A 230,686-nucleotide genomic window follows, 5' to 3' on the forward strand; every position below is an offset into this window, starting at 1 on the left:
TCACGCGTTCCTGACCGACGACGATCTCGCTGAGTTCCTGTTCCAGCTTTTGAGTGACCTCCATGAACTCTGCAATATCGGCCTCGTCGGGTTCTGTGATCTGAGCAGTGCTGGCAGAGGCACGTCCGTTTTGCGATGCTGTTGTATCTTCTACCGGAGCCTCGTGAGTTTCTACTCCGTAAGCATCTTCGTTTTTGTTCGCCATGTTCGCTTATTGTCCTTCTAATGAATTAAAGTAATCGTGAACAAGATCTTTTGTATCGGGAGATACATCGCTGTTATCGATAGCATCGTGTGCCTGCTGGCCGTATTGTTGAATGACCTGAGAGTAGGGAACGGAGCTACCGGACTGCGAGACGCTGCTATTGTTGTTGTCGGTGCTTTGCGTGCTGGCCCCGTTGCCGGTCTGTCCTGGTACGAAAACACTGTCCGTCTTGCCCTTATTCGTACCAGCGCCATTGTTCCCGCCAGTGCCACCAGTCCCCTGTCCCTGTTTCCCCTGTCCCTGTCCGCCCTGCTGATTTTGCTGTCCTTGCTGACCCTGTTGACCTTGTTGCCCTTGCTGACCTTGCTGTCCTTGACCCTGCTGACCCTGTTGGGCCTGCCCTTGTTGCCCTTGCTGACCTTGTTGAGATTGGCCTTGCTGTCCTTGCTGGCCCTGCTGGCCTTGTTGCCCTTGCTGTCCTTGCTGAGTTTGCCCCTGTTGACCCTGCTGACCTTGTTGGGCCTGGCTCGTGTTCGTCGAATCGGTTGCAGAGGCGAGAGAGTTAGCTACCTGCTGCAAATTCTGTTCGGTTTGAGTGATCGAAGCATCTTTCGTCTGGTCGGAGGCGTTTTGTGAGGCCGTTGACTGCAACGATTTGATGGCATCGTTGATCTCATTCTGATTGCCATCGGCAATAGATTTCGCCAGTTGATGCAGATCGGCGCTCAAATTGGGATCTTGCCCTGCCTGATTCGCGGCGGCTTCGATCTGTTGAGCAAGCTGCTGGCGCTGTTCAGGTGTCATCTTGTTGATCTGGTCGGCCAGATTTTTGAGTGCCTCGGCAAGCGCTTTGGCATCACCATTGGACAGTGCCTTGCCAATGGCGCTTGCGCTCGAATTAGAACTATTTTGCAGTGTGGAGCCTGCGGCAGCGCTGGCCTGTGCCTGGTTAGCCGTTTGTGGGTTGCGCAACTGATCTAGCTTTGCCTGTGCTTCGGCCAATGCCTGCTGCGCCTCATTCTGATTTTGGGCCTGTTGAAGCTTTGATTCTAGCTGTTGCAGGATCTTGTCAAGCTCTTTTTGTTGGGCTGGCGAGAGACCTTGCTGGTTCTTCAATTCCTGGCGCGTCTTTTCAATCGTGGCAACCTGTTTGGCAACCTGAGCTTGAAATGCTGCCTGCTGACGTAGCACGGCGGTCATCGGATTGGGTAAGACCAGCAATAACGTCAGAGCTACCGCAATAACTACGAAAGTGATGAGGGTTGCACGCGAGAGGCGAAGAGGAAGTGCTGAGGCCGGGGTATGCTGCTCAAGCTGCTTCAGTGCATCGCGGCGTTGCAGCCGGGCCAGTGCCGAGGACTCTTCGCGCAGTTCCCAGGCCGTTCCAACGCGATTGTGCAGTGTAAGGCGTTTATCTATAACGCGCGCAGCCCTACTGAGAGATGGGCGGGACCAGATCGCGGCAATCAGCCCGATCAGCGTGCAGGCAACAATGCAGCCGATAGCCCAGTAGAGAGCAGTTGCCCAGGGAAAGAGGCGAGACAGGACGAGGACCAGGCAGGCCAGCAATAAGCCAGTGAGAAATCCTCTGATCGTCCAGCGAAAGGTTTGCTGGAACGAGAGCCTGTTGCGCCAGGGATGTAGTGCCTCGATGAGTTGTTCGGCGTCGGGAGCTTCTCTAGTTAATGCGGCTATGCGCGATGGCGTCAGTGTTGCCATAAAAATCGGCCTTTCTCTCCAGGAGCACGCACTAAACTTTACCTATTGAGTATCTTTATGCCTTCTATTGTACAATTACTTATCTAGCATACACTATAAAGCACGATTATGCGGTCGCAGTCGCCTCTTTTGGCTCCGGGTCTTTGCGCGTGTGAGATCGCAGGCGTCCCATAGGGTTCGGCTTTACTGTCCACGTGCTGAGAATGATCAGGATTCCAGTAATGAGCAGGCTAAGAACTGTATAAGCCAGCCAGGGTGCTATTCTGATCTTACCAATTGTATAGGTTGCCAATCCTCCAGCTCCGGGGTAAGTGCTGATAAGAGCTGTGACCGGGTTCCAGACAAAGAGCAGCGAGGTCTGGCTATTGGTCGGCATCGGCTGGCTTCCAGCAGCGGCAAGCAGGAAAGCGGAGATGAAGCCAGACGAGGCAAGGAGAATAAACGAGATAAGCAGCGGCAACACGACCCAGAGGACGACCGCCATATAAGAGACGGCAGTGGAGACCGCCGGGCGGCTCAGGAGCGTTGAGCAGAACAGACTCGCTGTGCCAACAACGATGGTTGTGACAACATAGACGAGCAGGGCCGCGAGAATTTGAGCCGGTGTGATGCCACCAAAGAAGAAGACCAGACTGAACAGTGGAGCGGAGGCCGCAATCAGTAGAATGGCGTTCACCAGTCCCGCAATGAGCTTGCCAGAGATCAACGAGAAGGAAGAGAGGCGCGAACAGAGCAGCATATCGAAGGTCTGGCGCTCCTTCTCACCGTTGACGGCTGTTGCGGTGAAGGCTGGCGTGATGTACATAATCAGGAAAAGCTGTACCATCGAGAGCAGATAGTACAGGTTCACGCCCGTTTCGCTCAAGCCATTGTTATTGTTGTAGCCGTTGTAGCCTCCGAAATGGGAGATATAAAACCAACCCAGGAGGCCCATCAGGAGAATATAGATAATAATCACCCAGATGGTACGTTCGCGACGCAGGCGCAAGCGTAGTTCTTTGGTAAGAAGAGCTAAAAACGTCATGAGATAGTGCTTCCTTCTGTAATACTCATGAAAACGTCTTCCAGTCGTCCGCCGCTGCTCCGAGGAGCGAAGGAGACGACTGGAAGACCCTTCGTAATCAACTCTGCCAGAATGCGGCTCATAGCGGCATCATCGCCGGAGAATTCTGCCTGCAACAATGTTGTCCCTTCATCATTGCTTACCTCGCTGATTTCCGCCATATCTTTTAATAGCTGCATGGCTTCGGAGACGCGTTCCTGCTCTAACAGGCGAATTTCCAACTGACGACTTCCACCCAGGCGGTGTGTGACTGTATCAACTCCGCCGGCGAGTACCAGGCGTCCCCCTTGCATAATCGCCACATCGCTACACATTTCCGCCATTTCTAATAAAATATGCGAACTGATAACGATGGTTTTCTTCATATCTTGCAGGGTACGCAGGAGTTCGCGCAGTTCGACGCGAGCGCGCGGATCAAGCCCCGACGCAGGCTCGTCCAGCAACAGCACCTCTGGGTCGTGAACTAGCGCACGCGCCAGACAGAGACGTTGCTTCATGCCGCGCGAGAGCGTCTCAACCATTTCATCGCGTTTAGAACTCAGATCGACCAGTTCGAGCAGATCAGAGATCACACGTTTATGTTTATTGCGTGGGATACCGTGAATACCTGCGTAGAATTCGAGGTATTCGGTGGCGGTGAGATCAGGATAGACCCCGAAGAAATCGGGCATATAGCCGACTTTGCGCTGAATCACCGAGGGCGATCTCGTCACTTCCTCATTCTCAAACCAGACCTGTCCTGTCGTGGGAGAGATGAGCGCCGCCAGAATGCGCAACAAGGTCGTCTTGCCTGCTCCATTGGGACCAATCAGGCCGTAGATCGTGCCGCGCGGGATATCAAGGCTAAAGTCGTTGAGTGCGTTGACTGTACGATAGCGCTTGGAGATATTTTGTATTTTAATAACCGTATCGGTAGCTTCCATAAAGCAGCGATCTCTCCCTCATCTGGTATTCGAGGCACCTACTAATTGTAACGATGGTTTGCCAAAAATGGCTGTGGCCTGAGTGCTGTCGGTATTGGCGAGTCGTAGTAAGACCCGACCTCCTGGACCAATATAGGATTGAGAGGGGGTCGCCGGGAACGTAAATGAGCTAAAGGCGTAGGCATCCCAGTTGCGCGTTTGCCAGTTGTAGAGATAGGGATGAAGATGATTGGCATCGATAGAACCCTGCTGGCCCACTGTATTGCCTACCTGCGGCAGACTGGACGCGGTAGAGATCTGCAATGTCCCAATGTGCGGATTATTGATCACTGGCAACGTAAATTCAAAAGTCATATTGCCGCTGGAAAGTGCATACACACCTGGGTAGAGCGTCTGCACACCCGTACCCTGGGTCTGCACATCAACGAGCTGGCTGTTGATGGACGCGGGCGGGAGATTGACGCTGCCCGAAAGGGTCACGTCGAGCGGAGCCTGGAAGAACGTCTCCTGGCTCTTTGAGGTATAGGTATCGTTAATAGTCACAACATTCGTCGTATCGCTAGATGGATTATCAGCCCAACCAATTAACGTTGCGCTTGCATCGGGCAACATCAGGGGGTCGCCGCCATTGATGAGTTGATTGTAGGCAGAGCTGCTATAGTTGCCGTTGCTAACCATCACGCCATTAGATGCCACCACGCCATATTGCATGCAGAAGCCGCTGCCTCCGCTGCAATCGTAGCCAGCTTCACCGCTCAACGCGCTGAGCATTGCCATATGGCGCTGTTGCTCTGTTTGGGGTTGATTGCCATTGCTGATGGGCGTATAAGGTACTGCGAGATGTTTGCTGGCTGCGATCTGATCGGCGAACGAGGCCGTTTGCCCACCAACAATCTTTGGCAATTGTAAATGAATCTCTTTCGTGGTGCCGCTTTTGAACTGGCCGAGCGAGACGTAGCGCCCATACGTGAGGAGATAAGCATCGCTGAAATCGCGGTGCAGCGTATTGGTAACGGTTCCGCTCAAAAGGTCATCTTGCAGGCTCAGGCGGGAGAGAATGCCTCCCGTTTCTGTATGATTGCTTCTGGAAATCAGGGTGCGCAGGGTCCAGATATTGACGCCCTGCAAGGTCGCATCTGTCCCGCTCTGAGTCGTGGTAATCGTCGTTGGCTGAGAGGTCAGACCGTTTGGAGAACGAGACTGCTGATCGTTGGCGGGCTGCACAAGCCCATCGTTGGAGAGGTGAACGCGAAAATCGCCCTGGTTGGGAACAAAGACACCGACGTAGGTAGTGGTGTGGGCCATTGATTCGGTTGCGCTGGGACGATCAAGCTGCACGACCGAGATGTTGCTGCTGAGAATCGAGGTGCCTTTCTGTTGTAAGGCCAGGCCATAGCTCAGCAGTGAAAAGACCAGAATCGTGCTGACCACAATACGCCAGCTCCAATCGCGGCTTTTGAGGCGACGCACGATCAGGAGCCGAATCGGGCCGAGAACCAGGATGTAGCCAAGCAGCAAGATCAGGATGAACTGAGTGGCGAGAAAGCTTGTCGGGAAGAGCGATTGTAGCACCGCTCCTAAACCGTTGGTATTGCTCGATAGTACGCTCTTGCTCACAGTCGGGGTGGTCGAACTCGCACTACTGATGAGCATCTGATCTCCCAGATTGCGTAACAGCAACGCTCTCCACAACGACGATGCCTGCGACCAGCTCACAACTGGCTCCAACGAAGGATCGAAAGCGAGATAATCGATCTGCCCCAGACCGAGCTGTGACTGAACGATCAGCGGTGTACCGTTAGAAGAAAGTAGCACGGAACCGCCGGCGGCTGGTGTGGCGACGCTCACGTTCACGGGAGCCTGAATGTTCGTTGATGCCGATTTCGTGCCGGGGTCGGCCGGACCGATAAACGGCAGCAGTGAGGTGCCTGAAGGAATTGTGGTTGTTTGTGTGACAGTGGCAGGAAGCAGGCTGGCAGGAAGCGGCTTGAGCGTATTCATCCACTCGGGGCCGCCAACAACGATCAGGCTTCCACCCTGATGAACCCAGTTTTGCAGTGTGGCGAGCTGGCTCTTGTTCAGGTTGCTGGTGGTGAAGTTATCCAGGATGAGCAGGTCAAAGTTGTTCAATGCTTCAGCAACGGTTGGAAATGTAGAGGCGTTGAGATTCTGTGTAAAGACCGATGAACTCGGGTTGGGAAGCGAGAGGGCATTGAGTGCAGTAAAGCCTGTTGTTGGTTGATCGGAGAGGATACCAACAAAGATATCCCCAGGTCCAAGCGCATGGATCGGGCTGGCCTGACTGTTCACTTTATGGCCATTTGTATCTAGAAGATCAATCGTCACATTCTGCGTGATACCTTGTGTACCATAATAGAACGGCACATAGAGCGTAACCTGTTTCTGAGCGCCGGAAGGCAAGCTAACCATTGCCCGATACGTGGAGAGGACTCCTGAATTGCCCGCGCCAGCGAAGGGAAGAGGCGTATTGACCGAGACGAAACCATTGAAATCGGGGCCATCATTGCGCAGTGCGACGCGAATCGGTATCCAGTTACCATCGCGATAACGCGTGTCAAATCCCGCTGTTGCGCGGAAAGAGGGGCCATTGGCGGTTGGCAGGCTGCTGGAAATGGTATGTGCGGAAGCCGTGTGCGGGAGAAACACCATGACAAAAAGCAGTACAAAGAGACTGCAAACGGACCTTCTTATCGTAACACCGGGTCGAAACCGGCGAGTGCAATCCTGCATATGCATAAGCCTCTCTATCATACAATGTAGTTTTGGGTAGGGAAACGCTCTACAGGGTAGTTGCTGTCTTGTCCAGTAGTATCATAACATGTTTTAAAAAATATGGAAAATGTAGCCAAAAGTTGGCTTTGATCCATTCGCTGCGTAAAACTCCTGCATTCTGTATGAGGATATAAGCGGCGTTATTAGAAAGCAGAAATGAAAATTAGAAGGGCGCAACAATTGTGATCACAACAGCGACCAGGCAGGTAAGCAGGGTGCAGAGCAGGGCCAGTACGTCAAAGCGCTGCATACGCAGGACGCGACGCTTGCTGCGACGCCATCCCGGATGACTGCCATAACAACGCGCCTCCATTGCGACCGTGAGCGATTGTGCCCGTTTAAAGCCGCTAACAAACAGAGGAATGAGCAAGGGAGCGATTTTGCGGACGCGCTGGAAGATATTACCTTGATTGAAATTGACGCCCCGAGCTGTTTGCGCCTTGAACAGTCGCTCAATCTCCGTCACAAAGATCGGTACAAACTTGAGCGCAATCACCAGCACCATAATAAAAGGATTGACGGGGAGGCCGATCTTTTGCAACGGGCTTAATAACGCCTCCAGCCCATCAGTAAGATCAACGAGCGAGGTTGTGAACATCAGCATGGAGACGAGATAATACAGAAAGAAGACGCGTATCATAGTGATGGTACTATTGAGTAGTGCTTCACGTGAAATGCTCAAAAACTGCCAGTGCCAGAGAATGGTCAGATGTGCATTAGGAGCGTAGTAGAAAAGTACCTGGATGATATAGATGAAGGCAAGGAAAGGGAGGAAGGTCTTAAACATACGCAGGACATAAGCAACGGAGAGGCGCGACAGGTATTGGAGGACGGCGCAGAAGATCAGGCTGATGGCAAAGGCGAAGAAGGAGCGCACAGATGAGACCAGGGCGATGAGCAGGACGGCACAGAGCAGCTTCGTGCGCGGGTCCATTCGAGTGAGCGCCGAGCCGTTGTTGATATATTGACCAAAGGTAATAGTACGCGATAGCTCGATCATTGGTCGTTTATCTCCCCATTTTCATCTGTGTACTATGTTTCAGGATCTCCTCTTCCAACTCATCCAATGTTACGACATCGGTGCGGATAGCAGGCAGGAGGTCACGTAGGGCCAGCGCAATCTGTGTTGTTTCGGGCAAGGCGATATCAAGCTTCGTTAATTCGTCGGCGCGCGCCAGGATTTCTCGCGGTGTCCCCGAAAAGACCAGATGCCCCTGATCGAGTATATGGATTTGATCAGCAAGCGTAATCACATCTTCCAGGCTGCTTGAGACATAGATAATCGTGAAATGATGTTGCTCTTTAAAGCGAGCAATGAGATCCAGCAACTCTCGGCGACCGCGTGGATCGAGTCCGGCGGTTGGCTCGTCAAAGATAATGACGTTGGGCTGAAGAGCCAGCACGCCAGCAATTGCCACCCTGCGCTTCTGGCCACCACTCAGCGCATAGGTATAACGAGTGCGAAAATCCTCGTAGGGTAGCCCAACTGCTTCCAGCGATTCCTGGACCAGACGGCGCGACTCGGCCAGAGGAACATTTTTGCGGCGTGGGCCAAATGAGACATCCTTGCCTACCGTCTCCTCAAAAATTTGCGCTTCCGGCGATTGAAAGACGGTGCCAACAGTGGAGCGGAGCCGCTCAATAGCAAACGCGGGGGCTGCAACATCATCGCCTTGAAAAAAGAAGGTTCCGAGCGCTGGCTTGATCAGGCCGGAGAGAAGATCGACCACTGTAGACTTGCCAGAGCGCGTGGGACCAACCAGTGCCACCGTTTGATCCGCTGGAATCGAGAGGGTGAGATCGCGTAAGGCTTGCGTGGCAAAAGGTGTGTCGCGCAAGTAGGTATGCGATACATTTTTTAGATCGAAGAGCATAGACCTGCCTTCAACTGTTCAATAGAGAGGACGACCTCTGGTAAACTGGACCAGCCTTGGGCCCGTAAACGCTGCCCCAGATGCGTAACCAGTGGCACATCCAGGCCCACCGCTTGCAGCTCTTCAACTCTGGCGAAGATCGTTGAAGGCGAGCCATCCATCAAGACATGCCCCTCGTTCATGACGATAATTCTTTGAAAAGAAGAGATTTCATGCATAAAGTGAGTGATGTGGATCACGGTAATGCCGCGTTCCCGATTCAGGCGATGTAGCGTTGCCAGGAGATGTTGTGCGGCCTGACCAGGGATCATCGTTGTTGGCTCGTCCAGGATCAGATAACGTGGGCGCATTGCCAGGACGCCAGCGATCGCGACCCGTTGCTTTTGTCCCACCGAAAGTTCGCTGATGGGCATCTGCGCGTACGGTTCTAAATCGAGGAGCGCCATCGCTTCCTGGATGCGCTCTTCGATCTCAATGCGTGGCAGTCCGAGATTCTCCGGGCCAAAGGCGATATCGTCAATAACTGTATTCGCGACCAGTTGATCGTCGGGATTTTGAAAGACGATCCCGACCCGTTGACGAATATTCCAGAGATCCTCGCCGCGTGCGGTGGTACGCAGGCCATCCACCAGAAGCGTGCCTCTATTGGGCGGCAGGATGGCGGCGAGCAGTTTGAGCAGCGTACTCTTGCCGGAGCCGTTTTGTCCAATAATCGCCACCATCTCGCCCGCATTGATATGCAGCGTCACATCCTGTAATGCGAGCGGTGCCTCGTGATCTTCTTGCGCGCCATAACGGAACGAAACATTGTCTACTTCTAACATAATTGCTCTAATATGGTAATTCGTCGCGCGGCTTCTCTTCAGGAGCGCGTGTGTAGCGTCCCTGCACGATATAGAAAGCTCGCACTAGAAGAACGGTGAGAATGGCTGCAAGGATAGCCTCAACGATGGCCTGTGGGATAATAGGAATGATGGCAATGGGCGGCATATAGCCACGCAACACCAACATGCCAAGCACCAGCACTGTATTAGTTAAGGCACCCACCAGACCCGCGACAGCTGCCGCAACATCGCGATTGAAGCGGACCAGCGCTGCGAACGAGGCCCAGGCAGTGAGGCCGATGAAGATGCGCGGTAAAATCGAGACCAATGGATCTTTAAAGAAAGGTACATTGGCCTGTAGAAAGCTCATAAGACCGAAGATAAGACCGGAGATAAGCCCAACAATAGGGCCGGCGATGACGCCACCAAGAATCGTTGGAATATGCTCAATAGTGGCGCTCCCAGCCATCGTGGGAATAGGGATAAAGCCGATACCGGGAATCGTGCCTAAAATAATGGTAATCGCGGCCAGCACGCCAGCGATGACGGTACGTTCTGTCGTAATCTTCCAGGGGCTTGTTGCGGTGTTGGAAGGTTCGGTAAATTTCTCCAAACTCGATGCTCCTTATGTGGGAACTGATGCTCTGGATACTATAACAAAGCAGGTAAAATATGCATGACGATACCTGACGTGTGAAATAGCGTCTCTACAGTGAACTACAGGATGGGTAATACTCCAAGTATACGTGGGCTACATTTTGTGTGTCAAGCAAAGATAGAGCAGTCGAAACTACGCTGGCTGTATGATATGTACACCATCCGCACCTCCAATGACGGCTTGCTTTGCCATCTGAAGGAACAAGCCCGTTTCTACCACGCCCACAATAGCATGCAGGTGAGCATTCAATGTGACCGGATCGGCGATCCCATCGGGGAAGGCGCAATCCAGGATCAGGTTTTGATTCTCTGTAATGAAGGTTTGTCCGGCGCGTTGTCTCGTAGTCACAACGGCCCCCAGAGCTTCCAGGCGTTTGCGTACAGGTGTTATCGCGAAAGGAACGACTTCGACCGGAACGGGAAAAAGCAGGCCGAGCCGCTGCACGAGCTTGGAAGTATCGGCAATCACGACAAAGCGACGTGCGGAGCTGGCGACGATCTTTTCCCGCAGCAAGGCACCTCCGGCACCTTTAATCAATTGCAGTTGAGGATCGATCTCATCGGCCCCGTCGATGTAGATGTCTAGTTCGGGATAGGTATCTAAATCGGCCACAGGAATGCCCATGCTGGTCGCCAGATCGTGGGACGCCTGAGATGAAGAAACAGCACCCGCAATGCGCAAACCCTGTTGAACACGGCGGCCAAGTGCGAGGATGAACTGGTTCGCTGTTGAGCCAGTACCCAGGCCGACGATCATATTATCCTCCACCAGTTTTGCCGCCGCTTCACCAACCTGTTGTTTCCAAATATCCTGTTGCGGGTCGTGCTGTGTCATTATTGTACTCCTGAAAAATAGTGGTCTGTGTATGTTTATTTTCTGTAGATGTTAAAGTATCTACGGGAGTATAGCATGTGGATGGAGGCAACATCAAATCGGCAGAGCTAACCGACAGTACTGTTGTGGCTGAGAACTTGCCATCTCCCATGGGTCGTGATACACTCTGCAAGTAATTAGCAGAGAAGCGATTGATGAGAAAACTGATCAGGGAAACGGATTAACAAAGTAGACAGACGACCTGGCACGCAGGTTTGTAGGCGGAGATGCCGGGAACGGGATGTGTCGTGGGGAGGTCTGGGCTGACAGGAAAAAGAGCCAGATCTGTTTCAGGTGGTAGTAACAATGTCTGATGTATCGCGCATATTTGTGGTTGAGGGAGATGAAGGTCTCAACCGCAACCTGGTGAACACGCTGCGTAAGGATGGGTACAGGGTACAGGGAGTGACGAGCGGAACGGACGCTGTGCGTACGCTCTGGACGGAAGAGTGCGATGTGGTCATCTGTGATGTCAAAACGCCCGGAGCCGATGGCTTTGAGGTGCTTCAGTGGTTACGCGCTTATCGTCCCAATGCACGCATGATCTTAATGGGCGGCCCTGCAACGGAAGCCGTTCGCACGCAGGCGTTAGAAAATGGAGCCTCCAGTTATTTAGAGAAGCCGCTCGATCTGCGGCTGCTCAAAGAGGAGTTGCGCCGTCTTCTCCAGAAGACCGGTTTTTCGGCCAGTCTGGACTCCTTTGATTTGCTCGACGTGATCCAGATCGTCAATATGAGCCGTAAGAATATCGCTCTGCTCATCAACACAGGGCTGGAGGAGCGCGGCGTTTTGCGCTTCCAGAACGGCGAGTTGATCTGGGCCGAATATGGTATGTTGCACGGAGAGGAAGCTTTTTTTGCGCTCGCGGCACATAAAAATGGCACTGTGTTACATCAGCCCTGGAATGGACAGGCTATTTCCAACGTCACCCAGCCGCTCTCTCGCCTGATCTTTCAAGCGCTGCAATATCGCACAAAATATGCTCATCTTCAGCAGTATAGCGGAGAAATGGCTCCTGTTTCCTCTTCTCCTTTGCTGGACGATGATGGCGATGAAGACCGACCATTTGTATTTGCCACTGAAGAAGAGACAACTTTGCCGCCTCCATCAGAGCAACCGTTGGCGGGTCAGCCTGTAGAGATACCTCCCACCGTGCAGCCTCTTCAACCTGCCGCGATGGGTCAGGCTGCTAATACTAAAGAGTGGTGGGAGCAAACTGGCAGTTTTCGTGCCAGCAGCTTACACAATGAGGAGATGAGTGATAGTGGCTTGAGGCCAGCGTTTAATGGCATGCCCGCCAGTGTTTTCCCGCTGGAAAGCCTGAATGCTGGCGAGAGCATCGCGGGGCCGCCAGCAGAGTTACCAGGCTGGTTGACAGATCAGCCAACATCTGGCATGGCTCCTATCCGTCCTATGACTCCCTCTTCAGCCAACATCGCTGCGGCTTCTATGATGCCCGCTACACCTGTGCTGGCGGAAACAGAGGATATACGGAGCATGTCTGGTTCCGGGGTCATGCCTGCGCTGCCTCCCATGCCACCATCTCCTGAGCGACAAACGCCGCCAATAAACGGCACCGGTTCGCGCAATGGTGTCTCGTCTGATACGGGCATTTTGCGTCCCTCCGCTCCTGATTGGCAGGAGAACAGCGGCCCGATACGTATGACCACTGGCCTGCAAAATGTTCCACCGGGTGTAGCTCAAAATGGGAGAACCGGGAGTCATCCATCGGTGATGGGGAGTGGGTCGTTGCAGGCTCCAACCACCACTGGCGGTTTGCAGCGCGTGACCAGATATCAGTATAACTACTCAGCGCTGGTCTCGGCCTTGCAGACGCTCGGTTATTCGGTGGCGGGATTTGTGGCTGCGGCAGTCGTCAATGTCGATGGGCAGCCTGTCGCGCAGGTGGCGATAGAAGATCTGGATATTGTGCGCGTATGCAGGCAATTTAGTGCTGTGCTAAAAAATGTCGATCAATCGCTGAAGCAGGAGCAGTGGGGCGTCTACGAACATATGATTATCACCAGTTCTGATCGGTATATCTTGATGCGTACGGTGGGTGGCGAGAAAAAAGCCTTTCAGGTGCTCATCACAACGCGCGATACGGACCCGATGAGAAGCCTGGAAATGATGGCAAATGTAGAGGGTGCGATTACAACGGCTTTACAGTAAAAAGAGCATGCCTTGAAAGTATGCTAAGGATCAAGCATGAGCGAAGTAGAGAAACAACCACGTACAGAAGAGGAAAAGAACAATAACACCTACTCTTTCATTGTTGGCATCTTTATTGCCCTGGCGATTATTGTTCTTTTCGCGATCTTCTTCCACTAAATTAGCATAAGATCTTCTAATTAGATGGATGACTAATTAGATCTTCCTCGAACAATGCTAAGAAGATTCTGAGGGCTTCTCCAGTAATTTCTTCAACTGCTCATCTCTCTCTAGCGCAGAGGGATGCGGTTCGTTTTGCCCGGCGTTGCCAGTCACGAGTTTATGAGCTGGCTCGCTGGAACGAGGCTGTGGTCGCAGCAGGGGCGAGGAGTGCGGATTCCCCGCTTCCAACAATGGAGGTTGCGCTGGGAGATTGTGCATGGCCTTTAAGTTGTTCAATTGTTGTTCGAGCATCTGCTCTTCGGATAGCTGCTCAAGCTGAGCATCGAGATCGTGTTGATGGAGAGCCGCCAGTGCGCGCGCGCGTGCTTCGGCATCCAGAATTGCATCTTGCGCCCTGGTCGCGTTGTCTCGCTGTTGCGATTTTCCCGTCTTATTCAGAGCCTCATAGACGCGCTGTTGAATCAGGGCGCTACGCTTGCGTGTTTCCAGCAGTTCAATCGTGGTCTCGATCTCTGCAATTTTGGCTTCGAGCTGGCGGAGAGCGCCACGCATCGTCGTAACAAGCTGCTCCTGCTCCTTCTGAAGCTGTTTGTAGCGCTGAGCCTGCTTATGTATATCATTATGACGCGTGAGTGCTGTTCGTGCAGCGTCGTCGTTGCCTTGCTGGACTGCCTGCTCTGCCTTCTTGAGCCACATTTCCGCCTCACTTGCTCGTTCCTGGCTACGTTTGAGCAGTTTGCGACTCTCAGCAATCGCCGTCGCAACCTGTGTTTTCACTTGCACAAGCTGGTTGCGCATATCAAGTTGGAGCTGTCGCAGAGCCTTTTCGGGATCATCTGCCTTCTCAACGACCGTGTTGAGATTTGCTCGTAGCAAGGTCAGCACGCGTTCCAACAAATTCATTCAGTCCATCTCCGTCATTTCGATCTATTCGATCTTTTAGTAAAATATGGCATCGCACAAATAAAGTGAAACACTCTCATAATAATAAGTAGCCTTCAAAATATATACGTTTAGCTTAGATCACCCGTTTTAAGGTTAAAATGGGTTCCGGCAGGGCTTATACGGCCCTGCCGGGAGCGATTACTGTCTCTCGTTGGTTGCATCAACAGTGCTGGACTTGCCGTTGGCCTTCGCGCCGTTGGCCTCTTCCTGGCCTCCCAGCGCGGGAATGCGATTCATCAGGTCGCCCAGGCGGGTGCCGCTCAACAGTTCAAAGAGGGCTGGCACCTGAGCCGCCATATTGACGATATCGCCAGTGAGACGGCTGGCTCCCACGCCACCATTGTTGGTGCCATCGTTGTTGCCACCAACGGAAACGATGGTCACTTTGTCTACCTTGCTCAATGGCTCGGCAAGGGCACGGACAACCTCGGGCATGCCGGTGAGCAGCTTATCAAGCACAGCAGCCTGGTTGTATTCGTGGTACGCTGCGGCTTTGACTTTCATTGCTTCGGCTTCGGCCTCACCTTTGGCGCGGATAACCTCAGCTTCGGCAAGACCTTTGGCGCGGATAACCTCAGCTTCGGCAAGACCTCTGGCGCGGTTGGCGTCCGCATCACCAAGACCGCGTGCTTTGGCTGCGTCGGCCTGACCTTGCGCTTCCAGAATGAGACGCTGGCGCTCGGCTTCAGCAACTGTTTCAACGCGGCGTCGCTCGGCCTCTGCTGCCTTCTGCACGGTGGCCTGGAGTTCCAGTTCACGGCGCTGAATTTCGGCCTGCTGCACCTTAATCATCGCCTGCTTCTCGACTTCTGTTACCCTGACCGACTCGGTAACGACCTGCTGCTGAACGATATTGGCCTGCACATCGTATGCTTTGTCGGCTGCCGCCTGCTGGCGCTTGACCTCAGCATCAAACGTTGCCTTTTTCAAGGACAGATTACGCTGTGACTCTGCCTGCAATGCCAGCGATTCGGTCTCCGCTTTCACACGCTCCTGATCGGCTTCGGCGCGTGCGACGGCCGCCTCACGAGAGGCATTGGCCTGCTGGATCTGGGTATCGCGTTGAGCGAGCGCTCCGGCGATATCGGCTTCTTTACGGATACGCGCGATTTGCGGGCGGCCCATGTTCATGATGTAGTCGTTCTCGTCACGCACGTCTTTGATGGTGAAAGAGATGACTTCCAGGCCCATCTTTTCCATGTCGGGGCTGACGGTGCGGAGCATTTTTCCGCCCACGCTTTCGGGATCTTTCACCAGATCCTCAACTGTCAACTGACCAACGATGCCGCGCAGATGGCCTTCCATAACCAGACGGATCAGGTTCTCGCGATCCTCTTGCGTTTTGCTCAAGAACTGCTCAGCAGCGGTCATAACGCTCTGGTTATCTGAGCGAACCTTGATCTGGGTGACGGCCTCCACATTTACCTGGACACCCTGAGTTGTGTAGAGAGCCTGATGGGGGGCCACGTCAAACGACATCAGCTCAAGAGAGAACTCCTGGGCGCGCTCGAAAAGAGGGATAACCAGGCGAGCGCCATTTGTAATGACGTGTGCGCCGCTGGCACCGTAGACGATCAACGCCTGGTTCGGGCCAACTTTGCGCAACAGGCTGGAGATGATGCGTAGAATGACGAATACGACGATAACGAGGGCAACAACCCCTGTCACTAGTAGTAATAGCGGGTCCATTGCTTGTTACTCCTTTGTACACTTAAATTTGCACTCTTAGATTTTGCCGTGTGTTCAATATAAAAAGTAGATGAAAGTGTTATGTTTATGAACATTGGTCAATTGATAAGAGAACCAGGAGAGGCCATAATAACCTGTTATGGCTGCTTTGGCTGATCTTTGCGCAAGACATATTCTTCGTCATCCCTTTCTGCGCCCTCGATCAATGCTCGTAGCGCTTCCAGATCATCCGTTGCTGTCTGGCCAACAGGTTCTCCCTCTTCTTCCTGATTGATAAAATGATCCCAGGTATCTACTTCCGCCACACCCTTCTGGAAATTGACGACGACCACCTCCTGACCACGCTCGATGCGTTGCCCGTTGATGCTGCGCGCTGGAATGCTCTTGCGCAGGCCCCCAGGAGATTCGTACAGGATTTCGCCCGGATCGTTTTCCTGGATCGTCATAATGACTTTGCCGACCAGTCCAGTGCGATCTGATACATCCAGCACAGTATGAGCCTGGCTGCCGCCAACGAGACGATTAATGAGCGTTACCAGCAGGCCAGCGATAATACAACCGCTCACAATGGAGAGGAGCAGGGTCAATGGTAGGCCCAGGCCGACTCCGATGTGAAAGACATAGCCAAAAAAACCAAAACCGAGCAGGAAAAAGACGACGCTGGAAGGGTTCACGATGCTGAGAATGGAAAGCTGGTGTCCGGCTGCTCCATTGCCTCCCTTTTCTCCTGTGGAGGATTGCCCACTATGTTCGACATGTCCACCATGCCCATGTTCGATGTGCCCATGATCGAAGTGTCCCGCATGATGGATATCTCCACCAACATGAACGTGATGCAAGGCGCTGTGTCCAACATCGTGTGCTACTCCGTGCCCGTGACCGATGCTTCCCAACAGCACTGTTCCAACCAGGAAAAGCAATCCAAAGAGGAAACAGCCAATGAACACCAGGGAAAGCGGATCAGTTGCGATTGCCATAGCTTTGCTCCTTTGGACCGGAATAGAGAGCAGCCGGTACGCTCCACCGTTCAATCTGCTCTATAAGACTGATGATACTGACAAGAGTGCCAGCCACACCCAACACGCAGGCGATTGAAAGGTAAAGGGGAGCGGCAGAGATACCAATCAAAGCGAAGATCGGAGAAGGACCATCTGAGAAAAGACTGGCTATGCCGACAACGATAGAGCCACACAATAAGGCAATGGGAGTCAGTACAGGATGCTGTCGTAACAACTGACTACGGATCGGAAAGATATGTCGCTGCCGGTCAGATCGCTCCGAATGGCTTTGCATCATATGTCGTTACCTTTACCTTCCTGGTATTCTTAGCGTACAATGCTGAGATAATCTGCGCTTTGCACTGGTGCTGGCACGCAGTTTTGTCAATACTGGTCCGTCAATATAGACGCAAAATGCTTCTCAAAATACAAATCTAATCGGTAACTGGTCCCAGATCTAATTCTTCTCCATGTGCCGTGACCGCTTCAACGATTGCCTCCAGTTCGTCTACTGGCAACTCGGCTAGCTTGCGAAAGAGTGAAAGATAACGATGTGCTTCTGACGAGTCGGCCAACCGTTGTAAAAGTTCCTGTATATCCGGTTCGGAGCGCCATTCGGCAGCGCTGGCGGTGAGCCAGGTGGTCAGGCGGTCCTCGTCGCTCGTCATATCAGTAAGTAGATCGGTGCTATAGTCGGGTGGGTCGCTGACCAGATAGCCCGGATGGACCTTGAAAAAACGGGCCAGCAGGTCGCGGCTGGACGCGGTAAGATGCAGACGTTTGCCACTCTCCAGTTGAGAGAGATATGCCTGACTGATCCTTTCGTCCAGTTCTTCATTCATGGCCTTTACAACTTCCATTTGCGTCATTGGCCGATTTAAACCTCTTAGCTCTCCCTCCACCTCACGTAAATGTTTGAGTTTCTCCGCAAGATTCATCTTCAACCTCGAATAGCTATTTGCTATATAGAGTATAGCTGTTAGTTATTCCCCTGTCAAGAGTATTGATTGGCAATTTAGATACTGCCAGATATCTGCCATTCTTTATTATTCACCGATTGATTTCCTATGACAGTGATCTTGATCACAGAGGGACATTTCAAATCAGGGATGATTTAGAGATGATCGATACTGTTGTAAGGACGTACAGGTTTTCTTTTTTCGACCGTGCCACATTGGAATAGCCAATAGAGGCTATTGTCATATGATGAATTTCTGAAACCTCCCGCAATTCGTAATCGAGCGATTTATCGCGGGAGGTTTCAGAAATTCATGATGGCGAGGAGATTGGAGGAGTGTGAATTGGGCCAGATAAAAAAATAGGAGGCTTGCTGCTGCATATACAAGCCTCTATTATGCGGCGCAAAGCCTGTGACGCACTCTGCATCTCGCATGTCTATCAGTATAACGGCAAAGTATCAAAAAATATTCAGAATTCTGTAAAATTCTCTACAAATTTTTTTACGTTTATCCCGCTGCTGGCTGTTGTGATACGGCAAGGGGACATCTCCCACGCGATAAATCGCTCCACTACGAATTGGGAGATGTCCCCTGTTTGAACTATTTGGGGAGCAGGCGTAACGTTCCTTCTGTATTGGCCTCGATCATCTCGCGGGTAAAGAGCATGGGATGATGTTGCACCTCGCGCCACATTGCGATGAAGTCGTCGTAGTGTTTGCTGGCAACGTGTCCCGATTGGCCTGGAGCATGGCCGGAACGCGAGGCAGTCAGGTCTGCCAGATCGACAATCTGGCGATACGATGGGACAGTAATTACGACCTCTGGCCGATTGGGGAGGCTTGCCCCCATGTTGACAGTATCGATATCACCGCCGACCATATGGGGGCCACGATTGAAAACGGCGTCAAGTGGTTTGACTGCTCCCAGCGGATGATTGTAGGTCATATGATGTATCGCGCCATATTGCCAGCGCAGGATGTTCTCACCACGCCTGTCCTGTAGCTCCTCAATGGTGGCTTGCAGGGCGCTGGAAAGGGCTTCTTTCCAGGTTTTAGGACCGTTGAGGATGAGCGAGTTGGCAAACCAGGAATCGTCCTGCTCTTTCAACAGTCGGATCAGCCAGGGCTTGCTGCGGCTGGCATAGCCATTTTGTGTGGCAAGCAGCGTAGAGCCGACACCGAGATAGCCGTGCAGCAAATTTTCCTCGTCTCCCAGTAAGGGGTCGAGGACGATGCGCTCCAGCTTGCGCAGGAACGTGGTGTAGAGTGCAGCAGCGATACTGTCGGGTGACAGCACATAATCCCAGGTGGTGAGGATTTCCTGAGCCGCTCGTTCGGTAGGAGTGGTTGCCTCCAACTCCAATATGTAAGGAACGATCTCCAGAGCAGGCAGCGCATACTGGTCGGCCTGGATTTTTGCCATATCATCGACCGTCAGCTTCTCTTTGCTGTTGAGCAGGTCGCGGATACGTTGTGCGCGGTAGCCGTTGAGCCATTCGTTGCTGATATAGTAGGGGTAATTGTCGTCCACCACGCGGTTATTCGCGGTGACGATAAAGTGCTGCTCCGGGTTAAAGCTTTGTGGCAACTCCTCAAAAGGAATGAGTCCGGTCCATTCATGTTCGCCAGTCCAGCCGGGAGACGGAAGGAGTGTCTGACCCTGTGTGCGCGTGGGGATGGCACCGGCCATGACGTAGCCGATGTTGCCATCGCGATCAGCATAGACAAAATTTTGTGGTGGCACATCCCAGTCGTGCAGCGCCGTGAGAAACTCTTGCCAGTTTGTGGCGCGGTTCAGCTTTTGGGTTGCTGAGATGATGCGACATTGTTCCAGGCCGGTCCAGCGCAGAGCCAGCGGTAGCTCCAATGATTGCTCCTGGCTGTTGAGCGCGGGCATGTGGGTGAGAATCGGGCCATGCCGTGTGATGCGCACCTCTTCGACGACAGCTTCATTCTGCCCTTTTACCCGTATCTCCTCTTTAACGATTTGCGCCTCTTCCCATTGGCCCTGATATTCGTACTGGTGCGGATTGTTGGGATTGAACTTCTCAACATAGAGGTCTTCCACGTCTGAGACAGCATTGGTGACGCCCCAGGTGATATAGTGGTTATGCCCGATGACGACGCATGGCGCACCGGGGAAGCTAGCTCCCACGACATCAATATCGCCAGCGACCAGGTGACACTCGTACCAGATGGAGGGGACGGCCTGGCCAAGATGCGGATCATTGCAGAGGATTGGCGCGCCAGTCTCGGTTTTTGTGCCATCCACCACCCAGTTATTGCTGCCACCCAGCGAACTGAAGCCGCTTAACTCCTGGATCTGCGCGTATTGTTCGAGCAGTCCACTATTGATACCGCCATATTCGACACCTGGGGGAATGATCAGCGGGTGCGACGGATCGTAGCCTGCTTCCAGTCGTGCCGCTCGTTCCGGGCCGAGCTTGGCAACGAGGCGTGCGCGAATGATCTCTGTTTCCCAGTTGCCCGATAGGTTCCAGCCCATCATCTTGGCCCATTGAATGCTATCGGCCGGTTGCCAGGGTTCCGGTTTGTAGGCTAACAAAGTGAACTCTACGGAAAGCTTGTTCGCGTTCTGCTCGATAAAGGTATTGACGCCGCTGCTATAGGCATTGAGCATCCGCAGGTTGTGTTCTGAGAGGCGAGGCAGTTCTGCGGCGGCGGAACGATGCAGACCCAGGCGGCGACAGAAGCGGTCAGTTTCAAGCGCGATTGGTCCGAACAGTTCTGAGAGGCGGCCGGCACCGAGGCGGCGGTTGAAATCCATTTGCCAGAGGCGGTCCTGAGCATGGAGATAGCCCTGTGCGAAAAAGAGGTCGTCTTCGTTCTGAGCGTAGATGTGAGGGACGCCGTAGCTATCGGTGATGATTTCGACCGGTTCATGCAGTCCTCGGATATGGAGCGTACCATTTTTTTGAGAAACTGGACGGCGCGTCAATAGAGAGTAGCTGCCTGCTGCGAAGCCAGCAAGATTTGCTGCGGACAGCAGCGTCTTTTGCCACCAGGATGCCATGAATCCCTCCTCTTTAAAAGAGAACAGTATCGAAAAAGTATGAGAAAGCGCCTTGCAGCGCATGAGAGAGCGCTGCAAGATACTTTATTTTACACCAATTCGGTTCCCTTTGGCGTATCGCGCACCTCAAAGCCCATCGCTTTCAACTGTTCGCGGAGTTGATCGGAGAGCTTCCAGTTGCGTGCGGTGCGTGCCTCGTCGCGCTGACGCACGAGTGAGAGAGCCTCCTCGCTCAGGGTGCGTGGCTTCTTTGCTTCAACCTGATCGAGGCGTAGGCCGAGGACGCGATCAAAATCGAGGACCAGGCGGCGGCGCTCCGCTGGCTCAATTTTGCTGGTACGAGCGGCCTCACGCGTGATGCTGAGCGCGGTCGGCATATCTAGATCGTCGTTAATGGCCTCGTGGAAGGCGTTGTGCAGGCGTGCAGCTTCCTCAGACCACTCGGCAGGAGCCTCTGAGGGTGGTGTCACCGGCAGCTCAGCGAGATCGTCGCGCAGGTTCTTCAGTCCGTTCTGTGCGGCACCAATGGATTCATCGGTGAAATTGAGTTTGGAACGGTAATGGGCGGTCAGCAACAGGTAGCGGTAGGCCATCGGATCGATTCCTTCGGCTTTCAGAGTGTCAACCAGCAGGACGTTGCCTTTGGAGCGCGACATCTTGATGCTGTCGTCCTCACTATCGGTCTCGCCGTTGGCTTTCATCTTACGATTGCCGATAACCAGAAATTCGCCATGCAGCCAGTAGCGCACGGGCGATTTGCCGCTGGCCCCCTCGCTTTGGGCGATTTCATCCTCATGATGAGGGAAGACCAGATCCAGGCCGCCAGTGTGGATATCAAATTGCTCGCCGAGGTATTTGGTCGCCATTGCCGAGCATTCGATATGCCAGCCCGGAAAGCCCTCGCCCCAGGGACTCGGCCAGTTCATCTGTCTGGCTTTATCGCCATACTTCCAGAGCGCGAAATCTTCGGGGGCGTCTTTATCTTCGGCCACCTCCATCTGAGTGCGTCCATGACCACCAGAGCGCAAATTCTCAACCGTGTTGCCTGAGAGAACGCCATACTGAGGAAAGCGGCTGACATCGTAGTAGACGTTGCCATCACTGACGTAGGCCAGTCCGCGCTCGATCAATTTAGCCGTCATCTCTTGCATCTCGGTGATATGCTCGGTCGCTTTGGGCGCGAGATGTGGCGGCAGGATGTTCAGTTCGGCGGCGTCGCGTTCGTACTGAGCCGTGTAGTAGGCGGCGATATCGTAGGCTGAGCGTCCGGTGCGGCGTGCCTCGTGTTCGATCTTATCTTCGCCGCTCTCCTCGGTATCGTTTTGTAGATGTCCCACATCGGTAATGTTGCGAACCAGGAAGACATCGTAGCCGTTGTATTCCAGGGTGCGCCGCAGCCAGTCAGTCATTATAAACGTGCGAAAATTGCCGATATGAATATCTTTGTAGACGGTCGGGCCGCACGAATAGATGCCCACGCGGGACGGATTGAACGGCTCGAATAGCTCTTTATTTCTAGTGAGTGTATTGTACAGGTAAATGGGTTTTGTCGAAACCTTAGCCATCAGCTTTTTTCCTCCATAACTGGTATTATTGCGAGTGCCAGCATGTGTGTCAAGAGGGCAGCAATGAGCCTCTTCTTATAGCATGCATCGTGGTAGAAATGGGATAGCTCAGACAGGGGCATGCGCAATAGCTGGGAAGTCCGATGATTTGGAGGGCATGCTTTTACGTACACAGAGGGCTGAGCTACAGGCTGCCGCTGTGTACGTAGAGACAGGTACAATACTGAGGTTGCAAGTAATGGTTCACCATTTACTCCAGATTTTAGTGGTAGTTTTCCTGATTATTATATCATATGTGGCTGATAGATGACATAGTGTTTTTTATCGCTAATTTTTTACGTTTGATAGAGCATTAAGATGTGTGTTATGTAATCCCCACGTAGCGACAATCCCTTGCGGTTGTCGCGGCTCACACCTGTATTGTGATTATCCGCCGCGACAACCGCAAGGGATTGTCGCTACGTGGGAGAAGCGCTCCCATTGTGGTGCAACCGATATTTTTGCTTTCTTTACCGATTGCACCTATTAATTCATAATAGATCAGACGGCGGCTGCTTCTGTGTCGGCGGCTCGTACGGCGAAGTAGACCGATTGCTGATGGTGGACAACTATGGCGGCGGTTGATTGCTCTGGCACGAGTTGATAGCCTTCCGTTAGATCGACGCCGATCATACTGCTTGCAGGGAGCAACTGGAAGACTTTTTCATGGTCTGCCAGCTCAGGAATAGCGGCGTAGCCCCAACTGTAACGCCGGCCCCTCGGCTCCGCAATGCCAAGATCGCGACGGACAAGACGATTGGTATATTCGGCCAGCGACTCGGCCATTTCAACGGAGAGGCCATGCACAAAGTACGACTCTGAGTAGTTGCCCTCCTGTTGTAAGCGATGGATCACATCGCCGGGTGCGCTGCCCATCGTCACGACCTGTAAGGCGACAACATCCATCTTGCCACTCTGCACTGAGGCGAAGTAGTCGGCCAGACAGAGTCGCTCGCGTTCGCGCTGGCGTGGGAAGCGGAAGCGCGTCACCTCGCGCATCGTTCCGGCCTGCTGCCATTGCTGATAATCGTAGACGATGAGTTCGTTGCCGCTGGATTGGCAGGGGAAGTAGCCGTAGACGACGCGCGGCTGGAGATAGCGCTGCTGGCGTGCCTCGCGCAACATCCGCTCCATGCGTGGTCGGAACTCTTCGGCAATCAGGCGATCAAATTCGGCTCCGTGCGCCTTGACGCCCCAGTGTAAGCGGTACAAAGTGTTCAGGTCCATGCAGGCTGCGACATCCTCAATGCCGATGCGATCTAGCACGCGCGGACCCCAGAAGGGCGGTTGAGGGATAAACTCCGCCTGTTTGATGCTGGCAGAAGGCGCCTCCATATCGACATCTGCTGAAGCTGTATCTTCGACTTGACGCTTCGCTTTGCGCATGCGCTCGTTCAGGGCATCCTGCTTGATTTTTTCAACAAACGAGGCGCGCTCCTGACCATTGCTGGTGAGCTTATCGACGATATCGAGACCCTCAAAGGCATCGCGGGCATAGAAGACGCCGGAATCGTAGAATTGAGGCGTGGCCTCGGCTGTCTGCTCATCAACAAAGAGGATGCGGCGACCGAACGAGCGATTGATGGCCGCACCACCGATGATGACTGGGAAGCTCAGGCCGCGCTTGTGCAGCTCTTTGACGCAAAGCGGCATCTGCTTGGAGGTACTTACCAGCAGAGCAGAGAGGCCGATGGCATCAGCTTTCACTTCAATTGCTTTGTCCAGAATAGTATTGAGCGGAACCTGCTTGCCGAGATCGTAGACGGTGTAGCCGTTGTTACTCAGAATAGTGTTGACCAGATTTTTGCCGATGTCATGCACATCGCCAAAGACCGTTGCCAGCACCACTTTGCCCTTTGTGTAGCCCTCTTTTTTCTCCAGGTAGTTCTCCAGATGAGCGACGGCGCGTTTCATCACTTCAGCCGATTGCAACACGAACGGCAGGATCAGCTCGCCAGCGCCGAAGCGGTCGCCCACGTCTTTCATTGCAGGCAGCAGCACTGTATTGAGGACATCGACAGCGGCATCGTTGCGCACGACGCCGGGAACAGCGACGCGCTCCTCAATGACCTGATCGATTAACATCTCGATCCCCTCTTTGCGGCGATGAAGGATTTGCCAGTGAATACGCTCGGCTGGCTCCATCCCTTCGGTCGGATCGACTTTGGCGTTGCTGTCGTCTTTTTGTGGACCATGCTCCTCAAAGTAGGCGATGTAGCGTGGCAGCGCGTCGGGTCGGTTGAAGATCAGATCTTCGGCCAGTTGGCGCGGCTCAGCCTCGATTTCGGCGTAGGGTGTGATATGTGTTGGGTTGACAATCGCCATATCAAGCCCGGCCTTGACCGCGTGGAACAGGAAGACGCTGTTGAGGACGGCACGCGCATGCATCTTGAGGCCGAACGAGAGGTTGCTAACGCCAAGCAATGTCATGACGCCGGGAAGCTCTTGCTTGATGCGTTTAATTGCTTCCAGCGTCTCAATTGCCGCGTTCTGTTCTTCTTCCTGTCCGGTCGTGATTGGCAAGGTCAGTGGATCAAAGATCAGCGCGTTGGGTGGCAGGCCGTATTCGTTGACGCAGAGATCGTAGATGGCGTGAGCGATCTCGACTTTGCGCTCGATGGTGCGGGCCATGCCGCGCTCGTCGATGGTCAGGGCGACGACGGCTGCTCCATGTTCCAGCGCGAGGGGTAGTACATCGTCGATGCGTTTGCGACCAGATTCCATATTGACGGAGTTCAGGATGCAGCGTCCGGGCGCGATCTCCAGAGCTGCTTTCATCACGCCTGCCTCTGTGGAGTCGATCACCAGTGGTGCCTCGATGCCCATTGAAAGCTTCTTGGTCAGGAGTGATATCTGTTGTGCTTCGTCGGTGCGCTCGGTCATCGCGACCTGGACATCGAGAACGTGAGCGCCGCCTTCCACCTGTTCGCGGGCAATGACGAGCAGTGCGTCGTAGTCGTCGGCCAGCAGCGCTTTCTTGGCCTTGCGGCTCCCAGTGGAGTTGACGCGTTCGCCGATGAGCAGCGGTGCCGGATCTTGTTGCATCGCGACGGAGCGAATACCGCTGGACGCGAGAGGAGGGGTGATGAGCCTGAAATCTTTCTGCTCTATATTGTTGTCGGCAATGGGTCGCGGCAGACGGGGAGCATGGCGGCAGGCATTGACTATGGCGCGTAAGTGTTCGTGACTGCTGCCACAGCAGCCGCCGATAATGTTGACGCCGAATTCAGTGATGAAGTCACGCAAGGCTGCGGCCATCGGCTCCGGTTCCATCGGGTAAACGGCCTGACCGTTTACGTTGAGGGGAATACCAGCATTTGGGATGGTCGAGATTGGCAGTGGGCAGTTTTCCGCCAGAAAGCGTACCGGCTCGCGCATGTGTTCCGGGCCGGTTGAGCAGTTGAGGCCGATGATATCGACGCGCAAACCTGCTAGCGTTGTCATCACCGCAGCAATATCGGTGCCGAGCAGCATGCGACCGCTGGTATCGAGCGAGACCTGAGCCTGAATGGGTACGGTGCGTCCAACCTGTTGCATGGCGCGACGGAGGCCGGTGATAGCAGCGCGCACCTCTAAGATATCCTGGCTAGTTTCAATTAAGAGTACATCGACGCCGCCTTCAAGCAAGAAGCCCGCCTGTTCACAAAAGATATCGACGAGTTGCTGATAAGTGATATTGCTCAGTAGGGGATCGTCGGATGAGGGCAGCATACCGGTCGGGCCAATGGAACCGGCGACGAAGCGAGGATGGTCGGGCGTGCTGAAGCGGTCGGCGACGCTGCGTGCCAGTTGTGCAGCAGCGAGGTTAATCTCGCGGGTGAGATGTCCCAGACCGTACTCATCGAGTTTGAGGCGGCTAGCGGTGAACGAGTCGGTTTCCAGCACATCGCAGCCAACTTCCATGAAACCTGTGTGGATCTCTTCGATGATCGAGGGTTTGGTGAGTACGAGATATTCGTTGCAGCCCTCGGTTGCCTGTCCGCCGTAATCTTCGGCGGTTGGTTGATAACGTTGTATGTTTGTGCCCATAGCCCCATCGTAGATCAGTACACGATGGGCCAGAGCTTCCAAAAATCGACTCATGAACCCTCCAGAGCGGTGTTTTTTCGATGTGCCAGATGCGAATCCTGTCAGGCATTGTGCATCCAGATTGAAAAGTCAAAACGTATGATTATGCCATCAATATGAGGATGTGTCCCGAAACAGCATAGGCTTGTGGATCAAGCAATAGCATTCGGTACGGCTATGTCCGGATAACAGGCCGTAGATTGTGGGGGAGGAATCGGTTCGTTATCCTCAATCATACCTTGTATATGCATCTCAATGGCCTCGCGCATAGCCTGTTTGACTTCCTCTAACGTGTCTCCTACCGCTACACATCCTGGCAAATCTGGAGCAGAAGCGCCGTAATGCTCAGCACATTTTTCAAAGATAACAAGAAAATGATGCACGTTATTTCCTTCCTGATAGCGAGGCATATAGAAAGATGCTTGCTAAGGTCGCAGCAGGAACCTCTTTGCCTGGATGCTCAGCATGAGAAGTTCTCTGAAAAGATATCTACGGTTGAAACTATTATATCATTTGGCTTTGTTTGAGTACACGCTCGTTTGACCCTGGGCAGAGGGCTGAGCCTGGAAAGCAAAAAAATGATGCGTTGCAACTGGTCAAGCCTATCCATTATCTGTTATGCTGAATATAGCGATATGTATAAAATTGTATCAATATAGCTCATTTATTGCGTGATTGATGGGGTAAGCTGATTGTGGCTGTCTGGCTACACCTTTTTGGGTATAGAGAAGGAGAATAGAGGAGCAGAGGCGTTTTTTATCTGGTCGAGATATGTTGCGTGCTGTATATGCTGGAACGTTCGTAATGCATTTTTTCGTGTTATACTCATACTATGATCGGCGGGTAAGACTCCAGCTATTGGGAAGGAGTTACAGCGATGGCAACTCGTTTTACGCTTGGTATTGAGGAGGAATTTCAGCTAGTCGATGCACAAACGGGACAGCTTTGTTCGTATGTCCCCAGTGTATTGCAGAAAGGTGTTCCCCACTTTGGAGAGAAAATTAAGCCGGAGATGTTACAGCCAACCATTGAGTTTATCTCTGATGTCATGCCAGATATTACCGCCGCTCGTACCGAATTGTGCAATGCGCGCACTCTGCTCTCCCGGCTGGCGCAAGAAGAGGGACTGGCGCTGGTGAGTGCGGGAACCAGCCCCGGTGCTTTATGGTGGGACCAGCCAAGAACGGACCATCCCCGCTATCAGGAGTTGGAAGAAGAATATCAGGATGTTGGACGCTCGGTCTTGATTTTTGGATTGCATGTTCACGTGGGATTGGATGATAAAGAACAACTGATTCAGGTCTTCAATCAGGTGCGTACATGGTTGCCCCATTTGCTGGCACTCTCCTCAAATTCTCCTTTCTGGTATAAGCGTATGACCGGCCTCAAATCATATCGCAGTGTCGTCTGGAAGCGTTTCCCGCGCAGTGGTATGCCTGAAATTCTGCCATCATGGGCGGCTTTTGAACGTTATGTACAGGATCTCGTGGCGCTGGGCAGTATTGATAATGGCAAAAAGATCTGGTGGGATGTGCGCCCACATGCGTTCTTTCAGACGATAGAGTTTCGCATCTTTGATATGCCGGGAACGATCGATGATACGCTGGGCATCGCTGCGTTATGTCAGGCGTTAGTGGCGAAGCTGGTGCAGCTCAATACACAGGGCAAGGGCAAGCCGGCTTTTTCTCGCGATTATATTGAAGAAAATAAATGGAGGGCGATGCGCTACGGATTGGATGCGGAGGTGCTGGACTTCGAGGGCCATCGCCGCTTGAGCATGCGTGATGCATTGCGGGAGTTGCTCGATCTGGTGGATGATGTCGTTGATGAGTTGGGCAGCAGGCGCGACATAAATTATATTCGCAGGCTGCTTGATGATCCGTGTGGAACCGGAGCGGATCGGCAAATTGCGCGGTATCGCGAGAGCGGGGGTGATATGCAGCAGGTGCAACGCCTGTTGATAGAACAGACTATGCGCGGCGTTGCACCTGATAACGCAAGCAAAGCAGAAATATTGCATAGCCCCTTGCCATTCACAGGATAATGGTTTCTAGCGTCGTGCAGAAGTGCTCGATTTCTTCTTCTGTATTGAAATAGTGTACTGAGGCGCGCACAAGGGTGGTGAGTCCGCGTGCCTCCAGATCAAGCCGCGTGGAGCTACGTTCTGTGACTGATACATTGATGGCATGTTCGGCGAGTTGGCGTTTGATCTCAGCAGGATCTTGCCCTTCGACGGAGAAGGTGACAATGCCGCATTGTATCACGCCACGATCATGGACGATGACGCCTGGGAGCGGACTAAGCCGGGTGCGGAGAGTATAGGCGAGGTTTTTGATGCGCCGCCAGGTGGTATCCAATCCCTGTTGTAGAGCATAGTCAACGGCAACGCCAAGACCGATTTTACCAGCATAATTGGTTTCCCAGTTTTCAAAGCGGCGGGCATCGGGACGAACGATGTAGCGATCTCGCGCTACCCACTCGGCAGCGCGAAGGTCCAGAAACGGCGGATCGAGTTGTTCAAGCAGCGATTGACGGACGTAGAGGAAGCCAGTGCCGCGTGGAGCTCGTAAATACTTGCGTCCAGTGGCCGAAAGCATATCGCAGCCAATCTTCTCGACATCGATAGGCATCTGCCCAACAGATTGGCAGGCATCGAGCAAATATGGAATGTTCGCCTCACGTGCGGCTTTGCCGACTTCAGCAGCGGGATTGACCAGCCCTCCTCCGGTTGGAATATGTGTGATGGCGATCAACTTGACGCGCTCGTCGATGGCCTGACGAAGCTGCTCTATGGAGATCTGTCCATATTGATCGTTAGGGATGACTTCGACGACCGTTCCGGTCTTTTGGGCGACCTGTAGAAACGCGATATAGTTGCTGGCATATTCAGCCATCGAGGTCAGGATGCGATCGCCGGGAGAGAAGGGGATAGAATAGAAGGCCATATCCCAGGCGCGCGTAGCATTTTCTATGATTGCGACTTCTTCACGTGAGCAGCCAATCAGTGTCGCGATGGCATCATAGGTGTGTTCTAGCTGATCGCGCATCTGTTCGGCCACCTCATAGCCCCCTATTTGCGCCTCCAACTGTAAATATCCAATAGTGGCATCGAGCACTGGTTGGGGCATCAATGAAGCTCCGGCGTTATTGAAGTGGAGGATGCTGTGGCAACCAGGTGTATCCTGACGGACGCTCTGAATATCGAATGGCATAGCTGGGTATCCTTGTTTTTCTCCATTGTATCACTGCTTACACAGTGCCCTCATTTTTATCCAGTCTTTATACTGAATGGGAACGCCATATTGGTAAAAACATGCAAAGTTTCTCTAAAGATAAAGGAAGGTAAATGTTGTTATTGTTTGTTGTGTTTGCATCAGCTTGCGTCGTGGTAGTGAGCGCTCGATGGAGTGCTCTTTGTTCGGCATGTCAGAGACTGCTTGCCCGACGACGATCAGGCACGATTTCTCGCGTGCTGTTGATAGACGCGATATTCGTTAGCTTGCTCCTGGTGAATAGCTCTTGCGGAGCTGCGGCAGGTAGATCAGAGGAGGGGGCTACGATGAGCGGGACGACATCCAGAATATTTATGTATCCATCGACGCCAGTAAATATGGTGACGACTAATGCAATGGACTTGCTCGAAGGAAATGCTCTGGGAGCTTCGATTGCTCATACTCCACCAACCATCGATTTTGGGCGATTTGACATAGATCCCCAGCGTTACGGAACTGACTATGGAGCCTGGGGCAACGTGGTGCGCGGACCTGACGGCAAGTATTACTTTGGCTTTGGCGATCACTCCACTGCACAGGGGGACAGGATGGCTCTCTGCTCTGCTCCTATGATCCCGCGACCAGGACGCATAAAATTTTGCTGTTTTCCAAAGATCTGTTTGGTCCTGGAGGAGAGGGGAAATGGCATGGACGGCCAGATATAGATCCTCGCAATGGCGATATATACTTGATCGGGTTCTATCAGGGCCATATTGTCTCCTATAACATCTATAGCAGGCGTGCCAGAGACCTCGGCGTGCCCGTTCCTGGTTCGGGTTGGGCTGAGCATACCTGGGATTGGCAGCGGAACAGATTATACGGCGTGGGAGATGGGAAAGGGAGCGTTCTGATCTATGATACGAAAGACAAAAAGGTGATCCATCAGGGCCGGCCCATCGATGCAAAAACCGGAGTACCATTTTACTGGAACGACCGCGCCCGATTACTGGATCGAGAGACAGGCAATCTCTATGGAACGGATGCCAGCGATCATCTGACGAAATATGACGCGGCCACAAACACATTTACGATCATGCGATCCAGGCTGCCATCACGCTTGAGAGCCTGGACGAATCAAAAAGAGATAGACGGCTCGTTCTGGATTTTCGATGATCAAGGCGATATCTATAAGTTCTATCCAGACCAGGATCGTCTGGAGTATAAGGGAAAGAACTGGGGAGCGAGCGGTTGGTACACGGCATTCCTCGAAAGAAGCAGCGATGGTCGCTTCCTGTATTATAGCCTCTCTAATCCCACCTCCAATGAGGGGCAACCAATTCTGCAATATGATACCCGGACAAATCAAAAAAAGGTAATTGCGTTCCTGGCAAACTATTATGCGCGTATCTACCACTATCAGCCGATAAAAATATATGGTGGCGCATTAAGCCAGGATAATAGTTCGTTTTTTGTTGTCAGCGACGGGAATATGGTCAATGGTCCACGTATTCCTGCACTGTTTAACATTCACATTCCCGTTTCAGAAAGAGGTGCTAATTGATGCAATTTGCTAAGAGGTGTTCCCCGTATCGCAGGTTTATAGGAATTTATCTGCTGCTGCTGTTACCTGGAGTAGCAGCTTGTGGAGGTGGTGAGCACCAGCCCCTGTCTCACGTGGAGCAGACAACATCCCCAACAACTCCAGCGGCGATAAACCCATTGATAGCCCAGAGCGTTATTGTGGATATGCTCAACAATATCAAAGAGAATGGGTATAATTCAGATTCGTCGATCAATGCCGGGAAGGGAGGGCTGTGGATCAACTGGCGGTATGGAACCCGGCCATTGGTGACAAATCTCGATGGTTCAGGGGTGCCTGATAGTCAAAGTGATGGGTCTCTACGGCACGACCCGTTGACTGATCTACGTTATGTACATGCGCTGTGGCTCTATAAAAAGTTCCATTCGGGCGATACACAGTTTGATAGTGAGCTTGCACGCTACAGTGCGATTGTGAAATACGAGTTTGCCTCGCCAGCTGATGAGCGGGGCTGGCTCTATGACATGTTTATTGATTTGTATCGGCTCTCCAAAGATACGTTTTATCGCGATGCAGCCAGAGAACTGGCGCAGTACTTTTTTAAGAAGCTGTATCATCCGGAGGCGGGGGCAATCTACAAAGTCGGCTCTGACCATCCCAATGGCTACTCCCGGGTAGATCTCTCGTTAGAGGCTGGCTGTGCGCTGATTCAGGCCGGCACTCTATTCAATCAACCCAATTGGATACGTGCCGGTCGCCAGGTGGTCAATACGCTCTATCAGACCTCGTACCTTGAGCAATACCATGTGTTTTTAACGCAGATAGACAATGTTACGTTGCCAGGAGGGAAGCTGAATCCTGACCCGCTCATTTATCGTGCCAAGTATGGCTCTACCAACATTCAGGGCGGCTCTGTTAGACTGGGAGCCGTCGCTCAGGAGATCCTCTCGCTGCTCCATGTCTATGTCGTCACACATGATCAAACGTTTCTGGGTCGTGCAACGGCTATGCTGGACCCGCTGACCGCCAACCAGAATTCTCAGAATTCTCTAAATTTATGGGATAAGGAGAACGGAGGATACTTTGCGGCTGTCACCTTTCCTGGCCCTGACGCGCAGAATCCGGGGATACCCGGTGTCAACAAACACTATAAAGAGAGTGGGCGGCAGGTGCAGATGTTGGAAGCGTTTCGTGTTGCCAACAGCCTCACGCATAATCGTTATGTAGCAATGCAGGATACGCTCTTGCAGGTCACGCTCAAGAGAATCTATTACGCGCCGGGACATGGGGTTCTCTATCAGGCAACCGCAGACTGGCAACCAGTTCCGCTCAAGCAGGGAGGGCAGCAGGATTGGGTGACTACTGAGGCAATGGGCATCGCGCTCGAAAGCCTGTTTTCGCTTAACGATCCACTTCCCTGGTAATGCAGGATTTTAGACAAAAAAATTGGGGTGAGGCGTCAAACGATGCCTCACCCCAATTTTGTGCTTAGTGCAAACCTGATAGCTCTTCGCGAGCTGTGTTGTTGGAATATTCGGGATCGAGTTCCACTGCTTTCAAGAGCAACTTGCGAGCATTTGCGGTTTTTCCTTGCTGAAGTTGACTCAGGGCAATATAGGTATAGGCCGAAGATTGCAGATCCATATTGTGAGTCAGTTGGAGAACCGTCGTCATCTGAGTTGCGCTTTTATTGAAGTCGTTTAGATCATAATAGACGCGACCAGCAAGATATTGCGCGTAGACATTGGATGGGTCGATCTGGATCATCGCCTGGGTCCAGGGGAGGACGGCTGCATCGAGATCTAATCTCAATAACCTGGGGTCGTTGCGGATCCGAGCCGTCTCTGCCAACCTCATGAGCGCCGTATTGATCGCATCCGCTTCCCAGGGGGGGAGTGTTGGTTGAAGATTTCTTATAGCACTAATTTCTCGATAGGCTCCAGGATAATTGCCTTGCTCCAGGTAGACGGAGATAAGATAGATACGACTATTCGTCGTCAGATTGGTGGGGTGTAAGAAATATTCAGACTGCCCACGCTGAATATGATAGTAGGGTGCCTGTTCAAAAGCAGGATTCAATGTCTGTGCGTGGTTCAGCCATATGGTTGCAGTCGTGTAGTCGCCAATGGCAAGTTCATGTCGGGCTTGATAATCGCAGAGCATCGCCCCCGCAGGACGGCTAAGGAGCAAGACACCCGCCAGCACGCCTAGCAAGGAGAGATTAAAACGAAGGCGAGAGCGTGTGATCGGCGCGATGGAACGCGCGGAGCTGGCAGAAGAGGAGAAGAGCTGGCAACAGAGCAGCAGCCACGCGCTCACACAGGGAACAATCAGGCCAGGAGCGAGCTGATTGAGCAGTAATACAGCGCGCTCGACAAACGTTGAACCATCGATCTCAAAAGGGCGGACCTGGACGAGTTGAGAGGGAATTCTGTAATCATAAAGGTTGATTACTGAAAGCATCTGTATTTCTTGCCGGGTCAGCGAACTCATGCTCTGGATATCGACGCACATATATTGGAAAAGAAAAAGCGCCAGAGGGAGAAGGCAGCAGAGGCAAGCAAGATAAGTGCCAGGCTTGCCCCCTACTTCCCGCTCAGGAGTCGTTCTCGCCTGATTTGCCCGTCGCCAATGCTTCGAGGCAACGGCAAAAGCGGGCAGGGCGCAAACAATACAGAGTAGCCCATAGTTGAAGAGCCGGTAACGCAGTTGCCAGCCGATATCGACGGATAGCTGCCAGCCCGTGAATGTATCTCCCAGTGGATAATCGAGCCAGGGTAGGAAACCTGCGCATAGCATGAGTATCCCCGCGAGGGCAGGGACAAGGATATGGGCAGGCCGCGTCAATAGCCGTTGAAGGGAGTGCGCTTGTTTAACCACAAACATAGAAATCCTTTCTGACAAGCTCAAGCTGTCAGCCGAACGTTGCTATGATCGACTGACAGCAGTATTTTCGGTATAGATGCTTTTATTCGGTATCTGTGACGTGAACCTTCTGGTCATCGTGCAGCTGATCCAGGCCAACCAACACAATTTGGGTTGTGGGGGAGAGGCCACCGTTGATGAAGATACTCTCCACCGAGCGCCCAATCACCTGTACATGTTGCAGGTGAGCCACATGATTTTGTACTACGTACACCGTTGCATCTCCATCAGGATTGAGAACGGCCAGACGAGGTACAACCAGTGCTGTTGCTGGACTCTGAATACGCACGAATGCGCTCATGCCGGGTAGCAGCGCACTGTCTTTTGGCATATTTTTGCTCGGAATGCTCACCCAGACTTCGAAGGTATCCGTTTGTGGATCAGCTACAGGAATGATGTTGCTGATCGTGCCGTTAAATTGCTGGTTGGGCAGCGCCGAAGGTGTCACCAAGGCGACCTGTCCGAGATGGACCATGTTAAGATTCGAGAGAGTCAGCTTGGCATGTACTACCACCATCGATGTATCTATAACGGTAAGCAGGGAGTTGTTCGCTTGAAACATCTCGCCAGGATTGACGTTGACCCGTGTGATGACGCCCCCTATAGGGGAAACGAGCTTATCACCACGAAGCAGGGGCGATGATGACTGTGTGATCAGCGCATGATATTTATTTCTTGTCGTCTCGTATTCCTGTTGAGCCTGCGCGATTGTCACCGCATTGCCACTGACTGAAACAGCATTGAGGTAGTTCTGAGCCGCAGCCATATCATTCGCCGCCTGGCTGATAGCGGCATTGAGCAGAGAAGCATCAAGCCGAATCAATGGCTGATTAGGAGCAACGTGATCGCCCTCTTTGACCATCACAGAAACCACGCGTTCTGATAGCGGATAGAGGATATTGACGCTCTGGAGTGGAGAGGCGATGCCGCCCCCGCCAACGGCCAGAGAGACGTTTTGCATGTTTCCTACACGATAGAGTTCAACGTTTGGCAGAGCGTTTTTCAACACAAGTTGTTGGAACGCGTAGGCACTTGCGCCGAACACGGTAAGCAGGCTGAGCAACAGGCTGATCAGTATTTGAGGTCGTTTCCAATGAGACCCTTTGCGGAAAAATGATAGCATCGGAAAAAACGTCCAGAGCGTCGTCTGTTTTCGTTGCCGCTGGGGTTCTACCGGATACACATTCGGTGGTAGTGGAACAGGCTCCCTTTGTGGAATCTTGTTGTTTAAGGAGCCAGTCGTCCGCACGGAAAATATTCTGTTTCCGATCACAAGGGCGATCAAACAGAGTAACAGGCAGAGGAGTATTTTTTTACGCTTCCCCCTCATATATGGATTTTTGAGCATGCTTTTCTGTTTCCTCTCATTTCTGGTCACAAATGGATGGAGCCGTCAGCCGCTTCTTGTGGGTATTCATGGTGAGGTACATGCAGCCGCCAAGTATTCCGAAGAAAAGCACCTGGGCATCCATTAAAAAGGCTAAGAGCAACGAGGTAGCAGGCGAGACGTGCAACATCGAAAAGATATAGACGAAGGCACTTTCACGTACCCCGAAGCCGTTAATCGAGATGGGCAGCGCGGCCACCAGTGAGGAGAATGAGACTGCTATGACGTAGCCATAGAGGGGAGCATCCATTCCCAATGCAGAGGCGTAACCATAGTAGTTGAGAATGCTTGCAACCCAGAACAACATGGCAAACACGATGGCAATAATGAGGGCGCGTGGCCGTCTGATCGTGTATCCCAGTGCACAACTGATTTCTAGTGTTGTGGTCAGGAGAGGGTGTACCGACCGCTTGCTCTTTTGAATAGCAGCGGACAGGCGCGGCACGCAGAGCGAAATTATAATAGCTCCTGCGATGACGATGATCACGATCAGGCTAAAGAGGAGAAAGCCCGCAAAGACTTCGTGGGTGAAGCAGGCAGACCAGATGAGCAGGCTGGGAATAGCGATCAGCAACATGCCTACGAATCCCACAACGCGACTCAGCACAACCGCACTGGTTGCGCCGGCGGTATTGTTAAATTCCCGTCCTACATAGAAGGCCTTGACCGCATCGCCCCCCATACTTGTTGGTAGGAAGTGACTGAAGGCCATTCCTATGAAGTACAGGTTAATCAGCTTTGCCAGGTCGAGGTGGATGCGCTCTGCCTTTAGCAAGCTCTGCCACGAATAAGCGCTGAATACCACACACAACACCCCCACTGCCAGCCCCATCAGCAAGGCAATATGATGAACGTGTGCCAGCGCCTTTACAAATGTTGACCAGGAAAAAGATCGCAAGAGAAAGGTAAAGATCAACAGTGTAATACCAGCACGAACGAGAAATTTGAGCAGCTTTTTCCTGGCTTCCTTCCGTCGTTGCTGAAGTGTTTCCACCGGTTGGATGTCAGCTTCCGTGCTGGCAGGCTGGCCTATTGGCAGCGGGTCGGTGGATCGAGAATACGAAGCTGTCATTGGCATGTACTCCATCCAAGCTAGAGCCGTCAGGATCATTATGCGATAGAGGCCTGGACATCCTGAGAATCCCCATAGAGCGACGCAATATAAGCAAACTCCTGCGCCAGGCCGGTGCGTAGCGAAACTTTGGGATTATAGCCGATCAGTTGGCGAGCGCATTCGATATCAGCAAAGGTATGCTTGACATCACCATGCTGTTTGTTATCAAAGGCGATAGCGACCGGCAAGCCGCTAATCTCGCGCAATGCTTGCACTACCTGTTCGAGCTTCACCCGCGAGCCTCCCGCGATATTCATCACTTTCCCGATCGCCTTCTCGCTGCTTGCAGCCTGAATGTTGGCCTCAACGATATCAGAGATGTAGGTGAAGTCGCGAGTCTGCTGCCCATCGCCATAGATATGGATCGGTTGGCGTTCAACGATAGCTTTGCAGAAGCGGTGGAAGGCCATGTCTGGTCGTTGGCGTGGTCCATAGACGGTAAAATACCGTAACGAGACGGTGGGTAAGCCGAAATTATGATGATAGAGCGAGCAGAGATGTTCTCCAGCCAACTTCGTCATGCCATACGGTGAAAATGGATTGAGCGGCGCAGTTTCGGTCACGGGCAGAATGTTGGTGTCGCCGTAGACAGAAGAGGAGGAGGCGTACACAAAGCGCTGGATGGTGCCGACCTCTAAGGTGGCCTCTAATAGTCGCTGTGTCGCCAGCACATTACAATCTACATAGCGGCCAAACTCCTGGCCCCAACTGGCGCGTACTCCCGCCTGAGCTGCCTGATGGAATATCCAGTCGATGCCTGCAAGCAGAGGTGGAAAATCGATATGGAGCAGATCTTTTTCGAGGAAGCGAAAGCGTTTCTGCGTCCGAAGCCCTTGCAGATTGTTTTCTTTAAGGGCGCGTGGGTAGTAATCGATGAAGGCATCGATGCCATACACTTCATGTCCATCTGCCAGCAAGCGCTCGGCAAGATGCGATCCAACAAAACCTGCAACTCCTGTAATCAAGCAACGCATGAGTATCTCCTTATTCGTAATGAGTATGACAATGACGCATAAGAGCAAAGATGATGGAATATTCTATGAGATGTGAACCTTGCACTTATGCAGATAATTCATTTTCTAAGCCAGTAAAGGTGTTATAGGCATGCTCGTTTTTCTTTAGGAAGGCTTTCCAGCTATAGCGTTCGGCGGCCATTTCCCTGGCATTCCTGGCCAGAAGCTCTGCCTGCCAGGGATAGCTCAAAAGTTCCAATGCTCCTCTTGCCAGATCTTCCGGGGTTGGAGAGACGAGCATAGCTGTATCGTCGGTCAGCATTTGCGTATGCGAGAAGATCTTCGTGGCAAGAACTGGCTTGCCAGAGCGCAAATACGTGTAGAGTTTCAGCGGCGTGTTTGTGCCTTCGCTACGAGGACTGACCAGAATATCGGCCAGAGCCATATATGCAGGCATTTCATCGAGAGGGCGCTGTCCCACAAAACGGACCTGCTCGCTGATGCCCAATTCCCGTGCGAGCTGTTCTTGTTTTGCAACCTGATCCGGCCGTCCTCCGACCAGCACATAGCGGGCATCCAGGCACTCGGCGTGGACCAGCGCAACACTTTTGAGCAGCAGTTCAATGCCCTGGTAGCTTTCAAATGTGCCGGTGTAGAGTAGCACCCGGTTGTTTGAGAGCGCTAATTGCTCACGTAACTGCATAACCTCTTGCTTGCTGGCAGGGGGAAGCGCCTCATCGACCGCAACATTTTCAATAAGATAGACTGGTTTGTCGGGAGCGAGTCGCCGAACCGTCTGTTCCAGATCGCGACAGATGGCAATCACCGTATCAGCTTGCTGGATGATGAACTTCTGAACAGCTTCCATTGTCCGAATCAACAGCGGATTTTTCGTAAAGGCGAAGTTGGACATTTGCTGTGAGAGATCGGAATGCATATCATACAGGTGTTTGCAGCGAAAAATTCTGGTGAGCAGTGCGCCCATCAAACCGGCTTCTTCGTGGGTGTGAACGTATTGATAGCGCTCCTGGCTCATCCGTTTCCAGGCAGTAAAAAAGACGAGCAGATCCAGGGGAAGTTTTGCCAGGGAAGGCCCGATTTTGACTTTCTGGATAAATGGCAGAGCAGGAGCGCGAAACACTCTCAGCCCTGATAAGGAGACGCCCTCACCGATAGGATAAGTCACCAGGTCCACCTCATATCCCAACGACGTGAGAGCTTTGATACGATGGTATACGCTAAACGGAGTACCGCGCGGCTCCAGAAAAGGTTCGGGGGCGATCATTAAGATACGCATGAGTAAATTCTTCCTTTATTGAAATAGTGCTTGCCAGGATCATCCTGTTCTCAATCAGCGGAGGTTAAGCTGCCTCTTCTTCCTTTTCAATAGCAAGTTGAGTGTGGGGAAAGAGGTTTTTCACCACGTAGATAGGCTTTTCCTGGGTTTCGTAGTAAATGCGAGTCAGCAATTCTGCTATAATACCCGTCATAAGACATTGCAGGCCGAAGCCCAGACCTAACAGAGGGAGTGACTTGTTAGGTGCCGACGGCTGGTGGATAGAGCGCTGGATAACGCTCTGACCGATGGCGGTAGTTCCTGAGATCAAGCCCAACGATAACAGGAGCAGACCGGGAATGCCGAAAGCATGTAGCGGCCTGGTTCTGTACGTCCCCATCATTTTTAGAGTAAGAAGATCGAGAAGCACGCGAATAGTGCGCGAAATGCCGTATTTTGACACTCCAAATTGCCGGGGGTGATGGGCGACCTCTATTTCAGCAATCTTTGCACCTGCAATAGCGGCATACGCAGGCAGAAAGCGATGCATTTCTCCGTAGAGCCGGATATGTTGGAACACATCCCAGCGGAATGCTTTCAGGGTGCAACCAGAATCATGCAGGCTAACACCAGTCACTTTCGCAATCAGTCGATTTGCCAGCCATGATGGTAGTTTGCGACTTAATTGCGCATCCTGGCGATTTTTTCTCCAGCCACTCACAACATCGTACCCTTCGTTTAGCTTTGCCAGTAAACGAGGGATATCTACCGGATCATTTTGCAAATCCCCATCCATGAAGATCAGGACTTCGCCGCAACTGTGATCTACCCCGGCGGCAATCGCGGCCGTCTGTCCAAAATTGCGCCGCAGCTGAATGACTTTGACCTGAGCATCGTGCGCGACGATGGATTGCAGCAGCATAATCGTGTTATCTGTACTGCCGTCATCAACATAGATGACCTCGTATGAGAAACTTTGCTCTTCCAGGACGCTTTTGATCCTTTCGTGAAGAAGTAATATATTTTCCTCTTCATTGAAAATAGGAATGATAAGCGATAGATCAATAAACCTTTCCATTTTTTCTCCTTTCCTATCGATGCGTGGAGCGCGATAATTGGGCTTCTCAGCTGCAATGTTGCTGCTGCAATAAGCCTCCTTTCTGTACATGGGAAGGGTTTGCTTATTTACTCCTGATAAGTAGCATCGACAGAGCTAGCTTTTTATTTAGTCATAATCTGCTTTTCCGTCTCATTTCAGAGGGTTGTCTATACTGTTAATACATACATAGCCGTAGTATTTGTTGGTTTTTGTTGCAGATGCTATGCAACAGCCGAAATTTTAGAAATAACAGTAACAACAGAGATAACAGGTAAAATAGAGAAAAGGTGAAATTATCATGTGTGGTATCTGTGGACTCTTACAGTTGGACGGAAGTAGCTTTGCTGCGGAACCCTTCTTGCGTGAGATGACAGCTGTACAGAAGCATCGCGGTCCCGATGATGAGGGATATTTCTGCGCTTCTGGCGTTGGTCTTGGCTTTTGTCGCCTGGCCATCCAGGATCTTACGCCAGCTGGTCATCAGCCAATGTCGAATGAGGATGGCAAGGTCTGGTTGGTGTTCAATGGCGAAGTCTACAATTTTCGCGAGCTGGTTCCTGTGCTGGAACAGGCTGGCCATAAGTTTCGTTCGCGTTCCGATAGCGAGGTCATCATTCATGCCTATGAACAGTGGGGGAAAGATTGTCTTGCTCATTTCAACGGCATGTTTGCTTTTGCCATCTGGGATAGCCGCAAGCGTTCAATCTTTATCGCGCGTGATCGCCTGGGCGTGAAGCCGCTCTATTATTGGAGCGACGGGAGCCATTTTGCGTTTAGCTCTGAACTCAAAGCATTATTGGCACTGCCACAGGTTCCTCGTCAATTGAGTATGCAAGCGCTTCAATCTTACCTGATGTATGAGTATGTTCCCGCCCCTGAGAGCATTTTTGCCGATATTCAGAAGCTTCCAGCCGGTCACTTTCTCGAAGTTCAGCTTGATGGCAGCGCGCAGGGATGTCATACGTTAGGATGGAGGCCGCAGCCGTACTGGGAAGTACGGTTTCAGGAGCAGGCGAGGCGTTCAGTTGATGAGTATGTCGAAGAGCTAAAGATGCTCTTGAAAGCTGCGGTGGCGCGGCGCTTGATCAGTGATGTGCCGCTGGGTGTGTTTCTTAGTGGCGGAATTGACTCTAGCAGCGTCGTTGCTCTGATGAGCGAGGTGGGAACTGAGCGGCCAAAAACGTTCAGTATTGGTTTTGAAGAAAAGACGTTTAATGAGCTTGACTATGCGCAGGTTGTGGCGCGTCATTTTGATACAGACCATCATGTCGAAATACTGAGGCCAGACGTCTATGATCTACTTCAGACTGTGGCAAATTTCCTGGACGAGCCGTTCGCCGATGCATCTGCGCTGCCAACCTACCTTGTTTCGCATACAACCCGTCAGCATGTGACGGTGGCGCTTGGTGGAGATGCAGGAGATGAACTCTTTGCCGGGTATGATTGGTATCGTGCTCAGAAGCTGGCCTCGCTTTCTCTTGACAATTTGCCTGACGGCATTCGTCAGTACGTTTGCGCTCTGGCATCACATATTCCTCCTTCTGCTCAGAAGAAAGGATTCTGTAATATCATCCGTCGTTTTCTAGATGGTGCCGGTTTACCTCCACAGTTGCAACATTTGCGCTGGCAAACCTTCTGGCGGAGCGATGAACTGGAGCAACTTTTAGTACACCCACCATTCCAACACTTCTCCTCACTTGATCCACGTTTACTGAAACTTCTGGCAATGAGTGGGAGTACACGTCCTTTAGATCAGCAACAGTATGTCGATATTAAAAGGTATCTGCCGGATGATATTTTGTTTAAGGTTGATCGTATGAGCATGGCTGTTTCGCTGGAAACACGTGGTCCTTTTCTCGATTATACGCTGGTCGAGTTTGCTGCCAACCTACCGCCAGCACTACGTTTGCGAGGAATAACGGGGAAATATCTGCTCAAACGAGCGATGCAGGATATGTTGCCACAGCAAATTCTACATAGGAGGAAGCTTGGTTTTAACATTCCGTACAAAAACTGGCTACGTCACGAGTTGCGAGATCTTCTGCAAGATGCGCTTGCGCCAATGCGCTTGAAGCAACAGGGGATCTTTCACGCACCTTATGTGCAGTCATTAGTTCATGAGCATCTCTCCGGGCGTCAGGATCACGCGCATAAGCTCTGGCAATTGCTGATGTTTCAGTTGTGGGCAGAGCGCTATCTATCTGCATCACCTGTCAGTTTGTTACGAAATGAGATAGATAGCAGAGCCGTAAATTTGTAGTCGATTCCGTTTGCATCTGCCAAACGGACATTAGCTTGAAAGAACGTACAGATGAAAAAACGGCATATTTTAAGCAAGCTTTCGAGCAGGATATGGTTGATGGCTTTGGTGTTGTCTCTTGTTGCGCTGGCTCTGAGTTATGGCAATGGGAGCGTCCAGGCGATATCAATCGCTCCATCAGTTACCCGGACAGTCTGGTTGCAGGTGTTGGACTCCTGCCAGCAGGCGATTCCAGGGTCCAGTGTCAGAATAACCGGAGCCGCTTTTAATGTTGTGAGAGGTCCGGCTCCCGGTCAGAGGCCACAGACGGTGAATTCCGTGATGGGTAAGTGTCCCCTTCAGCGTGGAGATTGCGCAAAAGTTGCGACAGGTTGTTTAAGCTGGGATATCCCCATCCCTGCTCAGGGTACGGTAACCTACCAAATTGTCGAAACCGCAGCGGCTCAGAATTATGTTCCCTGTACAGGCGGGAGCGTCTGCTCTGGTGGCCCTCTTACGGGTACATTAACCATCACCTCGGCTGGAGTTGTTGCGGCAACGATAAAGAATGTTTATCCCGATAGAACAACTGTCACATGGCCGACCAGTGGAAGTCCTTATACCGGTACTCAAACTGATCCCATCACTGTTCACAACTTCGGGCTGGGGAACATCAGTTGTGACGGTGATAACGATGCAGACGATCATCTCTCTGGTACGCCTGGTAGCCATTGTGATAGCGATGGGGATAAAGCAAAAGCTCCCGGACCTGGCCCCGAGCCAACTCCGAAGCCAACCCCCAAACCGTAACTGTAGCTGCTAAATAAACGAATAGTGTGATTTTTGACGAGGAAGGCGCAGGGATGCCTCCTCGTCTTGTGGGGTAAGTTTGTGGAAGGGGTAGCCTGAAAATAGAATGGTCGATCAGCACGAAAGGAAGTACTATGGCTAGTACGATGGCTGTAAAAACTCTCTCAGAAAAAGCATATCCAGTTTCGCCACACAATAAATTTGTCAGCGGGTTGAAGATAGGCATATGTCTTTTCCTGGCGTGTCTTGGGGCAAGCTGGTTCTCTTATCAACTCTTTTTTGTTCCCCAGCCAGCCTACTTTGTTCCGCAGTGGCAGCGTGCCCAATGGATACAGGCCAGTGATAACAGCAATAATCCCGTCTCTTATTTTCGTTATAGCACTAATCTCAATGTAGCTCCAGATGCAGCTTTTGTAACAATTGCTGCAAATCAATCGTTTCGCCTCTATATCAACGGAACTCTTATTGCTACTAATGATAGGGACGTGACCAATGGAGGCGGTACACACGCCTACATCTATGATGTTATCTCCTCTTTGCGGCGTGGGCCAAACGTGGTGGCAGTATATGTTTCTAATTTTAACGGGCAGATTCCATCTGTGCGGGCAAATTTGGGCATGAGGCGGGGCAACTCCACCTCTTATTATGGTTCAGACACAAGCTGGCAGGCGACGAATCAGGTCGCTCTGGCTTATCCTCGCTACGCTATTTATGGCGTCAGGTGGGACACACGAGACTTCGATGCAACTCTCTGGCCGTCAGCTGCGCATGCAGCAATTCCCGCGCAGATGCCTCAGCTGGAAGCTAACCCTGAGCTATATGAGCAACCACTGGCAACATCCTGGATCAGTGCTGGTGCCGGGCATGACGGATATTTTGTTCGCTCTGTTTCGCTACCTGCTGACACAACACATACCTGGTTGCGCGCGATTGCCACCGGGCCGGCTAGTATTTTTATCAATGGGCGCTTGTTTACTGTCTGGAATGGTGAGGTGCGCGTCAAGCAGCAATTGCTGATCAATTATTCTAGCAATGGCCATCGTTCCAGAGCACTTCCTCAATATACGCAAGGATTAATGTTAGGCATCTATGATACGTCGCCTTACTTTCATGCAGGGATAAATACCATCGCCGTTCATGTCGCTTCGCCTGGGAATAATACTGCTCAAGTGAACCTTCAGACATTGCGCGCCGCCTTCTCTCTGGACCTCCTGGTCAATGATAGTCAGAATCACAATATCTGGGTCACAAGCGATGTTTCTGGTACAGCGTGGCGAACCTCATCGCAATCCGTTGCTGGTTGGGAGCGGGGAAGCGATAGCACGCTTGTATGGGGTGCACCATTGTACATTGGGCGGCCAGGTGTGAGTAAAACAGTGTATTTGCCAGACTCGAGTTCGTTCCGAAATGCCCATGTCTCGCATTTCTCCTCGCTTGCAACCATTCTGCTGATAAACGCTGGAGTTGTCGTTGGCATCTGGCTTGTCCTTGCCCTGGTTGTGATGCGCCGTTATTATTATGCTCGTAGTGATGCACTGGCGGCACTTAGCATCATCTATATGCCCGCCTTGGCTGTAGAGGCGTTATTGATTGTACTCTCCTGCGAACCTCTCATGCCACGCCCTTTTCCTTATACAGGGCAATGGGGACTGGTTCTGATTGCTCTGGTCGGGTTAGGGTTCCTGTTGCAATGGTTCCATTGTTACAGCCGTTATGAAAATCTCTCTCTGCATCCTGATATTGCGCAGTTGCAGAGAAACGTGAGGGCCGTTGTAGATTGCATCCCTCTGTGGTGGCGTCGGCATTGGGGTCTTTTAGTGATTATGCTGCTTGCAACCCCGCTGATCTGGTATCATCTCTCCTACGAACCGTACTGGCAAGACGAACTAACGAGCTACTATGCCGCCAAAGGGATTCTCGCTCATGGCGTTCCGGTCATGCCCTCCGGCTTTCTCTATCCGAAAGGTGAACTCTATTCGTATCTGCTTGCGCTATCGATTGCGCTCTTTGGCGAGCAGAATGGCATGATTCGGTTCCCTAGTGTTTTGACGTATCTGGCGAGCCTGCCACTTTTTTATCTGGTGACGCGCTACTTTTTCGAGCGCAAAATTGCCCTGCTCGCGACTGCTATGCTGGCTTTCTCACCATACGTGTTAATCTGGGGACGTGGCGTGCGTATGTATGAGCTGGCGCAGTTTATGGTGATTCTTGTGATGTATATGTTCTATAAAGCGGCACACAATTATCGCCATCCTCGCCTGCCTTATTGGGCGATATTGTCCCTGCTTGCTATGTATCTTAGCCATGAGGAGACCTTTATCTTCTTGCCTGTGCTGGTCGTTGGCGTCCTCTTTGTGAGTAAAGATGCTACTCATCGTCTTCCAGGTGTGCTGTATCAAAAGCACTGGTGGATTGCGGCGATTCTTGGGGTGGGCATCATTAGCGTGCAGTTGTTGATCGTCAAGTTCTCGCACCCGGCTGTGCTGGGGACGGATCAGAGTCAGCAGCCGCTGTTACAACTTATGACCGATAACTTGCCATATTACATCAAATTGCTTTTCTTCCCATCTGTGACCGGGAAGCAAGTACCGATACTGACGGTAAACTCTATACTGGCAGGTATCGGTTGCGTCTGGGCGCTGCATGCAGGCGATACCCGCGCTCGATATTGTACGCTATTCTTGGTTATACCTCTCGTTCTACTGGTGCTGGTGTTTACGCCAACGGCTGACCGCTATATTTATCCGCTCCTGCCAGCTTTTTATATGTTGGGTGCCTTTGCGCTCATGAGTGGATTGCGCCTGTTCTGGTCTCTTGCGAGAGTAGAAGTGATGCGCCAGTCGCCATCAGGTGCTCTTCTTGCACAGCGAACCTATGGTTTGAACGGGCCAAATGTAGATGAATATACGTATCGAAGCGATCGGGATGTGATGGTATGGAACAAAGTACAACCAGCGCAACCGTTGCGCTGGTTGATGCTGTTTACCACCGCTCTGGCCTGTGCTAGTGTGCTTATTTTGCCAGCCCTACCTAGTGGCAACTATGATCTTTTTACAAGCAGGATGCTGGGAATCTCCTATCGTCACCACTATCCTGACTACGATGGTGCTGGACAGTACATCAAGCAGCACTGGCGCGATGGAGATATCGTGATTTCGGTCTCCCCTGCGATCTCGATACTCTACTATGTTGGGCGCGTGGATTATTTTGTCTCTACAGATAGAGCGCTCTATCTGTTCGAGAGAAACAGCGCCATTACAGATACACCAACGGGATCGGTCCCATTACTCAATCAGAGCGATCTGGACGAGGTACTTGCCAGACATGGGCGCGTCTGGATTGTCACGGGTAAAGCGTTGAATCAAACGGTTGTCCCAAAGAGGGCGCGCTTTTTATTTCCCGCTGATTTTCGCCGGGTGTATCAGGGATATACTGCAATTGTATATCTTCGTGATGGCTAAATCCTGTATGTGGGAGGCTATGAACAAGGGAACGTAGCCTTTCCATCTCTGAGAAGAGGTGAAACTATTGTTTTTGAGGGAACGTGATGGCAATGGGCCAGTTCAATAGAGAGAGCTGATGAGGAAGATACGCTGCGATATATCCTGACACGGATAAAATCTATGCTGTTTAATATCCCTGTTTCCCGACATCAGTAGCCTCTTTGAAATGTGTACCATCGAAGAAATAGAGAAAAGATTTAAAATAGTAGAATAGATTGAAGGAGGTATAGATCGATGATAAGCCGTTACGATCCATTTCGTGAGGCACTGAGTCTTCGCCGTGCAATGGATCAGTTGTTTGAGCAGAGCTTTATACATCCTGGCATGATGGTTGGTACGTCGTCTCAGATGGTACCGATGGATCTTTGTGAAACACAGAATGGCTATGAACTGGATGTGTCACTGCCTGGAGTGCGACCAGAAGATATCGAGCTGACGGTAGATCAAAACACCCTGACGATTCGGGGCCATTATAGCCATCAGAACGAACATCAACAGCAGAACCAGGCGGGAGAGCAGGGTCAACAGACACAGCAGCAGCCTCAGCAGCAAACGCAAATGCAGGCTCAACAGGGGCGAACACAGCGTCATCGGCAGGGGCATACATGGTTGGCGCACGAGATGATCTCTGGCTCGTTTGAGCGGTCCGTTACTTTTCCCAAGCCGATTGACCCGAACAACATTCAGACAAACTTTCAGAACGGTATATTGACGATTCAGGTGCCAGTGAGCGAGGCGAGTCGTCCTCGCCGGATTAGTATCTCGGGAAGCCAGGGTCAGCAGGAACAGAAGACGATTGATGTTGGGAAATCATAAACGCAGAAGCAAGATAGTTCTCTGTCTGTGAGTGGTCAGCCTCTCCCTGATGAGCGGCGGCTTTCGGTCGAACAGCCCGAGAGCCGCCGCTCATCTTTTATGCTTTCTGCTTTAGATGCGACCGAGAGCGTAGAGGAGCGCCGATTTGATGGAGATACTGAAAGATCTCATGAAAAGACCGCAAGGCGCTGGTCTCGTGGTAAGAGATAGCATGTGTCTGACAAAAGGGTTTGATCAACTGTTGCGCTTGCTTTAACCGATTGCGAGGCATACCCGGGAATAAATGGTGTTCAATCTGATAATTCAATCCTCCATACCAAAAATCGGTCCAGGGATGAGCATGGATGTTACGAGAAGTCAGGACTTGACGATGCAAGAAATCCATATCGCTCTCATTTTCAAGTACAACCATACCTTTATGATTCGGGGCGAAAATTGACCCGAGATACAATCCTGTGAAGGCCTGGTGTAGGCCAATAAACACCACTGCTTGCCAGAACGGTAGGCATGAAAAGATCAAAGCAAAGTAACAGACAAAATGTGCAATCATCAGTATCCATTCGAGTGAATGATATTTTGCTCGCTTTCTGACCAGAAAGAGGATGCTCTGGTATTGAAGCCCTACTGCAACCGTCATTAATGCAGGCAGAAAAAGGAACGCCTGATGTCGTACTAAAAACTGTCTGAAGGGATTCATCTGTTCAAGCGCCTGGGTTCCGGTAAAATCGAGAAAGGGGATCTCGATGTCCGGGTCCATTCCTAGTTGATTGGGATGGCTATGGTGGCGGTTATGTTTGTCGCCCCACCATGTTGCACTCATCCCCAGCAAGAAATTTCCACCGATCAGGCTAACCAGATTGTGTTGCCAGGCATGGTGAAACATTTGACGATGACCGGCTTCATGGGCCAGTAACCCTATCTGCGTAAAGACACACGCGAGGTAGATCGCGTCTAGGAGTTGTAGCCATGTGACATGCACTATAAGCAGAATCCCCACACCAACAGCCAGTAAACTGAAAAGAAGGGCGATGCGACAGATATAATATACTGGTTGTTTGCTCAAAAAACCTCGTTGCTTCAACTGCTGTTTTAACACGGCATAGTCGCTGCTGGTTTCTTTTTGAGTGGGACAGCTAACCGGGGAGAAAGCATTACGAGAGATTGAGAGCGTGGACGATGGAACGCGGGTCATCTTCATTTTGAGCATCCTTTAAAAAAAACAGCACACTTTCTATACTCGGGGCAACACCCCGGGAAACGAAAAATTCCTTCCGAGATGTTCTTTCGAGCGTTAGTGGCGAGGTAACCGAGAACAGATAACCTGGGGAGCGATGTTTACGATTGCATCCCTCAGAGGAAATGATCTTTCTTCTTCCAGGATCTCTGCTCTCTCAAGTAGGGCATTTTTCATTAGAGGAATATTATGAGTGGTTTGTTTCGGAAAAATAGGCGATGTGACTTATGTAGAATATTTTTATGCGCTTTTGGGAGAAACATCATTTTTTATAAAACTGTCATCTGTATCAAAAATAAAGGGAATTCGTTAAATTATGAAAGATGTTGTATGATAGTATACAGATATTACTGAAAGGATAAATTTTATGCTGATGGAATATCAGGAGCTAACGATCGGCTTGCGCATAAGGCTGATGAGGGCATATAGAGAAGGCCCGTTTCTCCAGAGGAAGAGATAAATATACGACATGATGTCTCAACGTTGAAAAAGGATGCAAACAGTATGGCTAGTCAGAAACAGATGGACCTACTTTTATCAGGAGTACCCCGTTGGAATACGTGGAGGCAATCCTATCCTGATGTTCAGGCTTTTGAGCCAGATCTCCATGAAGCAGATTTGCATGGAGTTTCCCTCAGAGGAGTTGATTTGCGGGGATCTGATCTTACCGGGGTCAATTTGCAGGATGCGGATCTGCAAGATGCGAATTTACAGGATGCAGACTTACGAGGAGCTAATTTACGAGGAGCTAATTTGAGTCATACCAGCTTCTTGCGCGCGAAGCTGGGGTGGGCGGATATGCGAGGTGCCATCTTCTACCATACTAATCTGAAGGGATCAGACCTTAGCTACGCAGATCTTCGCGAGGCAGACCTGGAAGGAGCTATTCTCAGCAAAGCACTCTTCAAGCAGACGGACCTATCCAGAGTGGATCTTAGTCGTGTCGATCTTTATCATGTTGATCTTCGCGAGGCAGACCTGGAAGGAGCTATTCTCAGCAGAAATCAGGAAGAGAACGCGCAAGAATCAGAACATGTTGTTACCGAGGATAACGTGTATAAAGTCCAATAAACAGGACGTTCAGATTTGTAGAACGGAGTGTTGATTCATAACAGGAAAGAGGAATGCGCGTGGGTTTTAAGGCATTTGAGATAGGAGATCGAGTTCGTATCGTAGAAAACGGATTTGGGAGTGGGCCTGCGGGTCTTGCTGGAAGCATTGGTGTTGTTCGGTCGGTGGATAAGGATAGACGACGTACTGAACCCTATTATATCTACTATGTCGAAATTCCAGGGGAGGACATGCTCATAGATTTTGAATACCGGGATCTAGAGCTAGCTCCTTCAGATGGAGAGTCAAGCTCTAAGTAAACGAACGGAATTATGTGAGTGCCTGGCATTTACTTTTTAAGAAAGGATTGAAGCATGCAATCCCTCATCATCCCACTGCTTCTTCTTGTGATCGTTGTTGCCATTTTTGGTTATATGGCCTATCGCTCTTATGCCGAGAAGCGAGTGCGAGAGAGGAGGCGCAACCAATTCCATGATAGAGTGTAGCACCTTCTCCTGTTGCGCTGCTCTGAAACAAAGAGGGGCTGCCAGGGTTAGCGCATGTGAGCTTGCAAATGGTGGACCGGCTGTTTGCATTCATCATCTGCTGATCAGTAGATGATGTTTTTAGCATCAGGTGAAGTTAAGATATGGACATAATGATAGCGCTGTTCCTGATCCCATGTGCGTTGAGCTGGCGGAAGATAATCGGCATATTCTGGTTGGAGGTTTCCACGACGGATAAGTTCGTTACAGTTTGACCGGTGTGACAGGTCCGAGTGGTTCTCTTTGGGAAAGATTGCCTGAATGTAATGATCCCCCTGATCGCTGGTGCGATTAATCCACACACCTTCCGTTTGGTTTAGCGTTGGTGTAATCATAATTTTCTTCTCTTTCTATCATATGCATCTCAGAGGATCGTTCGTGTAATTTCTCTAGAAATCACTCTAAGTATACCACAGTTTTGAGGAGCGTGAGTGGTGGCATGCATTGTGCAGAAGCCTTTATCCTTTTGCGTTCTCGAAACTGGACGGCGTAGACACTAATCCCCATCTTCGCAGAGAGATCTGGAGGATATATAATAAGCCTACTTCTGGTTCTCATGGTCTTGTTTTTGATATGAACCTGGCAAGCGACGATACGTTCTCGTACGGGTGAAGGAGAAGTTCCTACCGTTTTTGACAGAAGAGAAAGAATAGACTATAGTACAGGTGTTTCACCAGAGAAATGAGTTCTGTTCGTAGAGGGGAAATGATGCCGACTCCTGCGCGCCAACAATATTTACAGATCAAGAGCCAGTACCCTGATGCAATCCTGCTGTATCAGGTTGGTGATTTCTATGAGACCTTCGATGAAGATGCCCATATCGCCTCGCGTGAGTTGCAGATTGTGTTGACCAGCCGGGCCTATGGAGAGCAGGAGCGAGTTCCGCTGGCTGGTATCCCTTTGCATGCTCTAGAGAATTATGTGGGCAAGCTTGTTCAGCGTGGTTACAAAGTTGCTGTGTGCGATCAGGTGGGTGAAGTTGGCAAGGGAGTTGTCGAGCGGGCCGTTACGCGTATTTTGACTGCTGGCACGCTTTCTGAACCCAATCTGTTACCGGCCCGTCAGAATAACTATTTAATCGCTATTACAGGCGGGAGAGCGCAGACCGGGTTGGCGGCAGTGGATGTCAGTACGGGCGAGTTTACGGTGACATGGTTTACCAGCGACGAGATGCCTGTGGCGCTGGAGGCCGAGGTGCAGCGGCTCTCGCCAGTCGAATGTTTGCTGGTTGAGGGGGCAAACAAAGAGGCCTATCAATTCCTTGCAAAAACGGTCACAATTACTCATTGCCCACCCTACTTCTTTGAGCAAGAAGCGGCGCAGAATCGCTTATGCAGGCACTTTGGTGTGCAGTCGCTCGAAGCCTATGGATGCGCTCAGGCTCCCAGAGCGATTGCGGCTGCCGGGGCCATCATTGGCTATCTAGAAAAGATGAATCAAGCTTTGCTATCGCTGCTCACCGGCCTGCGCTCATATCGTACGACGAGCTATATGGTCTTAGATGCGCATACACAACGCAACCTGGAATTGTTGCAGGGGACGCGTAGCGGCATTGTGCATGGAAGCCTGTTGAGCGTGCTGGATCGCACGATTACGCCGATGGGTGCGCGTCAGTTGCGCAAAACCATTACGCAACCATTGTTGGATCTGAGCCAGTTAGAGGCAAGGCTGACGGGCGTTGAAGAGTTGTATGAAAGTCCGGCACTGCGCAGCCGTTTTAGTATGAGCCTGCAAGCGTTCGGAGACCTGGAACGCATTGCCGGGCGTGTGCGTCAGGGAACGGCTGTCCGCAATGAGGTGGTTGGATTGCGCGATTATCTGGGCCTGATCCCACAATTGCGAGAATTATTGCTGGGCTGCGAGGCTCGCTTGTTGCGAGAACTGGCTGAACAACTTGATCCATGCCCCGACGTGGCTGAACTGATCGGCAGGGCGCTGATGAGAGCCGGCGAAGAGGATGAACACGGCGACGATGGGCGGCTGATTCGTCCGGGCTTCCACGCTGAACTGGATGAATTATTCGCCTCGATTCGCGGTTCACGCCATTGGATGCTCACATTGGAGGCGCGAGAGCGCGAACGAACTGGCATCAAATCGCTCAAAGTCGGCTTTAACAAGGTAGTTGGCTATTATATCGAGGTCAGCAAGGCGAATATGAAACTGGTTCCGTCCGACTACATGCGCAAGCAAACGCTCGTCAACGCGGAACGCTTCATTACGCCCGAACTGAAGGAACACGAGGCGCGCATTCTGAGCGCCAATGAGCGCATCGAAGAGGTTGAAAAGAGCGTCTATGTCGATGTGTTGCGGCAATTGGGTGTCTTTTATGAGCAACTGATGGCGACCGCTAAAGCCGTTGCCTGGGTCGATGTATTGCTCAGCCTGTCAGAAGTTGCCGCGCACCAGGGCTATGTTCGCCCCGTTGTGGGACATGGGCGCGGTTTGGAGATCGTGGGAGGTCGTCACCCGGTTGTGGAGTATGCGCTGGACGGCGATGTGTTTATCCCGAATGATACCATGCTGGACGCCGAAGCCGGAACGCGCGTGCTGCTGCTGACTGGTCCCAACATGGCGGGCAAATCGACCTATTTGCGACAGGTTGCGTTGATTACGCTGATGGCGCAGATTGGTAGTTTTGTACCGGCGCGCAAAGTCGTGCTGGGGCTGGTGGATCGCATTTTTACACGTGTGGGAGCGGAGGACGATATCGCGTCGGGCAAGAGCACGTTTATGGTTGAGATGGAGGAGACGGCAACCATCCTGCATCATGCCACCCATCACAGCCTGATCATTCTTGATGAGATTGGTCGCGGCACCAGTACCTATGACGGGCTGGCGATTGCGCGAGCGGTTGTGGAGCACCTGCACCATACTACCGGCGCTCGCACACTGTTTGCCACGCACTATCACGAACTGTCTGAAATGGCGGAGGAGCTGCCTCATCTCAATGTGTATACAATGGCGATTAGCGACGATGAGCAGGGAGGCATCGTTTTCTTACACCGTGTTACTCCAGGCAGTATTGGACGCAGCTACGGCGTCCATGTGGCGAAACTTGCTGGCATGCCGCCCGGTATCGTGCGGCGAGCCGAAGAGGTGTTGCAACAATTGGAGCAGGTGACGCATAGCCGGGAGTTGCAGACGGCGCTGGTGGCGCGAGAGTCGGCGATATCAACAATGGCCCCGCAGAAACGCAATGGTCGGAAGATTGCCGAGCGGCCCGAACGATATGCATGGCAGAGCGAAGAGGCGCAATATGTCGCGGCAATGCTGGAGCAGGGCGAGATGGAGCCAGAGCTTGATGATATTGACGTGTGTGCTATTACTCCGATAGATGCGTTAAATTTACTGTTTTTGCTGCAAAAGAAGAGAAATAAACGCTGACTATGAATCAGGTGATGACCAATTCAACGCATAATGAGCGCAGACCGCTGGTCACGTTGTCGCAGGATGTTGCGGAACGGATCGCGGCGGGAGAAGTGATCGAGCGGCCCGTGTCAGTGATCAAAGAGCTGATCGAGAACGCACTTGATGCAGGAGCGCATGAGATTCGCGTCGAGATGCGCGGTGGTGGATTGCGGCTAATGCGCGTGACCGACGATGGCTGCGGTATTCCCGCTGATGAGTTGGAGCGTGTCTATCAGCGCCATACCACCAGCAAGATTCGCTCTGTCGATGATCTTTATCAGCTTCACACTCTGGGATTTCGTGGTGAGGCACTCGCCAGCATCGCCACTATCGCCGAAGTGACGCTATTGAGTCGCGCTATCGAGACGGAGGGAGAGGGTGTAGAAGAGCCTGCTCAGTGGGTGATGGTGCGTGGTGGCGAGGTAGTGCAGCGAGGCAGGCGCGCGCGTCCACATGGAACAACGATCACGGTGCGCGATCTCTTCTACAACGTTCCCGCACGCCTCAATTTTGTGCGGCAGTCGCGAACTGAAAACGGCCATGTCGTGCAATTGATACGGCGCTATGCCGTTGGTTATCCGGCGGTGCGCTTCAATTTGACCATCGATGAGCATACGGTTTTGCAGGCTGGAGGTTCAGGCGATCTTGCTGTGGTGCTGGCAGAACTTTATCATCTGCCATTGCAAGAGATGTTGCATGAGGTCAGGGTGAGTGATGGGGAGCATTATATTGTACATGGCTATGTCGGCAATCGCGTCCTGGCTCAAGGCAATCGGCAGTATGTCACATTGTTTGTCAATGGACGTCCGGTCCAGGTGCGTAGTTTGCAGGATGCGCTTGAGCAGGGGTATCGTGGGCTATTGACCAGAGGGAAGCACCCGTTGCTGGTTCTCTTTTTAGAGGTGCCACCAGATGAAGTGGATGTCAATGTACATCCCGCCAAGATAGAGGTTCGTCTGGTGCGGGAAAACGAGATTATGGCCTCGTTAACGCAAATAGTGCGTTCGGTGTTGGAACGTAGTCCAGCCTCGCCTGAAGAGGTGGCATTTCCGGGGCCGCTGCTGGCAACGCAGCGTCGTTTGCCGGGACCGAGACGGCGTGGCTTGCATGTGGCGGAATCAGCAGAAGGATATCATGCCGAGGTAAGTACACCTGGAACGGCGGAAGTGATTGCTCATTTGCGCCCTCTGGCTCAGTTGCAACAGGCGGTCATTCTGGCCGAGGCTCCCGATGGCAGCCTTTATCTGATCGATCAACATCGTGCGCATGAGCGGGTTATCTATGAGCATTTGCGCAGTACCTATACGGGTGGACAGCGCGAAGAGCAGGCGACGGACGCGCATTTGCTATTGGAGCCGGTCATTGTCGAGATGAAGCGGCACCAGGCCGATCTATTGGAGATGCGTCTGCCGATGTTGCGTGGGCTGGGATTAGAGTGTGAGCGCTTCGGGGGACGCAGCTTCCTGGTGCGCTCGGTGCCAGATGGTGAAGGGCATGAGCAACTGGCGGCACATCTTCAGGAGGTGATGGAGATGGCGGCGGAAGATAGCGCCGATTGGGAGGATCATCTGTTGATTGAACTGGCGTGTCGTTCGGCCTTGAGGCGTGGGAGAGATCTGGGATTGGGAGAGCAGGCAGCGCTGCTTAAGGCATTAGCGATGGTCAGCGCGCCGGCTGCCTGTCCTCATGGTAGCCCTATTCTGTTGCATTACAGTCGTAACTTCTTGATTGATAGGTTTGATTGGTGAGGTGGCTTGAATAGAAGCTAGGCAAAAAACTGCTCGACGTGAACAGGGAAGCTTGCGATAAGTCTTGTAGGTAGTGTTGCTTTGCCTTGAAAGACGCCCAATGAGCGATACTCGCTATATTCCAGGGAGAGCACTTCAACGGTATGAGCGGCAGGGTCAACGAGCCAGTATTCCGGGACTCCTGCGCGGGCGTACATATTCTGTTTCTCGCGGCGGTCGTAACCAGCGCTGCCCGGAGAAATGACCTCGACGACCAGATCAGGCGCTCCAACGATGTGATTGTCGGTGATCCTATCTCGATGATCGTTCAAAATCACGCTCACATCGGGCTGAACGGTCTGGTTATAGGCCAGTACAACGTCGAAAGGAGCAATATAGACTTCTCCCAACTTTTCGTCATCAATATAACGCGATAAATAGTTATAGAGTTTACCTATTGCTTTCTGGTGCCATCGACCAGGAGAAGGTGCCATATACAATACCCCATCTACAATTTCGTAGCGTTTCCCGTCATCTGGAAGGGCCGCGTAGTCTTCGTAAGTCCAGCGGCCTTGCCCTGGTCCCTGTATATTGTTGACAGCACTGACCATCGGCAACTTATCTGGAGCTATTGTCATCTCCGCCTCACCTTTCTTTGTACGGTCTGTTCCGCTATGTCCTTCGTCCTTCATATCCTGATTATACCAGCGCTTTCATGTATTTACAATCGATAAATATCTATATAATGGATTTGAAACGAGATAGCCTCTCTATTATTAAGAACGGATAGAAAGAACGAGACGTTTCTGCATGATTTCAAATGGCGATGGCGTGCGAGTGTATCCGCTATTCTTTGTAGTAGCGTGTCTTTCTTATGATATGAGATCGTTGGATTAAATTTGCAAAGAAGAGTACTATGGCTATTGTTACTCGCGTTCGTTCTGCGTTTAACCTCAACAGACAGGACGCCCTGGCAGGGATGCGGATTGCTACAATCGGATTGTTGCCGCTTTTTATAGGATCGCTGGCAAGTCAGCCCGTTCTTGGTCTGATGGGTTATCTTGGAGGGCTATATGCGTGCATGGCCGATGTGGGAGGCGCTTATCAGGCGCGGGCGTTGTCGATGGGGCTGGCGACAATATTTCTAGCCGTCGTGGGCTTTCTAGCAACGTTGGCTGGAGGTGTGATCTGGCTGGCGGTGCCACTGATGTTTCTGTGTGCTTTTCTTGGCAGCATGATGAGCGTCTATGGCAACATCGGCTCTAAAGTGAGCTTTGTCGTCATCTGTGCCTTCCTGATTATACTCAGCATGCCCGCCAGCCTGGTTGTTGCTGGAGAGCGTTTTGGCGTCTTGATGATTGGCGGAGCCTGGGCTATGTTGCTGTCGCTCTGGCTCTGGCCGCTGAGACCCTATCGGCCTGTTCGTGTGGCTGTGGCAAACTATTATCGCACATTAAGTACATTTATCGAGCGGGTCTGTTCCTCGACATCGTACAACCACGAGACGTTCTCTGTAGCAGTAAGTGAGGTGGACGGTGAGCGTTCTCGCGTTGTCACAGCGCAGGAGAACGCGCGGGCTGTCTTCGTGCAGGTGCGTTCTGCTCAGCATGGAGCCGATCCCATCGATCAACATTTGCTGCAAGTGATCCTCAATGCGGATAGCCTGTTTGATATCATGCTTGCTCTCGTGAGCAGCATCAGAAATACTGCGGAGCATCCCTATATGGCTCGTATGCCGGCATTCTTGCGGCAAATTGGCTCTGAACTGGCTACGGTGCTCGCTGAATGTGTGCTGGCTATTGAGCGAGGCATTGGCGAGGTTGATCTGAGCAAACTTGATACATTGAAGGGCAAGCTTGACGCATACGATACCGATCTATCCAGAGCTATTCCTGCGAGCGAGGAGGACTATCAGGCGCGGGTCAGTACGCGCTATCTCTTGCGCCGGCTTAAAGCGATGATTGGCACTATGCATCTGATCGTTGATGCAGTGCAGCAATTGAATAGCGAAGAGCGCGAGGAGCCGACCGGCATATCTTTTCGGCCAGCCGCCAATGTGGATCTGCAAGCCGCTATCGAGACCTTCAGCGATAATTTGACACTGCGTTCAGTCGTTTTTCGTCATGCCCTGCGCGTTGGTATCGCGACTGCTCTAGCAGTGGCCATCTATATGGTGCTACAGTTGCCTCATGGTTTCTGGATACCCTTGACCGTGTTGATTATCCTCAAGCCCGATTTTGGTGCCACGCTTCAACGGGCTTTCGAGCGCATGGGAGGAACGGTACTCGGCGGTATTGTGGGAGGAGTGCTGGCAGCGATTATCCATAGCCTGTTACTACAATATATTCTGGTATGGCTGCTGGGATGCGTCGCCTTTGCTTATCGGCAGCGTAATTATACGGTTTTTGCGTTCTTTCTGACGCCTTTTGTAGTGCTGCTGGTGGATCTCAGCCATCCGGGAGATTGGCAGGTCTCCCTCCTGCGTGTTTTCAATACTGTGATAGGAGGAGTGCTGGCGTTAGTCGCGGGCTTTGTGGTCTGGCCGCGCTGGACGCGGGAACAACTCCCTGAGCAACTGGCAAAGAGCATCGCGGCCAATCGTCGCTTCTTTACTGGCGTGCTGGCGGCCTATCTTGGGCAGCAGTATGAGATAGAGACGCTGCGTACTTTGAGTCGGGAAGCGCGCCTCGAAAATGCCAACGCCGCCGCAACGTTTCAGCGTGTGCTGAGCGAGCCAAAAGCAATGCAGCGGAATGTGAAGCACCTCTACGCGCTCCTCTCCTATAACCTGCAATTGTATGATAGTATCACTATTCTGGCTGCGCATCTCTCCACATTGAAGAGGCACCATACACTGTCCGGCCTGGAACAGTTTGCGGAACAGGCTGAGAACGTCTTGCAGCGGCTGGAAGAGATTGTGTGTTCGGGTTATCATCCTATCTCGACTGAGCAATTTGAGGAGAGCGTGCAGGAGGTCGAGGCGTCGTTGCAGCACCTCCGGGAGACACGTTTAGCGGAGCTATCGGCTGGATTGATTGAGACGCCGAACAGAGAAGCGATGACGAAATTTTCTCCCGTGAATATAGAGCTGGAACGGTTGGCTCATGAGGTCGTGAGCATGGCGCATATTCAGGACTAGTTGGGCAACAAACCATACAATCAGCGACGTACGGCGTGGACAAGCACCTCTGCAATAATCAAGAAGAGGAGATCAAGCCCTAGCAGGATCAGGAGGGCAAAATCGATGTGGGCAGCGACAAAGGCGCTGATTGTCAGCATATTTGCCAATTGGCTTGTGTACCAGAGGATAAGAACCAGTATCACCGCCAGCACCAGGAGACCGCTAACGAACCAGCGGGCACCGTGCCAGTCCTGGCGGCTGGGCCAGAGTTCGGAGGTGACGGTCAGGATGAGATATGGGGCGAAGATCAGCGTCCACCAGGGCCAGTCGGGACGAAGCAGCCGGATGTGCTGTTGGGTGTCCAGGGGGAAATCCCACAGAAGGTAGCCAGTGGCGACCCAGTAAAGAAATGCGAACATCGCGATGCCGCCAAGCAATGGTGCGATCCCGCTCAATCCGTCACCGATATAGCTCATGAAGCGGCCCTGCGGTCGGACATATTGGACCTCGCCCAACTGGAGCGATTGGCGACCACCGTTGCGGACTACGCGCCGACCGCCCACGCTAGCAACCGGCGTCGGTTTCACGCGGAAGAGGGTAATGCTGGTGATACGGAAGCCAAAAGGCCGGAAGAGGAGGACGACGAAGGCATGACTCAGTTCATGTAACATCACACCTGGAGCATTCAGCCAGAACCAGATGAGCCGTCCTCTTTCTCCAAATAGCCAGTAGCCGATTTCATCAACCCGGCGTCGTAAGCCTGCGCGCGTAATGCGCAATAGGAAAAAAAGCAGAAATACGCCAGCAATAATGAGCCAGGGCTGATAAGGTGCTATCTGTGCCATAAGCTTTGTATCTGATGACATATGGTTCTGCTTTCTTTCTTGCGTAAGTACCTTTAAAGGTATTGTAGACGTAATGGACGGTTCCGTCAATGCAATTGTGTGGATTTTTCGGCTATTTTATCTGGTTCTATTTGCTCTGCTATCTCCTTCTCATCAGTATGAACGGCGGGATGTTTACGCTGATAGAAAATACCCCAGATGCCGAAAGCGAGTTCGCCGATGGACAAGAGATAGATAGCGTTCTCTATTCCGAACAAATCGGCGATAGCACCGATGGCGGGGATGATGGGGATAGAGCAAGCGCTATAAAACGTGATTTGCAGAGCCAGGACACGAGCCTTGATCCAGTCTGGGGTCAGCTCTTGCATCGTTGTTTGTGAGGGAACATTGATGCAAGCGAGCGCGAAGCCTGCCAGGAACATCACCAACGTAATGGAGATGAGGAGCAAGGGATTCGTATTCCAGCCATGAGGTTGTAGAGAGCGAGCCAGCAGGGTAATCAACGGCAGCAGGAGTGTAATGATGGACATGGCGATGGTGCCGATGAGGATCGTGCGCGACTGGCCCAGGCGACGACTGATGCGTGGCATAAATATAGAGCCAACCACCAGACCAATCCCGGCAGGGGCAAAAACGACGGCCATCGCGTTTGCTGGTAAAAACAACATCTGCGTCACAATGGGCGTCGCCAACTGGCTGATGACAAGGATTAGCACACCGGCAAAGGAGAGTTGCAGGACGGCCAGGAAGAGCGGCTTGTTGCGATAGACAAAGTTCCAGCCCTGCATTAATTCCACCCAGACGGTATTAAATGTATCAACAAACTCGGTTGTGACCGTCTCCGTTGCCTCTTTATCACGAGCGAGCTGCGTAAAGCTGGATGCAGGGATCAGCAGGACCAATCCGGTACAGATGAGATAGAGGACGCCAATCAGGGCATAGAGCTGAGTGATGGAATCGAACGTGGTGTGGTAGATCTGGATTGCTGGCAAGAATGAGAGAGCGAGCGGTGCCAGGAAGATAAAGCCGAGCGCCTGGGCGAGCATAAAAGTGATACTGAAGAGCGAAAGGGCGGGCATCAGTTCGTCCTTGCTAACAAGCATCGGAATAGTTGCGCCCTCGGCAGGAGAGAAGAATTGCCCGATGGCCGAGATCAAAAATGTCAGCAGATAGATCGGCACGATCAGGCGGCTGCGATCAAACAGCAGGATAATGACGAAAAGGAAGGTTGCCAGCGCGCGCAGCAGATTGCTGCTCCAGAGGACGCGGCGTTTGTTCATCCGCTCCACCAGGACGCCCGCAGGGGGGCCGAAGATCACAGCTGGCAGACTAAAGCAAATAATGGAGATGCCTACAAGCGTGGTGGAGTGAGTAATATTTTCGATCAAAATGAGCAGAGCGTAGTTCGAGGCGAAGAAAATCGTCATGGAGATGAGTTGGGCCAGCCAGAGGCGCAGAAAGTTCCTTTTTCTCAGCAGCGTCAGAAAACCTCCGCTTTGAGTGGCTAATGCCATATGTTATGTCTCCTTCTTGATCGTGCGGCCCATCTGGGTTGAGATGGGCTGAGATCAGATTTTAGCGGATAGAATGATCGAACTGTGCAAACACAACTATTCCTCAGTGAATGGGTCACTGTCGGTTTTCACAGCCCGAGGGAGCATCTGCTTTGTGCGACGTTCCACCTCTGAGCGAGGCAGGAGAACGCGCCGGCCACATTTCTCACATCGTAGACCGATATCTGCTCCTAAGCGAACCACTTCCCAATCGAAGTTGCCGCACGGATGTTGTTTGCGGAGACGTAATCGATCTCCCAGTTCAAGATGCAACGGTGACATAATGCTTGTTATCTTTTACCCTCCTCTTCTACTTCAGGATGAATATAGAGGTCATGCTCGACGATATAGTCTTCAACGGCTTCTGGCGTCTGATATTTGATCGGTCTGCCATCGCTAACGCGCTGGCGCAGTTCGGTGGAAGAGATGTTTAGCAATGGCGCTGATACCACGAGCAAGCGTTGATGAATACCGGGCAAGCGTTTCTCTAACATTGTATTATACTCGTTTCCTGGTGTATAGCCAGGGCGTTTGACTGCGACCAGATGCGTGAGCAGCGACAGAATACCCTGTGGATCATACCATGTATGTAGCTCTTCCAGGCTATCCCAACCGATTATAAAGGAGAGCGACACGTCGCTGCCCCACTGACTGCGCAGACTACGTAGCGTATCCACCAGGTATGATGGTCCGGGTCGATCCAATTCGATGCGTGAATACGTGAAGTATGGGTTGGATGCAATCGCTAACTGCACCATTGCCTCGCGGTGTTGTGCTGGCGTCACCTCGCGGCCCGGTTTGTGAGGAGGCTGACCGGCTGGCATAAAGACAACCTCTGTCAGGTTAAGTGCGACGCGCACCTCTTCTGCGATGGCAAGATGAGCGTAGTGGATCGGGTCAAAGGTGCCGCCAAGTATGCCAATACGCCGCATCAGTATCGATGTATTACACTCTTCCAACGTCTCTACGTTCCTCCTGATAGCAGGGTTAGATATTGCCTGCAAATTCTTTCACCGCCAGTTCTGCATTCGGCAGATTGGTGTAGAGCGCATGCATCACTTCCGACAGGCTCTCAGGCTTTTCTGTGGCGATCCAGAAATGCACTGTCAGGGTAATTTTTTGATCTGCATAGCTACTGAATAGTATACTCGGTTCCGGTTTGGGCATGACAAACTCGATGTCAGCAACGAGCTGGCGAATTTTCTCCTGCGTTTCGCCTGAGCTAAATTCCTCGTGAGGCAAGGTCACAGTAATAGTTGCTCGCCGTTCTCCATAGTAGGAGGTATTGGTAACAAAGCCGCCAAAGACGTGCGAGTTGGGGATAGAGACCTCTTCTCCAGAGACGAGCCGGAGCTTGGTGGCGCGCAGCTGGACATCCTCGACTTTGCCCATGTAGGTAATCATGCCGTTCGTGATGCTGATCGTATTACCGATGTAGAACGGTCTTTCAACCAGGATATAGAAGCCTGCCGCCAGGTCTTTCAACACATCCTGAATGGAGACCGTGATGGCAACAGTAATGACGCCAACGAAGGCGACGGGAATGCCCAGCGAGATATTCCAGACGGCCAGTATCCAGAAGGCGACGAGCAGCAAGATAATGATAAACAGGACGCGTCCGATCAGTGTACGAATATTGATGTCGATGCGGCTCTCGCCCAAGCTGCGAATCGTGACCGCTCTGATAGTACGTGCGACGCCGAGGCCGAGCGCGACGAGCAGCGATGTTTGAATAAGATTCCAGACAAAATCTTTGACATCCTGTGGTTTGAAAGTATTGCTGAAGCTCTGCGCTAACGAGCCGAGTATATCGGTTCCCCAGGCCGAAATAATAAGTGCGATGGGGACCGCCAGAATCAGGGTTGGGAGAATAACTAGCACACCCAATGTTTGAACAATCCAGTTATCAAGGACAGTTTTTTTCAGGCGTGCGACAAGTTTGCGGCGTAAGATCAGGCCTGCTCCCACCGCGATAATGATTGTTAGAATGATCAGGATGATACGTATAATAAGATCTTTCATATCAGTTGTGTTTATGAGTGGATTGGTCGCTGTAAAAAACATTGATACTCTATGGTGCCAACCTTCTAGGAACGTTATGTTGTACGATGATGGATAAATCTGTTTAGCTTCGAGCGCATTATATCATAGGACGGCGACGCATAGGTTTGCGCAAGCTCATTTGGGCTACTTGTGGTGCCAGCCTCTACCAGTCCGCAGCTAGCGGCCAGCTGCCCGATGATTTCTCTGGGAGTTGCCCCGGCTTCTCGTAATGGATCGAGTCCCTCACTGCGAATGCGCTTGGAGAGCCGTTTCCCCTGCTCATCGACGATCAGTGGGACGTGCGCGAACGTCGGAATTGGAAAACCAAGCGTTTCGTAGAGGAAGATCTGTCGCGCTGTGGAGGAGAGCAGGTCAGCGCCTCGCACCACCTGATTGATCTGCATCAGGGCATCGTCAATAACCACCGCGAATTGATAGGAGAAGATGCCATCCGAGCGGCACACAATGAAGTCCCCCACCGCCTGCTGAACGTGCTGTTGTTGTGGACCGGCTACCAGATCGGTGAATGTGATAATGCGCTCGTCATCGACGCGTACACGATAGGAGGGACGGCGAGAGGCTGCCCGTTCGCGGCGTTGTTTTGTCGTGAGATGGCGACAGGTGCCGGGATAGCGGGGACCATCCTCTGCTCCCTGCTGGGGAGCACTGGCGGCATGAGCAATCTCTGCCCTGCTGCAATAGCATGGATAGGCCAGTTCCGCCTCTTGCAGCTTTTGCAAGTAGTGTTGATAGATGGGGATGCGCTCGCTCTGCGTGTAGGGGGCATAGGGTCCGCCGCAATCTGGCCCTTCATCCCAGTCCAGGCCCAGCCAGCGCAGGTCGGCGAGCATGTGTTCTGTTGCCCCGGGGCGCACGCGTGGCCGGTCGAGATCCTCAATGCGCATTATGAACTGGCCTCCAGCACAGCGAGCAAAGAGCCAGGCGAGCAGGGCTGTGCGTAGATTGCCCATATGTAGCTCGCCCGTTGGACTGGGAGCATAGCGTCCTCGTACTGGTTGAGAAGTGTATTGATTTACGGTTTCAGACATCGTTCGGACCAGGGACAGGCCGTGCATTGGAGGCCGGTTGTTGCGGGAAAGACATCGAACTTTGCCAGCAGTTCAACAAGCGTGCAGAGGGGTAGCCCGACAACGTTCAGGTAGCAACCGTTGATGCGCTCGGTTGGCTGGAACTCTGGATGCTGGATGCCATATGCTCCCGCTTTATCCATCGGGTCACCGCTGGCGATATAGGTTGCGATCTCCTCTTCGCTATACGGGCGCATCAAGACGGGTGTTGTGCAACTTTGGCCATGCATTTGTAGTTTGCCATCAATCATCGCCGCTACAACCACGCCGGTCACAACGCGATGCCAGCGACCACGCAATGAGAGCAGTAACTCGCGTGCATGAGCCTCGTCGCGCGGTTTATTGAGAATCTGGTCATCGAGCAGGACGGTGGTATCGGCAGCAATGATCAGATGCTTGGCAAATTCGGATAAGGTGAGCGTCATTACCGCTTTATGGGCAGCCGTCCATTGGGCCAATCCATCGGTGGGGCCGCGATAGTGCAACTGGGCGGCCTCTTCGTCGGCGGGAGAGACGCAGACAGAGAAGGGGAGACCAAGCTGGCGAATGATCTGCCGACGACGAGGCGAGGCAGAGGCCAGCACCAGCGGATGTGGTGGCGTCATGCGATTGTGTCCTCCGTTTGCTGTCCAGACTCCACGTGCTCCAGCACCGCCACTGATTCGATATGGGCGGTTTGTGGGAACATATCCAACGGCTGAATCGTGCGCAACCGATAGACCGGGTGAAGATGGCAGAGTATATTGAGATCGCGTGCCAGCGTGGATGGTTCGCACGAGACATACACGATGCGGGAGACCGGATGCTGAATGAGCGCGTCAAGCACTACCTGCTGACAGCCAGCCCGTGGTGGATCGATCACCAGCCCGTCGATGCGTGATGAGAGCGTGGGCAGCATCGCCTCAACTTTGCCTTTCAAAATTTCCACGTTTTCAACCGTGCGCATATTCCACTGTGCATCTTTAATCGCGCTGGCCGATTCCTCAATCGCGATGACCTTTCCAACGTGACGCGCCAGAAGCAATGCGAATGTCCCGACGCCGCAATAGGCATCAACGACGGTCAGCTGTTGCGCAGCCTCGTTTGACTGGTCGTTTGTCGGGAGCAGGCCGGAGAGAACCATTTGAGCCATTTTCTCGGCCTGGGCGGTATTGGTCTGGAAAAAAGAGCTGGGGCGAATACGGAACGTTGCGCCTACCAGCGTCTCTTCCATTGTTTCGGTATGCAGATCGAGGCCAGATTCGGCTAGCTGTGCCGCGACCTCCTGCGGCGGTACTGGCTGGATCATCACCTGTTGACTGTATGCGCTACAGCGCACCAATGCCTGGGGGCGTGGGTTCTCGTGTCGGCTGAGAATAGAGAGGGCGCGATTGATGTTCTCCTCTGCTATCGGGCACTCCTGCAATGGTAGCACACGATGCGTTCCTCTGGCTGTCAGGCCCGGCTTGCCTTCGCGATTGACCGAGAAGCGCATGTGGTTACGATAATGCCAGGGGATATCGCAGGGAACAGTTGGCAACAGCGGAGGGTTGTCGAAGCCCCCGATCTCTTGCAAGAGTTGCCGTACTACGTCGCGCTTCCATTCGAGTTGGGCCGCGTATTGCATATGTTGCAACTGGCAGCCGCCACAGGTGCCAAAGACCGGACACGGCGCGATTGTGCGCAACTGTGAGGCTTCATGCAGTTCGGTAATCCACACCTTTGGCGGGCGCGGTTTCCAGCGACGGCTGCGGCGTCCGCTGCGTGGTGGCGGCGGTTCCTCGACGGCGATAGTCACGCGCTCCCCAGGCAGCCCAGCAGGGACGCGGAGGAGGCGCGTGTGTTGCGTCCCGTCCGCGTCCTGCCGAACCAGTTCTACCTGAGCATCGCCTTCTCGCGTCAGAGGGCCGAGCGTGACGGTATGATGGGTAATAACTCGTTCTTGTTCTTGCTGTATCATCGTTTCTTCGGTTTCGGTTTATGCTTTTTATGCTGTGTTCCACTGGCGCGTCGGTTGCGGCGCTGCTCGGCCTGAGCTAGCTCGAAGGCCTCGCGAACTTCCTCTAAGAAGCTGGATTCGGGACTGACCTCTTCCGCCATGTCCAGATACTTTTCTGCCTTGCGGAGATTGCTTTGATCGATGTAGACCATCGCAAGCGAACCGAGGATATCAGCAGACTCCTCATTGACCTCCATACCTCTTAAGAGGATCTCTTCGGCGTTTTTGTAGTCCTGGAGGCCGTTGCGATAGACCTCACCGAGGCCGAGGTAGCCTTCGATGTCATCTGGATTCAGTTCGACGCTGCGTTTCAAGCTCTCAATTGCTGAAGCGTATTGTTCCAGATCATATTGTAAGAAGCCCAGATTGATCCAGATCTTGGGGAAGGTTGGATCGACCTCGGCAGCATGCTGGTAATGTTGGAGAGCCTGCTCCGTGTCTTCGCGCAACTCCGCAATCTTCGCCAGATTGGACTCGATTAGTGCCAGATTGTGCGCGTCAGTAGTGCGGTTCTGGGCCTGTTCTAGCAGATCTTCGGCTTCGTCCAGTTGTTTGTTCTGGCCGACCAGGATTTGAGCAAGCGTGGTCAGACTTTCTGGCATGTTGGCCAGCGTGATGGAGTCACGTATAGTCTCCTCGGCAATCTGGAGGAATTGCTGCTCACGCTCTTCTTCCTCTTCCTGACTATAGTTGTAAGCGATATTGAGCTGTACAAGCGTCAGATCTTGCAGCGCTTTGGCCCGCTGTTCCGGGAAATGCTCGGCCAATTGTTGCAGGTAGACGGCGGCGCGCTCAAAATCCTGTGCCACCCGCGCAAAATCATACGCCTGTCGATACATTGCCGGGTTGCTTGTGGGAGCCTGAGCGATCAGAGCGTCGGTGTAGTGCATGTACCGCGTGGCGATCTGGAGCGCCTCTTCCATGCGATTGAACGTATCAAGCATGTCTTCGTCGTCTTCTTCATCCTCGTCGAGATCCTCTTCGTCAGCGTCGAAGTCATCCTCATCTTCGTTGTAATCGTCATCCAGGTCTTCGTCGTCGGCGTCCTCATCCTCCTGCAATCGGCGTTCCAGATCGTCCAGGCGTTTTCCTGCCAGCAACGCGATCTTTTCCATGCGCTGCTGGATCTCTGCCGACGACAGTTGCGAGGCGAGAGCAGCTTCGTCGATCATGTCGTGAATGCGCAGGTTGCCATCCTCTTCAACCAGCGAATAGCGGACCCAGAACCAGTGACGATCAGTTTCTTTGTAGAAGGCGCTGGCCTGTGGGATCTCTTTGATCGAGGTAACAAGCGGCGTCCTGACGAACTCCAGCGACCAGGCCGTTTCGACGGTATCAGCGTCGTCATCCTCGTCGAGATCTTCATCAGTTTCTGCTTCCACAAGATCGGTCTTCGCTTCAATGACTGGTTGCTCGTCGGAGATGAGATCCTCTTCAAAGTCCTCATCGTCTTCATCGTATTCGGCAATGAAGGTCACATTGATGTTGTTCGGGTGCGCTTCTTGTTGCCAGCGTTGACGAAGCTCTACCCACTCTTCGCGCTCCAATCCATCGCGGAGAGGGCTATCACTGGCGAGCAGATCATACGCCATTTCGTAATCTGCTGAAGACCAGGCATCGATGAAGTCGCCAACCACTTCCTCATTTGCCATCCCGGGGAAGAAGGTATCGAGGATGTCCTGCGGCATCATTGGAATGCTTGGTATATTGCGTCGCGTTGGCGTTGCCTGGGGAGCGCTTTCAACCTCCTCTTCCTCCTCATCTTCAGCGGCATCCAGAGCCAACTGGCGAATCAGTGGTAAGTTGCGAGTAAAGGCGCGATGAGGTTTTGTCTGCTGTTTGGTATTGACCTCCTGGGCCTCTTGAATCATGCGGCGACCCTGAGCAAGGCTGCATGAAATGAGGTGAACGCCAGTCCCACTCATCTGCTGGCGCATCTGCTCGATATGGTCCTCCATATGGCGCTTATTGTTCACTTCGGTAAAGAAGTCTTTGACGCCCTCTGTCCAGAATTCGAGCAGGAAGCCCATCATGCGGACCTCTTTATAGTTTGCTCCCTGTTCCCAGCAGAGGATCAGTTGCATCTCTCCAAGTTCTTTTGTATCGGTAATCAGGCCTTTCCAGAAGCGAGGAGGCGTGGTATCAACTGGAACCGCCTCTTCCTCGACGACTGGCGTTGGCGGCGGCGTCCATTGTGGATAGATTTTGTTGCCTTCCAGCCGTATGAGAGAACGTTTCGCCTCTTTACGCACCTCTTTTGCTGGTGCCAGAGCATTGAATGCTGCAACTACATCGGCTGCGTTGGCCGTACTTTCTTTGGAGAGCGTCTTCAAGTACGCGATCTGGACGTTTTCCGGCAGGCTGGTGAGGGAGTGCAGGGCGGCTTCGACCTCTGGTTGTTGTGTGCTGTTGTGGAGAGCCTGGGCAACATCGTTATAGTGGGCAAGCGATTGCTGTAGCTGATTCTGTTCTTCTTGCGAAAGTGTCTGAGACTCCTGTTTCTTTTGCGACATAGTGTAACCTCATCCTTCCCTTATAACACCAAACATTCTATCTAGCGTTTCTTCGCTGCATTCATCTGTTGCCGTACGCGTTGAATAATCTCCAATTCAGGATCGATGGCCTCTGCCTCCTCTATTTGTTTCTGTGCTCCGCGAGCGTCACCCAGCTCGAACAGCACCGAGGCCAGCAGTGCGCGCAAATGGGCGGATTCCGGGTTGGTCTGGACGCCCTGTTCTGCAATGCGGCGTGCCTCCTGTCGCTCGTCGCGATTCATATAGATAGCTGTTAGTTCGGAGTAAGCGCGGATATCGTGTGGTTCCTGCTGAACGGCGCGTTTATAGCTTGCCTCTGCTTCATCAAAGCGGCTGAGCAGGCGTTGGGCAAAGCCAAGATTAAACCAGACGCCAGGTGTATCGGATTTGATTTCTGTCACACGCTGGAAGTGCGGGATGGCATCTTCGAAGCGTTCGCGTCGCATCGCAATCGTGCCGAGGCTCGACTCAATAGCCGCCTCCTCGTCGCGGCCCGGATTCATGGCTCTGGCTTTGAGTAGCGCCTCTTCAGCCTCGTCGTTTCGCTGCATACTCAGGAAGAGTTCGGCTTGCAAGATATAGTTCAGAATGGAGCTATCGGCCTGCATTGCCTCCTGTAGCGTCGTTTCGGCGGTGGCCAGGAAATGGCCGCGGCGTTCGGGCATATATTGTGTGCGATCGCTGTAGGCATAGGCGATTTGCGTTGCGGCCAGGCTTCTCAACACGTCGCCTCGCTGGTCTGGGAAGCGTTGAGCAAGGCGTTCCAGATAGACCATCGTGCGCTCAGGATTGCCCATTGCAACAGCGCGTTGATAGGCATCATCGCAAACCTTGCGATCAAGCGGGAGGCGAGCGATCAACGCATCGTAGAAATGCAAGAGCTGAGTGAAGCGCCAGGATAGCTCTTCAAAGAAAGCCTCAACGTTGGTCTCGCGGCGCTGAATGGCCTGCTCGATAGCATCCTCGTAGTCTTTGATCCGCTTCTGAAGCTCGCCAATTGGTAGTGCTTGAATGCCAGCACCTTCGTCCGCCATGCTTTGAATGCGCCACGCGTCCCCTTCTTTGGCTAGCTTGTAACTGGTCCAGAACCAGTGGCGTCCCGTCTCTTTGTTGATGGCGGTTCCCATTGGCATATCGCGCAAGGTGCCGCTGAGTTGTGTATCTGTTAGCTCGACAGACCAGCCAATCTCTGTCTCTTTGCGGATGGAGAGACGAGTTGAGCCGGGCACCCAGAGACCGCTCTGGCGCTGCTCTGGTTCGCGCACAAATCCCAGTTCCAGTCGGGCCGGGTGAGCCTCGTCGTTCCAGTCGCGGTGGCGCTTGACCCATTCCTCCCGTGTCAGACCTTCGTTGAGCGAGTTGTTCTGGCTAAGGAAGTCGTAGGCCAGGCCGAAATCGCCCAGCGACCAGGCACCCAGGAAGTTAATCGCAACTTCCTGATCCGTCAGTTCAGGATTGATAAAGGATTGTCCATGATCTGCGCCAGGATCGCTGGCCTGCATAATCAAGTTATTGATGACAAGCAGGTTGTTGCGATAGACTGTGCTGGGAGTTGTTTTGCGCCATTCATTGACGCTCAGGGCTTCTTCAATCAGTCGTTTGCCCTCGGCGATGGTGCAATCAACGATGGTGATCTCAGTTGTCTGGGAGTGCCATGTGTTGATGCGCTCGTTCGCGCGGCGTTTACTGATGGTTTCAACGGAGGCATCTTTCACGCCATCGCGCCAGTAGTCGAGCAGAAACGTAAGTAGGCGCACATCGCTATAGTCGTAGCCCTGCTCCCACGTAAGCATCAACTGCATCTCTCCCTGGTCGCGGCTCTGTGTTACCAGACCTTTCCAGAAGCGCGGAGGGTTGGCGATATTAAGCTGGACCGCTGGCTGATGTGCGATAGGAGGTGTCCATTGGGGATAGGTCTTGCTTGCCTCCAATCGAATCAGCCCGCGACGAGCATCTTTGCGCATCTCTTTGCTTGCGCTGAGCGCATTGATGGCTATCAGCACATCAGCGGCATCGGCGGCGATTTCGCGTGCCAACGCTTTGATGAAAGCCAGTTGTGCCGCCTCTGATAGCTCCATAAATGGCTTCAGAGCGGCCTCTGCATCGGCCTGGGTGCGGCTGTCATGTAATGTTGCGGCGATTTGACGATATTGTGCAAGCAAGTGCTCGACCTGCTGAGAATCTTCGGGTGAAAGTGATGTAGAACCTTCTTTTTTTCGTGACATAACTCCAACTCCCTCCAGCGTCTTCATGTATCGTGTGGATTGTACCACGAAGCGCGTAAAGAGTCGAGACGCAAGAAAGCTGATGTGGAGAGTGTAGCTGCGGAGGTGAGGACGAGAGCAAGCATGCTGTTGTGGAGGGGCGGCGTTGCCACCTCCCATCAGCGCACACTTATGGGTTAGACGGAGGCAGAAGGTTTCGCAGGGGTAAGGAAGCGGAATGGAACCGTGAGTTTCCGCACGCGCATGGCAAAGCTTTCTCGTAACAATTCGACTTTGACGTTCGAGGCCATCAGAATGAAGAGCGGATACGCCGCGCAGTAGAAGTATGATGGCAGGCTGCGCCAGGCAAAGAATAGCGGTATGATCGCCAGCAGCATGGCAGCTTCGGGACATTTGCGACTGATGCACCAGTAAGTGATCAATGTTCCGAGTATAGCCAGCCCTTCAAGGAGCTGGTAGACAGTCGCGGGCAAGTATGGGATCAGGTGGGTAATGCTCAAGCCGACGATGCCAACACCCATTGGGAACATAGGATCAGCAACGGGAGTCAGAACACCAGCAAGCCAGGCTGACGGATTCCAGATGATAAACGGCAGATTGAAGGCCAGGCCGATGATGCCAGCAACGGACATGCGGTAGATGGTCTCTTTCAAGCCAAACTGTCGGAAAACCATAATGATGTAGAAAGGCAGCAGGAACCACGAGGTCTGTTTAGTTGCGATGGCCAGACCCAGGAAGATGGCAGAACCCCAGCGAGAGTCGCGCAACATCCAGGCGAGGATGACCAGCAACGTGCAGAAGATGTCAAGGTTGCCACCAACGGCGGATGACCACATTGGCGCGTTGGCCATTGCCAGTAGTAAGACCCAGGGGCGCAGTTCTGGGCGCACAGCTTTCCAGGCGAGCGCGATAATTGCCAGATAGCTCAAGAGGTAGAACGGCAATACGTTGTAGCTGTTGAGCCAGGCAAAGGGCATCAGCGTGAGGAAAGAGAGCGCGGGATAGCTGACTTTCGACTCGAACTCAGGGGCATCGGCAGCTGTGCCGCCAGCTTTGAGGGCAGTATCCAGGATGCTGCGGAACTCGGCCTCGGACGGATAATCAATGCGATTGGCAAACTGGCCCATGCGTAGCGGCGTGGTCCAGTCCGGCTCCAGATGGAAGCGCCGGTACATGTCCAGCATATTCGAATCGGTGTAGGGGTTGCGTCCCTGTTTCAGCAGCATGGCCGCATTGGTATCGAGCGATGTGCCATCATTAGAGAATTGGGGCGTTCCAAAGGACATAATGACAGAACGTCCGAACTGAACAAAGCCTGCTATAGACAAGATCAGGGTCAGGATAAGCACGATGCGCTGCCAGCGAGCCGGATGATTGCGGCCAGTGCGCGCCTGCTGCTGTAGCGTGCGTGGGCGTAGCGCCATCCACATCGCATAGAAACTGCCCAGGATCAATAAGAATGGAATGAGCGAGCCGAAGGGCTGTAAAAACGGGAAATACCAACCATGATCGATTTCGTTGAACGATTGCAGGATCAGTGCAACAGCTATCCAGGTCGCTCGTCTTTGCAGGTCGATGACAGGATGATTATCCGGGGATACATCTTCGGTAAAGAAGTATCGCATCCAGCGATAGCTGGTTTTCTGTTGTGGTCTCTCTTCTGGTCGAGCGGTCTGTGTGATTACAGATCTCTGTGCCATTATCCCTGTGCGTCTCACCCGGTGCTTTGCCGCCGCCACCTGCGAATGAACGTAGGTGCAGCGGATATGTAAGGCTCACGGGTTTGCGCGCTTTACCTCCATCAAATGTACCGAGAACCCTTTGCGCTTGTAGTCGGTATATGGTTCTGGTTCTCGGCCCATGTCTTACAACGAAGGGGAGATAAAATACGTCACAAATAGCCGCGGAGAAATGCGATAAAAGATTAGCAGTGGCACCAACAGCTTAAATTTTCAGCCGATAATACAGTTCTCGATGCTTCAGGGAGAAGCCAAGCGACTCATAGAGATGGATTGCCGAATGATTTCCTTCCCAGACATGAAGATCGATGGCCGCGAGTTTGCGCTCTGTATGGGCGAAATCGATAATGTGTTGCATGAGCAGGCGAGCCAGACCTCGGCCACGATAATCGGGGTGGACGATCACGCGTTTCACATAGCCTGTGGTTTGATTGCTATCGGCAGGTGGCAGCATCAATTCTGCTTTGGCGCACGGGACACCATTGATCTCTACCAGGAAGATGTCGGTATGTTCGTGTGTGGAGGGGTCAATGGAACCGAAATACTTCTCCATATCGCGATGGATGTCGCGAGTGGGGGAGGCGCTAAAGCTATCAAGCTGTTCGATGTGAACGATATCTTCAGGTGTGGCAAGACGAATCACCAACGCCTTTGTTGGGGTTTCATCGATCATGTAATCTCATCCAGTTCTCACTCTAGAATATTGATAACGATTAAGGTAATTTTTTGCGTGGCAACATCAGTAGAGAGACCAGGGCATAGCCTGCGCAGGCCAGCAGCAGCAGGGAATACACGATGGTCTCGCCGTCTTTCTGTGGTGCGGCTAACGTTGAGGTGAGCATAGAGAGTCCCCACCAGAGAAAACCGATAAACACGAGAAATAGGGCGATGGTGCTAGTAAGTTTTTTGTTATCCATGAGAAAAATCCTCTGGGTTTCATCTATTGTCTACCGGGCATGGCACCCGTACATATTATAGCACGGCCCGTCTATAAACACAGGGGTACAGGACTTGCAGATGGAGAGATTGCTATTACTGCTGTAGCGCTTCCCATACTAACTGGTGAATCACAGTCCGAAATTCTCCCCATTCTCTCCAGCTGCCGTTTATCTTCTGATCATACACGTCCTGCACGTGGGCCAGGCGCTCGGCAAACGCTGGTAGTTCTTCTGGCGCGATCTCTTTGAAGTTTTCCACCTGCTCATCTTCATCCTGTACTTCTAATTTGCCGCTCACCTCATTGAGCAGAAAGGCGAAGGTGTAGAACGCTGGTGCCTCGCCGGTCGTGGTGGTGCGATATCCAACTGCAACCAGGAAGCGCTCAACCTCAACTTTCAGCCCTGTCTCCTCGTGCGTTTCGCGCAGAAGCGCGGCGAGAATTGTTTCCCCGTGTTTGATGCCGCCGGTTAATAAGCGGTATCCTTCGGGAGGATAGAATGTTTTCTTCATGGTGAGTAGCTTTCCATTCGGGCGGCGCACCACCATGCAGACTTCGCCATAACGATCAGTTTTATTGAGGGGATCGAAATAATTGCTGGTAGGGAGATCAACGACACGTTCAAGGGGTTGGCCGAAGCTGGCGGCAAGCATGTCAAGCTCAACCCGAGTTTCCTGCGGGAGATATGCTAGCATCTATTTTGCTCCATAAAATAATTCAGGATCGGGCATGTTGTCCTATAAATTGCCCAGCAACAAGTATACCATGCTCAATTGCCAGATGAACCCGTCCACCAACGAACGCATCGCCACAAAAAGCCAGGCCGTGCGCGAGGGTCAGCGCGTTCAGCTTATCGGCATCGGCTTTGTCAGATGGGAGAGCGTAGGGCCAGCGTTGAACATCGGTGAAGAAGGGGTATGGCAACTCTTCGTCGATCAATGTTCTGACCCGTTCGACAACTCCGGGGATCAGATCGGCGTCGGGCGTATCCCAGTGTTCGATGCTGTAGCTTGGAGCCATCTGAGCGATCAGCAAACCTGTATCAGCAGGGGCGCGTTCAGGCGCTTTTTCATGTTCCCAGGCAAGCCAGGAGATCGGATGCTGCCTATCGGTGTTTACCAGGGCGTAGTAGGGGCGACTGGTCGGGCGTGGCCGATAGCCGAGCGCAACTGAGATCAGCGGATTATAACGAGCCGTATCAAGCTGAGTGCAGATCTGAGAGCGGATGTCGTGTGTGAAATGGCTGGCCTGGATCAAAGCACTGGCAGCTGGTGCGGGAATGGCGATGATAAGATATTCAAAACTGCGGATAAGCTGGTAAGCATAAAGGTTCCAACCAATATGTGTCTGTTGGACATGGGCAATATGTGTCTCGAAGCGAATATCCAGTCCCTCGCCCATCCGTTTTGCCAGCATGCAGAGGCCGTGTCGATAGTTCCACTTTGGCTCGGCATTCAGGATAGGATCGCCCTCTTGAATATGTCCGGAACCGTCAAAGATCCAGACCGGCCTGGCAATGTCGATTAAGTCGGGGATAGAGAAGCGGTCGGTGATGAATGAGACGCTATCGGGCGCTCCTTGTTTGATATATTGCGCGCCTGGATCGAAGATGAAGCCGTCTCGCTTGTGGGTGGTGGCGCGACCCCCAGGATTGTGTTTCTGCTCAAAAAGCGTTACGGCATACCCGGCATCCTGCAAGATATGAGCGGCGGCCAGCCCGCTCATACCAGCTCCGATGATTGCTACTGAGGACATGGCAACTCTCCTCCATCACTATCGCTTGTGTCCGCTTGTATCTATATAGCTTGCACGTCTCAACTTATGGGCAGCGTGACAATTTTGTAGTTCGTAGTGGAGTGATTTATCGCGTTTGCAAGGCTTTACAGGTAATGCGAGCAACGCGATAAATCACTCCACTACGAAAATTTAAACATTATCCATGCCATTATTATACGCGAAAAATGGTGCGGCGCTTTGAGAGAGAAAGCGCCGCACCAGAGATGGTACGCTCTATTGACTAATGATTAGCGAATACCCAGAATGACCTCGACGGCCAGTTGGTCCAGCTTCTCGTATTTGTAGCCGCGTTTTGCCAGGGCGTCAATATCGAACTCGGCCTCTTTAAGCTTGTTTGCTGCCTCTGTGCTGTAGCCGTTGGTGAGCAGGCCGCCATAGGTCTGATCGCCAGCGTTGATCTCTTGCAGGAGTGCCTGAAGTTCGGGATCGGCGTTGTAGAGTTTGGCTTTTTCCTTGAAGATGTTGTAGGTGCGCATGCAGCCTGCGGCGAAGTCCCACACGCCCTCTTCGTCTTCGGTGCGATAAGCATGAGCGTCGAAATGGCGGGGGCCGTCGTAGCCGCGATCCTCCAGCAGCTTGACCAGGAAAAACAGGTTCTTGATGTTCTCGCTGCCGAAGCGGAAGTCCTGGTCGTAGCGCGGCCCTTTCTGATCGTTCAGGTCGATGTGGAAGAGTTTACCAGCTTCGATGGCTTGCGCGACGCCATGCACAAAGTTGAGGCCAGACATGTATTCGTGGGCAACTTCCGGGTTCAGACCGACCATATCGGGATGATCGAGGGTATAGATGAAGCCGAGCATGTGACCGATAGTGGGGAAATAGGTATCGGAGCGAGGCTCATTGGGCTTCGGTTCCAACACGAAGCGCATATTGTACCCCTTATCAATCGCGTACTGGCAGAGGAAGTTGATCGCATAGCGCATGCGCTCGATAGCGACAACGGGATCCTTGCTGGCCTCTGAATCGACACCTTCACGACCGCCCCAGAAGTCGTAGATGGTTGCGCCAAGCTCTGCACCGAGGTCGATGGATGCCATTGTCTTCTTGAGAGCGAAGGCGCGTACCTCTGGATTGACGGAAGTAAATGCGCCATCTTTAAAAATAGGATGGAAGAACAGATTGGTCGTCGCCATCGGGAAGGCCATGTCATAATCGGAGAGTGCCTGTTTGAACTCTTTGACGATGCGATCGCGCTCCTGAGCGCTTGCGCCAAAGGGAACAAGGTCATTGTCGTGGAGATTGACACCATAGGCTCCTAGTTCCGACAACTTCTGGACGATTTTGACCGGACTCATAGGGGAGCGAACAGCATCACCGAAAGGGTCACGACCAGGATTATTAACCGTCCAGAGGCCGAAGGTAAATTTATCCTCTTTCTTTGGCTTATACTGGTCGCTGGTGATCTCGTGTGCGAGTGAAGTCATGGAAACACTCCTTTGATTGTCCCGCGCTGTCAGCACATCTCTGTGTACTGCGGAGAACGAACGTACAAGACGAACCGAGGAGGAAGACTCTCCTCTGTTTGCTATTGCTCTTCACAAGAGAGAAGATAACAATATTCACTGTGATGGTATCACATGTCCCGTGTCGAATTCCAGTGATGCACCATCCTATTGCGCGAAACAGGCAAATATTTTGCCTGTTTGATGAAATTTGCAGCGTATTTTACTGCTATTATGCAATAAAGTTGCTCGTTTGGTCATAGCCACATCAAGTATTGGAAGAGAGAAACCTGTTCTCAGGCGCGTTTATGCTCTCTCTATGGTGAAGTATTGTTATTTTGTGCAAGCGCTTGCAAATGTGCTCGCAAAAATATGTAACATATGCGGAAAAGAGGTGTCACGTTTCGCTTGTTTTCGCAATGAAATGCTTTTCTTTCGTTGGTAGAAGAGATTTTTGGAGGGAGAATTTGCACGAAAAAAAGCTTGACAGGGCCGGTTTTATATGTTAAATCTATGACAGGATTTGCAAGCGCTTGCAGATTGAGAGAGGTTGACAGGGAGTGTCAATACAGTCTGCGTAAGCCTATAGCGCCATTTGGGACCAGTGCGAGTTTGCAAGTTCTGACCAGAATACAGAGATCAAGGTGGGAGCATGAAGCAGAAGGGGAAACCATCCGAAGACATTACGATCTTCGATGTCGCAAATGAGGCTGGCGTCTCTTACTCCACCGTTTCACGTGTACTCAATAACAAAGAACACGTTAGCCCGGAGAAGCGCGAGCGTGTGCTGCGTGCTATGGCCGAGCTAGGGTATGTGGCGAACATCCAGGCGCGAACGTTGGCTGGAGGCCGTTCCCACATTGTAGGATTGCTGGTACATGGTCTGGATACCAGTTATATTGGTGAGATCATGAAGGGCATCGACAACGAACTGCACACCGTCAATTATGATTTGATGCTCTATACCACTCATCGGCGTAAGACGAAGGAGTCGGCTTACGTTGTCAAGTTGACGAGAAACCTGGTTGATGGTTTGCTGCTGGTCCTGCCTCGGAACGCGGATGCCTATTTAGAGACTTTGCGCCAGCGTCATTTTCCTCATGTGCTGGTGGACCATCTGGGCTTGCCCACGATTGATGCGCCAGCGGTAGGAGCAACCAACTGGCAGGGAGCCTATGAAGCAACCACCTATTTGCTCGATCTAGGTCATCGTCGTATTGGTTTTATTACTGGATCAATGGAACTTGGTTGTGCTGTTGAGCGGCTGGAGGGCTATAAAGCCGCTCTGGAAAAGCACGGGATTGTGATTGATCCAGAACTCATTCGCGAGGGAGATTTTTTACAGCCTCGTGGCTACACCTGTGCCAGAGAATTGTTAGCTCTGGCAGAACCACCAACCGCTATTTTTGCCTCAAACGATATTTCAGCCTTTGGGGCCATGGAGGCCGTGCGTGATCATGGTTTGCAGATCCCCAGAGACATCTCTATTATTGGCTTTGATGATATTCCACAGGCGGCCAGCGTCAATCCTCCGCTGACAACGGTACGTCAGCCTCTTGAACAGATGGGGAGCAGCGCTGCTCGCATGTTATTAGACTATATCGCCGAACCCGACCGTCCCGTTGAACGATTAGAGCTTCCAACCGAATTAATCGTTCGTCAATCCTGTCGTGAACCACTACCACTCGGTTTAACTAGCACCCTTTGACCCTTCCCTTTTTTAATAGATGATAGATTAACACAGCAATTCCTGAAACGCCGTCAATGAAGGATGGTGCGCTGGTGGAAAACACAAAACACGCAAGGAAGGAGGGAGAGCGTGTCAGCATAAAAAAGCTGGACTCTACACATGACATGACAGATTGGACCCCTGGCTATCAGGTGCAGAGCCACATACCACAGCATTACTAGTATATCAGAATCCGAGAACAAAAACCGAGGACTCCACATGAAATGGGCTATATTGCCCTCACTGTGTGCTGCAAAGTTGCACATTATGGAACCGAAAGGAGTATCGCGCGTTATGCGACGACGCAGTTATTTGAGCTTTCTTCTGATCATCTTAACCGTTGCACTCGCTGCCTGTGGCGGCGGCGGCACCACTACTGGGAGTAGTGGAAGCAATGGCAAAGCGGTTATTAACTGGTGGCATATCCAGACAGGAGATCCGGGCAGAGCAGATTGGCAAAAGATGGCCAATGATTATATGAAGGCCCATCCTGATGTGACGATTAAGATCACGATCCTTGAAAATGATGCCTTCAAGCAAAAACTTTCTACTGTCATGCAGTCAGGTAATCCTCCTGACCTCTTCCAGAGTTGGGGCGGCGGCGTGCTGTTCCAGTATGCGAAAGCTGGACTGGTGAAGGATCTCACCACTGATCTTCAGGGAGCATGGGGAGATTCATTAAGTAAATCCGCACTGGACGTCTACGGACAGGATGGCAAATATTACGGTGTGCCCTGGGACATGGGCGGAGTTGGCTTCTGGTACAACAAAACGCTCTTCGCACAGGCTGGTATTCAAGAGCCTCCCAAGACCTGGAGCGAGTTTTTGCAGGATGTTCAGAAGCTGAAGAGTAAAAACATTACCCCGATTGCGCTGGGTGAAAAAGACAAATGGCCTGGACATTTCTACTGGGCGTATCTTGCAGTCCGCATGGGCGGCAAAGATGCATTCCTCAAAGCATATAATCGCAGTGGTTCTTTCGCCGATCCTTCGTTTGTTGCAGCTGGCAAGCATCTGCAAGAGCTGGTGGCGTTGAATCCCTTCCAGAAAGGATTTCTGGGTGCTGCGTATAGCGACCAGTCCAATTTGATGGGCAATGGCAAAGCCGCGATGGAATTAATGGGACAGTGGGCGCCTTCGACCGATAAAAATGCTGCTAGCGATAAGAAGAAAGCCCTGGACCTTGGCTTCTTCCCCTTCCCCACCGTAGAGGGCGGCGCTGGTGGCCCTAACGATGTCTTTGGTGGTGGTAATGGCTTTGCTATTGGCAAGAATGCTCCTCCACAGACGGTTGATTTCTTAAAGTACCTGACCTCTGCTCAGAACCAGTCAAAGCTGGCGAAGGATAACGTGAACCTCCCGACAGCAAAAGATGCCGTTTCTCAGGTGACTGATCCTCTGCAACTGGAGGTTGTCAAAACGGTAAATAACGCCAGTTACTTCCAACTCTACTACGACCAGTACCTTCCCCCCGCTGTTGCGCAAGCTGTCCTGGATGGCACGCAAGGGCTGTATGCCAACAGCACCAAACCTGATGCGGCTGCTCAAATGGTTGAAGATGCAGCGGCCACATCATTGAAATAGAGCAGGAGACAGCAATGACTGTGGAGGCGCGAGTTATTTCGCGCTTCCACAACTCTGTTCTCTTCTCTGCCGAGAAGTGGAAAGGATTTTCTTATGCAACTGATCTCCTCTGCCGATAAGAAAGAGGCTCCACAGATCGACCTGCCTGTGCAGTCTCCACAAAGAAATGCCAGGCTCAGAGGGACGATTCTCCTTTTTTTGTTGCCCAGCGCCATCCTCTACATTGTGTTCGTCCTGTTCCCAGTGATCCAGGCCGCTTACTATAGCCTGTTTAGCTGGAATGGCCTGGGCGCTCTGACAGATTTTGTTTTGGTTAAGAATTATGGACTTGCTTTCGCCGATAAGGTCTTTCTCAGAGCCGTTGGCAATAATCTGTTGATCGTCGTCCTCTCATTGCTTGTGCAACTTCCGTTCGCGCTGATGCTGGCCCTGGTCATTGGCAAAACGCTGCCCGGTCGCGCCATCTTTCGGGTCATTTTCTTCATGCCGTATATCCTTTCCGATGTCGTTACCGGCGTGATCTGGCAATTCATCTATCGCCCAGATGGCGGGCTTATGAATACGACTTTGCAGCACGTTATCCCTGGATTTCAGCCCCAAACCTGGCTCGCAGATCCTAAACTTGTGCTGTTCAGCATCTTTCTTGTCATGGTCTGGAAATACTTTGGCTTGCACCTCGTGCTGTATGTTGCTGCTATACAGAATATTCCAGATGAGGTGATTGACGCCGCACGTATTGACGGCTCTTCCACGCTTCAAGTTGTGCGTTATATCACGATTCCTCTGCTTGGCAGCATTGTACGCCTCTCTATCTTCCTCTCGATTCTGGGATCGCTGCAATACTTCGATCTGATCTGGATCATGAGCAACGGTGGCCCGGTCCATGCGAGTGAGACGATGGCAACCTATCTAATGAAATATGGTTTCCAGAGCTTCGCAATGGGCTACGGTAGCGCGATTGGCGTAATTATGTTTGCGACCTGCTTTGTGTTTGCTTTGATGTACCAGCGCGTGATTATGCGTCGGGATCTGGATGGTAGCGTCACTGGATAGTAGAGGAAAGGAACGATTTATGCAATATGTTCAGCGACGACGTACGATTGCGGCTTCGGCAGCGTTGTTCCCGCGCTACCTCGTTTGCGTCGTAGTGGCGTTTTTTGTGCTTGTGCCGATTGTGGTGGCCTTTCTTGGTGGCTTCAGAACCAGCGCCGAGCTAACTTCTGTGCCGTTTGCGCTTCCGACCGTGTGGCACGTAGAGAACTATACCAGTATTCTCTCTCAGGGAGCTTTCTGGCAGTCAATTATAAATAGTTTGATTGTCACGGTGGCAACGGTTGTCCTGCTGCTGGCTATTGCCTGTCCTGCATCATTTGTGTTCGCGCGTATTCCTTTTCGTGGTCGCGAGGTGGCGTTTAACGTTTTGCTGTTTGGCCTGTTGTTCCCGGCGACGATGGCTATTCTGCCCCTCTATATCACTTTGCGCAACCTCCAACTGGTCGATACGCTCTTTGGCCTGATCTTGCCACAGGTGGCCTTTGGTCTGCCCACAACTGTTTTGATCCTGCGCAACTTCTTCCGCGAAATTCCGCAAGAGTTGGAAGATGCTACCTATATCGATGGCGGGACGAAGATCGATTTCTTCTGGCGCATTCTGTTGCCTCTGGCCCGTCCCTCGCTGGCCGTGATTGCTATGCTGACGATGGTTGCTAGCTGGAACAACTTCTTGTTGCCCTTGCTTGTCCTCAATAGCGAGCAACTCTGGACGTTGCCTCTGGGCGTGATGCAGTTCCAGGGCGAACATAGCACCGACTGGGCGTTAACGATGGCCTTCGTCACGATTACCATGCTGCCTGCGATTATCTTCTATCTATTCGCGGAACGCTATCTCGTTGCTGGCCTGACAGCAGGAGCAGTCAAAGGTTAGTGCTACAATATGGATCATGAGGAACAGAGCGTTTCTCATGACATTTTTTATAGAGGAGACCAATTTGGGTGTCACTCTCTCTACGACTGGGTTACTCATTGATGGCAAACATGTGCCTGTTTATTCGGGCGCTGTACATTACTGGCGTCTGGAGCGAGCGCTCTGGCCGCTCATTCTCGATCAGGTGTTAGCTCTGGGCTTTGGCATGATCGAGACATACATTCCCTGGTCTGTCCACGAAACCTCTCCCGGCCATTACGATTGGGGGCAGGAAGATGAGCGCAAGGATGTCGAGGCCTTCATGCGCCTGTGTGAAGAGCGGGGATTATGGTTGCAGGTTCGTCCCGGACCGCTGATCAATGCCGAGTTGACCGATTTTGGCTTTCCCGAGTGGGTACTGCTCGATCCACAGGTGCAGGCGCGCAGTGGCGTTGGCAGTCTCCACCTGGATGCGGCCTGGGGATTGCATCCACCGCACCAGTTTCCGGTGCCATCGTATGCCAGCGAGACCTTTTATGAGGCCGTTGGCACCTGGTTTGATGCGATCTGCCCGATTATTGCGCGCCATCTCGCTCCGAGCGGCTGTGTGGTGGCGGTGCAGAGCGACAACGAGACTTGCTATATGTTCCACGAGCAGCCTTACGCCACCGACTATAGCGATGCCTCGATTGCGCTCTACCAGGAGTTTTTGCGCGAGCAGTATAGTACTATTGAGGCGCTCAATGCCACCTATAGCACGTGCTATAGCGATTTTGCTGCTATTGAGCCGCCGCGCGATTGTACTGTGAGCGAGCGGCAGGACGTGCCCTGGCATATCGATTGGGTTGCTTATAAAGAATACCAGATCCGCTGGTGCGTGGCGCGTATCGCCCGGATGTTGCGCAAACGTGGCATACAAAACGTGCCTATCTTTCATGATGTGTCCTATCAATATAGTACGCCGCTGGACCTGTCGCGCATGGAGGCTGAGGAAGACATCGATTGGGTTGGTCTGAACCTCTATCGGAATAAGGAGAGCTATAGTGGCGCGGTCTGGTTTATGCGCTTTCTGGCTGGTACAACTCGATTGCCGTTTGTGCCAGAGTTTGGCAGCGGCCTCTGGAGCCATCATCCCCGTACGACGATGGCCGATGAGCAAGAGTTTATTACGTTAACCGCACTGATGCATGGTTTGAAGGCCATCAACTTTTATATGCTGGTGGAGCGCGACCGCTGGCAGGGCTGCCCGATAACGCGTCATGGTACGTTGCGCCCGGATTACGCCAGCTTTTATGAGCAGCTGCTTGCGTTCCTTCATCACTATCAATTCTGGAACTTTGAGCGTCAACCCCAGACATTGGTGCTGTTGAACTACGATCTGGAACGTTATGAGGCGATGGCCTCAACGATGCATTACGCCCATGCTGATCTCTATGGTCTTCCGCGCGAGTTGTTTCAGGTTGATCTGGATCTCGGCTTCCGTTGGGACGTGCAGGTTGAGGCCAATGATAACAGTAAGCATAACTGGTTGGGAGCGGTGTTACAGACCCTCAAGCAGCAACGGGCCGATTATGATCTGGCAGACACGCATCTCTCTCTGGAGCGCTTGCAGCGTTATCCGCTGGTCTGTGTACCCTGCGCCGATTTCATGGATGTTGCCGATCAGCAGCGCTTGTTGGATTATGTGCATGCCGGTGGGCATCTAGTACTGGGACCGGGCGTTCCTTATCTCAATCCCGCGTTACAGCTTTCCGAGGTGTTGGCGCTGCATGTGAAGGAGCCGGGTGAGATTGTGTTTGGGCAGGGACGTATTACCTGGGTCAAGCAGCATGAGGTTGAGCAAGCGCTTCAGCAAGCCCTCCCTGCTACTGCCTTTGCCTGCGATGCTGCCGAGATCGAGATCAATTTATTGAAAAACGGTGACGAGACGTTGCTGTTTGCGGCGAATCCAGCTGCGACATGCGTTGATACGCAGGTGAAGTTTGCAGGAGCAAAGAGTTTTCGCCAGGCGTGGGGAAAGGATGAGGTTACAGTGGAGGGAGAGACATTGGCGTTGACGCTGGAACCGTATAGCATACAGATCTGGGAGGTGGCTCGTGATTGATCCGCATTGGACCGTTACCGATCTGGACGCGCGAACGTGGCGTACTATCGGGCGTTTTTTCGATCCGGGCCAGTATATTCGTGTCGCGCAGCCGGGTGAGCATGGACTATTTGTGCTACACGATAATGGCACACTGCTCAAGGTCTTTGATACGCAACTCGGGGTGCGACGCGATCTTTCCCTGAGAAGGGTTGATGATGCGCGAGAACTGGCACAAAAACTCTTTGCTCAGGGCGAATGGGATCGTGTCCACGTCATCAACAAGCGCCATCTCGCGGCGGTGGCCTATCAAGCCCAGATCACACCGCAGCGCTCGTTACATCTGGACGAGTATTATCAGCGAGTCTATCATCTGCTCTGGGGTGGCTCTGATGGCTATGTCAGTGTGCCCTCTCATCCCGGGCACTGGCATGGTTGGACCTTCAGCGATATCCAGCATTTTATGAGCCAACTGCCGCCAGTTGCCACGCTTGCCGTAGGCGTCTTTGATGGCCCGACGCAGAATATTGGTCTGATTCTGAAGGTACAGAAGGGCGTCATTACCTATGTGACGACGTTTGAGGCGCTGAAGCTGTCAATTGCGCTGGAGGTGTCGGCGGAAGGAATGGAGCAACTGCAAAGCGCGCTGGTACAACAATTTGCGCCCGCTGCTGGTGTTCTGCTGTGTACGCTGGGCGTCTTTGATCGCTGGATCGAGTCCGAAGATAAGATGTGCGTGCTTCAGGAGGCTGGTGAGAAGGGCGAGGCGTTCTGGCATGTAGATATATAAGAAAAAGAGTTGAAATTCATATAACACGTAGAGACAATCCCTTGCGGTTGTCTCTACGTGTTATATGTAAAATTATATTATTGCTGATGATTATTATGCAGGCGAGTCCAGTTCTCTTTCCAGAGATAGGAGCGTGCCAGCATCTCTTCGGCGCTCTTCATCGAGAACTCGGTGACGTTGCCGCCCATAACGTGGGCGATCTCGCGTACCCGTTGCTCCGGGCGTAGCTCGTTCACAACGGTCATCGTGCGGTCGTCTAGAATTTGTTTGTTGACGTTGTAATGTGTATCGGCAAAAGCGGCAATCTGCGGCAGGTGCGTGATGCAGATCACTTGATGGTTGTGTGTCAGTTGCCAGAGCTTTTCACCGACAACCTGCCCACTGCGTCCGCTGATGCCCGAATCGATCTCGTCAAAGATCAATGTGGGCGTGGCATCGGCACTTGCAAGAATGGTCTTGAGGGCCAGCATCAAGCGTGACGTTTCACCACCAGAGGCGATTTTTGTAAGCGGCTTGAACGGTTCGCCTGGATTAGGGGCGATCAAGAATTGCACGTGATCGATGCCAGTCAGGTCGCAGGAGTATGTTTGCTGCGGCTGATCGTTGAGGGTGGCCGGGACGCCCTGCGGGTCTGGCTCCTGCTTGATCTCCACTTGGAAGCGTGCGCGTTGCATGTTGAGATCGTGCAATTGCTCTTCCATTGCCGTTGCCAGTCGTTGTGCGGCCTCGCTGCGGCGCGTGGAGAGCTGCTGGGCGATGGCCCCGATCTCCTGGCGAAACTGGCCGTCCTGCTGCTGCAATTTGGCGACCAACTCGTCGCGATTGACCAGCGTTTCCAGCTCTGCACGATCCTCATCGGCCCGTTGGAGGATCTCCTCAATGGTCGAGCCATATTTGCGCTTCAGCCGGGTGATCATGTCGAGCCGCTCCTCTATCTCCTCCAGACGACGAGGATTGTCCTCGATATCGGTGACGTAGCTGCTGACGTTGGCGGCGACATCCTCTAACTGATAAATCGCTTCTGAGAGGCTATCGGCAGAATCGCTCATACTGCTATCCAGCCGCACAAGCTCGCTCAGGCTATGTTGAGCCGTACGAAGCTGGTCGAGGGCGGGTGTGAAATCCTCGCTTCCTCCAAGATCGGACCCTTTAATGGAGCCATAGATCAGGGTGCAGAGTTCGCGCAACCGTTCCGCGTTGCTCAGGACGGTGCGCTCTTCTTCCAGCTCTTCGATCTCGCCCGCATGCAGGTTTGCCTTCTCGATCTCCTCAATCTCGAAGCGCAAATGATCGGCCCGGCGCGCCTGCTCACGCTCGTTTTGTTGCAGCGATTGCAGCGTCTTGCGAGCATTGCGCCACTCGGCCACTTTTCTGCTTAAATCCTCTCGTAGCGGCAGGAGTTCGGCGTAGCGGTCGAGAAAATTGATGTGCTGTTCGCTGCGTAACAGGGTCATGTGCTCGCTCTGCCCATGAATATCGACCAGCCAGCTTGCCACCTGTTGGAGCAGCTGTTGGGAAAAGGCACGGCCATTGATGCGAGCAACGGTGCGACCGGAGCGAAAGATATCGCGCGAGAGGATCAGTTGTCCATCTTCGGGTTCGATATCATATTCATGGAGCAGAGAGGCGAGGGCGACCCGGGCATCGGCACTGCCGGTGTCGTTGTGGCTATGGTTTGGCGAGGGTGTTTCGGCTCGTTCGAGTGCCTCGAACATCGTGCTGGCTCCGGTTGCTGCATAAGCAAACTCCTCAACCGGCTGCCATTCCGCACTTACCGGGGGAAGCGCTTCAAGCGAGAAGACTCCCTCGACTGTTGCGCGTTCGCATCCTGCACGAACGAACTCTGCTCCGATTTTTCCGCCAAGCAATGCATTGACTGCATCGATGATAATTGATTTGCCTGCGCCTGTCTCTCCAGTGAAAACATTGAAGAGGCGATTCAGACGAAGGTGCAGACGGTCAATAATGGCGAAGTCTTTGATGTTTAACTCAAGTAACATGGCGATTTTCGGCGACCTGTGCGCTATCTTCTCTTAATTTATCATTGATAATCTGGTAGAAATACGTAGGTGGCCTTCGTCTAAGGAACCGGGTCACGTATGGGCTGTTCTGGATCGTGACAATGGCACCATCTTTGATTTCACGATTCATCTGCCCATCGGCGGAAAAAACGCCGTTTTGCGAATGAGTAAATATCTGTAATTTGACTTTTGCCTCTGGATGCAGGACCAGCGAGCGGTCAGAGGCGAGATGTGGCGCGATTGGCGTCAAAACGCTGCTTTGCACCTGCGGATGCAGGAGCGGGCCACCGACCGACATGTTGTAAGCCGTAGAGCCGGTGGCGGTTGAAAGGATCATTCCATCGGCGTAGCTGGTGTTGTAGTAGTAGTCATCAACCCACACACGCACCTGCACGCCGCGCGGCCACATACCACGAGCAATAACAATCTCGTTGAGCGCCAGAAATTCCTCGCTGTGGCCGTCCTGTTCCAGCACTGCATGCAGCATTGCCCGCTTATCGACCCAGACGGACGGATCACCCTCTAAATAATAGGAGAGATCCCTGGAGACATCGCCTGGCTCCAGCTCGGTCAGAAATCCCACACGACCAAAGTTAATGCCTACAATCGGGACATCGATACAGGAGCAGAGACGCGCGGCATGGACAATCGTCCCATCGCCGCCAAGCACGAGGACAACCGAGCAACCTTTCAGCGATGGATCAGCGAACTCCTCACCTTCCTCGCGGATATCGATCACGCGGACATCATATCCCTGCTTTTGTAGAGTTGGACCCAACTGGGCGGCAAAGCTGGATGTATCCTGTTTTCGTCCCTGATAGAATATCGCTATCGTCTTCACGCAGATCTCCAAAGTGGCAAATGAGGCGACTACAAAGTGCCGCCTCTATGAGTTTAGCCATTGGTAATGGTACGCCATGTGATGAGTCTTGTCAACTCTTCTCGTAGGATAAATGTTCTTAATTGACCAGCTGGTATAGAGAGATAATCGATGAATAAAGAGCAAATAAGCAGACAATTTTCGGCACAATATGCTGCAATGTGATGGATCAGGCACCTTTTTGCGGATAAGCGAGATAACGCTCTGACGTTGCCTTATTATATCACAAAGTACTAATGGGTGGCAAACGCTCGATATTATTTACCGATTCCGCGCGATGTCACAAAATCGATAAAAGCGAGAATTGCGCCGTCAATTTCAATTATTTTTCGCGATTGAGCTTCTCTTCCGCCAGCCATAGCGCTTCATCTTTGGAGTGGATGCGCCCCTCTGCCTGAGCTTCTGCAATATGTTCAAGCAACTGACCGATGATCGGGCCTGGTTCCAGGTGGAGGCGGCGTATCAGCTCTTCACCTTGAATCAGGCGTGGAGGGAGAATGCGGGAGCGCTCGCGAATATAGCGTGTCAGGAGCAGGCGCACGGTGGCGAGATGGCGTTCCCAGGCTTCGGTCAGTGGTTCGGGACCGCGCATCGACAGGTGATCAGCAAGGGCAACCAGCGCGACGTGAATCCCGGTCGGACCCAGCTCGACAAAATAGCGGCGAATAGCGCGTTCAGTAACTTTATCGTGGCTTAGCTGGCCGGGGCGCATATGATGAGCAACCACCTGTTGAACCAGCCTGCGATCATGCGTGCTGGCACTCAATTGCTTCATCACGCGTTGTGCCAGCGGCACCCCCGCCTGGGGATGATGGTAAAAATGGATATGACCCTCAGCGTCTACAGCATATGTGATGGTCTTGCCGATATCGTGGAGCAGCGCAGCCAGTTTCATTGGCGGCGCGAGCAGATCAGCGATGTTTAGTATGTGTTGTTGTTCCGCTTCAATGAGAAGATCGTGGAGCGTAATCAGATCATCGTGCCCATTTGAGTGCAACTGCGAGTGTTGGATCTCTTCGGGTGTTTGTTGGAGCAGGGTAAGCAGCCGTTCAAGCGCGCTAACGGTTTCGAGCGAGTGGTCGAACACATCCCAGTGATGTAGTGACGGCTGAGGCATGCCGCGAGCAGGGATAAATTCGGGCATCAGCACGGTGAGAAGCCCGTGCGCGTCGAGATAGCGAAGGCGCTCTGTGGCTCCCTCTGGCTTGAGGATAGCATAGAGTTCATCATGGATGCGCTCAGGGGCGGCGTGTGGCAGTAAAGCAGCATCGCGTATCAGCATCTTTTCGGTGCGCGGATCGATAGTGAGATGATAGCGCATGCGAAAACGGACGGCACGGAGCATGCGTAAGGGATCGTATTTGAAGATCGACTGGTTCACCGCGCGCAGGATGTGCGTATCGAGATCGGACTGTCCACCAGTGGGATCGATGAGTGGGAGTGCTACGCCTGCTGTCAGATAGGAAATAACTGCGGAGAGCGGGACGGCGATGGCGTTGAGCGTGAAGTCGCGTTCACGCAGATCTTCCTCTATCGTGCGACCCTGGAGCGGCGCGATATCAAAGCTGATCTCCTGAGTGTCGTTTTTGACGATCACGCGGCTGGCTTTATCATGCATATGCGCGTAAAAGCCGCCAAGCTGGTTGGCAAGCTGGCGAGCTATTTTCGCCGCGTCGCCATCGGTGGCAATATCCCAATCGGTATCAGGTTCGTCAAGCAGAAGATTGCGTACGGAGCCGCCCACCAGATAGGCCTTGCGCTGGTGGGTGTTGAAGTAACTGGCGGTCTGCTGTAAAAGATGCAATGCCCAGGAATCGAGATGCTGTGTTGCTCTACTCATATCAATTTATGTAGATAAAATGCTATCCCTTCTTCTGAAATCTGTCATACTATAGTATCATTGCTGTCCACAGGCTCGCTACAAGATAACGCTCTACATTTCTGAAACCCGCTGAGATCGCTAATCCTTATATCTCGCTAGAAATGAAAAAAACGTGTAAAATAGAGCGTGGATATTTCTCAGGATTGTCGTACCAGGCATGGCAAAATAGCGATGACCTGCCAATATTATGGATTGCGATAAAACGTGAAAGAGGACTGTGAATAATGGATGATAGCCCGTTGGCTTCTGCTGCTACTCCCACCAAATTGTATGCTCTTATATTGAAATTACGACCGATTCAGCATGGCACGCTGATGGCGTTCTCTGGCGAACTGGTGCATGGGGCCTGGATGCGCTGGATACGTGAGGCTGCACCGGAAGTGGCGACGTGGCTCCATGATGGGAATAAGCGACGACTCTTTACATGCTCCAGCCTGCTGTTTCCTCTTTCGTCGGCACGAATGTTGGAGGCCGAACGCGAGAATATTCACCTGCCCCTTGATCCTGAGAAGACTTATAGTGTGCGTATTACGTTGTTGCTGGGCGAATTGTTCCCACTGTTCTATGATACGCTGATGAATTTTCATACCTCCTCCCTCACAGGAGGAACGCGGCGACCACCATTTATGCAGATCGGCAAGCAGGTATTTCTGTTGGAAGAAGTAATTCTAGATCAAGATGATCGCACGGGATGGACCGGATTTACGCCTCTGTCATCGCTTGTGGAGCGAATACAGGCGCTTCGTTTGGCCGGTGGGGAGAACTTCAGGCTCGAGTTTAACTCGTTGACAACGTTTAATCGTAGTAATGCACGCAGTCGCAATTACGGGCCACATTATGCGCGTTTGCCGCTGCCTCAATATATCTTTCCCAGCCTGATTCGGCGCTGGGAAGATATCGCTTCGCCCGATCTGGTGGGAGTGATTGAGAAAGATCTCATCGAGCAATACATCCAAGATGATGGGATTATTATTAGCGATTATGATCTGAGAACGCATCACGTGAAGTTTACCACGCATCTGCAACCGGGTTTTATTGGCTCATGCAGGTATCATTTGCGAGGACCGGATAGCAAATCAGACTCGGCCTTGACGGTGCGGCAACAAATTTTGCTGCTGGCGCATCTGGCCTTTTATTGCGGTATTGGCTATAAAACGTCAATGGGTATGGGGCGTACACGTGTAATATAACACGCACTTGCCATCATTATCGTTCCCATGTATAGTAGTGCTGAGGTTGTATGGATAGGGGGAGAGGCGCTGTTTGGATTCGAAAACGGTGCTGAGGTTGTATGGATGATAGCGATGGCTGGTTGGATGCCAACAAGATGATATCAGCGAAATTAGAGTACAATATTGCCAGGAAAAAAGTAGATATAGGCAGATAAGAAATCTTATGCCCCAGGAATAGAGCATGAGTCAAAACTACGGTGCGCTACGTGTTGTGCGGGTTCGTCTTCCTGATAGTGTGCCTGCGGATCTTCAGGGAAAACATCCCAGAGGGTGGATACCAGAAGAGCGGCTGGTGCATTTATTGACGCGCAACGAGACGACCATCGGACGAGCGCTGAACAACGATATTCTGCTAATGGACCCGACAGTATCTCGTGAGCATGCCCACCTGATAAAGGATGGACAGGGGTGGCATATTGTGAACCTGACGGGGCAGAACACAGTACGTGTAAATGGTCGGCCAGTGCCAAGCGGGAGTAGTTTACCCGTGAAGCCCCAGGATTTTCTGGTGTTGGGAAGCACTATACTACAACTGGTGGCACCGCAGGAGACAGAGACAGAGACAGACGAGGCCACACCTGAGCCGACCGTTCAACTGTCCTCGCTCTATTCCGAGCTGCCAGCAACAGAGCTTTCTCATAACGGAGCCTCACATGAGTCATTGAATGGTAAATCCGGGGCGAAGCAATCGGGCGAGCTACCCGCGATGTCTATAGCGAAGAAGTTCTGGGGCTGGCCAGTTGTGCCGTCTACTATCGCTAACGGCGCTGCCTCAGCGCTGTCGCGCCCCTCTGAGCCGGGCTTTTCCTGGGCAGAGGGTGAGGAAGAAAACTTGCTGGGCGTTGGAGTGACCATGCAGTTTGCCCTCTCGCAAGGCGTGGGGAAGCGTATGCGCTGGGTGATCGGCGGCATTGGACTGGCCATCCTCACCATCAGCGTGATCGTGACCCTGATTGTGAGTGGCCTGATTGGTATCGCTACTTTGACGGAGAAGGGTACATCAAGCATCGTCGTCGCACTGACGGTCCCGCTTATCCCTGCGCTGGCAATTGTCCTGCTTGCCAATTTTATCGATCGTTTCGAGCGGGAACCCTGGTTTTTGCGATTGGCTGCGTTTTTATGGGGAGCTATTATCGCAGTTCCACCATCGCGAGTGATCGAGGCGTTTGGCGGCACCATGATACAGAACTGGTTGGGCGATATCAACAATCCGCTTGGTTCGCTGCTGCTTGGCCTGAATGCAGGCATCCCTGAAGAGGCCTTCAAAGGGCTAGGCATACTGATCATGTACTGGTTGTTGCGCGACGAGTTCGACAACGTGACCGATGGCATCGTCTATGGAGCCTTGATCGGGGCGGGCTTTGCGCTGGTGGAAAACTTTGGCTACTTTGCTGAGAACACGAAAGACTTCTTCTGGGTGCTGATCATCGGGCGCGTCGTGCTGGGCTGGCTCAGTCATTCCACATTTACGATCTGCTTTGGCGTGGCACTGGGCTATATTCGCCACACGCGCATACGCTGGCAACAGATTGTGATCCCGGTTGCGGGCTATCTTGTGGCGGTATTGTTCCATAGCGCCTTCGATTTTGTGGATTGGTTTGCGAATGGACTGGTCATCAACGAGACCGATACAACCATCGTCACCATTATTCTGTTCGCCAATTATATTCCCCCATTTCTGGCGCAAGTCGCGATCCTCTATTTCCTGATGAAGTCGCTGGCCCATGAAGCGGCCATTATTCGCGAGTTTCTGGCATCGGAGGTCAGCAGCGGCGTGGTGCGGGTTGAGGAGTATGCGCTTTTGCAGAACTCGTTCCAGCGCACAAAAGAAGAGAGACGTGTATTATGGCGTTATGGGATCAAACAGTGGTTGCGCGTCAAGTCGTTGTATCAAACAGAGATAGGGCTGGCGTTTCGTAAATGGCATGTGAGCATGGGCGATAAACCCAAGCAGGGCGACGTTCAGCCGGAAGAGGCCTATCGGCAACGCATCAAACGGTTGCGTCAGGAGATTGTGGCGGCGGAGGCCAGGAAAAATAACAAGCAAACTATAGCCAGGTAGACTATCTGCCCTCCTAGTCATGTCAAAAATCCCTCTCAGCTAGCCCCCTATAAGGGAATATGGTAGAATAAGTCATCAAGTTAGGCCAAAAGTGTTTTGAAGTAGGTGGGCGAGAAAATGACCAGTTTGAGCAGAGAAACGCTCAGTCAGATCTATTTCACTATGCGCCTCACTCGTGCGATGGAGGACCGTATCCACAAACTGTTCTTGCAAGGGCGAATTGTTGGTGGGGTCTATACAGCGCAAGGGCATGAGGCAACAACTGTCGGAGCAGCAATGACGCTGCGCGATGGAGACTGCATTGTTCCGCAGCATCGTGATCTGGGGATGCATCTTGTGCGGGGTACGTCGCCACGCGCGGTGATGTGTCAATGGTTGGCTCGCGGAAACTCTCCAACCCTGGGACGCGACGGACAGATGCACATTGGCGATATGTATCATGGCATCGTACCAATGATTAGCATGCTGGGAGCCTCTCTTCCGGTGGCGTGCGGCGTCGCACTCACTATGAAGATGCGCAAGCGTTCAAGCGTCGTGCTGGCATCTTGCGGTGATGGAGCAACGAATACGGGAGCATTTCATGAGGCGCTGAACCTTGCCTCTGTGCAAAAGCTTCCTCTCGTGCTGATAATTGAGAATAATGGCTATGCGTACTCGACTCCGACGTATAAGCAGTTCGCGCTTCAAGATCTTGCTGAGCGAGCACGAGCATACAATATACCCGGAGAGAGCGTAGATGGTAATGACGTGCTGGCTGTGATGGAGACAGTCAGGCGGGCTGTTGTGCATGCCCGCAGTGGGAACGGGCCAGTGATCGTGGAGTGCAAGACATTCCGCGTGCGAGGCCACTCCGAGGCGGATAAGGCCGATTATGTGCCAACTGAACTACGCGAAGAGTGGCTGGCGAAAGATCCGATTCAACGTTTTGAAACCTATTTGAGAGAGCAAGGTGTTCTGACGCCTGCACTGCAAGCCGAGATCGAGGCGAAGATCAAAGCTGTGGTGGAGGACGCGGTAGCCTTTGCCGAACGCAGCCCGGCTCCCGATGGAGCAACGGTGACTGATGATGTCTTTGCTCCTGATGGCCCTATCGCCATCATTGGAGAACCTGATTCGGATAATCCACGCTATGTCAATGCGCTTGACAGGCGTACCGGGAAGCCGTTTACCACTGTGAGTAAGGCAGAGGAGGCCGTTGGACGACGATGAACGAGAAGAAAGTAACATATTTAGAAGCAATCAGCCAGGCCATTCGAGAAGAGATGTTGCGCGATGAAGCAGTGTTTATTCTCGGAGAAGACGTTGGAACGTATGGTGGCGCGTTCAAGGTCAGCGCGGGACTGCTGGAAGAGTTTGGGCCAGAGCGCGTGATCGACACCCCCATGTCGGAGGCAGCGATTATCGGGTCGGCAATCGGGTCGGCATTAATGGGTATGCGTCCAATTGCTGAGATGCAGTTCATCGACTTCATTACCTGCGGCTTCGACCAGATCATTAATATGGCGACGAAGATGTACTGGCGCGTTGGCATGCCTGTGCCAGTGGTCATTCGCGGCCCCGCTGGCGGTGGCACCAAAGGCGGCCCCTTCCATTCTGCTAGCCCGGAAGCGTGGTTTTTCCATACACCCGGCATTAAAGTTGTCGTTCCCTCTACCGCGTACGATGCCAAAGGTCTGTTAAAAGCGGCCATTCGCGACAACAATCCGGTGCTGTATCTTGAGCATAAGTTGCTGTATCGTCTCCCGTTCTTGCGCGAAGAATTGCCTTCTGAAGACTATATTGTGCCACTGGGGAAGGCGATTATACGACGTGAGGGCGAAGATATGACCATCCTGACTTATGGTGCGATGGTGCATCAGTGTTTGCGTGCCGCCCAGATTCTAGAGAAAGATGACGATCTGGAGGTGGAGGTGATGGATCTGCGCTGTATCAGTCCGCTGGACCGCGAGGCCATTCAGGAATCGGTCAAGCGTACTAACAAGGTGATGATTGTCCACGAGGATACGCTCACCGGTGGCATTGGCGCGGAACTGTCCGCCATACTGACGGAAGACCTGTTCGAGTATCTTGACGGGCCGATTACACGAGTTGCGGCACCTGATGCGCCATTCCCATATGCGCCGGAGTTGGAGGCAGCCTATTTGCCCAATTCTGAAAAGATCGTGGCGGCAGCGCGAGAATTGGCCGCGTATTAAATAGGATAGGATAGGGAAGGAGTGAACAGATGTCAACGTCGGTAAAAATGCCAAGACTGGGGGAGACGGTCGCCGAAGGAACGATAGGATCGTGGTTAAAGAACGAGGGCGACTACGTTGAGGTAGACGAATCGCTTGCGGAGATCGAGACCGATAAGATTAACGCGGAACTGCCCTCGCCCGTTGCTGGTCGTCTGGCAAAGATCCTGGCGCAGCCTGGCGAGACGGTTGCAGTCGGAACCGATATCGCCCTGATTGAAGAGAGTGCCGATGTCAGCGCTGCCGCTGCCTCCGCATCTTCTGCTCCCGGCCCTGACGCGGCTCCCGTCAAAAGTGATGCGCAGGCTGCCACCCCGCTGCTGAATGCGCGAGATGAACAAAAGGTCGCGACAAAACCCTCGCCTGTTGCCAACAGGCATGGCGAGCAGAAAGAAGAGGAGGAGCGGCAGCGCATCTCTCCGCTTGCTCGCAGATTGGCACGCGAACATGGTCTTGATTTAAACGATATTACGGGAACAGGCACCAGCGGACGGGTACGCAAAGAGGATATTATGGCCTATTTGGAGCAACACTCCTCCGTAGCGACCGCACCAGTGCAACAAGTCCCTTCTGCACCCGCAGCAGTAGCCACCCAGCCAGCCGCCGTTGCACCAGCATATATAACTGGAGAAGATGAAGAGGTTGTGACACCCAGCAGGATGCGTCTTTCGATAGCTGAGCATATGGTACGCAGCAAACGTACCTCGCCGCATGCCACGACCGTTGTTGAAGTGGATATGACCAACATTGCCCGCTGGTTGCAGCAGCATAAAGATGAGTTTAAGCGGCGCGAGGGGTATGGGATTAGCTTTGTGCCGTTTGTGATGAAAGCGGTCTGCGAGGGGATTCGCAAGGTTCCATTGATTAACTCGACCTGGACGGAAGATAACAAGATCATCGTGAAGAAGCGTATCAATCTGGGCGTGGCGGTGGCAACTGATGTGGGGCTGGTTGTGCCAACGATTCATGATGCCGATCAATATACTCTGGCGGGTCTGGCAAAGCAGGTGAACGCTATCGCGCAACGAGCACGCGCCAATAAGTTGACCATTCAGGATATGCAGGGCAGCACGTTTGTCGTGAACAATCCGGGGGTATTTGGTACAATTATATCGGTGCCAATTATCAATCAGCCGCACGCCGGAATTTTAAGTATGGATGCAGTGGTGAAGCGGCCTGTGGTGACTGAAGACGACGCCATTGCAATACGATCTATGATGTATCTGTGTCTCTCGTTTGATCATCGCATTCTGGATGGTGCAGGTGCCGCTGGCTTCCTACAGGCGGTACGAGCAAAATTACAGAGCTATGGTCGAGAGGTCGACGTATATTAGACATATAGTAAAGAGAGCAAGAACGATGGATACTTCCAGGAATGTTTGCCAGAAACGTTCTTGCGTATCCATCATAGCGTTGATAGAGCGAGAAGCTAGAACCAGGAATTTGCTATGACAACTATTATCCCTGAGCGCCGTCCTGAGTGGCTCAAAGTACGTGCGCCACGTGGCGAAAATTACGAGCAACTCAAACAACTGATGCGCGGCCAATCGTTGCACACTGTTTGCGAGGAGGCACGCTGCCCTAATATTGGCGAGTGCTGGGGGCATAAGACCGCGACCTTCATGATCCTGGGCCGGGTCTGTACGCGCAGTTGCGGGTTTTGTGCCGTCGAGACGGGCCGCCCGCTGGGATTGGATTGGGAGGAGCCGAAACGTGTTGCGGAGGCGGTGCGCACAATGGGTTTGCGTCACGCCGTTGTGACTTCGGTGAACCGCGACGAACTAAGGGATGGTGGCGCGGGCGTCTTTGCCTCGACCATTCGCTGGATACGTCGTTTGAACCCGGAGTGCAATGTAGAGGTACTTACGCCAGATTTTAAGGGCGATCAGGCGGCGCTCAAGGTAGTGATGGATGCGAAGCCCAGCGTGTTTAACCACAATGTCGAGACCATTCCAAGGCTCTATAAGCAAGTGCGCCCACAGGCTATTTTCCAGCGCTCTTTGCAGGTGTTGAAGTGGGCCAAAGAGATGAATCCGGCGGCACCCACGAAGTCTGGCTTTATGCTTGGGCTGGGCGAGACATGGGACGAGGTGCTGGAAGTGATGCAGGCGTTGCGAGAGCATGATGTCGATATTCTGACAATCGGGCAGTATTTGCGCCCCTCGTTCCAACATTTGCCCATTCAGCGCTATGTGCCACTGGAAGAGTTCGCGGCCTTGAAGGAAGAGGGCAAGAAGATGGGGTTCCGTCATGTGGAGTCGGGACCGTTTGTGCGTAGCTCGTATCATGCCCATGAGCAGGCGGCAGAGGCGACGCAGCAGGCATAGTTTAATATTGATGGGGAGGATATTTCATTGAGAGCGAGAGTCAATCAGGTCGATATTGCTTATGACGATCATGGCATCGGGCAGCCCGTTATCTTTCTCCATGCGTTTCCTCTCAATCGCAATATGTGGTCCGATGTCACGACCGCCTTGCTTCAGGAGAAGCGTTTTCGGCTGGTTGCTCCTGATTGGCGCGGATTTGGCGAAAGCGAGATCAATGGGGAGCAGTTCACGATGGAATTGCTAGCCGATGATGTGGCAGCTCTGATGGATACTCTTGGGATGCAGCAGGCCGTGCTGTGCGGCCTCTCGATGGGAGGCTACGCAGCCTTCGCTTTTCTGCGCAAATATCCAGAACGCGTAGGTGGGTTGATCCTGTCAGATACGCGGCCAGATGCGGATACTCAGGAAGGCAAGGCGAATCGTGAAAAGGTGGCTCAACTTGCAGAGCAGCAAGGGTCAGAAGCAATCGCCGATTTTCAACTTCCTAGAGTGATTTCAGATTACACGCGTCAACATCATCCAGAGATAGAGGCGCGTATTCGGCATATGATCTATGCCGCAACTCCTACAGGTATTGCAGCAGCGTCACGCGGCATGGGACTGCGGCCTGACTCGACTGATCTACTTGCTCGCATTGCCTGCCCGACATTGGTTATCGTGGGTGAGCATGATGGACCAGTGCCACCGGATGTGGCACGCGAGTATGCAGCAAAAATCCCGGGCGCGCGCTTTGCCATGATCCTGGAGGCCGGGCACGTATCAAATCTGGAGCAGCCAGAGGCGTTTCTCAAGGCTGTACGTGAGTTTTTGCTGACTCATTATTAATTGGATACCACGAAAAAATTGCAGGCACAAAAAGACCGTTTCCTGAGTAGAAAGATAAGATAATTTCAGGTGAAGAGGAACAGGGAGAGCATGAGACAGTCACAGCATGAAGGGCAACCCCCGGTTGTACTTGTTGTGGACGATAATCCCGCTATCCGGGATATGGTGTCGTGGGCACTTGAACTCGACGGATACGAACCCGCAGAGGCAGCGGAAGGGCAGGAGGCGCTAGATTGGATGAGTAACGCTGCCAGCGAGGGACGTTATCCATCGGTCATTCTGCTTGATCTTGCTATGCCTGGCATGAACGGTCATGTGTTTCTAGAACGATTGCGCGATCAGTGGGGCGTGTTCTGTGCTGGCTATCCTCCGCCCGCCATCGTCGTGATTACGGCTGGCACTGGTGGGCCAGATGCGGCGACGCTGGGCGTGGAGCAGGTAATCGTGAAGCCTTTCCATGTGCGTGATCTGCTGGACGCCGTAAGGCAACTGGTGCGCGTCGGCTAAAATGGGCATACATTAGTACTACGTATGCCCATTCTACCTCAGAGTTCCTATTTTCGCCTCAGTCCACCCTCAGAATTAGCTCAACGCCCAGACATTGATGGGTGTCAGAGACTTGCCGTCATCCGGCTGGTCTATCGAAGAAACCAGGCCAGTGCCATTGGGCGACCAGGCCAGGCTACTCACCTTCTGGTGCGCTGGATCATCGACTTTACCGAAGGTCGTGACGGCCTGATTCGCCTTGACATCATAGATACTGATCGAGATGTTACCCACGGCAAGGTATTTGCCATCGGGCGACCAGGCCACCTTTTCCGCCTGCTTATAATCCAACGTGTTCACAATCTTGCCATTGGTAGCGCTAAAGATGTTGATCTGATTATATCTACCCACTGCAAGCAGAGAGCTATCAGGTGAAAATTCCAGGCCGAGAATCTCCATGCCAGGGATAAGATCGCTCATTTTCTTCCCGGTGCTGACGTCCCAGATGCTATATATCTTTTGCTTTGCAGTAAAATCGAAATCATACATAAATGCATACTTACCGCCGGGTGAAAGTTCAAGAAAGCCTCTGACCCCCTGGTTGTCACCGACCGTGATCAAGGTCTTGATATTCCCGCCATCGGCATCAACGCTTTTGATGGCCGAAGCATCACTTGCTCCATCAGCAATAAAAATGAGCTTTGTGCTATCAGATGACCAGACTATTGAAAGCAGGTTGTGTACTCCCAGTTGCGCGAAAGAAATGCTTTTAATCGTGTTGCCGTTGTTATCATCGATATCCAGCGTATAGGATTCATAGCTGGCTGTCGCTATTTTCTTGCCATCGGGCGATCCAGCAGCTTGATAATTCTTGTGTGCAAGTGTTTTTTTTCCTCCGCAATCCTTTGCGGAAAAGATCACGGACTGTTTGCTGTCGTATGCAACGGCGTTTCCCTGGACGGGCCATTCCACCTGGACACTCGAATTTTTAAACGCAGCAGGCTGCGCGCGGCCATCAACCCCAATGCTACACACCAGTTTGGCACCGCTGATCGCTTTCTGCTGTTGCGCACCTGTGATGGTTGATGTACTATTGCCCGCTGTCTGCGGTGCGGGTAATAGTACGCCGGAGAAGACGGTAAAGCTCACAATCGTGATGATGGCAACAGCAGCGATCAGGCTGATGCTTACTATCCGCAAAGGTGAACGGCGTTTCTTTGACTCCGCTAGAGGCGTGAGGGGATTCATTCCCCAGGAACTATCATTCTTTTCCATTGTTTTTCTTTCCTTTAAGTCAATGATGTTCTCTTCAGACGGTTTCTGCCGAGCCTCACGCATAACAGGGGGTGCTCCTTGCGCTTGCAACCGTTGCCAGACTTGCTCTAACGAATGGCTATCCAATTGCTGCTCAGAACGGGCCATTCTGTGTAAATCATGTATGAGAGCATCACTCGGTGCTGGTTGAGGCTGGACGGATCGTCGCTGTTCGATCTGGTCATCGATTCCTTCTGAAGAGAAAAGATCATTGTCGCGCCCCATTATCATTCCTCCTTCTCTCTGCTATAAATCTCTCGTAATAGATTAAGCGAACGCGAGATCAATGTCCGTATCGCACCATCGTTTTTGCCCAAAAGCTGAGCTATCTCGTTCGAGCGGAAGCCATTGACGAAACGCAATCGCAGCACTTCCTGCTGCAACTGAGGAAGACGCTTGAAATGGCGCTGTAATTTGTGATACTCCTCGTGCTGTAAAACTATGTTTTCGGGTCGCTGTTCATCATCCTCATATAGTGTTTCTACGACTTCATTTAATGCCACCGCCTGACGACGCGAGGCTCGACGATAGTAGTCAACCTGCCTGTTGCGTGCAACGCGCCAGAGCCAGAGGCGCTGCTCCTCAAGTGAAAGTGTCATCAGCAACGCCTGCTGTTCCAACGCGACGACGAAGACGTCTACCAGCATATCCTCTGCATCCATACGTGATGGCAAATGGATGACAAGATGTGTGAGCAGTGCTGGGGCATGCTGCTGATAGAGTCTCGTGAACAATGCATCATCCTCTCTTATATGTATATTGTTCGGTTTATGCATCCTTTGCACCCGATGGTCTTCCTTTCGCTAGCGAAGTTCAGCTATTCCAACGTTCGAGATACCAAAATGTTACGTCTCTTTTCTTACCACCCAACGACAGTACCCCCACTCTTCTGGCAGGTTGTTCTATCTCGCTTAAACAGAAACCATATAAACAAATAATCTGGTAATGCTCAAATCACACATATTCGTGTGATTTGAGCATTACCAGATTATTTGTTTATATTCATTAGCACGCCCAGATGACAATCGTACTGACTTTGGCGCGCCCCATAGTGAAAACGAATGCGCCAGGATGCTTGCAAGTATCAAATACGATGATTGTGACCTGTGTGGTGTGACCCGCTGTAATTGTCCCGATAAAGGGGATGATCTGCGCCGTAACGCCTGTGCTATAAGCGATCCATGTTTGACGACCGGAACTGGTGGCATTCAAGGATAATTGAACGGTACACCGGTAGCTGTTGCTTGTGCGTCGCGCACAATTGGTATTGCCGAGTTGGGTCGGTGTGACGTTTAACATTGCTGTGCTTGTCGAAGAAGAAGACGTAGCGGTAGGGGTTGGTGAGGGGCTGCTGTTGGGATTTTGTGCTGGCGTTTGCGCTGTAGGCGTAGGATGAGCAGTTGGAGTTGATTTTGCAACTGGTGGAGGTTGTAGCGTGACCGGATAGGTAATTGTGCCCGGTGTTGACGATGATGCTGGTGATGGAACCGACGTGTGCGTCGGTGTCGTAATGGCGTTGGACGTATTGGTTGTCGTGGGTATGTTGTTGCGAGCGCTTGTTGGCGTGTTTTGTACACGTGATTTTGGCTGGCTGGCAGCAAACACAAATGTGTAAAGCCCTCCGGCGAGGATAACAAAGACGAGGAAGCACGAGATCGCAACCAGAAATTTCTGCTCTTTTGAGAGTAAAAAACGTGATCTACTCGGGTAAGTGCTGTTCCTCCGATAAGCAATGTTTGATGTTGGAATCATTGGACTGGCCGAAAATGCCAGATCTTGCACGAAATTTCTATCGTCAAAGGGCTGTGCTGCGGCAACGATACTGGTGGGAATGTTGCTGATTTGAGTCTCAATGGGCATTGCCACAGATCCCAACGCCGCCAGAAATGTTTGGAGATCGCTATGGCGTAGATCCGGCTCTGGTGTCAGCGCGGTCAGGATTGCCTGCTCTATATGCTGAGGCAAGGCGGGATTGAAATGCGTTGGCGGAATGAGCCGGGGGAGACGCTGATGGCTGCCGTATTGCAAGGATTGTGCGTGATAGGGCGTATGGCCGGTGAGCATCTCATAGGCGATGCAGGCAAGCGAGTATTGATCGCACTGCTTGCTGATTGTGCCGAGAATTTGTTCGGGGGCCATATAGCTTGCAACGGCGGTAGCTTGTAGCGACTCGGGCAGTGAGACCAGACTGAAATCGGCCAGCAGCGCCTCTCCCTGTGCGTTGAAGAGAATATTTTGCGGCTTCAGATTGCAGTGAAGGATATTTTGTTGATGAGCATATTGGAGCGCCTGTCCGATCTGCAAGATGATCGATAGCGCCTGATCTACGTCCCAGGGGAGCCGGGCCTGATGCTGCATGGTTTTGTCCAACGAGCCATTCGCAGCGTATTCGGACACGATATACGGCCCCCCTTTATCGATCCCGGCAGTAATCAGCGAGAGGATGTGGGGATGCTGAAGCTGTTGGAGGAAGCGCGTCTCTTGCAGAAAGCTCTCCTCCTGTTGCGCGTCGAGATGGACATTGGGTAACGATTTGATGGCGACGATGTGTTGTGGCAAAGCATGGGATTCAGCTAAAAAAATACGACTGGCAGTGCTGGTTTGCAATTCATCGGTAATGCGGTACTCCCCCAGAAATTTGCCGATGTGAGCGACACGTTTTGTCATACGAGATTGCCTCTCAATAAATAATAAAGAAGTAGAAGAAAATAGGGTTATGTGTTGCCCCTGACACATAAAATGGATAGAGATAGTGGTGCGCAATTACGCTATTATAAGCGTAACGAGATCAGTCTGCTTCTGTCAATATAGTAGTGCGATTGGGGGAAGGACGGAAAGCGAGAACGAGCAGCGGCACCAGCCAGGTCCAGAGGCCGCGCAGGAAGGCCCAGCGAAAATCGGTGAGTCCGGGGAGGAAGGTAGCGTAGGGAGACCATGTATAGAGGCAATAGAGGCTGAGCAGGCTAAAGGAAAAGAGGCGCACAGCCTGTGGGAACGAGAACTGCTGTAATGGGTGATGGAGGTGCCAGGGAAAACCATTTGCAGCTTCGAGCAGGAAGGCAAAGCCGAAGAAGGCTACCGTATACCAGGGCCAGAACCAGGGAGCGCCAAACAGCATGTAGACAAACCATGCCAGCGCCATCCAGCGAATCAGCATCAGTGGCGTCGTCAGCCTGTATTTCCCACGAAGGGGTTGCCAGCATAAGAGAGCGTAACACACGAGAAAGAGAGCGAGGCTGAGCAGGCGCAACAGGTTCTCAGCCGGGGAGCCGGTTTCGGGAGCAATGGGCGCACCGAAGAGATGAGCCACGCTATTGTAGAGGCGGGTGAGGAGATCCGCGAGCGTATTGATGTTGCGGTTCGTGCCTGGATTGACCTGAAGTACGACCAGCAAGCGGCCCTGTTGCCAGAAGGGGGCATAGAGGGCAAGAATGATGCCAGCGTAGAGCAGGAGAACTTGACAGAGCGTAGAGATGCCAGTGCGAATAGTCTCCTGTCGTGTCCAGAGGTAGAGCAGGAAGCCGGGGAACAGCAGGGCCACGTTCGCTTTGAGGCAGGTGCCCAGTGCTAATAGCATCGTGACGATCAGCATAGTTCTCAAGGATAGTTGCGGTGTTTGTTCCCGAACGAGGAACCAGAGGGCCAGCAGGACAAAGAGAAAGACCACCGTATCGTTGTGAGCGTTGACACAGGCCTCGAACAGCAGCAACGGATTCCAGGCAAAGGCCAGGGTTGCCTGCATACGGAGCCGCGCGGAGATCTCGCCTCTTGCGCGCTGGAGATAGCCGGCGATGGACCAGATGAGCAGCGTTGACCAGAGATGTGCGACCAGCCCCAGGAGCCGGAGCGCCAGCACCATCGGGGCCAGATGATCGGTGCCGAAAATGCTCGTCAGCCATTGGAGAGAACAGGAAATGAAAGCCCAGACAGGACCATAGGCTGATGGCTGATCGACCCAGTAGATATACTGATATACCAGATCGTGGCTGATGGCACGAGGAATCGTTGTCAGCGGATTGAGGCCGTAGAGAACGCCGATGCGCGCGTAGGCGATATAAGAGAAAATATCGGGCGAGGTCACGGTGGCAAAGAGCGAGCCGGTCAGGCCGAATATGAGCAGCGAAAGCACAATAGCGCGAAGCTTGATCGCACGGGGTAGATAGTGAATGGCCGCTGCGTAAATAAGAAACTGCACGACGAACAGGGCTAAAAGAATGCCTGTATCCTGCCAGCCCAACGCGATAAAGGGAGGCGAGGCGTGCGGAGCGTGGAGCAGCGTTGGATTGAGCGGTCTATCGGGAAAGAGCCACAATGTTGGTTGCAGGAGCCAGGGAAAAAGATCGTTAAGCGATGACGTTGTGAACCAGAGACCGTAAAGCGGCAGTGCCGCCCCAATCAGCAGGAGAACGGCCTCCATACAGAGGAACAGAGCGATGGGCAGCAGGCGGGATGGCCTGGGAGATGGTTTGATGGGTGTTTGCGCGTCTGTGGGCGTTGTCGTCTGCAATGTTTCCTCCTGTAAAGCTACTGATCCGTGCCACTGTACATCAGATGTCAGAAATAAGCAAGCGTAGACGAAACCTGGAATGTATCTTGAATGTATCTTGAGGTTTGTTTGTTACAATGTCATCAATCGAGATGTGCAAATGGAGTTATTCATCCATGAACAAATTTGCCTGTGGATGGAATATATGGAACAGCGAAGCAACAAAAATTTTTAATGAGTGTAGGAGGCACTTTCGATGGATGTACACGATCAGCCAACCGTAGCTGGATCTGGCGATGATGAGGTTACAGAGAAGAATCTGCCGACATTGCCAGAGCCAGCCAGCGCTCAGAATGTGGGGGCCAGTCCGCGTGCAAAAGGCATGTCGCGTCGTAAGCTTTTTGGATTGGCGGCGTTAGGTGCGGTTGGGGTAGGTGGTGTTGCGGCGGCGGGAAGTTTCGCGCTGGAGAAGATGCGCGAGTCTACTCCGGGAGTGGTGGGCAATGCTGAGCAGATTGGACATTTATTGCGGCGTGCAGGCTTTGGCGCGAGTCAGACGGAACTAGCAACGTACGCGTCATATGGCTTTAGCGGCGCAGTGGATCATTTACTCAATTATCAGCAGGTTTCAGATGACGCGATGGAGCAGCGGCTCAAGGCGTTGAACCTCGATATGAATAAGCCACAGGATCAGCAGCGCTGGTGGTTGTTGCGGATGGCATGGACACAGCGGCCCTTATTGGAGAAGATGACGCTGTTCTGGCATGGCGTTCTCACCAGTAGCATTCGCAAAGTCGGTGGGAAGGAAGCCTATATGCGCATGATTGTGCAGAATCAATTTTTGCGCGCCCATGCCTTCGACACCTTTGATAATATCCTCCTGGGTATTACAGGCGACCCGGCCATGCTCTTTTATCTTGACCTCACGAAAAGCCGGAAGAATGCGCCGAATGAGAACTATGCCCGCGAATTAATGGAACTTTTCACAATTGGCCTTGGTAATTATACACAGCAGGACGTACATGCGGCGGCACTCGCCTTGACGGGCTGGCATGTGCAGGGCAAGGCGAGCCAGGCAAGATACAGTGCCCACGACCATAATACGCAGGCTAAGACGTTTCTCGGTCAGACTGGCAACCTGGATTATAAAGATGTTGTGCGCATCCTCGCCAATCACAAGGCGGCTCCCTGGTTTATTAGCCGCAAGCTCTTTACGTTCTTCGTCTACGAGAATCCCAGCACTGCCGACCTCCAACCGCTGGTGGATACCTATGAGAAGAGCGGTCACAGCATGCGCGAGGTGATGCGCACGCTTCTGCTCTCACCACAATTTTCTTCGGCCAAGGCGTATCGTAGCCGCCTCAAGTCGCCAGTCGAGTTCACGGTAGGAGCGTTACGGTCGTTGAATGTGCAGTATTCGGGAGCCGGCCTGCCAGCGATGACGACGGCGATGGGGCAGACGCTCTTTGAGGTTCCCAACGTGGCAGGCTGGCCCGGAGACAAGGTGAGCACGCTCTGGATGAATAGCGGCACCTGGATGGCGCGCCTGAATTATATCGATACGTTGCTGGCCGGGAGCAAGAATGCGACAGCCAAAAATGCAGCGGGCAAGAAGGCAACTGCACCTGCTAAAAATGCCCAGACCAGCCAGAATAATCAGACCGGCCAGAACAATCAGTACAGCCCACTTGATTTGCAGGGTATCATCAATACCAACCATATCGATACGCCCGAACACTTTGTGGACTACTTCGCCGGTTTTCTCTTGGATGGCAAACTGGATGCAGATCGGCGCACGCAATTGTTGACGTATTTTAACAGCAAAGATAGCAAGGCAGTCCAGGCGCAGCAGATTACGCTGAGCGGGGGCAAGCAATATCCGCTCAGTCGGGTGCGTGGGACGCTGTACCTGTTAATGGCATCGCCAGAATATCAATTGAACTGAATGCAAGGGGTGAGCAATGAAACTTACACGTAGAGCAATGTTGCGCGATGGCATGCTGATTGTATCGGCGGGAATGGTGATGCCGTCAATTTTCACGCGTGGGGTCGCCTCGGCCAAAGCGATGACTTTAGAGGGATCGAGCTTCTCGCAATCTGCCAGTGATCGCACGTTGATTGTGGTACAGATGGCAGGTGGCAACGACGGACTCAATACCGTGATCCCGTTTACCGATTCGCTCTATCGGCAGATGCGCCCGACGATAGCGATTCCAGAGGCGAGTGTGTTGCAGCTTGATGGACGGCTGGGCCTGCATCCAAATCTGGCACCCTTGAAGAAGCTCTGGGACGCCGGGCATCTCGCGGTTGTAGAGGGCGCTGGCTATCCCAATTCCAGCCTATCGCATTTCCAGGCAATGGATATCTGGCAGACGCTTGATATGAGTGGGAATGGCAGTGAGGGTTGGCTAGGCAAGCTGGTCTCTGGCTGGGTCGATCAGGATGGGCATCCCTTTAAGGCGCTCAACATCGGCGCGCAGACCGCACAGGCGCTCTCTTCCATTAGTTCTCCGGTGCCGTCGTTGACGAATACTAAAAGCTATCGTCTGGGAACTGATCCAGCAGATCAGGATGGTGGAAAAGGGCGGCTTCAGGCGCTCATGAAGCTTTATAATTCCTATCCCAAAACGTCTCCCTATGCGGCGTTGCTGGATGCGACAGCGCTCGATGCGCAGGATGGCAGTCGCCAACTGCACACCGCCGATATGCAGTATCGTCCATCGGTGACGTATCCAAAGAATTCGTTTGGGGCTGGCCTGCAAGTGCTGTCTGAAGCGATTGTGCAGGGGCTTGGCTTGCGCGTCGGCTATATTACGCTGGGCGGTTTTGATACACATGCCAATCAGAAAGAGACGCATGATGCGCTCATGAAAGCGCTGGCCGATGGTCTTTCTGCCTTCTATACCGACCTGACCAATCACGGTAAGGCTGATAATGTCGTGGTTCTCACCTGGTCCGAGTTTGGGCGGCGTGTCCAGGAGAACGGCAGCCAGGGAACCGATCATGGGACGGCAGCGCCGATGTTCGTATTGGGTAATTCTGTGAGCAAAGGCATTTATGGAGAGCCGCCGGGATTGAACAATCTCGATAACAACGGAAATCTGAAATATACGACTGATTTCCGCTCCGTGTATGCGACGGTGCTTGATCGCTGGCTTGGAGCATCCTCGAAAGATGTGCTTGGAGGCTCATTTGGGGGGCAAAACTTCTTGCCGCATCCTTAGTCCACGCCTCACTTATCGCCCGCGCAGGGATTATCTCTGCGCGGGTTTTCTTATATCACTGCTTTGCTATAATATGTTGTGGATGTTCTTGTGATTGCGGTAAAGTCGTTCGTCGTTTCCCGATTGATCGGGAGGTGTCACTTCCTGGTTGCACTCCCTCCCGATAATGAAAAGTTCCTTTCATAATCGGGAAACGACGAATGACTTTACTGGATTTGTTTGTATACAGTGGGAGCAAAAATTATAGCTATGGACCAGATAGAGAAAAAACGTCGTTTCCGATCAGTGCGGATTGGTACATTGATTGCCATTGCAGTTATTATGCTGGCCGTCATTATGGTATTATTTTATGCGCCGCCGGAAGGGGAGACAAATAATGTCAGAGGAGACGCTGAAATAACACCAACGGTTGGCATTACCAATTTAACGGAAACATTGAAGATCAATCATACCTTCCAGTATAAAGATATCGATATCACTGTGTCGCAGGCAATGATTGCGACGAAGTTTTCGGATGATAAAAACCGCGCCGGAAAATACACTATTCGGGTGATGGTCCAAACGCAGAACAAGGGTCAGGAGATTATGGGCGTTGATTATGCCTCGCTTGCCCATCTGGTGTTGCCCGATGGAAAGGTGATCGGGACGAAACGAGTTTCTGTGAAGCCGCTGGAGATGCCCAATCAGCCACAAACCGGCTACTTTGATTTTCCCGTCGATACGCAGGTGTCCCTTTCCTCTCTCTCGTTGCGTTTTGATACCGCCACAACCGTTCCCTTTGGGAAGTAATAAACAGGCAGCTGGTCAATCTTCTTCGTGGGGCGCGCTGACATGTTCTACGCGGTGCTGCACATCCATGAGCGCCTGTTGACGTGGCGTGGCGATTGATTCTGCGCTGGGGAGATCGTCGCTCTGAAGCAGATCTTCGAGCGTGAGATAATATTCTACCAGGGCGCGCTCTCCCTGTGTCGTATGGGTAATGCACTCATCCAGAAGCGCCTGAGCCTCTTCATAGGTATTCAGGCGTTGCTGTGCGCCTTCCATCTCCTGCTGCGTTTGCTGCACACGCTCCATGAGGCCCGTCCTTTCGCGTCTCCTGATCCGTGTCATTTGCGGTTCGTCCTCCATCAAGCGTTGGAGCGTGAGGGCGGCCTCGCCAATTTCGATGCGCGTCTCATACTGACGACGCGCAAGCCAGGCACGAATGGCATGGAGGCGAACGAGAGGGCTGGCCCCCTCTGGGAGACGCAGGTTATCGTCAGAAAGCAGCTCATCACTGCCAGTTTCGGTTTCTTCCTCTGAAAAATCGTCATCAAAACTCATAGATAGCGCTCTTTTTCTTTCTCGTTCAATTATTAGATAGCGTATTTTGTTAGATTAGCATATGGATTCAAGGGAGGTCAAACAAGGAGACACAACTTGCGTGGATGTAATTATAGATTTTTAACAAAGTAAGCCTGGAGTTCGTAGTCGAGCGATTTATCGCGGTGGTGAACCACATTTCACACGGCTCCACCGCGATAAATCGCTCGACTACAACGGTTTGAGATTAGCCTAATGCTTCTTTGCCAGCTTCGACCGGCTCGGCTCCCACTGCCTCGTCGTTATAGTCGGCGGGAGAGGTGATGTCCTGGCCTCGTTTGGCTCCAATGGCCTCGAAGACCGGGGTAAGGATGACCGAGAGGACGAGATTGACGAGCAGCGCGGAAATCGCCTCGTACACTGGTGGACTAAGGACCAACCCCGCGATAGAGAAGGGGGCGACCGTCGCCGTGAGGCCGGTGGCGATGAACATCCAGGTGCCGCTAATCATTGCGACCGCCCAGCCAATCAGCAGCGCCCAGCGGTTGAACCAGCGGGTATAGAGGCCCAGGAAGACCGATGGGAGAGTCTGCAAAATCCAGATGCCGCCGAGCAACTGGAAGTTCAGGACGTATTGGGTGGGAATGTAGACGATGAACAGCAACGCGCCAAATTTGACGATCAGCGAGGTCAGCTTGGCAACCTGCGATTCCTGCCGGTCGGTTGCGTTGCGGTTGATATACTCTTTGTAGATGTTGCGCGTAAAGAGGTTGGCCGCCGCAATCGACATAACAGCTGCCGGGACCAGCGCACCAATCGAGATGGCTGCGAACGCAAAGCCAGCGAACCACGATGGGAACACCGCGTTGATCAGAGCAGGGATCGAGCCGTTATTGCCAAATCCCTTGAGCGGGGTAACTTTGGCGGCAATCGCCATGTAGCCCAGTAGCGCCAACAGGCCCAGCATCAGCGAGTAGATTGGCAACAGCGCCGCGTTGCGCTTCACGACCTTCGGGCTGTTGCTGCTCAGGACGCCCGTCAGCGAGTGGGGATAGAGGAACAGCGCCAGCGCGGAACCCAGCGAGAGGGTCGCGTAGGCCAGATATTGCTGTGGATGAAGGTTGTCGAAGAACTTGGGATTGGCGAGCGCCTTCGCATGTGCGGCATTGAAGATGGCATCGAAGCCGCCAAGCCGGATCGGGATGTAGATAATCGTGGCAAACAGGACGATGAAGATCATCACGTCTTTCACCAGCGCGATCATTGCAGGGGCGCGCAGGCCGCTGGTGTAGGTGTAGGCGGCCAGGATGATGAAGGCGATGATCAGCGGAATATCGACATCAAGGCCGAAGATCGAGGTCGTAAGCGGTATGCCAAGTGCCGCCAGGGACACCTGAATACCGAACATCTGGAGAGCGATATAGGGCATGGTTGCGATAATACCGGTAAAGGCCATCGCCAGAGCCAGCGATTTGCTGCCAAAGCGACCTTTGACGAAATCGGATGCGGTGACGTAGTTGTGCTGTTTGCAGACAGCCCAGAAGCGGGGCATAAGCAGATAAACGAGCGGATAGACGAGAATGGTATACGGGACGGCGAAGAAGCCGTTGAGCGCCCCCAGGCCATACATAGCGGCGGGGACCGCGATAAACGTGTAAGCTGTATAGAGGTCGCCACCCAGCAAGAACCAGGTGATCACTGTGCCAAAGCGCCTGCCAGCCAATCCCCATTCATGGATGAGGTCCAGGTCGCCTCGACGCCAGCGCGCCGCTATAAATCCCAGCACGGTCACAAGCAGGAAAAAAAAGATAAAGACAGCGATTGCATCCCACTGCATCTGTGAGGTCTCCCTTCATAAGTAAGGATACTGTTTGCAATGATTCCGGCAGATGATGCACAAAGATGAAAGCCGGATGAACAGCTAAAAAGGCATTGTGACGCCGATGTATTTCAAAAACTGGAACACATCGATACGCTGGCTCAAGCTCCTGCGAAATAGACAACGGCAGTGATGATGGCCGTTATAATGATCCAGAGCAACTGAAACCAGTAGAAGAAGGGAAAATCGAAAAGGGTTGGTCCACCAGAGCTATAGAAGGCGGGCCACAGCAGCACAATGAAGGGGATAATGAGTAGCCAGCGGAGCCAGTAGCGGCCCCGGCGTTCACGACGGGTAATCATACCATGTCTCCTTCGATCATGAGTTACAGAAGTTGATGGGAACAACTTGATGCAATGACCGGTGTGAGCGGCGACAATGCCTGCTCATCCTAATCCTATGTTATTTTAGGGGAGATGTCAATTGAGTGGCGCAATATTGCGATATTTCGTATAGTAATGTATTTCGGGTCATAATCGAGCGATTGCTCTCGGTAACTTCACGGGTGATTCGAGCTACCGAGAGCAATCGCTTGGCATGGCATTCTTGGTTTATTGCACTACATTCTATGTGATAGAAAGAGGGCATTATATGTCTGCACAACAGGTACGTGCTGTCACATTGAACCTGTGGGGCCAGAATGGAGCGTGGGCGGAGCGTAGGGCGGTGCTTATTGATGGTTTGCGAACGCTTCGGCCTGACCTGGTAGCGTTTCAGGAGACGATCAAGACCGATGAGTATGATCAGGTGATCGATCTGCTCGGCTCAGAGTTTCACATTGCTCATCAGGTTGGTCGAGATGCAGATGGTTTCGGCATATCAATTGCGAGTCGCTGGCCTCTTACGGAAGTGCAGGAGGTGGACTTGCACGTGACTCCTCGAACGGCAGATTTTGCCTGTACAACTCTGGTGGTAAAGATTCGCGCTCCCGATCCTATTGGGATTGGCCGTTTAGAAGAATCGACCACATTTTTGTGCGTTACGGTGAGCATGGCGGACCGACGCTCGCCATTGCTTCCTGCTCGCGCATCTTCAACGAACCAATCAATGGTGTGTGGGCAAGCGACCATTTCGGCGTTGTCGCAGACCTCGCGCTACCCGATGCTACAGATTAACCCGATCCCTTGCTGGGCGGCGAGATGTACTGTTGAGAGAAAGGTGTCGGCGTGCAAGGGGAGAACCTCATCGAGCGTGCGAAACGTGGTGCCGGGCCGCTGGTGGAAGCGCTGATAGTCGATCACGGCGAGCGCTTGATGAGGAGGGTGTACATCGCGCAAACAGAGGGAGAGTTGCAGCACTTCTTCAGGGGTGAGATAGCCGGAGTAGGAGGCGAAGGGCGCTCCAGGCTGATAGCCGAAGGGCATACAGCGCCGCTCACAGGCCAGCAGCTCGAAGAGGACCATTGCGCGTACAGCAATCGTCGCCAGCCAACCGCGTATCTGCAACGTTGCAGGCAGGCGACCAATCATCACGCCAATAGGTCCGACGCTGACATCCTCAACATCCTGTTCCATCTCCGAAGCTGCATAGATCGCCTCCTGTTCCTGCGCCTCTTCTGCCAGCATGTGTGCCTCCGTTTGATTGAGCAGGCGGGTGAGTTCGTGGCCAAGCTGATACATTGGGTGTTCTTGCGCTTTTTTGAAGAGCGAGAACCAGGGAAGGCAGTAGGTTTCGATGAGCGCGCCCCAGATCGTAGAAAGTGCCTCGGATGGTCGCAAGAGCTGGGGAGGATGGCGATAGATGTAGCGGTCGCTGGTAGCGGTAAACTGTTCGGGTGAGCAGAGATGAGCATACTCGCGCCGGGCATGGGGGCTATCGATCAGTTGTTTGACATATGCTCGTGCGCGCGGCCATGTGCAGAGCGATTGTAGAGGGACGGGTACGCATTGCTCTTCTCTGGCACAACGGGTCAACTGATACATCTGATAGAGAGGGTTTTCATCTCTATCTATCAACCAGTTGTTTAATGCTGGCATTACCTGTTGAGTATAAACCTGCCAATCAAAACCATGAATGCGTACAATCATCCTATTCCCCTCCCAAAAAGCTAAACTTTTTCATGCTTGTATCGTAATATTACCATCGTACAGCTACATGCGTTCATTTCCAAAGCAATAAGGCGATGGTACCATTGGGACTGCTGGGATTTGCTAATTGTTATAGCCGGGGCGGTATGATAGATATATCGGAAGGAGAAGAGTGCTTGTCAGGCCCGTTCTGAGGCTGAATGACCGGATATATTAAAGGTATTAACTTTACAATCTTTTTACAAAATTGAGACACTTCCGGTTTAGTAAAGCTGTATACTAGGGCCAAACATGTATGTAAGTCTCTGCGCCTGATTATACTAATTATATGTATATTTGAATGCTTAGGAGAGAGTCTTTGTATGTCACAACAACAAGGTTCACCGCAGCAGGTAGGTGCTGCAAGTCCATTACTTAATCTCCCTGGCCTCGGTGGAGGCGACCCCAACGATCCCGGATTGTTAGGCGGTCCCACAACGCCCTGGTGGAGACGGCGAAGCACAATCGTGATTGCCGCTATTATCTTACTGGTTATTCTGTTAGGGGCTATTTTAATACCTATATTGAACAAGCCAAAAACAGTAAACTATCAAATTCAACAGCCGAGGACGGATAGTCTAGCGCAGACAGTCACGGCCACTGGTCCATTGCAGAGCGCGATCTATAACCTGAACTTCCTGAGTACAGGCGCGGGGAGCGGCATTATTGACGAGTTGGATGTGAAGGTTGGACAGAAGGTGACGAAGGGGCAAACTCTCGCCAAGCTAAACAAAGTGGCGCTCCAGGATGCCTACAACCAGCAGGTAGCCGCAGTAGAGAACGCCAATGCCAATGTCTTCAATGCACAGGCGGCTCTAGGCAATGCCAGCAATTCGGCAAATGCAAACAACTCGGCTTCTCAGACACAGCTAAATGGCTCGAATAGCAATAAGAGTGCAGCCCAGAACGTTTCGCAGCAAACCATTGATGCCGATCAGACTGCGCTTGATAACGCTCAAACTGCGCTGGATCAGGCGAGAGCATCAGCTAATGCGACCAAAGCACAGGCTCAGGCACAGCTAAACTCTGATCTTAAAGCCTGTGATGCAACCCCAACGACGAGCAATAGTTCGTCGAGCAGCAGTTCGTCGAGCAGCAGTTCGACAAACACTAGCTCGACCAAAACGACGCCAACGGCAGTGCCAACAAAGAAGCCGTCTTCAACAAATACCGCGACTCCGACAGGGGGCGCTTCTATGGATACCAAACTTGCTCTTAGTAAGCTTAGTATTGAGGGCGTACTCATTTACAATGATACTTGCAAGTCCTTAGCACAGGCCAAATATAACTCAACAGTCGAAACCGCCGATACCAGTGTCCAAAATGCTCAGACTGCTGTTGATAATGCTGATAGCAAGCTGTCTTCCGATAAGGCTGTTGCCAATCAGACGAATGTTACCAATCAGAGTACCGTCAATAACAATCAGGCAGGCGTTAATACTTCAAAAGCGAATGGTGCCGTAACGGTACAGAGCGCGCAGACGAATCTTACTACGGCTTTAAACAACCTCAAGACGGCGCAGTTGCAGTTGGAGCAGGCAAAGCACAACCTCGACAACGCCACGCTCACGGCTCCTCACGATGGAACCGTCACGACCATCAATGGTACAGTTGGTAGCGCTCCTGGAACGCCACCCAATGCTTCCCAGGCCAGCACGACCACTTCGAGCAGCACGTTTATTCAGATCGTTGATACCGGCGTCTTGCAGGTCGTTGCCAACGTGAACGAGACCGATACCGCGAACCTGAAGGTTGGTGAGAAGGCTCAGTTCACCGTCAATGCGTATGGTGATCGCACGTTTACCGGCACCATCAGCCAGATCTCGCCAAACGGCCAGACCGTCTCTAACGTTGTTACCTATCCCGTGTATATAGATGTAGACAAGAATAGCGCGAAGGATGTAAACCTCTTCCCCGGTATGACGGCCAATGTGAGCATTACCGTCTTGCAGCGCGACGGCGTGCTGTTGATCCCGGTTGACGCGATCAACTTCGCTCGTCTTGCAAGTGGCAATGGCGCAACAGCAGCCAATGCTGCCGCCGGTGGTGGCGTGCCTCAGTTGATTGATCGCACAGCCGCGAACGCCGCAATGCTTCAGGCTCGTAAGATGCGCGAAACATTGATGGCAGAGCGTGATGTCTCGGCTGATAATCCTCTGCCCGCTATTGTCATCGTGAAAAATGCCAATGGGCAATATGTAGCCAAGCCCGTTGTATTGGGATTGTCCGATGGGACGAACTACGAAGTGCTGGATGGCCTGACCGCGCAGGATAACGTGGTTGTTGGCATCTCTGGCGGCAGAACCGCCACTGGCACTTCTGGTGCTAACGGCAACGGCGGTGGTCCCAACGGCGGCTAGCAGTTTGCTTGTAGTATAATAGTCGTGCTAACGCGAACATTTGTTGATCTGAATTGAGAGATCGTAACATGGCAAATGAAAACCCAATGCAGGCAGGAGGCGGCCAGCAGCGCCCCTCCTGGGCTGCCCGGCCAGTTCCAGATGCATCGGCTATCGAGAATCAGCCCACGCTGCCTGACCAGGCTGTGATACCACAGCCTGGTTCTCCTGCAACACAGGCTACTTTCGAGAACCAGTCTACAAAACCTCAAGCTGTTCTGACGCAAAATGAGGAAACTGTGCGTCCCAATGCCTCTGGATCTATACCGGTTATCTCTATCCGTGACCTCAGCAAGACCTATGTGATTGGCAAGAAGACGCGTGTTGATGCTCTTCGCGGCGTCTCGCTCGATGTCTATCCGGGCGAGTTTGTGGCGATCATGGGGCCGTCCGGGTCGGGCAAATCGACCTTTATGAACCTGCTGGGCTGTCTGGATCGCCCAACCAGTGGACAATACTGGCTGGCTGGTAAGTTGGTTAGTAAATTGTCGAGCGACGAACTTGCCAGCATTCGCAATCGGCTGATCGGCTTCGTCTTTCAGGGCTTTAACCTGCTGGGGCGTGCCACCGCGATGAGCAATGTTGAGTTGCCGATGGTCTACGCCGGATTGCCCAAAAGAGAGCGCGAGAGCCGTGCGCGTAAGGTGTTGACGCTGGTTGGTCTGGGTGGACGTCTGCATCACAAGCCGCCGGAGTTGTCGGGTGGTCAGCAACAGCGCGTTGCCGTAGCGCGCGCCCTCGTGAATGGTCCATCTCTGTTGCTGGCAGACGAGCCAACTGGCAACCTGGACAGTAGAACGAGCGTAGAGATTATGGGAGTGCTACAGGCGCTCAACGACCAGGGATTGACGATTGTCCTGGTCACGCATGACTCTAAAATAGCGGAGTATGCCAGACGCCAGGTGGCCTTTCTGGATGGTCGTATCGTTCGCGACGAACCTGTAGTAGCGCGTCGCTCCGCTCAGGATGAGTGGGCTGCATTAATAGAAGCCGACGCAATCGAGAGCCAGCGCCAGACGCAAGTCAAGGAGGAGACCCCGTAGCCACGCTTTCATAATTGGTGCATTTGCTAACTCTTCGAGGTGAGAGTATATAGCAAACCGGGCGAGGACAAGCCATCGCCCCTGCCATATACGCAGCTTCGAGGATAACACATGCAGGCCAAAGGCAAGGTATATGGCAGGGGCGATGGCTTGTCCTCGCCCGGTTTGTCAATGTAAGAAACGCATCAAGGAGGAGACCGTGAGCCGTTCAATGCAGCCGCCACCAGGCTCCGCGCCACAGATGAAGGCGAATCGCCCTGCGAATCTTTCTACTAATCGTACAATGCAGGTTGCATCACCTGCTGGAGTACCAGCGACACCATCGTCGCAGGCTGCTCTAGAGAACATGATGCAGCAGTTTCGAGTAGTTAAGCGTAGACCATTTAGCTCTCTGGGAGCAAATTACGGTAGTGCATTAGAGGCGCTTTGGGGCAATCGTACTCGTTCGTTTCTTACTATGCTGGGTATCTTCATTGGCGTGGCTGCTGTTATCGCGGCGCTCACTCTCACACAGGGCGTCAGCGCGTATATTGATAATCTGATCGGGCAGTTAGGGACGAATACTGTGATGGTCTTCCCGGGCGCGACCAGCAATAGAGGCGCACAGGGCGCAGGCACCGCCCAGTCATTGAGCGATCAGGACGCCCAGGATATTTCGCGCCTCCAACACGTCGTTGCCGTCAGTCCCGTGATTGTCGCTGGTGGCGTCCAGGCGGTCTATAAGGGGCAGAACTGGAATACCAACGTCAACGGCGTGAATGACAGCATGCAGGACATCCAGGGCTGGAAGCTGGCTCAGGGAACTGCCTTCTCCGCAGTTGACGAGCAGCAGAAAGCATCCGTCGCAGTGATTGGCGATACTGTGATGCACAATCTGTTTGATACGTCGGGTGATAACCCGATTGGCAAAGAGATTCGTGTACGCAATCAGTTGTTTCGGGTTGTTGGCGTCTTGCAGGCCAGCGGCAGTGGCTTTAGTGACGACGACGTGATCTATGTGCCATTCAGTACTGCTCAGCAACGTTTACGCAATACCACCTTCATAGATCAGGTTCAGCTAGAAGTAGACAACCGTAGCAATATTACTGAGGTGGAGACCGCTATTACCGCACTGCTCAGAAAGAACCATCACCTTCAAGCTGGACAGTCAAATGATTTTTCGACCTTTGACTTCACGCAATTTTTACAACGCGCTCAGCAACAGACCACAATCATGACGCTGCTCCTGGTGGGTATTGCTGCCATCTCGCTCACGGTAGGTGGCATTGGCATTATGAATATTATGCTCGTCTCGGTTACGGAACGGACGCGCGAGATCGGCATTCGCGTCTCAATTGGGGCGAAACGGAGCGATATCCGTAACCAGTTTCTTGTTGAAGCCCTGATGTTATGTATGATCGGGGCCGCGATCGGGTTGGTGCTGGGACTCTTGATCGGCTGGGTAGTAACGCATGCTACCGGCTTACCGTTTGTTATCACTGTGACTACTATTGCCATACCAATCGTTGTTTCTGTAGGAATTACACTCATTTTTGGTATCTATCCGGCAATACAGGCTGCGCGTCTGGACCCTGTAGAGGCACTGCGCGTCGAGGCTTGATGTCGGGTGCAGTTGAGTAGAGACTTCTCTGGAATACAAAGGTATATGGAAGAACGCAAACGTAGCATATGCTGTGCATGCGACAGCCAGATCAAGGAGGAAGCCGCGTGAGTCGTCCACCCCAATCTCATACCGAAAGCGATAATGTCAGGTCTACTACAGCCCTGGCCGCTCGTCCCTCCTCTGGCCTGACGGCAGCGGAACGTCAAACGACGCTGGAGAGCATGCTTCAGCAGTTTCGTATCAAGCGCAGGGGGGTGGGCAGTTCGTTTGGAACGAGCATAGGGAGCGCGTTCGAGGCGCTCTGGGGCAATCGCACGCGCTCGTTCCTGACTATGCTGGGCATCTTTATTGGCGTGGCGGCTGTGGTAGCGTCGATGACGTTAACGCAGAGCGTCAGCGCCTACTTTACGAATATTATCGAAGGGTTGGGAGCCAACACCATCATTATCCAGCCTGGCTCAAATAGCAATCGCGGCGTCGTCTCCAAGCAGAGCGAGCAATCTCTCACCGTCAAAGACGTGCAGACGATTGAGAAGATAAATCACGTAACCGCCGTCTCTCCGGCTGTGGTGAGATCGAGCCAGGTAGTATACCAGGGACAAAACTGGAAGACCCGCATCTGGGGTGTGAGCGAATCGTTTGCGAGCATTGAGGGCTGGGAGATCAACCAGGGCGTCTGGTTCTCGCAGGCCGATGATACGGGCGCGCAATCGGTCGCGGTGCTGGGAGATACCGTTGCGAAGAACATTTTTGGATCGAGCGGTATCAGCCCTATCGGGCAGAAGATCCGCATCGGCCAGGGGATCTATCGCGTGGTGGGAACGTTGACGCCCAAAGGTGGATTTAGCCAGGACGATGTTATCTACATGCCTTTCAATACTGTGATGAATCGTTTTGGTGGCAGGGCAAACGCCTCTGTTGATGGTATTCAGTTGCAGGTTGATAACGCGGATAACGTTACTGTTACGCAGCAAGCAGTGATCTCCGCGTTGGAACAGAACCATCATATTCGTGCGGGGCAACCAGATGATTTTCAGATCATCACTTCGGAGCAGCTATTAGCGCAGGTGCAGCAGGAGACGGCGATCATCTCGGTGCTGCTGGTCGGAGTGGCCGCTATCTCGCTGACCGTTGGCGGGATTGGCATTATGAATATCATGTTGGTATCTGTCACGCAAAGGACGCGCGAGATCGGCATTCGTATGTCAATAGGTGCGCGTAAGAAAGATATTCGCAATCAATTTCTGGTCGAAGCGGTTGTGTTGTGTCTGCTAGGTGGTGGTCTGGGACTGCTCGGCGGGCTGGCGGGCGGTGCCGCGATGTCCGCAGGCTTTGGGATGCCCGTGATCATTTCGATGGTGACGATCATTACGCCGTTTGCTGTTTCAACGGCGATTGCGCTACTCTTTGGCATCTATCCGGCGGTAAGAGCTTCGAGCCTTGATCCCGTCGTGGCTTTGCGCAAACCCAAATAACGTTATGCATAATGCATGCAAAAGCAAATGCAGGGAGAGATTCTCGATATTGCTCGCTATGCTTGTTGGCAGTGCAAATGAGCAGAAAAGCAAAGGTAGGAGATCTCTCCCGATTCTTATATGGAAGCATGTTTTGCGTGAAATGTATGTGTAATGGCAAATGATATGACAACCACAAAGGGTGTCGCGCGAAAAGTCCTATATCCTTTCAAGATGGACATGAGCTATGTTAGTCTCTATTTATAGAATTGTGTCAATGTAGATTTTTATGATTATGTTAGATTTTTTACGATTGAAATTGTATTATGGCGTTTTAATAGAGCGCAGATGAGGAAGGAGAAAAACAGGTGAGTCGTTCTATGCGCCCACGTTTGGGGCGAACTCAATTGCGTAAAACTTCTTCTCCATCTCTCTTGCCAGGGCATGAGTCGCCAGCATCTCCAGGAGAAGAGGGTGGTGCAGCGCCTGTGGCCCCCCGGAGGCGGTTCGTGTCAACACACCGCAACTGTCGTTTGCGCCGGAGAAGATGGTTCAGGCGCAAATAGTCCCGGAGCAGGTGGTAGAAGAGCAGAAAGTTCCAGAGCTGAGAGTAGAAGAGCGTGCTGAGGCGGTAGCGGCAATAGCGGATCAGCCAACGGGAGCGATTCCCCCGACCCCTGTAGTGCCGCATCCCGAGCTGGATGTCCCTCCTGAGACCGAAGCGGCTGAGTTGGCTCCGACCAGGACGACGACAGGTAGCATCCCTGTCTGGGCATTGGAGACGATTCCGATGTTCGCGCCTCGCCCTATGCCGCAGGTTGAGACGGGGAAGAGCAAGGACACGCCACTTGAGTTGATGTTGCGTGATCTGCGCGTGCGCAAGCCAAAGATCTTTAATATGCTCAGGACCAGCATAAGAAGTGCGCTGGCATCGATCTGGCTCAATCGCTTAACCTCTTCACTGACCACACTCAGCATCGTGATCGGCATCGCTGCGGTGATCGTTACCCTGGTACTGGTGCAGGGCGCGGGAGCATATTTCATCGATGTGCTTGTCGGGCTGGGTAATAGCTCTATTGTGATCGATGCTGGCACCTATAATAATGGCTGGGATATGACGAGCCAGCCTGTGCGCACCCTTTCGCAGCGCGATGTGCTGGAACTGTCGAAAGTGCAGCATGTGGAGGCAATCAGCCCGGTTATTAACCTGGATCAACAGGTGGGCTTTGATAATCAGAAATGGCAGATCAATGTGCAGGGAGTGTCGCCCACCATTGAGGACATGCAGGGCTGGCAGATGGAGAGTGGGCTGTGGTTGAGCCAATCGGATGATGCCGGTGTGAAACAGGTTGCGGTGCTTGGCAGCGACACGGCGCAGAAGTTTCTGAACGAGTCGGGGCTTGATCCGCTGGGAGAGAACATTACCATTGGTTCGCAATCGTATAAAGTAATTGGCATCTTAGCTCCACAAGGTGGATACAAGCTGGACGACGTGGTGTTTATTCCCACGAATACGGCATTATTGCGTATAAATGGCGTCAGAGGTATTGATAGAATCGAAATCAAGTTAGATAATACTACTGATAGCTATCTCACGATCAAGCAGATGGTCAACATTCTGAGAAAGAATCATAAGCTTGCGGTCGGTGGTCCGAATGATTTTCAGATCAACGCGACTCAGGATTTGATCGCGCTGACGCAGCAGGAGTTGCAGGCAATGAACATCCTGCTGATTGGTACGGCAATCATTTTGCTGGTAGCCGGTGGGATAGGCATTATCAATATTATGCTGGCCTCAGTAACGCGGCGCACACGGGAGATTGGTGTTCGTATTGCGGTTGGCGCGAGACGGAGCGATATTCGCAGTCAGTTTTTGATTGAGGCATTAGTGTTAAGCCTGGGCGGTGGAGGATTGGGTATGCTGGCGGGGCTGGGCGTTGGCTATGAACTCATGAAATTCATTAACGCGCCATTTATTGTCTCCTCAGTAACGTTTGTTATGCCGTTCGCAATAGCACTGTTTATTGGTATTGTCTTTGGCCTCTATCCTGCCATTCGTGCCGCGCGCCTGGAACCCGTCGTCGCGCTACAGGGTTCCTGAGCGGGCCGGGAGGAACTACTGGTCATTTCGGCTTTTTGTCTATCGTCTACGAGAGGATATCAGGGGAAATTCAGGGAGACGCCGCCCGATGGAGGGCTAGAGGGTTCCCAGGTCTCCTTCCCTATCCCTTACTGTGCAAGCGGCGAGAGAGACGAGAAGATACACGGACTATACCTCTAGCCTGCCATTATCAGGGGTTATTTGCTCCTTGACCACCCCTGAAACGTTGCATGCTCGCTTGATGCAACCTGTCGTAGCCGAGCGATTTATCGCGGAAAAGCGGAAGACCGCGATAAATCGCTCGACTACGACAAGGGGCGCTGAGTTCATCAAGCGAGCATGTGTAGTAGGGTCGTTGTGAAGAATCTTGTGGGGTAGCTGTGCTGCTCTGCGAGAAGGTCAAGGAGGACTGTGGGTATGAACCACCCGGTATCGTCGCCATCATCGGTGCCAGCCGAGCCGTCGCAACAGGAGCTATCGTTGCCGAGCATGTTGCGATCATTGCGTGAGCGCGAGTCACGGCCAATGAGTATGACTATTGCAAGTTACACCAGTGCCGTTGAAGCCCTCTGGATGAATCGTCTCCGTTCGTTGTTGACCACATTAGGGATCTTTATTGGAGTTGCCGCCGTCATTGCCGCTCTCACGCTCACACAGAGCGCGGGAGCCTATGTTACCAGTGTTATTAATGGATTGGGAGCGAATACCGTTTTTGTGCAGCCGGGCGCGATTCGTGAGCGAGGAGCCGTCCAGAAAAACGGTGCTCAGACGCTTACCGTGCAGGACGCCCAATCGATTGCGAAATTAACGCATGTTACTGCCGTTAGCCCGATAGTTTTTACGGGCGCACAGGTTATCTACAGAGGACAGAACTGGCGCACACAGATCAACGGCGTCAGCGCCTCATTTCAGATGATTCAGAACTGGGAGTTAAACCGGGGCTTCTGGTTCAGTGATGCTGACAACACGGCCGCACAACCGGTAGCTGTATTGGGGGATACGGTTGCGCAGAACCTCTTCGGGAACAGCGGGATTGATCCTATCGGGCAGAAAGTCACGGTGAGGGGACAGGTCTTTCGCGTGGTCGGCACGTTGATTGCGAAGGGAGGATTTAATCAGGATGATACGATCTTCATCCCATTTAATACCGCGCTTACCCGTCTGGGCTTCGGTGGAAGTCGAGGCATAGGGCAGATCCAGTTTGAGGTTGATAGCTCACAACATGTTGATACGGTTGTTCAGGCTGTTACAGCGAATCTTGAGCAGAGCCATCACACACGCGCCGGGCAGCCAGTGGATTTCCAGATCACCACTTCTGCGCAATTGTTGCAGCAATCGCAGCAAGAGATCCAGATCTTAACTATCCTGCTTGTTGGCGTTGCGGCCATCTCGCTCACGGTGGGCGGCATCGGCATTATGAATATTATGCTCGTCTCGATCTCGCAACGCACGCGCGAGATAGGGATACGAATGTCTGTGGGGGCGCGTAGGAGCGATATTCGCAACCAGTTTCTCATGGAAGCATTGCTGCTCTGTCTGCTTGGAGGCGGATTGGGGTTGCTTGGAGGGCTGTTGATTGGTGGCGGTGTGACCTCCAGTATTGGCATTCAGCCTGTCTTCACCGTCATGACGTTTGTGTTGCCTTTCGTCGTGTCTGCGGCGATAGGGATTGGCTTTGGCCTGTATCCCGCCGTCAAAGCGGCTCGACTTGATCCAGTTGTGGCGCTCCAACGCGGCACCACATAGGGAATCAGTGCGGGCATCTGCATTTGGCTGATATGATCGTTGGTGTATGCATGAAATCTTAGGAAATGGCCGAATATGGCAGGGGCGATGGCTGGTCCTCGCCCTGGCCGCAACACACGTAATATGGGAAGCACGGGCGAGGACCAGCCATCGCCCCTGCCATATTCGAGTGGCCCCATCTCATTTGCCAGATACCTATTGTTCATTCATCACTATTATCGCTGGAAGCACTTTTCGCAGGCTCTCGATTTGGTAATGCAAATATGCCCATTTGTGCCTGTCGCATCATGGCTTCGAGGAATGGATCGTCATGCAGGCTTTGAGAGGCATCTTGTGCATTGTCCTGTTCCACCAGATTGTTGACAACCTCCTCCGGCAAGTTCATGGTCAGTGGTTCCAGATCAGGGGTCGGAGCTATAGTTGTGAATGGAATGTCCTCCTCTGGGGGTGATGCCATAGTCTTGAATGGAATGTCCTCCTCGAAGGCCGATAAGATAGCGTCCTGGATAGGAATGGTTGTGTAGGAAGGGGATGGCGTTGCAGGAACTATCCCCAACTCTGCTTCTAGTTGTGATTCCTCAAGCGATATCACCCGGGTCTGTTGTATAGGAGCGGGCGGTAATCCAGCGTCTGTGGGCTGGTCTTCGACGGCAGGTTCCGCTGCCATAAAGTTTGGCTCAGGCTGCTGCATTGCTATCAGCATTGCAGGAGGGAGCGGTTCGGAAATTTGCATGGTGTAATTGGTTTGAGACGGAACCGGTGGTTGTTGTCCAAATGCCGCTTCAGCCTCCCTCTGAGCAATCCAGGGATCAGCAGGAACGACCGCCTGGTTTGCAAGAACACCATTCTGTTGCATTTTTTGTTGCTGTTGCCGCCGCAATAGCCATGCAGCCAGAATGCCAGCACATCCCAGAATAGCGATGCTTACGCCTCCTATAGGGAGGAGCATATTGGGAGAAGAATTTTTGTTTTTATTCTGTTCATTCGTCATAGTCTTTGTAGCATCATTTTTACTGGTATCATGCGAGGTATCTTGAGTTGCTACTGGTGTATTGCTGATCGCTGTAACTGTTGACGTAATAGATGGTGTAGGCGTTAGTTCAGAGGCCGGTTGACCTGCACCTGCTGCCGTTGTTGCTGTTGGTGCAACAGTAGGGGCCGCTACAGTAGGTGTAGATTTGATGCTTTTCGTGGGCGTCGGGATCGGAGTAGGAGCTTTTGTCGGCGTATGCGTAGGTGTAGCAGTGGGCGTATCAGTAGGTGTGGCAGTGGGCGTCGAAGTGTCTGTTTTCGTTGGTGTGGGTGTACACTTCCCCAGGAGCGGCAGGCAGAGAAGCTGACTATTAATGTTAGCTGAGATAATACCGATAAGAGAATAATGAGAAGAACTGTTTGTGTTTTGTTGATTGATGTGATGCACTGGTGTAGTATCGGCAAGAGCCAGTGTGCCAGCACCAGAAAATATGAGCAGAGCAAAGCCGAGCGCCGCAATAGCCAGTAGGCGCTGCCCTGTTCTGGATTGTTTGTTTCTCACGTTCTGCGAACCTCCCAGCGCAAGATATTGTTAGATTAAGTTAGATTGGAAAAATGAAAACAAGGAATGCAAGGAAAGGGGGCAATCCTGTCATCGCTGGCCCGAATAGCATAGAGCTGCGGGCACAATCCTGGCGACCAACCAGGAATATCACTTATGAATCAGTGTATGTGGATGTGACAGGGCGCGTCAAGCAAACGGCAAGAATGTACTACTAGTTTGATAAGAATAAATGTAATTGATCAGTATAATTGATGAGAATAGCGAGTTTTTAGCAGGTTTTTAGCATATATCATTCCCGCGCGAAGCATTTCTGGCCCTACCCCATTTGGTATATGCTGTAACGTCTCATAAAGACCAGGCGTATACAAAGTAGAAGCACCGCGAAGACCACCTGTAAAGGAGATACCTCTATGCTTATCAATCATGCGTCGTTATTGTCCCTGACGGATCGTCTGCGCCGGAAGCTTTCTTATATGTCAGTATCCAATCATAGACGAAAGCTTATATGTTCTCCTATTCTATTAGAAAACAATCTAGTTACCGCTTCTGAAATGGCAATGTTACAGGCGTTTTTGTCGTCTTATGACCATAATACCTATGAACATGCATATCGTATCGCAGGAACGGCTCTGGAAGTAGCGTACTCCTTGGATTTGACTGAGGAAGATGCTGGTCTGATATACCTCTCAGCATTGTTGCATGATATCGGCAAAGCCGCTATTCCAAGCGCCATTTTGCAGAAGCGCGGACCTCTGGACGAGGGCGAGCAGCAGGTAATGCGGCTACACCCGCAAATCGGGCAGCACATGCTGGCTCAGGCTGGTGGTGTTTTTAGTAGACTGGCTGATATTGTGGTGGCCCATCATGAGCGTTGGGATGGTCAGGGCTATCCTTTTGGATTGGCGGGAGAAGATATTCCACTGGCAGGGCGAATTCTCGCCGTTGTTGACTCATTTGATGCCATGACATCGGAGAGGGCGTATCAGGAGCCGCAGTCGATGGCTGTCGCGTATGCGGAAGTGGAACGGTGCGCCGGGAGCCAGTACGATCCGCGTGTCGTTGCTGCTTTTCTCAGCGCATGCGACACACGGACTGTTGTGAATACTGGCCTGATCGCTGCTCCCTTTGGCCCCTGGCTGGCTCGAACCAATGTCAGCGCCCTCTCTGCATAATATGTGAGCAGGCAAAAATCATTTGCGAGCTAGCTGTGATGGAAACTGATGAGCTAAGCGAAATCGCGCAGAAGATGCACTTGAATCGGCTGACGCAGCGTACGTAGCGCTTTGACCTCGATCTGGCGGATACGTTCTCGCGTCAGCTTAAAGTAAGAGCTAAGCTCTTCCAGAGTGTGACAGTATCCATCGTGGAGGCCATAGCGTAGCTCGATGACCTGACGCTCACGTTGATTAAGCGATTCGAGTGCTCTGGAAATCTGGTCGCGCAACACCTGATGGGTCACTACTTCCGCAGGGGCCGCCGCGTGGATATCCTCCAATGTATCTGCCAGATGATACTGCTCATCGTCAATGAGTGGCGCATCCAGCGATATAGGAGTTTCGGAGATACTTTGTAGCTCAACAACCCGCTCTTTGCTGAGATTGATCGCGCGTGCAATCTCTTCTGGAAAGGGATCGCGTCCCAGCTCTTGATAGAGTTGACGGGTGATGCGCTTCATCTTGTAAATCATCTCTACGACATGTACTGGCACGTGGATGGTACGCGTGTGTTCTGCCACCGCACGGCTAATGGCCTGGCGAATCCACCAGGTTGCGTAGGTGCTGAAGCGAAAGCCCCGTCGTGGATCAAATTTTTGCACCGCACGTATTAAGCCAAGATTGCCCTCCTGGATAAGATCGAGCAAAGAGATACCATGATTATTATACCGTTTGGCGATGCTGACAACGAGGCGCAGGTTTGCTTCTACCAACTGTTGCTGTGCAAGCATATCTCCTTCCGCAACGCGTTTGGCTATTTTCAACTCCTGCTCGGGAGTCAAAAGCGGGAAACGACCAATTTCTGCCAGATATTGTCTGATGGCATTTTCAGCTTCATTTTCGGTCTCCTCCTCTTCTTCCAGATAATCTTCATCTTCATCCTGAAATTCTGAAAATCCTGACTTTCCTCTTCCTCTCCCTGGCTTATGGCCTGAAGATTGAGTCACTGCTCTTTTTGTTAATGCTTCTTCACCCACATGTGGGTGGGAAGCCTGTTCTCCTGTCTCCTCTGTCATTACTGCTCTCTGCTCTGCCCTTCTTCCCTTTCTACCCAATGCTGCCGTTGGGTGTGTCGTTGCAGCTTTTTGCACTGGCTGGGCATATGGGATTTCTCCCTGCTCAGCTACTAATGATCGCCGGGTATCGAGACGATCTGTTGTTGTCGTCTCCATCTGATTGACACTGGCTACCATATACCTACCTACTCCTTAATACCTCAAAACCCATTCCACAAATTGGTAACCGGAGACGTATGATGCCGATAAACACTCTTATCGATGAAGAGAGCGATTCCAGCATCACTGTGTCCAATTATTTTTTTCGGACACATCCCCCCTTGCCATAAAGAAGGTGCAATATATGTGCCAATATAGAGTTGTAGGGATATAGATGCGAAAAATTCAGTATTGGTATGCCTTAATGCATTGAAATACCCGTTTTTTGTACTATCTTTTTGAAAATTTTTGCGGCTATTTCGCATATGCAGAGAACTTTTCGGGTAATCAACGGCCTGAGAACTGGAAATTTTTTCCACAAACTGTGGATATTTCCACAGTTGCTTCGTTCTTGCGCTTGCTTTCCAGGTTGGATGGTCTGTTATGCCCGCCAGAGATCCGAGTTGCCTGAGTGAGAGCGAAAAGAAATACGCATCGCGTTTATTTACCTGAATGAGATGAAGATGCATTGACCTGTTTCAAGTTGTACTATTTTGTTGCACTATTTTTCAGATAGAAATGCCAGGAGCCAGAAGATGCGTAGGTATAACGATGAACAACTCTACGTTCTCAAGCCATTTCTTAATGATGCTATTCCTCCTCGTGCTTCGGCACGCCCACACAACGGTATGAGAAAACGTATGGATACTCCTTTGCCCGTTTACGACATTGCCGACATTGATACTGTGCCACCTGTTGCTACAGCCGATATTTCTTTTCAGGATACTATCGAACAAAAAACGTGTCGGCCGTATCCTGATGAGGATGTGAGCAGTATCTATACACAGTATATTGCTGGGACAAAAAAATCTTTAAAGAGCTATTGGGATGCGCGCGAACCAATTCTGTTGAACCCTATCGAAAATATCCGCTGGTGGTTGCTGTATCCAGGCCGCCTTGAGTTTCTGCTCTGGGTCGGCGGGACGCTGCTCTTATTGACGATTACCATTTTGCTCACCCTCGTTACTATAATGAGCCTTTACACTTTTCATTAACAATTCTTTATGCAATGCCTCTTTCGATTGAAATTTATCTATTTATAGCCAAAATGATTAAGTTCAGGCGAAATGTTCATCTCCCTCGTCCTTCTATTCGGGGGAATAGATCTTTCTATCTCCAATTGTAGATCTATTGGCGGTAACAAAAAGGAAGGGTTTGTTTATAGCAGAAAGTCGAAAGGTAGAAGGTCGAAAGGTGGAAAATCGCAAACAAATTGTGACGAGTATGGTTGCTGCGGCAACCGTAATTATCAGTGCTGTGCTGGCGCTTGGAGTGCTCAACCCGATTTTACAGAGCGAGGCTGATGCTTCTGTGGCCGATTTCGCGATACCTGCCGGTGCTGACCCCTGGGGGACCGCATTTGATAGTCAGGGGCATGTGTGGGTAGCGCTGCCGGGGTGCGATCCCTCGCCACAGTGCCCGGCTGGGACGGCTCCCGGCAAGATAGCTGTATTTGATCCCGCGACAAAGACCTGGATCAAAACAATACAGTTACCTGGCGGTTACGGACAGCTGCTCTTCCTGGCATTTGATAGAAACGGGGCCATCTGGTTCCCTATGTTGAGTACCAATTCGCTTGGGGAGTATGATCCTAATCAGGATCGCTTTCATCAATGGACCGTACCAACGGCCAATGCCGGCCCCTGGGCTGTTGCTGTTGATAAGAGTGGTATCGTCTGGTTTACTGAACATTACACCAATCAAATTGCATCATTTAATCCCACCACGCAGACATTTAAAGAAATCGCGACTCCAGATGCGAACAGTCAACCCTATGGCATTACAGTTGATGCTCAGAATAATGTCTGGTTTACACAGAACGTTGATACCGTCGCTGCTATTGATGAATATACAACGGCTGGTGTTCTCAATGTCTATAAAGTGCGCAATACCTCCACATCCGGCACCGGTTTGACGCCTCATATGCTCACCACTGATGCCAATGGCAATATCTGGTGGTCCGAAGGGTGGGTTACGATGGCTGGGATGTTGAATGTCGCACAGGCGTCTCCTGGGACAAATAATGGCGTTACCGAGTACAATTACACCGGGTCGGGCCATACATCGGGGATTAGCGCCAGCCCAGATGGTCGCATCTGGGTAACAGACTCGTTAATGAACGTCGTTGGGTATATTCCGGTTGGTGGCGACTCTTTTACATTTTATAATGTCCCGGGCAATCATCCGCACGATGGGTTAAATGTGGATAGTCAGAATCGGGCCTGGTTTGATGAGGAGTTCTCCAACGCGCTGGGACTGGCCCTGCCTTCGGCAAGTGTGACCCCAACAGTCACTACGAGCACAACGATTACGTCCACACCGGCACCCGGCACAATTCTAGGACAGGATACGTTTCAACGCACCGATCAGCCGCTCTGGGGAACCGCTTCTGATGGACAGAAATGGGGAGGTGATGCCAATAGCTCCAGCGCCTTCTCCATTGTTGGCAATATGGGCCAGATCGCGAACGGCACCTCAGCTTATAACGCGGTGCTTGGTCCATCTGTGCCTGATGCAGAGGCACTTTTTACCGGTTCACTCAACAATTTTGCGAATGCCAATCTGGGCGCTGTCCTGCGTTGGAAAGATACCAATAACTGGTACAAAGCTTATATCAATGGAACCAATCTGATCATTCAATCGAAGGTCAACGGCACCACGACCACGCTGAAATCTGTTGCCTTTCCTGCAACCGCTGGAACTGCATACAACGTTCGTTTCAGAGCTGTAGGAAGCGCTCTTTCCGTGCGCGTCTGGCAGACAGGCACGACGGAGCCGAACATCTGGCAGGCGAGCGTGAACGATTCCGCGCTGGCTTCGGGTCAGGTTGGTATGCGGATACAACTGGCGAGCGGCGTTACGGCGAAGATCACCTCATTTTCTGCCAGCGTGCCGGGTAATACGGGAACCGCCACAACCACCCCAACGGTGACTGCTACCACCACACCATCGCCAACAGCGACCCCGGCTCCTGGCACCATTTTGGGGCAGGATACGTTTCAGCGCGCCAATCAGTCTTTCTGGGGAACGGCCTCTGATGGGCAAACCTGGGGAGGCGACGCCAATATGCTGACAAACTTCTCGATTGTCTCCAATGCCGGTGTGTTTGCCAATAGCAATACCAGCAATAGCGCAGTGCTGGGACCAACAGCCACTAATGCTGAAGTTGTACTGAGCGGATCGATCAGCGATTTTACCAATAACAACTTCGGGCCGGTTGTACGCTGGAGCGATGGCAATAACTGGTACAAAGCATTTATCGATGGCAGCAGCCTGTATATCCAGAAGAAGGTGAACGGGACGACAACCATGCTCAAATCTGTGCCTTTCACAGCCGCCCCTGGTACCTCGTATATGCTGCATTTCAGCGTCTCCGGCTCGACGTTGAGCGCCAATATCTGGCCGTCCTCCGGTACAGAGCCATCTGGTTGGATGGCCAGTACTACCGATAGTTCGCTGACAGCGGGCCAGTGTGGTATCCGACTGTTGAGTCAGAATGGGGCTACCACAACCATTACGTCGTTTGTTGCCAGAACGCTTTAATCAAGATGCTGTCACAGAAGAGGTAAGAGTGCCGAATGGCATCCTTACCTCTTTTCTTCTATTAGATGAGGAAATCGATCTGAGATATGCTCGACGCGTATGTACCAACGTGGTACAATAACTTCCATTGGCGTTGACCCCGGTCGGCGCGTCTTAACTCCTAACGGGATAAGGAGAAAGCTTTATGCCACGAGGACGCAAAGGGTCTCCACAGGAGAGTGTGGATAGTATTTTGCTGGCTCTCAGCCGTCGTGATGATATAGATCCTGAAACGTTGTCGCATTATTTTGAGCGCCTGGATGAAGAGTGGTCTGAAGGGGCGCGAGAGAAGGTAATTCATTTGTTGCGGGCCAGTGATCCATCGGCCCATGCTGCCGCCGTGTTGATTCTGGCTGAACTGGCGACGGAAGATGATTTAGAGGAACTGGAAGATTTTGTCACCGATCCAACCGTGAGCGATATGGCAAAGCTTTCTCTCTCCCCAATTCTACGCGAATTGGGGTCAGAAATGGCCGATGATGGGATCATCGAGTATCTCAATGATCCTGCGGGGGCGATGCAGCAAATGCAGATGCGCCTGCTCGAACTGGTGGGGCAGAGTGAGATGGGCATTGAGTCGATTCTGGAAGATGTTACTTCGATGCCTCTGGAACGGCGACTGGCATTTGTCTTCTGGTTGGGGAGCAGCAACGATCCGCGTGCCGCGAATCTGCTCATCCCTTTGCTGGAAAATCAAACGGGCAAGGTGGCGTCGGCGGTGATCGAGGCCCTCGAACGTCTGGGGCCAGTGGCGATCCATCAGACAATTCCCGCCTTGAAGCATATGATTACTACCAGTTCTAATCGTGCACTCAAGCAGACAGCGCGTGCGGCTCTGGGGCGCTTGACTATGCAATCGACGCCAGGAGCGGAGGATGAGGTGATGACGGGTGCGGGCCAGTTGTTGCCTCCCCACAAGGCACGAACCAGCTTTATTGATGGTTCCGGCTCTCAACTGGTGATGCTCTCCTGGGTACGCCCCGATGGTCTGCTGAAAGGTGTGAATGTGCTGTGCCAGGATCGGTGGGGGATTAAGGATTGCTATGGGCTGGATGAGGTTGAGATGGATCGCTGGGATGATCTGGTGCAAGAGTTGGAGCGTCAGGGTTTTGTCAGCTTCCATATTCCATTTGATAATGCACGCGCACTGGTGGCCGAGGCCCGCACCCTGAATCGGCGTACTCATCGCAAGGTGCCGGTCGCATATTCCATCTGGCGGCCCTTTATCGAGGCAGAAAACTCAGGCAAGCCAGATGTGCTCTCCCTGTCCACTATGTTAGAGCCGTTGCCATTGAACGAAGAAACAATCCAGTTGGCCCGGCGTGGCGGCGAATTGTATCAGATGTCGGAATTTATGTCCTGGATGTATGATCCATTGGAACAGGTAGAGCCATATATTACGCGCTATTGGAGCGCTCATCATGTCCTGGAGGGCGGCGCTGGCAAGCGACGTGGACGTGGAGGACGCAGAATGCAGTCCAGGGAGCCGGAACAGCAGGCGTTGCTTGAAGAGCTGATTACGGAAGCACTGGATAAGCTAGTTGATGATAAATGGCGCTTGTTGTATGAAACACGCCTGCGTCGTCAGGCTGCTTTATTTCACTTTACCAACCGCAAGGAGCAGGTGCCGCTCATGCAGGCCGTTGCCACCCTGTTACATCCCTCTTCTCAAATTCCGGTGCGCGAGCAGGCATTTGTACGCATGCTGATGCGCATCACGATTGAGCAGGGGCCGTTGCGCATGATGGTGGAATCGCTCGGCTCCGCTCAGCCCGGTTCGCCGATTAACCTCTTCGATCAAGACCACTAAGCACAAGCCTCATTCGTAGTGGAGCGATGTATCGCGTTGGTGGATGCGCCTGTGAAACCGAACCAACGCGATACATCGCTCCACTACGAATGAGGCTTGTGCTTTTGATTGTAAAAACTCGTTATCGCGCATGGGCGAGATTGCGCGATAAATCGCTCCACTACGAAACTTGCATCCTTTTTACCATAAAGGATTCATAATCAGGCCAGTAATCAGTTTGGGATAGAGGTAGGTGGACTTCTGCGGCATACGATCATCGGCCTGCGCTACTTCGCATACCTGGCGCAACGGCGTTGAGTTGAGCAGGAGAGCCGCCTGTATCTCACCCGTTTTGAGCGCCTGCCATGCCTGTTCGGGTTCGTGGGTGAAACGAACGTTGGTTCCAGCTGCCATTGTCGCAGCGTTGATGCCCAGGAGATCTTCGAGGATCAGGCGTTGAGCAACGGCAACATCCAGGCGATTCCAGGCAGGAGAGTGTTCGCTTGTCGCCATCTGGCGCTCTCCCTGGTCGTTGAGTTGCAGTAGAAGCGCTTGTTGAGGGGTTTGAATGACAAATGACGGGCGTTGCTGACCCGCCGCCACTAATTGTGTCAGTATGTCATTTGGCATTGCGGCTTCCAGGGGTTGCACATGGAAATAACGCGCCAGTTGCTCGGCTGAGAGGGCCGCGAGTGCATCGTCGCTCAGATTGAACAGGAGACGATGGGTTGGTAGCACGAGCCAGCCCGGATCATCGACATCGATGAGCGCCATCAGTGTGAAATTCACTCCATCGTCGGCGTAGAGGTCGCGTCGCTGTTCTCGGATTTCTGCCTGATACGCGAGCGCAGTTTCATAGCGATGGTGTCCATCGGCGATATAGAGCTGGCGTTCCGCGAAGAAATCCCGGATTAAAGCAACCTGTTCTGGATCGTTGATGGGATGCAGGCGATGCTCTTCTCCCGCCTCATCGACGATGCTGATTTCGGGCTTTGCCGCGTATGCGCTTAATAAACGACGCATTCGCCCCTGTGGATCTTCGTACATGCTCATAATCGGGCTGAAATTGGTGGAGCAGGCACGATACAGGTTCAGGCGATCTTCTTTGGCTTTTGCCAGCGTATGTTCATGTGGCAGCACAACCCGTGCGCTCCAGGGTTCCAGGCGCACGCGCGAGAGGAGACTGGTGCGCGTGTATTTTTGACCATCGCGCTGAAAGGCCTGTTGGTACATGTAATAAGCTGGCTGGCTGTCTTGCTGGATGACGCCCTGTGAGCGCCATTCTGCAAAGGTGGCGGCAGCACGCGTATAGACATTGTTGAGATTATTATCGTTTGTCTGCTCTTTACCCAGCTCCAGACGGATGACGTTGTAGGGGCTACGTTCGTAATATCGCTCCTGTGCCTCTTTACCGATGACATCGTAGGGAGGAGTGACAACCTGTGCCAGGTCGCCGACTAACTGTTGAGAGTAGCGGAGCGCTCGCAATGGTTGAACATCTGCCATACTAAAATCAACTCCTGTTTTTACATATAAAAGGTCTGCATGTGAGCAGACCTGATTTTTCCAACCGCGATTGTGAACCTTTCGCCCCATTATATCACTTTGCGGCAGCACTTTGAGGTGGCATTGATTAGAACTGCTATCCCCGCTTTTAGTGGGCAAATGGCTGTTGTGGGATGGACCTTTGTTGCGGCATGTCGGTTCGTCGGTCCTTTATTTAAGGGAAATAGAAAATATGTTCCTGGAAAGGGTTGACAAGGCTGGTGGCGCGTGGTAGTATTTGGCATAGAACAAAGGTTCAAAACTAAATATGCTCTCCCAACCCCCATACACTCCTCGATGCTCTCTCCGTACAGCGGTCGGGTTTCTCCTCTCTCTCCCTCCCGACCGCTGGGGGCGGCTGAGCAGGTAAAGATCCTCTCTCTTATTCTATCCACAAGTCCTAGTCTGGACAAAAATAAATTGACGCGTCGTGATACACAGTGTAGACTCTTCTACGGAGAGACTCTAAATTACTCTCTTCGTAGCGCTATTTGAACGTTCCAGGTGTGTTCTAACGGACAGAGGAGCTACCTGTTATGCTAGATAAACACCATCTCTCCTGAGATTTTTCTGCCGGTATCCGTCTCCTGGAGAATCTCAGTGAGATATTCTACCGGCGTAAAGCCTGGCATGTCGCCGGTATCGCTGTGTTGTGTGTATTTCGTTATGTTGGAGCGTTGTTGTATGCAAACACTTTCAGTAGATCGGCTCGTAGGACAGGTATTAGGGAATTATCGCGTGGAGCAATTGCTGGGGCGCGGGCGTTTGAATGCCGTATTTCTGGCACGAAATGTGGCGACGCAAAGCCAGGGCGCTCTAACATTGTTCACCATTCCTGAAAACTTTTCGTCCGAAGCTCGCACTCGTTTTTTGCGGCGTTTTCATAAAGCCTCAGCTGCCCTTACTGCTTTACGGCATGAGCATATCCTGCCCGTCTATGAGGGAGGCGAGTATCTTGGCTATCCCTATCTAGTGACGCCGTATATGATGAACGGTTCGCTGACCGATATTGTGAAGCGTAAAGGCCGCCTTTCTCATGAACGTGTGAGCGACATACTTGAACAAATTGTGGCCGGACTGGAGTATGCCCATAAAAAAGGGATCATTCACGGCACGCTCAAACCGTCGAATATTGTCCTGAGCGCGAAGCAGGCGATGCTGGTAGCGGGCTTCGGCTTGATGCATATCCAACAAATGCGCGGCGTCGAACGCAGCGATCAACCATACGGTCATCTCATGAGTGTTGCCAATACTCTGCTCATCGCTCCTGAGTATATTGCTCCTGAGATTGTGGAGGGGCAATATATTGATAAGCGCTCAGATGTCTATGCTCTGGGAGCGATTCTGTTCGAGCTATTAAGTGGTCAACCTCCGTTTACGGGATCAGATGCGCTGGCCGTGATTAAGCAACATGTAGAGCAGAACATTCCCTCTTTGCGCTCGCTCTGCCCCGATGTGCCGGTTGCACTGGAATCGGTGGTGAATCAGGCGCTTGAGCGTGATCCTGCCCGTCGTTTTCAGAGCGCCGGTGAACTGGCCGAAGCCTTTGATCAGGTATCACGAGGGGCGACTGGTGCTTTATATAATCTTCCTGGGAAAACGAGATCCTCATCGTCGCGCCCTGCCGCACAATTTTTGCAAGAAACTGCTGAGGAGAGTACAAGCAGTACGAACAGCAAAAACTGGCAATTTACCCCGCCAATCGTCACCGGCAAAGTACCCGCTTTTAAGCCCGCAGCAAAGCAGGAGAGATCTCCAGCAGCCTCAACGCAGTCCAGACCGCGAACGCGCGAGATTGATCATCGCTCAGGACAGCCCAGGATTGCGGCAAAACAGATACCAGCAACAGGCAGTACCACCCGTTCCAGTTCTAGAGGTGTCCAGAAGCAGATGCCTGCTGTGGAGGGACAGGAGATATGGTCTGATCCTGGAATTGTGCATACGGAAGACATTCAGTTTTCAGCGCCAATTCCAGCGATGCCACCCCAGGCGCACAAAGTGGAGACGACGGAGGACATCAGATTTTCAGCCCCGCTTCCAGCGATGCAACAACGCGAGATGGAGAGAAGAGAAGAAGATACAGAGCCTCCTGTAAGGTCGTCTCGCTCTCAGGTGCGCAGAAATGGAGAGGATGACTGGTGGCAACAATCTCAGGGTATGCAACTGCCGACCGAGATAGATGATCTCTGGTCCGCGGCTCCGATGACGGGAACGCTCAAAAATACCCACTCTCTTCAGGGAAGCAAGAAGAAGCCAACGCGTGGTGTTTCGCGCAGAAGCGTTGTGGCTTTGCTGGCAACAGGAGGTGTTGCGGCAGCTGTTGGCTTCGTTGCCGTCAATAATTCGCGCCTGATACAGATGGCATCTGGTGCTATGCAGCAGGCAAATACGCCAACAGCAAAAACTGGTGGCACCGCGAACACGGGCAATCAAGGAGGGCAACAGGGGAAGACGCCCGCAGGAGGTACGCAGCAGAACGGGGGAAAGACGGCGAACGTCATCGGAACAACGACCCTTGCCACCAATTCTTCGGCTGTTTTTACCAATCCAACCGATAAAAAAGACAGCGTGCTGGTTCACCTGTCTAACGGCAATTTTGTTGCCTATGAGCGAGCATGCACACATGTACAGGTCAACGTCAACTATGATCCGGCGACTCAATTGCTGGTCTGCCCCGCTCACGGAGCTATTTTTGATCCAGCGAAGGGCGCGGCTGTTGTGCAGGGACCGAATGGAGAGGCTCCGACCTCGATCAAATCGCTTGCCAAAGTACCTATACAGGTAAAATCGGATGGAACGATTACGACGGTCTAAAAAGGCGCAGAACTGGCGCAGACGGAAGATTTCATATTACTATATAGTTTGATCTCGATCTCGAAAAAATGGTACAATCGCTACAATGGGATAACCAATGATGTTTGCCCGACTATATTTCTACAATGATGTATACACAAAGTAGTACGCGAAAAGGATTATTTGTGCATGACTCCAGTAGCTGTTACGTACATTGGGTTCGTTGTAGCGATTCTGATACTGCTGTGGGGGCTGTTTGTCGTGGGGAAACGCTATTTTGTGCGCAGAAGAGATGTAAGCAGTAAAAATATAGGTGTCTGGGTTCCGTTGAAAACGACGGCAACAGAAAGCCCTGAAGATTCATTCGCTGATCTTGATGAGGACGATCAGGATGAAGACTCCAGGGCTGATTTGCCTACACGGGCCAGGCAGAATGGTCATTATTCAGGCAGTAAAAAGATGCAGTAAGAGACGATATTAGTCCTGGCGCTCTTGCAGCAGGCGTGTCACCTCTTCCATCACATCATCGACATTTAAATCTGGCCCATCGGTGGTGGTGTGTTGCTCTCCATTGGTGGGCTGCGCTATGGTGACGGATGTATTGCTGCCCTCCGAGGTTTGCTGGAAATACTCCTGTTCGCAGGCGCGTAAAGCTTCCTGCACGGTGGCATTTCCATAGATGATGCGTGAGAGCAGACTGTGATAGAGGGAGACTGTCTGCATCATAGCTCCGAAGGCGAGCCGGAACTGTTCAAAGGTGAGTGTATTGTTGGCAAGAGGAATGGTCTCTTCCAGGCGTACTTCGCCATCAACGAGATCGAGGCCAAATTTTCCCAGAGCAATACGGTAATTGACGGCCATCAATGCTTCAAGACATTCCAGACGTTTCTTCTCACCCAGCGTATTGAAATGTGGAACCACCAGCATGAGCTTTCTGACATCCCCGCTCTGTTGAATACCGACAACCATCCTCCACTGTCCATGTTTGCCATGAAATGCTAATTCGACAATTTCTTTTTCCTGATCCACACGTGCTAATTTTAACTCCATACGATTAAGATAATCGGTGAGCTGAGAGATGCTGAAGCCCTCTGACATTCATTGCTCCTTATTCTTAGGGTAGTAACTTGATAATTACAAGAAAAGCGTATATTTATTTCAGCCGTATGCTTATAGTCTAGTATAGCATATTCTTGAGTCCTGCTTGAAAAAGATATGTCAAGATAATTCATACATTGGATACTCTGCTTGCTTGTGAGGTGCTTGCCTGACAATTTAGAGGGAGATATTAGTTCGCTGCTACATCCCCCAAATTGGCTAGGGGCGAAAGTGACAAGTGGTGGAGGGAGTGTCTTTCAGGCTGTATCGTTCCGTTTGGTGCCATGTGTATCCTTTACATAGAGGGAGAAAATAAGCCTTTGTTTTGCGGCCAAAGGTCCATGCTGTTACCGACTCTGTTTTTAATGCGTATATCTAGATGTACTCACAGAGCGAGTCTGTTGGATAAGTGCCATCGTTTGAGGATGGCAGTAGTCCGCTATTTATTCATTGTTGACGAGATAATGTGCCGCATATCTTTGAAGATATATGCAAGAGGTGTTTTGCTATGGCGAACAATAATAACCAGAAGAAAGATTTGCAAGCGCTTTCTTTTGAGGAGCGCGTACAACTTGGCGCTGAAAATGCCGTGCATTGCATGGGTGTGACGGAGCGGGATAGGGTATTCATCATTACCGATTATCAGCGTGAGAGCATTGCTCGCCGTGTGGCAGCAGCTGTTCTGGCTCGCCATGCCGATGTTTCCGTCCATTTCCTTGAACACTATGGTGAGCGCCCTCTCACAACGTTTACCGACGAGTTGCGCAACGACCTCATCCAGGCGCGGCCGACCGTGTCCTTCTATATCGCCACCGCGCAGCCCGGGGAGATCTCCTTCCGCATTCCGCTGTTGCCCTTCCTGGCACAAGAACTCAAAGTTCGTCATGGACATATGATCGGCATAGATGAAAACCTGATGGCCGATGGCATGTGTGCCGATTATGATGAAGTGTTTCGTCTGACCAATCAAGTCTATGAGCTGGTACGACCGGCAAAGAAGATTCACGTGACCTCGGCAAAAGGGAGCGATGTCACAGCCACCTTCCATGAGAACTGGCACTGGATTCCCTGTCATGGGCGCTATCACGAGCAGGGCCAGTGGGGAAACCTGCCAGAGGGCGAAGTGTTTACCGCTCCAGCGACGGTGGATGGCGTGCTGGTGTGTGATGTGCTGGGCGACTACTTTTCTGAGAAATACGGTGTGCTGGAGCAGCCGCTTGTCCTGACAGTCAAGGATGGATACATTACCGATGTGTCCAGCGAAAATGCTGCTGTGGCCCAGGAGGTGCGTGATTACCTCTTCTCTGTACCCAATGGCAATAGGGCAGGTGAATTTGCGATAGGAACACTTACCAGCCTCAAACATCTGGTTGGCAATCTCTTGCAGGACGAGAAGATGCCGGGCCTGCATGTGGCGTTTGGCAATCCCTATCCGCAATTTACCGGGGCCGACTGGGATGCCAGTATTCACGTCGATGTCATCCCCACCAATTGCACTATTGAGGTGGATGGACGAATTATTATGCGGGACGGCGAATTTCTCTTGTAGTTCCGTAACTAAATGACGCTGACAACGTATTTATAGTATTGGTCGGTGTATGTCAACGAGGGCATGTGTTGCATGTATGTTTAAAAGCAACAAATGCCCTGTTGCATGTATTTTATTATTAAGGCAGGCGCAACAGGTAATATATTGCTGCATTTGCCTCTAGAAATAGAGAGCTAGAAAAGGAGCTATGCATGTCCACGACCAGGGGACAACATCTCATTGGTAAAATGCTAGGCTCATACGTACTGGAGAAATTACTTGGCTATGGTGGGTCAAGTGCAGTATTTCTTGCTCAACAGCAGGATTCTGATCGCAAGGCTGCGGTAAAGGTCTTTCTCCCACGTTCCACGATGGATGCGCAGACGCGAAAAGAGTTTTTCCAGCGTTTTTTGCGTGAGGCTGAAGCGGCGAGCCAGATGGACCATCCTAACATTCTTCCCATTTATTCGTATGGTGAGCAAGATAGCCTGCCATATATTATTATGCCCTATATGTCTGGTGGCACTCTGTCAGAATATGTGGCGAAATACGGTCGGCTCTCGCTACAAGATGTGCAATGGTATCTTGAACAGATTGCTTCCGCGCTCGATTATGCGCACAAAAATGGGTGTATTCACTGCGATGTAAAGCCGGCGAATATCTTGATTGATGATGAAGGGCATGTGATGCTGTCGGATTTTGGCATTGCCCATCTTGCCAAAGACGAGAAAGCGGTTGCTATGCCGAGAAATCCCGATGCGTTAATGGGAACGCCAGACTATATCTCGCCAGAGCAAGCGATGGGGCGTCCCATCGATGGGCGCACCGATATCTATTCGCTAGGCGTGACCGCCTTTTATCTGCTGGCGGGTCAGTTGCCTTTCATAGCCGACACCTCTATCGCGTTAGCTTTGATGCATGTGCATGAGCCGCCGCCAACCCTTGCATCTGTACGTGCAGATATCCCACCTGTTCTCGACCAGGTAATTCATACCGCGCTTGCCAAGCAGCCGGAGCAGCGTTTTCAGACGGCGACCAGCTTCAGCAATGCGTTTACCGATGCTGTCACGGAGGCATTGACGGTCGGCGAGCAGACGGCGGTTGCCTGTAAAGGAGGGACGAGCCTGCTTGAAAAGAATCGCTTGCTGGCACGTCTCTTACCATCGCTGGCGACGGTTGACGCGATGATTGCCGGTGATACCACAACTGGGTATCGCTTCACGAGAAAGCACCTGCTCGGGGCAACGTCTCTGCTGCTGGTAGTGGTGCTGGTCTCTGTCTTCTCTCTGAGTTATGTTGTGGCTCAATTTTCTGGTAAGACGAAAGGCGAGGCGCAGCTCCAGACGGCCAACAGCATTAGCCCTCCGCAGCGGAACTCTACTGATTTGTTGTCAGATCCCGATTTGTGGCCGACGAGTCCGACGCTCTTTTTTGATCAGCAGAAGCAGAGTTATCATATTGCCAACAAATCGCCGCAAAACGTACCGCTCATCTCGCTCTATCGGGGCGATACCTATAGCGATTTCCAGTTAAGCGTGCTGATGGAAGAGTTGCACGGTCCAGATGAGGCCTGTTATTATGGCGTCGTTTTTCGTTCAGCCTCAGATCAATCGAAATATTATATCTTTGAGGTTTTGACTGCCAGTGGAGAAGAGTTTGGCAAATATGCGTTCTGGCGCTATGATGGGGCAGGGAAGCTGAACCTGCTCGCCAACGGTAATGCTCCCGCTTTGCTGAAGGCGAAGGGGAAGAGTAACAAGCTCACGGTGAAGGCACAAGGGAATCATTTTTCTTTTACCATTAATGACAAGGCGCTTGGCACATCGTTTGCCGATCCCTCGAAATCAGCCTTAAAGCTGGGGCAGATTGGCCTCTATGTCGAGGCACGAGGCTCTGAGGTAGCTTTCTCGCAATTACAAGTGACGCCAATCAAAGCATAATCGCAATATTGGATTTATACGTAGCGACGACCCTGGTGGTTGTCGCGGTATTTGTTTGATAAAGCATCATTTACCGCGACAACCACCAGGGTCGTCGCTATGCATTTACAATGGGAATGGGTATGATGGACGCGTTGGGAAGAGCGCGTTGAGGACGATCTCAGTATTTGGGTTGGCCCAGACTTCGGGGAAGGCGTAGCGCAGATCGTTCAGGCTGCGATGCCCAAAGAGCAGTTGCAGGAAGACGAGCGGCGCAAAGCCACCACCAGCGTTGGAGTCGTAGACCGGAACGTTCCAATGCTCGGCTGTGGTGAGGCGGCCATCTGCAAACACCATGCGCAGACCTCCACGATAGAAATCCAGCTTGAGTTCGCCGCTATAACCCGCCACGATAGAACTTTCCAGCCGCTTTTCCAGCACAGGAGCAATCAATCTGAGAAATGCGGGCACATCGCGTACGCGGACGTACCATGCGTAAGGAGGCTCGTACAGTGGTGCAAGTGCCTGTCCCAGTGCATCGTAGGCTGGATGGGTACGACCGAGGGAGAGGCTAATCTCGCTGAGCGGCTCGTTCGTCTCCTGGTTGTGGGTGGGAAGCTGCTGGCCGTAGGTTTCTAAGCCGCGCAGGACGGATGGCATGAGAGCCAGCCAGTTGATGCCCGCGACGGTTTCCAGGATGCCGATTCCGATTCCTCGCCCCCAGCGCCTTGTGGAAGCCGAAAGAAAGCCCTTTGGCGTGTTTTCCGTGTCTACTATAATTTGAAGACCAGTTTTATCGCGTGGTGGTCTGGCTTTCCATGTAGCAATCTCGTATTCCCAGTAGTTGTCGGGCGCGAGTGTCCATACGATGCTGTCAGCACGGCGGCGCTGGTAGCATTGCTGGATGAAGGGAATGTCGTCGATGGTGGCCTCACGCAGTCTGTATGGTTCCTGCTCGCCTTCTTTGAGCCTGGGGATGGACGACAGATAAGTGACGCGCCTGCCCCCCAGATCGAGGGCATATTCATACCCAAACTGGCGATAGAAGTATGGGATGCCGGTAATGGCCTGAACGAGATGCCCTTCGGCCTCGCTGCGAGCGTGGACCAGCTCGAACAGGGAACGGATCAGTCCCCGGCGGCGATAGTTGGGGTCGCTGGCAACGATTTCGGGGCGACCGATGCGAAAGCGAATGCCCTCATACTCCCAATCCTGACGCCAGAGGCAGGTGCTGGCAATGATGGGGGTGTCCTGTTTGTTGGTATCCTCCACGACGCCAAAGTCCCCAGGCTCCATTAATGGGTTATATCCTGACATGATACGCCGCACCATATCGGCGAGGCTGTTATTTGGTTGTTCGTCAGCGTTGGAGCGGAAGACGTGGCCGATCAGTTGAGCGATTTTTTCGGTATCTTCGGCAGTAGACCAGCGCAATATGAGGCCGTCGCCTAGATCGCGCCGATACCGAGGTGATGCAGCGGTAAGCATGAACAAATCCTTTTTATTTGCACAAATTTCGAGTAGTAATCGAGCACAACTATGACAAAAAGAGGGCGGACAGCGCGTTCCATCTCAAGGGAACAGAGAGAACGTGAGGGTGTAACCATGACACGTTCTGGGGAGAAATCTTTCCCAATCGTGCTATAATATGGATGACTATAGCTACTATACCGGGTCTTCTGGAGGGTTGTCAACCCGCTTATTTGTCCCCCAATGATGTACAGGGCAATTGACATCGTGTGTGCAACCCTCTATACTGAAATTGCCGAAAACAGATTTGAGTTGCTCTGTTAGTCAAGGCGTATGGAGCAGCTTAATAGGAGGATTGCTAGAACAATGACCTATGTGATAACCCAGCCGTGTATCGGAGTAAAAGATGCTTCCTGTGTGGATGTGTGCCCGGTTGACTGCATTCATCCGTCGCAGGGTGAAGAAGGATATGAGGAGAACGAGCAGCTGTTCATCAATCCAGATGAGTGCATTGATTGCGGCGCTTGTGAGCCTGCTTGCCCAGTAACCGCTATCTTCGAGGAGTCAGCGGTACCAGAAGAATGGAAGAGCTTTATTAAGATCAACGCTGATTTCTTTAAAGGCTAACCGAACAAGCTGGAATTATCCCAATCCCTTCGATCACAACTCATGGGGCGAGCGACATCTTTGTTGAGAAGATGCGAGCTTGCCCCATCTAGTACGCGCCAGTAGTATTTGCCGGTTTTTTTCATTTTCGCAAAGCTGTGATATAATACGTGTGCTACGTTCATGTTGTCGGCACACATAAAACTTCTTGATGGAGCGAACCCCTATGCCAATTACTCGACGCAGACGAGCTAATCCACCAGATCAGCCAGAGAATAACACCAATCACGTTGCTGAGCAATCCGAGGCGATTGTTCCCGCTGAGACGCCAACCGCGAGTGAACAGGTTGCCGAGACGCCAGCCACAGAAGCCCCCACAACTGGTGGGGAGCAAGGAAGCACGACTTCAACACCTCCCGCACGCTCAGAGCATGTGGCGTATCAGCAAGCGCTGCCAACGCCAGCCGCAACGAACGGTGATCGTGCAGAGCGGCAAGATTACACACCCAGCATTGAGCCGGGCCGCCGAACGTCCCGAGGCGAGCTATTCCGTCGTCCACCACAGGTTCCGGCATCGCCCACCCCAATGCCAACAGTCGCGTCAGCACCGTTGCAAGCGCCAACCCACGAGATCAGCCTGCCGCTGGGCAATTTGTTGCACCTTGCGTATAATCCCAGCTATACAGGCTCGGACGAAGCACGGAGCGCGTTGTTGCATAAGCTGGCTCACGATAGTAAAACGGGTGGTCGTGGACGCTGTTGGAGCTGCGGCTCGCTTGCCATTGCATACGATCATTGGAGTACTCGCAGTAAGAATTTCGGGGAAGTGGGAATTGCCTTCTGTGAGATCTGCGGCGTGTGGAGTGTGATGTAACTCAGCCAATAGATACCACTGAGTGTTCTACTACAGAGCATGTTTACTCCCTTTTTGTGTAGCGCTACTTGATCCTGGAACGAAGGAGTGAGCGACATGACGATGGGCCAGAATGCCCCTGTCTCCTTCCCTTGTCCACGTTGCGGTGGTCCTATGTATAAACCCGCCGGTAGCTCTTTTTACTGGCATGCAACGACGAATCATCCGCCGTGTAGCATTACCAGCGTTGTTGAATTTCCTGAACACTTCTCTGTTGACGTATCTCCGGTAGAGGACTCCAGCGAGCCGTTGCGGTCAAAGAATACTCCTTCTTGATTCGGCAGTTCTGTCAGTAGCGGTGTTACCCTGTTGCAACCAGGCGCTCCCATCTTTCGTATATACGTGGTGAAGGCATGCTCTTCGGCGTTGCTGAAGAGCATAGTTTTCCAGGAAAGAACAAACACAATTGGACCAGTTCTGGTATCTTATTCACCAGGAGATGGGGATACAATGTACAATTCGAGAAATAACGGCCCCTTTGGAGGGGGAAATGCTTTACGGTCGCGCTATCAGTATCAGACGCTGCCGTACGGCCAGGAAAGCACACAGGCAAGCGCCCTCATCAGTAAGGTAATGGGGTTGCTGGCCTTTTCCTTCATTTTTGCCACCATAGGAGCCTTTTTTGGCATACAGGTGGGGCTAGGGTTTGGGGTATCCCTCTTCGTGGCAATTGCCGGCCTGGTGGTGTTGATTGCATTGAATTTTTTGATCCAGGTGTCGGGCTTAAACCTGGTGCTGTTGTACCTCTTTACCTTTTTAGAAGGTCTTTCACTGGCACCACTATTAGGGGCTTACCTGAGCTTTAGCGGTGGGCAGGTGTTGCTCATGCAGGCATTTTTGATTACGGCTGTCACCTCGTTGGGTCTGGGTGCCTATTCCTGGACGACGAAGAGAGATTTCACGCGTCTGGGCGATTACCTGTTTTTCGGGCTAATTTTGTTGCTAGTCACGGGCTTGATAGGCATTTTTTTCCACTCAACAATCTTTTCTCTGGTCATTTCGGTTATAGGTATTGCCATCTTCTGTGGTTATGTACTATTCTATGTGCAGCGTGCAAGGTATATGGCCGATACAACGCCGAATGCCATTGGTTTGACGGTTTCGATCTTTATCACGGTGCTTAACCTGTTTCTGTACATCTTGCAACTGTTAACCATCTTGAGCGGAAACCGTCGTGATTAGCCAGCACGTGCGAACAGGTGGCTTGCTAGCTCTTCTGGTCTGACCAACGCCTATCTGTCATGGATGCAGAACCGGAATAGAAGTATGGTCGGTTTTGTTTTCTTGAGTAGATAGGATATCCAGGCGTCGATGTCTGGCTGTTGAGAAGAGCAGATACATATATCTGACTTTGGAAAGTGAGTTAAAATAATATGGGAACGCATGCCAATCTGTTTCATGTTGGGGATCAGGATTTTGAGGCCAAAGTCCTCAAGTCTGACAAACCCGTAATCGTTGATTTCTGGGCCGCATGGTGTGGTCCTTGTCGCGCCATCGCTCCAGTTTTTGAGCGTTTGAGCGACGAATATCAGGGAAAACTTGGTTTCGCCAAGATGGATATTGATGAGAATGGTCAGACCCCTCAGCGTCTTGGTATTCAGGCTATCCCAACGTTGATGATTTTCCAGGGCGGGAAGTTAATCGGTCGCATGGTCGGCCCTCATCCCAGCCGTTTGCAGGGTGAGATTGATCGTGTTCTGGCCGAACATGGTAGCACGAAAGCCTAAAAGTCAGAGAAAGTGAGTGACCTGGTACGAAATGTTGTGCCAGGTCACAAATTCGCCTCACTTACCACTCGACGCTTTTACCTTTTTGTGATATATTCTTCCCATATTCTTATTACCATTTATCCACTGTTGTATGGACATAAGGGGAACCGTAATGCCAACTCTTGAAAGATCAAATCCATTGCCGCTTTACTATCAGCTAAAAGAAGTGCTGAAACAGCAGATTAATGCGGGCCATCTTGCCCCTCATACTGCTATTCCCTCAGAGCCGGAACTGGTGGCTCAGTATCATGTGAGCCGGGCAACTGTACGGCAAGCGTTGACCGAACTGGTGCATGAAGGGCTGTTGTATCGTCAGCATGGCCGAGGGACATTCGTTTGTGAGCCTCGCGTGCAGCAACATACGCTCAGCGAACTGACCAGCTTCTCCGAGGAGCTGAGACGGCGTGGCAAGCGGCCCGGCGGCTTGCTATTTGTGAGCGAATTAGTGCGTGGTTCGCAGACGGTGCGTGAAGCCTTGCGTCTGACGGACGAAGAACAGGTCATCCGGTTGGAGCGTTTGCGTACTGCCGATGATGAGCCTGTGGGCTATGAGGTCGCTTATCTGCCCTATCCACGCGCAGCTGGCGTCTACCAGCGTGCCAAAGAGGTTGCCGATGGCTCCCTCTACGACCTGATGGCCTCTGAGGGACTGGTGCCGTACCTGGCTGAGTATAGCTTTAGAGGTGATGCTCCTACCGACCGTGAGGCCGAACTCTTGCGTATCGCCTCAGATGAGGGTGGTGTGCGATTGGAATGCACCACGTTTGATGAGACGGGCGCTCCTATTGCGTTCACTGAGGGCTTCTATCCCTCTGCACGCTATGACTTCCATGTGACGTTACGCGTCACCAAGTAAGATCATCCAGCGCAGCCTATTGACCATATGTGCGGCAAATCCTTGAACCTTGTTGTGTTTCCTGTACGTTGCGAGCTATGAATTGGGCGACAATTGTACTAGGATACACTGGGGTGGACGTGTTATACTAGCGAGGATTTGTCGCATATGCTTTGAGTTGATAAACCTGAACGGTAGACAATAGAAGAGAAGTGAGGCTACTATGGATGACCAGCAAGACGGACACGAGAACGCTAATCAAAATAGCGCCAATCAAACGACTTTTCCGCTCCATTTCGTGAAGCGCGAGGAGCTTGCACGCGATGAGCAGGCCTGGACTGATAAAGGGAACGCGGCAGCTCAGGAGGGCGATTATAATGCAGCTGCCGAAGCCTTTGAGCAGGCGGTGGCCGCTGACCCGCAGAATGCGCGCTCGCGCTACAATCTCGCCCTGGCTCATCAGTTGTTGCAGGAGACCGAGCTGGCTATTGCTGGCTATCGGCGCGCCATCGATCTTGATCCCGAACTGATCGACGCCTACATCAACCTGGGCAATCTCTATGGCGAGCTGGGTATGTATGAGGAGTCGCTGGAAACGTTTCAACAGGGGTTAGAGTTGGACCCTGAAAACGACGACCTGTATGTTAATGTGGGAGATGCTTATCGCTCACAGAATCTTTTTCAGGACGCGATTCAGGCGTACCGGCAGGCGTTGATGCTCAATCCCGATAACGTGGTCGCGGCTGATAATTTACAAGACGTGCGTGAGCGCGTGAACGACCAGTGGCGGCGTGTATTGGAACAGGAGCGGCGTATCGATGCTGATCCTGCTGATCCCGCGCGCTATGCAGATCTTGCCAGTATCTATCTCGATATGCGCCGCTACGATGATGCCCTCTCGCATGCCAATCAGATGTTGTCGTTGGACCCCGATGGACGGGCCGGATATGATATGCTGGCCGCCGTCTATGAGCAGATGGGTGAACGCGATCAGGCAGCCGAAACCTATGCGCGCATTGTGGAGTTAGATCCCAGTGATGCGGAGGCCTGGGAGCACCTGGGAACCTGGCGCGCTTTGCAAAATAATAGCGAAGAGGCAATTGCAGCCTATAACCACGCGGTCCAGCTTGATCCGCAGCGCGTCTCCGCTCGCTTCAGTCTGGCCGAGACCTATCTCGAAACGGAGCAATACGACAATGCTTTGCCGATCTATCAGTGGTTGGTTGAGCATAGCGAGAGCCTGTTGCAAGAGGACGAACTGGCAGCTGCTTATGCTGGTCTTGCCGAGACTTATAACTCTCTTGGCCGTTACAACGAGGCAATGGAGGCGGCTGAAGCTCTGTTAGAGCGCTTCGAGAATGACCCGGAGGGCTATTATCAACTTGCAACTGCGTATGATGGGCTTGGACGCTCTGACGAGGCCATTGAGCATTATCAGAACGCCATCGATGCTGATCCACTCAATGCCGATTACTACAACGATCTTGCTGATTCGTTGCGCAAGGTCAAGCAGTATAATGATGCGTTAGAGTATGCTCAGCAAGCAATCGCAATGGATCCTTCGATGATCGTTGCCTACGAGACGCTGGCACAGATCTACGAGGAGACCGGGCATGCTGATGAGGCAGCCGAGGCGATGAGCCAGGTCAATGCATTGCGTGCAGCTACCGGCGGTGAGTAGGAAACAAAGAACGAGCGCGATGAAAAACCTGTGTGCCACACGGATTTTTCATCGCGCTCGTTCAGGCGCTTATTTCGGATTTTCTAGCTGTTGTGTGCGCATCGTGCCATCTCCATTGAGCAGGATATCATAAGTCGTTCCCTGTGGGCGCGGACCTGGCCTGGCGTAGACTCTGTAATCGGCGGTCTTGCCGAGCGAAGAGGTCCAGGCGTGGTCTCTCAGGAAATCAAAGAAGACATCTTCCCCTCCGTTCAAGCTTCCTTCATCCTTCGTTGGTAGACGCAGTTGTTTGCCATCATATCCCGCTAACTGCACTATTTTGTAGCCCGATTGCAAACCGGTCCAACCTGCATAGGTGAGCACCTCGTCGCGCAGTAGCCATCGATCGCCTTCAAGCAGATAGACATGGTGGTAACCGGTTTTGCCGTCAGGATGATAGAGTGTCAGTTCTACCTGCATCGAATTGAGCGTCCCGGTCGCGGTTGCATGCACCTGGGCCACTCTCATGCCGGCTCGCAAGGGCTGATAAAGCGGTCCCTCCCCTATGCGAAGCAGGCCATAGGGCAGGACAGGAAAGACGAGGATGAAGATCAACCCGATGAGCGGCCATCTCCACCAACGCAGCTTCCCCTTCGACGGTCCCCTTTTGTGCCTGCTCAAGAGTGGCGGCGTGTTGCCTGAAGAACGTGGCGCTGGGTAGGTGAATAAGGGGAGGGACATTCCCCTACGTCTGGTCATTGTCATTGTTGCCTCTATCTATCGCTTCATGCGGTTATCTCGCATTGCAAAGCTGGCACTTCTCGTGCTAATACGCGTTGCTGTATGCCATTTTGTATTATCTCTCCTCTAATAAGACGTATGAGTAACGCTGGGGATGAAAGAGAGAGGGGAATATAGTAATATTTTCTCTTTCAGGTTAAGAAATCAATCAGGGCAAAAATTTTGTCGATTTTATCGATTGTTATTTGTGAATGTACTATGTTATACTGTTTTTATCCCCTCTACTGTAGACGACTTCTGTTTCTGGACAAAAGGGATGAGAGATGCTACCAGAAGGACAATGCCTGGACCATTATCGCCTCGTGAGTCTGCTAAAAAGTGGGGGAATGGGTGAGATATATCTGGCGGAGGATCTACTCCTTGACCGGCAAGTTGCCATTAAAGTGATTCAAGCGAATCAGGCGTATTTTACCAATGCGGATGTTACGAGGGAGGGCATTCGTCTCTTCTTGCGTGAAGCACGCGCCGCAGCCCAGCTCGATCACCCGCACATCTTGCCGCTATATGATTGCGGCGAGATCGCCATCAGGGGCGTCCCCTTGATGTATATGGTGATGCCATTGCGACAGGAGGGATCGCTTGCCGAATGGTTAGAAAACCATTCCCAGCAGCTATTTTCTCTACAAGAGGTCGCCAAACTGGTTCAGCAGGCAGCCGCAGCGCTTCAGCATGCCCACGACCACCAGATTGTTCATCAGGATGTGAAACCGGCCAATTTCCTGATCCGCGAGCGGCGTGGGGAGCATGAGGAGGAGTATCTCGATCTGCAACTGGCGGACTTTGGCATTGCAAAGCTGTTACGGGCAGCGGGAGAAGAGAGCGAGGTTCCGCGTGGCACCCCGGCCTATGTTGCGCCTGAACAGTGGGATAGTCGCCCTGGTCCGGCGAGCGATCAATATGCTCTGGCTGTGATGACCTACGAACTCCTTACTGGCGATGTGCCTTTTACCGGGACGCAAGACGATGTAATGTATCAGCATCTCTATATCTTGCCGCGACCAGTCAGCGAGATCAACCCACGCCTGCCAGCCAGCGTGGATGCCGTGCTGTTGCGCGCATTGAGAAAACAGCCTGCTGAGCGCTATCCATCGGTTTCTGCCTTCGCTCGTGCGTTCCAGCGAGCATTACAAGAAAACGGCGCTCTGTATCAGACGGTGATTATTTCTCCCACTGAGGCGCAAGAGGGAACCTATCGTACGCTCAATTTGCCGGGGAGACGCCGGGTTGTGGTAGATATTCCGCCGGGTGTGGTGCATGGCGAGATCATGAAGTTTAAGGGTATCGGCGAGCCTGGTTATGGAGGCCAGCCCGGTTCGTTGATCCTCACAGTGAATGTGGAGCAAGAGGATGATATTGCTACACTTCCTCGTCCGGTCGCTTTGCCAAAGACCGCTCCTCCCGTATATCCTGCTCAACATCCCGTGCCTTCGCGTGTTCCTCCTGTGCGTCACTCTGGTACGGCGCTGACGTGGTTATTTACACTGGCAGCCTTTCTCGTCATTGGCAGTGGCAGTTTATTCTATTTTACCCAGGCTCAGGCGATGAATGCCGCTTATGCACGCTCTACCGCAATTGCTCAAGCTCATTGGACTGCGATTACGATTGCTCAGGGGGCGACCAGCACAGCGAATACAAATAGCAACGCGACGAGCACCGCTGCTCAGACAACAGTGACCGCGAAAGCGGCGACGGCGACAAAGAAAGCGGTCGATGCAACAACAACTGCCGACGCGCAGGCCAATCTCACCGCCACTGCCTCGACGACCGCTGCAACGGCCACTGCTCAGGTGCATCAAGCCGCAACGGAGACGGCAGTGACAGGGGCAAACGCAACGGCCACTGCCGGGACAAAGGCAACGGCGACGGTTGTTGTTGCCGCCACTGCTCAGGCGAACGTGGCACTGGCGAGCACTTATGCGACAACAACGGCGAGGGGCGTGCTGCAATTTGACGATCCGTTGCAAGATAATGGATTGGGGTATCGCTGGGATGAGATCAGTGTGAGTGGCGGCGGGTGCGCGTTTACCAACCAGGGGTATCGTTCCCGCGTCTCGCAGAGCCATGTTGTCTCGCCCTGCTTTGCGCGAGCGACCGATTATCGCAATTTCTTTTATCAGGTTAATATGCAGATCGTCAGTGGAGACCAGGGCGGGTTGATCTTTTACGCAGATGCCGTCACCGATACTTTTTATTATTTTCGCGTAGGTGCAGATGGCAGTTATGCCCTTGAGATCTACAAGCAGGCCAATGCGGTTGGCACTTTACAGCAGGGGAAGAGCGAGGCCATCAAGACCGGCCTCAATCAGAACAATCTGCTCGCGGTCAGCGTGGAGAAGGGTCGAATTGATTTGTATATCAATATGCAACCGATTACTTCGGTGAATGATACGACATTGGCGCATGGGCAGGTCGGGGTGGTTGCTGAGGATGTCTTGCATCCAACGGAAGTGGCCTTCAGCAATGCCCGTGTACGCACCTATTGACCTGATCAGATGCGCTCAAAAAAGCACTTAGAAAATTAGTTGCTCTGTTTTTGCTCGATCGCGCGTGCGAACTCTTCCAGGTCCCCCAATCGTTGCTGGATATGGTCATAGAGCAGGTCTCTATCAAGTGTGCTGGTATCGTGAACCAGCGTGTCGCGCAGATTGGTCAGCACTTCCAGGCGATAGGCCAGCGGACGTGGAATCAATTGCTGCGAAGAGATGCTGCTGAGTAGATCGTGAAAGCCATCGGCATGGCGCAGGCCGAACGCCGCCACCAGAGTTGCGCAGATGTGCAAACAGGCTTCGAGTGCCTGCTGCAAGTAGCGTTCCGCCAATCCATAGATATGGTAATCGGCGGTGAAGGTCCCGCGTTCAGTTTCTCCTAGCTCGCGTAAGATGTGGAGTGCATTGTGTAGCTGTTTGAGTTGTTGTTGCACCAGATTTTTGTCGATGGGTAACATCTGCCCTTGCAGCCGCCGACTCAGCGCTTGATTCTGGATATCATCGAATTTCTTGAAATCCAGATAGTCCATCACTGCTTTTGTCTCGAAGATCACGCGATGTTTTTCGTCGCGCGAATAGAAAATCTGCCCATGTTTAATGACCTGTAGCTTGAAGAGCAACGATGCCTGGTTCAGGATGACCACATCGATGCTGTCTGATTCCAGCCGCTTGGCCAGTTCGCTGAAGAAGTAGAGCCGATAATCGAGGAACTGATCGGCTTTAATCTGGTCCATCATGAGAATCGCGATGTCAACATCGTTTAGTTGACCAAAGGTGGCGCGGTTGGATAGTGTACCAGTGAGGTAGGCAGCATTGACTGGATTTTGGGCGAAGAGTTGATTGAGTCGAGACTGCTTTTCAAACAAGTTCATCAACGACCTCCGAGAAAAACCCTGGACATATCCCAGGCCGTTGTAATGTATAAAAAGACGACCTCTTCAGAACTGCGATAGTTCTAGTGATAACTATACCATAAAAAAAAGCCCTACGATACTCAAAATCGCCTTTTTCTGCCAGCTTGCCTGTATTTGACGTGAAGATCACTGCATAAACTTGGGAAGTGGCCCAACGCCAAATACAAGAGAGGTTAGCCTTCTACCCATTCCTCACCGTTCGTTGCTACCTCCTTTTTCCAGATGGGAACGGTTGTTTTGAGCGTATCGATGATATAGCGGCAGGCGTCAAACGCTTCGGCGCGATGGGGGCTGGCAACCACGATGATTACGCTGGCCTCGCCGATCTCCAGGCGGCCAAAGCGGTGTGCGACCGCGACACGATCCACGCCCCAGCGTTGTTGCGCCTCTTGAATAATGGTACGGATCTGCGCGATTGCCATCTCTTCGTAGGCGTCGTACTCAAGGTAGCGCACCTGTTTGCCACGTGCATTGTCGCGCACAACGCCCTCGAAAACGACGATGCCGCCCGCGCTCGGATGACTGACTGCAGCAACAAGCGCATCCCGGTCGAGCGGCTCTCGCGTCAGTCGGATCAACGGTTCCATAGGGATACCTCCAGCAGTCTCCCGCCACCCATCGGCGGAATAAACACAAGCTCATCTCCCTCGTGCAAGATTGTTTCCGGGGTGACATAGCCTCGATTGACAGCGCAGAGACAGCGTTCCATAATGGGTTGTAAGCGCGGATAGCGGGTAAGGAGCGCTGCGCGCATATCAGAGACGTTCGCTCCTTCGGGCAGAGTCAGTTGTTCTTCGTTTTGCCCGACTATCTCACGCAATGAAGCAAAATAGCGGATACGGATATTCATGCAATGAGTATACCACACCAGGTCGTAACGTTTATTGGACGTTTATGCGGTATAGTAACAGCAACGAAATTTCTCTGCTTTTCTCGTATTCATGCACGAGGAAGAGGGAATATTCCAACCAGGAAAGGTTTCTCTAGATGGCGGCTTTGCTACAACATTTGAGACGATTCCTCGCTTTTTTGCGTGCTCGGACTTCCAGGAATACGCAGGCCGTAGCAAAGCGTTCTCTCCAGATCGCCTCTCCTGTGCTGGATATTGCCCCGGATGATCCCATCATTGCCTACTTTTTGCGCATGCCTGAGACCGTCGATATTGATAAGCTACAAATAGAAGGCTCTCCTGCGTTGCAGTCGTTGAAGGAGGCAGGCGTAAAGTTGTCTGTACCCCTGGTCAGCCAGGGCGAGCTGGTCGGGCTGCTCAATCTGGGACCGCGCAGGAGCGAACAGGATTACTCGGCTGATGATCGCGGATTGTTGAACGCGCTGGCTTCGCAAGCCGCTCCAGCCGTACGAGTTGCTCAGATGATCCATGAGCAGCAGATTGCGGCTCGTGAGCATGAGCGGCTCGAACAGGAGCTGCGCGTTGCTCGTTTGATCCAGCAAACGCTTTTGCCCAAGAAATTACCTGAACTGTCAGGATGGAAGCTCGCTGCATATTATTCGCCTGCACGTTTTGTCGGTGGCGACTTCTACGATTTCATTTATCTGGAAGATGGACGCCTGGGCATTTTAATTGGCGATGTAACGGACAAGGGCGTTCCGGCAGCGCTGCTGATGGCGACGACGCGAAGCATTTTACGCTCCATTGCTTTGACGGGAGCTTCACCGGGCGCGGTTTTAGAGCATACCAATACAATGTTGCATCCCGATATCCCGCCAAAGATGTTTGTGACCTGCCTCTATGCGGTTCTGGAGCCGCGCACCGGCCTGTTGCGCTTTGCCAACGCGGGCCATGATCTTCCCAGGCGCTGGCGCAATGGGCAGGTGGTTGAGTTGCGAGCAACGGGGATGCCTCTGGGTCTGATGCCGGATATGTCGTATGAAGAACAAGAGACCACACTGGCTCCGGGCGAACATGTCCTGTTTTACAGCGACGGTCTGGTGGAAGCGCACAATGCAGAGCATGAAATGTTCGGGTTTCCACGTCTCACCAGAATGCTTGAAGCGATGCAGCCTGATGCCGATGGTATCCATTTTCTGCTGGAACAATTCCGGTTGTTTGTTGGAGCCGGGTGGGAGCAGGAAGATGATGTAACACTGGTGACTGTCCAACGATTGGATGAGAGGCAAGGTACTGCCGATGGGAACAGGCAAATGCTAGCCGAATGGACGATACCGAGTGAACTAGGCAATGAACGTCTGGTGATGGCCCGCGTTGGCGAGATCGTTGCACCATTGCAGATCGAGCGAAAAAAGCTGGAACGCCTGCAAACGGCGGTTGCAGAGGCGACGATCAACGCGATGGAGCACGGTAATCACTATCAGGCTGATCTACCGGTCTGTGTCCAGGTGCTAGTCTCGTCAACTGATCTGGTGGTGCGTATTAAAGATCATGGTCAGAAGGTGCCGATTCCTGAGCCTGTGATCCCGGACCTTGAGGCGAAACTAGCTGAGCTGCAGACACCGCGTGGGTGGGGACTGTTTCTGATGAAGAATCTAGTGGACGATCTACATATCAGCAGCGATGACACGTATAATACAATAGAATTGGTAATGTCTCTGAGGGGGATGGTCATGTCGATGAAAACGTTTGAGGCGCTGGTGCGCTTGCAATCTCGTATAGCCATTATTGATTTACGAGGCGAGATTAATACGCTGGCAGAGGATGCCTTGCAGCGGGCCTATAGTGAGGCAGAACAATGTGGAACGCAAGCTATTCTACTCAATTTTGCCGCTGTCGATTATGTTAATAGCACGGGTATTGCGCTGATTGTTGGTCTGCTGGCGCGCGCGCGGAAGGCACAGCGGAAGTTGCTCGCCTGTGGTTTGAGCGAACATTATGTGGAGATTTTTCGCATTACCCGGCTTGCTGATTTCCTTCGGGTATTTCCTGATGAAGCCAGTGCACTTGCCAGCGAGGAGGCCTCCGCGTAATCTAAGAGAGAAGCGCTATGTTGCGAACAACGTATGATGCAGCCATTATCGGGGCAGGACCAAATGGTCTCGCCGCTGCTATTACACTGGCCCGTGCAGGTCTCGCGGTAATTGTTTTTGAGGCACACGATACGCCTGGTGGAGGAGCGCGTACTCAGGAGCTAACGTTGCCAGGTTTTCTCCATGATGTCTGTTCCGCTATTTATCCCCTTGCCGCCGCTTCACCATTTTTTCGTTCTTTGCCGCTTGAGCAGTTTGGACTGGAATGGGTGCAGCCAACAATCCCTCTGGCGCATCCTCTAGAAGATAGAACGGCAGTGCTACTAGAGCGCTCAGTTGAGGCAACGGGCATATCAACAGGCTGCGATGCTCGGGCCTATCGACGGTTGATGTCTCCTTTTGTGACACAATGGGAAGTGCTTGTGCAAAGTGTGATGGGGCCGTTGCGTTTGCGTCCCTTGCTTCGTCATGCGCTTACGACTGCGCCGTTTGGTATTGCGGCACTGAGTTCTGCACAGATGCTTGCCAACTGGCAATTTCGCGGCGAACGAGCAAAGGCGCTGCTTGCTGGTCTGTGTGCCCATGCGCAACTCCCGCTCAATCAACCCATTAGCGCTGCGGCTGGCTTGATGCTGGGCGTCGCCGGGCATGCGTGTGGCTGGCCCTTTCCGCGTGGAGGTGCTCAACGTTTGACCGATGCTCTCGTGGCATATTTGCGGTCTCTCGGTGGCGAAATTGTCACCGGCGTTGAGATCAAAACGCTGGCTGAACTGCCACCAGCGCGCGTGGTGCTGGGCGATATCACTCCGCGTCAGTTGTTGCGGATAGCGGGTCAGCGCTTACCAGCAGGATACCAGCACAGCTTGCAACGTTTTCGGTACGGCCCGGGCTCTTTCAAGGTGGATTTTGCACTGGACGGCCCCATTCCCTGGAAGGCCAGCGCTTGCTTGCAGGCTGGCACAGTACATGTGGGTGGCACGCTGGCAGAGATTGCTGCATCGGAGGAACAGGTTGCGAAAGGGGTGCATCCAGAACGGCCATATGTACTGGCTGCTCAGCAAAGCCTGTTCGATCCATCACGCGCGCCAGAGGGCAAGCAGACGCTCTGGGCCTATTGTCACGTGCCTTCTGGCTCAACTGTTGATATGACGGAGCGTATCGAAGCGCAGATCGAGCGTTTCGCCCCCGGTTTTCGAGATCGCATTCTGGCTCGGCATGTATGGAAGCCCGCTGATCTGGAGCGTTATAATGCCAATTATATTGGGGGAGATATCAACGGCGGCATGCAGGATATCTGGCAGTTTTTCACGCGTCCAACCATACGCCCTGTTCCCTATACGACCCCGGTAAAGAACTTGTATCTCTGCTCCTCCTCCACGCCTCCAGGAGGCGGCGTGCATGGTCTCTGCGGCTACTTTGCGGCTCAGGCAGTGTTGCGAAGATATTTCCGAGAGACTGCGATGGCTCTCAGAATGTGAACCTTGTTTCATTTTTAGCCTCTCTTGACATTACTTGATAAGGAGCCTTATTATATTATCTAGATACTACGTCGCCTTACTAAAAAGAAGAAAGGGATATTATGGAGTTTACTCTACACCATTTGCCTAGCCATCAAGCTGTGGAGCAAGTTCTGGGGCATTATGCTGCTATCCAATCCTCTTCCATCGAGACGTACCTCCTGTTTCTGCGTGTGGCTAGTGATGTGTTTGTTGCACAACAGAAACAGCTTGCCGGCTTTGGCCTTTCAGATGGCAAGCTTAGTGTGTTGCTCCAATTCTTGCTCGCCGCTCCGACCCCTCTTTCCCCTTCCCAATTGGCGGAGCGTGTAGGAGTGACCCGTGCGACGATTACGGATCTGGTTGCTGGTCTGGTGCGAGATGCATGGCTTGCCCGAGAGGTCAGCCCACAGGATGGACGCATGGCACTTCTTCATCTGACGGAATCTGGACACAGGAGACTGGAGCAAGTGCTACCTTCACACTTCTTGCGCCTCCAGGGCCTCATGCAAGCACTTGACGAGGAGGAGAAGCAAGATCTGGCGCGTTTGCTCACCAAGATCAGCCAGAATTTGAGTGCCTTACAGAATCCCTAAAAAATTTTTCGCACAATAGTAAGGAGGCTTAGTAGTTGAAACACTCACTTGTCTGTCATAGTACAACTGAGGGAGGGGAGCTTGCGCGCCTTTTGTACCTCTTACAACGAAGAGAAGGAGATGTTCTGTGAAACTAGTATCCGAAGAGCGTGTTATAGCGCTTGATCCTGTCTTCGGCCAGATGGGAATCGAAGCTGGACGTTCCATCTGGAGTATCGAGGAACTGACAACGAGGGAGAAGACCTTCCTGTGCCTGGTTGCTGATGTGTGTCACCCCCATCTTGGTCTTCCCTTTGAGTTGCATATTGAGATGGGGATGAAGCACGGCTTCACGCTAGAAGACTTTCGAGAGGTGCTTCGCCATTTGGGCCCATATGCTGGCTATACTGCTTGCGCCCCTGCCTTTGAACGCTTGTTTGAAATTGCAAGGCAGATGGGAAGCCAGGAGCCGGTGGAACAGAAGATCCTTTCGGCAGAGGAGGCGCTTGCTCCTGGCTATCCTACCAGCGTTCTTGAAGACCTGAGCAGGCTTGAAGCTAAATTTTCAGCGTATGTAGAACAGCATGCCCATCACGTCTGGAGCCGAGGAGGATTGAGCCGTCGTGAGCGGGCTATAATCTGGCTAGCTGTTGATGTACTTTACCAGACGCTCGATGCCTCCTTCCAGGCCCATGTGGACCTGGCCTTACAAGCAGGGGCCAGTCGCGAAGACCTTCGTGCTGTGGTGCGCTTTTTAGCTGAGTTCGGACTCTCAAAAGCCTGGCGAGCGATGGATGTTCTCAACAACTACTTTGGTCACTTGCCGACGACCAAACTCTATGGTCCCATCACAGGCGAAGTCGAGGTGATCGATTACCAGGCCAAATCCATTGCCGAGCCTGATGAGAGTGGCATCACCTTGATCGAGACGCGATTGCTTGAGCAATTTACAGGTGGATTGGTTGGAACAGGTTGGGCTGATCATGTGCGTGTGGTTAAAGCTGATGGCAGTGCAACCTTCAGCGGAGTCGAACGCGTTCGTGGAACACTTGACGGTCGCGCTGGCTCATTCACCCTTACTGCAAGAGGTTCTACTGGTACATCGGGTATCGTGCATGGAAGTTGGGATGTGGTATCTGGCTCCGGGACAGATGCCCTATTTGGGCTGCGTGGGCATGGCGAGTTCACTGCCAAAGGCCATCATGCCAGCAACATAACCACGTATTGGTTTGTGAATGCTTGATCTTTAACTGAGACACATTGCCTCCACCACCGGCGCGGATCGGGCGATAATGCATTGGTTTCATGTTTGTTTGTATGGGTTGACATAAGAACTCCTTTTCGGGCATGCTAGTAGTGGAAGAAATCAATGTGTTTGTAGTCGAGCGATTTATCGCGCATTGCACAAATATACAAGCAATGCGCGATAAATCGCTCGGTTACGAATAGGAGAGATGCCATAAATAAGGAGCTTGTTGTGGACGATGTAGAGCGTCGCAAAGAACTGGCAGACTTTTTGAAGACCAGACGCAGGCGGCTCTCACCAATGGATGTTGGATTGCCACCCGGAGTGCGTCGCAAAACCCCTGGACTCAGGCGCGAGGAGGTCGCACAACTGGCGAGTGTTGGCGTGACGTGGTATACCTGGCTGGAGCAGGGGCGCGATATTCACGTCTCTCAACAGATCCTTGAGAGCCTCGCGCTGGCCTTGCAACTGAGTCAGGTCGAAAGAGCGCATCTTTTTTCCCTGGCACAGCATCCTATCGTGCCTGCCCTATTGATGCCGCGAGAGGTCGTCAGCCCTTTTTTGCAACGTTTTCTTGATCAGTTAGAGCCAGGGCCAGCGTATATCACCGGGCGGCGCTGGGATCTGCTGGCCTGGAATCGAGCAGCTCGTGAGGTGCTTGGAGACTTTCGAGCATTGAATGAAGAGAAACGTAATATCGTCTGGTTTATATTTACCGATCAGGAATTTCGCCGTCGAGTTGTGGATTGGGAAGGAGTAGCACAAAGAGTGCTGGCACAGTTTCGTGTGAGTTGTGGTCAGTGGCCGGGAGATCCCCGCTTTGCAGATCTCATAGAACAGTTAAAGCAGAGCAGCCCCGAATTTCGTTTGTGGTGGCCGCGACATGAGATCCGGGGCAGGCAGGATGGATGTAAGGAACTGATACACCCGCGCGTGGGCCGTTTGTTGTTAGAGCATACAACGTTTCAGGTCAACGAAGCACCGGATCTGAAAGTGGTTGTCTATCTGGCAGCCCCTCAGACCGATACAGCGGTCAAAATCCAACGCCTGTTGCGCGGTGAACTGTTGAGAATGTGAGATATCGATATGAACCCTCCGATCAATATTTTTGATTATGAAGTACTGGCTCAGGCCTCTATGCAGCCCGTTATCTGGGACTTCTTCTATGGTGGGAGCGACGATGAAGTGACACTACGGGCCAATCGGAGCGCCTTTGAGCGTATTCTTTTGCGTCCACGCGTTTTAATGGATGTCAATACGTGCGATATCAGCACAAGCGTTCTCGGGATTCCTGTGAGCATGCCCGTACTGCTGGCACCCTCAGCCGCTCATGGATTGGCCCATCCAGACGGAGAGTTTGCTACTGTGCGTGCTGCTGGTGCAGCCAATACGTTGATGACGCTGAGTACAGAGTCAACGCGCAGTCTTGAAGAGGTGGCGGCGTTGGCTCAGGGGCCGCTCTGGTATCAATTGTATATATATACGCTGGAAGAAGCGCAAGGAATGGTGCAGCGTGCAGAGCAGGCGGGATATACAGCGATTGTGTTGACGGTGGATTTGCCGCGTTATTCCAGACGAGAGCGCGATCTACGCAACGATATGAACAGTTATCAACAGGCGCACTATCCAGACGCTTTTAGCGGCAATGCCCCGCATCTTTCTGTCGATGGCAGCGACAACCAGAATACATACATTGGTGATACCATTACCTGGGATATTCTCCCCTGGTTGTGCTCGATCACCTCGCTGCCTATCGTGGTGAAGGGGATTTTGACTGCTGAAGATGCCGAGTTAGCGATCAACTATGGAGCCTCTGCGATTATTGTCTCCAATCATGGCGGACGTCAACTTGATGGCGTCATGCCAACGATTGAGGCGCTCCCGGAAGTAGTGGCGTCTGTTGATGGGCGCTGCGAGGTCTATATGGATGGAGGGATACGGCGCGGGATCGATATTATCAAGGCACTGGCGTTGGGCGCACGAGCCGTGCTGATTGGGCGTCCTGTGCTGTGGGGATTGGCTGTGAACGGGCAGGAAGGTGTGCAGCACATGCTGGAACTGTTGCGGAGCGAGTTAACGCTGTCGTTGCGGCTCGCAGGCTGTGCCTCTCTTGCTGACATTCAACGCTCACTGGTGCAACTGCCATAAACATCGAACTTGACTCTCTATTCCTTTCAGGTTATAGTGTCCTCATTATCATCAAGAAACGGAGGTGCCCCGTTGGGTATCAGCACCTTTTCCCTCAGCTAGTGTAGTTGTGCTAGTCTGAGGTAAGCAAGCGAAATTATCTGCAATCGCGCTATCAATCATACTATGGTATTGATAGTGGCCCCTCGTCTGTGTTACCTCCTCATTACATTCCATTGCTGACCAATCAGGTCCACTTAGGATGATCTCCAGCCAACTGCACTGGCGCTTTCTCCGATTGCTTTCCCCTTTCTACTGATGTGTTTTGTGTCTGGAGATAGATATGGAAACGCTTGATGCGCCGAAAGTAGCGCTGGAGAAGTCGTCTTTTTTTCTTAATCGCCATTTTGCCTGGCTCTGGATGGGCCAGACCGTCTCAAATCTTGGGTCATGGATTACCAGTAATGGTTTCGCTTTAACTGCTGTATTGATCCTGCACGCCACAACCTTTCAGATGGGGCTGCTTGCTGCTCTGGGTTCTGTGCCTGTCATCGTGTTTGGCTTGCTGGCCGGAGTCTGGATAGATCGCCTGCCGCGCAAACGTCTGCTGATTCTGGCCGATCTTGGGCGTACGTTGTTGTTGCTGTTGATCCCGCTTGCCGCGCTGTCTGGTTTGTTACGTATAGAGCTACTCTATGTGGTGATTGTGCTGGTTGGCACGCTCACGGTCTTTTTTGAGATTGCCCACAAATCGTTCCTGCCAGCGCTGATAGATCGTGAGCAACTTGCGGAGGGGAATAGCAAACTGGAGGCAAGCAGCGCACTGGCAGAGATTGCCGGTCCGTCGCTCTCCGGGCTGTTGATTCAGGCAATCACGGCCCCGTTTGCCATCATCTTCGATGCGCTCTCTTTCCTGTTTTCTGCTTTTTGTATCGGCATGATTCGCGTGCAGGAGCCTGCTAATCCGCCAATGGAGAGGTCGCAAAGCATATGGAGAGAGATGTGGGAGGGACTTCAGGTGTTGTGGCACGATGGAAGGTTGCGCGCCCTGGCTATCAGTGCCGGGATGCGGAACTTCTTTGGTGGGGCCTTCGCCACGCTCTATACCTTCTATGTGGTGCGCGATTTAGGTGTAACACCACTGGTGTATGGTATTCTGGTCACGATGGGGGGAGCAGGTGCATTGTTGGGTGCGCTGGTTGCTCCCTGGGCAGCGCGTCGCTTTGGTCTCAGCAAACTGCTCATTGCTAGCCTGCTAATCGATGGATGTATGACGCTGTGTACCCCTCTGGCTGCTGGCCCGGCGTTGGCCGTGGTCACTATGCTGATCGTCTCGCAACTGGTCGGCGATTGTGGGGCTGCGCTGCACTCCGTCAATGAGGTCAGCCTGCGTCAAACGGTTGTGCCGGAGCGCTTTCTTGGTCGCGTGAATGCCAGCATGCACTTTATAGGGACCGCTCTGGGACCGATTGGAGCTATGCTCGCGGGTTTGTGTAGTGAACTTGTCGGGACGCGTCCGACGCTGTTTATTGGCGCGATTGGTGTACTCTGCTCGTTTGTCTTTCTGCTCTTCTCGCCGGTTCGTACGTTAGAATAGGGATGAGGCAACCAGCATAGCATGGATCCATCCTTACGAGCGTAAGGATGGATCCATTTATGTAGATGTGCTAATTTTGTGTGGTCTGGGTGAGCGTTGTGTCTGGAAGTTCCAGTACGATTGGTGTTGCCTGCTTCCCTGGATCAGTGGACTGTTGTTCTTTGCCCTGTTCCGTGACAAGCTGGCGTTTCTGACGTTGTTTTTGCCTCATTTCTTCAATAATGTCGGGATGAATAAAATAAGTGCCGGTTGTGTAATCCAATGATTTCTTTTTCTTACTCACAGCAAACTCCATCTTCCTGCTGCCTCGTGTTGGCGCGAAAAAACATACCTTCCCTGGTTGTGGCGCTGGTTTGCAACAAGTCAGGTAGATGTCGCGGCGTCCGCGCTCTTTAGGCGCGATCACGCACAAGCATCAGTACCATTATACATCAGATTAGCGCGCTTGCGACACTGAATCTTGCGATCTTTTTACCACTCCGTCAATTTCCAGATTTCCGGCTGCACAGTCCCGGCTTCAACCCCTATTTCGGCATAAATACTGACAGCTCGCTTGAGATGACGCATCGAATCTTCGAGCTGTCCCTCGGCATAGAGAAGATCGGCAAGGTTGTTGTGTAGTGCAGCCTCGCGGTGGCGATCTCCATAGGTAATGGATAGGGTGAGCGCGGATCGGGTGAGATTGATTGCCTGTTGAATCGACCCACTCGCTTTGTAGACCTGAGCAAGATTATTCAGCGCGGCGGCACGAATACTGGTATCTTGCAGGTTTTCGGCCAGGGTGAGGCTTTGCTCTAAATGGTGAGTTGCCTGTGTGAGGTTGTGGCTGCTGCTCGCCAGGATGCCCAGCATATTATGCGCCTGAGCCAGTGAACGCATATCCTGCGCGCCTTCAGCCAGATGAAGTGCCTGTTGCGCCATATCCAGCGCCTTCGTGTTCTGATGGCAATGGTACGCGCTCAAGCTCCAATCGGCATAGATTCTGGCGCGGGCATCGAGCGAACCACTGTTCCCCAGCGCCTCAAGCGCAGTAGCGTAATAATGTTCGGCCTGCTCCCATCCGCCGCGCCGTTCATGCACTATCCCCAGCTTATGCTGGATAATAGCGAGGGCCGCTCCATTACAACGCGTGGCAGCAGTTTTGTAATAGGTAATGGCCGCGCTATAGGTGCCGAGCAGTGTGTGTAGATCGCCAATGGTCTCATGAATACGGGCAATTTCAGGGTGTCCTGATGCCAGTGCCGCATGAAAGTGGGCCAGAGCTTCATTGTAGGCATAGAGTGCCAGAGCATATTCGCCAGCTCGGAAATAGTAATGGGCTGCTTCTGGTAGGTTGCCAGCCATTTGATAATGATAGGCGATCTTGCCTGCACGCGTTTCGCCTCGTTGATAGCGGCGCATATATGCTACCAGCGCTTCAGCAATACGGCGATGGAGCAGGCGGCGACGAGCCAGGCTGGTTGCTTCGTAGACCAGAGTGCGCAGCTTCTCATGGCTAAAGTCATAGAAAAGCGTCAACTGTCCAGTATAGTCTTCCTGAGTATCGACCTCTGCATACGTTGTCTGTTGATGGCTGCGTATCTCAGCAACCAGGCCATGATTAATCAGCTCTTCCAGGGCTGTCACCGTCTCTTCTTCGCTGCGCCCGCTGGCCTCGCGCAATGTATCAAAATCGAAGGAACGCCCTATTACTGCCGCCGTACTGAGCAACTGGCGACTGGTTTCTCCCACTGCCGAGAGACGTGATGTGAGCAGATCGCGCACGCCTCCTGGCAGCGACCAATAATCATTTTCAGTTTCCAGCATCCCATGCGTAATAGCAGTCAAATATTCGGTCAAGAAGAGCGGCAAGCCCTCCGTTTCCTGGTAGAGCCGCTCGGCCAGCCCGTTTGTTGTAAGACCCGGGGTTGCAGCCGCCTGCACTAATTGTTTCACTGTTGCGGGGTTCAGGCGCGCGAGTTGGAGTTGTGTTGCCTGTCCCGCTCGATGAGCGGTAGCGAGCAACTGGTGAAGACGATGAGCCTGAGCTGTTTGTGTGGTGCGCCAGGTGAGGAGCAGGCAGAGCGGATGCTCATGCAGGCGTCTTACCAGATAGCTCAGGAAGTCGAGCGAGGCGGCATCTGCCCACTGTACATCGTCGATGAAGAGGATGCTGGCGGGAGCTTTTTGTTCGGCGTGGAACAGCGCAAGCAGAAATTGTCTCAGCCCCTCGAAAAAGCGTGCCTGCGCGCCCGGACTATCCAGCGGCGGTGTTGGTGGCAAGTCCGGGCAGAGTCGGTGTAGCTCCGGTAGGAGACGAGCCGCTTCACTCAGCCAGTGGGCGGCTATTTGGTCCTGCCAGCGGATGCCCATTTTTTCCATTACAGCCATACGCAATCGTAGCCCTGTCACAAAGGGTGCGTAGGCTAACGTCGTCTCACCTTCGTAACAGCGAGTGATAAACAGGGCAGCGTCTTTGTCCCGAGCAAAGGAGAGAAATTCCTGTGCGAGCCGTGTCTTGCCGATGCCAGCCTCTCCCTCTAGCACGATCACCTGTCCATGAGAGGAGAAGGTGCTGGCATACGCTTTCTGCATCGTAGACCATTCCTCTTGCCTACCGATAAGTGGGTAGCTTGTAGGCGAGGGCTGGACTGAAGAGGCGTTGGACGTATGCGATAGCGAGGTGAGTGAGGTGGTAGTACGTCTTTGCTCTTTTTTCGTCGTGGCGGTTAATGTTTGAACGGGTGTAGGAGGCGGTGGTCCCTGGTTCTGTTTGATTGCCTGATAAAGCCGAGTGGTCGCCTCTAATGGTGCAACTCCGAGCTCTTGATCGAGCATATGTGTGCATTCCTGATATTGTTGGAGAGCGGCGGTGCGCTGGCCGGACCAGGAATAAAGTTGCATGAGACAGCGGTAGGCGGGTTCGTGGAGACGATCAAGTGCCAACCAGCGGCGCGCGTAGGTAATCGCCGTTGCAAAATCGGCTCTGCTGCTATGGCACAGCACCAGTCGCTCAAGCCCGTTTGCCAGCTCGCGCCGCAATCCGTCTGCCTGGAAAAACTGCCAGTCGTCGAACGTTGAGCTATCTTGCAGGTTGAAGCCAGCCATGAAATCATCGCGATAGAGCTTGACTGCCTGCGTGAGTGGTTCCAGACAGTCGGGGCAGATCTCGTTGGTATTATGACCGTGCGTATGGCAGCTTGCGAGCTGCTGGTTGAATTCGTTTACATCTAACCAGAAATTGGCACCAGGAGTTAACCCGACCGTTTCTCGATCAATACTCAACCAGTTTCCAGCCAGAGCTTTATTTAAAGCTGATAGGGTGCGGCGCAACGTCGCACGGGCATGCGGTTGATCATAATCGGGCCAGAGGAGCGCAGCCAGGGCATCGCGGCTATGACGCCGGTTGGTGACAGCAAGATAAGCAAGCAGCGCGATGGCCTTGCGCGTATCTACATTGATGCTCTCCCCATCACGTTCCAGGTGTGGGGGGCCAAATAAAAAAACTGCCAGATGTGACAAAATGCACCTCCACTCACATATGATTATAATCTATATGAGTAATAAGCGCAACCACATGTTTAGTCGATATTTTGTAGAAGCCCCTCTCTTCTTGATGCAGCTATGGCTTTCTTCCTCGCCATGATGCAACGCTACTGCTATATCTGATGAATATGCGAGCAAACGTTGCACCATGAGGGATGAGTTGTTACTGTGCGAGGGAGAGGGCGAGTTCGGTCAGGGTACGCACACCAACGCCCGTTCCGCCTTTTTCCTGGTAGGATTTTTTATCGCCGTAGCTGGTGCCAGCGATATCGAGATGCGCCCATTTTGCATTGCCGACAAAATGTTCGAGAATCTTCGCTGCCGTGACGGATGAGGCCCAGCGCCCGCCGGTTTGTTTGATGTCGGCGATCTCGCTTTTGATCATATCGCCGTATTCATCGTCCAGCGGCATAGGCCAGAATTTCTCGCCTGCTGTGCGCCCAGCGGCGATAATATCAGCAGTCAATTGCTCATCGTTGCAGAATAGGCCGGTCATGGTATGGCCGAGGGCAACCACGATGCCTCCTGTGAGCGTTGCCAGATCGATAATCGGCGAAAAGCCCTGCTGTTCTGCATAGGAGAGGGCATCGGCCAGGATCAGGCGGCCCTCGGCATCGGTATTGACGATCTCTATCGTTTTGCCGTTGAGGATGCGGAGGATGTCGCCCGGACGAAATGCTGTTCCGCTGGGCATATTCTCGCAGGTGGGAACCAGTCCGGTTACATTGATAGCTGGCTTGAGGGCTGCGATGGCCTGCATTGCGCCGATAACTGCGGCGGCTCCGCCCATATCGCCCTTCATCTCATCCATATCTGCGGGAGGCTTGAGCGAGATGCCGCCTGTATCGAAGGTGATGCCTTTCCCGACGAGAGCCAGTACCTTATCGCTGTGCTGAGGATCGCCCTGATAGCGTAAGATAATGAATTGTGGTGGCTGAGCGCTGCCCTGCGTGACTCCTAGCAGGCCACCCATACCCAGTTCTTTGATTTTTGCCTCATCAAATACCTCATAGGCTAATCCAGCCTGCTCGGCCATCGTTGTTGCGCGTCGGGCCAGCTCGGTTGGCGTGAGGACGTTGGGCGGCTCATTGATCAGATCGCGAGCAAAATTTGTCGCCTCGACCAGCACCTGTCCCTTGTGTAAGGCTTGCTCATACACATCTTTTTTAGCTTCGCTTGCCAGCAGGAGAAGCTGTGCAATGCTCTTCTGGTTATTGTCAGATTTCTGGTATTTCCTGAAGCGATAGGCTCCCAGCAACGCTCCCTCGACCTGTGCCTGAGCTGTGAGCGCCTCATCGATCCCGGCGATTTGCCAGCCCTGGGCTAGAACGACCTGTTTTGCTCCGGTGTTCTGCACATGGCGTGTAGCGATGGCGCTGGCCCGGCGAATCGCCTGCGCATCTAGTTTTGCTTGCGCACCAGTGCCAACGACGATGACGCGCTGAGCAGCCAGACGGCCCATCGGATGGATCGTCAGCAGTTCGCCGAGGTTGCCCTGAAATTCTCCAGCTTGAGCACGCTCTTGCAACAAACCATCCAATAACTTATCGACGGCCGCAGCCGTTGTCGAAAGTACGATTCCCTTTTCCTCTTGCCCGTTTTGTGGCGCACGAGCAGCGCCAACAATCAGTGCATCGCATGAGAGCGTCTGCACATCCCGGGTTGTGATTTGAATTTCCATTTGGCACCACTTTCATTCTGTTTGCAGATCCGCTATGAACAGGAGTGAGGGCGCGTATTCTCTACCCACATCAGAAGAGCGAGAAAGAGAACAGAGGCACCGTTACTGGTGCCTCAGCGCCATCGAGGATATAAGATCTGTACGTCTATTGTACAACGGAGAGGATGCTGGTTGTTAGCCTTACTTTCTACCGCACTTATTTCAGTTTTTGTATGCCTGAATCTAGGCGCTCTGGTGGAGTAAGCGATCAACGACTTCTAGCAATTGGCGAGGCTTAAAAGGTTTGGTCAAATACTCCGTGCAACCAATCTGTCTGGCGGCTTCCCCTTCATCGGCCAGAGCGAAGGCTGTAACCGCGACAATTGGCACGTTTTCCAGGCCAGGGCGGGCGCGGATCAGTTGCGTCGTTTGATAGCCGTCTAATACTGGCATAGAAAGATCAGTGAGGATCAGATCGACCCGCTCCCGATCCAGGATGTTTAGTGCTTCTCGCCCGTTAGAGGCGGAGAGGCAACGATACCCACGAGTAGAGAGAACTCGCTCGATGAGTATGCGATTCGAGACCTCGTTTTCGACGACGAGGATTGTTGATGTATAGCCGTTTTGTGATGTATTCATGCGCACATCTCTAATTGTTGCTTCTATGTATGATCTAGTGGGCCGTAGATACAATTGTGTCTGGTTATCTGACTCCAGCAATTTTTGCCAGAGCGGGCGCTATGGGCAGGGTGAAAGAGAAAGTGGTTCCCTGTCCGGGCGCGCTTTCCACCGCGACCTCGCCTCCTTGTAATTCAATGAGCTTTCTGGCGATAGTGAGTCCCAGGCCAGTGCCGCCGAATTGTCGCGTTGTACTTCCGTCTGCCTGGCGGAATGCCTCAAAAATATAGCCAAGAGCAGCGGGTGAAATGCCAATCCCTGTATCACTGACGGAAATATTGACCATCTCGCCCTGTTTGATCTGATTGCAGCGAATGGTCACTCCTCCCTTTTCCGTAAATTTGATGGCATTTGAGACGAGATTAATGGCAACCTGGCGCAAACGATGACCATCCGCCATCACATCGAGTGTCCCGTCCTCCATTTCCAGCGTAAGATATAAGCCCTTGTTGTTTGCCAGCGGCTTGAGTTGATTGACAACTTCGGTCAGGCTGTGTGCGAGATCGAGGCGCTCTAACTTGACCTCGATGCGATCCGCTTCAATTTTGGAGAGATCAAGCATATCATCAACGAGATGAGAGAGATCTTCGGCCCGTCTCACCATAAACTGAATATGTTCTTCCTGCTCGCTGGTCAATTCCCCATCGACAAACCCTTCCAGGATTAAGGCTCCGTAGCTGATAATGCTATGTAACGGAGTACGTAACTCATGGGTCACATTCGCTAAGAATTGTGATTTCAGGTGATTGGCACGTTGCAGAGCTTCGTTCTTCTCTTTGACCTCCGCGAAAAGAATCGCGTTTTGAATTGCCATTGCCGTTTGAATGGCAGCAGTGCTGAGCAAGAAAGTATCGCGGCTACTCACTGGGTAGGTGGAATCGCTATAGAGGATAAACGCTCCTATGGCCTGTTCTTGCAGCATGAGTGGGACGGCGATGGCCGAGCGATAGCCGCTATCGAGGGCCAGGCGTGCCCAACTTTCCTGTCGTTCTTCGTAGATGGCCGCAATGTCTTCTCCGTAGGCGATTTTCTTACGTTGAATCACCATCCGAGCCAGGGTCATATCGAGATTGCGTAGCGCTCCACGTGGGATGCGAGGGGCGCGTAGCTTGTACGGCACATCCGCCTGCGCCAGTTTGGGTGCGCGAACGGCTGTGCGTTTGCCACTGGGCGTATTTTTGCGACCTGGAATGGCGGCCATTTTTGTTGTAACGGCCAGTGTGATATCGCCGTCCGGGTCGGCATAGACGGTCACGACCCCGTTTTGCGATGAATATACGCTGGCTGCCTGATGAGGACGCGAATGTGTAGTGGAGGGCGATTCTTCGTGAATCACTGCCGTCTTTTCTGCGCTGAAGGCCGCTTCTGTCCACTGCGCGACGGCCCAGGGTGCCAGCATCTCGCGGCCATAGAGGAGTAGCGAAACATGTTCGACATGCATAATCATGCCGATGCGTGAAACGACCTCTCCTAAAAGATGTTCCAGATTGAGGGTTGAGATCAGGGCATCGCTCATAATCAGTAAATTGCTCATCTGCTCTATCATGGCCTGACTCTCGCCCTCAAGCGATTCTGAGAGTAAACCGAAGGAGTGAGAGAGCATAGTGAGATCGTCTGCTTTGGGCAATGTGACGCCTGATCCCGCGTTGGAGGCAATCATTGCTTCGGCCTCCATGCGCAGGCGGCGCAGAGGGCGGATGAAGAGGCTTCTGATGACCAGTGCATAAATAATGGCACCCAGGGCGAAGATGCAGATGGCTAGGCCCAGCATGATTAGGAGATGGCGTGAATTTTGCAGATTGAGGCCGTAGACCGGCTCGACGGCAACAATCACCAGGGATTGAGTGTTCGCCTGCTGTTGGTCCACCGCAGTTTGCTGGGCAAGGGTGATGTAACGGTGCAAACTGGTAATAGTATTGAAGTTGTTCGGCGTGCAAAGTTGCCCTTCCGATAACTTCTGTGGGCCAATCAACATGGTCTTTGTAGCGGCCCCTGCTGTTCCCTGGACCAGACCTGCAATACAGAGAAACGCCGTCGCTTCTGTCTGTTGCGTGAGATCCTGCGCGAGAGAATCATCGATTGGCTGCTGAGCCAGCAGTGCGCGTGTGGGCGAGTTCTGTTTATCGTGCAACGGATAGGCGGTAGCGATCATCCATTGCGTGCCAGTCGAACCAGAAGCAGCAAGCGTGACAGGCAGTAGGGCGACCGTTGTTTGTCCTTTTAGCGCGGCATCAACGAGATGGAGTTGCTCCGGGGTGAGGCTCTTCTTCGTTATGGCTATTGTGCCCGCTTGCTTGATGAGTTGATGGTCATGAGAGATGACAGCCAGCGTCGCAAGATGGTTGCGTATTGCCTGCGTTGCCAGCTCTTGCTGTAGTTGATCAGGAGTACTGTTGGCGACAATGGCGACATTTTCCAGTTTGTGCCCAAGAGAGACGAGATGAGTTCGATATGCCTGCTGCATACGCATGAGGTGAGCCTGAGCGTCGCTTTTTGCCTCTTGCTCTGAATAGAGTTTGAGCAGACTCCACCCTGATAGAGAAAACAACAGCAGACAGAGTAAGAGTGTGAGTATTGCAATGAGTATGAGTTTTCTCCCTGGTGAGCGCACTGTAAATCGCATGCAACCCTTTCTTCCGGTGTGAAAAGCAAGGGAAGAACGGGGTGCCAGCTCGTCCTCCCCTTACCGCGCGTATGCCTGTTTGCTACGCGAAACTCCAGGAGGTGCGCGTGAGATCTCATGGGGAAAAGGTCTCACGAAACATCAGATGCGCGCTGCAAGCCGCTCGTCGAGGTGGATCTGCTTGCTCACACACATCCCGCCTTCCATCCCAGGCTTATGTATTATAACGTATCACTGGGTAAATTGTTATCTTTTTTGGGAGCAATTTCTCTGCAAAGAGAAATTCGTGTTGGTCGCGGGCATCAAGAGCTTTTCACTCTCTTTTCCTACCATTCCCCATTTACGGTATATTATTTATGTCCTCCTCTGCTCCCAAAAATTCGATATATCCTCGTTCCAGGAGGTGAACCAGTATCCAGGCTATTTCTAGCTCATGGCGGCGAGTGAGCCGCGCCACATCTTGTAACGTGCGCTTACCGTCCATCAGGAGTAAAATCGCCCGTTCTCGACGTTCGATCTGGTTCAAAATCCTGGGCGTTTTGGCAACGGATCTGGCTCGAAATATGGCATGGATTCCTTGCTGTGCCATTCCTTCTACATCAACCAACGCCTGTGACGATGAATAATTGGCAACAAATAAATTGGCAATTGTCATACTCCTCCTCCGAAAACACGTATCCCCCTTCGCTCAGTAGGCACAACAATGTGCATAGAAACTATATTAGTCTGCTATAGATAAGATGTCAAGTTTCGGCTACCTGACAAGAAAATAGTTAGAAAGATTGATATATGCTTTTGCTGTGTCGTATGTCAACCTGAATGGAGTATGGTTCCTCTAGTAGAGACGGAGGAGCAACACGATCAGGGTATTTGTGTCCACCAGATAGGACCATTGGTTCTCTCTTTGTTTATTTGTGTCGTGGTATCTCTTTGTATGTCAAACAGATACATGCCCTGTTCCCCATCGGCAAGGAGCAAAACAAGCTGGGATGACGAGGAGACCGACCAGCTCATTGCCGCCGCTGATCCCTGTAGTCGTAGAGGAGACGAGGTGGAGCCGGTTTGTGGATTGGCTATCTGGATCTGAGACCCTGTGCTGTAAGCCAGATGTTGACTATCATGAGACCAGGTTGGTGCGGGAACGGTCGCCGCGTTAGAGGCTATTTGCGAATCGTTGCCAGTGGCGACATCGATGATATGCAGACCTCCCTGGTTGGCGGAGAGCGTATCGAAATAGGTGATAGCGGTGCCATTGGGCGACCAGTTGGTGATGCTTATCTGTTTGCCCATCGTCAATGTTTTTGTGGTGCCAATAAGGTCAACGGTGGTAAGGTTGCCAGTCACAGCCGTGACCAGTAACCAGTGCCCATATGCGCCATTGCCTGCCCTGCTATAGCTGGCTTCTGTATACTCTCCGCTTGCCAGCTCAAGGGCGGTTGATCTGTGGCCGGTGCCGACGCGCTGTGACCACACGCTGTGGATATGTCCGGTTACGCCGATGCTCCATGTCACGGTTGGCGTCGTTGTAGTTGGCGACCAGTTCAGTGAAAGGACGGTATCACGCGGGTTGTCAGCAGTATTGACTGCCGAGACGAGCGAAAGCGCATATTTACTGTGCGTATTGTAGTCGAGAAGCTCTGTCTTCCCATTGTGGGAGGAAAGCTTGAAGGCGATGCGCACTCCATCGGGCGACCAGACAGGTTGCGAGATCACGCCTTTGAGCGGGAGGGTGACATGCTGGACCTGCTCCGTTTGCAGCGAGTAGAGATAGAGGTCTGTCTGCCCTGATCCTGTGGGATCGGCGGTAAAGGCAAGCATATTCCCATCTTCTGACCAGTGCAGGCTGCTGAGAATGGCTGTTCCCGCCTCGCTATTCCAGGCGATGTGACCCTGTTTCAGCAGCGGTTGTGGCAACGTTTTATCATTCTGTCCATTGCTGCGAATAATATGGACGTAGCCTTGCTGTCGATCGATATACGCGATGAAATTACCGGCGGAATGGCCAGGCAAGGGAGGCCGTACTGCCCAGTTTGTAGCAACCTGCACGGAGTCTGGCGTCAAACGAGCAATGCTGGTTTTTCCATCGGGGGCTGCGCTCCAGAGTGCTCCATCGCGGAGAAAGACAAAGCGCAATCCTGGGGAAAGGGGATTGGATAGCGATCCTGCGAATGGAGTCATGTTGGGTGCGTCGGCTATCACGTTGGCCAGTTTTTGCCACAGATTCCGGCCGGAAAAGTTTCCCACCGCGACCGCGATGAGGAGCAAAGCCGCAATTGCTGCCAGCATCGTTCTCTGGACCCAGGGTTTGCGTACCAGACGTTGAAAACGATTGTGCTGTGATGGTGGCGGTGGAGGAGATGGGGATGAGAGGCGACCGCCGGGGAGAGCAATTAACCTGGGACGGCCCGGATCGTTGCGTTTGCCGGGCCTGGATGAAACAGTTGTTTCATTGTGGGCAGCATAAGATAGACCGGTCAATTCGAAATAATCGGGCGAAGAAAAAATTTTCTCATAGAGAGTTGGAGCCGGGCTGACACGAGGAAGTTGTGCGAGGAGGGCGTCAAAACGGCGGAAATCAGCCAGGATAGCACGACAATCTGCACAGGTATGCAGATGTTGGGCTATCTGTTGGCGTTCTGCCTGAGCGAGCGTATCGTCAAGGTAGGCACTGAGTAACTCCTTGACCTGCTCGCAATTCATTTGATCGCTCCTCCAAGCTCCAATGCTCTATAATGTTCACGAAACGACTGTCGCGCGCGGGAAAGATACATTTTGACACCACTCTCAGCGATGTTGAGAGTGTGAGCAATTTCACTGTAGGAGAATCCCTCCTGCGTATACAGGAGTAACGCTGCCCTATATTGCTGAGGCATGCGACGGAGGGCCGCACGCACCAACTCTGTCGTACCGTATATCTCCTGTGGATCTGCGCTCTCTACATCGGCTGGTTCATGGTCCAGATCTTGCCAGGGTAGCCAGGCGATTAACTTGCGACGACGCAATGCATCATACGCTGTATTGGTTGCTATTCGATAGAGCCATGCCGATAATTTTAGATTTGCATCCATCTTTGGTAGGGCGCGAAACGCTTTTAAAAAAGTATCTTGCGTCAGGTCGTCGGCCTGCTCGCGGTCTCCTACCAGGTGATATACATAGTTATAAATAGGTGTCTTATATTCGTCGTAAATTTGTTCAAAGGACCAGGAATTTTCCTTTGTTTCCACCCGGACCATGCGCTACAATCCCTTCGATGGCTACAATTATCTGCTTGTCCGTTCCATGCAAGAGATAATGGCCCCCTGGTGGGAGAGCGCAGGTTGTATGGGTATCTCCCTGCGGATACTCAAAGGCTTTATCCTTCTGTGTAGTGGAACGGACAACCAGCGCAATCAGTAACATATAAGAGTTGGCGACGCTCTTGCAGTTGCGTGGCGTTTCGACTATTATGGTAGCATACTTGAGTGGAGTTATTGCTAATTTTAACCCTACGGTTAGTACTATTGGGTGGATTTCGCTCGTGTGGCCCGTTCTCCTCGTTACATAACAGGAGTCTTTGGCACTATTAAGCGCTTTTCCGCGATTGATCCGATAGGCGTGAACCGTCTATTTCAATAAAAAAAGGAGATTGGTGCTCCATGTCTATTCAATATCAGCCGCAGGATGGTGCTTCTGAGCCAAAGTGGAAAACGGTGTGGTGGGAAGAAGATGAGCAGGGAGCTACCGTCTGTCTGGTTGATCAATCCGTCTTGCCACAAGAAATCGTCTCCCTCCATCTCCGCCATGAGCAGCAGGTCGCTGATGCAATTACATCGCTCAAAGTTCGCGGCGCTCCCGCCATCGGGGTGACGGCTGCTTTTGGCATGGCACTGGCTGTCTGGCGTTTCGTGCGGGATCATGAGGAGGCGACCCTCATCACTGATGAGATAATGACGCAGCTTCAGGCTGCTGGTAAACTGCTCGGTCGCACACGCCCAACGGCAGTCAATTTGTTCTGGGCCATTGAGCGCATGCTCCAGCGTGCAGAGCAGGCCGTGCAGCAACCGCTTCTTCCTCAACAACTGGCCCAGCTCCTGCGCGATGAGGCGCAAGCGATTGCCGATGAGGATGCTGCCGCTTGTTTGAGCATGGGTACGCTGGGGGCGTCTTTGATTGACGATGGTGATATCTTGCTCACTCATTGCAATGCCGGAGCGCTGGCAACCGCTGGCCTGGGTACGGCTCTGGCACCTATCTATGTTGCTCATCGCGCCGGGAAACATGTGCATGTATTTGTCGATGAAACGCGGCCCATCTTGCAGGGAGCGCGTTTGACGGCATGGGAGCTACAGCAAGAAAATATCCCTTTGACATTGATAACTGATAATATGGCCGGTCACTTTATGCGTTCTGGCGGGATTAACGCCGTCTTTGTGGGGGCTGATCGTATTGCAGCAAATGGCGATGTGGCGAATAAGATCGGTACGTATAGCGTGGCGGTCCTGGCTCACGCCCATGCGATCCCGTTTTACGTTGTGGCACCCTGCTCAACCATTGATCTCAAAATCCCTTCTGGCGACCACATCCCCATTGAGCAGCGCGATCCTGATGAGGTGATCGCAGTGCGTGGGGCGCAGGTCGCTCCTGTTGGTGTGCGGGTTGCCAACCCTGCTTTTGATGTCACTCCTCATCAGTACGTGACGGCTATTATTACAGAGAAAGGCATTGCCCATCCTCCCTACGATGTGAGTCTGGGCCAGATCTGTTCTGAACACAACACTATTTGAAGAGGTTATTTTGTTCATGGACGCAGATATCGTGCAGTCCGTTGCTCGGTACGCCGAAGGGGTGCTGGGAGAAGAGGGTTTTCGTTATGTGAGCGCGGTCGTGGCGAACTGTAAAATGCTCGCCTGGGAATTAGAGGCGCAGGAGGAAGAAGCTCCTGCTCCTGCTCTAGATAGAGATATTGATATGAATGCCCTGGCGATAGCCGGGTATCTTCATGATATTTCCACGACTCAGCATGGTGCCAATGACCATGTACACAAATCAGCTGAGATGGCTGTGGAGTTTTTACTGAGTCAGGATGCCCCGCAAGCGCTGGTTCGCAAAGTGGAGCAAATCATCTTGAGCCATGCCACAATCAGTTCTGAGCAAGACACACCCATTGAGGCGCGTATTTTGTATGATGCAGATAAACTGGGTCGCCTCAGTGGACTGGCTGTGGTAACATCTTTGATTGAGTTTGGTGCGCGTTATCCCAATCGCTCAGTTAGCGGCGATGTGCTGACGGCTATTCTTCGCCACATAGAAGAGCGTTTTATCGATTTGTACCAGTCTTTGCATACCAACCCTGCGCGCGAGATGGCGCGTGATAAGTTCAATCGCACGCTCGCCTTTCTCGATGGAGTCATTGAGCATTTAAGCGATTCGACTCCGGTTTAGTTGTTCGTGTGGAGAAGCTTTTCTCTGATTTTAAATAATCACTAATCACTTTTTGATGGAGGACGAGAAAACATTGTCCATTCTAGTTGTTGGTTCTGTGGCGTTCGATTCTATCGAGACGCCATTTGCGCATGTTGATTCAGTGCTTGGCGGGGCCGCTTCCTATTTTTCTACCGCTGCCTCTCTCTACAGTCAGGTCAATCTGGTGGCAATTGTGGGCAGCGATTTTCCGCAGGAGCACCTCGATTTCTGGCGGGGTCGCTCGGTGAACCTGAGTGGATTGCAGATCAAGGAGGGCAAGACCTTCTTCTGGCAGGGCCGCTACCATATGGATATGAATGCGCGCGATACGCTTGATACCCAACTGGGTGTTTATGCTGACTTTCATCCCGTGATTCCAGCCGAGTATCGCGATAGCGAGTTGGTATTTCTCGCCAATATTCAACCGGAATTGCAGATGGAGGTGCTGGAGCAGGTTTCAGGTGCGCGCTTGACCGTCCTCGATACGATGGAGCTATGGATTACAACGGCTCGCCCACAATTAACCGAGGTCATCAAGCGCGTGGATGTGCTTTTGATGAGCGAAGAAGAGGTGCGCCAGTATACCGAGCAGGCCAGCATTGTGACGGGGGCACGCCAGTTGTTAGGAATGGGATTGAAGTATCTGGTCGTGAAGCTTGGTAGCTATGGTGCGCTGCTATTCGGCGCTGATGGCACCTATTTCAGTGCTCCCTCGTATCCTCTGGAAGAGGTCATTGATCCAACCGGAGCAGGCGATGCCTTCGCTGGTGGCTTCCTGGGATATCTCTCAACTGCGATGCCGCAGCAGGATGGTCGTTATGCTGTCGATGATATCAAGCGCGCTATCGTGCATGGCAATATCATTGGCTCGTTTACCTGTGGCGACTTTAGCATTGGTGGCCTGCGCCCCCTCTCGCTGGCAGATGTTGCGAATCGTTATCAAGAGCTGGTCAAGTATTCTCACTTTGATCCCGATTGGTCTTCCGCAAGTCAGCAGCAGAGCAGTGCAAACATTGAAGTGTTGGGTTAGGTGGACGTTTATAGTCGGGGTATCATGTTGAACGTATAGGCGGATGTACCAGGCTTATTGAGCGTATTACGTTTATTGCTCTCGTTGTAAAAGGGCAAAAATGTAGTACAATAGACGGCAGTGTTGCCTGGATGATTGTGCTTATTGAGTAACGGACTCAAGAAGCTTACCCCTAATCTATGCGCTATATACTCCTAAACAGAAGGGAAGAATAACTGATTTATGACCACTTCTTCGACGCAGGGAGATGTGAAAGACCTCTCTTTAGCTTCTCGTGGTAAAGATCGGATCGAGTGGGCAGCCAAAGATATGCCAGTGCTGCGCTTGATCCGCGAACGTTTTGCCAAAGACCAGCCGCTCAAGGGCGTACGTATGTCTGGCTGCTTGCATATCACGACAGAGACCGCCAATCTCGCTATTACGCTCAAGGCTGGCGGAGCTGATCTGGTGCTGTGTGCCTCCAATCCTTTGTCCACGCAGGACGATGTGGCCGCTGCTCTGGTGAGCGAGTATGGCATTCCCACGTTCGCGATCAAGGGCGAAGATGAGCAGACGTACTATCGCCATATCAACGCAGCGCTCGATCACAAGCCTCAAATGACGATGGATGATGGCTGTGATCTCGTCTCGACGATCCATACCACCCGTACCGAGTTGTTGTCCGATATTATCGGCGGCATGGAAGAGACGACGACGGGCGTGATCCGCTTGAAGAGCATGGAGAAGGCCGGAGTCCTCAAGTTCCCAGTGCTGGCCGTCAACGATTCCGATACCAAGCATATGTTCGACAATCGCTATGGCACGGGTCAGAGTTCGCTTGATGCCATCATTCGTTCGACTAACATTCTCCTTGCCGGGCGCACTGTTGTTGTCTTTGGCTATGGCTGGTGTGGTCGTGGCGTTGCTTCACGCGCTCATGGTATGGGTTCCAATGTGATCGTGTGTGAGGTCGATCCAACCCGCGCATTAGAGGCCGTGATGGATGGCTATCGTGTGATGCCTGGAGTGGAAGCGGCGGCGCTTGGCGATATTTTTGTCACCGTGACCGGCGATATAAATGTCATTGATCGTCAGCATCTGGAGAGGATGAAAGAAGGCGCTTTGATTGCGAACTCTGGGCACTTCAACGACGAGATCAACATTCCCGCGCTGGAGGCGATGGCAACCAACAAACGCCGCGTGCGTGATTTCGTTGATGAATATACCTATCCTGATGGCCGCCACGTCCATCTGCTGGCTGAGGGTCGTCTGGTCAACCTTTCTGCTGCCGAGGGACATCCAGCGAGCGTCATGGATATGAGCTTTGCGAATCAGGCGCTTGGTTCCGAATTTATGCTCATCCATGCAAAAGAGCTGGAGCCGCGCGTCTACACGCTGCCCGCAGAACTGGATAAAGAGATTGCCAGCCTCAAGCTTCAGGCGATGGGTGTGCGCATCGATACACTGACCCCGGAGCAGGATAAGTACCTCAATTCCTGGGAGTCTGGCACCTAATTTCTGCTATGTGTTCCTGATGCAGGAATATCTTTCATCGATGTTCCTGCATTCGCTTGCTTGACCGGCAACTGGGAAATTGGTACTCTCTGGCGGTAATGCGCGTAGATTCTCGATTCTCGTGCTTTTTGCAATTGACAATAAGCCTATCTTTGCCGTAGAATATGTAGAGAGTCAGGCAGTGCTTAGTCAGGCCTCGCACACATACAAATGAATCATGAGTGATATCACTCTCATCCAGAGAGGTGGAGGGAAACGGCCCTACGAAGCCCGGCAACCCACCTGCGCAATGCAGGAAGGGTGCCAATTCCGGCGGAGCATTCCGCGAGATGAGGGGAATGAGCTGAAACGCCAGACCCCTGAAAAGCAGGGGTTTTTTTGTGCCATCAATCCTGATTCTTTCCTGCAAACGTGTTCTCATGCAGTTGAAAGCATCTCTTATCGTATGACCACACATTCCTATGTCTGTACTATTACTTTTGGAGAGGAAGGTGCCAGCTTTTGAGTAGTTTTATGGAGAACCCCAAAACATTTTTTACCAGTGAGTCGGTCACTGAAGGACATCCCGATAAACTGTGCGATCAGATCTCTGATGCTATTCTTGATGCCATTATTGCGCAAGATCCCACCGCGCGCGTAGCCTGTGAGACGGCCACGACCACCGGCCTTGTGCTGGTCGCGGGTGAGATTTCAACATCTGCCTGGATCGATATGTCTGCTGTTGTGCGCAAAACGATCGAGCAGGTCGGGTATGTACATGCCGACTATGGCTTTGACCATCGCACCTGTGGCGTCGTCACTGCCATTGGCAAGCAGTCGCCCGATATCGATATGGGTGTGAGCCGCTCTTTGGAGACGAAAGAGGCAAAGGACGGAGCGGCCCTCCTCTCTGATGATGAGTTGGAGAAGATCGGTGCTGGCGACCAGGGTATGATGATTGGTTTCGCCTGTAACGAGACCCCTGAATTTATGCCGCTGCCTATCAGTCTGGCCCATAAGATTACGCGGCAGCTTTCCCAGGTGCGCCGTAAATCCTGGAGTGGCAGCGGACCGATGGCCTATTTGCGTCCCGATGGCAAGAGCCAGGTTACTGTGCAGTATGAGTATGGGCGACCTGTGCGAGTCGATACGGTTGTGGTGTCCACACAGCACGCCGAGTATGTCGATCAGGAGCAGATCCGTAACGATGTGATCGAATATGTCATTAAGCCGGTGATTCCTGAGCATCTGCTCGATCGGGATACCAAGATCTTCGTCAATCCCACTGGCCGCTTCGTTACTGGTGGTCCAATGGGCGATGCCGGGCTGACCGGGCGCAAGATTATCGTTGATACCTATGGCGGGATGGCCCGACATGGTGGTGGTGCCTTCAGCGGCAAAGATCCAACCAAAGTGGACCGCTCTGCTGCTTATGCTGTGCGCCACATTGCCAAGAACGTTGTTGCTGCTGGCCTGGCGGATCGCCTGGAGCTTCAGGTGTCCTACGCTATTGGCGTCGCTCGTCCGCTCTCGCTTTTCGTGGAGACTTTTGGTACAGGGAAGGTCTCGAACGAAGAGATTGTTCGCCTCATCAACGAGCATTTCGATCTGCGTCCGGCTGGCATTATTCAGTCGCTCAACCTGCGTCGTCCCATTTATCAGCCCACAGCTGCCTTCGGTCACTTTGGGCGTACCGATGTTGATCTGCCCTGGGAGGCGCTGGATAAAGTCCCGATGCTGCGGAAAGGCGCGGGAGCCAATATCAAAAGCAGCGAGACCGTCTAATGTAATTCGATGGAGCGCTTGAAGAGACGCACCTGTCTGTTATCCTTGATGAGAAGATAGCAGGCAGGCTTTTTTTATTGTTGTTTTGCGCAGGCTATCGTTGTTCAACCTGTATCAGATATAATGTCATTGGTTAGATTGTGGTGCCTGATCCTGATGGATCGGGACGGAAGAAAGGAACATCGATGGATTTTACTCTCAATGACGAGCAAGTAGCCATTCGTGATACTTGTAGGGAATTTGCGGAACGGGAAATCAAGCCGCGTGCCGAAAAGATGGATGCAACGGGTGAGTTCCCTTATGACCTGATTCGTCAGATGGGCGAACTGGGTTTGATGGGAATACCTTTCCCGGAAGCGTACGGCGGCGCTGGTGCGGATTTTTTTTCATATTGTCTGGCCCTCGAAGAGATCTCGCGCGCCGATGTTTCTGTCGGCATCACGCTGGAGGCGCATACATCGTTGGGGACTATGCCTTTCTACCTCTTTGGCAGTACTGAGCAAAAGGAGCGCTACTTGCCAGTTTTGACGCGCGGCGAGCAGCTCTGGTCGTTCGGGCTGACCGAGCCGGAGGCGGGTTCCGATTCAGGCGGGACACATACACGCGCCGTGTTGCAGGAAGGGCAATGGCATATCAACGGTTCCAAGTGTTTTATCACCAATGCTGGAACAGCGATGACGGGTGGGGTAACGATTGCAGCTGCTACCGGGACGCGAGCCGATGGGCGCAAAGAGATTTCTAATCTCATCGTGCCTAAAGATACTTCCGGCTACGTAATCGGCAATCCATATAAAAAGATGGGCTGGAAGGCTTCAGATACACGTCCACTGGCGTTTGAAGATTGTGTGATTCCGGCCGAAAACATACTGGGACAGCGAGGCGATGGCTTTAGGCAATTTATGCAGATTCTTGATGGTGGGCGAATTGCGATTGCCGCGCTCGCCGTTGGACTGGCCCAGGCGTGTCTGGATGAGTCCCTCAGCTATGCCCGGCAGCGGCGACAGTTTGGGCAACCCATCGGCGCGTTCCAGGCCATTCAGTTTAAGTTGGCAGACATGGCAACTGAGGTAGAGCTGGCTCGCCTGATGTACTACAAAGCGGCCTGGCTGCATATGCGGGGCGAATCATATACTCGCGAGGCAGCTATGGCCAAGCTTTTTGCCTCTGAAACTGCGAAACGGGCCGCAGATCAGGCGGTGCAGATACACGGCGGCTACGGTTTTATGGATGAGTATCCTGTGTCGCGCTATTGGAGGAATGTAAAGGCCATTGAGATTGGCGAAGGGACCAGCGAGGTCCAGCGCATGATAATTGCCAAGCAACTTGGGTTCTAAGTAGCAAAAAGAGAGAGGGATGCGCATCAGATTGCATCCCTCTTTTCATGTGTTCTCACGTTAGTTATTGGTCGATGCTGGAGTTTTTGGTGGCGGCCAGCTAAATGTGCCAAATTTCACCGTTGAGTTGGTGATATCGTTGCTATCAACCTTCATGTCGGAACTGGCCAGCCAGACCGCGCTATCGCCATTCACGGCCAGGAAAAGCGCGTCTTTTGGCACGATGGTTGGATTGATGTTGACGGGAATATTAGCTGCCACGTCGAACATATCGAAGCTGTTGTTGCTATTTTGCCAGATGAGGAAACGTCCTCCCGACTGAAGCGCTGAAATTGGTCCGTCCGCACCCAGAGCCATTGAAAGCTTTGCTCCAGTTTCCGGGGAGTACGCCTGTAGCGCGCCTTGAATAGATGCATCGAGCTGTGCGCTGTAGATGCCTGGATCGACCCGGGCAATGATCCCGTTCTGAGCTACTGGCGTCGCGGAGGCGGTTGGTGTCACCGTCGTTGCAGCTTCCGGGGTCGTTGTCGCAGCGACAGTAGGCGTTACTGCTGCCGTTGGTGTGACCTGAAGCTGATTGGTTACATCTGTCTTTGCCGCCTGTAGGAAGAAGAGTGTATTGTTGACCACCTGTGGGCGGAACGAGCTATCGTCTTCCGTGAATTGGAAGGTCTGGATCGCGCTATGCTGCACCCACTTGCCGGGCTGGGGAGCGGCTGTAACGGTTTGTTGCGTCCAGACATTACTGTGCAGGGTATTATCCTGACTCAGCCATTCCTCGCTCCAGTAAATGCTGGTGCCATCGTTGTTGGCTGTCGGCGAGGTCAGGATGTGACCATCGTGCGCATTCGCCAGCTCTTGCCTTGTTTTCACCTGTGTCTGTACATTCTTATTGCTGCCAGTAACGGTCGTCTGAGTTTTGAGCGGATATTGGGTGAGATGAGAGACCCCCTTCTGATCGATGCTTGTGACCAGCAGCGAATCCTGCGTAAACCAGACACCTTGCACGGGTGTATGGACCCAGGATGGCACCGTTTTTTGATCGAACGTGCCTTGCGACAGGACTTCAGGTGTGGCCGGAGCGCTCAGCGTGTTTGACGGATCGGTATTTTCTGTCTTTAGCGAGAGACTATAGAGTTTCCAGTTGCGAACAGAAGGACCGCCGTTTGTGTGTGCTTTTGTATTTTTCGAGGCCTGGGGCTGATCGAATTGTAGCCAGATCAACCAATCTTGAGAGCCACTAAGAATAATTAAAGGACTCGTGCTCGCAGTTGGTAAGAGTGGCGTACTCGTTTGTTGCTGGGTGTCGAGCCGTTCAAGCATCCAATCTGATGTGTTCTCACCGTATGCGGTGTAGTAAATATATTGTCGATCTGCAACCGCGCTGACGACATGTGGATAGGTCGTGCTGGTTGCATCTGATACCATTGTTACCTGCGAGACTTGTTGCAAGCTAGTCGTATTTTTGCCAGCTCCTTGCGGAAGGCTGACAGCCTGGCGACTTTGAGCCAGCAACAGGACGGAGGTGATGCCCCCGGTCATCAATATCAGCAAAAATGCAGCTGCCAGACCCACGATAGCGAAATGGTTGAGATGAAATGCCGATGCGCGTTTGGGCACTGGTCTGATAACGGGCAATGGGCCGGTGTCAGCCCGCGAAAACGCGGTTAGGGCATCGGTTTGTGGATCTTTTGAGGCATGGCCTTTGAGATACGGCTTGAGAAAATCGGGGGTCGGAGTGAGGGCCGCAGAAGATGAAGAGCGATGAATAAAGCGTGTGTGTTCAACGGCAAGAGCCTGCATCAAGCGGCTATATGCCCGTGATGAAGGTTCAACGGCTGGCAATGAACGTATCTGCTCACCGACACGATGATGTTGAGCAAGCAGGTGCCGACATTCGGCACAACTTGCCACATGCAGATCCAGGGCCACAGCATCCTGGCTATCTTTTTTTAGTTCTCGATATGCGGAGAGCATCTCACGCGCTTGGCTACAGTTCACTCTTCACCGACCTCTTGTTTGTATAATGCGATAAATTGTTCCCGTGCTCGCATCAGGCGCATTTTGACTGCTGAGGGGCTGATACTGAGTATCTGGGCAATCTCTGCGCAAGAGAGTCCATCATTTTCGTAGAGCCAGAGGCAGACAGCATATTTAGGGCGTAGCTGGCGAAAAACCCGTTCAACGATTTCTCGATCTGCCACGCGACTTTCAAAGCGCGCACCATCATAGCCGTTCCGTTCATAGAGCGTGCTGACGGCGCTTGCTCGCGTTTCATGCTGCCCTTCATCGCCGTTGGAGTTTTCTGTAGATGCGCCACCCGCTTCTGAGACCACTCCTGCACCGATGCCGCGATCCTCGTTGAATAAGGAAAGCGGTAGCCACGAGATCAAACGTCTGCGACGCAAGGTATCGGTGGTGGTGTTCGATGCGATGCGATAGAGCCATGCTGATAACGCGCCTGGCTGTACGACAGTACCACCTAGCAGTGCTTTATAAGCTTTAACGAATACATCTTGTGCCAGGTCATAGGCCTGTTCCCGGTTGCCGATCAGGTGATAGATGAAATTGGTAATTGGACCCTGGAAACGCAGGAAGATGGCTTCAAAATCGGCTACGTCCACGCGCTCTGCTTCTTGCTCCTGTTCTGGTTGAGCAACTATAGATGGCGTAGAGATCTGCGCTGCTTCTTCCTCACATTCCCCGGCGAGTTGTTCACTCCCGTTATCGGCTGATAATGGAATGGCGGAATGGCCTGAGCGTCCCTCCTCCAAGGGGGAACGCAAACTGCTATTCGTATTGTAGAAACGGATAGAGGTATCCATTGGTTACATCAACCTTATTTTTTTTAGCAGAGTTTTTTACATAATATCTCTGGGACGTTTGCTTCGTTTTATTAGTAGCATAGCACACTGACTGAAGAAATGCTGTGAGCTAGCAAACAACATATTGCAGGTCTGGTAAGCCACTTCCTGTAAAATATGCCACGACTTCATCCTCCACTTGTAAAAAGTTTGTTGCAAGAAGTGTGTGATATGCTGCTAATGTTGCTGCTGCCTCCAGCGCTATCAGCATTCCCGCTCGCTTTGCGGCATAACACACCATTTGCTGCATGCTGTCGTCACTGACGGTGAGCGCTGTGCCACCACTTTCATAAACTGCTTGTAGGATCAGGCGGTCTCCGATTGCGGAGGGAACACGTAATCCTGCGGCTTGGGTATGTGCTTCGTCGGCAGGCCACGCGTCGGCTTCATCTTTTCCTTGATGGAAAGCACGTACTAATGGCGCACACCCTTCAGCTTGCACAATGATCATTTTTGGCAGTTGGTCATTTGCTATCCAGCCTGCTGCACGTAATTCGGCAAAGGCTTTCCACATCCCTACTACCCCTGTTCCTCCACCAGCAGGATAGATAATTGCAGATGGAAGACGCCAACCCAGTTGTTCTGCCAATTCCAGCCCCATTGTTTTTTTTCCCTCTGCGCGGTATGGTTCACGCAACGTGGCGACGTTGAACCAGTCCCGTTGTCGGGCGGTCTCCGCAGCGGCACGCCCTGCATCAGTAATCAGGCCAGGGATCAGGTGAACCTCTCCTCCGTAGAGTCGAGCCTGTTGTATACACGTATGGGGAGCATCTTTTGGTGCCACCACATGAGATGGTAATCCGGCGCGGGCTGCGTAAGCTGCTAAAGCTGCTCCCGCGTTCCCCGCAGTAGGCGTGACCAACCCCTGTACACCCAGTTCAACCGCTCGTGAGACAGCTGCCGACATCCCTCTCGCTTTAAAGCTGCCAGTAGGATTCTGCCCTTCATCTTTTACGAACAAACGGGCTTGTTGTTCCAACCCTTGCGGAGCCAGGCACGGAGCGTGGAGCAAGGGCGTCATTCCCTCACCCAGGCTGATGATATGCGCTGGTTCTCGGACTGGGAGGAACTCGTGATAGCGCCACATGGTTGCTTCACGGTGGCTGATCTCGTCTCGCGACACCTCTTTTGCCAGCGTTGCCAGATCGTAACAGGCCAGTAATGGTCGCGCGCAGCAAGGACTGATCGTCTGTAACTGGTCAGCATCATATATGTGATCGCAAGCGCTGCATTTCAGATGGCTGAGATAGCTAAATCGTGCATCCATGAAGAACAGTATAACATATAGGGGTTTTTTGAACACGTTGAGCGTCATCCATATAGTTCCAAAGGTCTAGCGAAACATAGCGTTTTCTAGCATTCTTTTGATCGCTTGCTTACGCCATTGTTAGCTTTTTGGGTTCGTGAGGGGTAATGACTAACCTCACTGGATGGGCTACCAGCGATGCAAGCACCGCTTTACCATCCTCTACCCCCTCCGCTTCCGAGAAAGCATCAGGGGCTATTTTTCTGATAATGTTGCCAGCTCCGTTAATGTCGGCATTGATCGTGTATCCATCTTTAGTGCGGTAGAGTCCACGCTTATTCTTATCGAGCAGCATCAAGACTTGTTGGGCCCACCTTCGCCGGGAGCGCCTTGTACGCTTCATGTGCCTGCATGCGTCGTTGCACCTCATTGTAGTTGAGGTACTTTCCCTCGAAAATATAGGACTGTCGAATGAGGTAGAGAGCAGCATTATACAGATTTTTCGACGTGAAGACCGCCTGATCGATGGTCACAAAGCGTGGATCGGCTCGATCAATGATGTGCCTCTCGGTTAACTGCATTTCGCTGCTCTCTTTCTGGTGAAGGAGGAGTTCATAAGTACCTTTTCCTTATAGATGGGCCTATTGACATGATACTGATGGGTGCAAATCTGATGATGGAAGCTTTGCTGCTGCCAGTGCTTGCAATTTCCGAACAGCCTGCGTATAAAGATACCTGGCATAATTGGCCCGGATGCCGAGACGTTACCCGACTCCTTTGGACAACAATACATCATGACTCCCATCTAATCTAAGACGGAGACACAGCACATCGCGCTGTCTGGGGGAAAGCACGGGCAGAAGTGTTGCTGGCTGTGCGCATTGCCTGGCTTCTCGCTGTTCTTGGTCAAAACCCTGTCATAAAACGCTATATTTTCAAACACTAGTTTTATATTCATCTGTAATGATTGTGAGGCCAGAGGGTGCTTAGCCTGTTATTGCCATTCGTGGCTGATTCTGGTACTATAGTCGCTATGGAAACCCGTCAAAATCAGGCTGCTGACTGGAATATTGTTGGTCATGAGCGCGCAATAGATATCCTGCGTCGTACGCTGGCGGCGCAGCAAGTGCGGCATGCCTATCTTTTCACTGGCCCTCAGCGCGTTGGCAAAACATTGCTGGCTCAACGCTTTGCACAAACGCTGCTCTGTACCGGCGGATCCGATCCTCAAGTCGCGCCACTTGATCCCTGCAATACTTGTCTTGCTTGCCGGAAGGTCTTGCATGGTAATCACCCGGATGTCCACCTTATTGCAAAGCCCCCCGATAAGCAGGCGATCTTAATTGAGCAGATACGCGAGTTGCAGAACGATTCGGCCCGTAGAACGTTGGAGGGGCGGCGCAACATCTTTATCATCCAGGATGCCCAGGATATGAATCTGCAAGCTGCTAACTGCATTTTGAAGACGCTGGAGGAGCCTGAACATGATGTCGTGCTGTTGCTTACCGCGCCGGATGCTGGATTGCTGCTGCCCACGATTCTATCGCGTGTCCAAATGATTACAACGCAGTTGCTTACCTCGACACAGATTAAAAATGCGCTGGTGGAGCGCTGGGACGCGGAAGCTGATGAGGCTGATCTAATAGCGGCACTGGCAGCTGGACGGATGGGGTGGGCTGTCGAGGCGGTTGAGGATGATGAGATGCTGGAAGAACGTAAGTCGCAGTTGGAGATGCTGACGAAGATTCCCTCCACCAGCCGAGTTCAGCGCTTTGACCTGGTGCAAAAGCTGGGAACAGATGGCGAAAAAGTGCGCTCGCTGCTCGATCTCTGGCTGCTCTGGTGGCGCGATATGGTGCTTGCGGCTAATCACTGCCTGGATTTAACGGTTAACGTGGATATGCGCGATCTCCTGAAAGCACAGGCTGGTAAGATTGGCTCTGACGAGGCGGAACGAATGGTGCGTACGATTTTACAAACGATGGAGGCGCTGGATCAGAACGTCAATACGCGCATGGCCCTCGAAGTGTTGATGCTCGATACGCCCATGCTCAAGGCGTAATGTGGATAAGTAATTGTTTCTCCGTATCCTGTTTCCTTCCCCGATCTCGTTTGTGGTACTATTGAGGAAGATCAGCTTGCTGCTGGCATGTGCGTAGGATTTGAAACGAAGATGTTTCGGAGGACAGGATACCATGCGAGATGATTTTAAGCACCTGTTAATTCGGCGTGACGGCGCTGTTGTGACCATTACGATGAATCGTCCCGAAGTGTTGAATGCTTTTAACGACCTGCTGCTGCAAGAATTGACGGAGGCGGCAGATGATGCCGCGCATGATGAGACTATTCGCTGTGTTGTGATTACGGGCGCTGGCAGAGCGTTTGGTGCCGGGCAAGATCTAGCCAGTCTGACAGCCGCCGAAAGCAGCGCTGAGCCTATGCAGATCAGCGAGCATCTCACGAAATACCATCGCCTCTTATCTATTCTTCGCACTATGCCAAAGCCTGTCATCGCAGCTATTCGTGGTGTCGCGGCTGGTATTTCTTGCAATATCGCGCTTGGGTGTGATTTGCGTATCGCAGCAGATAATGCACGTTTTATTCAGGCGTTTGCTCGCATCGGGCTGGTGCCGGATGGTGGTGGTGGCTATTTCTTGCCGCGCCTAGTCGGATTGGGTCGCGCTTTGGAGATTGCTATGCTTGCTGATGAGATCAATGGACCGGAGGCTGAACGCATCGGACTGGTCAACAAATGCGTGCCGCTGGACGAGTTTGAGACGGCAACTGCGGCTCTGGCCCAACGTCTCGCTCAGGGACCGACTCGCACTTACGCACTGATCAAAGAGCTGATGTACTCGTCGCTTGATAGCGATTTGCAGAGTTCGCTGAAATTAGAGGGCGAGTTGCAAAATATCGCCTTTACAACGGCGGACCATAAAGAGGGGGTTGCCGCCTTCTTGCAGAAGCGCCCACCTCACTACAAGGGTAGTTGATGAGAAGTTGAAAATCGATACGTTACCATTTAATAACGCACAGATCCAGGGTGCGCAGAAGCGTGAGTGGCTGCTTGAGCATTCCCCACAACATCTGGAGCAATGCTCTTCATTAATTGAGCGTGCTTTGCGCTTGCGGTCTCGTGCAACCTCGCGCAGTACGCTTGTGCTGGGTGCCGGAGCCTGTACGGAGGTGCCTCTTGCAGCACTCTGTCGCGCCTCCGATGAAGTGGTGCTGGCCGATCTCGATCTTGCAGCCATGCAGCGTGGTTGTGAGGTGCTGACGTTTCCCGCGCAACGGCGACAGGTCCAACTGGTGCAGGCGGATTTGACAGGTGAGGTCAGTGCGCATCTGGCCCGACTCATAAAGCTTCAACCCTGGCGCAATCTTGTGGCTCAAGGGGCACAGGCCGTCTTTGATGCTGCTGCACAATGCCTTGAGCAATGCCCTGTTCCCGATCCTCCTGAGTTCGCAGAGCATTTGCTATCCGGAGAGTTTGGCGTGGTCATTAGCTCCCTGGTGTTGTCACAGCTTTTCAGTTATCCCATCCTCGATGTGCTTGAGCATATACAAACGCTGGCACCATCGCTGCTTGGTGAGCAGGAGCGCCATCATCGCTACCAGGAAGCAACTCAGAAGTTCCGCCTACGCATTATTCATGCCCACCTTCATTTGTTGCGCAATTTGATCGATGTTGGAGGCATTGTCGTGCTGCTCAGCGACATTCGCGGCTTCGTCTTTAATGTGCATGGCACTGATCATGATGCCAGCCATCGCCGCTCTATTCCGCTCGTTCCGCGCACGCTGCCTGAACTGGTGGAGCGCCACTTCTCTGTTATCGAAGAACAAAAGTGGGAGTGGCTGACCGATTTGCCCGAAAAAGAGCGGCCCGGCCGGGGATATGAGGTTGTTGGCTATGTGCTGAAGGCTTCTGAGTAAAGAGGTTATCCTGGATGTATTTGTGTTGATTAGTAGTAAAAACATTGATCTCGAATAGGAGGGTTTTATAGCGATTTCGTTACATAGACGTTTTTTGTAATGAAAGCGCTAGAGCAAAGTTGTAGTACTTCAGTTTCTCGCTAACAACATTCTGTAGAGGGTTGTCCTGCCCCTTGCCTCTTACCTCTACTAAGAGTGCTGTGATGTGAGAGTTGCCCGTAGCTGGCAATAATTTCGACAATTTAAGATACTTGTTTTTGAGAAGGGGAGCAGGCGTGTGTTACCGCGAGGTACACTGCCTGCTCCCCTTCTTTTTGTAGTTAGGAGGATACATTATGGATGGATGGAAGGCTCGTTTGGGTTTTCCAGAGACACGAGGAAGGTATGGTTTTCTTCTCGTGTTTATTATTGATGCACTTGGATCTGGATTGTTTCTCCCGTTCTCAATTCTCTACTTTCAAGTCACAGCTGGCTTTTCCTTACCGATCATTGGACTGACTCTGACTATAGCTACTATTTGTACGCTGCCAACGACGTTAGTGACAGGAAGTCTAGTAGATCGCTTTGGTGCTCGACGTATGACAGCGATCAGCCAGCTTATCCAGGCAGGCGGATTTATTGGCTACCTCTTTTTTGTGCATACAGTCCCCCTCATGTTTATTATGGCGGCGCTGGTAACAGCAGGCTCCAGGATGTTCTTTGCTGCTACTGCAACGCTGATCGTTGAACTCTCTTCTTCTCATGAGCTTGATCGCTGGTTTGGGTTTGTTGGAGCAATACGTAATGTTGGCCTGGGAATAGGAGGATTCCTTGCGGGCTTCGTTCTGGCAACGAATAATCCAGACTTCTATCATTTGTTGATAGGGATCTGTGCCACCTGTTATCTAATGGCGGGTTGTCTTTTGCTGTGCTTGCCGGAGCCGCAACAAAGAAGGAGCAAGCAGGAGGCAAAGGCTCCCTATGGACAGATTTTGCGCGACCATCTGTTTCTCAAATTTTTGGTGAGTAACATTGCTTTTATTTTATGCATTTTGATGTTGGGAACATCTCTTCCTGTCTATGTGACTGAAGCCTTACACGCACCAGCCTGGATACCTGGCTCTGCCCTGACGCTCAATTCGGTACTGGTAATCGGTTGTCAAATGCTCGTTGTTCGCTTGCAGGAGCCATATCGTCGTACGAGAACTATAGGAGTTGCGGCCCTGGTCTGGTGCCTATCATGCGGCCTTTTTGCGCTGGCACCAATCATCCCTGGTTCTTTCATTATTATCTATCTCTTTCTGGCCGTTGCTATTCACACGCTGGCCTCTTTGTTGTATGGTCCAACGGTAAGCGCTCTGATCGCTGATCTCAGTCCGTCAATATTGCGTGGGCGTTATCTGGCAACATATGAGTTTGCCTGGGGGATTGCCAGCGCGCTGATACCCGCTTTATTTACAACCCTCTATGCGGTGACACCCACTCTCCCCTGGATCAGCCTGGTAGGAATGGTGGCTGTTTCAGGCGTAAGCGTGTTGTTCCTCGAAAGGAGATTTGCTGATCACGTTGCAGGAGGAGGTAAGAGAGAAATGGAGCCATTAGAAAAATAGCAAGTGAAAAATAGCAAGCAGATGGGTCTGTGTTGAAGTATAAGCGTTTGCCTGTAAGCAGAAGAGTTGCGCCAGGATCATCATCTTTTACGAAGCCCTTGACAGGCGTTTTTGTTCAGACTATACTTGACAGATAGCATATACAATCGTCACGAGGGACGAAACCAGCGTGTGGTGAGAGCCACCAGCGAGCCGAAGAAGGTGAAAGTTCGGCATATCTCATGAGCGCGGGAAAAGCCACCCTCTGGCCTGTCTTCTTATGAAAAAGACGGGTCGCGATGCGGGAAAATTATCTCAAAGAGATGAAAAATCCTGGCCGGTAGCCCTCCGTTATCACAGGGCAAGGCATCGATCTCTTTTCACGATGATCCGTGCCTGTAGAGTGGGATGTTGCAGAAGTAATCAAGCACATCCAATTCAGGTGGTACCACGCGCTGTTTTCGTAAATTCAGCCCGTCCTGAGCTTTTGAAGCTGAGGGCGGGCTTTTTGTTTACTTATAGTCATGGTTTTGTAGTTCTGGTGGTGATGTTGCCAGCGCCAGATCTGATTGAGTATCAAGGAGGAGTAGCACATGAACACATACGGTATACAGTACGTATCGTCGAGGGAAATAGTAGATCGTTACCTTTCGTTTTTTCGTGAGCGCGGTCATTATGAGATGCCTGGAAGCCCATTAGCGTTGCCGGGGAACAGCACATCGTTTGTGATTGCGGGAATGCAGCCCTTGCTGCCGTATCTACGAGGGCAAGCAGCGCCGCCGTCATCACGTTTAACCTGTTTACAGCGGTGTTTGCGCACCGATGATATCGATGCAGTGGGAACGAGTGGCTGCAAAAATACGTCGTTTCATATGCTGGGGAACTGGTCAGTAGGCGAGTATGGGCGGCGAGAAGCGATTTCGATGGCGCTTGAGTTCCTGTTAGAGCATCTGGGCCTGGATGTGTCCACGCTATGGGTGACGGTTTTTGCGGGTGATCCTGAACTCTGCATATTGCCCGACGAGGCGGCGATTGAGGAGTGGGTGCGGGTTGGTATGCCTCGTGAGCGGATTGTACCGTTGGGGGTTGAAGATAACCTGTGGGAGATGGGTGGTGGTGTCGGCCCATGCGGTCCCTGCTCGGAGATTTTTGTGGATCGTGGCCCTGCGTTTGGTTGTGGCTCTCCCACCTGTCGGCCCGGCTGCTCTTGTGACCGCTATCTGGAGATCTGGAATCTTGTTTTTATGGAGTTTGAGCGGCTCACGAATGGAGCGCTGGTCAGCCTTCCACGTCGCAACGTTGATACCGGGATGGGATTGGAGCGGGTCGCGTCAGTTCTGCAAGGGGCGGAATCCAGCTTCTCTATCGACCTGTTTCTGTCTGCGAGTGAACGTTTGACTGCGCTTCAGGGGGAGGAGAGCAGGCGATGGAACGACGGGCGCGACGGATTATTCTCGATCACTTGCGAGCGGTTCTGCTGGCAGGTTTCACAGGTGTTGAGCCTGGACGCGATGGGCGCGGCTCTGTAGTGCGCCGCCTGATTCGTCGCGCGGCGCGTCAGGGGCGTTTGCTGGGTATCCAGGGACCATTTTTAGGAGAACTGGTAGAGCCGCTTGCGACCGGGCATGGTTCTCTGTTCACCGTAGAAGAGCATGCGCTCATACCAATCTTCAAACAAAACGTCACGCATGAGGAGAAGCTCTTTGCACGCGTGTTGACAATGGGCCTGCGCTATCTGGAACAGATCGAGCCGGATGAGCAGAATGTGATATCGGGCGAACAGCTTTTTCGGTTGCATGCGGAGAAAGGTTTCCCGGCGGATCTGGCGGCGGAAATACTCTCTGAGCGTGGAATTACTGTTGACTGGTCGCGCTATGAGCGCTCAAGAGAGGAGCATCGCCGCGTCAGCCGCGTGAGTGCGGAGAGGCATTTTCGCGGTGTGTGATGCTCAAGGGAAGGGCGTAATGTGAGCGCCCTTCCCTTGCTTGTTTGCTAGCTGGACAATTGTTTATGCTTGTGTGGCTGGCAATGTGGCCACTTCCGCCAGCGTTTGATCCAGCACATGAGCGGCCTCGTCGATGTCGCCAGCAGTGAGGACCAACGGTGGGATCATGCGCAAGGTGTCAGGGCTAGTATTGTTGAGCAGCAGCCCATGCTCCAATGCTTTCTGTACGATAACCGGGGCCAGACCGTGCTGGACGTGGACGGCTCGCATCAGGCCGAGACCGCGAGGGCTGTCGATAAACGTGTACTTATTACTGAGTTCTTCCAGCTTCGCATTCCAGTAATCGCCCATCTTTGCGGCATTCTCTAGCAGATTTTCTTCCACAATCGTTTTGATCGTCGCGATACCAGCTGCGCAAGCAATCGGATTGCCGCCAAAGGTTGTGCCATGATCGCCGGGCGCAAAAAGATCTGTACGTGGAGCAGTCAGCATTGCGCCAATGGGGACGCCACCAGCCAGCCCTTTTGCCATCGTTACGATGTCGGGCCTGATGCCATAGTGTTCCCAGCTAAAGAATTTGCCCGTGCGTCCCATGCCGGCCTGCACTTCATCGCAGATCAGCACAAGATTTTGCTCGTCGCACCACTGTCGCAAGCCCTGCAAGTATTCCTGTGTGGCTGGATAGATGCCGCCTTCTCCCTGCACGGCCTCGACCAGAATACCGACCGTCTTCTCGCTGGTGGCCTGCTTCACAGCTTCCAGGTCGTTAAAGGGAACCTGTTTGAAGCCATCTGGCAAGGGAACCCAGGTGGCCTGGTATGATGCCTGGCCGGTGGCAGCGGTCGTAGCAAGGGTGCGTCCATGAAAGCTGCGATCCATGCTGATAATCTCGTACGCTCCGCCGCGATGGAGTCGCCCATATTTGCGTGCCAGTTTAATTGCGCCCTCGTTCGCCTCTGCACCACTGTTGGAGAAGAAAGAACGCATGCCACGACTCTGAACACCCAGGAGTTCCGCAAGCTCGATCTGACGCACATTATAGTACAGGTTTGAGACGTGGACGAGCTGCGTCACCTGCTCCTGTACCGCCTTGACAACCGCCGGATGGCAATGTCCCAGAACGTTCACTGCGATTCCGGCCACAAAGTCGAGATAGATTTTTCCCTCGCTGTCCCACACGCGCGGTCCCTCACCCCGGACGAGTGTGAGCGGTTGTCGTTTAAATGTGCCTTGATAATATTGATGTTCCAGTGCGACCCAATCCCGCTTGCCTGTCTCCGCTGTTGTCATCTGTTTCTCCTACTAAATAAGGGTAGAACGCTCTACCGAATGCAGAACATAGTTTTGTTGGGGAGAGCTGTAGGGTAGATCCACAGCCCCTTCGATCCACTTCATTGGCGAATAGCGCCCGATGATGCCTGCTTCTGTACTATTTATTGTACCAAGTATCATTGTACTATGTAGCTCTCCCCCTCATCAACACCGACTCTTGTTGATGAGGTTTGAGATACGCATATTTGATGAAGCTCTATGGGATCTTGTCTGGTAAGCAGGGCAAGATCGGAGAAGTTTTGTGTCTGCCCTTCCTGCTATGATGATTATGCTCTCATACGTGGGAGTGCATCATCAGCAGCATGGAGCAAACACAAATGACGGAACAGACATCTCCACTCGTTATGTTCTACAAACAAGGCTGGGAGAACTATCAGCAAGCTCTCGTTAAAACTACTGCATTGCTTTCGCTCGAACAACTTGCACTCCCTATTGCGCCGCATCACTGGTCAATTAGAATGCATCTTGCCCATATGCTAGATGCGCGTGTCTCCTGGTTCTATGGCTGGATGGGTGAAGAAGATCGTGATCTGGCCCGATGGCACGAGGTGCGTTCCAGTGATGAGCCAGCCGAGTATGAGGCTGCTGAACTGGTTGCCATGTTCGAGAAGACCTGGCAGGTGATATCTTCCGCTCTGGATCGCTGGACTTCCGCTGATCTGGAGCAGCTTTTTTCACCTCCGGCCTACCTTCAAGAAGAAGAGCCTCCGCACACACGACAATGGATTGTCTGGCATGTCATGGAACATGAGATCCATCATGGAGGAGAGCTGTGCTTGGCTCTGGGAACGTACGGTGTGGAAAGTTTTTATACCTGGTGATTGAGTATTTGGAAACAAATAAACTGGCTTTGCCCAAAGTGAGCAAGCAGCAAAAGAATACCGCCCCTCAAACGGGGCGGTTGATTAGCCTTGGTTGTTCTCGTTCATTTCCCCCTGATACAGGGGTTGAGACGGCATCGAGTAGGATGCTCTCGGCATAGGCAGGCTTTTTAGTTCCTCTTCCTGAGCTTCCGATTCGATGCTGGGAATGCCGCCAGCCAGCACTTCGGGCGATTCGTCCTGTTCTTCATTGAGTGGCTGGTTGAAGAGCGCCTCGAAAACCGGACCTTCTAGCGTCTCCTCTTTGATCAGCCGCTCGCTGATCATGATTAGCCGGGTCTTGTTCTCAAGCAGGATGTTGTATGCCTTGTCAAACGCTTCCTGAATGATCTGGCGTATCTCTTCGTCGACCTCTCGCGCTGTCTGTTCGCTATAGTTGCGCTGTTCGCCAAAATCGCGACCCAGGAAAACTAGCTCGTCTTTATGCCCTAACGCCATCGGCCCAATACGACCGCTCATACCGTACTCTGTGACCATTGAACGTGCGATTTTGGTGACGCGTTCGATATCGTTTGAAGCTCCAGTGGTAACTTCGCCAAAGATGATCAGTTCGGCTACGTGACCACCGAGCGCATAAGCTAGCATATCCTCAAATTGGGGTTTGCTCCATAGATAACGATCCTCAGTTGGCAGGAGCATCGTGAAGCCACCAGCCTGACCACGCGCTACAATCGAGACTTTATGCACCGGATCAGTATTGGGGAGCATACGGGCGACCAGTGCGTGTCCCACCTCATGATATGCTGTGATAGCCTTCTCGCGCTCGCTGATGATGCGACTCTTCCGGGCGGGACCGGCTACGACGCGATCAATAGCCTCCTCAAGCTCGCTCATGCCCACTTTGCGTTTGTTACGACGAGCTGCCAGGATTGCCGCTTCGTTGAGCAGATTAGCCAGATCAGCGCCGGAAAAGCCAGGGGTTTGCTTTGCCAGTGTCTCAAGTGAAATATTTGAATCTAATGGCTTTCCTTTGACATGCACTTGTAGGATGGCGACACGTCCCCGAATATCTGGCCGGTCCAGCACCACCTGTCGATCAAAGCGCCCCGGCCGGAGCAGGGCGGGATCAAGCACGTCGGGACGGTTGGTGGCTGCAATGACGATCACGTTGGTATTGGTATCGAAGCCATCCATTTCAACCAGAATTTGATTCAACGTCTGTTCGCGCTCGTCATGTGAGCCTCCCAGACCGGCTCCACGCTGCCGACCAACCGCGTCAATTTCATCAACAAAAACGATGCATGGACTATTGCGTTTGGCTTGATCGAAGAGATCGCGCACCCGGCTTGCACCTACGCCGACAAACATTTCGACAAATTCGGAACCGCTGATACTGAAAAATGGAACGCCCGCCTCGCCTGCAACGGCTCGTGAGACCAGTGTTTTGCCGGTTCCTGGAGGGCCAACCAGCAGCAGTCCCTTCGGGATGCGTGCGCCGAGAGCGGCAAACTTTTCAGGATATTTGAGAAATTCGACGATCTCCTGTAATTCCTGTTTTGCCTCTTCTACTCCAGCTACATCGTTAAATGTAACGGTTGGCTTATTGCCCATGAACATGCGTGCGCGGCTCTTGCCAAACGACATTGCCTGGTTGTTTGTTCCTTGCGCCTGCCGGAGCATAAAGATGATGAGAGCGCCTAAAAAGATCAGGGGGATCAAGCCGCCAAGAGCGCTGAGCCAGCCCCATAACGGGTTAGGAACTTCATATTGCAGCGTCAGATAGGGATTGTTTGCGTAATTGATATCGTTATCTTTAAGTACTCTCGTGATGTCGAAGCCCGGATTGACGGTAGCAGATTCGTGTTGGGCATTTGGTGCCTGTCCTCGTATGAGCGTCAGCGTATCGCTGCCCACGCTCAAAGTATCCTTCTGACCTTTTGCCGTGTCATCTTTCACATGCTGTAAAATTGTTGACACGTTGACCGAGGTGGTTTCAGCTTGTGGACGGAAGATGACCACAGCAACTATAATCACGATCACTGCGATCAGGAGCCAGAAAACGCCCGTTCTGAGCCATTTCCCGTTATTTGACATCGAGGCTCCTCTCTATTTATCAAGCAAGTAGTGGGTAGCAATAGTTGTTGGTAGTAGAGTCAATGATGCTACCTGAAAATTATATATAAATCTTGTGTGCTTTATTATAGCACACTATCTATCCAGTGTCGGGACGCGCCAATACCAACCCCCAGATCGAATGTGCCCCTGCTGCAAATAGTGCATTTGCGCATGCTTCGATGGTAGACCCGGTGGTACAGACATCATCTATGATAAGAATTCTACGCTTTGCGAATGCCCCGGTTGTAAAAATACATGTTGACTGAAAGGCACCTGTCACATTCCGTGAGCGTTCTTGTAAGCTTAAACCAACTTGTGGCCGTGTAGGACGTTGACGAATGATCAGGTCATCTCGATACACTATGCCCAATTGTCGCGCACAAACTGCGGCCAGCAGCGCCGACTGGTTGTAGCCGCGCTCTTGCAAACGGGTAGTATGCAGTGGGACCGGCAATACAATATCTGTCCGCAGGTTGTAGCTGGTATATGCCTCTGCTAGCAAGCATCCTAGTGGCTCTGCAAGTTGTTTGCGGCCTTCATATTTGAGCGCGTGAATGCATGTGCGCAACGGCCCTCGATAGGCACTGAATGTGCGTAGTCCGCTCAATCGTAAGGGATGTTCCCAGCACTGGCGGCAGGTGCCTTTTGTCGTTAAAATAGTATGGCAATGCTGGCAACGTGGTATCGATAGAGGTTGCAGTGCCGCTAAACAAGTCATGCAGATAACAGATCCGCTACGCTTGCAGAGGAAGCATTGTGGAGGAAAGATGAAATCGAGCAGAGTTGAGGTAATATTTTTCACAAAGATGTGCATAATGCAGCCTTTATTCCATCAAAATTCTTTATCTATATATCAGTATACATGCGCTGTTAAATGGGGATAAGATAGATTGACTGAAAGCATGATAGAACTTGAGGGAGAAGCACCTTGTTAGAGAAGATCACAATAAAAGCGTTGGCTGACCCTGATTATCGGAAGCGAATGCGTGCAATCCATGCGTTTGTGGATCAGGGGAACATGGAGGCTGTGCCATATATCCTCCCTTTGCTTCAGGATCGCGAGATGCCAGTGCGGAATGCTGCGATTGTTGCTCTTGGGATGCTTGCCGATCAGCAAGCATTTGAACCGTTGACCGCCTGCCTTGCAGCCTCAACCTCGCAAGAGAGAGATAACGCTGTACAGGCGCTTGTGCAGATGGGAGATTCACGTCGGCGTGATCCGTTGGTAGCTGCGCTCAAAATAGAGCGTACTCCATCAGTGCGCCAGAAGATAGTTAAGGCTATTAGCGTTTTTCCAGATGACGAAGTGATTGAAACGTTGATCCAATGTTTAATGGATCTGGATGAAGATGTGCGTGCGGCAGCAGCGGTAGCGTTGGGGAAAATAGGGCATCCTCGCGCCATCCCAGCGCTAGAACAAATGATGTTGAGTGATACGAATCAAGAGACATCCATTCATCATTTATGGATAAATAACAGTGTTGTCGCCAGGCAAGCTGTTGATATGATTCGTTATCCTGAACAAGAGCATGATCTTGATTGGCCCGATTAACCATAACGTTTTTCTGTCGTAGTCGAGCTTCATTGGTGGTGCATCCAGAACATCCTCAGGCGTCTCCGTGTATGGCAGGGGCGACGGCTTGTCCTCGCCCACCTCCTCAGGCCGCTGGGCGAGGACAAGCCGTCGCCCCTGCCATATTCGAGAGTATCCCCGCTCCATGTGCCAAATGAAGTTTGACAAAAGTATTACGACAGAAGTTCTCTATTGTTGTTCTTCTGCCGTTTTGCGCATTGTGGGGAACGGGATAACGTCGCGGATGGATTCTTGATCGGCCATGAGCATAGCCAGGCGGTCGATGCCGAGGCCAATGCCGCCGGTGGGAGGCATGCCTATTTCCAGAGCTTCTAGAAAATCTTCATCGAGTACCTGGGCTTCTTCGTCCCCACGCGAACGCTGCCGCATCTGATCTTCAAAGCGTGAGCGCTGGTCGAGCGGATCATTCAGTTCTGTAAACGCGTTGCCACATTCCAGACCGCCGATAAATGGCTGGAAGCGCTCAACTAATCCTGGTTTTGTACGATGCTGCTTGGTGAGCGGCGAGACATCCAGAGGATAATCGATCAGGAATAATGCCTGCCGCAGTTCTGGAATGCCCTGCCGGAACATCGCCCCCTTGAGATCATCGATCAGGCGACCGCGACTCAACTTGAGATCGGCCTCATAGCCCCTGGCCCGCATCTCAGTTGCCAGGCTGTCCCTATCCGGGAACTGCTCGACGTTGATACCAGTATATTTGGCGATGGCATCTAGCAGTGGAATGCGTGGCCAGGGCGGGGTCAGATCGATTTCTGTGCCTTGATAGGTGATATGTGTGCTGCCTTTGACTTGCTGAGCAATAAAAGCGATCATCTCTTCCACCAGCTTCATCATATCGTTGTAGTCGGCATAGGCTTGGTAGCATTCCATCATCGTAAATTCGGGGTTGTGGCTACGATCAATCCCCTCGTTGCGGAAATTGCGCCCAATCTCATAGACGCGCTCGAAGCCACCTACGATCAGGCGTTTCAGATACAGTTCGATGGCGATGCGTAGATAGAGATCGCGGTCCAGCGTGTTGTGATGGGTGATAAAAGGCCGCGCCGTTGCACCACCGTAGAGAGGCTGAAGCATGGGAGTTTCAACCTCGATAAAGCCGTGATCGTCCAGATAGCGCCGCATGGCTGTAATCGTGCGACTGCGGATAACGAAGACCTGTTTGGCTTCGTCGCCGTTCGCGATCAGGTCCAGATAGCGCTTGCGCTGACGTAACTCTCGATCTTCCAGACCGTGATATTTCTCTGGCAGCGGGCGCAGACCTTTGGCGAGCAGGCGATAGCTTTTCGCATGCAGAGTGCGCTCGCCTGTGCGTGTGATGAACAGGAAGCCTGTCACCTCGATAAAGTCACCCAGATCTAAGAGCTTGATGGTGCGATAAGCCTCTGCTCCCAGATCGTTGATGCGAAAGTAGACCTGAATGCTGCCAGTGCCGTCCTCAATTTTGGCGAATGCTGCCTTGCCCATTTCGCGTAGCAAGCGGATGCGTCCGACCAGCGTAAAAGAGCCGTCTGGTCCGGCAAGCTCATCGAAATGTTGTAAGACATCCGCGATAGTATGTGTGCGTAGTGCATTGTTGGGGTAAGGATTGATCCCCTGTTCGCGCAGGGTTTGAAGGCGCTGGAGGCGTATTTCCCTTTCGTCTGCCATACTTCTCTTCTCTCTTTATGATTGGCAAATTATAGGTTAGCACTTGACAACGCAAGTGAAATTTTCATTACAGATCTGTGGGATGGTGGCACCGTGTGCTAATTATTGTAGCATGTTTTGGCAAAAAAAAACCGACCTGTGTTGCGATTTCTGAGGCCACACAGGTCGGTTGAAGCTGCTTATGTTGAGAGAGAGTTACGCAATCGAGAGAATTGTGTACTCCTTGACACCACCGGGCGTTGAGACAATGACAAGCTCACCTGCTTTGCGGCCCAGCAGTGCTTTACCTACCGGCGATTCGTTGGAGATGCGCCCGGCGGATGGATTGGCTTCAAAGGCTCCCACGAGAGTATATCTGTACTCGCGATCATCGCTTGTACACAGGTGGACAACCGAGCCAAGAGAAACGACATCTGTGCGTCCATGATCGATCAGCTTGGCTTTTGCCAGCAGTTGCTCAAGCTCCAAAATGCGGCCTTCCAGACGTGCCTGTTCATTCTTGGCGTCTTCATAAGCAGCATTATCGATGACATCACCTGACTCTTTTGCCTCGTGCAGGTATTGAGCAACCTTCGCCCGTCCTTCCGTGCGCAGAAGTTCTAGCTGACTGATTGCGCGTTGTCGTCCTTCAGTTGTGAGGAATACGTCCTGTGTCTCCATCTTCTGTTCCCCTCATTCATCTGGTTGAGGCTAACTCCCTCGAACCAGGTAGTAGTATCTTGCCAGCTATTCTGTGGGGTATCCAATATCCCCCCAGGTAATGCTGACTCGCAGACCTGAATGATTTCGGAGTAACAGCCCTCCAGTTTCATCCACGTCCTCAGCGACTCCGCTGACGATTGTATTTCCTTGTCGCACTTCGATGTGACGACCAAGCGTTGAGAGTTGACTACGCCACTGTTCCCGTATCAACCGGGAGGTGGACTGGTTGACCATCGCTACTGGTTCGTTCGCCTCCTGCTGCAACCCCAGATATAGGGTTTCGAGGTGATGCAACAGGTGAGCAATAAAGGTTTCTCGGCTCACTACATAGCCACATTCGGTTTGTAGTGTGGTAGCAATTGCTCCTGGCCTTTGCAGGTCGGTTGCGATACCGGTCATCTTGTTGCTAGCGAGCTGATCGCTTAGCCCGTTAACGTTAACGCCTATGCCCACAATGGCAAGCATACGACCGTTCTGGTCATGGCTGGTTTCGATTAAAATGCCAGCGACTTTTCGGTTGCCAATGAGGATATCATTAGGCCATTTAATAGATGCGACAACCTCTGAGACGCTGGAGATCGCGTTAACGACTGCCAGTGAAGCGATCATAACCAGTAAATAAGGTGAAAACGTTGGGCGGAGTATTGTGGATGAGAGGACGTGACAATATTGCACATCTAACCACTGTCGCCCTAGCCGACCTTTGCCAGCCGTTTGACTGTCGGTAAGTACCACCGTCCCTTCCGCTGCCCCTTGCCGGGCCAGTTGCATTGACAGGATGTTGGTTGAATCTACGACTGGTACGTATACTAAACGACTGTTTCTACCGAAAAACCGGGTTTTCAGCTGTCCTTGCAATGCTTCAAGGTTGAGCTGACTGGATGGTGTGGCCGCTAACTCCTTCACGCTCTACCACTTCTATCTATCGATTCGTTTATTCTCAACATCGCACTTTCTATTTAGACGGATCTACCGCTATTTAGACAGGCGTACGATGTGGGTTAAGAAGTATGCCCGTGAAATATTTCTACAATTATGTATATGCTTGAAAAACGGGCTGGGGTATTTGATTGAGTTCAGGTATTCTCTCTTGTCGAGATATATAAATGTACAAAAAACCCAGAGCAATGCTGAATCTTTTGTCCACCTTTGCTCTGGGGGTGCCGCACAAGCAGGAAGAAACTCACAACCTGCCAGTTGTTTTTTCCAACCCTCACCAGGCTAGGCCAGGTGTGAAGAGTGGGTATGGCGAACTAGTGCCGATTCCCTCTCTTCAGGAAGGTGTGAAAATCTTTTACCTCGCTGCTTGTGCAGCGACTAGGTTGATCCATTACACACCACCTCCTTTCGATGACGCTATTGTACCAGAGGATTTTAACTGTTGTCAAGCTTTTGCCGAAAACTCATAAAATATGTACCAGTAATATGTGCCGTAAGCCAGCTCCCCAGGCCGTTTTATGCTCTAGCTTTCTCTGTGAATATTGTGTGAAATCGTTCTTCCTTACTTCTGGATATTCAGGGCTGCAATTCCTCTATAATGGATGCGATGCATTGCTTGCGAGTTTCAGACAAAAATAGTTGAGCTACGATGCTCAGTTGTATATGCTCTGAAACAGAACATTAGTTTGTATCTCTTGATCAGTATCGCGATGTGTTATCATATAATGCAGAAAGAAGTTATGATCGGAGGAGGTTCTTTATGGCGATAGAACGCACCGCTCACCCTTATATTGTTCGTGATTCCACTTTGTATGGTGGTGAGCCTATTGTGGAAGGTACTCGTACAGGGGTTCGTCATATCATCCTCATGTTTGAGAGTGGCCAAGACCCCGAGGTCATCGCCGTCAATCAACGGCTTTCTCTTGCTCAGGTCTATGATGCAATCAGTTATTATTATGATAATGAGGAGGAGATCAAACATTATATTCGCAACGAATCCTGGGGTAATTGATAGGTGAGCTTGCGACTATAAGGGCTTATCGCAGCTGCTCTTCCTAAACGAACCTCTCAGGACATATTTGCATACAATTCTGTACGAATGTATCGTTTTCTGGCGTGAAAAGGTCCGAAATGCGGATGTTCTTCCCCGTCTTTTCCCGTATTTCGCAAATTCCTCCCTTTATTTATGGCAAAAAGGTTCCCTCATAAGCTATACTTATTACAGTAGCATTCAAGAGGGTAGTGTGGTCGGGTCTTTCATGTTTATCCACTCGCTACTCTCACACTCCGCGTCGTTTCTGTCCATGCTTGCATACCACAATGATAAAGAGAGGGGTTGCGCTCTCACCCCTGGCTCTGTGGTTGCTGGGACCAAGAACAATGGAACCCGATGAGTGCTATGGGTGTATGAAATGTTTTGTATGTTGGGAGTAACGTCGGGAAGAACATTGAATTACGTCAGACGTTTTCATCTTGTGAACGTAGGTGGACGAGACATAAGGAGGAGTTATATATGCAGCAACAACAATACCTTGATTTGCTCATCGATGCCCTCCTGGATGAGGGTTTTTCAGTAGATGAAGCTTTTCAATTGATTCAGCTTCAAGAGCAGTATCAGGAACAACGTGCTATACAACGAGCTATTGAAGAAACAAACCATCATCGCTTTATACGATGGCTTGTAGAGCATGGCCGCTTGAGCGAGTGGTAGCGGTCGCTGCTTTTTCAGACAGAGTTTGCTGCTTCTCTGAAGATGCGGCGCTTTACCTTGCGAGGCTCTTTGGCGATGTTGTACACTGAAAATAGTGGAGCAGATGGGACGGCGTGGCATTGCTACGTCGTCCTTGTGTTTCCTCTATACTTGGAAGTGGGCAACCTGATTGCTGCCGGTTGCTCTTGTGCAAGGGAGGCCTCTATGAAAGCGGTTGTAATGGCCGGTGGAGAAGGATCGAGGCTACGACCACTCACGATTCAACGCCCTAAGCCTATGGTCCCTATTGTCGGCAAGCCGGTAATGGAACACATTCTCAACCTTTTGAAGCGTCATGGTATTACTGAGGTTGTTGTTACAGTTCAATATCTGGCGAGCAATATAGAAGATTACTTTGGCAATGGTTCTCAATTTGGTATGCGCATTACTTACTCGCGGGAGGACGTGCCTCTCGGTACGGCAGGAAGCGTCAAAAATGCAGAAGAACATCTCACCGAGCCATTTCTTGTGATCAGTGGCGATGCTCTTACCGACTATAATTTGACCGATCTCATCAAATACCATCATGAGAAGAAATCCCTTGCCACGTTATTGCTTGCTCATGTACATAATCCTCTTGAATATGGCGTGATTATTACCAACGAATCAGGCCATATCACTCAATTTTTAGAAAAGCCCAGTTGGGGTGAGGTTTTTAGCGATACGATTAATACCGGGATTTACGTCCTTGATCCGAAAATCTTCACCTACTTTGAGAAAAATAAGCAGTTCGATTTCAGCCAGGAACTGTTTCCTCAGATGCTCAAGCAGGGCGACCCCATTTATGGATACGTTGCTCCGAAGGGCTACTGGTGCGATGTTGGGAATCTGAGCGAGTATATGCGAGCCAACGCGGAGGCTTTGCAAGGGCAGGTCGATATTGAGATCCCAGCGAAAAATATCGGCGGCAATATCTGGTGCGAAGAAGGCGTTGAGATTGCTCCTGATAGCCAGCTCTATGGTCCTATCTATCTGGCCCATGATTGTAAGGTTCGTTCGGGCGCGATTATTCATGGTCCCAGCACCATCGGGCATTATACTATCATCGATGAGCGCGCCCAGGTTGATCGCAGCATTGTCTGGAACAGCTCTTACGTTGGCGAGCGGTCAGAACTGCGCGGGGCTATTGTCGGTTCCTCCACCAGCATCAAAAGTAAAGCGGTGATGTTTGAGGGATCGGTGATCGGCGATAATTCGATTGTGCAGGATGGCGCGATTATCCAGCCGAATGTCAAGATCTGGCCTGACAAAGAGATCGAAGCCGGCGCAGTGATCAATACCAGCATTATCTGGGGATCGCAGGGCCGTCGCGGTCTTTTCAGTCGTCACGGCGTCACTGGCCTCGTTAATATCGATTTGACGCCGGAGTTCGCCACCAAACTTGGTGCAGCTTACGGTGCTATCCTGCCTCGCGGGGCCTCTGTCTGTCTGAATCGCGATGCCTATCGTACCTCGCGCATGATTAAGCGCGCCATCAACGCAGGCGTTCCCTCAGCAGGCATCCATGTGCATGATATTAATCAGGTGCCCATCCCGGTTGCTCGCTACTTTATTCGTAATACGGATGCTGTTGGCGGCGTTCACGTCCGGGTCTCGCCTTTCGATCAGCGCGTTGTGGATATTAGAATTTTCGACCAGTACGGTATGGATATCAATAAGGCGACCGAGCGCAAAATCGAGAATCTTTTCTTCCGCGAAGATTATCGGCGGGTCTATCTGGATGATATCGGAGCAATTGACGTACTGGGCAATTCTGATGTGCTGGGCAGCTATCTTGAGGGCTTCAATAGAGTTGTGGACTATGAGGCGGTACGTGCGCGCAAATTCAATCTGGTCGTCGATTATGCACACGGCAGTACAACGCAGTCATTGCCAAATATTCTCAATCACCTCGGTTGCGAGGTCATTATGCTCAATGCCGGAACGGATGAAGCTCCTGCCGTTCGCACCCGCGACGAGCTGGGCAAGGATATGCAGCGATTGGCAACCATCAGTTCTGCTTTGAACATGGATATGGGCATTCGCATTGATCCAGGTGGCGAACTCATCTGGGTGGTGGATGATCGAGGACGTATCCTCGATGGCACGAAGATGCTGGCGGTTATGACTAGCCTTTTCTTGCGTCAGCATCGAGGCGGAACCGTCGCCGCGCCCGTCACTGCTCCCAGTGCTCTTCAGCATATCGCGAAACGCTATGATGGCTACATCCAGCATACAAAGGTGATGCCGCATGCATTGATGACCGCGGCTGGTCGCGAAGGTGTTGTGCTTGTTGGCGATGGTCGCGGAGGCTTTGTCTTCCCCGCCTTGCAACCGGCCTTCGATGGCATGCTGGCGATTGCCAAGTTATTAGAGCTATTGGCACTTTTTGAGATGAAGCTATCTGAAGTTGTCGATGACTTGCCCACGTACTATATGAGTACAACACGTGTAACATGTCCCTGGGAACATAAGGGAAAAGTAATGCGTATCTTGAGCGAGCAGTATCGCGAGCGCCGGGCCAAGCCAATTGATGGCATCAAGATTGATCTCGGCAAAGAGTGGGTGCTTGTTCTACCCGACGCCGATAGTCCGCTCTTCCATGTGGTGGCCGAGTCGGTTTCTAATGAACAGGCGCAGGCGCTAGCTGAGAAATATGCTCGTGTCGTGAGTGGTCTGCAACAGTAGCCTTCCCTGTATTGCAAGATGTGAGTCGTAGTTGAAGAGTTCATCTTTAACTACGACTTTTTTTCTCTTCAGGATTATGTAGAAGGAGCAGCATATGACACATGCACCCTATAACGATATCGCCGCATGGTATGATCGTTACTTGCAAGAGCAACCAGTCTATGAGGATGTTGTATTGCCAGCTCTGCTGTCTTTGCTTGGTTCCGTGCAGGGTCAGGCCATTTGTGATCTTGCCTGTGGTCAGGGCTGGCTTGCGCGTGAGTTGGCCCGGCGAGGAGCACGGATGACGGGAATCGATCTGGCAGAGCAGCAGATTGTATTGGCGCGACAATATGAAGAGCAGGAGCCATTGGGTATCAGCTACAGCGTTGATGATGTCCAGGTTGGCGCTTCTGTGGTTGAAGGTTGCTTTGATGGATCGATCTGTATCCTGGCGCTGATGGATATTCCTGATATCGAGGCGGTATTCCGAACCTGTCGGCGTATTCTCAAACCCGGAGGTTGGTTTGTCTTTGCCATCACACACCCATGCTTTACTGCCCCTGATGCGCAATGGATGGAAACAGCCGATCAGCAGATCGTAAGGGCGGTGAGAGGCTATTTTCAGGAGCGCTTCTGGAGATCGACAGCTGGCGGCATACGAACTCGTGTAGGAGCCTATCATCGCATGCTTAGTACCTACCTCAATACTCTTGCCACAGCTGGTTTTGCCCTGGAACGCTTGGTAGAGCCGATTGCCACAGGGAAATATGCAGAACAAATGCCTGGTTATCGCGAGGTTCCTTCGCTTGCGATGATACGAGCAAGCGCGATCGTTTTGAATAATGCTGTGAAATAGAAATTGCGTAGTTGCGCGATTTATCATGCTATCTGAGCTTATCGCAATTTAAGAGGATTAGCATGTTAAATCGCGCAACTACGAAACGAGAGATATTTCATCATGAATTGATAAACCTACGAACTGACCGTTTGCAGATTTTCGATGGCTCCCGCTGGGATAGGGATGCGTTCGATAGAGAGAGGCTCTGTGATTTTTTGAGTGCTGTATGTCCGTTTGATAGTTTGATAGATGCCTTCTTGCAGGCTTATTGTGGGTTGCCAGTTCAAGGTTTGTTTTGCGCGCATGTTATCCAGCGCTATTGTTGAGTTTGTTAGCGAACCGGAAAGATAAACGGCTTGCAACTCGCTTTTCATGGCCGTCGCCACCATCTGATAGATCTGGTTAAGCGCGTAGCTCTGTCCAGAACTGATATGCAACGTTTGATTATTGCCCTGCTTGATGACGCTATGATTCGCCCTGATCACATCGTCGATAAAAAGATGATCGTGCCGTTCTTCACCTGTCCCGCGAATGATGGGGCGGCGTTGCTCTGTCAGCAGGCTGATAAAATAGTTGATGGGATGTCTCATATCGGCGGGGTCAGTTATACTGTTGCCATAGATGCTGGCATAGCGCAGAATAGTGTATTGTAAACCATAGTAGCGATGATAATGACGGATATACCACTCACCGGCGGTCCGGCTGATGTCGATTGATTGTTGGGGACAGAGCGGTGTTGCCTCCGAGAGCGGGAGTTGATCGGCCTCCACCTGTCCATACATGCTATTGCCACCCGATGCAAAAATAATCTTTTTTACTGATCCATCAATACAACAATCTAGAACGTTTAATAGCCCGTGAATATGGACATCGGCATCCGGGAGCGCCTGTTCAAAGGGGAGATGGTGCTGCCATTGTGCGACATGGTGGCTGACGATTTCGGGCCGCTCTTGCTGTACAATGCTGCGTAATTTTTTATCGCGTACATCAATTTCATAGAGACGAGCGCGAGGATCAACCGCCTGGCGCGATCCTCGACAAAGATTATCGATAACCAGTACATCATGTCCTGCATCTAAATAGGACCGGGTGAGATGCGCTCCAATAAAACCAGCTCCACCAGTTATAGCAATTTTCATAGATGCTCTCCTTCTCTCCATTGACTCTTTCTTTTGTATTGGAAGGAATCTCTCTCCTTTTTTTAGTGTACTCCCACCGTATATCAGTATATGTGCATTTTTAGGTAGATGATAGACGTTTGTAGCTAACGCATCCTTCATAGAGATAGATAATATTCACCGTTTGCTTCCATGAAAGCAGATATGAAGTGGTTTCATGGAAACAAACGGTAAAGGATGTTCTACGGAGGCGTTACCTAACTTGTTGGAACACTACTGGTCAGCAGCTTATCAAGCGTCGTCTTTTTGATTCTATACGCCTGACGTTTTCCCCGGTGTGGCAGCGTGATAGCTTCCAGGGCACCACTCTTGATCCACCGACGTACGGTTGTGTCGTCAACGCGTAAGCGCTTGGCAACTTCTCTGACGGTTAACAATTCTTCGCGTGTTTCTTCAGTCATAGTGCTATCTCCTTCACCATTTGGATGTGGTTTTGAAATGACGTTCTGTGATGAAACATAGGTTTCCGCCTCTTCAACTGGCAATAGTCTACGTGCAACACCCACAGGACCGTCTGAAGGCGGGTCCACTGACTGGAAGCGTAGCATTCAACCCATACAACTTTGTAGTTCTTCTGATTGCCACTCTGCATCATTGTGTATTCTTAATGATGCTACATGTGAACTTTGCAACACTGCCTGCCAGTTAACTATACTATACATCTCGACACAAACACAGTAAAATACAGCAGTAGCAAATGCCACTGGCAAGAGACGTGCTGTAATCCTGAGAATAATCTTACCGTCTCCTGCGTCCTGCCTGGCTTCTTCATGCGTTATGACAATGCGAAGAATCAGGTGTATACTGTATTTTCTGGTTGGTATTTCGAGAGACGAGGATTGATGGCAATTACCGTGTTTTGGCCTGAGACAAAGAATAATCTAAAATAGCGGGTATAGATAGAGAGAGAGAACGGGTTCATTGTTATGACACAAGAAATAAAGCGAAAAAAACTGGTGCTGATTGATGGACATGCCATCATTCATCGCGCCTTTCATGCTGTGCCGGAGGATCTTTCCACCAGTTCGGGAGAGCCGGTGAATGCAACTTTTGGCTTTACCTCGATGCTGATGAAAGCTCTGTTAGAAGAGAAGCCGGACTATATCGCCGTGACCTTTGACCGTCCTTCTCCCACATTTCGTCATCAACAATACAGCGAATATAAGGCACATCGGCCAACCTTGCCCGATAACATGAGGCCACAATTTGGGCGTATTCGCGAAATGGTGCAGGCGTTTGGTATTCAGATCTATGAGAAAGATGGCTTCGAGGCCGATGATGTGCTGGGAACGCTTTCGGTCCAGGCCAGGCAGCAAGGAGTCGATACGATCATTTATACCGGCGATATGGACACCCTGCAACTGGTTAACGATCATGTGCTGGTTAAGGTCGCCAAGCGTGGCATTTCTGAAGTCACGGAATATGATGAGGCCGAGGTGAGGGCGCGCTATGGCTTTGAGCCGCGCATCCTACCAGATTTTAAAGGACTGGTTGGCGATAAATCTGACAATATTCCAGGCGTGCAGGGTATCGGTGAGAAGACGGCCTCGCGGCTGTTGCAGGAATATGGCACGCTGGAAAATATCCTTGACCATCTTGATGCGCTTAAACCCAAAGAGCAGAAGTTGCTGCGCGAAGGTGCGGAAATGGGACGACAGAGTAAATATCTAGCAACCATTGTCCTTGATGCTCCTGTGCAGTTGCAATTGGATGCGTGCCGCCTGACCCACGTTGATAGCGAGAAAGTGCTGGCCCTGTTTCGCCAGCTAGAGTTTCGCACTCAAGTTGAGCGCGTGCTTTCGTTGTTCCGTCAGCTTGGTCTGATTACAACAACCGATGAAGCAGCAACGGATGATGAGCAACCGCAGGAGGAGAGCGTACAGGTGGAAGTTGAGGAGGGCGAGAATCCTCTCTATGCACCGCCTACAGGCGTTGTTCCCGTTCTGACTCCTCCAATGCCGCCCGGCTCCTCAACGAGAAACGATGTGGAACCCGTTGTGGCATCTCCCGTAGCAACAGCTCTTACTTCAGCCGAAACTGTCGCCGCTAACACGATTCAGGTGGAGGAGCCGTTGCAACTGAACCTGTTTGAGATAGCAGAGCCGCATACGGAGACGGTGCGGAAATTGCGCTTGCCCGGTCCTGCTCAGGAAAATGCTGTGCTCTTCCTTAATGAAAAACCCGCGCAACAAACGAACACGATGATTATTGCGAGCGAAGAGGCGCTGCGAGTGCTGGTGAAAAGCCTGTATGATGCCGGGAGCTTTGCCTTTGATACTGAAACGACCTCTGAGGAGCCGCGCCACGCTCAGTTAGTAGGCCTCTCTTTGTCGATGGCTCCGGGTGAAGCGTACTATATTCCCGTTGGGCATATTCAATCGGTCGATGGACAGGAGCCAGGAGCGCAGTTGCCGCTCAACTATGTGTTGGAGAAGCTTCGTCCGGTGATGGAGGATGAGGCGGTTGGCAAATACATGCATAATGCAAAGTACGATATGGAGATGCTCTTGCGCAATGGCATCACGTTGCGTGGGCTGGCATTTGATACGATGCTGGGAGCATATCTCCTTGAGCCGGGACGACGTGGACTGGGTTTGAAGGATCAGGTGTTTCAACGTCTCAACATTGTCATGACCCCGATCAGCGATTTGATCGGCACAGGCAGCAAGGCCATTAGTATGGCGCAGGTTCCCGTTCGTAAGGCTGCCGACTATGCCGGTGCTGATGCCGATATGACGTTGCGCCTGGTCGAGCCTTTGCGCGAGCAGCTAGTCCAAAATGGGCTGATGGACCTGCATAACAACATCGAATTGCCTTTGATTTATGTGTTGATGCAGATGGAGATGTTCGGCGTTGCACTGGATGCGGGATTTTTGCGCGAGTTTGGCGAGCGGCTTGATGAGCAGCTTCACACCCTGGAACATGCCATTTATGACTCTGTGGGCCATCGCTTCAACGTGAACTCGACCAAACAGCTAGGTGCGGTCCTCTTTGACGAATTAAAACTGCCAGCGGGTAGGAAGAATAAAACGGGATATTCGGTGAGCGCCGATGTGATTGAAAGTCTTCAGGGCAAGCATCCAATTATCGATCATATGCTGGGATATCGCCAGTTAAGTAAGCTTAAGTCTACCTATGTGGATGGCTTGCTCAACCTGATGGACCCGCAGACTGGGCGAGTCTACACGTCGTTTAACCAGACAATAGCTTCTAGCGGGCGTCTCTCGTCCAGCAATCCGAACCTGCAAAATATTCCCGTACGCACCGAGCTGGGGCGACAGATTCGCCGCGCCTTCATCGCTGACCCGAGTTATGTACTCGTGACCGCCGACTATTCACAAATCGAACTGCGCATCCTGGCCCACATCACTCATGAGCCGCGACTGGTTGAGGCGTTCAGCAAAAATGAGGACATTCACACGATTACCGCTTCCACCCTCTTTACCGTGCCGGTAGAGGAGGTCACGAAGGATCAGCGTCGTCTGGCGAAAACCGTTGTGTACGCGATTCTCTATGGACAATCTGCCTACGGTCTGGCTCAAGTCACCGGGATGAGCAATGCGGATGCAGCCAGCTTTATCAAGCGTTATCATGAGACGTTCCCTAATATCAAGGGCTACGTCGATAGTACACTCAATCAGGCACACTCTCAGGGCTACGTCAATACGCTCTATGGCCGCAAGCGGTTTGTTCCCGATATGCGAGTATTGTCGCATGTGGAGCGACAGGCACTTGAACGTGAGGCCATCAACATGCCGATTCAGGGGACGAATGCGGACCTGATTAAGATTGCTATGCTGCGGCTTCATCACGCGCTACGCGAGAAAAATATGAAGACACGCATGATTCTCCAGGTGCATGATGAGCTGGTCTTCGAGGTTCCGGTTGAAGAGCTTGCTCGTGCGCAACGGCTGATTATCTCACTGATGGAGGGTGTGGCCGATGGCGATATCAGCGTCCCGATTAAAGTAGAATTGAAGGTGGGGCGCAACTGGTACGAGGCCGAGCCGCTAGAAGCATAAATGCGCTCTTAAAAAAGTAGATCGGTCAAATGAATACGCCATTGGTGAAGACAGAAACGCGCAAAATAGCGTACAATGAAGAGTAGCTTTTCTACGTTATACTATTCGTTCAGGAGTCTTCAATAGTGCAATTATCTCGTTTGATGGATACTATACCGCCATATCATTTTGCCGATGCCAAAAAAAGGATTGCAGATCGTCAGGCAGCGGGAGTCGATGTGATCACGCTTTCGATGGGTGATCCCGACCTTCCCGCGCCTGAAGCCGTTGTTGAGCGCCTCTGTTCTGCGGCCCATGATCCTCAGAATCATCGCTACCCTGAGTATCGCGGGATGCGTGCTCTGCATGAGGCCATCGCCGCCTGGTTTGAGCGTCGTTTTGGGGTGCGCCTCACTCCCGAACAGGATATTTTGCCTCTGCTTGGCTCGAAAGAAGGGCTGGCCTATGCTGCGATGGCGGTTCTCAATGCTGGCGATGTGGCGCTCATCCCCGATCCATACTACACCGTCTACGTGACGGGCAGCACCAGTGTTGGCGCTCAACCATATCTGTTGCCTCTGTTGGAAGAGAACGACTTTTTGCCCGATCTTTCCTCTATTCCAGCCGATGTGCTGGATAAGGCGCGAGTGCTCTGGCTGAACTATCCCAATAATCCAACAACCGGTTTCGCTCCTCGTGCGTTTTTTGAGCAGGCGGTTGAGCTTGCGCATCGCCACAATCTGGTTATCATTCACGATATGGCCTATGCCGAGGTCTATTTTGCGGACGAGCGTCCGATGAGCATCCTACAAATTTCGGGGGCCAGCGATGTTGCGGTTGAGTTGCATTCGTTGAGCAAAACATACAATATGGCCGGCTTTAGGATGGGCATGCTGGTTGGCAATTCAACGCTGGTGGATGCGGTTGGGCGTTTGAAGAGCAATGTGGATAGTGGCATTTTCCGGCCAATTCAATATGCAGCTATTGAAGCACTAAACCTTCCTGTTACCTGGATCGAGCAGCGCAACGAGGTGTATAAACGTCGGCGCGATATTCTCGTCGAGGGATGTAACTCCGTTGGTATGTATGCGCGCTCACCCAAAGCCGGGCTGTATGTCTGGGCGCGCGTTCCAGAGCGCTTTACCTCCAAAGAGTTTGCCAACTGGTTGTTTGACAAAACTGGCGTGTATCTGACGGCTGGCAGTAACTTTGGTAAGGCGGGCGAGGGCTATGTGCGTATCTCAATGACTGAGCCTGAAGAGCGCATTCAGACCGCTATCGACCGAATCAAAACTGCCTTGCAATCCTGATGCGGATGCATCGATCAGTGCAACAGTTTTTCTACTCTGGCACAATGAAAGATAGGGAGTGATGTGCTGCCGCAAATACGGCGGTAGCGAGAACATCTAGAAAGTTCATGTTTGATGACAAACCTTCGCGAGTTGCAAATTTTGTTCGATCAGCGCGTACCTATGCGTGATGGAATTACGCTCTCTGCTGATGTGTATCTGCCTGCCGGGGAGCTGGAGAGCATTGGTCAGCGGCCAGTGATCGTGACGCGTACACCGTATATGAAGGCCAAAGTTGGTATCTACGAGGCAGCGCGCTATTTCGTCCGTTACGGCTATATTTTTGTCGCGATGGATGTGCGCGGTCGTGGTGACTCCGAAGGTGTGTTTGTGCCATATTTCAATGAGGGTCTTGACGGCTACGATGCCATAGAATGGTGTGCCAGCCAGCCCTGGTCTGATGGCAATGTTGGCACGATTGGCGCTTCATATGAAGGGCGTATTCAATGGCTAACAGCCGTCGAACAACCACCTCATTTGAAAACGATGATCGTGCTGGTTCCGCCCTCTGATCCATTCGTGGAGACGCCAACCGGCGTGCCCAGCCCGATGCATCTCTGCTGGCTGCATTATGTGAGTGGACGCTTAAATCAGCCGATGGAACTGGTTGATTGGGAACAGGTCTATGAGCATCTTCCTCTGGTGACGATGGATCAGCAGGTTGGACGTAATATACCGCGCTGGCGTACTGAAATAGAGCATGCCCAGCTCGATGATTACTGGCGTCCACTGTGCTATCAGATACGATTTGAGCAGGTGCAGGTGCCCGTCCTACATATCTCTGGCTGGTATGATGATGAGCAGATAGGGACGCCGCTCAATTTTGCTGGCATGACTGCGAACGGGGGAAATCCTGTAGCGCGCGAGAATCAACGCCTGCTTATGGGTTCCTGGGGTCATGCAGTTAATCGGGATACAAAGTTGGGCGAGGTTGATTTTGGCTCTCAGGCCATTATTGACCTGCGCGGCGAGCAATTGAGCTGGTATGATCGCTGGCTCAAGCAGATACCACTCAAAGCCAAAGCTCCTGTGCGCATTTTTGTGATGGGCGAAAATGTCTGGCGTGATGAGCAGGAATGGCCGCTCGCTCGTACGCACTGGACTAACTATTATCTGCATAGCGGCGGGCGAGCCAACAGCCGTTTCGGAGATGGTTCGCTCTCGACCAGTTCTCCCGCCGCTGACCAGCCACACGATAGCTATAGCTATGATCCGGCGCAACCAGTTCCCTTTATTACTGATCCCACTTCATCACAGATTGGCGGGCCCGACGACTACTCCGCTCTTGAGCGCCGCGACGATGTGCTGGTGTATGTCACAGCTCCTCTGGAGCAGGCGGTAGAGGTGACAGGACCGGTTCGGGTCGATCTCTACGCCTCTTCTTCCGCGCCTGATACCGATTTTATGGCAATGCTCCTTGATGTCTGGCCCAACGGTTTTCGTCAGCGCCTCTGTGATGGGATGGTACGGGCGCGTTTCCGCGACGGTATGGAGCAGCCCGCGCTGATTGAGCCTGGACGTATTTATCAGTATACTATCGATTGTTGGAATACCGCTCAGGTGTTTCAGGTTGGGCATCGCATTGCGCTGGCAATCTCTTCTAGCGCTTTTCCCAAATATGATCGCAATCTCAATACGGGAGAGCCATTGGGACAAACCGCTGCAATGGCTGTCGCACAGCAGCACATTTATCACGATGCAGCACATCCTTCAGCGGTGATTTTACCAGTGATCCCTCGCCATACAGAAGGCGACGAGCAGATAAGGTAGTTTCTTTTGAACAGGTTGCCTATTCGCGATTTCTTATTCTCAATTTCTGATGAGCAATGAAACAATGAGGAAGAAGGAGCGTTTCTTATGGTCCTGGAGCAAGATGCTGATACAGTGCGGCAGGCGCTTTCTAACGCCTGGAACCTTCAGGTGGGTTGGGAGGTTTGTGCCGATGTCCAGACGGCTTTGAATTATGAATGGTTGGTGACAAACGGCATTGGAGGGTATGCTTCCGGGTCAGTCGTTGGAGCAACGACGCGCAGTTATCATGGGCTGTTGGTGGCTGCGCTACGTCCTCCCGTCGAGCGTACAGTGCTGGTGACAAAGATCGATGAAGAAGTGACGATGCCTGGTGGACGTATCTTAAAACTGGGAGTCAATGAATATCATGGCGGCGTGATCGATCCACAGGGTAACAACTTTCTTGAGCAGGTCTGGTTGGAGGGCGATATCCCCTATTTCCGCTACCGTCTGGATGATAACCTCACGCTGGAAAAACGCATCTGGATGGAGTACGGGCAAAATACAACCTTTGTGCAGTATGTTCTGCGTGGCACGCTCACGTCTGAAGATGGGCAGGGGGTGCTGTTAACATTGTTGCCGTTTTGTCTCTCCCGTGATTATCATAGCGTAACGCAGGGATCAAATGATTGGCATTTTCGCGTAAATGCTCAGGGGAATCGCTGCCGGGTGCAGGCGTATGATGGCGCTCCCGTCTACTCATTGATTGCACATCCCTCTGCTTCATTCTCCCCGACCGGTTTCTGGTACTGGCATGTCTTGCATCGGCGCGAAAGCGAGCGAGGACTGAACGATCAGGAAGACGTTTATCAGCCGGGCATGTTTCGGGTAGTCATCACTCCCGGGATGCATATGACGCTTGTGCTGAGTTCGGAACAGACATTATTAGCTGATCTGGGAGGGGCGCATCATGAGGATGCGGTGACGCTGGCTCTAATGCGGCGTCAACGACGCACAAAACAACTGTTGACGGTGGCAGATCATTCCGCCGACACGTTGCCAGGGCGCGATCCTGTTCTTGCTCGTCTCGTGTTAGCGGCGGATCAGTTTATCGTGGCGCGACCTGATTATAGCCAGCAGCGTGCGCTACGCCTTGCGCCGCGCCTCTCACCTGATCGCAAGACGATTATTGCTGGCTATCCCTGGTTCACCGATTGGGGACGCGATACGATGATCTCGCTGCCCGGTCTGTTGCTCTCTACCGGCCGCTACAGCGAAGCGCGCGGCCTGCTCAAAGCTTTTACATCTTTTATGCAGAACGGTCTGATCCCCAACCATTTTCCTGATCAGGGGGACATGCCAGAATATAATACCGCCGATGCCACGCTCTGGATGTTTCGCGCCATTGATCTTTATCTCAAGACAACGGGCGACTGGTCGCTACTAAAAGAACTCTTTCCCACCCTAGTGGATAGTATTCAATGGCATGTGCGCGGCACTCTGTACAACATCGGTGTTGATCCGGTTGATGGCTTATTGCATGCGGGCGCTCCTGGTGTGCAATTAACGTGGATGGATGCGAAAGTTGATGATTGGGTGGTAACGCCGCGTCGTGGCAAACCTGTTGAGGTCAACGCGCTCTGGTATGCAGCTTTAACGGCGATGGAGGCGTGGGCAGTGCGTCTTTCCATCGATGCCACGCCGTATAGCGAGCTACGCACTCGCATCAGGCAACATTTTGCCGCCCGTTTCTGGTATGACGAGGGAAGCTATCTCTATGATGTTATAGATGTTAATGGCGTCGCAGGACAAAATGATGCTTCCCTCCGCCCCAATCAGTTGTTTGCAGCTTCTCTAGCTCCCGATCTGCTCACCGATCAGCAGGCGGCCAGTATGCTACATATGGTAACGGAGCATCTGCTCACCCCGTCTGGCTTGCGTTCTCTTAGCCCGACAGATTCGGCGTATCACAAGCATTTCAATGGTGATCGTTTGCAGCGCGACAGCGCCTATCACCAGGGAACAGTCTGGCAATGGTTGATAGGTCCATATATTGATGTGCATTGGCGCGTCTACCATAATCGCGATGCACTTTTGCCGCTCTTGCAGCCAATTGTTCAGCAACTTTGGAATAGTTGTATTGGCAGTATCAGCGAAGTTGCTGAACCAGAGGCACCTTACACACCAGCCGGGTGTTTCGCGCAAGCATGGAGCGTGGGCGAACTGCTGCGTTGCTGGATGATTTAATTATTGATGTGTGTGTGAAGTTCTTCAGAAGCGCTCCGTGTATGGCAGGGGCGATGGCTTGTCCTCACGCCTCACCAAGTACTTCCGCAGGACTCAGGCGGTTGACATCGCGTTTGCGGTGTGCCCAATACGGTTGGGCATCATAATCGGTCACAATCAGTATGCCACTGATTTCTATATCTCTACAAGTTGACAGTACCCATCGCACTTGTCCTCCATCTGCAATAGTCAACAGGTGTCCGGGGATTGCCATGTGCATATCTCCCATGCCGTTGTTGGTGATCTCTCTCAGATGAGTTTGTACCAGACCTTGTATCCGCGATGTTTGTTGAGTTGATCATCTGGTGGCTTGAACAGGGAAGATCTTACACCCCCAGAGAGATTGCCACGCGTAGCTCCCTGCTTGCCTCTGTGCTCTTCAAGGAAGCAAGCACCTGGTAATACCAGATGCCGCACCCGAATAGCGGGTCAACGTGCTCTTGATGCGGTTTCTCTCGATGCGCTTTCCCTGCGCTTCACTCGAAACGAACGATTGGGAACAGAACGAACATGTTATAACGAGTTATGCTTCAACGCGTCCAACAAAAAGAGAGGATTCCTGCGAACAATCCTTCCCGACATGACAGGATGGCAAAAAAATGAGCCGCTAAAACTCGGGGCAAAATAGTTTGAAGCGAAATGTCCATGCTTCCATTTTCTAGCAGAGACTTAAACCGGAAAATCAACAAGCAGCTTTTGTGTGAGTATGTGTTTTTCCTGGTGAAGAAAGCTGAAGGAACCATTGAAGCCTATCTGTACATAGTACGCCAAGTCATGATTTGGATAGCGCAACGACCGGACAATAGAGGGCAATTCCAATCGCAGAGCAGTTCACAAAAACGGCGGTCGAGATGTACCGGGCCGCTCGAGCGCGAAGGCTTGAGCATCGCTCATCGGCTGCGTGGTAGCTGAATAGCCTGTCAGGAACAGGACTCGACCCTTCCATCTTGACGAAGAAGTTGGCAGCAAGCAATATATTTTTCGTTCATTTTCTGGCTATGATAATACTATCCATGCTAGTACCTCTGTGTGAGGTATCTTTGACAGAGATAAGCAACTTTTTCTATAATGAGAAGATGAAGCTCAAAAGAGGAGAGAGTGGATGTCGAGAGTCGGAATTTATCGTGTTTCATCCAGATTGTCCGGGTATTCGTACTATGCTTAGCAATTGAGAAGCCGAGATGAAAGAGATCATCCATCAATGCGACCAGGAGGAAGCTGAATAAATGCACACCGTATTGAACGCTGTCGGTTTGCCGCTGATTGTCCTGTTTGGTGGTTTGTTCATCCTTTATCTGTCATCGTCTCCTCTCGCGTGGGAGAGTCGGCGTACGCTCTACCTCATGGCTCTCACTTTCCCTTTTGTGATCTCATTGCTCATTATTGGAGGATGGGTCCATGTGCATGTGCTCAGGAGTTGCTGTCCCCCGATGATTGCCTCTGGGAACCATTGGGTAGAAATCATGTTGCTGTCCTTTCTGAGCGTCTCGATCCTGGGAGCCGTGAGCTATGGAGGAGTACGATTGTTGCTCATGGGTTGGCTGATGAGGAGATACATAAATATACCCGCCCCACATCTGCAAGCACAGGTGAACGCACTTGCGAAACGGCAAGGCTTGCCCCCTTTAAACGTGCGGCTTTCTCGGCACAATCGTCCTCTTGCGCTGGTCTATGGGATACACCACCCCACCATTATCCTTTCTACCTGGATGGTCGAGCAGTTCGATACACACGAGCTTGAAGCGGTCATCTTGCACGAACTGATGCATATCTGGCGTTATGATTATCTGGTGAACTGGATCGCCACTATCTTACGTGACGCCTTCTTCTACCTTCCAGCTAGTCGGAAGGCCTATCAGCATCTCCGTATTGAAAAGGAAATAGCGTGTGACGATCTTGTGGTGGCGGCTTCTCATCGTCCACTGGCACTTGCGAGTGCTCTGACGAAAGTGTGGCTGCATGAGGTCGAACAACCTGACTCATCGCTCGTGCAAACCCTGGTGGAGAGGGAGAAACCCATCAAGAGTCGGGTAGATCGTTTACTTTCCTCCTCGTCCGTGAACCGGGAGGCAGCACTCCGCGATTTCTCTGGCAGACGATTGGCGCTTTGGACCACACTCACCGTAGTTATCCTGGGCCTGATTTTGACAGGCATTGAAATCAGATTTTGGCCTCATAGTTGGATCTGGCACCTCTTCTAAGATGTGTATTCACAATTAAGGAGAGAATATCCTCCTAAGATGCAAGAGTTTCCTGGTGTGTACATCGTCCCTTTGTTCAGAAGCCCCTTCCACATCTGCGTCCACTGCTAGGACGGAAGGCACTGATTGTCAAGCAGGAAAAGGTGCGGTTCTCTTTGCTTCAACAGGCTCATCCCTCACCCTTGTAAGATCAAAGCCTGCAAGCACAGTGATTGGTATCACTATCAGACACACCTGCTTGTTGCACAGATGCATCAGTCATTGAGCGCCGAGCAACGCTCCAAGAAGAGGTTCTATGTGTCACTGAAACAGCAATTAAAGGTACTGGTGGTGGTCAAGGGCAGAATGACGATTTCATCTGTTTCTTAGGAAAGGTTTTGTGATATAACGTAGAGCAAATAGGGAAAGGAGAAGGCTGCATGACGTTTCAGTTGGACATCAGCGTCTTCCGTCCAGATCGTCCGGGTATCCGCAAGGTTCTGGGGGATCTGGAAGCCGAGATTATGGAAGAGATCTGGACACACCCAGGTGAGCAAGGCACAACGGTCCGCGATATTTTTGAGGTGCTCTACGATCGCCGCCGTCTTGCCTATACGACCGTGATGAGTACCATGTCTCGTCTGGCGAAAAAGCAGTTATTGCGGGTCGAGAAACAGGATCACACCTATGTCTATTATCCCAATATGACGCAGCAGGAATTTGTTTCGCTGTTTGTTGGTCGCATCGTCGAAGATTTATTGATCAATTTTACAGGGGAAACGCTCAGCGCTTTTGGGAAACAAGAGCAAATCGGCTCTGTTGAGCAGGCACGCCACAAACTTGACGAAATTACCCGCCAGCGTCACAAGGAGGAGCAGTAGTGCATCCGGTTCTCGGCTTCTCAAGTATCTTGCTGGTGGTCATTGGCAGTCTCTTGCTGCTTGGGATGCTACACTTCCTTTCTGATTGATCGAAGCGCCGTTTGGTCCAGATCTTTGTGCTGACAATGCCCCTGGTCACGCTTGGCATTGGTATCAGTGGGCTACATCATTTTATCGGGCATGCCTGTTTCACCACTCTTCCTTTCTGGGACTTGTTGCTTGGAGTTGTCGTGCCGCTTGGGATGGTAGTCATCGCCCTGGGAGCGTTAGGACTGGGAGGGCTTCGGCTCATCCTGATGGCACGCGTTGTCTGGCGCTGTCGCACACCTGCCCCTGTTTCTCTTCAGGAGTGGACGAACACACTTGTGGAACGCCTGGGCATTGCCTCAACGCGCGTTCAGATCTGCGACTATCACCGACCTTTAGCTCTGACCTGTGGTTATGCTCCACCCCACTATCCTCCTGTCCACCTGGATGCTCTCGAACCTCGATTAACAAGAATTAGAGGCTGTCTTGATGCATGAGTTAGAGCATGTCGCCCGGCGCGACTATTTGATCATGTTTCTGGCAACGGTCTTGCGCGATGCCTTCTTTTATATGCCGACCAGTTGGATCGCCTATCGGCAACTTCAGCGCGAGAAGGAACTTGTCTGTGATGACCTGACCGTTGGAGTCACATAGCAGCCTCTTGCCCTAGCAAGTGTTCTGGCAAAAGTCTGGGTGCATACGGCAGAAACACCACCTGCGGCCAGGTTTGGTGCAGCGCAACCTCTTACTGAAAAGGAGCAGGCACTCAGTACGCGTATCGACCGACTGCTGGCAAAACGAGCCGCCTCTCACGTCCATTACGTGCGCATCGTTATCCTGAGCGTGAGCGCCCTTACCTTCCTTATATTATGCGTCATTCAAGGAATCAATCTCCTCATCATTTTCTCGCTTCTGCATTGTAATCCGCTTGTTCTTCTGAGTACATTGTTGTGATCGTGTGAGAACCTCCCCTCCTCTTTTCTCGTGCAACAGGAGACGTTCACCAAAAGCTGTTGTTTGTGGCTTGCTTTGTCTCCTCCCCTCAGAGACAGGCAGTTTTCGTTGGATGATGAAGCAGTTTATGAGGATCTTATCTTTCGGAGGTTAGTAGTAGTGGAGTACCGACATACTTTGCGTTTTACAGTAGTAGGAAACAAAATGAAGCAGACGGTAATCTGTGGAGTCACACACCATCTACTTCATTTTGCCTCTCCTTTGCCTAGTAATAGTGCAGCGTCCGGCTCCACTGAGCGATCAACTCGGTCGCTTTGAGTGGGAGATGCTGCCAGAGAGGAGTAACGATTCGCTCTTTGATCCCTTTTGTTTCAGAGGGCTGCCCTGTTTGACCTCGAATGCTGGTTGGTTGGGTGCTTTGAGCAGAGTCACGCGTCGTTTCACTACTTGTCTGATGAGCCACAGTTGGGTAGGAGTAGCGATAGATCGTTTTGGTTTGTGCGACCCACTTCACTTTGAACTGAGCAATCCCTTGATTGCTAACAGGAGCGTGGCCGAAGTCATACCGACGTAACCCATCAGCACAAGCATCGATAATGGCTTGCCAGTGCAGCAATTCGTTTGGTCTCAGATCCTGATCCTCGCGCCGCCATCCTGTATACATATGGGAGATGGTGTCCCCCACTGGAAATAGAGGAAGCCTGCTACCAGCCTTCGCTGCCCTGCCTCGATATGTTCAGCGAGCATGAGACGGAGCAAACCCCGTGCATGTAATCGCTGCCAGGCTTGTTCAAACACTTTGTAGGGTTGCGGCATGACGACGAGTCGACGCATGGTCTCTAGGTAGAGGAGATACCAGACCCGCAATTCGCGCATCGTTTCTGCTGGTCGAACCTGTAGGCCTGACTTGGCCGCCTTCTTGACCGCTCGCCTGACCCTGGCATCCATCTGCGAGAGATCAGGTTGCTCAGGCAACGCTAATTCATATGTTTCATGTTGAGGTACTCCTACCACATCGTTTACCAGATAATTGAAGTGGGTAGATCTGTTCGTAAACTGGAACCTCGTGGCATGGATCTCCCGGCTGCGTTCAATCGCGTCCTGGATCAATATGGTATCGACACGCCTGTCATCAGAGAGCGGACCTGCAACCAGAGGCGGGGAAATGCACTGTTTGCCTGACCGCAATCCGTGACGGGAAAAGAGTGGCAAAATTCCGCGTAGGTTTCCAGCACTATCTTCACAGGCGAGATGCATCGGAGTATAGCCATAGGCTTCCTCCATCACTGCAAGCCAGGCAGGATGCTGATAAATGACACTGGTGGAAAAACGGCTCAGAAAGGCTTCCCAGCGGGGATCGGTTCGCGGGTTCAGTTGTATAATGCGCAAAGATGATGTTTCATCATTTGTCGTAGGTAATGACTCCGTTTTCATGAGAATACTTCTCCTTTTTCTCGTCGTTGGGGAAATACACACCCTTCCACCTTTCAGACTGCAACCTCTTGACCGCCTGCTGCCTGCATAGACGGATACCCTCAACGGCCTGCGATCGTTTCGCTATTACTGCTACTTCAACCAATGAAGACCGTCCGCACTTCCCTTTGCAAAAAACTTGTAGAGCGCATCAGGAACACAACGATGGGCATGCCACTTCATGCCCATCGTTGTGTTCCTGATGCAAATGTGTCTATTGGTGTCTCACCTCCATCCTGCTCTTGATGGGGTAACACCTTTCTTTTAGATGTGTCTATTCAATATATGGTGATACATAGTGATACCAGTAACGTCGGAATGAAACACTGCCTCCCCTTCTCCATAGTATTATAACGGTAGGTACTATTTACAATAGTACCTCAAATCACGATATTGACTGCTTCAGATTGAGCGGTGGCAAACAATACGTGACAGGAAGAGAGAAAGAGAGATGGTCTTCTCACGATGTGAACCCAGAATACAGGTGCAGGAGAGATGGCCAATGCTGTTCACATACGTTCGGAACCTCTCCTGCGCTTGTAGGCGTTAGCTAAGAACGGGAGAATGGATCACGACTTGAACCAAGCTTCTTGCCACCCTTGCATTTCTTTGATCTCTGCTGATTGGGTCTGGATAATAGTGTGTCCAAGCTGAACCATCTCTGTTCGTTTGCATCTCGCCTGTGAAGACAGCACGGGCGCGTTACGTGGTATCCTCCCGCTTCTCTACCGAAAAGGATTACGAACGGGACGGCTCACAGCCTCACTCTTTGACTCCCCTGTTGCTGGTCCGCTGACCGAAGATGTCAGATCAGAGCCATGCTGATTTCAGCGGCCATTGAGCAGACGCGTGCGAAGGATGCTACAGGGTTCCAGTTTAAGGCCATGTCTACTGATTTCGATGGACTTGTAGACGGTGTCATAGGCGTTCCTCTCTTCGAGACATACCAGTTGGCGCTACCCGAGCATCCTGATTTGCTCCGGCTAGACTCAAAGATTAGACGAGCGGTCAAGAAAGCGTCAAGATCAGGTATGCGGGTTCGAGATGCAGAGACCATCGGTGAACTCAAAGCATGGTATGACTTGTATCTGCAAACCATGCGCCGGCTGGTCGCTCTCCCCAAACCGTACCGCTTCTTTGAACAAGCCTGGCGACGACTGCATCCAGAAGGCGTCCTGCGCTTGCTGCTCGCTGAGCAGGTCCAGGCTGGGCAGAGTAGGCTGATCGCTGGTATCCTCCTGCTTCAATGGGGACAAACCGTTTCCTACAGCTTCGCTGGATGGCGACGGGAAGACCAGAATTTGCGGCCAAATGATTTGTTGCACTGGCATGCAATTCAGAGCGCTTGTGAAGAGGGCGGGCGTTGGTACGACTTTGGCAATGTACGCGTGGGAAACCAGGGGTTAATCCAATTTAAACGGAAGTGGGGAGCAGAAACTGCCAGCATTTATCGCTACAGTTATCCGAGCGTTCCGGGCGTCTCTCCTGCAACAGGAAATAGCTTCAATCCGGCAAGCAGCCCCAACCAGTCAAGAGGAAGCAGGGTCCGTCACTGGGTGACTCCTCTCTGGCAACATTTGCCAATCAGAACAGTGAGGCTCATTGGTGATTGTTGCCATACTCTTCGCTACTATTAGCTTGTATCAAGATTTCGCCTCATGGCATTCACAACACGTATGATGAAGGAGAGAGGGAAGCAGAACTTCCCTCCCAAAGAGGGATCTCGTAAAGCAGTGCGCAAGATGGATGCCAAAAAAAGAACCTTGCCATCGTTCTAGTTGAGCGGGCCGCTGACTATTTCAGGTCTTCTGTCAAGCAAGACAGTAGCAGGTAGCATCTTGTATGATGATATATTCTTGATGAGCGTCCAGAAGCCTCGTATCGCTTCTTCTTTCAGGAGATAGGAACCTGTTATGAGTACGAGCCACCTTGGAGCGTATGAATTGCAGCACCATCTGGCGAGTGATCCTGCCAGTGATATGTGGAAAGCATTTGATCGAGAACACCACCGTTTTGTGATGCTCAAATTGCTTCGCTTTGATGTCCAACGCGCGCCCCATTTTCTTCCAGATTTTTTGCATGAAGCACAGCATGTAAAATCGCTCACTCACCCCCACATTGCATCTGTGTTTGATGTGATTACGTTACGGACACAGCCAGAATCACCAGTCTATGCAGTGGCACTCGTCACAGAATACGTGGAAGATCAGTCTCTCGCTGAATACCTCCAGGCCACTGCTCGTCAAGGGGTATTTCTCCAGCCTGTTGAGATGGTTCGCCTCCTTGCACCTCTTGCCTCCGCCATTGATTATATGCACCAGAAGGCACTATTCATGGAGCTATCAACCCTTCTACTATCCTGCTGGAGGGATATACCACCCTCGATAGTCCAATAGGCAGTCTCAAACTGATCGATTTTGGGATGAACTCACTGCCAGCGTCACCGCACGAGCTACCAGATGGGATCGGCAGTTCCGAGGGGGCCTTTAGCGCGTGCGGGCCGGGTGGACGAGGCACGTTTGCTGTTGGAGAAGATGTTCACCTATGCGAACCATGTGGGATTGTATGCTGAGGAAATTAGCTCGACTGGTGAGGCATTGGGCAAATTTCCTCAAGCGTTGATCCACCTGTCACTGATTATCGCCTAGCCTCTCTTGATCGGGTGCTCAATACATCTCATCGCTCATAGTAGAACGTGAAATTTATGATGGAGAGTGAGAGAAGAAAAGGAGCAAAATCAGGAAACCAGCCACCACGAAGCCGATCAGAAAGAAGATCCACCGGTTCCATCCTGCCTGATGGTAACTCGCCATCAACATTGCCAGACCGATGATGAAAGAAGGATTGCTGAGGAGAGATAAAAAGGATGATTGCAAAAGCAATCTGCTTAACTCAGCGCTCTTCATATCCTCAGCGTAGCTTCGATTCTCTCAAGCAAGCTTCAGAAATATGTATGAGAAGACGCGCAGCAGGCGCAAAGGATGTTCTGAGACTGTTAGAAGACTTTCGAGGGCGCATTCACCTCGTGGAGGTCTCATCTATGCCCTCGAAAGCGCCACGCAGAGCGTCATCGCTTGCATGTGAACTACGATCTGTTGGCAATTTGTTGATACCCTACTGGGTGCAAGCATGTGAGGACACACTTGCTGGTGGCAGAGTGTCCCTGAAGAGCACGAAGAATTGTCTATCAGTTATCAGCTTTTCAACGCCTGGATCACTTGTTGCGCATGCATCATCATGTGCTGTGCATGCATCCGCTCGATATGCATTCCTTTCTGAGCCTGCACCTCATGGATAAAGGTGTCTAGGAGATGGATTGCTGAGCCATTCCGACAGTCTTCAACCGCATCCTTGGCCGCATCGAGTTTGGCGAGCAGGCTATGCGCCACTTTCTGGTTGTTGATAAATCTCTGCATTGTAGCATGCGTAACGCAAGCTTCCAGCGACTCAATAGTTGGCGCATGTGCACAATCATCGGCCTTTTGCAGAGATGCTTCATGCGTCCAGGCTAATGCTGGGCGTGCAGTGAGCAGCAGGTTGAAGCCGACGAGAACAGCCAGCGTCATAAGGGCCAGGACAGCAAGATGCAACCGCTTCATGAAGAACCTCCTCTGCTAGAATATCTTTTGATGCTTAACAAAACAGTGATCAAGTGCGGACCATTTCACCTCCTTTCCATGGTTCGTAGTGGGGCTGTCTCCGTAGAAGACGGCGGCAGCCAAGTTTTTGCCATAGTTGGCACGTTTCCTATACGACCGATGTAACAGGTCTGTCTCATGCTTGGCAAGGACAAAATCATGCGCAAATTAGAGATTTTTCCGGATGTTTCGCAGTTGCATATCCTCTGGAATCCTCTTTCAGTATTGCGCTGGAACACGCATAAAAGTTATTTGCGTGATTTAGAAGGACAAGTGATACCCATCATTCCCTCGCTCTGGCTCATGCAAGGCTCTTCGGTCAATCTTGCGCAGCACATGCAGGAGCATGGTTGGTCGCGGGTGGTGATTAAACCAATGGTTTCAGCCGAGGCCTATGGTACTGTTGTGGTAACAGAGGAAATGGCTGCCGAGGAAGGTCAGTTATACCTCGATCATATGGTATCTCTGCACGATATGATCGTCCAGCCATTTTTATCCACTGTCGTCAGCGACGGAGAGAGTTCATTCATATTTATTGATGGCGAGGTCACACATGCAGTCGTACGCCCTCCCATACGTGCGGTGTCGCGTTCGCTTGCGTCTGACCATGATTCCAATGTGCAGACACAGCCTGATCTGCCAGAGGAAAGGCTTATCGTTCCCCAGAAAGAGGAGTTGCAATTGGTCCATAAAATCATTGATGCGATCCCTTCCCCTGTCCTCTACGGACGCGTTGATCTTGTCCCTGATGAAGATGAGCAATTGCGTGTCATGGAGGTAGAATTGGTAGAACCAGGATTGTGGTTGGCGTGGATGCCCTCAGCAGCAGAACGCTTTGCTGATGCTATAACCAGAGAGGTACAACAAGCCAGAAGGATGCGAGCATATAAATGATGCGAACCCATGCCGGATGTGCAGAGAAGACAACGACCTAGTAATTATGCGCGTGACCATTTATCGTTGTCTTCTATCCTCCACACTCAGGCATTCTCCTCTGATGTAAGAGTGAGAACGCTTGGGAAGTCAAAGGAGATAGATACCTTCAAAGAGTGAGCTATCCCAGCAAGAGCGAGGCAGAGGAACCCGGCATCTCCGATTTGTGACTTATGTTCGAGAGACACGTCTGCCACTATGAGCAGAAGAAGCCCAACGACAATATTCAGGAGAATATGCACTCCGGTAGAGGCTGGTTCGATCGCATGGAATGGATGCTCCAACAAAGCAAAGGGGAATAGCACTCCTCCTCCAATGCCCAGAACACCACTCCAACGAAGAATAGAAATTGTGGCGATGGCGACCGACCTGGCTGAATTCCTGGGAGCGGCCTTTGGCTTCAATCTGCTCTTTCATATCCCGTTGTTGCTGGCTGGCATCCTGACGGGAATGACGACGTTTGCGATCCTGGCGTTGCAACGCTATGGCTTCCGCCCGTTAGAGGCCGTCATTGCGGCGTTGGTTGGAGTGATTGTCCTCTGCTACGTGATCGAAACCATCTTGGATCGCCTGGATTGGGGCCAGATCGGATTATACGCGGTCACGCCTCTGTTCCCACGAATTGCGCAACGAGATTTAGCCAGTAGCAAGTAAGCGGAAGAATGTGTCTCCTTAATGAGGAAGAAGAAAATTGTTCCCAAAAGGAGACAGATATGAACAGTATCACCGCTTCCACAATAACTATCCAGACCTCTTCCCAGTCCCAGCCCTCGACGCCCTGCTGGTTGGGTGAAGTTGTACTCTTGGTCCAGCATCTTCGCCAGCAAGGAGTGCTCTCAGCTCTTAGCCAACAAGTGCGCTTTGCCCGGCGGTGTTTCGGACACTATGAGGTTATCGACTTTGTGGCAGTGCTCTTCGGCTATGCTATCAGCGGGGAACGCACGCTAGAGGCCTTGGCCTGCGGGCCTCGTAGCCGGCCACAGGCTTTGCAGATGGGAGTTCTCTCCTCGGACAGGCTCGTCTCTCCGAGCGGAACCCTATGGCTTCTTGCTTCAGCTTCGCTGCGGTTCCTCTCATCTGCTGCTTGTTTTTCTTTATTTACTGCATTCCTCCCGACTCGTTTGAGGATCTGGTTTCGCTCCGAGTGGCTTACCTCTCCTTCATCAGCAACTAGCCCGACGGAACTCAGAACCGATCCTACGCCAGCTCTATGCCTGAGGCAAGAGGCTCTGGGAGCAGCTTGATCTAGACTACGATTGGCCAGTAGTGGATGAGGCGAAAGTACGTGCTAACAGGATATTTTCGTCCATTGGGGTGACAATCCATGCCCAATGGACGAAAATATTCTGCCACTTGTCAATGAGGTTTAGCCGGGTCAGGTGTCCTGCACTCTTCAATCAGAGACCGCTTGATAGATCAGTGAGAGGAAATCATCTTCAACCGGCATGTAGAGTGTTGTGCTTACAGTCTGATACAGCAATGTTGCCATCAAGCCCTCCTGTGGGTCTGCCACCCAAGTTGTTCCATATGCTCCCGGCCAGGAAA

General features: G+C 52.1%; 187 protein-coding genes and 1 riboswitch (2 of these 188 cut by a window edge). Of the genes, 95 read left to right on the plus strand and 92 right to left on the minus strand.

Going from position 1 to position 230,686, the window contains the following annotated elements:
• From K3T83_RS28475 to rpiA, 10 genes are all read right to left on the minus strand, one after another.
• Positions 1–64 carry the 5' portion of an AAA family ATPase gene (locus K3T83_RS28475; RefSeq protein WP_373324619.1) on the minus strand. It extends 911 nt beyond the left edge of the window, so only the first 64 of its 975 coding nucleotides appear in the window; the start codon lies at positions 62–64; its stop codon lies beyond the left edge, outside the window.
• 147 nt (positions 65–211) lie between these two features.
• Positions 212–1,924 (minus strand): DUF8809 domain-containing protein, encoded by a 1,713-nt coding sequence (locus tag K3T83_RS28480; protein ID WP_220206305.1) that lies wholly within the window; start codon positions 1,922–1,924, stop codon positions 212–214.
• A 106-nt stretch (positions 1,925–2,030) separates the two neighbouring features.
• Entirely contained in the window at positions 2,031–2,948 is a 918-nt protein-coding gene (locus K3T83_RS28485) for an ABC transporter permease (RefSeq protein ID WP_220206306.1), read from the minus strand.
• Positions 2,945–3,910, minus strand: coding sequence for an ABC transporter ATP-binding protein (locus K3T83_RS28490; protein ID WP_220206307.1), 966 nt, complete (start codon positions 3,908–3,910; stop codon positions 2,945–2,947). Before K3T83_RS28490 ends, K3T83_RS28485 begins: the two co-directional genes overlap by 4 nt.
• Positions 3,911–3,928: 18 nt before the next feature.
• Positions 3,929–6,661 (minus strand): DUF8815 domain-containing protein, encoded by a 2,733-nt coding sequence (locus K3T83_RS28495; RefSeq protein WP_220206308.1) that lies wholly within the window; start codon positions 6,659–6,661, stop codon positions 3,929–3,931.
• A 205-nt stretch (positions 6,662–6,866) separates the two neighbouring features.
• On the minus strand, positions 6,867–7,703 hold the full coding sequence (locus tag K3T83_RS28500; protein ID WP_220206309.1) for an energy-coupling factor transporter transmembrane component T family protein: 837 nt from the start codon (positions 7,701–7,703) through the stop codon (positions 6,867–6,869).
• A gap of 7 nt (positions 7,704–7,710) precedes the next feature.
• Positions 7,711–8,577 (minus strand): ATP-binding cassette domain-containing protein, encoded by an 867-nt coding sequence (locus K3T83_RS28505; RefSeq protein ID WP_220206310.1) that lies wholly within the window; start codon positions 8,575–8,577, stop codon positions 7,711–7,713.
• Positions 8,562–9,401 carry an energy-coupling factor transporter ATPase gene (locus tag K3T83_RS28510; RefSeq protein ID WP_220206311.1) on the minus strand — a complete coding sequence of 280 codons (840 nt, stop codon included), beginning with the start codon at positions 9,399–9,401 and terminating at the stop codon, positions 8,562–8,564. The genes K3T83_RS28505 and K3T83_RS28510 overlap by 16 nt, the downstream gene beginning before the upstream one ends.
• A 7-nt stretch (positions 9,402–9,408) precedes the next feature.
• Positions 9,409–10,014 (minus strand): ECF transporter S component, encoded by a 606-nt coding sequence (locus tag K3T83_RS28515; RefSeq protein WP_220206312.1) that lies wholly within the window; start codon positions 10,012–10,014, stop codon positions 9,409–9,411.
• Positions 10,015–10,191: 177 nt separating this feature from the next.
• Positions 10,192–10,893 carry a ribose-5-phosphate isomerase RpiA gene (gene rpiA / locus K3T83_RS28520; RefSeq protein WP_220206313.1) on the minus strand — a complete coding sequence of 234 codons (702 nt, stop codon included), beginning with the start codon at positions 10,891–10,893 and terminating at the stop codon, positions 10,192–10,194.
• A 345-nt stretch (positions 10,894–11,238) separates the two neighbouring features.
• On the opposite strand from rpiA, the gene K3T83_RS28525 reads away from it, so the two are divergent.
• Positions 11,239–13,104, plus strand: coding sequence for a response regulator (locus K3T83_RS28525; RefSeq protein WP_220206314.1), 1,866 nt, complete (start codon positions 11,239–11,241; stop codon positions 13,102–13,104).
• Positions 13,105–13,140: 36 nt separating this feature from the next.
• On the plus strand, positions 13,141–13,263 hold the full coding sequence (locus K3T83_RS57325) for a hypothetical protein (RefSeq protein WP_268963481.1): 123 nt from the start codon (positions 13,141–13,143) through the stop codon (positions 13,261–13,263).
• 57 nt (positions 13,264–13,320) lie between these two features.
• Here K3T83_RS57325 and K3T83_RS28530 read toward each other — a convergent pair whose 3' ends face one another.
• The 9 genes from K3T83_RS28530 to K3T83_RS28570 form a co-directional block, all read right to left on the minus strand.
• On the minus strand, positions 13,321–14,169 hold the full coding sequence (locus K3T83_RS28530) for a PspA/IM30 family protein (RefSeq protein WP_220206315.1): 849 nt from the start codon (positions 14,167–14,169) through the stop codon (positions 13,321–13,323).
• Between the two features lie 180 nt (positions 14,170–14,349).
• Complete coding sequence (locus K3T83_RS28535; protein WP_220206316.1) at positions 14,350–15,900, minus strand: flotillin family protein; 1,551 nt, start codon at positions 15,898–15,900, stop codon at positions 14,350–14,352.
• Between the two features lie 137 nt (positions 15,901–16,037).
• On the minus strand, positions 16,038–16,877 hold the full coding sequence (locus tag K3T83_RS28540) for an NfeD C-terminal domain-containing protein (RefSeq protein WP_220206317.1): 840 nt from the start codon (positions 16,875–16,877) through the stop codon (positions 16,038–16,040).
• Complete coding sequence (locus K3T83_RS28545; protein ID WP_220206318.1) at positions 16,861–17,196, minus strand: hypothetical protein; 336 nt, start codon at positions 17,194–17,196, stop codon at positions 16,861–16,863. Before K3T83_RS28545 ends, K3T83_RS28540 begins: the two co-directional genes overlap by 17 nt.
• Before the next feature lie 136 nt (positions 17,197–17,332).
• Positions 17,333–17,767, minus strand: a complete 435-nt coding sequence (locus K3T83_RS28550) for a helix-turn-helix domain-containing protein (RefSeq protein ID WP_220206319.1) — start codon at positions 17,765–17,767, stop codon at positions 17,333–17,335.
• Between the two features lie 690 nt (positions 17,768–18,457).
• Positions 18,458–20,890, minus strand: a complete 2,433-nt coding sequence (locus tag K3T83_RS28555) for a penicillin acylase family protein (RefSeq protein ID WP_220206320.1) — start codon at positions 20,888–20,890, stop codon at positions 18,458–18,460.
• Between the two features lie 89 nt (positions 20,891–20,979).
• Positions 20,980–22,455: a cysteine--tRNA ligase gene (cysS, locus tag K3T83_RS28560; RefSeq protein WP_220206321.1), complete on the minus strand. Its 1,476-nt coding sequence runs from the start codon at positions 22,453–22,455 to the stop codon at positions 20,980–20,982.
• A 540-nt stretch (positions 22,456–22,995) separates the two neighbouring features.
• Entirely contained in the window at positions 22,996–26,577 is a 3,582-nt protein-coding gene (gene metH, locus K3T83_RS28565; protein WP_220206322.1) for a methionine synthase, read from the minus strand.
• A gap of 137 nt (positions 26,578–26,714) precedes the next feature.
• Complete coding sequence (locus tag K3T83_RS28570; RefSeq protein ID WP_220206323.1) at positions 26,715–26,945, minus strand: type II toxin-antitoxin system HicB family antitoxin; 231 nt, start codon at positions 26,943–26,945, stop codon at positions 26,715–26,717.
• 494 nt (positions 26,946–27,439) lie between these two features.
• On the opposite strand from K3T83_RS28570, the gene K3T83_RS28575 reads away from it, so the two are divergent.
• A complete protein-coding gene (locus K3T83_RS28575) occupies positions 27,440–28,606 on the plus strand; it encodes a carboxylate-amine ligase (RefSeq protein WP_220206324.1) in 1,167 nt (388 codons plus the stop codon).
• Here K3T83_RS28575 and K3T83_RS28580 read toward each other — a convergent pair.
• Positions 28,596–29,774 carry an aminotransferase class V-fold PLP-dependent enzyme gene (locus K3T83_RS28580; RefSeq protein ID WP_220206325.1) on the minus strand — a complete coding sequence of 393 codons (1,179 nt, stop codon included), beginning with the start codon at positions 29,772–29,774 and terminating at the stop codon, positions 28,596–28,598. The two genes, K3T83_RS28575 and K3T83_RS28580, sit on opposite strands and share 11 nt — an antisense overlap.
• 347 nt (positions 29,775–30,121) lie before the next feature.
• On the opposite strand from K3T83_RS28580, the gene K3T83_RS28585 reads away from it, so the two are divergent.
• The 3 genes from K3T83_RS28585 to K3T83_RS28595 are packed head-to-tail and all read left to right on the plus strand — an operon-like array spanning position 30,122 to position 32,738.
• The gene (locus K3T83_RS28585; RefSeq protein ID WP_220206326.1) at positions 30,122–30,499 is read left to right on the plus strand and encodes a hypothetical protein; all 378 of its coding nucleotides are present in this window, start codon (positions 30,122–30,124) and stop codon (positions 30,497–30,499) included.
• Positions 30,433–31,335, plus strand: coding sequence for a hypothetical protein (locus K3T83_RS28590; protein ID WP_220206327.1), 903 nt, complete (start codon positions 30,433–30,435; stop codon positions 31,333–31,335). Before K3T83_RS28585 ends, K3T83_RS28590 begins: the two co-directional genes overlap by 67 nt.
• Positions 31,335–32,738 (plus strand): hypothetical protein, encoded by a 1,404-nt coding sequence (locus K3T83_RS28595; RefSeq protein ID WP_220206328.1) that lies wholly within the window; start codon positions 31,335–31,337, stop codon positions 32,736–32,738. The genes K3T83_RS28590 and K3T83_RS28595 overlap by 1 nt, the downstream gene beginning before the upstream one ends.
• Before the next feature lie 64 nt (positions 32,739–32,802).
• Here the strand turns inward: K3T83_RS28595 and K3T83_RS28600 are convergent, their stop codons facing one another.
• The 6 genes from K3T83_RS28600 to K3T83_RS28625 all read right to left on the minus strand — a co-directional run bounded on the left by K3T83_RS28600 (position 32,803) and on the right by K3T83_RS28625 (position 40,047).
• Complete coding sequence (locus K3T83_RS28600) at positions 32,803–34,194, minus strand: tetratricopeptide repeat protein (protein WP_220206329.1); 1,392 nt, start codon at positions 34,192–34,194, stop codon at positions 32,803–32,805.
• An 88-nt stretch (positions 34,195–34,282) separates the two neighbouring features.
• On the minus strand, positions 34,283–35,587 hold the full coding sequence (locus K3T83_RS28605) for an efflux RND transporter periplasmic adaptor subunit (RefSeq protein WP_220206330.1): 1,305 nt from the start codon (positions 35,585–35,587) through the stop codon (positions 34,283–34,285).
• A 16-nt stretch (positions 35,588–35,603) separates the two neighbouring features.
• On the minus strand, positions 35,604–36,698 hold the full coding sequence (locus K3T83_RS28610) for a lysylphosphatidylglycerol synthase transmembrane domain-containing protein (RefSeq protein WP_220206331.1): 1,095 nt from the start codon (positions 36,696–36,698) through the stop codon (positions 35,604–35,606).
• Between the two features lie 38 nt (positions 36,699–36,736).
• Positions 36,737–37,714: an NAD-dependent epimerase/dehydratase family protein gene (locus K3T83_RS28615; RefSeq protein ID WP_220206332.1), complete on the minus strand. Its 978-nt coding sequence runs from the start codon at positions 37,712–37,714 to the stop codon at positions 36,737–36,739.
• 85 nt (positions 37,715–37,799) lie between these two features.
• Positions 37,800–38,990, minus strand: a complete 1,191-nt coding sequence (locus K3T83_RS28620) for a glycosyltransferase family 4 protein (RefSeq protein ID WP_220206333.1) — start codon at positions 38,988–38,990, stop codon at positions 37,800–37,802.
• Between the two features lie 64 nt (positions 38,991–39,054).
• A complete protein-coding gene (locus tag K3T83_RS28625) occupies positions 39,055–40,047 on the minus strand; it encodes a glycosyltransferase family 2 protein (RefSeq protein WP_220206334.1) in 993 nt (330 codons plus the stop codon).
• Positions 40,048–40,366: 319 nt separating this feature from the next.
• Between K3T83_RS28625 and asnB the strand changes: the two genes are divergently transcribed.
• From asnB to K3T83_RS28645, 4 genes are all read left to right on the plus strand, one after another.
• Complete coding sequence (gene asnB, locus K3T83_RS28630; protein WP_220206335.1) at positions 40,367–42,328, plus strand: asparagine synthase (glutamine-hydrolyzing); 1,962 nt, start codon at positions 40,367–40,369, stop codon at positions 42,326–42,328.
• A 99-nt stretch (positions 42,329–42,427) separates the two neighbouring features.
• The gene (locus tag K3T83_RS28635) at positions 42,428–43,117 is read left to right on the plus strand and encodes a hypothetical protein (protein ID WP_220206336.1); all 690 of its coding nucleotides are present in this window, start codon (positions 42,428–42,430) and stop codon (positions 43,115–43,117) included.
• A 134-nt stretch (positions 43,118–43,251) separates the two neighbouring features.
• Complete coding sequence (locus tag K3T83_RS28640) at positions 43,252–46,578, plus strand: glycosyltransferase family 39 protein (protein WP_220206337.1); 3,327 nt, start codon at positions 43,252–43,254, stop codon at positions 46,576–46,578.
• Positions 46,579–46,854: 276 nt separating this feature from the next.
• Positions 46,855–47,436, plus strand: coding sequence for an Hsp20/alpha crystallin family protein (locus tag K3T83_RS28645; protein WP_220206338.1), 582 nt, complete (start codon positions 46,855–46,857; stop codon positions 47,434–47,436).
• Between the two features lie 97 nt (positions 47,437–47,533).
• On the opposite strand, the gene K3T83_RS28650 is transcribed toward K3T83_RS28645, so the two are convergent.
• The gene (locus K3T83_RS28650) at positions 47,534–48,634 is read right to left on the minus strand and encodes a fatty acid desaturase family protein (protein WP_236065011.1); all 1,101 of its coding nucleotides are present in this window, start codon (positions 48,632–48,634) and stop codon (positions 47,534–47,536) included.
• A 540-nt stretch (positions 48,635–49,174) separates the two neighbouring features.
• Between K3T83_RS28650 and K3T83_RS28655 the strand changes: the two genes are divergently transcribed.
• Together K3T83_RS28655 and K3T83_RS57330 are read left to right on the plus strand one after the other, a co-directional pair.
• Positions 49,175–49,741: a pentapeptide repeat-containing protein gene (locus tag K3T83_RS28655; RefSeq protein ID WP_220206339.1), complete on the plus strand. Its 567-nt coding sequence runs from the start codon at positions 49,175–49,177 to the stop codon at positions 49,739–49,741.
• Positions 49,742–50,094: 353 nt separating this feature from the next.
• The gene (locus K3T83_RS57330) at positions 50,095–50,226 is read left to right on the plus strand and encodes a hypothetical protein (RefSeq protein ID WP_268963482.1); all 132 of its coding nucleotides are present in this window, start codon (positions 50,095–50,097) and stop codon (positions 50,224–50,226) included.
• A 104-nt stretch (positions 50,227–50,330) separates the two neighbouring features.
• Here the strand turns inward: K3T83_RS57330 and K3T83_RS28660 are convergent, their stop codons facing one another.
• Positions 50,331–50,600 (minus strand): hypothetical protein, encoded by a 270-nt coding sequence (locus K3T83_RS28660; protein WP_220206340.1) that lies wholly within the window; start codon positions 50,598–50,600, stop codon positions 50,331–50,333.
• A 370-nt stretch (positions 50,601–50,970) separates the two neighbouring features.
• Here K3T83_RS28660 and mutS point away from each other — a divergent pair, with 370 nt between their 5' ends.
• Together mutS and mutL are read left to right on the plus strand one after the other, a co-directional pair.
• The gene (gene mutS, locus K3T83_RS28665; RefSeq protein ID WP_220206341.1) at positions 50,971–53,649 is read left to right on the plus strand and encodes a DNA mismatch repair protein MutS; all 2,679 of its coding nucleotides are present in this window, start codon (positions 50,971–50,973) and stop codon (positions 53,647–53,649) included.
• Positions 53,650–53,663: 14 nt separating this feature from the next.
• The gene (gene mutL, locus K3T83_RS28670; protein ID WP_220206342.1) at positions 53,664–55,421 is read left to right on the plus strand and encodes a DNA mismatch repair endonuclease MutL; all 1,758 of its coding nucleotides are present in this window, start codon (positions 53,664–53,666) and stop codon (positions 55,419–55,421) included.
• A gap of 17 nt (positions 55,422–55,438) precedes the next feature.
• Here the strand turns inward: mutL and K3T83_RS28675 are convergent, their stop codons facing one another.
• Complete coding sequence (locus K3T83_RS28675) at positions 55,439–56,038, minus strand: Uma2 family endonuclease (RefSeq protein ID WP_220206343.1); 600 nt, start codon at positions 56,036–56,038, stop codon at positions 55,439–55,441.
• Between the two features lie 278 nt (positions 56,039–56,316).
• On the opposite strand from K3T83_RS28675, the gene K3T83_RS28680 reads away from it, so the two are divergent.
• Positions 56,317–58,539 carry an FUSC family protein gene (locus tag K3T83_RS28680; RefSeq protein WP_220206344.1) on the plus strand — a complete coding sequence of 741 codons (2,223 nt, stop codon included), beginning with the start codon at positions 56,317–56,319 and terminating at the stop codon, positions 58,537–58,539.
• 20 nt (positions 58,540–58,559) lie between these two features.
• Here the strand turns inward: K3T83_RS28680 and K3T83_RS28685 are convergent, their stop codons facing one another.
• From K3T83_RS28685 to xylA, 16 genes are all read right to left on the minus strand, one after another.
• Positions 58,560–59,387, minus strand: coding sequence for a hypothetical protein (locus tag K3T83_RS28685; protein ID WP_220206345.1), 828 nt, complete (start codon positions 59,385–59,387; stop codon positions 58,560–58,562).
• A 65-nt stretch (positions 59,388–59,452) separates the two neighbouring features.
• The gene (locus tag K3T83_RS28690) at positions 59,453–60,880 is read right to left on the minus strand and encodes an MFS transporter (RefSeq protein WP_220206346.1); all 1,428 of its coding nucleotides are present in this window, start codon (positions 60,878–60,880) and stop codon (positions 59,453–59,455) included.
• A gap of 96 nt (positions 60,881–60,976) precedes the next feature.
• Positions 60,977–61,201, minus strand: coding sequence for a DUF951 domain-containing protein (locus K3T83_RS28695; RefSeq protein ID WP_220206347.1), 225 nt, complete (start codon positions 61,199–61,201; stop codon positions 60,977–60,979).
• 8 nt (positions 61,202–61,209) lie between these two features.
• Positions 61,210–61,878, minus strand: a complete 669-nt coding sequence (nadD, locus tag K3T83_RS28700; protein WP_220206348.1) for a nicotinate-nucleotide adenylyltransferase — start codon at positions 61,876–61,878, stop codon at positions 61,210–61,212.
• 28 nt (positions 61,879–61,906) lie between these two features.
• Positions 61,907–62,983 (minus strand): mechanosensitive ion channel family protein, encoded by a 1,077-nt coding sequence (locus tag K3T83_RS28705; RefSeq protein ID WP_220206349.1) that lies wholly within the window; start codon positions 62,981–62,983, stop codon positions 61,907–61,909.
• A gap of 32 nt (positions 62,984–63,015) precedes the next feature.
• A complete protein-coding gene (gene gluQRS / locus K3T83_RS28710; RefSeq protein WP_220206350.1) occupies positions 63,016–64,011 on the minus strand; it encodes a tRNA glutamyl-Q(34) synthetase GluQRS in 996 nt (331 codons plus the stop codon).
• Positions 63,996–64,655, minus strand: a complete 660-nt coding sequence (locus K3T83_RS28715) for a Maf family protein (RefSeq protein WP_220206351.1) — start codon at positions 64,653–64,655, stop codon at positions 63,996–63,998. The genes gluQRS and K3T83_RS28715 overlap by 16 nt, the downstream gene beginning before the upstream one ends.
• On the minus strand, positions 64,652–65,989 hold the full coding sequence (locus tag K3T83_RS28720; RefSeq protein WP_220206352.1) for a class I SAM-dependent RNA methyltransferase: 1,338 nt from the start codon (positions 65,987–65,989) through the stop codon (positions 64,652–64,654). Before K3T83_RS28720 ends, K3T83_RS28715 begins: the two co-directional genes overlap by 4 nt.
• On the minus strand, positions 65,986–68,541 hold the full coding sequence (locus K3T83_RS28725) for a tetratricopeptide repeat protein (RefSeq protein WP_220206353.1): 2,556 nt from the start codon (positions 68,539–68,541) through the stop codon (positions 65,986–65,988). The genes K3T83_RS28720 and K3T83_RS28725 overlap by 4 nt, the downstream gene beginning before the upstream one ends.
• Before the next feature lie 41 nt (positions 68,542–68,582).
• Positions 68,583–70,787 carry a tetratricopeptide repeat protein gene (locus tag K3T83_RS28730; RefSeq protein ID WP_220206354.1) on the minus strand — a complete coding sequence of 735 codons (2,205 nt, stop codon included), beginning with the start codon at positions 70,785–70,787 and terminating at the stop codon, positions 68,583–68,585.
• A 176-nt stretch (positions 70,788–70,963) separates the two neighbouring features.
• Positions 70,964–72,487, minus strand: a complete 1,524-nt coding sequence (locus K3T83_RS28735) for a glycosyltransferase family 87 protein (RefSeq protein ID WP_220206355.1) — start codon at positions 72,485–72,487, stop codon at positions 70,964–70,966.
• Between the two features lie 244 nt (positions 72,488–72,731).
• The gene (locus K3T83_RS28740; RefSeq protein WP_220206356.1) at positions 72,732–73,199 is read right to left on the minus strand and encodes a GNAT family N-acetyltransferase; all 468 of its coding nucleotides are present in this window, start codon (positions 73,197–73,199) and stop codon (positions 72,732–72,734) included.
• Positions 73,200–73,239: 40 nt separating this feature from the next.
• A complete protein-coding gene (locus K3T83_RS28745; RefSeq protein ID WP_220206357.1) occupies positions 73,240–73,443 on the minus strand; it encodes a hypothetical protein in 204 nt (67 codons plus the stop codon).
• A gap of 115 nt (positions 73,444–73,558) precedes the next feature.
• Positions 73,559–74,158 carry an NUDIX hydrolase gene (locus tag K3T83_RS28750; RefSeq protein WP_220206358.1) on the minus strand — a complete coding sequence of 200 codons (600 nt, stop codon included), beginning with the start codon at positions 74,156–74,158 and terminating at the stop codon, positions 73,559–73,561.
• 22 nt (positions 74,159–74,180) lie between these two features.
• The gene (locus tag K3T83_RS28755) at positions 74,181–75,218 is read right to left on the minus strand and encodes an NAD(P)/FAD-dependent oxidoreductase (protein ID WP_220206359.1); all 1,038 of its coding nucleotides are present in this window, start codon (positions 75,216–75,218) and stop codon (positions 74,181–74,183) included.
• A gap of 269 nt (positions 75,219–75,487) precedes the next feature.
• Entirely contained in the window at positions 75,488–76,684 is a 1,197-nt protein-coding gene (gene xylA, locus K3T83_RS28760) for a xylose isomerase (RefSeq protein ID WP_220206360.1), read from the minus strand.
• Between the two features lie 670 nt (positions 76,685–77,354).
• Here xylA and K3T83_RS28765 point away from each other — a divergent pair.
• From K3T83_RS28765 to K3T83_RS28790, 6 genes are all read left to right on the plus strand, one after another.
• The gene (locus tag K3T83_RS28765; protein ID WP_220206361.1) at positions 77,355–78,410 is read left to right on the plus strand and encodes a LacI family DNA-binding transcriptional regulator; all 1,056 of its coding nucleotides are present in this window, start codon (positions 77,355–77,357) and stop codon (positions 78,408–78,410) included.
• A gap of 315 nt (positions 78,411–78,725) precedes the next feature.
• Positions 78,726–80,015 carry an extracellular solute-binding protein gene (locus K3T83_RS28770; protein WP_220206362.1) on the plus strand — a complete coding sequence of 430 codons (1,290 nt, stop codon included), beginning with the start codon at positions 78,726–78,728 and terminating at the stop codon, positions 80,013–80,015.
• A 93-nt stretch (positions 80,016–80,108) separates the two neighbouring features.
• Positions 80,109–81,068, plus strand: coding sequence for a carbohydrate ABC transporter permease (locus K3T83_RS28775; RefSeq protein WP_220206363.1), 960 nt, complete (start codon positions 80,109–80,111; stop codon positions 81,066–81,068).
• Positions 81,069–81,087: 19 nt separating this feature from the next.
• Positions 81,088–81,939, plus strand: coding sequence for a carbohydrate ABC transporter permease (locus K3T83_RS28780; RefSeq protein WP_220206364.1), 852 nt, complete (start codon positions 81,088–81,090; stop codon positions 81,937–81,939).
• A 37-nt stretch (positions 81,940–81,976) separates the two neighbouring features.
• On the plus strand, positions 81,977–84,022 hold the full coding sequence (locus tag K3T83_RS28785) for a beta-galactosidase (RefSeq protein WP_220206365.1): 2,046 nt from the start codon (positions 81,977–81,979) through the stop codon (positions 84,020–84,022).
• A complete protein-coding gene (locus K3T83_RS28790) occupies positions 84,015–84,791 on the plus strand; it encodes a hypothetical protein (protein ID WP_220206366.1) in 777 nt (258 codons plus the stop codon). The genes K3T83_RS28785 and K3T83_RS28790 overlap by 8 nt, the downstream gene beginning before the upstream one ends.
• Positions 84,792–84,868: 77 nt before the next feature.
• On the opposite strand, the gene recN is transcribed toward K3T83_RS28790, so the two are convergent.
• The 3 genes from recN to K3T83_RS28805 all read right to left on the minus strand — a co-directional run bounded on the left by recN (position 84,869) and on the right by K3T83_RS28805 (position 89,532).
• Positions 84,869–86,791 carry a DNA repair protein RecN gene (gene recN / locus K3T83_RS28795; RefSeq protein ID WP_220206367.1) on the minus strand — a complete coding sequence of 641 codons (1,923 nt, stop codon included), beginning with the start codon at positions 86,789–86,791 and terminating at the stop codon, positions 84,869–84,871.
• Positions 86,781–87,653, minus strand: a complete 873-nt coding sequence (locus K3T83_RS28800; protein ID WP_220206368.1) for an NAD(+)/NADH kinase — start codon at positions 87,651–87,653, stop codon at positions 86,781–86,783. The genes recN and K3T83_RS28800 overlap by 11 nt, the downstream gene beginning before the upstream one ends.
• Positions 87,654–88,014: 361 nt before the next feature.
• Positions 88,015–89,532, minus strand: a complete 1,518-nt coding sequence (locus K3T83_RS28805) for a tRNA nucleotidyltransferase/poly(A) polymerase-related protein (protein ID WP_220206369.1) — start codon at positions 89,530–89,532, stop codon at positions 88,015–88,017.
• A gap of 266 nt (positions 89,533–89,798) precedes the next feature.
• On the opposite strand from K3T83_RS28805, the gene cas6 reads away from it, so the two are divergent.
• The 8 genes from cas6 to K3T83_RS28845 all read left to right on the plus strand — a co-directional run bounded on the left by cas6 (position 89,799) and on the right by K3T83_RS28845 (position 98,761).
• Positions 89,799–90,764, plus strand: coding sequence for a CRISPR system precrRNA processing endoribonuclease RAMP protein Cas6 (cas6, locus tag K3T83_RS28810; RefSeq protein ID WP_220206370.1), 966 nt, complete (start codon positions 89,799–89,801; stop codon positions 90,762–90,764).
• 223 nt (positions 90,765–90,987) lie between these two features.
• Entirely contained in the window at positions 90,988–92,868 is a 1,881-nt protein-coding gene (locus K3T83_RS28815) for a PrsW family glutamic-type intramembrane protease (protein ID WP_220206371.1), read from the plus strand.
• A gap of 117 nt (positions 92,869–92,985) precedes the next feature.
• The gene (locus K3T83_RS28820) at positions 92,986–94,077 is read left to right on the plus strand and encodes a thiamine pyrophosphate-dependent dehydrogenase E1 component subunit alpha (protein ID WP_220206372.1); all 1,092 of its coding nucleotides are present in this window, start codon (positions 92,986–92,988) and stop codon (positions 94,075–94,077) included.
• Positions 94,074–95,063 (plus strand): alpha-ketoacid dehydrogenase subunit beta, encoded by a 990-nt coding sequence (locus K3T83_RS28825; protein WP_220206373.1) that lies wholly within the window; start codon positions 94,074–94,076, stop codon positions 95,061–95,063. Before K3T83_RS28820 ends, K3T83_RS28825 begins: the two co-directional genes overlap by 4 nt.
• Before the next feature lie 29 nt (positions 95,064–95,092).
• On the plus strand, positions 95,093–96,436 hold the full coding sequence (locus K3T83_RS28830; protein ID WP_220206374.1) for a dihydrolipoamide acetyltransferase family protein: 1,344 nt from the start codon (positions 95,093–95,095) through the stop codon (positions 96,434–96,436).
• A gap of 114 nt (positions 96,437–96,550) precedes the next feature.
• The gene (gene lipA, locus K3T83_RS28835; protein ID WP_220206375.1) at positions 96,551–97,429 is read left to right on the plus strand and encodes a lipoyl synthase; all 879 of its coding nucleotides are present in this window, start codon (positions 96,551–96,553) and stop codon (positions 97,427–97,429) included.
• Between the two features lie 27 nt (positions 97,430–97,456).
• Positions 97,457–98,254, plus strand: coding sequence for an alpha/beta fold hydrolase (locus K3T83_RS28840; RefSeq protein WP_220206376.1), 798 nt, complete (start codon positions 97,457–97,459; stop codon positions 98,252–98,254).
• 90 nt (positions 98,255–98,344) lie between these two features.
• Entirely contained in the window at positions 98,345–98,761 is a 417-nt protein-coding gene (locus K3T83_RS28845) for a response regulator (protein ID WP_220206377.1), read from the plus strand.
• 75 nt (positions 98,762–98,836) lie between these two features.
• On the opposite strand, the gene K3T83_RS28850 is transcribed toward K3T83_RS28845, so the two are convergent.
• The 4 genes from K3T83_RS28850 to K3T83_RS28865 all read right to left on the minus strand — a co-directional run bounded on the left by K3T83_RS28850 (position 98,837) and on the right by K3T83_RS28865 (position 104,561).
• Complete coding sequence (locus K3T83_RS28850; RefSeq protein ID WP_220206378.1) at positions 98,837–100,279, minus strand: WD40 repeat domain-containing protein; 1,443 nt, start codon at positions 100,277–100,279, stop codon at positions 98,837–98,839.
• 2 nt (positions 100,280–100,281) lie between these two features.
• Positions 100,282–100,788 (minus strand): RNA polymerase sigma factor, encoded by a 507-nt coding sequence (locus tag K3T83_RS28855; protein WP_236065012.1) that lies wholly within the window; start codon positions 100,786–100,788, stop codon positions 100,282–100,284.
• 271 nt (positions 100,789–101,059) lie between these two features.
• On the minus strand, positions 101,060–102,721 hold the full coding sequence (locus tag K3T83_RS28860) for a serine/threonine protein kinase (RefSeq protein WP_220206379.1): 1,662 nt from the start codon (positions 102,719–102,721) through the stop codon (positions 101,060–101,062).
• A gap of 121 nt (positions 102,722–102,842) precedes the next feature.
• Complete coding sequence (locus tag K3T83_RS28865; protein WP_220206380.1) at positions 102,843–104,561, minus strand: hypothetical protein; 1,719 nt, start codon at positions 104,559–104,561, stop codon at positions 102,843–102,845.
• A 235-nt stretch (positions 104,562–104,796) separates the two neighbouring features.
• On the opposite strand from K3T83_RS28865, the gene K3T83_RS28870 reads away from it, so the two are divergent.
• The 3 genes from K3T83_RS28870 (at position 104,797) to K3T83_RS28880 (ending at position 108,553) form a co-directional block, all read left to right on the plus strand.
• Complete coding sequence (locus K3T83_RS28870; protein WP_220206381.1) at positions 104,797–106,485, plus strand: DUF1800 domain-containing protein; 1,689 nt, start codon at positions 104,797–104,799, stop codon at positions 106,483–106,485.
• Positions 106,486–106,501: 16 nt separating this feature from the next.
• Positions 106,502–107,764, plus strand: coding sequence for a DUF1501 domain-containing protein (locus K3T83_RS28875; RefSeq protein ID WP_220206382.1), 1,263 nt, complete (start codon positions 106,502–106,504; stop codon positions 107,762–107,764).
• 249 nt (positions 107,765–108,013) lie between these two features.
• Positions 108,014–108,553: a hypothetical protein gene (locus K3T83_RS28880; RefSeq protein ID WP_220206383.1), complete on the plus strand. Its 540-nt coding sequence runs from the start codon at positions 108,014–108,016 to the stop codon at positions 108,551–108,553.
• 15 nt (positions 108,554–108,568) lie between these two features.
• Here the strand turns inward: K3T83_RS28880 and K3T83_RS28885 are convergent, their stop codons facing one another.
• The 3 genes from K3T83_RS28885 to K3T83_RS28895 all read right to left on the minus strand — a co-directional run bounded on the left by K3T83_RS28885 (position 108,569) and on the right by K3T83_RS28895 (position 111,247).
• Complete coding sequence (locus K3T83_RS28885) at positions 108,569–109,087, minus strand: hypothetical protein (RefSeq protein WP_220206384.1); 519 nt, start codon at positions 109,085–109,087, stop codon at positions 108,569–108,571.
• Positions 109,088–109,313: 226 nt separating this feature from the next.
• The gene (gene mctP / locus K3T83_RS28890) at positions 109,314–110,903 is read right to left on the minus strand and encodes a monocarboxylate uptake permease MctP (protein ID WP_220206385.1); all 1,590 of its coding nucleotides are present in this window, start codon (positions 110,901–110,903) and stop codon (positions 109,314–109,316) included.
• Positions 110,904–111,046: 143 nt separating this feature from the next.
• Positions 111,047–111,247 carry a DUF3311 domain-containing protein gene (locus K3T83_RS28895; RefSeq protein ID WP_220206386.1) on the minus strand — a complete coding sequence of 67 codons (201 nt, stop codon included), beginning with the start codon at positions 111,245–111,247 and terminating at the stop codon, positions 111,047–111,049.
• Between the two features lie 289 nt (positions 111,248–111,536).
• Between K3T83_RS28895 and K3T83_RS58020 the strand changes: the two genes are divergently transcribed.
• From K3T83_RS58020 to K3T83_RS28920, 5 genes are all read left to right on the plus strand, one after another.
• A complete protein-coding gene (locus K3T83_RS58020; RefSeq protein WP_373324543.1) occupies positions 111,537–112,175 on the plus strand; it encodes an endonuclease/exonuclease/phosphatase family protein in 639 nt (212 codons plus the stop codon).
• A gap of 1,159 nt (positions 112,176–113,334) precedes the next feature.
• Positions 113,335–115,371 (plus strand): efflux RND transporter periplasmic adaptor subunit, encoded by a 2,037-nt coding sequence (locus K3T83_RS28905; RefSeq protein WP_220206388.1) that lies wholly within the window; start codon positions 113,335–113,337, stop codon positions 115,369–115,371.
• Between the two features lie 302 nt (positions 115,372–115,673).
• The gene (locus K3T83_RS28910) at positions 115,674–116,453 is read left to right on the plus strand and encodes an ABC transporter ATP-binding protein (RefSeq protein ID WP_373324620.1); all 780 of its coding nucleotides are present in this window, start codon (positions 115,674–115,676) and stop codon (positions 116,451–116,453) included.
• 199 nt (positions 116,454–116,652) lie between these two features.
• Positions 116,653–118,053 carry an ABC transporter permease gene (locus K3T83_RS28915; protein WP_220206389.1) on the plus strand — a complete coding sequence of 467 codons (1,401 nt, stop codon included), beginning with the start codon at positions 116,653–116,655 and terminating at the stop codon, positions 118,051–118,053.
• A gap of 107 nt (positions 118,054–118,160) precedes the next feature.
• The gene (locus K3T83_RS28920; protein WP_220206390.1) at positions 118,161–119,531 is read left to right on the plus strand and encodes an ABC transporter permease; all 1,371 of its coding nucleotides are present in this window, start codon (positions 118,161–118,163) and stop codon (positions 119,529–119,531) included.
• Positions 119,532–119,888: 357 nt separating this feature from the next.
• On the opposite strand, the gene K3T83_RS28925 is transcribed toward K3T83_RS28920, so the two are convergent.
• On the minus strand, positions 119,889–120,029 hold the full coding sequence (locus K3T83_RS28925; RefSeq protein WP_220206391.1) for a hypothetical protein: 141 nt from the start codon (positions 120,027–120,029) through the stop codon (positions 119,889–119,891).
• Positions 120,030–120,057: 28 nt separating this feature from the next.
• Between K3T83_RS28925 and K3T83_RS28930 the strand changes: the two genes are divergently transcribed.
• Together K3T83_RS28930 and K3T83_RS28935 are read left to right on the plus strand one after the other, a co-directional pair.
• Positions 120,058–121,611: an ABC transporter permease gene (locus K3T83_RS28930; protein WP_220206392.1), complete on the plus strand. Its 1,554-nt coding sequence runs from the start codon at positions 120,058–120,060 to the stop codon at positions 121,609–121,611.
• 417 nt (positions 121,612–122,028) lie between these two features.
• The gene (locus K3T83_RS28935) at positions 122,029–123,357 is read left to right on the plus strand and encodes an ABC transporter permease (RefSeq protein ID WP_220206393.1); all 1,329 of its coding nucleotides are present in this window, start codon (positions 122,029–122,031) and stop codon (positions 123,355–123,357) included.
• Positions 123,358–123,559: 202 nt separating this feature from the next.
• Here K3T83_RS28935 and K3T83_RS28940 read toward each other — a convergent pair whose 3' ends face one another.
• Positions 123,560–124,891, minus strand: coding sequence for a hypothetical protein (locus tag K3T83_RS28940; protein WP_220206394.1), 1,332 nt, complete (start codon positions 124,889–124,891; stop codon positions 123,560–123,562).
• 413 nt (positions 124,892–125,304) lie between these two features.
• On the opposite strand from K3T83_RS28940, the gene K3T83_RS28945 reads away from it, so the two are divergent.
• The gene (locus tag K3T83_RS28945) at positions 125,305–126,066 is read left to right on the plus strand and encodes an HD-GYP domain-containing protein (protein WP_220206395.1); all 762 of its coding nucleotides are present in this window, start codon (positions 125,305–125,307) and stop codon (positions 126,064–126,066) included.
• Positions 126,067–126,119: 53 nt separating this feature from the next.
• Here K3T83_RS28945 and K3T83_RS28950 read toward each other — a convergent pair whose 3' ends face one another.
• Positions 126,120–127,301: a sigma-70 family RNA polymerase sigma factor gene (locus K3T83_RS28950; RefSeq protein ID WP_220206396.1), complete on the minus strand. Its 1,182-nt coding sequence runs from the start codon at positions 127,299–127,301 to the stop codon at positions 126,120–126,122.
• Positions 127,302–127,858: 557 nt separating this feature from the next.
• Between K3T83_RS28950 and K3T83_RS28955 the strand changes: the two genes are divergently transcribed.
• From K3T83_RS28955 to K3T83_RS28965, 3 genes are all read left to right on the plus strand, one after another.
• On the plus strand, positions 127,859–128,317 hold the full coding sequence (locus tag K3T83_RS28955; RefSeq protein ID WP_220206397.1) for a hypothetical protein: 459 nt from the start codon (positions 127,859–127,861) through the stop codon (positions 128,315–128,317).
• Between the two features lie 199 nt (positions 128,318–128,516).
• The gene (locus K3T83_RS28960) at positions 128,517–130,865 is read left to right on the plus strand and encodes a Vgb family protein (protein WP_220206398.1); all 2,349 of its coding nucleotides are present in this window, start codon (positions 128,517–128,519) and stop codon (positions 130,863–130,865) included.
• A 184-nt stretch (positions 130,866–131,049) separates the two neighbouring features.
• Positions 131,050–132,714, plus strand: coding sequence for a HEAT repeat domain-containing protein (locus tag K3T83_RS28965; protein ID WP_220206399.1), 1,665 nt, complete (start codon positions 131,050–131,052; stop codon positions 132,712–132,714).
• A gap of 180 nt (positions 132,715–132,894) precedes the next feature.
• Here K3T83_RS28965 and K3T83_RS28970 read toward each other — a convergent pair whose 3' ends face one another.
• The gene (locus tag K3T83_RS28970) at positions 132,895–134,199 is read right to left on the minus strand and encodes a DUF1015 domain-containing protein (RefSeq protein ID WP_220206400.1); all 1,305 of its coding nucleotides are present in this window, start codon (positions 134,197–134,199) and stop codon (positions 132,895–132,897) included.
• 723 nt (positions 134,200–134,922) lie between these two features.
• Between K3T83_RS28970 and K3T83_RS28975 the strand changes: the two genes are divergently transcribed.
• Together K3T83_RS28975 and K3T83_RS28980 are read left to right on the plus strand one after the other, a co-directional pair.
• Positions 134,923–137,052: a protein kinase domain-containing protein gene (locus tag K3T83_RS28975; protein WP_220206401.1), complete on the plus strand. Its 2,130-nt coding sequence runs from the start codon at positions 134,923–134,925 to the stop codon at positions 137,050–137,052.
• Between the two features lie 168 nt (positions 137,053–137,220).
• Positions 137,221–137,499 (plus strand): hypothetical protein, encoded by a 279-nt coding sequence (locus tag K3T83_RS28980; RefSeq protein WP_220206402.1) that lies wholly within the window; start codon positions 137,221–137,223, stop codon positions 137,497–137,499.
• Positions 137,500–137,508: 9 nt separating this feature from the next.
• On the opposite strand, the gene K3T83_RS28985 is transcribed toward K3T83_RS28980, so the two are convergent.
• Positions 137,509–138,129: a YbjN domain-containing protein gene (locus tag K3T83_RS28985; RefSeq protein WP_220206403.1), complete on the minus strand. Its 621-nt coding sequence runs from the start codon at positions 138,127–138,129 to the stop codon at positions 137,509–137,511.
• A 508-nt stretch (positions 138,130–138,637) separates the two neighbouring features.
• Here K3T83_RS28985 and K3T83_RS28990 point away from each other — a divergent pair.
• Positions 138,638–139,678 carry an aminopeptidase gene (locus K3T83_RS28990; RefSeq protein WP_220206404.1) on the plus strand — a complete coding sequence of 347 codons (1,041 nt, stop codon included), beginning with the start codon at positions 138,638–138,640 and terminating at the stop codon, positions 139,676–139,678.
• Positions 139,679–139,869: 191 nt separating this feature from the next.
• Positions 139,870–141,597, plus strand: coding sequence for a serine/threonine protein kinase (locus tag K3T83_RS28995; RefSeq protein ID WP_220206405.1), 1,728 nt, complete (start codon positions 139,870–139,872; stop codon positions 141,595–141,597).
• Positions 141,598–141,702: 105 nt separating this feature from the next.
• Here K3T83_RS28995 and K3T83_RS29000 read toward each other — a convergent pair whose 3' ends face one another.
• Positions 141,703–143,064 (minus strand): GNAT family N-acetyltransferase, encoded by a 1,362-nt coding sequence (locus tag K3T83_RS29000; RefSeq protein ID WP_220206406.1) that lies wholly within the window; start codon positions 143,062–143,064, stop codon positions 141,703–141,705.
• A gap of 348 nt (positions 143,065–143,412) precedes the next feature.
• Here K3T83_RS29000 and K3T83_RS29005 point away from each other — a divergent pair, with 348 nt between their 5' ends.
• The 7 genes from K3T83_RS29005 (at position 143,413) to K3T83_RS29035 (ending at position 148,850) form a co-directional block, all read left to right on the plus strand.
• Positions 143,413–143,673, plus strand: a complete 261-nt coding sequence (locus K3T83_RS29005) for a 4Fe-4S dicluster domain-containing protein (protein WP_220206407.1) — start codon at positions 143,413–143,415, stop codon at positions 143,671–143,673.
• 205 nt (positions 143,674–143,878) lie between these two features.
• The gene (locus tag K3T83_RS29010; RefSeq protein ID WP_220206408.1) at positions 143,879–144,526 is read left to right on the plus strand and encodes a hypothetical protein; all 648 of its coding nucleotides are present in this window, start codon (positions 143,879–143,881) and stop codon (positions 144,524–144,526) included.
• Positions 144,527–144,622: 96 nt separating this feature from the next.
• The gene (locus K3T83_RS29015) at positions 144,623–144,841 is read left to right on the plus strand and encodes a hypothetical protein (RefSeq protein WP_220206409.1); all 219 of its coding nucleotides are present in this window, start codon (positions 144,623–144,625) and stop codon (positions 144,839–144,841) included.
• A 174-nt stretch (positions 144,842–145,015) separates the two neighbouring features.
• A complete protein-coding gene (locus tag K3T83_RS29020) occupies positions 145,016–145,747 on the plus strand; it encodes a Bax inhibitor-1/YccA family protein (RefSeq protein WP_220206410.1) in 732 nt (243 codons plus the stop codon).
• Between the two features lie 191 nt (positions 145,748–145,938).
• Positions 145,939–146,292, plus strand: a complete 354-nt coding sequence (gene trxA, locus K3T83_RS29025; protein WP_220206411.1) for a thioredoxin — start codon at positions 145,939–145,941, stop codon at positions 146,290–146,292.
• Between the two features lie 154 nt (positions 146,293–146,446).
• Positions 146,447–147,190, plus strand: coding sequence for a GntR family transcriptional regulator (locus tag K3T83_RS29030; RefSeq protein WP_220206412.1), 744 nt, complete (start codon positions 146,447–146,449; stop codon positions 147,188–147,190).
• Positions 147,191–147,392: 202 nt separating this feature from the next.
• Complete coding sequence (locus K3T83_RS29035) at positions 147,393–148,850, plus strand: tetratricopeptide repeat protein (protein ID WP_220206413.1); 1,458 nt, start codon at positions 147,393–147,395, stop codon at positions 148,848–148,850.
• A gap of 69 nt (positions 148,851–148,919) precedes the next feature.
• On the opposite strand, the gene K3T83_RS29040 is transcribed toward K3T83_RS29035, so the two are convergent.
• Entirely contained in the window at positions 148,920–149,588 is a 669-nt protein-coding gene (locus K3T83_RS29040) for a hypothetical protein (RefSeq protein ID WP_220206414.1), read from the minus strand.
• Positions 149,589–149,893: 305 nt separating this feature from the next.
• Here K3T83_RS29040 and K3T83_RS29045 point away from each other — a divergent pair, with 305 nt between their 5' ends.
• The gene (locus tag K3T83_RS29045; RefSeq protein WP_220206415.1) at positions 149,894–152,113 is read left to right on the plus strand and encodes a serine/threonine protein kinase; all 2,220 of its coding nucleotides are present in this window, start codon (positions 149,894–149,896) and stop codon (positions 152,111–152,113) included.
• 35 nt (positions 152,114–152,148) lie between these two features.
• Here K3T83_RS29045 and hepT read toward each other — a convergent pair whose 3' ends face one another.
• From hepT to moaD, 3 genes are all read right to left on the minus strand, one after another.
• Positions 152,149–152,988 (minus strand): type VII toxin-antitoxin system HepT family RNase toxin, encoded by an 840-nt coding sequence (hepT, locus tag K3T83_RS29050; RefSeq protein ID WP_220206416.1) that lies wholly within the window; start codon positions 152,986–152,988, stop codon positions 152,149–152,151.
• 215 nt (positions 152,989–153,203) lie between these two features.
• A complete protein-coding gene (locus K3T83_RS29055) occupies positions 153,204–153,617 on the minus strand; it encodes a molybdenum cofactor biosynthesis protein MoaE (protein WP_220206417.1) in 414 nt (137 codons plus the stop codon).
• Positions 153,605–153,880 carry a molybdopterin converting factor subunit 1 gene (gene moaD, locus K3T83_RS29060; protein ID WP_220206418.1) on the minus strand — a complete coding sequence of 92 codons (276 nt, stop codon included), beginning with the start codon at positions 153,878–153,880 and terminating at the stop codon, positions 153,605–153,607. The genes K3T83_RS29055 and moaD overlap by 13 nt, the downstream gene beginning before the upstream one ends.
• Before the next feature lie 137 nt (positions 153,881–154,017).
• Here moaD and K3T83_RS29065 point away from each other — a divergent pair, with 137 nt between their 5' ends.
• The 7 genes from K3T83_RS29065 (at position 154,018) to K3T83_RS29095 (ending at position 163,014) form a co-directional block, all read left to right on the plus strand.
• Entirely contained in the window at positions 154,018–155,973 is a 1,956-nt protein-coding gene (locus tag K3T83_RS29065; protein WP_220206419.1) for a SpoIIE family protein phosphatase, read from the plus strand.
• Positions 155,974–155,990: 17 nt separating this feature from the next.
• On the plus strand, positions 155,991–157,451 hold the full coding sequence (locus K3T83_RS29070; RefSeq protein WP_220206420.1) for a phytoene desaturase family protein: 1,461 nt from the start codon (positions 155,991–155,993) through the stop codon (positions 157,449–157,451).
• A 101-nt stretch (positions 157,452–157,552) separates the two neighbouring features.
• Entirely contained in the window at positions 157,553–158,065 is a 513-nt protein-coding gene (locus K3T83_RS29075; RefSeq protein WP_220206421.1) for a MarR family winged helix-turn-helix transcriptional regulator, read from the plus strand.
• Positions 158,066–158,192: 127 nt separating this feature from the next.
• Entirely contained in the window at positions 158,193–159,287 is a 1,095-nt protein-coding gene (locus tag K3T83_RS29080; RefSeq protein WP_220206422.1) for a DUF3224 domain-containing protein, read from the plus strand.
• Positions 159,288–159,521: 234 nt separating this feature from the next.
• Complete coding sequence (locus K3T83_RS29085) at positions 159,522–160,367, plus strand: helix-turn-helix transcriptional regulator (RefSeq protein WP_236065014.1); 846 nt, start codon at positions 159,522–159,524, stop codon at positions 160,365–160,367.
• 9 nt (positions 160,368–160,376) lie between these two features.
• On the plus strand, positions 160,377–161,438 hold the full coding sequence (locus tag K3T83_RS29090; RefSeq protein WP_236065015.1) for an alpha-hydroxy acid oxidase: 1,062 nt from the start codon (positions 160,377–160,379) through the stop codon (positions 161,436–161,438).
• A 322-nt stretch (positions 161,439–161,760) separates the two neighbouring features.
• Positions 161,761–163,014, plus strand: coding sequence for an MFS transporter (locus tag K3T83_RS29095; RefSeq protein ID WP_220206423.1), 1,254 nt, complete (start codon positions 161,761–161,763; stop codon positions 163,012–163,014).
• Between the two features lie 70 nt (positions 163,015–163,084).
• On the opposite strand, the gene K3T83_RS29100 is transcribed toward K3T83_RS29095, so the two are convergent.
• From K3T83_RS29100 to K3T83_RS29135, 8 genes are all read right to left on the minus strand, one after another.
• Positions 163,085–163,297, minus strand: a complete 213-nt coding sequence (locus K3T83_RS29100) for a hypothetical protein (protein WP_220206424.1) — start codon at positions 163,295–163,297, stop codon at positions 163,085–163,087.
• Between the two features lie 188 nt (positions 163,298–163,485).
• On the minus strand, positions 163,486–166,515 hold the full coding sequence (locus K3T83_RS29105) for an ATP-binding protein (protein ID WP_220206425.1): 3,030 nt from the start codon (positions 166,513–166,515) through the stop codon (positions 163,486–163,488).
• Between the two features lie 187 nt (positions 166,516–166,702).
• Complete coding sequence (locus K3T83_RS29110) at positions 166,703–168,220, minus strand: leucyl aminopeptidase (protein WP_220206426.1); 1,518 nt, start codon at positions 168,218–168,220, stop codon at positions 166,703–166,705.
• 222 nt (positions 168,221–168,442) lie between these two features.
• Positions 168,443–168,838 carry a response regulator gene (locus K3T83_RS29115; RefSeq protein WP_220206427.1) on the minus strand — a complete coding sequence of 132 codons (396 nt, stop codon included), beginning with the start codon at positions 168,836–168,838 and terminating at the stop codon, positions 168,443–168,445.
• Positions 168,839–168,902: 64 nt separating this feature from the next.
• Positions 168,903–171,500, minus strand: coding sequence for a sensor histidine kinase (locus tag K3T83_RS29120; protein ID WP_220206428.1), 2,598 nt, complete (start codon positions 171,498–171,500; stop codon positions 168,903–168,905).
• Positions 171,501–171,840: 340 nt separating this feature from the next.
• Positions 171,841–172,155 carry a hypothetical protein gene (locus tag K3T83_RS29125; protein WP_220206429.1) on the minus strand — a complete coding sequence of 105 codons (315 nt, stop codon included), beginning with the start codon at positions 172,153–172,155 and terminating at the stop codon, positions 171,841–171,843.
• Positions 172,156–172,361: 206 nt separating this feature from the next.
• Positions 172,362–174,200 carry a zf-HC2 domain-containing protein gene (locus K3T83_RS29130; protein WP_220206430.1) on the minus strand — a complete coding sequence of 613 codons (1,839 nt, stop codon included), beginning with the start codon at positions 174,198–174,200 and terminating at the stop codon, positions 172,362–172,364.
• On the minus strand, positions 174,197–174,733 hold the full coding sequence (locus K3T83_RS29135) for an RNA polymerase sigma factor (RefSeq protein ID WP_220206431.1): 537 nt from the start codon (positions 174,731–174,733) through the stop codon (positions 174,197–174,199). Before K3T83_RS29135 ends, K3T83_RS29130 begins: the two co-directional genes overlap by 4 nt.
• Before the next feature lie 402 nt (positions 174,734–175,135).
• Here K3T83_RS29135 and mtnA point away from each other — a divergent pair, with 402 nt between their 5' ends.
• The 6 genes from mtnA (at position 175,136) to K3T83_RS29165 (ending at position 182,564) form a co-directional block, all read left to right on the plus strand.
• Complete coding sequence (gene mtnA / locus K3T83_RS29140) at positions 175,136–176,263, plus strand: S-methyl-5-thioribose-1-phosphate isomerase (RefSeq protein WP_220206432.1); 1,128 nt, start codon at positions 175,136–175,138, stop codon at positions 176,261–176,263.
• Between the two features lie 16 nt (positions 176,264–176,279).
• Positions 176,280–176,921 (plus strand): HD domain-containing protein, encoded by a 642-nt coding sequence (locus tag K3T83_RS29145; protein WP_220206433.1) that lies wholly within the window; start codon positions 176,280–176,282, stop codon positions 176,919–176,921.
• 73 nt (positions 176,922–176,994) lie between these two features.
• Complete coding sequence (locus tag K3T83_RS29150; RefSeq protein WP_220206434.1) at positions 176,995–177,972, plus strand: PfkB family carbohydrate kinase; 978 nt, start codon at positions 176,995–176,997, stop codon at positions 177,970–177,972.
• Between the two features lie 222 nt (positions 177,973–178,194).
• Positions 178,195–179,466, plus strand: coding sequence for an adenosylhomocysteinase (gene ahcY / locus K3T83_RS29155; protein ID WP_220206435.1), 1,272 nt, complete (start codon positions 178,195–178,197; stop codon positions 179,464–179,466).
• Positions 179,467–179,696: 230 nt separating this feature from the next.
• A riboswitch (SAM riboswitch) is annotated at positions 179,697–179,802 on the plus strand.
• Between the two features lie 177 nt (positions 179,803–179,979).
• A complete protein-coding gene (metK, locus tag K3T83_RS29160) occupies positions 179,980–181,230 on the plus strand; it encodes a methionine adenosyltransferase (protein ID WP_220208326.1) in 1,251 nt (416 codons plus the stop codon).
• Positions 181,231–181,415: 185 nt separating this feature from the next.
• Positions 181,416–182,564 carry an acyl-CoA dehydrogenase family protein gene (locus tag K3T83_RS29165; protein WP_220206436.1) on the plus strand — a complete coding sequence of 383 codons (1,149 nt, stop codon included), beginning with the start codon at positions 181,416–181,418 and terminating at the stop codon, positions 182,562–182,564.
• Positions 182,565–182,624: 60 nt separating this feature from the next.
• Here the strand turns inward: K3T83_RS29165 and K3T83_RS29170 are convergent, their stop codons facing one another.
• The 5 genes from K3T83_RS29170 to K3T83_RS29190 form a co-directional block, all read right to left on the minus strand.
• Entirely contained in the window at positions 182,625–184,565 is a 1,941-nt protein-coding gene (locus K3T83_RS29170) for an anti-sigma factor family protein (protein WP_220206437.1), read from the minus strand.
• Positions 184,562–185,389, minus strand: a complete 828-nt coding sequence (locus K3T83_RS29175; RefSeq protein ID WP_220206438.1) for an RNA polymerase sigma factor — start codon at positions 185,387–185,389, stop codon at positions 184,562–184,564. The genes K3T83_RS29170 and K3T83_RS29175 overlap by 4 nt, the downstream gene beginning before the upstream one ends.
• Positions 185,390–185,498: 109 nt before the next feature.
• The gene (locus tag K3T83_RS29180) at positions 185,499–186,695 is read right to left on the minus strand and encodes a threonine synthase (protein WP_220206439.1); all 1,197 of its coding nucleotides are present in this window, start codon (positions 186,693–186,695) and stop codon (positions 185,499–185,501) included.
• Positions 186,696–186,804: 109 nt separating this feature from the next.
• Entirely contained in the window at positions 186,805–187,032 is a 228-nt protein-coding gene (locus K3T83_RS29185; RefSeq protein WP_220206440.1) for a transposase, read from the minus strand.
• On the minus strand, positions 187,016–187,255 hold the full coding sequence (locus K3T83_RS29190) for a hypothetical protein (RefSeq protein ID WP_220206441.1): 240 nt from the start codon (positions 187,253–187,255) through the stop codon (positions 187,016–187,018). Before K3T83_RS29190 ends, K3T83_RS29185 begins: the two co-directional genes overlap by 17 nt.
• 452 nt (positions 187,256–187,707) lie before the next feature.
• On the opposite strand from K3T83_RS29190, the gene holB reads away from it, so the two are divergent.
• The 6 genes from holB (at position 187,708) to K3T83_RS57340 (ending at position 194,120) form a co-directional block, all read left to right on the plus strand.
• Entirely contained in the window at positions 187,708–188,736 is a 1,029-nt protein-coding gene (gene holB / locus K3T83_RS29195; RefSeq protein WP_220206442.1) for a DNA polymerase III subunit delta', read from the plus strand.
• 133 nt (positions 188,737–188,869) lie between these two features.
• A complete protein-coding gene (locus K3T83_RS29200) occupies positions 188,870–189,667 on the plus strand; it encodes an enoyl-CoA hydratase/isomerase family protein (protein WP_220206443.1) in 798 nt (265 codons plus the stop codon).
• Positions 189,668–189,674: 7 nt separating this feature from the next.
• Positions 189,675–190,607: a hypothetical protein gene (locus K3T83_RS29205; RefSeq protein ID WP_220206444.1), complete on the plus strand. Its 933-nt coding sequence runs from the start codon at positions 189,675–189,677 to the stop codon at positions 190,605–190,607.
• Positions 190,608–190,942: 335 nt separating this feature from the next.
• Entirely contained in the window at positions 190,943–192,196 is a 1,254-nt protein-coding gene (locus K3T83_RS29210) for an MFS transporter (protein ID WP_220206445.1), read from the plus strand.
• Between the two features lie 572 nt (positions 192,197–192,768).
• Positions 192,769–193,704: an alanine--tRNA ligase-related protein gene (locus tag K3T83_RS57335; protein ID WP_220206446.1), complete on the plus strand. Its 936-nt coding sequence runs from the start codon at positions 192,769–192,771 to the stop codon at positions 193,702–193,704.
• Positions 193,602–194,120, plus strand: a complete 519-nt coding sequence (locus K3T83_RS57340) for an alanine--tRNA ligase-related protein (RefSeq protein ID WP_220206447.1) — start codon at positions 193,602–193,604, stop codon at positions 194,118–194,120. Before K3T83_RS57335 ends, K3T83_RS57340 begins: the two co-directional genes overlap by 103 nt.
• 63 nt (positions 194,121–194,183) lie before the next feature.
• Here K3T83_RS57340 and K3T83_RS29225 read toward each other — a convergent pair whose 3' ends face one another.
• The gene (locus K3T83_RS29225) at positions 194,184–195,410 is read right to left on the minus strand and encodes an aspartate aminotransferase family protein (protein ID WP_220206448.1); all 1,227 of its coding nucleotides are present in this window, start codon (positions 195,408–195,410) and stop codon (positions 194,184–194,186) included.
• A 359-nt stretch (positions 195,411–195,769) separates the two neighbouring features.
• Here K3T83_RS29225 and K3T83_RS29230 point away from each other — a divergent pair, with 359 nt between their 5' ends.
• Positions 195,770–196,273 (plus strand): DinB family protein, encoded by a 504-nt coding sequence (locus K3T83_RS29230; RefSeq protein ID WP_220206449.1) that lies wholly within the window; start codon positions 195,770–195,772, stop codon positions 196,271–196,273.
• 84 nt (positions 196,274–196,357) lie between these two features.
• Here K3T83_RS29230 and ftsH read toward each other — a convergent pair whose 3' ends face one another.
• Together ftsH and K3T83_RS29240 are read right to left on the minus strand one after the other, a co-directional pair.
• Entirely contained in the window at positions 196,358–198,367 is a 2,010-nt protein-coding gene (ftsH, locus tag K3T83_RS29235; protein WP_220206450.1) for an ATP-dependent zinc metalloprotease FtsH, read from the minus strand.
• Positions 198,368–198,485: 118 nt separating this feature from the next.
• Positions 198,486–199,202 (minus strand): ComF family protein, encoded by a 717-nt coding sequence (locus tag K3T83_RS29240; protein WP_220206451.1) that lies wholly within the window; start codon positions 199,200–199,202, stop codon positions 198,486–198,488.
• A 114-nt stretch (positions 199,203–199,316) separates the two neighbouring features.
• Here K3T83_RS29240 and K3T83_RS29245 point away from each other — a divergent pair, with 114 nt between their 5' ends.
• The gene (locus tag K3T83_RS29245; protein WP_220206452.1) at positions 199,317–199,940 is read left to right on the plus strand and encodes a HEAT repeat domain-containing protein; all 624 of its coding nucleotides are present in this window, start codon (positions 199,317–199,319) and stop codon (positions 199,938–199,940) included.
• A 210-nt stretch (positions 199,941–200,150) separates the two neighbouring features.
• Here the strand turns inward: K3T83_RS29245 and lysS are convergent, their stop codons facing one another.
• From lysS to K3T83_RS29260, 3 genes are all read right to left on the minus strand, one after another.
• Complete coding sequence (gene lysS / locus K3T83_RS29250) at positions 200,151–201,632, minus strand: lysine--tRNA ligase (RefSeq protein ID WP_220206453.1); 1,482 nt, start codon at positions 201,630–201,632, stop codon at positions 200,151–200,153.
• 195 nt (positions 201,633–201,827) lie between these two features.
• Positions 201,828–202,292 (minus strand): transcription elongation factor GreA, encoded by a 465-nt coding sequence (gene greA, locus K3T83_RS29255; protein ID WP_220206454.1) that lies wholly within the window; start codon positions 202,290–202,292, stop codon positions 201,828–201,830.
• Positions 202,293–202,358: 66 nt separating this feature from the next.
• Positions 202,359–203,240 (minus strand): biotin--[acetyl-CoA-carboxylase] ligase, encoded by an 882-nt coding sequence (locus K3T83_RS29260; RefSeq protein ID WP_220206455.1) that lies wholly within the window; start codon positions 203,238–203,240, stop codon positions 202,359–202,361.
• Positions 203,241–204,033: 793 nt separating this feature from the next.
• Here K3T83_RS29260 and K3T83_RS29265 point away from each other — a divergent pair.
• The 4 genes from K3T83_RS29265 to K3T83_RS29280 all read left to right on the plus strand — a co-directional run bounded on the left by K3T83_RS29265 (position 204,034) and on the right by K3T83_RS29280 (position 208,528).
• A complete protein-coding gene (locus tag K3T83_RS29265; protein ID WP_220206456.1) occupies positions 204,034–204,285 on the plus strand; it encodes a DUF433 domain-containing protein in 252 nt (83 codons plus the stop codon).
• A 501-nt stretch (positions 204,286–204,786) separates the two neighbouring features.
• Positions 204,787–204,984 (plus strand): hypothetical protein, encoded by a 198-nt coding sequence (locus K3T83_RS29270; RefSeq protein WP_220206457.1) that lies wholly within the window; start codon positions 204,787–204,789, stop codon positions 204,982–204,984.
• A 204-nt stretch (positions 204,985–205,188) separates the two neighbouring features.
• Positions 205,189–207,690 (plus strand): mannose-1-phosphate guanyltransferase, encoded by a 2,502-nt coding sequence (locus tag K3T83_RS29275; RefSeq protein ID WP_220206458.1) that lies wholly within the window; start codon positions 205,189–205,191, stop codon positions 207,688–207,690.
• A gap of 94 nt (positions 207,691–207,784) precedes the next feature.
• On the plus strand, positions 207,785–208,528 hold the full coding sequence (locus K3T83_RS29280) for a class I SAM-dependent methyltransferase (protein WP_220206459.1): 744 nt from the start codon (positions 207,785–207,787) through the stop codon (positions 208,526–208,528).
• Positions 208,529–208,644: 116 nt separating this feature from the next.
• On the opposite strand, the gene K3T83_RS29285 is transcribed toward K3T83_RS29280, so the two are convergent.
• Both K3T83_RS29285 and K3T83_RS29290 read right to left on the minus strand, forming a co-directional pair.
• Positions 208,645–209,649, minus strand: coding sequence for an NAD-dependent epimerase/dehydratase family protein (locus K3T83_RS29285; protein ID WP_220206460.1), 1,005 nt, complete (start codon positions 209,647–209,649; stop codon positions 208,645–208,647).
• Positions 209,650–209,885: 236 nt separating this feature from the next.
• A complete protein-coding gene (locus tag K3T83_RS29290; RefSeq protein WP_220206461.1) occupies positions 209,886–210,089 on the minus strand; it encodes a helix-turn-helix domain-containing protein in 204 nt (67 codons plus the stop codon).
• Between the two features lie 525 nt (positions 210,090–210,614).
• Between K3T83_RS29290 and polA the strand changes: the two genes are divergently transcribed.
• From polA to K3T83_RS29310, 4 genes are all read left to right on the plus strand, one after another.
• The gene (polA, locus tag K3T83_RS29295; protein WP_220206462.1) at positions 210,615–213,710 is read left to right on the plus strand and encodes a DNA polymerase I; all 3,096 of its coding nucleotides are present in this window, start codon (positions 210,615–210,617) and stop codon (positions 213,708–213,710) included.
• 125 nt (positions 213,711–213,835) lie between these two features.
• A complete protein-coding gene (locus K3T83_RS29300) occupies positions 213,836–214,999 on the plus strand; it encodes an LL-diaminopimelate aminotransferase (protein WP_236065016.1) in 1,164 nt (387 codons plus the stop codon).
• 114 nt (positions 215,000–215,113) lie between these two features.
• A complete protein-coding gene (locus K3T83_RS29305) occupies positions 215,114–216,808 on the plus strand; it encodes a CocE/NonD family hydrolase (protein ID WP_220206463.1) in 1,695 nt (564 codons plus the stop codon).
• Positions 216,809–216,895: 87 nt separating this feature from the next.
• Positions 216,896–219,016: an amylo-alpha-1,6-glucosidase gene (locus K3T83_RS29310; RefSeq protein WP_220206464.1), complete on the plus strand. Its 2,121-nt coding sequence runs from the start codon at positions 216,896–216,898 to the stop codon at positions 219,014–219,016.
• A 64-nt stretch (positions 219,017–219,080) separates the two neighbouring features.
• Here the strand turns inward: K3T83_RS29310 and K3T83_RS29315 are convergent, their stop codons facing one another.
• Complete coding sequence (locus K3T83_RS29315; RefSeq protein WP_220206465.1) at positions 219,081–219,269, minus strand: hypothetical protein; 189 nt, start codon at positions 219,267–219,269, stop codon at positions 219,081–219,083.
• A gap of 1,012 nt (positions 219,270–220,281) precedes the next feature.
• Here K3T83_RS29315 and K3T83_RS29320 point away from each other — a divergent pair.
• From K3T83_RS29320 to K3T83_RS29340, 5 genes are all read left to right on the plus strand, one after another.
• Complete coding sequence (locus K3T83_RS29320) at positions 220,282–221,256, plus strand: M56 family metallopeptidase (protein WP_220206466.1); 975 nt, start codon at positions 220,282–220,284, stop codon at positions 221,254–221,256.
• A gap of 419 nt (positions 221,257–221,675) precedes the next feature.
• Entirely contained in the window at positions 221,676–222,116 is a 441-nt protein-coding gene (locus K3T83_RS29325; protein ID WP_220206467.1) for a BlaI/MecI/CopY family transcriptional regulator, read from the plus strand.
• A 101-nt stretch (positions 222,117–222,217) separates the two neighbouring features.
• Positions 222,218–222,640: a hypothetical protein gene (locus K3T83_RS29330; RefSeq protein ID WP_220206468.1), complete on the plus strand. Its 423-nt coding sequence runs from the start codon at positions 222,218–222,220 to the stop codon at positions 222,638–222,640.
• On the plus strand, positions 222,633–222,797 hold the full coding sequence (locus tag K3T83_RS29335; RefSeq protein ID WP_220206469.1) for a M56 family metallopeptidase: 165 nt from the start codon (positions 222,633–222,635) through the stop codon (positions 222,795–222,797). Before K3T83_RS29330 ends, K3T83_RS29335 begins: the two co-directional genes overlap by 8 nt.
• Positions 222,798–222,836: 39 nt before the next feature.
• Positions 222,837–223,097, plus strand: a complete 261-nt coding sequence (locus K3T83_RS29340) for a hypothetical protein (protein WP_220206470.1) — start codon at positions 222,837–222,839, stop codon at positions 223,095–223,097.
• A gap of 265 nt (positions 223,098–223,362) precedes the next feature.
• On the opposite strand, the gene K3T83_RS29345 is transcribed toward K3T83_RS29340, so the two are convergent.
• Complete coding sequence (locus tag K3T83_RS29345) at positions 223,363–223,761, minus strand: GNAT family N-acetyltransferase (RefSeq protein WP_220206471.1); 399 nt, start codon at positions 223,759–223,761, stop codon at positions 223,363–223,365.
• Positions 223,725–224,531 carry a GNAT family N-acetyltransferase gene (locus K3T83_RS29350; RefSeq protein WP_220206472.1) on the minus strand — a complete coding sequence of 269 codons (807 nt, stop codon included), beginning with the start codon at positions 224,529–224,531 and terminating at the stop codon, positions 223,725–223,727. The genes K3T83_RS29345 and K3T83_RS29350 overlap by 37 nt, the downstream gene beginning before the upstream one ends.
• Before the next feature lie 857 nt (positions 224,532–225,388).
• Here K3T83_RS29350 and K3T83_RS29360 point away from each other — a divergent pair.
• The 3 genes from K3T83_RS29360 to K3T83_RS29370 all read left to right on the plus strand — a co-directional run bounded on the left by K3T83_RS29360 (position 225,389) and on the right by K3T83_RS29370 (position 227,218).
• Positions 225,389–226,207 carry a lipid II:glycine glycyltransferase FemX gene (locus K3T83_RS29360; protein ID WP_220206474.1) on the plus strand — a complete coding sequence of 273 codons (819 nt, stop codon included), beginning with the start codon at positions 225,389–225,391 and terminating at the stop codon, positions 226,205–226,207.
• Between the two features lie 276 nt (positions 226,208–226,483).
• Positions 226,484–226,966, plus strand: a complete 483-nt coding sequence (locus K3T83_RS29365; RefSeq protein WP_220206475.1) for a protein kinase — start codon at positions 226,484–226,486, stop codon at positions 226,964–226,966.
• Between the two features lie 63 nt (positions 226,967–227,029).
• Positions 227,030–227,218, plus strand: coding sequence for a hypothetical protein (locus tag K3T83_RS29370; protein ID WP_220206476.1), 189 nt, complete (start codon positions 227,030–227,032; stop codon positions 227,216–227,218).
• A 54-nt stretch (positions 227,219–227,272) separates the two neighbouring features.
• On the opposite strand, the gene K3T83_RS29375 is transcribed toward K3T83_RS29370, so the two are convergent.
• Both K3T83_RS29375 and K3T83_RS29380 read right to left on the minus strand, forming a co-directional pair.
• Positions 227,273–227,446 (minus strand): hypothetical protein, encoded by a 174-nt coding sequence (locus K3T83_RS29375; RefSeq protein WP_220206477.1) that lies wholly within the window; start codon positions 227,444–227,446, stop codon positions 227,273–227,275.
• A 318-nt stretch (positions 227,447–227,764) separates the two neighbouring features.
• Positions 227,765–228,169 carry a hypothetical protein gene (locus K3T83_RS29380; RefSeq protein ID WP_220206478.1) on the minus strand — a complete coding sequence of 135 codons (405 nt, stop codon included), beginning with the start codon at positions 228,167–228,169 and terminating at the stop codon, positions 227,765–227,767.
• Between the two features lie 198 nt (positions 228,170–228,367).
• Here K3T83_RS29380 and K3T83_RS29385 point away from each other — a divergent pair, with 198 nt between their 5' ends.
• From K3T83_RS29385 to K3T83_RS29395, 3 genes are all read left to right on the plus strand, one after another.
• Positions 228,368–229,102, plus strand: a complete 735-nt coding sequence (locus K3T83_RS29385; RefSeq protein ID WP_220206479.1) for an ATP-grasp domain-containing protein — start codon at positions 228,368–228,370, stop codon at positions 229,100–229,102.
• A 354-nt stretch (positions 229,103–229,456) separates the two neighbouring features.
• Positions 229,457–229,795, plus strand: coding sequence for an Nramp family divalent metal transporter (locus K3T83_RS29390; protein ID WP_236065017.1), 339 nt, complete (start codon positions 229,457–229,459; stop codon positions 229,793–229,795).
• A gap of 59 nt (positions 229,796–229,854) precedes the next feature.
• Entirely contained in the window at positions 229,855–230,385 is a 531-nt protein-coding gene (locus tag K3T83_RS29395; protein WP_220206481.1) for a hypothetical protein, read from the plus strand.
• A gap of 149 nt (positions 230,386–230,534) precedes the next feature.
• Here K3T83_RS29395 and K3T83_RS29400 read toward each other — a convergent pair whose 3' ends face one another.
• On the minus strand, positions 230,535–230,686 hold the 3' end of the coding sequence (locus tag K3T83_RS29400; protein WP_220206482.1) for a serine hydrolase domain-containing protein. It continues 1,102 nt past the right edge of the window; 152 of the gene's 1,254 nt are visible here — the last part of the coding sequence; its start codon lies beyond the right edge, outside the window — the gene reads right to left on this strand; it ends in the stop codon at positions 230,535–230,537.

The sequence above is a fragment of the Reticulibacter mediterranei genome, from assembly GCF_016587455.1.

What these genes read in the sequence shown, in the direction of transcription:
- K3T83_RS29020 (WP_220206410.1), top strand. Translation starts at nt 145,016, where the DNA reads ATGTACAATTCGAGAAATAACGGCCCCTTTGGAGGGGGAAATGCTTTA.
- K3T83_RS29210 (WP_220206445.1), top strand. Translation starts at nt 190,943, where the DNA reads ATGGATGGATGGAAGGCTCGTTTGGGTTTTCCAGAGACACGAGGAAGG.
- cysS (WP_220206321.1), bottom strand. Translation starts at nt 22,455, where the DNA reads ATGGCTAAGGTTTCGACAAAACCCATTTACCTGTACAATACACTCACT.
- K3T83_RS28620 (WP_220206333.1), bottom strand. Translation starts at nt 38,990, where the DNA reads ATGCGTATCTTAATGATCGCCCCCGAACCTTTTCTGGAGCCGCGCGGT.
- K3T83_RS28775 (WP_220206363.1), top strand. Translation starts at nt 80,109, where the DNA reads ATGCAACTGATCTCCTCTGCCGATAAGAAAGAGGCTCCACAGATCGAC.
- K3T83_RS28805 (WP_220206369.1), bottom strand. Translation starts at nt 89,532, where the DNA reads ATGAGTAGAGCAACACAGCATCTCGATTCCTGGGCATTGCATCTTTTA.
- K3T83_RS28575 (WP_220206324.1), top strand. Translation starts at nt 27,440, where the DNA reads ATGGCAACTCGTTTTACGCTTGGTATTGAGGAGGAATTTCAGCTAGTC.
- K3T83_RS28935 (WP_220206393.1), top strand. Translation starts at nt 122,029, where the DNA reads ATGAACCACCCGGTATCGTCGCCATCATCGGTGCCAGCCGAGCCGTCG.
- K3T83_RS29115 (WP_220206427.1), bottom strand. Translation starts at nt 168,838, where the DNA reads ATGAATACATCACAAAACGGCTATACATCAACAATCCTCGTCGTCGAA.
- K3T83_RS28745 (WP_220206357.1), bottom strand. Translation starts at nt 73,443, where the DNA reads ATGGATAACAAAAAACTTACTAGCACCATCGCCCTATTTCTCGTGTTT.
- K3T83_RS28885 (WP_220206384.1), bottom strand. Translation starts at nt 109,087, where the DNA reads ATGAGTTTTGATGACGATTTTTCAGAGGAAGAAACCGAAACTGGCAGT.
- K3T83_RS29035 (WP_220206413.1), top strand. Translation starts at nt 147,393, where the DNA reads ATGGATGACCAGCAAGACGGACACGAGAACGCTAATCAAAATAGCGCC.
- K3T83_RS28655 (WP_220206339.1), top strand. Translation starts at nt 49,175, where the DNA reads ATGGCTAGTCAGAAACAGATGGACCTACTTTTATCAGGAGTACCCCGT.
- K3T83_RS29145 (WP_220206433.1), top strand. Translation starts at nt 176,280, where the DNA reads ATGGACGCAGATATCGTGCAGTCCGTTGCTCGGTACGCCGAAGGGGTG.
- K3T83_RS29015 (WP_220206409.1), top strand. Translation starts at nt 144,623, where the DNA reads ATGACGATGGGCCAGAATGCCCCTGTCTCCTTCCCTTGTCCACGTTGC.
- K3T83_RS28830 (WP_220206374.1), top strand. Translation starts at nt 95,093, where the DNA reads ATGTCAACGTCGGTAAAAATGCCAAGACTGGGGGAGACGGTCGCCGAA.
- K3T83_RS28825 (WP_220206373.1), top strand. Translation starts at nt 94,074, where the DNA reads ATGAACGAGAAGAAAGTAACATATTTAGAAGCAATCAGCCAGGCCATT.
- K3T83_RS29230 (WP_220206449.1), top strand. Translation starts at nt 195,770, where the DNA reads ATGACGGAACAGACATCTCCACTCGTTATGTTCTACAAACAAGGCTGG.
- K3T83_RS28770 (WP_220206362.1), top strand. Translation starts at nt 78,726, where the DNA reads ATGCGACGACGCAGTTATTTGAGCTTTCTTCTGATCATCTTAACCGTT.
- K3T83_RS28555 (WP_220206320.1), bottom strand. Translation starts at nt 20,890, where the DNA reads ATGGCATCCTGGTGGCAAAAGACGCTGCTGTCCGCAGCAAATCTTGCT.
- K3T83_RS28585 (WP_220206326.1), top strand. Translation starts at nt 30,122, where the DNA reads ATGAGCGGGACGACATCCAGAATATTTATGTATCCATCGACGCCAGTA.
- K3T83_RS28955 (WP_220206397.1), top strand. Translation starts at nt 127,859, where the DNA reads ATGCGTAGGTATAACGATGAACAACTCTACGTTCTCAAGCCATTTCTT.
- K3T83_RS29070 (WP_220206420.1), top strand. Translation starts at nt 155,991, where the DNA reads ATGTTGCGAACAACGTATGATGCAGCCATTATCGGGGCAGGACCAAAT.
- cas6 (WP_220206370.1), top strand. Translation starts at nt 89,799, where the DNA reads ATGGATGATAGCCCGTTGGCTTCTGCTGCTACTCCCACCAAATTGTAT.
- K3T83_RS29345 (WP_220206471.1), bottom strand. Translation starts at nt 223,761, where the DNA reads ATGTATACAGGATGGCGGCGCGAGGATCAGGATCTGAGACCAAACGAA.
- K3T83_RS28660 (WP_220206340.1), bottom strand. Translation starts at nt 50,600, where the DNA reads ATGATTACACCAACGCTAAACCAAACGGAAGGTGTGTGGATTAATCGC.
- K3T83_RS28980 (WP_220206402.1), top strand. Translation starts at nt 137,221, where the DNA reads ATGACTCCAGTAGCTGTTACGTACATTGGGTTCGTTGTAGCGATTCTG.
- K3T83_RS28615 (WP_220206332.1), bottom strand. Translation starts at nt 37,714, where the DNA reads ATGCGTTGCTTGATTACAGGAGTTGCAGGTTTTGTTGGATCGCATCTT.
- K3T83_RS28950 (WP_220206396.1), bottom strand. Translation starts at nt 127,301, where the DNA reads ATGGTAGCCAGTGTCAATCAGATGGAGACGACAACAACAGATCGTCTC.
- K3T83_RS28985 (WP_220206403.1), bottom strand. Translation starts at nt 138,129, where the DNA reads ATGTCAGAGGGCTTCAGCATCTCTCAGCTCACCGATTATCTTAATCGT.
- K3T83_RS28690 (WP_220206346.1), bottom strand. Translation starts at nt 60,880, where the DNA reads ATGGCATTAGCCACTCAAAGCGGAGGTTTTCTGACGCTGCTGAGAAAA.
- K3T83_RS29285 (WP_220206460.1), bottom strand. Translation starts at nt 209,649, where the DNA reads ATGAAAATTGCTATAACTGGTGGAGCTGGTTTTATTGGAGCGCATCTC.
- xylA (WP_220206360.1), bottom strand. Translation starts at nt 76,684, where the DNA reads ATGACTTCACTCGCACACGAGATCACCAGCGACCAGTATAAGCCAAAG.
- K3T83_RS29370 (WP_220206476.1), top strand. Translation starts at nt 227,030, where the DNA reads ATGGGATCGGCAGTTCCGAGGGGGCCTTTAGCGCGTGCGGGCCGGGTG.
- K3T83_RS28930 (WP_220206392.1), top strand. Translation starts at nt 120,058, where the DNA reads ATGGTTCAGGCGCAAATAGTCCCGGAGCAGGTGGTAGAAGAGCAGAAA.
- K3T83_RS28740 (WP_220206356.1), bottom strand. Translation starts at nt 73,199, where the DNA reads ATGATCGATGAAACCCCAACAAAGGCGTTGGTGATTCGTCTTGCCACA.
- greA (WP_220206454.1), bottom strand. Translation starts at nt 202,292, where the DNA reads ATGGAGACACAGGACGTATTCCTCACAACTGAAGGACGACAACGCGCA.
- K3T83_RS28675 (WP_220206343.1), bottom strand. Translation starts at nt 56,038, where the DNA reads ATGACAATAGCTCCAGATAAGTTGCCGATGGTCAGTGCTGTCAACAAT.
- K3T83_RS28545 (WP_220206318.1), bottom strand. Translation starts at nt 17,196, where the DNA reads ATGATGCAAAGCCATTCGGAGCGATCTGACCGGCAGCGACATATCTTT.
- K3T83_RS29310 (WP_220206464.1), top strand. Translation starts at nt 216,896, where the DNA reads ATGGTCCTGGAGCAAGATGCTGATACAGTGCGGCAGGCGCTTTCTAAC.
- K3T83_RS28540 (WP_220206317.1), bottom strand. Translation starts at nt 16,877, where the DNA reads ATGGCAATCGCAACTGATCCGCTTTCCCTGGTGTTCATTGGCTGTTTC.
- holB (WP_220206442.1), top strand. Translation starts at nt 187,708, where the DNA reads ATGGAAACCCGTCAAAATCAGGCTGCTGACTGGAATATTGTTGGTCAT.
- K3T83_RS29005 (WP_220206407.1), top strand. Translation starts at nt 143,413, where the DNA reads ATGACCTATGTGATAACCCAGCCGTGTATCGGAGTAAAAGATGCTTCC.
- K3T83_RS28725 (WP_220206353.1), bottom strand. Translation starts at nt 68,541, where the DNA reads ATGTCGCAAAAGAAACAGGAGTCTCAGACACTTTCGCAAGAAGAACAG.
- K3T83_RS28640 (WP_220206337.1), top strand. Translation starts at nt 43,252, where the DNA reads ATGGCTAGTACGATGGCTGTAAAAACTCTCTCAGAAAAAGCATATCCA.
- K3T83_RS28495 (WP_220206308.1), bottom strand. Translation starts at nt 6,661, where the DNA reads ATGCAGGATTGCACTCGCCGGTTTCGACCCGGTGTTACGATAAGAAGG.
- K3T83_RS29180 (WP_220206439.1), bottom strand. Translation starts at nt 186,695, where the DNA reads ATGGATGCACGATTTAGCTATCTCAGCCATCTGAAATGCAGCGCTTGC.
- trxA (WP_220206411.1), top strand. Translation starts at nt 145,939, where the DNA reads ATGGGAACGCATGCCAATCTGTTTCATGTTGGGGATCAGGATTTTGAG.
- K3T83_RS29280 (WP_220206459.1), top strand. Translation starts at nt 207,785, where the DNA reads ATGACACATGCACCCTATAACGATATCGCCGCATGGTATGATCGTTAC.
- lysS (WP_220206453.1), bottom strand. Translation starts at nt 201,632, where the DNA reads ATGGCAGACGAAAGGGAAATACGCCTCCAGCGCCTTCAAACCCTGCGC.
- K3T83_RS28975 (WP_220206401.1), top strand. Translation starts at nt 134,923, where the DNA reads ATGCAAACACTTTCAGTAGATCGGCTCGTAGGACAGGTATTAGGGAAT.
- K3T83_RS29315 (WP_220206465.1), bottom strand. Translation starts at nt 219,269, where the DNA reads ATGGCAATCCCCGGACACCTGTTGACTATTGCAGATGGAGGACAAGTG.
- mutS (WP_220206341.1), top strand. Translation starts at nt 50,971, where the DNA reads ATGATGCCGACTCCTGCGCGCCAACAATATTTACAGATCAAGAGCCAG.
- K3T83_RS29350 (WP_220206472.1), bottom strand. Translation starts at nt 224,531, where the DNA reads ATGAAAACGGAGTCATTACCTACGACAAATGATGAAACATCATCTTTG.
- K3T83_RS28605 (WP_220206330.1), bottom strand. Translation starts at nt 35,587, where the DNA reads ATGCTCAAAAATCCATATATGAGGGGGAAGCGTAAAAAAATACTCCTC.
- K3T83_RS28845 (WP_220206377.1), top strand. Translation starts at nt 98,345, where the DNA reads ATGAGACAGTCACAGCATGAAGGGCAACCCCCGGTTGTACTTGTTGTG.
- gluQRS (WP_220206350.1), bottom strand. Translation starts at nt 64,011, where the DNA reads ATGTCTGAAACCGTAAATCAATACACTTCTCAACCAGTACGAGGACGC.
- K3T83_RS29380 (WP_220206478.1), bottom strand. Translation starts at nt 228,169, where the DNA reads ATGAAGCGGTTGCATCTTGCTGTCCTGGCCCTTATGACGCTGGCTGTT.
- K3T83_RS29275 (WP_220206458.1), top strand. Translation starts at nt 205,189, where the DNA reads ATGAAAGCGGTTGTAATGGCCGGTGGAGAAGGATCGAGGCTACGACCA.
- K3T83_RS28505 (WP_220206310.1), bottom strand. Translation starts at nt 8,577, where the DNA reads ATGCTCTTCGATCTAAAAAATGTATCGCATACCTACTTGCGCGACACA.
- K3T83_RS28870 (WP_220206381.1), top strand. Translation starts at nt 104,797, where the DNA reads ATGGATGTACACGATCAGCCAACCGTAGCTGGATCTGGCGATGATGAG.
- K3T83_RS29385 (WP_220206479.1), top strand. Translation starts at nt 228,368, where the DNA reads ATGCGCAAATTAGAGATTTTTCCGGATGTTTCGCAGTTGCATATCCTC.
- K3T83_RS28480 (WP_220206305.1), bottom strand. Translation starts at nt 1,924, where the DNA reads ATGGCAACACTGACGCCATCGCGCATAGCCGCATTAACTAGAGAAGCT.
- K3T83_RS29030 (WP_220206412.1), top strand. Translation starts at nt 146,447, where the DNA reads ATGCCAACTCTTGAAAGATCAAATCCATTGCCGCTTTACTATCAGCTA.
- rpiA (WP_220206313.1), bottom strand. Translation starts at nt 10,893, where the DNA reads ATGACACAGCACGACCCGCAACAGGATATTTGGAAACAACAGGTTGGT.
- polA (WP_220206462.1), top strand. Translation starts at nt 210,615, where the DNA reads ATGACACAAGAAATAAAGCGAAAAAAACTGGTGCTGATTGATGGACAT.
- K3T83_RS29395 (WP_220206481.1), top strand. Translation starts at nt 229,855, where the DNA reads ATGAACAGTATCACCGCTTCCACAATAACTATCCAGACCTCTTCCCAG.
- K3T83_RS28785 (WP_220206365.1), top strand. Translation starts at nt 81,977, where the DNA reads ATGACATTTTTTATAGAGGAGACCAATTTGGGTGTCACTCTCTCTACG.
- K3T83_RS29270 (WP_220206457.1), top strand. Translation starts at nt 204,787, where the DNA reads ATGCAGCAACAACAATACCTTGATTTGCTCATCGATGCCCTCCTGGAT.
- K3T83_RS57335 (WP_220206446.1), top strand. Translation starts at nt 192,769, where the DNA reads ATGAACACATACGGTATACAGTACGTATCGTCGAGGGAAATAGTAGAT.
- asnB (WP_220206335.1), top strand. Translation starts at nt 40,367, where the DNA reads ATGTGTGGTATCTGTGGACTCTTACAGTTGGACGGAAGTAGCTTTGCT.
- metH (WP_220206322.1), bottom strand. Translation starts at nt 26,577, where the DNA reads ATGAGTCGATTTTTGGAAGCTCTGGCCCATCGTGTACTGATCTACGAT.
- K3T83_RS28995 (WP_220206405.1), top strand. Translation starts at nt 139,870, where the DNA reads ATGTCCACGACCAGGGGACAACATCTCATTGGTAAAATGCTAGGCTCA.
- K3T83_RS29265 (WP_220206456.1), top strand. Translation starts at nt 204,034, where the DNA reads ATGGCGATAGAACGCACCGCTCACCCTTATATTGTTCGTGATTCCACT.
- K3T83_RS28645 (WP_220206338.1), top strand. Translation starts at nt 46,855, where the DNA reads ATGATAAGCCGTTACGATCCATTTCGTGAGGCACTGAGTCTTCGCCGT.
- lipA (WP_220206375.1), top strand. Translation starts at nt 96,551, where the DNA reads ATGACAACTATTATCCCTGAGCGCCGTCCTGAGTGGCTCAAAGTACGT.
- K3T83_RS57340 (WP_220206447.1), top strand. Translation starts at nt 193,602, where the DNA reads ATGGAACGACGGGCGCGACGGATTATTCTCGATCACTTGCGAGCGGTT.
- K3T83_RS28635 (WP_220206336.1), top strand. Translation starts at nt 42,428, where the DNA reads ATGGCTTTGGTGTTGTCTCTTGTTGCGCTGGCTCTGAGTTATGGCAAT.
- K3T83_RS29110 (WP_220206426.1), bottom strand. Translation starts at nt 168,220, where the DNA reads ATGGAAATTCAAATCACAACCCGGGATGTGCAGACGCTCTCATGCGAT.
- ftsH (WP_220206450.1), bottom strand. Translation starts at nt 198,367, where the DNA reads ATGTCAAATAACGGGAAATGGCTCAGAACGGGCGTTTTCTGGCTCCTG.
- mutL (WP_220206342.1), top strand. Translation starts at nt 53,664, where the DNA reads ATGACCAATTCAACGCATAATGAGCGCAGACCGCTGGTCACGTTGTCG.
- K3T83_RS29325 (WP_220206467.1), top strand. Translation starts at nt 221,676, where the DNA reads ATGACGTTTCAGTTGGACATCAGCGTCTTCCGTCCAGATCGTCCGGGT.
- K3T83_RS29190 (WP_220206441.1), bottom strand. Translation starts at nt 187,255, where the DNA reads ATGCAGTTAACCGAGAGGCACATCATTGATCGAGCCGATCCACGCTTT.
- K3T83_RS28875 (WP_220206382.1), top strand. Translation starts at nt 106,502, where the DNA reads ATGAAACTTACACGTAGAGCAATGTTGCGCGATGGCATGCTGATTGTA.
- K3T83_RS29320 (WP_220206466.1), top strand. Translation starts at nt 220,282, where the DNA reads ATGCACACCGTATTGAACGCTGTCGGTTTGCCGCTGATTGTCCTGTTT.
- K3T83_RS29075 (WP_220206421.1), top strand. Translation starts at nt 157,553, where the DNA reads ATGGAGTTTACTCTACACCATTTGCCTAGCCATCAAGCTGTGGAGCAA.
- K3T83_RS28965 (WP_220206399.1), top strand. Translation starts at nt 131,050, where the DNA reads ATGCCACGAGGACGCAAAGGGTCTCCACAGGAGAGTGTGGATAGTATT.
- K3T83_RS28720 (WP_220206352.1), bottom strand. Translation starts at nt 65,989, where the DNA reads ATGATACAGCAAGAACAAGAACGAGTTATTACCCATCATACCGTCACG.
- K3T83_RS29065 (WP_220206419.1), top strand. Translation starts at nt 154,018, where the DNA reads ATGGCGGCTTTGCTACAACATTTGAGACGATTCCTCGCTTTTTTGCGT.
- K3T83_RS28990 (WP_220206404.1), top strand. Translation starts at nt 138,638, where the DNA reads ATGGCGAACAATAATAACCAGAAGAAAGATTTGCAAGCGCTTTCTTTT.
- K3T83_RS28815 (WP_220206371.1), top strand. Translation starts at nt 90,988, where the DNA reads ATGAGTCAAAACTACGGTGCGCTACGTGTTGTGCGGGTTCGTCTTCCT.
- K3T83_RS29365 (WP_220206475.1), top strand. Translation starts at nt 226,484, where the DNA reads ATGAGTACGAGCCACCTTGGAGCGTATGAATTGCAGCACCATCTGGCG.
- K3T83_RS29125 (WP_220206429.1), bottom strand. Translation starts at nt 172,155, where the DNA reads ATGACAATTGCCAATTTATTTGTTGCCAATTATTCATCGTCACAGGCG.
- K3T83_RS28735 (WP_220206355.1), bottom strand. Translation starts at nt 72,487, where the DNA reads ATGGCACAGAGATCTGTAATCACACAGACCGCTCGACCAGAAGAGAGA.
- K3T83_RS28625 (WP_220206334.1), bottom strand. Translation starts at nt 40,047, where the DNA reads ATGGAAAGGTTTATTGATCTATCGCTTATCATTCCTATTTTCAATGAA.
- K3T83_RS28705 (WP_220206349.1), bottom strand. Translation starts at nt 62,983, where the DNA reads ATGTTTTTTACAGCGACCAATCCACTCATAAACACAACTGATATGAAA.
- K3T83_RS57325 (WP_268963481.1), top strand. Translation starts at nt 13,141, where the DNA reads ATGAGCGAAGTAGAGAAACAACCACGTACAGAAGAGGAAAAGAACAAT.
- K3T83_RS29130 (WP_220206430.1), bottom strand. Translation starts at nt 174,200, where the DNA reads ATGAATTGCGAGCAGGTCAAGGAGTTACTCAGTGCCTACCTTGACGAT.
- K3T83_RS28490 (WP_220206307.1), bottom strand. Translation starts at nt 3,910, where the DNA reads ATGGAAGCTACCGATACGGTTATTAAAATACAAAATATCTCCAAGCGC.
- hepT (WP_220206416.1), bottom strand. Translation starts at nt 152,988, where the DNA reads ATGAACTTGTTTGAAAAGCAGTCTCGACTCAATCAACTCTTCGCCCAA.
- K3T83_RS28945 (WP_220206395.1), top strand. Translation starts at nt 125,305, where the DNA reads ATGCTTATCAATCATGCGTCGTTATTGTCCCTGACGGATCGTCTGCGC.
- K3T83_RS28695 (WP_220206347.1), bottom strand. Translation starts at nt 61,201, where the DNA reads ATGTCACCGTTGCATCTTGAACTGGGAGATCGATTACGTCTCCGCAAA.
- K3T83_RS29225 (WP_220206448.1), bottom strand. Translation starts at nt 195,410, where the DNA reads ATGACAACAGCGGAGACAGGCAAGCGGGATTGGGTCGCACTGGAACAT.
- recN (WP_220206367.1), bottom strand. Translation starts at nt 86,791, where the DNA reads ATGTTACTTGAGTTAAACATCAAAGACTTCGCCATTATTGACCGTCTG.
- K3T83_RS28680 (WP_220206344.1), top strand. Translation starts at nt 56,317, where the DNA reads ATGGCTATTGTTACTCGCGTTCGTTCTGCGTTTAACCTCAACAGACAG.
- mctP (WP_220206385.1), bottom strand. Translation starts at nt 110,903, where the DNA reads ATGCAGTGGGATGCAATCGCTGTCTTTATCTTTTTTTTCCTGCTTGTG.
- K3T83_RS29175 (WP_220206438.1), bottom strand. Translation starts at nt 185,389, where the DNA reads ATGGATACCTCTATCCGTTTCTACAATACGAATAGCAGTTTGCGTTCC.
- K3T83_RS28895 (WP_220206386.1), bottom strand. Translation starts at nt 111,247, where the DNA reads ATGATTACCCGTCGTGAACGCCGGGGCCGCTACTGGCTCCGCTGGCTA.
- K3T83_RS28850 (WP_220206378.1), bottom strand. Translation starts at nt 100,279, where the DNA reads ATGGGGCGCGACAATGATCTTTTCTCTTCAGAAGGAATCGATGACCAG.
- K3T83_RS29135 (WP_220206431.1), bottom strand. Translation starts at nt 174,733, where the DNA reads ATGGTCCGGGTGGAAACAAAGGAAAATTCCTGGTCCTTTGAACAAATT.
- K3T83_RS29390 (WP_236065017.1), top strand. Translation starts at nt 229,457, where the DNA reads ATGCCCAGAACACCACTCCAACGAAGAATAGAAATTGTGGCGATGGCG.
- K3T83_RS28880 (WP_220206383.1), top strand. Translation starts at nt 108,014, where the DNA reads ATGGACCAGATAGAGAAAAAACGTCGTTTCCGATCAGTGCGGATTGGT.
- K3T83_RS28535 (WP_220206316.1), bottom strand. Translation starts at nt 15,900, where the DNA reads ATGGACCCGCTATTACTACTAGTGACAGGGGTTGTTGCCCTCGTTATC.
- K3T83_RS28765 (WP_220206361.1), top strand. Translation starts at nt 77,355, where the DNA reads ATGAAGCAGAAGGGGAAACCATCCGAAGACATTACGATCTTCGATGTC.
- mtnA (WP_220206432.1), top strand. Translation starts at nt 175,136, where the DNA reads ATGTCTATTCAATATCAGCCGCAGGATGGTGCTTCTGAGCCAAAGTGG.
- K3T83_RS28530 (WP_220206315.1), bottom strand. Translation starts at nt 14,169, where the DNA reads ATGAATTTGTTGGAACGCGTGCTGACCTTGCTACGAGCAAATCTCAAC.
- K3T83_RS28970 (WP_220206400.1), bottom strand. Translation starts at nt 134,199, where the DNA reads ATGGCAGATGTTCAACCATTGCGAGCGCTCCGCTACTCTCAACAGTTA.
- ahcY (WP_220206435.1), top strand. Translation starts at nt 178,195, where the DNA reads ATGACCACTTCTTCGACGCAGGGAGATGTGAAAGACCTCTCTTTAGCT.
- K3T83_RS29055 (WP_220206417.1), bottom strand. Translation starts at nt 153,617, where the DNA reads ATGGAACCGTTGATCCGACTGACGCGAGAGCCGCTCGACCGGGATGCG.
- K3T83_RS28715 (WP_220206351.1), bottom strand. Translation starts at nt 64,655, where the DNA reads ATGACGCCACCACATCCGCTGGTGCTGGCCTCTGCCTCGCCTCGTCGT.
- K3T83_RS29040 (WP_220206414.1), bottom strand. Translation starts at nt 149,588, where the DNA reads ATGACCAGACGTAGGGGAATGTCCCTCCCCTTATTCACCTACCCAGCG.
- K3T83_RS29360 (WP_220206474.1), top strand. Translation starts at nt 225,389, where the DNA reads ATGCTGATTTCAGCGGCCATTGAGCAGACGCGTGCGAAGGATGCTACA.
- K3T83_RS28860 (WP_220206379.1), bottom strand. Translation starts at nt 102,721, where the DNA reads ATGACAAAACGTGTCGCTCACATCGGCAAATTTCTGGGGGAGTACCGC.
- K3T83_RS28580 (WP_220206325.1), bottom strand. Translation starts at nt 29,774, where the DNA reads ATGCCATTCGATATTCAGAGCGTCCGTCAGGATACACCTGGTTGCCAC.
- K3T83_RS28750 (WP_220206358.1), bottom strand. Translation starts at nt 74,158, where the DNA reads ATGCTAGCATATCTCCCGCAGGAAACTCGGGTTGAGCTTGACATGCTT.
- K3T83_RS28485 (WP_220206306.1), bottom strand. Translation starts at nt 2,948, where the DNA reads ATGACGTTTTTAGCTCTTCTTACCAAAGAACTACGCTTGCGCCTGCGT.
- K3T83_RS29000 (WP_220206406.1), bottom strand. Translation starts at nt 143,064, where the DNA reads ATGCTTACCGCTGCATCACCTCGGTATCGGCGCGATCTAGGCGACGGC.
- K3T83_RS29045 (WP_220206415.1), top strand. Translation starts at nt 149,894, where the DNA reads ATGCTACCAGAAGGACAATGCCTGGACCATTATCGCCTCGTGAGTCTG.
- K3T83_RS29090 (WP_236065015.1), top strand. Translation starts at nt 160,377, where the DNA reads ATGAACCCTCCGATCAATATTTTTGATTATGAAGTACTGGCTCAGGCC.
- K3T83_RS28755 (WP_220206359.1), bottom strand. Translation starts at nt 75,218, where the DNA reads ATGTCCTCAGTAGCAATCATCGGAGCTGGTATGAGCGGGCTGGCCGCC.
- K3T83_RS28650 (WP_236065011.1), bottom strand. Translation starts at nt 48,634, where the DNA reads ATGAAGATGACCCGCGTTCCATCGTCCACGCTCTCAATCTCTCGTAAT.
- K3T83_RS28525 (WP_220206314.1), top strand. Translation starts at nt 11,239, where the DNA reads ATGTCTGATGTATCGCGCATATTTGTGGTTGAGGGAGATGAAGGTCTC.
- K3T83_RS29305 (WP_220206463.1), top strand. Translation starts at nt 215,114, where the DNA reads ATGACAAACCTTCGCGAGTTGCAAATTTTGTTCGATCAGCGCGTACCT.
- K3T83_RS58020 (WP_373324543.1), top strand. Translation starts at nt 111,537, where the DNA reads ATGTCTGCACAACAGGTACGTGCTGTCACATTGAACCTGTGGGGCCAG.
- K3T83_RS57330 (WP_268963482.1), top strand. Translation starts at nt 50,095, where the DNA reads ATGCAATCCCTCATCATCCCACTGCTTCTTCTTGTGATCGTTGTTGCC.
- K3T83_RS29240 (WP_220206451.1), bottom strand. Translation starts at nt 199,202, where the DNA reads ATGCACATCTTTGTGAAAAATATTACCTCAACTCTGCTCGATTTCATC.
- K3T83_RS29335 (WP_220206469.1), top strand. Translation starts at nt 222,633, where the DNA reads ATGCATGAGTTAGAGCATGTCGCCCGGCGCGACTATTTGATCATGTTT.
- K3T83_RS28905 (WP_220206388.1), top strand. Translation starts at nt 113,335, where the DNA reads ATGTCACAACAACAAGGTTCACCGCAGCAGGTAGGTGCTGCAAGTCCA.
- K3T83_RS29290 (WP_220206461.1), bottom strand. Translation starts at nt 210,089, where the DNA reads ATGACTGAAGAAACACGCGAAGAATTGTTAACCGTCAGAGAAGTTGCC.
- K3T83_RS28500 (WP_220206309.1), bottom strand. Translation starts at nt 7,703, where the DNA reads ATGATCGAGCTATCGCGTACTATTACCTTTGGTCAATATATCAACAAC.
- K3T83_RS29120 (WP_220206428.1), bottom strand. Translation starts at nt 171,500, where the DNA reads ATGCGATTTACAGTGCGCTCACCAGGGAGAAAACTCATACTCATTGCA.
- K3T83_RS29200 (WP_220206443.1), top strand. Translation starts at nt 188,870, where the DNA reads ATGCGAGATGATTTTAAGCACCTGTTAATTCGGCGTGACGGCGCTGTT.
- K3T83_RS28780 (WP_220206364.1), top strand. Translation starts at nt 81,088, where the DNA reads ATGCAATATGTTCAGCGACGACGTACGATTGCGGCTTCGGCAGCGTTG.
- K3T83_RS28730 (WP_220206354.1), bottom strand. Translation starts at nt 70,787, where the DNA reads ATGTCACGAAAAAAAGAAGGTTCTACATCACTTTCACCCGAAGATTCT.
- K3T83_RS29095 (WP_220206423.1), top strand. Translation starts at nt 161,761, where the DNA reads ATGGAAACGCTTGATGCGCCGAAAGTAGCGCTGGAGAAGTCGTCTTTT.
- K3T83_RS28510 (WP_220206311.1), bottom strand. Translation starts at nt 9,401, where the DNA reads ATGTTAGAAGTAGACAATGTTTCGTTCCGTTATGGCGCGCAAGAAGAT.
- moaD (WP_220206418.1), bottom strand. Translation starts at nt 153,880, where the DNA reads ATGAATATCCGTATCCGCTATTTTGCTTCATTGCGTGAGATAGTCGGG.
- K3T83_RS29165 (WP_220206436.1), top strand. Translation starts at nt 181,416, where the DNA reads ATGGATTTTACTCTCAATGACGAGCAAGTAGCCATTCGTGATACTTGT.
- K3T83_RS28820 (WP_220206372.1), top strand. Translation starts at nt 92,986, where the DNA reads ATGACCAGTTTGAGCAGAGAAACGCTCAGTCAGATCTATTTCACTATG.
- K3T83_RS28610 (WP_220206331.1), bottom strand. Translation starts at nt 36,698, where the DNA reads ATGACAGCTTCGTATTCTCGATCCACCGACCCGCTGCCAATAGGCCAG.
- K3T83_RS28595 (WP_220206328.1), top strand. Translation starts at nt 31,335, where the DNA reads ATGCAATTTGCTAAGAGGTGTTCCCCGTATCGCAGGTTTATAGGAATT.
- K3T83_RS28550 (WP_220206319.1), bottom strand. Translation starts at nt 17,767, where the DNA reads ATGACGCAAATGGAAGTTGTAAAGGCCATGAATGAAGAACTGGACGAA.
- metK (WP_220208326.1), top strand. Translation starts at nt 179,980, where the DNA reads ATGGAGAACCCCAAAACATTTTTTACCAGTGAGTCGGTCACTGAAGGA.
- K3T83_RS28685 (WP_220206345.1), bottom strand. Translation starts at nt 59,387, where the DNA reads ATGTCATCAGATACAAAGCTTATGGCACAGATAGCACCTTATCAGCCC.
- K3T83_RS29010 (WP_220206408.1), top strand. Translation starts at nt 143,879, where the DNA reads ATGCCAATTACTCGACGCAGACGAGCTAATCCACCAGATCAGCCAGAG.